The organism is Variovorax paradoxus (assembly GCF_030815855.1).
Lineage (GTDB): Bacteria > Pseudomonadota > Gammaproteobacteria > Burkholderiales > Burkholderiaceae_C > Variovorax > Variovorax paradoxus_M.
This window is the reverse complement of record NZ_JAUSXG010000001.1, coordinates 1,739,801-1,964,170: the sequence shown is the minus strand read 5'-3', so window position 1 is coordinate 1,964,170 and position 224,370 is coordinate 1,739,801. Positions and strand designations below refer to the sequence as shown.

Below are 224,370 nucleotides of genomic sequence, written 5' to 3'. Positions count from 1 at the left end.
GCAGGCATGGGCACCACGATCGGCGGGCAGCCGATGCGCCTGCCCTTCGGGCCGCAGACGCTGCAGGCGCTCGCCACTCTTCAGCCGTGGCGCTGCGCTGCGCAGATCTTCACGCAGTGGCTGGTGTGCGCGCTGGCCATCGCGCTGGCGGAGCAGTTGAAGCAGTGGCCGATGACCGTCGCCGCGATGCTGGTCATTGCCACGCGGCAGCACGCCATGCTGGTGCTGATGCACGACGCGGCGCACTGCCTGCTCGCGCGCAACCGCCGGCTCAACGACATCGTCGGCAACCTGCTGCTCGCCTTTCCGCTGACCGTCAGCGTGGCGCGCTACCGTGCGCATCATTTCAGGCACCACCGCTATCTGAACGGCGAAGGCGACCCCGACCTCGCGGACTCGGAGATCCCCGCCACGCGCGGCCGGTTCCTCGCGCTGCTGCTGCGCGATGCCTCGGGGCTCACCACCCTCGCGACCCTGCGCTCGGCCAACAGCTTCGGCATGCTGGGCCTGTTCTCGAAAGAATCTCCGGGCACCCGGCTCGACCGCGGCCTGGCGGTGTCTTTCGTCGCGGCGGTGACCGTGCTCGTGGCCGGGTTCGGCGCGTGGCGCGAGTTCATCCTGTACTGGCTGCTGCCCATCCTGCTGTTCATGCCGGCGATCCTGCGCGTGCGCGGCATCGCGGAGCACGGCGGGCGGCTCGGCAATCCGGCCCCTACCGCGGCGCGCAGCCTGCGGGTCGGATGGATCGAACGTTTTCTCTGGGCGCCCTGCCACATCAACCGCCACTGGGAACACCACAGCTGCCCCGCCGTTCCCAGCTACAAGCTGCCGCAGCTCTCTCGCCTTTTGGCGGCGGGCGATGCGGGGTGCGCGGCCGCCAACCCGACCTTGGGCTACTTCATCGGCCCGCGCTCGCTCATCCACGAGCTCTACCCGGCCGAGCGACCGGCACCGGGGCGCGCCACTGCGCCGGAGAAAGGCATGCATGGTCCTCACGGGAAGTGAAATCCGCCGTATGCGCGACGCCGGCTCGATCGTCATCGAGCCCTTCGACGAGCGCCAGATCGAGCAGAACTCGTACGGTTGCTGCCTGGGCGCGGAGATCCTCGAATACAGCTCGGACCAGATCGATCCGCACCTGGGGCTGCAGGTGATCCGCCACACCATCCCCGAAGAGGGGCTGGTGCTACACCCCCATCGCTTCTACCTCGGCCAGACGGCGGAGCGCATCGGTGGCGTGCACTTTGCCACCGAGCTCTACGCCAATCTCTCGACCGCCCTGTGCGGCATGTTCATTCAGACCAGCGCCCCGCTCGGCCACACGGGCGCGGTGATCTGCTGGACCCTGGAGATCGTCGTCACCCAGCCGCTGCGCGTCTATGCCGGCGCGCGCATTGGCAAGGTTTGCTTCTGGACCAACCTCGGCGGAGAACTGAAGTATCAGGGCCGCTACGTGGGTTCGGAAGGCGTTGTTCCCTCGCGAATCATCATGGACCAAAAATGATCCTTACCGGCACCGAAATCTCCCGACGCGTTCACAACGGCGACATCACCATCGCGCCGTTCCTCTCGAAGAACGTCAATCCCAACAGCTACAACTTCAGGCTGGCCGCCGATATGAAGGTGTACCAGGAGGGCGTGATCGACATCAAGGAGGAGAAACCTACCGACGACGTCCACATCGGCCCCGAGGGCTTGGTGCTGGAGCCGATGCGGCTCTACCTCGCGACCACCATGGAAACCATGGGCAGCACCAAATTCGTGCCGACCTACGCGGCGCGCTCCTCCATTGCACGGCTGGGCATGTTCATCAACCTCTCGGCTTCGCTCGGCGACATCGGCTTCGTCGGCAAGTGGACCATCCAGCTGCTGGCCATCAACCGCATCCGCGTCTATGCCGGCATGGACATTGGGCAGATGATGTTCTGGGACGTGCAAGGCGACATCGAACTTTACGACGGGAAGTACCAGGGCGCGACCGAGGCCTATGCCTCGCGCATCTTCATGGACTACCAGAAGAAGGCCCGGCCGGCTCCCATGCCCGCGCCGGCGCAGCCGCTGGAGATCATCGACGCGCGCGCCGCCGAGCTCGACGGCGTGTAGCAAGGAGCGGCACGCCATGTCCTCCAAATATCGAACCCTCGTCGCGCTCTCGCATGCGGTGCCCGTGCCCGCGCTCTTTGCGCTCGACGACGCACAACTGGCCGCGCTCTGGCCCAACCACGGCGCCATGCGCAGCGAGGCGCAAGAGGTGTTCGCTAACGTCCGCCTCACGGCGGGCGCCTTTCTGGACCGCGACCTCGACCGTCTCGATGCCGTGGCCGCGCCGCAATGGGCCGACGATGCGGACGCCCGCTTGGCGGCGCACCTCGCGGCGGCCGGCCTGTCGGCTGCGGATGCCCTGGCGGTGCGCTCTTCCGGCGGCATCGAGGATGGAACCGCCCACAGTTTTGCCGGCATCTTCGAATCCGTGCTGCACGTCCAAGGCATAGCGGCGCTGAAGGAGGCGCTCGCCGAGGTGTGGCGGTCTGCGTTCTCGCGCCGCGCGACGGTCGAGCGACTGCGCTGCGGCCTGCTCGACGCACCGCTGGAAATGACGGTGATCGTGCAGCGCATGGTCGCCGCGCGCTGGGCTGGCGTGGCCTTCAGCCACGATCCCATCGACGGCCGACCCGAGGTGCTGATCGAGGCCGTGCAGGGCGTTGGCGACGCGCTGGTGTCCGGCGCCGCGACCTCGCAGTCGGTGCGCTGGGGCGAGGCAGGCCTCGTCGGCGATGCGCCGTTGCGCGACGCGCAGGAGATGCTGGTCGAACTGGCCGCCATCGTGCGCACGGTCGAGGGGCATCTGGGAACCGCCGTCGACGTCGAATGGGCCTGCGATGGCGAACGCGTGTGGGTGCTGCAGGCGCGGCCGATCACCTCTCTGCACACAGAGACTGACGACGCGGCCCACGCCGAGTGGACCGATCTCTATCTTGCGGCCGACGAAGACATCGCCGCCTTCCGGCCGCTGCCGGGCTTCGCGAACTACTTCCGCTCTAAGCGCCGGCCGCTGGCGCTGCTGGCGCTTGCGCACGGCGTGGCCTCGGGCACGGCGCTGCTGGTGCGCGGTAATTCGGGCGGTTTCGAGGATGTCTCGTGCATGCAGGCGCTCTGCGCGCGCTTCGGCGAGGACAGCGTGGTACTCGACTTTTCCGACGGCCTGCGGCAGCAGGTGCTGCCCACTGGCGAGCTGGCATCGCGCCTGCGCCAGGTGCTGGGCGCAAAGGCATCGACCTTCGTGATCCGCGACTACGTGCGCGGCGACTGGGGGCTCATTACCCAACCGACCGAAGACGGCGGCGTGCTCTGCGAATGTTCCACCGACGGCCTGCTGGCCATCAACCGCGGGTCGGCGCAAACGCACGCGTTCTTCATCGGCAGCGACTGGCAGGCGAGCGGCGCGCAAGCCGCCGCGGCCGCGCCGTTCGGCGCTCGCGAGCGTGAGCAACTGCACCGCACCACCCATGCGGCGGTGGCGCGCTTCGGACCGGTCCAGCTCGAATGGGTGATCGGCTCGGGACAATTGAGGCTGATCGACTTTTCGCCGATCAAGAGCCTGCACATCGCGCAGTGCGACGATAGCCATGGAGAGGAAGGCCGGCGCACGATCTCTCCCGGCTTTGCGCACGGCGCGGCGCTGGTGGTGCCGGCCGACAGGCACTTGGAAGACATCAGCATCGCCGCCACCGTGTCGATCAGCCACATGCCGAGCGCGGAGAGCCTCGGCCCGGCCATCGTTCGCCTGGCCGAGCGCGCACGCGCGGGCGGCGGATCGATGATTGTCGTAGCGCCGCGCCCCTATGCCGCGCTCGCGGCACTCATTCCGTACGTCTCGGGCTTCGTGTTCGAGCAGGCGTCGATGCTGTGCCACCTCGCGATCCTGCTGCGGGAGAGCCAGGTGCCAGCCGTCGCCTCGCGCAAGCTCTACGCACGCGGCCTCGAAGGTGAGAGCCTGACGATCGAGGCTCGCGCGGCCCGCACCAGCCGGGAGACAGCGTGAGCGAATCCGTCTACTTCTTCTTGCACGCGAACGCCGCGCCACGGCAGCTCGTGGCCGTGCTCGCGTGCAGCGGCACCGGCTTGCGCAAGGGCGCGAACAGCTTCTACGTGCGCGGCGGCGATCTTGCGCTGCAGGCCGTCTGGCTCGCCGATGGGCGCTGCGACGCCGCACCGCCGGATTCGCCGGCCTTCGAGTACCGCAGCTTCAGCGCGACGCAGCGCGCGGCCAGCCGCGGCTTCTGCGCCTGGCTCTGCGCGCGGTATCCGGCGCTAGTGCCCGCGCTCGAAGCCGGTGCCGACTTGCCACCGCGCATTGCGCCGGCCATCGTCGCCACCCGCGAAGGCGGCTCGCTCGCCTTTCATCACTTCGTGCAGCAGGGCGAACTCGGCAGCCTGTTCGTGCGCTACTGCGACGAAGCGATGCCCGATGCGCCGCTGGCCTGGCCCCACTTCGACAGCCTGCTCGCAAGCCACGCGCCCGTGCTCGCCGCGCTGCGCCCCGCGCTCGGCGACGAGTGCTGGTACACCAAGTGGCGGCCCGACCTGGAGATGGAGCGCAAGTTCACGTTCAATGGCATTCCCGACACCTGGCGGCTGCTGATGGCGTTCCACGACGCCATCGCCGACGGCGCCCTGCCCGACTTCGTGCCCGAGATCGACCGCGAGATCCAGGTCTGGGATTACGAGCAGCACATCTTCGAGGTGCTGGGCGCCAACGCCGAAAGCGGCTACGTCGCCTACATCCCGCAGGCGGACGGCCGCATGACCGTCAAGCGCAAGTGGTTCATCGAGAACAGCGAGGTGCGCCGCGAATCGCTGTGGGGCAACCTGACGCTCGGCATGGCCGACATCGAGGCGCATGTTCGCACGCTGACGCCCGAGGCCACGCGGCGGCTTCCCTCGTACCGGCGCAAGCGCTTCGACGCGCAGTTCGAATCGCTGGCCACAGGCAATATCTTCGGCATCTACATGGACGTGTGCCGCACGCTCGACGATGCGCATTCGTTCTCGCAATGCGAGGTCGAGTACTGCCGCACGCGCAGCTTCGGCGAGCTGCGCGAGCTGCAGCAGGACTTCGACGCGATCTCGGGCTTCGTGGGTGCGTCTCTCGTGCGCTGGGGACAGGCGCATCAGCAGGATCTGTACTCCAAGCTCGACTTCGTGCGCGAGATCGCGGACGCCGGCCAGGCGCAGGCAGAGCCCGAGCGGAGGGCCGCATGAGAGATGCGACCTCGATGATCGTGTTCGGCAACTGGCGCCTGCGCCATGCCGAGCCCTCGCCCGAAGCGGCACGGCGGCTGCGCGTTCAGCGCGTGGCCGCCCGTTTGGGCGCGCGCGCAGCGCAGGCGGACTGCCGCGGCGTGCACGCACTCGTCGCGCATTGCGTGGACGCGACATGGCAGCCCGCCCCCGATGCCGCCCCTGCCGTGCCGAGCCACAACGTCGACCCCGACTGGGTGCCGCTGGCCCATGTGGACATCGACGGCGGGCTGGTGCACATCAGGCACCTGGTCGACCGCGCCGACCGCCACGTGGCGCATTTCATCGCGCCGCCGATGCCGGTGCCTCCTTTCGCGCCGCCACAGCTGTACGAACAGCTGTGGCAGGCCTTCCAGGCCAACCACCTGCAGACCAGCAACTACGAGTGCTACTACGCCGTGCATGCCGCGCCGGAGGAACTGCACGTGGCCATCGAAGCGACAGCGCCGCTCGACGTGCTGGCGCTCGGCGATGCCTGGCTCGACGCGCTCGACGCCGACACCCCCTCGCACTTCGTCGCGCAGATCGGCGACGAGCTGCAGCACGGCAGCCACGACAACGTCCTGTGCCGCGTGCTGCCCCATCTCGAGGGCCGGCGCGGCTGGGCCAATGCAGCGCTCTTCAGCCGCAAACGCCGCGCCACGGTGCTGGAGCCGCTGGCCGAATTCAGCGCGGTACTTCGAGGGGACGACAGCGCACCATGGACAGAACAGCGCCTGCCCGACCAACCCTACGGCGCGGCAGTCGAAGTCGATCTCGCCCAGCACTTCGACCTGCCGCTGCGGCCTGTCGTGCGGTGGCGCCACACGCGGGCGAGTTCGGGCTGCGAGTCCCTCGAAACGGGCAACCTCTTCAGCGTGGGCTTTTCCTGCGCGCAGGCCGAAACGCCCGTTTTCTATTGCTCGATCGGCTACCTGCGCACCCGCGGCGACGGCAACGCCGCGCTCGTCGCGCAGGAGCAGGCCGCGCTGCGCGACAAGGTCTTGCAGTTTCTCCGTCGGCAAGGGCTCGATGCCCGGCCCGACCCCGGAGGCATCGCCCATTTTTACGACCGCATTGCCCAAGGAAGCACCCGCCCATGATGGACAGCCTGTTGACGAATACCGTATTCAGCCTGCGCTTGCGGGCGGGCGAGGCATCGAGACCGCTGGCGACGCGCCTGCGGACCTTTCTCTCGCCCTACCTCTGGGCCGGTACCGAAGACGGCGCGCCGGACCTGGCGGTCGACCTGCACGCCGCTGGCGACTTCCTGCCCGCGTGGCGCGCGCGCTGCACGGCACCGATGACAATCCGCGAAACCTACGCCATCGGCTTCACGCTCAAGGTGGTGCGCGGCACGCTGGACGACGGCACGCAACTCGCATGGGACGCCGACACGCGCGTGGGCTACCGCTACAGCACCGCGCGGCGCGAAGTTTCGTTCTATGGCAGCGAAGCGACGGCGTTCGTCCACCTGATCGAACTCGTGCGCTACTTCGGCCTGCTGGTCGAGCAGGCCAAGGGCACGGCCATCCTGCACAGCTCGGCCGTGCTCGACGAGAAGACCGGCGGCGTGATCGCCATCGCAGGCGTCAAAGGCGCGGGCAAGACCACAACCATGCTCGACCTCGTGCTCAGCCAAGGACACCGCTATTTCTCGGGCGACAAGCTGCTGCTGGACGTGGTGGACGGCCGGCTGCGCGCGCGCGGTTGGCCCGATTACCCGCACATCGGCCTGGGCTCTCTACGGCAGCACCCGGCGCTGGTCGAGCGGCTCGGCAGCGAAGCCCGTGCGGCACTGGACCCGGCGCGCGCCAATTCCGACAAGATCCTGCTCACGCCCGAAGCCTTCGCAAATGTCGTCGGCCGCAGCCCCGTGGGCAGCGGCTGGCTCGAGCGTATCGTGCTGCCCGAGGTTGCGGTGGACGAGGCGCTGCGCGCCCGGCCGCTGCGCGGCGAGGAGATCGATGACGTGCTGCGCGATCCGCACATCTTCGAGTGGCCGCACACCTTCATCACCTCGACCTGGCACGGCATGCCGCCGGCCGACCGTCCGATGGAGCGGCGCGTGGCCGCACCCGTCGCCGCCGCGCTAGGCACCTTGCCCTGGGTCAGCACGCCCGGCCGCGCGACGCTGGCCGCCGCCTGAGCGGACAAGGGGAGCACCGCACATGCCGAACCAGATCATCTCCACGGAAACGGCCGCTACGCGCCCCGGCTTGTGCCTGTGCCTCGTGGCACCCAGCGGCTCGGGCAAGAGCACGACCGCGCAACTGATCCGCAACTGGCTGTTCGCGCGCGGGCGCTCGGTCGAAGTCGTGAAGCTGGCCGAGCCGCTGTACCGTATCCAGGCCATGTTCTATGCCGAGGCGGGCATCGCCCTCACGCCCGAGACGCAGGACCAGAAGCTGCTGGAAAGCGTGGCCACGCACCTGCGCGCCATTCATGCGCGCGCGCTGGCCGATGGCTTCCTGCGGCGCCTGACGGCTTCGCACGCCGACGTGGTGATCAACGACGACCTGCGCGACGACCGCGTCGACTGGCCCGCATTGCGCGAAGCGGGCTTCCGGGTGGTCAAGGTGGCAGCGCGCGCCGAGGTCCGTGCGCAGCGGCTGGCCGAACGGAACGATCTCAGCGTCGTGAAGGACAGCCCTCTCGACCTGCAGATGGCACGCATCGAAGCCGATTACGTGCTTACCAACAACGGCAGCCTTGCTGCATTGGAGGCGCAGGTGGACGGCCTATGCCGGCTGCTCGTGGGCAAGCGCGTCGAGGCCGCGGCATGACACCCGCGAAGGGCCTGTTCTGGCTGCTGGTCGACGGCCTTTCGCACGCGCTGTGGCAGCAGCTCGCGCCGCTACTGCCGCTGGGCGTGGATTGCGCGCTGCCGCTGGAGCCACTGTCGCCCAACTGCCAGACGCCGCCTTCGCTGTTCAGCATCTGGAGCGGGCTCGACACCAGCGCGCATGGCCTCACGGGCTACGAGATTCCCGACCCCGAGGCGGGCGACCCGTTGGCGGTCGCCGATGCGTTCGGCCGCTGGCCACGCGCCACACCGATGGTGTGGGACCGCTGGGCCGCCGCGGGCGGCCACATCCGCACCAGCGCAGTGCCCTTCGTGCAGCCGTCGCGGCTCGCGGGTGCGCTGCTGTCGCACACTGAGGTGTATGCACGCCCCGTGGGCCCGCCCGCGGTGCTGGCACCAGGCGATGCGCTGTCGGTGCCGGCGCTGCAGCTGCGTTGCGCCGTTTCGGTATCGCCCGACAAAAGCGCGATGGTGCTTCACGACGTGCCGACCGGCGGCGATCTGCGCGTGCCTTTTGGCGGCACTTGCCATGTCGCCCTGTCCCCGGCACTGCCGACCGCGCTGGCCGGCGACACCAACCGTGCGGTGGCAGTTCACGCCGCGCACGTGGGCGGCGAGCCGCGGCTGTGCTTCCTGGGCTTTCAGCCGGTGTTCGTGCATGGCCGTGACGCTGCCTTGCGCAGGCTGGCGTTGCGCCATCGCGCCTGCAGCGTGGGCAACCCCGCCAAACTGCACGCGAGCGGCGCGCTGGGTCGGCACGCCGACCAAGGCGGCGACGGTTCGGCCGAGCTGCTGCTGCTCGACCTGCTCGAGGTGATGCACCGCAGCTTTCTCGATGACATCCTGTGGAGCCTGCGCGCGGGCGGTGCAGAGCTCACGGTGGGCTACTACCCCGTGATCGACCTGGTGTCGCACCAGCTGCTGCGCCATCTCGAACCCGCCTCGATCGCGTCGCAGCATGCGGTAGCCAGTGCGATCCGCGCGCGCCTGGCGCGCTGGCTCTTCGAGCTGTTCGATGGCTGTCAGGCGCTGCTCGCACCGGGCTGCCGCTTCATCGCGCACTCTGACCACGGCATGCAGCCGCTGAGCCACGACCTCGCACCCAACCGCTGCTTTGCGGCACAGGGCTGGCTCATGACAATCGGCGCTGGGCAGATCGACACGGAGCGCTCGCTGGCGTTCTATCACCCGGCCGAGAACGGCTGGCTGGCCCTGCATCCCGCGCGCATGGCAGCGGCCGGGGTGACGACGCAGGCCATCGTCGATGCGCTGGACGGCGCCCTGCCGCCCGAGCTTCCCGGCGCCTTCCGGCTGATCGAGGGGCCGGTGGTCGATCTGGGCGGCGGATGGACGAGCCCCTGGTACCTGCAACCGCCCACATGCGCCCGCCTGCTCAAATCGCCACATCTGCCGTTTGCCGTGGAAAGCCGCAAGGGCGGCGACCACACCTGCTGGTCCGACGCGCCATGGCTCAAGGGCGTCTTCCTGGAGCCGACGCCGCAGCCCGGCACGCCGCCATGGCAGGCGCCGCTGACGCTGGTACAGCTGGCTCCGGCTCTTATGGCCGAACTGGGCCGGCCCGCGCACGCCGCGCCGTCGCGGGAGGCGCACGCATGGCACTGAAGGCGCTGCTGATCGACATCGACGGCACCCTGCTCTTTCGGGGCGAAGCCATCGCCGGTGCGAACCGGGCGCTGCAGGAGGCGGCGGAGGCGGGCCTCGCGGTGCGACTGCTGACCAATATCAGCGCCAAGCTGCCGCATCACATCGCCGCCGGGCTGCAGGCATGCGGCATCGATGTGGCCGAAGACAGCATCCAGACCGCGGGCATGGCCTGCAGCGCCTACATCCGCAGGCAGCCCGATACGTCGTGCCACCTGCTGGTGCCCGACGCCATGGCCGCCCTCTTCGAGGACATGCGGCGCGACGATCGCAGGCCCGACTTCGTCGTGATCGGCGACGTGGCGGAGCGCTTCGACTACGACCTGCTCAACGGGATCTTCCGCATGCTGCGCGACGGCGCGCAACTGGTGGTGCCGCACCGCAACCTCTACTGGTTCGACGGCGCCGGGCCGCCCCGGCTGGACGCCGGCGCGTTCATCCTCGGGCTGGAGGCCGCGGCCGGCCAGGCGGCCATCGTCACCGGCAAGCCCTCCGCGGTGTTCTTCCAGGCCGCGCTCGACGCCCTCGGCGTTTCCGCCGGCGAAGCGCTGGTGGTGGGCGATGACCTGCTCACCGACATCGCGGGCGCCAGGGCCTCGGGCCTTGCGAGCGTGCTGGTACGCACCGGCAAGGGCGAGACGCCGCGCGCACCGGACGCGGCAGCCCCCGACACGGAACTGCAGAGCATTGCCGGCCTGATGCCCTACCTGCACGGCGCTGGCCTTCTTGCACGCTGAACGACATCCACACCACAGACGAGAGACAAGCATCATGCAGTTCGCCACCGCCGTCCGCGCGACAGAGTTCGACGCGTTCTACACCTTCAACCCCGCCCGCCTCGCCCACGCGACGAGGGACTTCGTCGAGGGCTTTCCGGGCAGCGTGCTGTATGCGGTGAAGGCCAACCCCTTGCCGCAGGTGATCTCCACCGTCCGCGCCGCGGGCGTGGCAGGCTTCGACGTGGCCTCGATCGGCGAAGCCCTTCTCGTGCAGGCCGAGGCGCCGGGCGCACGCTGCTGGTTCATGAACCCCGCCAAGTCGCGCCGCGACATCGAGCGCGCCTGGCGCGAACTGGGGCTGCGGGATTTCGTGGTCGATTGCACCGCGGAGCTCGACAAGCTGCTCGAGGTGCTGCCCACACGGGAGCCTTCGCTGCGCATCTATGTGCGGTTTCACTCGGGCGCGTCGGACGCCCTCTACGACCTGAACAGCAAGTTCGGCGCTTCGCACGAAGAGACACTGCGCCTTCTCCAGCGCATTGCGTCGCAGACTGCGTGGTCGTCGGGCATCGCGTTCCACCCGGGCTCGCAGACGATCAGTGTCGAGCCCTACCTCAACGCAATGCAGACGGCCGCCAGGCTGATCGAACAGGCGGATGCCCCCGTGGCCGCGCTCGACATCGGTGGCGGCTTTCCGGCGCGCTACGACAACATGCCGATGCCGCCACCAGCCGCCATGCTTGCGCGGCTGGGCGAGTTCGTCACCTCGTCTGCAGCGCTGAAGCGTGTGGAGCTGTTGTGCGAACCGGGGCGCGTGCTGGCGTACGACTGCATGTCGCTCTTTGCGCGGATCATCCTTCGCAAAGACCAAGCGCTCTACTGCGGCGCCGGCATCTTCGGCGGGCTGCTGCCGGCGCAGCAGTTCTTCCAGCTGCCAGTGCGAGCATGGCGCGGCGGCGAGCCGATCGTTGTGGCGGCTGGCGACCGCCGCGAGTTCGTCGTCTTCGGCCCAACCTGCGACAGCAATGACCGACTTGCGTTTCCGTATGCTCTGCCCGCCCACCTGCAAGAAGGCGACTGGATCGAGTTCCAGCATGTGGGCGCCTATTCGGAAAGCGTGCGCTGCGCATTCAATGGCTTTACCGTCGATCACCTCGTGACGGTCGAAGCGCACGAGCTGGATTGACCTTCCGTGCGCCATATCCAACTCAACATCGAAGCCGCCATCCTTCAAAGCCTGGCAGAACTGATCGAACAGCAGAACGCTGTGAGTAAGGCAGAGCCGGGCGCACCTCGGGTGCACATCGCCGCAACATCGGACGACTTGGTGCATGCGGCCTCGGTGATGGCGCAGGCATTCGTAAGAAACGGCGACAAGGCGTGGATTGCATGGCTACGAACCGCCGATGTGCAGCGCATTCGTGCAGGCGACTTCGTCGATGCCGAGAAAAAAATCGGCCGCGTCATTCACTACCTTCTGCAGGCGGCGCTCCGAACGGGCGGTGTGGTGGTTCTGGAGACCGCGCACGATGAACTGCATGGCGACCGCACAGTCCGCGGTGCGGCGCTCAGAACATTGCCGAGCGCCGTCCCGTCGACACCGGGGCTTTTGCATGAACTGACGGTTGGCGGCTATGCCGCCCTACGTGCCTACGGCTTGCGCCGAACTCTCGCGGCCCAGAGCGCTTCGGTCGCGCTGCAGCGCGCGACCCATGCAATGCGCGTGCGCGAAGGTGTGCCCGAACGATGCATCTACGGCGGCATGGTCTGCGTCCACCCGACGCACGAGCAGAAGCGCGTGGCCTCTCGAATGTCGCGACCGTTTCAGCGGTTGGCCGACCTTCATCAACTCTCCTACTTGCTTCAAAGCAGCAATCCAGATCGCAACGACAGTCGTGTTTTCAAGGGCTTTGGGTTCAGGCACACGGGCGAGTTTCTGTACGGCGCCTCGAAGCTCAACAGCGTGGGGCCTTACACCGTGAAACTCATGATCAGAAGTCCGGTGCCGACACCCGTGGAGTGACTGACCTTCGCCTGTCAAATCTTTCACCGAGCGCTCACCCGCGCATACGCAGCTTCATCGGACAGACGACGGTGGCTATATGGTCCCACACTCTTCGCAAGTCAAATTGTGATGCTGAGACCGACGGTGACGTATCGCTCGATCACCTTCATGCGCGGCCGTTCGGGCTGGCGCCGATGCCCGCCGCAAGGTCGCGGCTGCTTCCGTCGGCGGATGTTCGACCGTGCTGTCTTTAGCCGATGCAGCGATCGTTCATTTTGACGAGCAGATATGGCCGCAGTGCGGCCATATAGAGACAGGGTGGCCCGTCGCCGTTTCAGTCGCAGTACCGCCGTCCCGACCGGTCGAAAGCCAAAAGCAAGCCCGCGAGCAGCGCACCGGCGGCGGCAGCGACAAGCACCGACTTCACGGGCTCGGCCGCTATCTGTTTCACGCAGGACTCCTGCCATGCCGCCGCTTGCTCTCTGAAGCTGGTGATCTTCTGCCCGGCTTCGTTGACTGCGTGTCGGGCATAGGCCTTGCCCGTGTCCACGGCATCTGCAGCGACGTCCTTCGTATCCGCGGCAACACCTCGTAGGGTATCCAGAGCCTCGCCGGCGGTCGCCTTTGCATCCTTGGCGCTTGAACGCAAGGCTTCGGCCGTATCGCGGGCGATCGCCTTGGCCTCATCAGCGAGTCCGCTGGCGGCCGTCGATGCGTCTCGTCCAGTCTGGCGTGCTTCATCGGCAAGTTCAGAAGGGGTTTTTGCGTCGTCTGCCATAGCGGCCTTTCCAGGGAAGCAACGGTTGCGAATCGGATATTTGGGAGACTCCGGTCCGATCGGAGTGTCGGGTTGGACAGGCATCTCTTGTAGGTGAAAGCAAGGTGAAGGGGACCGGGCGAACCGGGTCTGCGGGGGAAAAATCGCCCAGCACGAAGGCTGGGCAGAAGCCCCGGCGATGTCGCCACGTCAAGGGCCCCGAATGGAAAAAACCAAGGATCGGGGACAACGGCAAATAAGATTTCGAGCGTGAGCTCGAATGCCGGATGCGACCGACTTCCAAGCAGCAGCCGACCCGCTCGGAAGATTCGGGCCGCTTCGGGGATCGGCTTGAGCCACTCCACCGCCGCAGCCTCGGGCGGCATTGCTTGCAGGTGCGCATCGCGCCATAGGCCGCGTGCGACATCCTCCAGCTCGAGCGGGTCGACGGTATGCCACTGCTGCTCGAGCCGATGCGCGCAAGCGGCGATCCAAAGGGCGGCAGGCAGGTTTTCCCTGCCCCGACGATACTGTATGTTCATACAGTTATACCGCCTGCCAGACGCGCGTCCGAGTCCGGGAGCTTTCCAAAGCACAGATCAAAAAACGATACTTGCATGAAGATGAGAAAATTTCCGATCTCCACCCCCCCTCCCATGACATCAAAAAAGAATCCGATCCATGGTGTAAAGAAGCAAAGCCTGCTTGACCGGAAATGGTTCGTCGAATCGCTTTCATTCGTTCCCGCAGTCACTGCGGGCGCTGCCGCTTCCGCGAAGTTCTTTTTTGAATCCAGCTACGTACTTGGATGGGGATTGGCAATTGCCTGCGCGTGGACGGTGGCTTTTTCGATTATCAAGGTAATTCACGCAAAGCGGCAGGATGAAAGGGATGACGACCTTCGCAGCCACGATGGCCTCGTTGCCGCGCTGACCGTCGTGCATGAACTGGTCGCGAGAGCCGCCGGGCTCTCCCAAGAGGAAAAGATGAAGTGCCTGCGGGCCACCTTCCATCGGGTCGTGCCTCCTGTCGGCGAAAGCGACGAAATAGAACAGATCGTGAATTACGTCGGCGGCGCAGGAGACGGTGCAGGCCGCAAATTCCCGATACGGTCGGGAATTACAGGCCAAGCGATCAGGGAGAACGCGGTGTTCGTGATGGATCGGCAAAGCGATGCTTATGAGGACTACAAAAAGGAACTCATCAGGCACTGGCACTACACTGAAAAAGATATCAGATCGATCACCAGCGATCGGTTTTCGGCTATTGCGGTCCCTATCCAGTCCAGGAATGGACAGCAGGTCATCGGAGTGGTCTACTTGGACAGCAGCAAGAAGAACTTTTTCTCTTCCGATGCCGTCAAAGAGGCGGTTGCCAATGGATGCTGGGGAATTGCCCGTTACACAGGAGAACGTTATGTCTAGCCTCGATTTCGATCGCAAGCCGCAGACAACCTTCGTCGGGCAGAAAGTCGTCTCTCACGAGGGCGCCGTGGTGAAGGTCACCCGGCTGGAACTCTCGCAGGATGCACGCGCTTCGCTGCGCTCCAAAAGCGAGGGTATCCGCATGGCTTCCGACGAGAAGAAACAACCGAAAGCCGACACCGTCCGCTGATCGCGCCGACAGCTGGGATACGCGGGTCTCGCCAGTCTGTGCAGATGGTCTGCGTCGGGCCCGCGTGAAATGCCCTCCATGCATTGATCTGGAGGGCATTTCTGTTTGGAGGCTGACCTATGGAACATCGGTATGCGTTCAATGAACCCCGTCCTTGAGCCGCAGGCTGAGACCTGACAGCCTACGTTCCCACGTAGATGAACGCGGGAACGTAGATGACAGACGATTTGGAAGACCTCAAGCGCCGGCTGGTGGTGGGGCACAAGAGCGACGGACGCAGCGTGTACGACGAAGCAGCGAAGTCGCAATTGGTCGCACTGTGCCTGCAGCCAGGCGCCTCGGTGTCGCGCCTGGCGCGCGAGTGCGGCGTCAATGCCAACCAGGTGGGGCGCTGGCTTCGCGAGCATGGCCACGGTGGTCGTGCGCGCAAGGCCGCTGCCAGCGTAGTGCCGGCGCCTGCGGCGTTCGTGGCGGTTGCAGTGCCGCCGGCGTCGCCGATCGCGGCCCGAAGCGGCGGCGACATCGTCGCCGTGATGGACGTGCAGGCACACTTGCCCAACGGCGTGACGATCGACATTCGCGGCGTCGAGCTGCGCAACGTCGGCGAAGTGATCGAGGCGCTCGGGAGGCTGCGGTGTTCCGCTTCGACGAAGGGCTGAAGGTCTATCTGCACCGCGAGCCGGTGGACTTCCGGCTGAGCATCAACGGCTTGGCGGTGCTGGTGGAGCAGGCCCTGGGCCTGGACCCGTTCGCCTCGTGCGCCTACGTGTTCAGCAACCGCCGGCGCGACCGGGTCAAGATCCTGGGCTGGGAACGCAACGGCTTCTGGCTGTTGCTCAAGCGCCTGGAGAAGGACAGGTTCATCTGGCCCTCGGCCGAGGCGGTGCCCACGCTGACCCCCGAGCAACTGCACTGGTTGCTCGAGGGCATCGACATCGCGCTGGTGCAACGCCACTCCCGTCTGCGCTATGCCAGCGTGGCTTGAGGTTTGACGGAACAATGATGGGGCATGCCGATCCAAGCGGGCGTGCCGTCGCCTGCCACTGCCTCCATCACCGCTGAAGAACTCGCTGGTCTCATTGCCGAGCGCGACGCGCTGGCCGGTGCGCTTCGGGTGGCGACCACCGAGCGGGACCTGGCCCTGGAGCGTTTGAAGGCGCTGCAGCGCCAGCTCTTCGCCGCCAAGAGCGAAGCCCGCGGCACCGATCAGAAGGACCTGTTCCTGAACGAGGCCGAGGCACTCGCGCCCACCGATCAGACGCCGCAGGCCGAGGTCGAAGACATCGACGAAGAGGAGTCGACGCCGGTCGCCGGTCACCAGCGCAAGAAGCGTGGACGCAAGCCGCTGGATCCGGCGCTGCCGCGCGACATCGTGCGCCACGAGCTGCCCGAGTCCGAGCGTGTGTGCGCTCACGATGGCCACGCATTGGTCGAGATCGGCGCCGAGGTCAGCGAGCAGATGGACGTCATCCCCGAGCAGGTGCGTGTGCTGCAGCATCACCGCATCAAGTACGCCTGTCCCTGCTGCGATCAGAGCCTGAAGGTCGCGCCGGTGCCGGCGCGCATCATCCCGCGAGGCCTCCTCACCGAAGAGGCCCAGGCCTGGGTCATCACCGGCAAGTACCAGTTCGGCATGCCGCTGTACCGCACGGCCGTCTTGCTGCGCCGCTTCGGTGGCGACATCGCGAGCAACACGCTGGCGTCGGGCATCGTGCGCATCGGCCAGGCTGTGCAGCCGGTCATCAACTTGCTGCGCGACCACTTGCTGGACTCGGACCTGATCTACGGCGACGAGACCCACGTCCAGGTACTGAAGGAGCCTGGGCGCAAGGCACAGACGAAGAGCTTCATGTGGGCGCAGATGAATGGCACGGGTCCACCGGTGCGATTGTTCGCCTATGCGCCGGGACGCGGCGCTGTGCACGCCGAGAAGCTGTATGCCGGCATCCGCCCCGGCACCACGCTCATCACTGATGGCTACGAGGTCTACAACGGCATCGCGAAGGCCGGTGGTCTCACGCACCTTGGGTGCTGGGTCCACGCGCGCCGACCGTTCATCAAGGCCGAGGAAGCCACCCCGAAGGCGGCTCGCTCGCCGGATCAGCTCGCGACCCGGTTCGTGCGGCTGATTGGCAAGCTGTACCGTGCCGAGTCCTTGGCCAGGGACTGGACGCCCGCGCGCCGGCTGCGGATGCGTTCGCGCTACAGCGCCGCGGTTGTGCGCGAGATCGAGCGGCTGCTGCTCACGCACCTGCACGCCGTCGCGCCATCGAGCTTGCTGGGCGAGGCACTGCACTACCTGCACGGGCAGTGGCCCAAGCTCGTGCGCTTCCTGGACAACGGCACCTGGCCGCTGGACTCCAACCCGGTGGAGAACGCGATCCGGCCCTTCGTCGTCGGAAGGCGCAGTTGGTTGTTCGCCGACACCGTGGGCGGCGCGAATGCCAGCGCCAACCTGTACTCGCTGATCGAGACAGCCAAGGCCAACAACGTCGAGCCCTACCGATACCTGGTCGCGTTGTTCAAGAAGCTGCCGCTGGCGCAGACGGTCGACGACTACGAGGCGCTGCTGCCCTGGAACATCGAGCTCGGCGGCGCGTAGGCCGCCCTGCACGGATCGGTTCCGACACCGCGCGCAAGGGCGTGGTTTATTGAGCGCTTACGAACATCGATGGAGCAGGCGCCGCCTGATGGCCGCCGCCGGTGCTTCAATGATCCCGTTCGCCACCGCCGCGGCGCAGTCCGCCGGCGGCGGTCCTGTCACTGCCCAACACATGCTGACCGTATACACCTTCGGCGACTCGGTACTCGACTGTGGCCGCTACAACGATGAAGGCGTCCACCCCGGCCAATTGCTGGTGAAGAACGACGACCGGCTGTTTCCCGACTTTGCGGGACGAGACCTGCAGTCGCGCCGGCCGGCGCAACTCGATCACCGGGCCGTCGATGGAGCGACCGTGGATGAACTCGCCGAGCAATCACGCGGCGTGCGGCTGCCGCAGCATGCGGCGCTTGCGTTGCTGACGATCGGCGGCAACGACCTGATCCGAGGGCTCGCCGCCGACACCGGCCAAGGCATGCGCATCTTCGAGCGCAAGCTCGCGACTTTCCTGCAGCGGCTACCGGTGCGACCGGTGCTGATGGCGAGTGTGTACGACCCCACCTTCGGCGACGACGCGCGCAATTTCCTGGGCGTCGAGCCGCGCACCGCACGCGCCAACCATCGCCGCGTCAACGAAATCATTGCAGCGCTTGCTGGACGGCACGGCCGCTTCGTCGATCTCCATGCGCACTTTCTGGCCGGCGACCCTTCGTGGTTCACTCGGACCATCGAGCCGAGCCTCCGCGGTGCGTCCGAAGTACGCCGTGCCTTCTCGGGGGAAATTGGCTGATGCCGAGGCAGCAAGCAATGCCGCAAAAAAAACTATGGCGAGCACTCTGCCCGCACCTTCGTTCGAGTGGAGCCACTTGCTCCACGAGCTTTGGAATGGCACCAGTTGTCGGCGGCCTGCGAGAGTCCGACTTCGGGGATTTCGAGCGCCGGGTCATGTCCGCGGGCTGCGGGAACTCCGCCTACGACGAGACGCAGCGTCCTCGCGACACCGGTCGCGGGGAGGGGCGCCACGCTCCCTACTTCTTAAACCGCAGGAGTTACGCATGTTCAGACCCATCAAGATCGCGGCGATGGCATGGACCGGCGCTGGCGAACCAACCAGGCCTGCGATCACGTCGGCGAGTTGCCGGGCCGGGCTGACGTGATCGACCTCCACATGCTTGATCAGGCTCTCGGGGATCGAACCGTGAATGGCGTCGGACGCCCGGCGTGAAGCCGGCCGCGAGGATGGAGATCTGCATCACCTGCTCCTGGAACACCGGCACGCCCAAGGTTCGGCCAAGGGCTTCCTTCAAGGCCTCGCTCGGGTAGACCACCGGCTCCCTGCCCTGACGCCGGTTGAGGTACGGGTGCACCACGCCGCACCTGGATCGGCCCCGGTCGCACGATGGCGACCTCGATCACCAGGTCATAGAAGCAGCGCGGCTTCAGCCGCGGCAGCATGCTCATCTGCGCGCGCACCCCGGACTGGTACACCCATGGACGCTAGATAAGTACTTGTCGCGCCTGAACTTTATGAGCGGCATCCATGTCCACGGTCTTCCCGCGTACGGAAGGTCAAACTAGCTGAATCTATCCATGCGCGACGTTGCGCTTCGTTGGAGATGGAATTTTTTACTGAGTTGGAAATTGACTGCCAAAGATGCCGGCGACCAGACCGTCACCAACAGGCAGCGGGCTGGGCTCTGATGTACGCGAAGAGCCTCATGTTTCGATCGCGGGCCTTTCGATCATCATCAGATCCAAGCTCCCGTGCTTGAAGAGTTTCATGCCTTTAGGGAACGAGCATCGCGTCCGCCCCTCACTCCTAAGCTACTTAGTGAATGACTAGCGGCATACTCGAGACTTCGAAGTCACCCGCCCCAACATCGTGCTTTTGCAGGGACCGCAGGTCCCATGAAGCATCAGCAAGCCACGGCGTTCTGCTCCCTTGCAAGCGCTTGCAAGCATTCCGTGCAACGGCTTTCAGCGGGCACAGCGACCAAGCACGTCATACGCTCTTGTTCGTCAGGTCGAAAGTGGCAGAGCCATAGGCATCCATCACGCTCGCGCTGACCTTGTAGAGGCCGGGGTATGCGTTTGCGACAAATGGAGACGCCGTCGCTTGCCCGTCCTTATCTGTTGTCACTGTCGTTGAGAACGACGCACCATTGGCAAATCCGCCGGTTGCGGCAGTCGGGGTTTCCTGCGGCGGTGCGATGAACATCACGCGCACCCCGGGCTTCTTGGGACTGAGCGTCACCCGCATCGGCGACGTGAATGGTTTGCCGACCGGCGCGCTCTGATTGTTCCCGCCGTCGACAACCAACGAGTATTCATCCTTGCGCATGCCCTCGAGGCGGAAAAGGGCGCCCACAAAATCTGCGACGATATTCACCGGACCGGCCTTCGCCAGCCCGATAAACTTGCCCCAGCCTGGCTTGTCGATGGCCCAGCGGAGGATCTGAGTTGTTGGTGACATGGCAATCAGTCCACACCCAATCTTGTACTTCAGAGGCGTCGAAGGGACCGCGTGCCATTCCCATGCCATGGTCGCGTAGCTCGAAGCGCCGAGCAAGGTGCTAAACAGCAGCCCCGGTTTAAATGCGCCCCCATTGGAATAGTTTCGTAGCAGTGTATTGCTGGTCCATGCCAACGAGTTGTCAGAGATGGCAAGCGCCAATGGCGGTATCCAGCTCAGCATTTGCGCCGTCTGCGTAGGGTTGGTGGGATCGACATGGATGCTCAATGCTCCTGAGCTGTCGACATCGAAAAAAGGCAAGTTAACCAGCAGCATCACGGCTTCGTAGCCGGCTGCCAATCTCGCGAACCAAGCTTCGGACATTTTCCCGGTGTCCGATGCGATTTCGAACCCTGTATAGGTGATCTGCGCAAACGTTGGTACCAAAATCCAAATGTTCCATACTCCGGACTGAAACGCCTCGCCGACCACCCCTCTCGAGGAAACCAGGGGTGGCTTCGAAAGAAGCTTTCCCCCTGGGAAGGGTGCAGCGTTTACGCCCATGGCCAGCTTGTAGCCTACGGTGACGGGAAACGCCATCAGCAGACAGACAAGGCTGCCCATCGAGGGCCGCTCCACCGGCGCTTGCGGCCTGGCCGAACGCTGGATCCAGTCGTACACAGGTTGCAAAGGACCAAGATCGATCGGTGCGAACAGCACGCTCTCGATCTCGTCCAGCGTCGCAATGACCATCGCGAGCATCTGGTGGACCACAGCGTCGCAGGTCTGCAGCGTCGCTTTGATCAGGTGCTCAAGGAAGTCGACGAGCACTTCCAGCTTCTGCTCGGCCAGAGATTGAGGATTGTTAGGATCCAGGACAGTCGAAAAGAGCTGGAAGAAATCCTTGCCCGCGCTGGCGAAATTTCCTGCCGCGGGGGATTGCTTCCATGCTTCCTGCAGCGCCTCCCAAAGACTTTCGTGAGCCATGCGGGACTCCAGCGCGGGGAGAGCCGCAGCATGGGAGCCCACGCGTGACATTAGCCAGTTGCTTTGGGGATTGTTCTTCATGTCGGCGAGGCTCACTGCGGATCCACCGGCACTGCCGGCCGGAATGCCTTTTGCAGCGACTGCTTCGACACTGCTTATCGTCCGATGCGCAAAGGTAGATCGCAGGCCTGCGAAAGCTTCGGTAACCCTCTGCTCCAACGATTCGAAGGTGCCATGCGAGAGCCCCTGGAACATGACCACGACCTTCTTTGCCTCTCGCGGGAGCTGCCGCAGACCGCTTTCGAGTGCAGTCTTCGTGTCCCAGATGTCGCTGAGATTAAAGAGCGCCTTCAGCCAATCAACGAGACGCGATACGCCGGCATCGATCGCCTGGAACAGAGCCTCGACCACCCGTGCAGCATCCTCGACCGCCCCCAGGACGAATCGGCCAAGTTCCACCAGCTTGTCGCCAATGTAGATGACGATCTGCGCCATTCGGCTCACCCCGTCGACGACGATCTGAGCGACGCGCACGACACCGGCCTTAATACCTGCCCAGACCTCATCCGCCCAATCCGTGAAGTCCTCCCAGCGCCCTCCGTAGCGTGGATCGGCGCGCAGGAGATCCATCGCAGATCCCAAGGTCTGCGGCGTGACAAATGCACCATAGGCGGGACGGGTGGTGTCGAAGGTTTGGAAAGCGAAGCCGGCTATTCGCCTCGGTCCTTCATGGCCAGCAACAGCGCGCAGTGGCGGCGTTTTGCCGCCTGCGATCGCGAACGTATCGGTGCATGCAACGGCGATCTCGTCAGGAGTGAAATTGGTCCATTTGGGTACCAAGGGCTTGCCGCCAACATGGGCAACTGCCAGTGCGGAGCCGTCGAGACGACCGGCCTGACTCGGCAGGGTGTCCGTGCCAGCCAAGTAACGGTGAACCCCAGCACCTGGACGGATGGCTGCACCAGCAGCCATGCCGACAGCGTTGACGTAAACCGCCGGTGGCGTCAGCCCCGTGCCAGGAACAGACAAAGTGAGCGTCCCAACCCTGTCCGTCTTCAATGTGACCGACTTCTGGGGGCCTACCAAGTAGGAGACGCCGCCAACCTGTATCTCGATCGTGCTGGCTGCCGAGATCGTGATGTCCTGATCCGGAAGGGCACGACCGTAGCCATCTAGCAAGGTCATCTCACTGACGTAACGGGTCACCAAGTGCAGTACACCGGTGGATGGCAGCCGCACATGTTCCTCATGCATCTCGCCGGTGGACAGTTCCTGGGTGACGAGTAAGTTGGCTTCACCGACGGCCGCGCCCTCAATTCGAAGCAGTTGGGAAGGCCGTTCGTCAGGGAATGTGTCATACACAATCGCCGCGACCTTCGGACGCACCGGCACAATGATGGGGGTGATTTTCCCGTCCGGTGCGAGGGCCTGCGCCCAGATCGGCATCTGCCCGCCGAGCCCTGTCGCCGTCCATCCAGTCTGATTCAGGATTTGAAGAGTACCCTTCTGGTCGATACTGTATATGTGCAACCGGGCACGGCTGTCTTGCCATGCAGCGGCGCGGACGGACACTAGGCCAGGTACCTTGAAAACTGCGATGCCTTGTTCATACTGAGGGGCACAGGCGAACAGATTGGCTTCCTGAGCGGCGCTAGACATGACCAGGCAGCCGACACCTGTACTCGGAGTATCCCAAGCAGAGATGAGTGCTTCAACCTTCGACTGAATCGCGATAGTTGACACGTCAACCACGACCATCTCACCAAAGCTGCCGAAGTCAAGACCATATCGAGTGACTGTTCCGTCCAAGAGAGCGTAAACAGACAAGGCCCCCGCGCCCATCTGCTTATGCGAAAAGCCAGCGATAAAGTCTGTAAACCGCGGCAACGGTTTAGAGGCATGGCACGAGTTCCAGCGGTCCGATGTGTCAGTTATCGATCTGCCAAAAAAGCAGCGTAGCTCGTTGCCTACAGGGTCGATGCCGAACACATAAGCCTGTATCGGGCGATCGCTTACGTAGAAGGTGCATAGCCGCCCCCATTTTCCAGTCGCACTACCTGGGGGGTTGGGCGATGGCTGCCAAGCTCCTGCCTTGAACTGCAGCAAAAATAGGTTGTCATCATCCGTCACGCAAGCAGCGAAGATCTCGGTGGCGCGTCCCTGCACGATGATCACGACCTCTTTGACCTTTGGCACATCTGCCACAAGGGTCTGGCTCCAGCCTGTGGTTGTGGCGTCGGTGCGCTGAAGATATGTGAGTGACCGATCGGTATTAATGACCAGCGCTTCACGACGCCCGGCGTGGGTAGGATTGGAGAACAACGCGATCTGATTGAGCCCATCTCCGTGAACCAATGCCCCCGCAGGTATGGCGTCCTGCATCAGCAGACTGCGCTCGGAAACAGATGAAGGTGCGGCTAGCACGGGATTCTCGACCGTAGTCGAGGGAAGGTCGTCAACCAGATCGTGTGAGTCTTTAGACATTGAATCCCCGTAGGTGGCAAACACTTGGGCGAATCTAGGCGCACGCGATTACACGCTGAAATCGCCGACTCGGGGTCACTATTCGCGCCCGGCAGAATTACCTAAAGTGCACAGGAGGCCAAAGGTTCTCTCTTCGGAGCCAATCCCACGCCATCTGCTCCTGTTGGGCGAGACTCGGTCAATGGCATTGCACTCCATGGCACGCATCCGAGCAGAAGGCTCACGTCGTACCGCGACTTAGGTTTGGCGAGGCAGTCCAGCGCATCGCCTCCCACCTCGCGACGGTCATGTGGCGATCAGTCCTGGGACATCGATCGACTGTAAGCAATGGGATGGACGCCCCCACCCGTACCGGCATTCGCGTGCCACAGTGGAAGTGTCACCAACCACTTGAACCGAAAGGGGCGTCCACCATGAAGATTACGACTGTTGGCATCGACCTTGCCAAGAACGTGTTCCAGGTCCACGGCATCGACGAGCATGGCAAGGCAGTGTTGAAGAAGCAGTTGCGGCGCGACCAGATGGCTGCGTTCTTCGTCAACCTGTCGCCTTGCCTGATCGGCATGGAGGCTTGCGGCAGCGCGCACCACTGGGGTCGCAAGCTGCAGAGCATGGGCCACACGGTGCGGCTGATGGCTCCACAGTTCGTCAAACCCTACGTCAAGACCAACAAGAACGATGCGGCCGACGCAGAAGCCATCTGCGAAGCGGTCGGGCGGCCTAACATGCGCTTCGTCCCGGTGAAGAACGTCGAGCAACAAGCAGTCCTGGCGCTGCACCGGGCCCGGCAGGGATTCGTACGGGCGCGCACAGCGCAGGCGAACCAGATCCGTGGGCTACTGGGCGAGTTCGGCCTCATCGTGCCGCAGGGTATCGGCCACATCGCCAAGCGTGTCCCCGAGCTGATCGAAGACGGTGCCAACGAACTGCCGGGTGCGTTCCGACTGCTCATCCAGCGGTTGCTTGATCACCTCAAGGAGCTGGATCGCCAGGTCGAGGAACTCGAAGACAAGATTCATGCATGGCATCGCAGCAGCGACCTCAGCCGCAAGCTGGCCATGGTCCCTGGCATAGGGCCGATCACCGCCAGCGCGCTGGTCGCATCGATCGGTGATGCGAAGAACTTCGACGGCGGCCGGCAGGTTGCTGCCTGGCTCGGCTTGGTTCCCCGGCAGCATTCCTCGGGTGGAAAGTCAAACCTGCTCGGCATGAGCAAACGTGGCGACACCTACCTGCGGACATTGTTGATCCACGGCGCGCGCTCGGTGATCTACCGCGTGAGCCAGCGGGCCGACGCATGCAGTTGGATCAGCTCAGTCGTCAACCGACGAAACAAGAACGTGGCCGCAGTGGCACTCGCGAACAAGAACGCGCGAATCGTGTGGGCGCTGCTTGCGCATGACAGGCAGTTCGACGCCAGCTACGTTCGCAGCACAGCGGTGGCCTGAGTCAGAGTAACCAGCAACAACAACGTCAGGGAGAACAAACCACCGATTGCTCAGGCGATCATGAAGTGATGGCAAGACAGGTCAGACCGTGGTTGGCAAAGCCCGCGCCGGACGAGGCACCCAGAGTGCGTGTAAGCGATCGAGGCGTCAACCAGCAAATCCCATCAGGGGCAGCGGCTCAAAAGGCCACGTCAAAGTCCGGATGTACGGGTGCAATCTTTACCTTCGAGTCGTTGCAGATTGAGAGCTTGGCATAGGGGGCGTCCATGTACGTCCGGCGAAGTCACCTTGACGCCAGACGATCTCAACGCAACTTGCGGATAGCTTTGTTGGCCTCGTTCAGGCTGAAGCCCAGCGGGTCGAAGGGGCCGCCCCACCAGGTCCACATGTCTTCGTGCTGCGCGTGCGTCGGATTGCGCAGGGCCTCGAGGAAGTCCATGTAGCCCGGCGGGCCGCCCACGTCCTCGGGCGGGCATGCGTTCTCGCCATCGATGCACATCGGCCACGTGTTCTTTCCTTCGACGGTGACCAGACGCTGCTCGACCACGACCGTGTGATCCCAGCCGTCTCCGAAGTCGTAGCTGTACCTGAACTGCTGCACGGTCGGCCCGAGCACATCGCCCACGGTGTATCGGCGCTCGTTGAGCATGTCTGCCTCGGGCCACTGCGGGTCTGGCGTGCCGTAGCGTTTGCCCTCGATCGTGAAGTCGTGCAGATGGGTGTTGTTCCAGCCCATGGCTGCTTGGATGACCCGGTCGAGCTTGCCCAGTGTCAAGGTGTCCGGAACGAGGATACGTCGGCGGATGGTGGGCGCGATGTGCTGCAGCTCGACGCGCAGTCGGTAGATGCAGTTGGGCGTATTTCGACGCACAGGAGTCTTGGTGTTCGGCTTCGTGCTCATGCCGTGCAGCGTATCAGCCGCATGGACCCCAGCGATGGGGCAGCAACTCGGCAACGAGCCGCACCTTGTGCGTGGGAAGGCGCTGGAGAACGTCCTTGAGGTATGCGTACGGATCGAGCCCATTCAGCTTGGCCGACTGGATCAAGCTCATCCCCGCGGCCGCGCGCTGACCCGCCCGCAGCGAGCCCGCGAACAACCAGTTCGAGCGCCCGAGTGCGATCGTACGGATCTGGTTCTCCACCCAGTTGTTGTCGATCGGCAATTGCCCGTCGTCGATGTAGCGCGTGAGCGCGGTCCATCGCTTCAGGCTGTAGTCCAGGGCCCGGGCCAGCGCTGTGCCATCGGTTGCGCGAAGGCGGTGCGCGATCATCCATGCGTGCAGCGCATCGGCCACGGGCCGGGCCTTGTGCTGGCGGACCGCAAGGCGCTGCTGCGTGGTCAAGCCGTGCACCTCGCGCTCGATCTCGTAGAGCTCACCGAAGAACTTCATCGCCTGCTCGGCCACGGCACTCTGGGTGCTCGCCTGGAGCTCGAAGAACTTGCGCCTCGCGTGCGCAGCGCAGCCGATCTCGGTGACGCCCTGTGTGAAGCTGGCCTTATATCCAGCGTAGTCGTCGCACACCAGCTTGCCGGTCCACGGCTCGCTGCCCTGCTGCAGGAAGGCGCGGGCATGCTCCCCGGCGCGGCTGTCCCCGAAGTCATAGACAACAGCCCGGAGGTTCTCGAAGACTCCGGGGCAGTACGCCCACAGGTAGCTGCTGGCCGGCGCAAAGCCAACCTCCGAAAATGCGTTCAAACTTGTCCTGACTGAGCGTGCCATCGGCGCGGTTCTGGCGCAGACGAAGGGATGACACCTTGAAATTCGACACCCCTGCCGGCACCAACCCAATCGACCGCCTTCGTGTGGTTGGTCGCCCCGCCCACCGCATCGAAGGTCCACTGAAAACGACGGGTACTGCCAGATACGCTTACGAGTACCAAGCGCAAGACATCGGCGGCAAGCCGGCCTATGGCTTTGTGTTGGGAGCATCGATCGGGAAGGGGCGCATTGCTCAGATCAACGATGCGCGAGCCCGTTCTGTTCCCGGGGTGCTTGCGGTAATTACTGCAGCGAACGCCGGCAAGCTTGGCGTAGGAGCTTTCTATGTCGATCGAGCACTGGCAGGGCCCGACGTTGACCACTATGGACAGGCGGTCGCGATCGTCGTCGCCGAGACTTTCGAACAGGCGCGCGATGCCGCGTCGATGATCGATGTCCGGTACGTGCGAGCCGATGGGGCCTTCGATCTGGCAGCGGCCAAGGACAGCGCATTCACACCAAAGCCGGCGGCATTCGGTCCTCCGCCCCAAACATCGATCGGCGATTTTGAAGATGCGTTTGCCACTGCTGCAGTGAAGCTGGACGAGGAGTACACCACCCCCGACCAGTCTCACGCAATGATGGAGCCACACGCAACGATCGCCGCTTGGAACGGCGATCGTTTGACCTGCTGGTGTCCCATCCAACAGCTCAACTGGGGTGCACGCGACCTCGGTTTGATACTGGGCATTCCCAAAGAGAACATCCGGATGGTGGCGGCCTACATCGGCGGAGGGTTCGGCGGCAAAGGCACAGTCCTGGCCGACACCGTCTCGGCAGCGCTCGCGGCGCGGGCCGTGGGCAGGCCGGTGAAGGTGGCGTTGACCCGTCCTCTGGTTTTTAACAGCACAACGCACCGCCCTGCGACGATTCAGCGGCTGCGCATCGGCGCGACGCGTGATGGAAAAATCACGGCCATTGGCCATGAGAGCTGGTCCGGAAACCTGCGCGGCGGGCGTACGGAAGCGGCCACGGCGTCAACCCGCCTCTTGTATGCCGGCGCGAACCGCATGACCCATCTGCGCCTTGCCGTGCTGGACCTCGCGGAAGGCAGCGCCATGCGCGCACCCGGCGAAGCACCGGGCATGATGACTCTCGAGATCGCCATGGACGAGATGGCTGAAAAGCTCAAACTGGACCCGGTCGCTTTTCGCATTCTCAACGACACTCAGTTCGACCCCGAGCAACCTGATCGGCCGTTTTCCACACGGCAGCTGGTGCAATGCCTACAGACCGGCGCGGAGCGATTCGGCTGGAGCATGCGCCAGGCGATCCCTGCACAGGTCAGGGACGGCCGATGGCTGGTGGGGATGGGAGTGGCCTCAGCGATTCGGGGCGCACCTATCGCAAGATCGGCCGCACGCGTACGGCTGGACAGTCGCGGCATCGTCACCGTCGAAACCGACATGACGGACATCGGCACCGGCAGCTACACCATCATTGCGCAAACCGCCGCAGAGATGATGGGCGTGGCGATCGATCGGGTGGTGGTCAGGCTGGCTGACAGCCGCTTCCCGGAATCGCCAGGTTCTGGCGGGCAGTGGGGTGCAGCGTCTGCGACCTCCGGCGTTTACGCCGCGTGCGTCAAGTTGCGTGAGGCGGTGGCTGCACGGCTTGGTTTCAGCGGGCCGGAGGTCGTGTTCGCGGACTCTGTTGTCCAGTCGGGCAATCGCAGCCTCCCACTTGCCAAGGCCGCAGAGCTGGGCGAGCTCGTAGCCGAGGATGAGATCACCTACGGCGAATTGTCCAAGCAGTACGCCCAGCAAACTTTTGGCGCCCACTTTGTCGAAGTGGGTGTGGACGACTTCACCGGCGAGGTACGGTTGCGACGGATGCTCGCAGTGTGCGCAGCAGGCCGGATCCTGAATCCGATGACGGCCCGGAGTCAGGTGATCGGCTCGATGGTTATGGGCGTTGGCGCTGCATTGATGGAGCACCTCGTCGTCGACAAGCACGTCGGCTGCTTCATCAACCACGACTTGGCCGGGTATGAAGTGCCTGTGCACGCCGACATTCCGAAGCAGGACGTGATCTTTCTGGATGAGATTGATGCCACCATGTCGCCGATGAAGGCCAAGGGGGTGGGCGAACTCGGCCTCTGCGGCGTGGCAGCCGCCATCGCCAACGCGATCTACAACGCGACTGGTGCAAGGGTGCGAGACTATCCGATCACACTCGACAAAATCCTCGAGAAGCTTCCGGCGCAAGCCTGAAATTGCTGCGACTGCCTAACCCGGACTCATGAGCAACGCTTGCAGTTCGGTCCGCAAAAAGTCGACGACCACCCGCACCCGACTGGGAAGGTGCTCGCGCGACGCATACAACAGCCACACGGCGTTGTCGAAGTTGGTGGACGTGATTTCGTGCAGCGGGAATAAGTCAACGAGGCGGCCGGCATCAATGTCCGGCTGGACGAGCCAGTCTGCCAGCAGCACGGGACCCAATCCATCGAGGGCGGAGCCCAGCAACGAAAGGGACGAGGACGCTGTCAGCCAGCCGCCGATCGGCACCTCTTCAACCTCTGCTTGCACTGCATTGCGCTGGCGGAACGACCACGTGCTGCTGAATCCCGGTAGCGCGATGCGCAGGCAATCGCGATGCGAGAGATCCGCCGGCAGTTCCGGACGTCCGTTCTGCGCGATGTAGCCCGGGCTGGCGCACACGCGAAACCGCAGCGTGCCAAGTCGGACGCCAACCAGGGATTCGTCAACCGACGGGCTTTGACGCAAGGCCACGTCGACCTGCTGGCCAATGATATCGACGACCAGATCGCTGAATCGCAGTTCCAGTTGAAGTCCGGGATGTTGTCGATGAAGCTTTTCCAGGAGCGGGAGAACGAGCTTCTGACCCAGGGCTAGGGAAGCCGTCAGTCGCACGAGTCCGCGGATTTCGCCTGTGCTCGCACGCGCATCGTCCGCAGCTGCGTCGAGCTCGTCCATGAGCGTGCTGACGCGACGGAAGTACGCGGTGCCCGATTCGGTCAGGGTGACCTTGCGCGTGGTGCGGTGCAGGAGCCGGGTGCCGAGGTCGCTCTCCAGCGCAGCGACCGCACGGGTGACTTGGGAGGAAGCCAGGTCCAGCCGCCTTGCCGCACGCGCGAAGCTGCCCTGACGGACCACCTCAATGAAAGTTCGCAGATGCTGGGTGTCCATAGCGCTTGCGGAGAAGGGACATGGCCGTATTGTTACGCAGCCCAAGGTACCGGGTGTGCAAGCCAAGGCCAGCTAAAGAGCCGCGTCGCCCCGGGCCTTCTGCCGAAGATCCTGCACATCGCGCCGCGGTGGCGCGCCGAACAGGCGGCCGTATTCGCGGCTGAATTGCGACGGGCTCTCGTATCCCACCTGGAACGATGCGCTCGAAGCATCCAAGCCTTCTGCCAGCATCAGCTTGCGCGCTTCGTTGAGGCGCAGCCATTTCTGAAACTGCAGCGGACTCATTGCCGTCAAGGCACGGAAATACCGATGAAACCGCGATGGGCTCATCTGCACATGGGCAGCAAGCGCCTCGATCCGCAATTGCTCCGCGAAATTCTGCTTCAGCCATTCAATGGCGCGTGCGATGCGCTGGTTTTGGCTTCCCACCGACGCCATCTGCCACAACTGCGCGCCCTGCTCGCTCATCAGCAGGCGATAGAAGATCTCCTTGCGCATCAGCGGCGCAAGCACCGGAACGGCTCCCGGGTCGTCCAGCAGTTCCACGAGCCGCAGAAAGAGCTCGAGAAATTTCTCCGTCGTTTCGCCCAGGAGCAAGCCCGGCACCAGGCTCGCCTGCCCCGCCAACGCCGGAGGCTCCGCTTGAATGACAAGCTCAGCGATGCTGCGTGCATCCAATTCCAGCACCAGGCTCAGATACGGCCGGTCGGGATGCGCCTCCACCGCCTGCAACACAACCGGGAGGTTGAGCGCTGCAAGAAGAAAGCGGCCACTGTGGTAGCTGTAGGTATGGCCTCCGAGCAAAGCGCGCTTAGCGCCCTGTACCGTCAGCGCGATGCTCGGCCCCACCATGCAGTTCATGGGCTCTGTCGGCACATCGTGCCGGTAGAGCGTCAGTCCGGGGATGGCCGTGGCGACTTGCTCGGCACCGTCCGTCCAGCGCGCGATGCGGTGTGCCAGCGCGGCTCGCAAGACTTCGAACTTTTCGGGCTGGACACTGGGCCGCTTTTGATTCACTTCTTTCACTCCAAGGGCTGAGAGGTCTATGGTAGGACGTACCTTCCGGTTGGCCACCCGTTGCTTGCAACGGAGGTCGGATCAGGCAAGAACTCGCGCGGATCTATCTATCGAGACTGTGGTGCTTGCGCCAAGATGCCGCATGCCGTTCCCGAGCATTCATCCCGCCAGGCACTTCTGGAAGCTGACACTATTCGGCACATCGCTGCTGATGCTGTGCCAGACCACGCTCGCCCAACCTGTCCTGACACCGCTTGTGCGATTCGCCGAGCTTGAGATCGATCAAGCGCGGCTTGATGACTTTGGCAAGGCCGCCCGTCAAAACGCCGAGGCCAGCCTGCTGGAGCCCGGGATCCTCGCCTTCCATACCGCCGCTGAAAAGGACAACCCCGGTCGCGTGCGAGTGCTCGAGATTTATGTCGACGCACAGGCCTACAGGACCCATGTACAAACGCCTCATTTCCAGAAGTTTCGCGCGGAGACCGAGGCGATGATATTGCGCCGCGAACTGCATGAAGTCGTACCCGTGCGCTTTGGAGCGAAGGCAAGCCTGAGTGGCCAGCCGCTCGTGCGCGTGGCGGAACTCACGATCGATCCAGCCCAGCTCCAGGCCTACAAAGACGCCGTGATGGAAGAAATCGACACGTCGGTACGTACCGAGCCGGGCGTGCTGGGCATCTATGCCGTCGCGCTGAAGGAGCAACCGATCCAACTGCGCTTCTTCGAGATCTACGCCGATGACGCGGCGTATCGGCAGCACATCGAATCACCGCATTTCAAGAAGTACGTCGAGACCACCAAATCCATGATCGCTTCGCGCAAGCTCATGGAGGCGCAGCCCATTGCCCTCACCCTTCCCTCACGCTGAATTCACCACACTACGCTTCCATCCATGATCTCTTTCACCCATATCAGGAGCCTGCAGATTGCCGCCTTTGCCGCCGTCGTCCTGAGCGGCTGCGCAGTGGATGCCGTGCACACGCAGGGTTCTGCCGCCAAGGCACCGGCCTACTACGTCTCGGAATTCGAGGTTACGGATCCGGAGGGCATCAAGCCTTACAGCGCGCAAGTGGACTCGACCTTCAAGCCCTTCGGCGGCTACTACTTCGTGCGGGGTGGGCAGGTCAGATCACTGGAAGGCGAGCCTGGCAAACGCCTCGTCATGATCGCCTTTCCCAGCCTCGAGCAGGCACAGGCCTGGTACGACTCACCAGCGTACCGGGCGATTCGCCCCATCCGCTTCAAATCGGCGAAGTCGCGCGTGTACATCGTCGAGGGCGCTCCTCCGCCCGTAGCAGAACACGTCCTTCGGTAGCGGGCTAAGCAAGAGAAAAAGACGAAAGCATCGTCCATGAAACCATCGAATCAGCCTGTGCGGCCTCCGGAACGCCGCGTGTTCCTCAAGACGCTGAGTGGCGCCGCGTTTGCCGCAAGCGCGCTGTTCGGCTGCGCCAGCTTCGACACCCCGCCATCGAAGCCGCATGCAACGTGGACCGCATCGCCATCGGACTACAACGCCGTTCCCAGCACCACCGGCGTCGCTCTTATTCCCGCCACCTTCACCGACACGACATTGCGCCAGACGATGACGACGTCGCTCGGCGGCGACCGAGTGCGTGTGCGTTTCTCGCACCTGTTCGGCAAGAGCACGCTGCGCATCGACGGTGCGCACATCGCAGGCAGCGCCGGCGGCGCGGCCATCGAGCCCGCCTCGGACCGACCGATCACGGTCGCGGGACAGCCTTCATTCAGCGTGCCGGCAGGGTCAGAGAGGTGGAGCGATCCTGTGGCCCTCGGGCTGCCCGCGAACGCCAGCGTTGCTGTGAGCATCTATGTCTCGGGTGCCACACCGGTCACGACCTATCACGCCCTCGGCCGGCAGACGACCTACGTGGCCAACGGCAATCAGCTCAGGGCTGCAACGGTTGCAGCCGCCAGTACGCAGCAGAGCTACTACTGGATCAGCGGCATCGACGTCTACAGCCGGCAGAACGCCAACGTGCTTGTCGCATTCGGCGATTCGATCACGGACGGCTTCAATTCCACGGTCGACGCGAGCAAGCGCTACCCCAACGTGCTGGCGCGGCGCTTCGCCGCCGAAGCCACGGCCACACCCGTGAGCGTCGTCAACGCGGGCATCTCCGGCAATCGGGTCCTGGCCGATACCGCCGGTCCCAAGGGCATCGGCCGCTTCGATCGCGACGTGCTCGGGCAAAGCGGCGTCACGCACACGATCATCATGCTCGGCATCAACGACCTCGGCTACTGCGGGCGATTCGGCGTGGCTCAATGCGTCAGTGCTGAGCAGGTCACCGCTGGCCTGGCGTCGATGGTCGCGAAGGCGAAGGAGCGTGGCGTGAAGGTCCATCTTGCAACACTCACGCCATTCAAGGGCGCCGCTTTCCCGGGCTACTACAACGACGAGGCTGAGCGCAAGCGCCAGACGGTCAATGCGTGGATCCGCGGCAATGCGGGCGTCGATGGCATCGTCGACTTCGACCTTGCTTTGCAAGACCCTGCCGATCCACAGAGACTGCGGCCAGCCTGGGACAGCGGCGACCATCTGCATCCCAATGATGCCGGCTACGAAGCGATGGGCAATGCGGTCGACCTGTCAAGGTTCAGATAGCGCCCGGAGACTTCGCTTGCGCGTCCGAGGGGTAGGCTGAGGACCAGAGCCTTGACAAGACATGCGCAGCCGCAACGTGCTTCCCTCGCGTGGTGCGTGTGCGTGTGCGTGTGCGTGTGCGTGTGCGTGTGCGTGTGCGTGTGCGTGTGCTTATGGCATACCGGTTACCGACAAGAAAATCCTCTCAGACGCCAGCGAAGGACGACTTCACAACGCCCCCCCACCCGATGATCGCTCATCAAGGCAAGCGGCATCGCCACGGCCGCCGCTTTGGCTGGGCGATCAGCGGCTTCGCTTCCGCACCGGAATGCTCAGCTTGCGATCAATCCAAGACGTACCGGATGCAACTGCGTCCGCGCTTGTCCGATGTCGGCCGATGCTCAGCGCATCGCACACCGCGCCGCCCGGAGGGATAGCCTTGCATACCCACCCCTCAGCGGCTCCCCAAAACGAGTGGTACCAGCGGATGTACAACGTCCAGCCGCGATGCTCGTGTCTAACGATCGATGAGGAGCTGAGAGAAGGGGCCGTCATGGCAACAGCTTTACCGCCCTGAACCACGCTTGGCTGGTCGATGGCACCCGCCATCGCTTTGCCCATTGCCCGACCATAGTGAGGCAGTGGAAGTAACCCAGTGATTGCCCCTTTGCGGCTTAAACGGGCGTTCAGCAGGCGCCGATCGGGAGCTGTCCGATAGGGAGAACCAGCGAGCGGCATTTCTGCAACACAAGGGACGCTTTACATTTTGTCGGTACTTCTGTCGGTATCTTCGAAGGCCATACTCAGAAAAACGAGGATTGATGCGGTCTAAGGCTGCATCTTCGATCCCCTCCGGGGGCCAATCCCAGTATTACCAAGCATCACGCTGTCTCAGAACCCGCTCGCTTCATAGGCGCAGCGGGTTTTTCTTTGCCTCAGGCTGTATCAAGCCATAAAACGTCTCATATCGGTAATTTGTCGGTATTTCTTCGGGTACCCGTGCAAGGTGCGATTTGAAGTACCGACAGCAAAGGATTGGCAATGCCACTGACAGACACGATCGCGAGACAGGTGAAGCACAAAGGTGCGGAAATCGGCGAGCGCTATGCCGACGGCGGCGGGATGTACTTGCGGGTCAAGGCACCGGGTAAGTATTGGCGGATGGACTACCGCTTCATCGTTCATCTATCCGGGGTTGGATGGCGTTGCCAAGGATGTGAAGGCTTCTTGCGAAACGATTCGAACGGGCTTCATCAAGGAATGATTGCGCCCGGTTCTACGGCAGCATGGTCCAACGGCTCAGAAACAAGCCCATGCGGAGGCACCGGAACATCAGCATGTATCAGGATCCCCGAGGTCAGCCGAGCCCCTTGGTCCTGCTCGATACGGCTTCTGCGGAATCTCACTCGGATGAAAGCGGCGATTGTGACAGCAGACTTCAGGTAGCGCTCCAGGTCGGAAGCGCACCACCGAGGGCCGCTCCCATGCTGAAGAAGACCCTGAATGCTGCAGACTTAGCACAGCAAATCGAGATGCACTACATGTGCCATTCCGACGTCGTGGGCAGCGGCTTGCTGGAAACAACCAACGCTTCGGGAGCTTGGCTCTTGCGGAGCAGGCCAGGTAAACCAGGCTGGCGACGCTGGTTTTGAGAAATCCGGTTGCCCGCGTAAGACCGGGAAATACCGACTTTTCGAATGGCGGGCACGCGCGTTAACCGGAAACACCCAGCTTGCGCATGAAAGCCGAATGTCCTTTGGGCGTGATGCTCACGACGCGAGACCGGGCTGTGCGGAGTACCCAGCCCTTCTCGACATAGAGATCCAGCAAGGCAGCGCCCAAGAAGCCGCCCAAGTGGGCGCGGCGCTGAGTCAAGTCAACGCAGCACCGGGCAAATGGCCGACGTCCTTTGGGACCATGGCTCACATCCACACCCAGTGCGGTCAATTTTTCTTGCCCGAGCCGTGTGGCAATGAACTCCTGCCCTTGGGCGAGCAGCCATCCTGCGTCGAGCATTGCCTGCAGCACCTGGACCGCCATTTCACCAGCAAGGTGGTCATAGCAGGTTCTGGCATGGAGGAACTGCGTTGGCATGGCGCGCACGAGCGATGCCTGACGAGGAACTCTCGGCCGGATCGACGCGCCGAAGGATGCCAAGCTCTCGATCAGGTGCGCGGCCTCGGCACTTGCGATCCGAAAGTAGCGGTGGCGGCCCTGGGCCTCGGCGGTCAGCAACCCGCCTTCCACGAGTTTGGCGAGGTGCGCGCTGGCCGACTGGGCAGAAACATTGGCCGCAAAGGCCAACTCGCCCGCCGGACGCGTTGTGCCATCGATCAGCGTCCAAACGATGGCAGCGCGGGCCGGGTCAGCGAGCAGGCTCGCAACATGGGGAATCCGGCTTGCGTCATTCATATTTCATTACACCGTGAAACGTGTGGCGGCCATATTGCCAACAATGAGTGCCGCGGTCCACAACGAAAGATGCGAATGAACGTTCCCCACGACATCGGGATTGCCAGCCAGATCGGCAAGTACGGCGACGCGGTAGAGGTTCCCGCAGCAGCCAGATGGTTGCTGACATCGGGCACGCCAGGCTTGGCCCTCGACGGGACACCGCCCGAAGATATCTCCGGTCAAGCAGAGCTGGCGTGGCAACACATCGTCGCGATGCTCGAACGCGCCGAAATGACGGTCAACGATCTGGTCAAGATCACTCAGTATCTGACCAGGGAGTCGGACATCGCTGCGTATGCCCAGGTGCGCAGCCGTTTTCTCGGCCACGCACGCCCGGCTTCCATGCTGCTGATCGTCCCTGCACTGGTCAGGCCAAGCTTTCTGGTTGAAGTTGAAGTCGTCGCTGCCAGAGCTTGATCCGAAGCGGATCGCACCCTACCCGAGAAGCAAGGAGGCTGCGGCCCGCTGGCATTCTGACGGAGTCGCTCTGATCGGCCATCTCAGTGTGGCCGCATCAACACTCCCGATGAATGCTTGCGCAATTTTGCGGATGGATATTCTGCATGCGGGTTGGCCATCACTGGCTTCCTGCACAACCCCATCCTAAGGCGGCACCTTCGTGCCGCAATGCCGCGCCAGAGAAGAAGCTCAGACGCGGATGTGCATCAGCCAAAGAATCGGCGAAGCTCGCGCCGGAGGCCTGCGGCTTGAACCTCATCCACCGTCGCCTGCACCTGTACCACCTGCGCAAGAACCGCAGCGTAGGCAGTGGCAACGGACGCCTGGAGTTCGCAAAGCGAATCCTTGGCGGCAGCCCGTCGTCGGGGCGACCTGGCTCCTGTGGAGAGATGAACAGTTCCACGTTATTGGTCATGCCGGATTATTGTCGGCGCGGCGCTGCAGGCCGGAAAACGTGACGTGGGACCCGCAGATGCTGCGCTGGTGTGATGCCAGAAGTTCACAGCCGGTCGGCTGGCGGCGGTTGGGGCGAGGTACAGCACAATCGGGCCGACAAGGCGCTCGAAGCCTGCCACCGGCTTTTCCACCTCGATGAAAGAACTTCCTCCGGATTTCCTTGCGACGCTGCGGCGACCGGTTCTGCGTGCTGCCGACCTGGACACGAAAGCCACCTTCTTCAAACGCGAGGAGGTGCTGGCGTTTTATTCCGAAGTCGCGAACGGGCCGCAGATGGACGATGTGCTGCGTGCCAGCGCTGCGCTCCTCCCCGATCTGCATCCGCACCGGGCCGCGCTGCTGGCACTGCTCTGCGGGGCACTTGTGGAGGACGGAGCTGATCCGCGCCTGGTCTTTTCCGCGGCGCGGCAATCGATGGGGCGCTTGCTGGCGTCGCTGGAGCCTTTCTGCGCAACGAAGCCACAGGAAGACGACGATGACGAGGAAGAAGGCTCCGATCTCGCCATCTGGCGAGCCGCCAATGCCGCGTTCGCTGCAATGCGGCGGGCGGATCGCTTTCAGGTCAAGGCACGTCAGCGCGCAGTCGACATTCTCGTGTTGCCGTTGATGGCGATGATCATGCGCGACGTGCGCAATCATCGGGAACTGTTGGCCGATGGCCCGCTCGCAGCACGTATCGAAGAGATGGCCGCGAGCGACACGGTACGCTTCGACCAGCTCCATTTTCTGCGCGATGCCACCCGGTTGGGCTACGAGGATGAACTTGCGGTGGTGCTGCCCACCTCGAGCACGGGGATGATCGTGCGAGCCCACGGCATCAACGACACCTTTCATGCGTTCTCGCTGTTGCAAGATCTGATGGAAACGCATGCCGCGGCGCTGGGCATTCAGCAGCCGCCCCGGCAACGGCGCGACGACGGAGACACCGATTCGGCGGCATACCTGTGGCTGCAGGCCACGGCTTTCACGAATGGAGACCTGACCGATCCGATGGCCTGGGCCTGGGGCGAAGGCGCGTTGAGCGACAACGCCCGCAAGCATGGCAAGCTGGTCCTCGTCGCGCTCGAGACGAACGACAAACCCGAGCGCACCTGGACGGGCTTCAACCGTGTGATTCACTCCGAGCAGAACGCACACGTGACGCTGACGCGTTTCCTCGCGCCCGAAGAGGTGGCTGCCTTCCTGGCCTGACACGCTCGTCGAGCAAAAAAAGCCCTCTAGGTGCGCATGTCACTCCCGGAACGTCACCGCCGAGTCCTTCGCCATCGCGCCTTCCGGGATGACCTAGCTCCAATCGGCCTCAAACGCCGTTTGAAAGTTGACGGGCTTCAGGCCCCTGTACTTGTGGTGCAGATATTCCGGCCACATCCACTGCAGGCACTCCCCTTCGCGCTTGGTTGAGCGCCCCGCGTCGATCGGATCAAACCCGATTTGCTCAAGAAGGGCTGCAATGCGGCGCGTGTTCCTCCCGTCGTCGCCACAAAACACGATCCTAGGACGAGGTGATCTTTCACGAGCTTCGAACACGCTCAAAAGCACCTCGCTGGGGGTTGCTTGGAATGGTGCAACGAGGTGCGACGCAGGAAGTCGGCGCGCCACGAACTCGGCGCCGGAATCCGTATGAGCGACCACCAGTTCAGTGTCGTGTCCTCATCGTTCATGCGACCGGATTCAGTGCTCAAGAACGCTGGAATGCGCCTAAGGTCAGGCTTTGCTATTTTTTCACAACCCAGGTCGTCGGAAGTGCTCATGTGATGCCATCCCGTGCGAACTCCACCGGCAGTTCCTTGAACTGCTTTTTCACAGCCGCGGCAGGCGCGCCGCCCACCACGATGCGCGCAAAAGCCTGGAGCGGGCTGAAGAATGCGGGTCTGCGCTTGCCTAGCTTGCTCTCGTCAGCGATGAGAAAACTCTGCGATGCGCTGCGTATGGCCGCCTGCTTCACTGGCACTTCATGAAAGTTGGAGCAGCTCGCGCCGCGTTCCACGTCCAGTCCGCCAGCAGAGACGAATGCCTTGTTCACGCCCAACCGGTTGAGGTATTGCAATCCTTCGTCCGAAAAGAATGTGGCCGATGACGAGTGGTACAGCCCGCCCATCAGCATCAGCTGCGTGTTCGGTCGTCGGCTCAGTACCGCCGCGATGTTCGTGGAGTAGCACACCACGCTCAACGGCATGCCGGGCGGCAACGCCTCCGCGAAATGGACCATGGTGGTGCCGCAGTCGATGAACAGGCTGTCGTGCGGCTGCACCCATTGGGCCGCGTGTTCGCAGGCCAGGCGCTTGTTGGCGGCGTGTTGGTCGCCGGCCTCGTCGAGGGAATAACGCTCGACGCCCGGCAACGTCGTCGCCAGCACATAGCCGCCGAGCGCGGAGAGCGGCGAATCGGCCGACGACAGGTCGCGGCGGATGGTCATCTCGGTCACCTCGAGACGCTGGGCCGCCTGCTTGATCGGCAGCGGCCCGCCGGCCTCGACGAGTTCCTGCATCTTCGCCAGGCGCACGGCCCGGGCCTCGGCTCCGGCGGTCTTTCGCATGTTCGGGTTCCTCCTGGTCCAAGCGCCCGAGTATCGGTCATCGCGGGGTTTTGAATGTTATTTCAAAAACATCTTGCCTGATTAAATGTTGTTGCTCTAACATCAACATCTACACGCCGCCGGCGCTGCACGACGGTACGCACGACGGACGACATCACCGCTGCGCCGCCGCGCGGCGCAGCACCGGAGACACACAAGACATGCCCTTTGCCTGCCCGCCGCACATGCGGCCCTTGCGCGCCACGGCGCCCATCACGCCATGACATCCACCTCCCTCGTTCGCAGCAGCGGCGCCGTGCGCTCGCGGCCGGCGCCGCCCGCCAGTGCCGTCGCAGCGCTCACCCCAGCGGCCCCGGCGGCCCCTGCCGCATCCACCGAAGCGCCTGCGTCGCCGCTCGCCGCCGCGCGCAACACCGCGCAGCCCTTCGACACCGGCTGGTTCGAAGGCATCCGCATCAACCTCTCGGCTGCCGAACGCCGCGTGGCGACGCTGCCGGGGCGCCGCTCCGTCAAGAAGGACGCGCAGGCCGGCTGGCTGCTCAAGGCCATCACCTGCATCGACCTGACCACACTCAACGGCGACGACACGGCCGAGCGCGTGCGCCGGCTTTGCGCCAAGGCGGTGACGCCTGTGCGCGCCGACCTGCTGGCTGCGCTGGGCCTTGCCGACCGCACTCTGCACACGGGCGCGGTGTGCGTGTACCACCGCTTCGTGTCGACGGCCGTCGAGGCGCTCGCGGGCACCGGCATCCCGGTGGCCGCGGTGTCCACGGGCTTCCCGGCGGGGCTGATTCCGCACGAGCTCAAGCTCAAGGAAATCGAAGCCTCGGTGCGTGACGGTGCCTCGGAGATCGACATCGTCATCACCCGCGAGCACGTGCTCACCGGTCAGTGGCAGAAGCTCTATGACGAGATGCGCGACTTTCGCAGCGCGGCCGGCGATGCGCATGTGAAGGCCATTCTTGCCACGGGCGAACTGAAGACACTGCGCAACGTGGCCAAGGCCTCGATGGTCTGCATGATGGCCGGCGCGGATTTCATCAAGACCTCCACCGGCAAGGAAGGCGTGAACGCGACGCCGCTGGTCACGCTGGTGATGCTGCGCATGATCCGCCAGTACGAAGCCCGCACCGGATTTCGCGTGGGCTACAAGCCCGCCGGTGGGGTTTCCACCGCCAAGACTGCACTCGATTACCAGGTGCTCATGAAGGAAGAGCTGGGCCGCGCTTGGCTCGAGCCCGACCTGTTCCGCATCGGCGCCTCCACGCTGCTGGCCGACATCGAGCGCCAGCTGGAGCACCACGTCACCGGCCGCTACTCGGCCTTCAACCGCCACCCGATCGGATGACCCGATGAGCAGCAGCCAGAACAACAGCAACAGCAGCGTCGCACGCTATTTCGATACCATGGACTACGGCCCCGCGCCAGAGAGCGACACCGACGCGCGCCAATGGCTCGCGCGCCATGCCGAGGGCTTCGGCCACTTCATCGACGGGCGCTTCACCACGGCATCGGCCGGCGCGCAGTTCGACACCGCCGAGCCCGCCACCGCCCAGCGCCTGGCCGGCATCGCGCAGGGTTCCGCGCAGGACGTGGATGCAGCCGTTGCTGCAGCGCGCGCCGCGCAGCCCGGCTGGCTCGCGCTCGGCGGCCACGGCCGCGCACGCCATCTCTACGCCATGGCGCGCATGGTGCAACGCCATGCACGCCTGCTCGCGGTGGTCGAGGCACTGGACAACGGCAAGCCGATCCGCGAGACACGCGACCTGGACGTGCCGCTAGTGGCGCGCCACTTCTATCACCACGCCGGATGGGCGCAGTTGCAGGAACGCGAGTTCGCCGACCAGGTGCCGCTGGGCGTGGTTGGCCAGATCATTCCGTGGAACTTCCCGCTGCTGATGCTCGCGTGGAAGATCGCGCCCGCGCTCGCGCTGGGCAACACGGTGGTGCTCAAGCCCGCCGAACTCACGCCGCTGAGCGCCCTGCTCTTTGCCGAACTGGCCGCCCAAGCCGGCCTGCCGCCGGGCGTGCTGAACGTGGTGACCGGCGACGGCGGCACCGGCGCGGCGCTGGTCGCGCACGCAGGCGTCGACAAGATCGCCTTCACCGGCTCGACCGACGTGGGCCGCCTCATCCGCGAAGCCACCGCAGGCTCGGGTAAATCGCTCACGCTGGAACTGGGCGGCAAGTCGCCCTTCATCGTGTTCGACGATGCCGACATCGACGCGGCCGTCGAAGGCGTGGTCGATGCCATCTGGTTCAACCAGGGCCAGGTGTGCTGCGCCGGCTCGCGGCTGCTGCTGCAGGAAGGCATTGCGGCCGACTTCATCGAGCGCCTGAAGCGCCGCATGCAGAGCCTGCGCGTGGGTTCGCCGCTGGACAAGGCGATCGACATGGGCAGCCTGATCGATTCCACCCAGCTCGAGCGCGTGCGCACGCTGGTGGCCGCCGGTGTGCGCGAAGGCGCGAGCTGCTATCAGTCACAGGGCGCGCTGCCGCCGGGCGGCAGCTTCTTCCCGCCGACGCTCCTGACCAACGTGCACCCCGCATCAACCGTGGCGAACGAGGAGATCTTCGGCCCGGTGCTGGTGACGATGACCTTCCGCACGCCCGACGAGGCCGTGGCACTGGCCAACAACACGCGCTACGGTCTCGCGGCCAGCGTGTGGAGCGAAACCATCGGGCTGGCGCTGGGCATCGCGCCGCAACTGCTGGCCGGCGTGGTGTGGGTCAACGCGACCAACCTGTTCGACGCGGGCGTGGGCTTCGGCGGCTACCGCGAATCGGGCTACGGCCGCGAAGGTGGGCGCGAGGGCTGCTACGAATATTTAAAGCCGCGTGCGTGGGCGGAGCGCAAGCCGCGCACCGCTGCTGTCGCGCTGGAGGCCGCGAACGAAGCGCCCCGGACGCAGCCCAGGCCTTCGACCACGATGCCTGCCATCGACCGCACGGCCAAGCTATTCGTCGGCGGCAAGCAGGTGCGACCGGACGGCGAGCTCTCGCACCCGGTGTTCGCGCCGAACGGGCAACGCGTCGGCGAGGTCGGCACGGGCAACCGCAAGGACATCCGCAACGCCGTCGCCGCCGCGCGCTCTGCCGCGAGCTGGTCGAGCGCCACGCCGCACCGCCGCGCACAGGCGCTCTACTATCTCGCGGAAAACCTCGCGGCCCGCGCCGACGAATTCGCCGCGCGCATCGCCAGCCTGACCGGCGTGGGCGCGCCTGCTGCGCAGGCCGAGGTCGAGGCCTCGGTGAGCCGCCTGTTCGCCTACGGCGCCTGGGCCGACAAGTACGAAGGCACGGTGCACGTGCCGCCGCTGCGCGGCGTGGCGCTCGCCACCGTCGAGCCCATCGGCGTGGTCGGCGTGGTGTGCCCCGACGAAGCACCGCTGCTGTCCTTCGTGAGCCTGTTCGCCCCGCTCATGGCCATGGGCAACCGCACGGTGATCGTGCCGAGCGAAAAGCACCCGTTGGTGGCCACCGACTTCTACCAGGTGCTCGAAACCTCCGACCTGCCGGCCGGCGTGATCAACCTGGTGACCGGCCCCACGGCGAGCCTTGTGCAAACGCTCGCCGAGCACGACGACGTCGATGCACTCTGGACCTTCGGCACGAAGGAGCTCTCGCGCAACGCCGAACGCCTGTCGGTGGGCAACCTCAAGCGCACGCTGGTCGACCACGGCCTGGCCACCGACTGGCACGACGCCGCCTCGGCCGAAGGCGCGCTGTTTCTGCGGCATGCCACCCACGTCAAGAACATCTGGATTCCCTATGGCGAATGAGCGCCAAGCGCCCAACGGCGCGAAGGAAACCAAGGGAAACCCCGGAATAGCAAACGTTTGCGCAAACGTTTTCTTTCTCTAAGATAGCTCAAAAGAACGACAGGTCCTTTACGGAGACAAACATGCTGAAGTCCATCCATCCGCTGCTCAATGCGGACGTGCTTTACGCCCTGCGCGCCATGGGCCATGGCGACGAACTGGTGCTGTGCGACGCCAACTTTCCGGCCGATTCAGTCGCGCGCCAGACCAGCCTGGGCCGGCTGCTGCGCATCGACGGCGTGGGCACCAGCGAGGCGGCGCGCGCCATTCTTTCGGTGCTGCCGCTGGACAACGCGGTGGACGATCCCGCGCGGCGCATGGAGATCATGGGCGAGCCGAACGAGGTCCCGCCGGTGCAGCAGGAGATGCAACGCGAGATCGATGCGGCCGAGGGACGCACCCGACCGCTGGGCTCCATCGAGCGCTTCGCCTTCTACGAGGCCGCGCGCCGCGCCTACTGCGTGATCGCCACGGGCGAGCGCCGCTTCTACGGCTGCTTCATCTTCAAAAAGGGCGTCCTCGCACCCGAGGCCTGATCCCATGACCGCCATCCCCCTCTCTTCACAGCAGCGCGGCGTCGCCGTGCTCGGCATCTTCGTGGCCGACCTCGCCTTCCGCGCGGCCCAGCTTCCCGGCGTCGGCCAGACCATCGCGGGCTCGGACTTCGCCATGGGCCCCGGCGGCAAGGGCTCGAACCAGGCCGTGGCGGCAGCGCGCGCAGGCGCGGGGGTCACGTTCATCTCCAAGCTCGGGCAGGACGCCTTCGCCGCCACCGCGCTCGCGCTCTGGGCTGAGGAAGGCATCACGCCGCGCACCCCGCAAGTGGCGGACCAGCCGACCGGCGCGGCCTTCATCTACGTGCACGAGGTCACGGGCGCCAACGCGATCATCGTGGTGCCCGGCGCTGCGGGGCTGATCGACGCGGCCGACGTGGACGCGGCGGCCGACGCCATCCGCGGTGCGCGCGTGTTCGTCACGCAACTCGAACAGCCCGCCAGCGCTGCGCGGCGCGGCCTCGAACTGGCGCGCGCCGCCGGCACGGTGACGGTGTTCAACCCCGCGCCTGCCCTGCCCTTCGACGACGCGCTGTACGCGCTGTGCGACTACATCACGCCCAACGAGCACGAGGCCGCGGCGCTGAGCGGCATGGCCGTGGAAACCATCGAGGACGCGCGCCGCGCGGGCGACTTCTTCCTGGCCAAGGGCGTGGGCTGTGCGCTCATCACGCTCGGCGACAAGGGTGCGCTGCTGCACAGCGCGAGCGGCTCGGTGCACATCCCCGTGTTCAATGCCGGTGCCGTGAAGGAAACGACCGGCGCGGGCGACGCCTTCAACGGCGGTTTCGCTGCGGCGTTGGCCGAAGGCGCCTCGCCGCTGGAAGCCGCGCGCTTCGGCTCGGCGGTGGCCGCCATCTCGGTCACGCGCGCCGGCACCGCGCCTTCGATGCCCACGCGGGCCGAGGTCGATGCGCTGATGCACCGCGCCCACTGAAGGAAAGCGCCATGACCTCCAGGTTCTCAGACCGCGAACTCAACTTCCTGGTCGCCATCAACGTAGTGATCCTCGTGGTCGCGACGGTGCTGTCCAAGGGCGACTTCCTCGACGTCTACAACTTCCAGTCGATGGGCGGCCAGCTGCCCGAGCTCGGCCTGCTGGCCATGGGCGTGGCGCTGTCAATGATCTCGGGCAACGGCGGCATCGACCTGTCCGGCGTGGCGCTGGCCAACCTGGCGGGCGTGGTTGCCGCCACGGTGGCGCCCATGCTCGCGACGCCCGATGCCTCGCCCTGGATCTACACGGGATGGTTCGCCGTCATTGCGCTGGCGATGGGTCTGGTGGGCGGGCTGCTCAACGGGCTGCTGATCGCGCGCGCCGGCCTCACGCCCATTCTTTGCACGCTGGGCACGCAGCTGCTCTATACCGGCTTCGCCGTGGTGCTCACCGGCGGCTCGAGCCTGCGCGTGGGCGATGCCGAGCCGCTCTCGGCCATCGGCAACGAGATGGTGTTGGGCGTGCCGATTCCGTTCGTCATCTTCGTGACGATGCTGCTGGGCGTGGGCTGGCTGCTCAAGCAAAGCCCGTTCGGCATCCGCCTGTTCCTGCTGGGCACCAACGCGAAGGCGGCGCGCTACGCGGGCATTTCGCAGAACCGCATGCTGGTGGCCACCTATGCGCTGTGCGGCGTGCTCGCCGCGGTGGCCGGCGTGATCATCGCGGCCCGCACGGCCAGCGTGAAGTCCGACTACGGCAACTCCTACCTGCTCATCGCCATCCTCATCACCGTGATGGCGGGCGTGCGGCCGCAGGGCGGCTACGGGCGCATGACCTGCCTGTTCTTCTCGGCCGTGGCGCTGCAGCTGCTGTCCAGCACCTTCAACCTGCTGGGCATTTCGAATTTCTTCCGCGATTGCGCCTGGGGACTGCTGCTGCTGTTCTTCCTGGCATCGGCACGGCTGAGCCTGGCCGACCTGCGCAGCTTCGTTTCAGTTACGCGCTCCAGCGCACCGCCGCACCAGTCCCCTCCTGGCGCGACGCAAAGAACCACCGAGGGCTAGGAGACAAAAGACATGCTGAAGAAAACAAAGATCGCCTGCACCGTGCTGGCGCTGGGCACCGTTGCCTTCGCCTCCGCGCTGCATGCGCAGGGCAAGCCGCAGGACATCGTCACCGTGGTGAAGATCACCGGCATCAGCTGGTTCAACCGCATGGAAGTGGGCGTGAAGGAATTCGGCGCCAGCACCTCCGGCGTGGCCACTCGCCAGATCGGCCCGGCCCAGTCGGACGCCGCGCAGCAGCAGCGCCTGATCGAAGACCTGGTGGCCAAGAAGGTCGACGCCATCGCCGTGGTCTCGATGGACCCGCCCACGCTCGAACCGGTGCTCAAGCGCGCCATGGAGCGCGGCATCAAGGTCGTGACGCACGAGGCCGACAACCAGAAGAACACCATGGTCGACATCGAGGCCTTCGACAACACGGCCTACGGCGCGCGCATCAACGAACGCCTGGCCGCCTGCATGGGCCAGCAGGGCAAGTGGACCTCGCTGGTGGGCTCGCTGGGCAGCCAGTCGCAGGTGCAGTGGGCCGACGGCGGCGCCACCAACGCGAAGAAGTACCCCAAGATGCAGCTGGTCGACGCGAAGAACGAGTCGCTCAACGATGCGGAAAAGGCCTACGGCAAGGCCAAGGAAATGCTGCGCAAGCACCCGGACCTGAAGGGCTTCCAGGGCTCGTCGTCGCTCGACGTGCTGGGCATCGGCCGCGCGGTGGAGGAAGCCGGCCTGCAAGGCAAGGTGTGCGTGTACGGCACGGGCCTGCCGAGCGAGGCAGCCAAGTTCCTCGAGTCGGGCGCGGTCGGCGGCATCGCCTTCTGGGATCCGAAGGACGCCGGCATCGTCATGAACAAGGCGGCGAAGATGCTGCTGGACGGCAAGACCATCACCGACGGCACCGACATGGGCGTGCAGGGCTACAACAAGGTCTCGGTGAAGAAGGGGCCGGGCGTCGGCATCATCGTCACGGGGCAGGCCTGGGTCGAGGTCGACAAGCAGAACTACAAGAAGTACGCCTTCTGATCCTGCGGCAGCCATGACTCTTACCGCGCCTTCCACGCAAGCCCCGGCCGGTGCCGGGCGCCGTGTCTTCCTCGAAGTGCAGGACGTGCACAAGCGCTTTGCCGGCGTGCACGCACTGCGGGGCATCGACCTCACGATCGAAGCCGGCGAGATCTACCACCTGCTCGGCGAGAACGGCTGCGGCAAGAGCACCCTCATCAAGATCATCTCGGGCGCGCAGCCGCCGAGCCACGGGCGCATCGTGATCGATGGCCATCCGCACGAATCGCTGTCGCCGCTGGAGGCGCTCACGCTGGGCATCGAGACGGTCTATCAGGACCTGTCCTTGCTCCCGAACATGAGCGTGGCCGAAAACGTCGCGCTCAGCGAGCAGCTGGTCGCCACCGGCGGCAAGCTCGCGCGGCGCTTCGACCGCAAGGCGGTGGCGGCCACGGCCGTGCGCGCCCTCGAAACAGTGAAGCTGCCGACCGATGCGGCCTTTCTGGCGCGCCGCGTCGACGAACTGCCCCTCGCCACGCGGCAACTCGTGGCCATTGCACGCGCCGTGGCCACACGCGCGCGCATGGTCATCATGGACGAACCCACCACCTCGCTCACGCAAAAGGAAGTCGACAACCTCGTGCACGTGGTCGAGCACCTGCGCGCGCAGGGCGTGGCCGTGCTGTTCGTGAGCCACAAGCTCGACGAGTGCATGGCCATGGGCGGCCAGGCCATCGTCTTTCGCGACGGCACGAAGGTGGCACAGGGGCCGATCCGCGATTTCACCAAGGCCGAGCTCGCGCACTGGATGACCGGCAAGCAGCTCGACGGCGCGCGCTACCGCCACCGGACGCACGGCGGCGACACGCTGCTGAAGGTCGAAGCGCTCGGCCGCGGCGCGCAGTTCAGCGATGTGCACTTCACGCTGCACAAGGGCGAGATCCTCGGCATCACCGGGTTGCTCGACTCGGGCCGCAACGAGCTGGCGCTGGCCTTGGCTGGCGTGCAGGCGGCCGACCGCGGGCGCATCGCGCTCGGCGGCCGGCAGATCACGCTGAAGACGCCGAGCGACGGCATCCGCCAGGGCATCGGCTACGTGCCCGAAGACCGGCTGAGCGAGGGCCTCTTTCTCGACAAGCCGATTCGCGACAACATCGTCACGGCCGTGCTCGGTCGCCTGCGCGGGCGCTTCGGCGCGCTCGACGACAAGCAGTGCCAGGCGCTGGCCGAACGCACCGTGAGCGAGTTGCAGATCGCCACGCCCGATGTCGACCGCCCGGTGCAATCGCTCTCGGGCGGCAACCAGCAGCGCGTGCTCATCGGCCGCTGGCTGGCCATCGACCCGCGCGTGCTGATACTGCACGGCCCCACCGTGGGCGTGGACGTGGGCTCCAAGGACACCATCTACCGCATCGTGCAGCGGCTGGCCGAGCAGGGCCTGGGTGTGATCCTGGTGAGCGACGATCTGCAGGAGCTGCTGCAGAACTGCGACCGTATCCTTCTGATGCGCAAGGGCCGCATCGCCAACGATTTCGACGCACAGGGCCTGGCCGAGAGCGAGCTCTACCACGCGCTGGTTTCCGACACCCCTTCTCCCGCATTCTCATGACGGCTTCCACCATGCAAGCGCACTCCACGCCCGCGCCGGCTTCGGCTGCGCAAGCGGCTCCCAAGGCAACGGCCTCGTGGCGCGGCTGGCTCGCGCAGCGCCCCTCGGCCTTCACGCTCGCGCTGATCGTGCTGGTGTGCCTGGGAGTCGGCGCCATCAACCCGGGCTTCTTCCAATTGCCGGTGCTGTTCGACATCGTGCGGGCCTGCACGGTGCTCGGGCTCTTTGCGCTGGGCGTGCTGATCGTGCTGGCCGCCGGCGGCATCGACGTGTCGTTCGCCGCAGTTGCCGCGCTCACGATGTACAGCATCACCAAGCTGGTGCTGAACTACTTTCCCGAAGCGCCCATCGCGCTGTTGCTGGCGGCGGGCGCGGTGAGCGGTGCGGTGCTGGGCGTGTTCAACGGCCTGCTGGTGCACTGGCTCAAGGCGCCGTCGCTGATCGTGACCATCGGCACGCAGTACCTGTACCGCGGCATCTTGCTGACCTTCGTCGGGACAGTGTTCTTCATGAACGTGCCCGCGCCGATGGACGCGTTCGGCAAGCTGGCGCTCTGGCGCTTCGACACCGCGCAGGGCCTGCACGTGGTGCTGCCCGCCACGGTGCTGGTGCTGGCCGGCGCGGCGGTGCTGACGTGGTGGCTGCTGAACCGCACGCTCATCGGCCGTGCGGTGTACGCCATCGGCGGCAGCCTCGCGATTGCCGAGCGGCTGGGCTACAACCTGCGCACGGTGCACATCTTCGTGTTCATGTATGCGGGGTTCCTCTCGGGGCTAGCGGGCATCGTGCACGTGTCGAGCACGCGGCTGGCGAACCCTTTCGACCTCGTGGGCAACGAACTGGACGTGATCGCTGCGGTGATCCTCGGCGGCGCGCGCATCACCGGCGGCAGCGGCACGGTCGGGGGCACGCTGCTGGGCGTGGTGCTGGTCACGCTGATCAACAACGTGCTGATCTTGGCGGGCGTTCCCAGCACCTGGCAGAAAGTGATCATCGGCGCGTTCATCCTCGTGGCCGGCGCCTGCTTCGCGATTCGAAAGCAGGGCTGAGGTGCCCTGAGCCTCACGCTGGCATCGCACCGCGTGCGGTGCTCGGCCGCCCAGGGGGCAAGCTCGCGCACGTGGTCAGCAGCACGGCCGACGCCATCGAAAGCATGTGTCGGTGACCTGCCCCCTCCTGCCGTGCCATTCATAACGAGGAAGTCCGGGGTTGCAAGATTAATTGATCTCGGTGGTTGTTGAAGTGGATCGAGCTGCATCGCCAGCGCGCTGGCGATGCAGCTCGGCGAACTTCGACGGAGGCATTCGCTGGCAACTGCTGTGCGGCCTGACCTCGTTGTAGTCCTGGCGCCAGAGCGTGATGGCCGATCTGGCCTGCTGCAGCGTCTCGAACCACTGTTCGTTCAGGCACTCGTCCCTGAACTTGCCGTTGAAGCTCTCGATGTAGCCGTTCTGCATGGGCCGTCCCGGCTCGATCAGGATGTGACGGATGCCGTGGGCCTGCGCCCAGCCCATGAAGGCGCGACTGGTGAACTCCGGCCCGTTGTCGGTGCGCACAGCCAGCGGGTAGCCTCTGAACACGGCCGCTTGATCCAGCAGTCGCGTGACGTATTGCCCCGAGATTCCCCAGTCGACCGAGATGCTCACGCACTCGTGGCTGAAGTCATCGGCCACGGTCAAGCACTTGATGCGCCGTCCTGTGCTCAGGCTGTCGCTGACGAAGTCCATGCTCCACACCTCATTGACCGTCGTGGCCAGTTGCAGCGGAACGCGCTCGCTGATGGGCCGCTTGGCCTTCTTGCGCTTGCGCACCGCCAGGTTGGCCGCGCTGTACAGGCGGTAGACGCGCTTGTGGTTCACGCCCGGGAAGTTCGGGCGCAGCATGTCGTGGATGCGCCGGTAGCCGAAGCGCCGACGTGCATGCGCGATCTCGACGATCTTGCTGCTGAGCTCTTGCGTCATGGCATTGGCCTCGGGTGGATTGCGATAGCTGTCGCGGGAGAGCCCCACAAGCCTGCAGGCGCGCCGTTCGCTCAGATCGCATTCCCCGATCATGATGGCAACGGCCGCGCGCTTGGCTTGCGGGGCTATCGCTTTACCCCGAAGGCCGTGTTCAGCGCGTGGATGTCCAGGTGGGCCTCAGCCAACAGCTTCTTGAGCTTGTTGTTCTCGGCCTCGAGTTCACGCAGTCGCCTGGCGTCGGGCACGTCCATGCCGCCGTATTTGGCGCGCCATTTGTAGAAGGTCGCGTCGCTGAAGCCGCCTTTGCGGCACAGATCCTTGATCGGCAAGCCGGACTCGGCTTGCTTGATGAAACCGATGATCTGCTCCTCGGTGTATCTGCTCTTTCTCATGTCCGTCATTCTCCAAGTTGACGGACTTCACTGCCATTACGCTGGTACGGCTGGGAGGGGCAGGTCACCCCGCCCGCCTCGCGCTCGGTATCCGTGAACTATTCCGCAAAATGGTTCTACTTCATAATTAACCAGTTGCGAGCAAGCAGCACTTCTAGCTACATTCGGCCGACCAAAAACCGCCGGCATTTTTGGCAGCGCAACCGCCGGCAATCCGAGGTTCGAATGCCACTCTTGTTCTTGATGAGGCTTCTTCACACCCCACTGCCTGTGCGGGTAGTCCTGCCCGAAGAAGTCCGGGCTGTCTCAGTGCTGGTTGCCACAGGATTGATCGAGGCCGAGATCGCCGCCCTCAAGTCGACCAGCCCGTATGCGGCATCCAGCATGGCGACGGTGCAGCGCATCACCGACGAGGGGCTCTCCGAAATCGCCAGAATGGGCGATCTGCACCAGTTTGTGAAGACCTCCATGCGACTCGCCCGAGGATTGCGATTGATGTGACCCCTCTCTTCCGCCCTTATGAAGCGCTTGCCTGGGGGACATGGTGGCGCGAAGCGTTCACACAGGGCGAAGCTGCTCAGCCAAAGACCGAGTTTTCTCGACGACAACATCGCCTGTATGCAGCGTTGACTTGCGCTCGATGAGCATGACTTGACACTCTTGCTCCGCGACCGGGTTATGTCGGACGCCCTTCGGAACAATGAACATCTCGCCTTCGGAAAGTTCGACGGCACGGCCTTCCAGTTCGATACGCAGATGTCCCTTGAGAACGAGAAACAACTCGTCCTCTTCATCATGGCTGTGCCAAGTCAACGAGCCGTGAAGCTTGGCGACCTTGATGAAGGCATCGTCGACTTCGCCAATAACGCGCGGAGACCAAAACTCCGAAAGAGACGCGGCAATATTCGTGGGTGATATGACGTTCAACACTTGTGTTCCTGAGAGCTAAGTTTGGTATGAAAGGCACTTGAAAGCGATCCAAAGCAAGCGGCCAGTCTTGGGCCGTTTCTGAACCGCTGCGCTCGGACTGAGCTACACGTCGCGAGCAGACGGGTGGTCAGGGCTGACGCCGGCTTGAATGGCTGCTTTCGAGAAAGCTGAAGGACGACATCGGTTAGGGGTTGTCCGACACCTGCCCGGGCAGCACCCAAGCCCGCGCACGACAATGGCTGAGGGCGGGTGTCGGACCACCCTTGACCAACTCGGAAATCTAGCCTTGAGCAGTGACAGTCCGCTTCCGCTGCGAAGCCGACCTTCAAGCTCGAAGCTCGAATGGAATCACTACGCAGCTGTTTGCTCATTCCGTGGCCGGCAAACCTCCAGCACCATCCCGCGCAGCCACCGATGCGCAGGATCCCGATCGAGACGCGGATGCCACATTTGCGACACCGTGATCTGCTCGGTGGACATCGGCAGCGGGAACGAGCGCAGCGTGCCCCGCGCTCTCAGGTGTTCAAAGTACGAGGACGGTATCAAAGCGACCAGCTCGGTCGCGGCCGCTATCGACAAGGCGGTGCTGAAGCTGGGCACCACGACCGCGGTATTGCGCACCAGGCCCATCGCTGCGAGCGCGTCGTCCACCGGTCCCACGGTCCGGCCGTGGCGTGAAGTGACGACGTGGTCGCAGGCAGCGTAGCGCTCGGCAGTGATCTCGGGCTCGGCGAGAAGGGGATGGCCCTGGCGCACGACCGCGATGAATCGGTCGCGATAGAGCGCCTGAATGCGTACCTCCGGGCCTGACTCGCCGAGAACGCCGACATCCAGGTCGAGCAATCCCTCGCGCAGGGGACGAACGTCTTTGTCGGGCTTGGGCGCGAAGCGCAGGCGAACGCCGGGCGCTTCGTGCGCGGCGCGAACCACCAACTGATGCGCGAAGGCCTCGATGAAGCCGTCGTTGGCCCGTATGGTGAACAGGTGCTGGAGCGTGCGGGGGTCCATGCTCGCACCGGCGGGCTGAAGTACCGCGCGCGACTCCTGCACCAGGTCCCTCACGCGGTCGCGCAGTGCCAGCGCATGCGGCGTGAGCACCATGGCGCGACCCGCACGCACGAGGAGCTGGTCACCGGTCGATTCCCGCAACCGCGCAAGCGCCCGGCTCATCGCCGACTCGCTCAGGCCCAGGCGCTCGGCAGCTTTCGCGACGCTGCCCTCGGAAAGAAGTGCGTTCAACGCAAACAGCAGGTTCAGGTCAGCTTCTGTTGGCATGCCCGAACCTAGCACGGCCGCGAGGATTTCGACAGGCGCCACGTGCAGGGACAAGCTGCGCGCCGCGCGCTGTGCAGGCTGTGCGCGCAGTCCTAAGCTGGCCTTGCGCGATAGAGCGTGCCTCTTCCAGTCATCCAATCATGTCGTCATCCACGCTTCGCCCGAACTCTTCTTCCACCATGCCCCACACCGTCGAAACCCAAGGGGTGAACGACGCCAATGGCCTGCCCCTACCGCGGCGCTACGCAGCCGTCGCCGCGATCCTGGGCGCGGGCGTGCTGGTGGTGCTCGACGGCGCCATCGCCAACATCGCGCTGCCGGGCATTGCCCAGCAATTGCAGGCGCCACCCGCCGATGCCGTCTGGATCATCACCGCCTACCAGCTGGCCGTGGTCATGTTCCTGTTGCCGGCTTCTGCTATCGGTGAGCGGCTCGGGTATCGGCGCGTGTTTGCCGGCGGCGTCGCGCTGTTCACCGCGGCGTCGGTGTTGTGCGCGCTGGCCCCATCGCTGCCGTGGCTCGTGGCCGCAAGGTGCCTTCAGGGCCTGGGCAGCGCGGCCGTCATGCCGCTGGGCCTGGCGCTCTTGCGCTTCACCTATCCGCGTCGATTGCTCGCGCGCTCCATCGCCTGGAATGCGCTCGCGGTCGCCGCCGCATCCGCGTCGGGCCCCACCCTTGGCGCTTTCATACTCTCCGCGGCAAGCTGGCCGTGGCTCTTTGCGGTCAACCTGCCGATCGGCCTGCTCGTGCTTGTCGCCTGCGCAGGGCTGCCGAGTCCGCCGCGCTCGGCGCGCCGCATCGACGTGTGGAGCATCGCGCTCAACGCGGTCATGTTCGCCTCCTTCGTCATGGGGAGCGACAGGCTCGTGATGCATCCGTTGCATGGCGGCGCGTTGCTCGCGTTGTCGGCTGTTTGCATGGTCCTGCTGGTACGGCGCGAGATGCCCAAGGCGACGCCGCTGATCCCGCTCGACCTGCTGCGCGTGCATTCCTTTCGGGTCTCGGTCATTGCCTCCGTGTGCTGCTTCACCGGCCAGATGGCCGCCCTTGTGGCATTGCCGTTCTATATCCAGCACGAACTTGGCCAGAGCGCGGTGACCGCGGGCCTCCTGATGACCCCCTGGCCGCTGGCGGTGATGCTGGCCGCGCCGCTGTCGGCACGCCTGGCCCAGCGCATGCCGAGCGCTTGGCTGTGCGTGGCCGGAAGTGCGTGTTTCGCGAGCGGCCTGGCCCTGTGCGCCCTGCTGCCGCTGCACGGAAACCCGGCCTTGCCGATCGCGCTGTTCACGGGCCTCGCCGGCCTGGGCTTCGGCTTCTTCCAGACGCCCAATAACCAGAACATGCTGCTTTCGGCGCCCAGGGAGCGCAGCGGCGCGGCCGGTGGCGCGCAAGGCACCGCCCGGCTCACGGGGTTGACGCTCGGCAGCCTGTTGATGAGCCTGATGTTCGGGCTGCTGCCGGCGCACAGCGCCGCGCGCTGGGGGCTGGCGATGGCAGCCCTGGCTGCATTGGCCGGGAGTGCGGCGAGCTTGCTCAGGAGTCCCGCAAGGGCTGAGGCGGTGTGATCGGTACCTGCCTTGCCGTCGCGAAGGGCCAGAGGTGCCGGTCGCGCCACCCAAAAGCGGACGTTCAGGACACTAGGATTCTGGTTCCACTGACCTGTCGTAGGCGTCCAGCAACCGCTGAAGTGACGCTCGCCGGTCCACCTCTATGTCGCTTGTTTGATCGACCACCAAGCCAGTGATCAGGTGGTATTCGGTTTCATCTCGGATGGCGCCGCGTTTGACGATGCGCTCGAACACAGTCGAGTAGCGACGACGGACCTCCGAGACGGTCAAAATCCCGCGCTCGCTCAAGGCCGCGTCCAATGCGGCGATTCCTTCCGCTGGTCGACCACTCAAGTCTTCGACAATGTCATTGGCGGCCTGACGAAGTCTCGTCAGGGCCTTCGACTTACCGAACCGGCGAATGATGTCAGCGCACACTGAAGCCATGCTCAGATCTGGAGGCGCCTCGACTTTGGATACATGCATCATGTAGAACTCAACGAAGGCATAAAGCTCGCCGAATTCGCGCTCACGTTCGATTGAGAGTGGTCTTGGCATCGATGAAAGTGCGGTCGTACTGCCGGTTGGTTCCTGACCGACTGTAGCCGGTCGCGCTTCTATCGCGAATGGGCCCATACCCGGTAATCCGCCAAGCTCCCAATCGAAGCTCATTCGCAGAGCTTGATCCAGCGTTCGAGTCGACTCACCACGCGAGAAGTGTTGAGTCGACCGATCGAGCCTTCCATATCCTCATTGCCTTCGCTTTGGCATAGCAGCACAACCTCTTCACGCGCGTCGCCGGTGCCGAAGAAACCTTCACGATCAAGTTGTTCCATCACGGCAATGCAAGCCTCGAAGAGGCCTGCGTGCAGGAGGTCGAATTCAACGTCGCAAGGCAAGTCGCTGCGGTGGCATGGCAGGATCATGCGGTAAGCGATATCGAGGAACTCACCGCCCTCCTCGTAGGGCCACTCGGCCGAGCACCAGATCTCGCTTTCATCGTCCATGTCGCCCGGAGCGCTCAAAGCGAGATTGCTGGCAGCATGGACGATGGTCATCGCGCCGTCGTCGCTGCCAAGCGAGAAAAGGCGGATGGCCTCGTCGGGATGGGCCGCGCGGATGGCTTGGAAGGCACACCGAGCACCTTCGCGAATCTCTATGGTGAGCAAGGTGAAGTCGATGCGAGCGGGATCGTGTATGCCTTGGCGCACCCGTTTGTAGCCCTGCGCCTCGATCTCATTGGCGCGTTGCGCGAGGGCATCCTTTGCGGCTTGGGGACTTGTGAACTCGACGACCATGGAGTGCCCCATGGTCTTCACCTTCCCGTTTGCAGTCCACAGCGAATTGTCGAACTGGCGCAGTTCGTGAAAGTCTGTGGGCACATCGTTTTCGAAGCGGTAGAACAGTGACCAGGTCATGGGCGGGGAACTCCTTCTGCGGGCGCAATGTCGCTATGGGCTTTCTTGTCGACGGCTTTTCAAACGGCTTCTTTCAGCCGGATCTTGCCGGAGCAGCGAACGACTGGTCTTGGCAGCGAGGAGGCGTCTTGGCGATTGTCCCCATGCCGCGAGCTCAGCAGATCTGAACGAATGTTGTGAACGCGCCCTTCACCGGGTCATGGAAAACATACACCGCCGCCTCGTCATGAAAGTAGTCGGCGACAGGAAACTGCCCCAAGAAGACCAAAGGGCCAGCATCGCCGATGGGCCACGCTGGGGACTGCAACCAGCGCGGGGGCTGCTTGGCGTACTTGAACAGCTCCAGGATTCTCTGACGCAGCCATGCCTTTCTCTGTTTGGGAGGTAGGCATGGCGCGCCATCGAGTAACGAGGCAAGGAACTTGACGTCCGCGTCGAGCCAGTGCGGCTGGGCATCGAGCAGCAGCGCATATTCCGCGGTTGCGGACGCGGGAAGCGGCGCCTTCACTCCGTGCTTCTGAAGCAACGAGACCAATACGTCCTTTGCGCTGAGCACGTCGCCTGGGTCGCTGAGGTCGAGTCCAATCAGGTAGTGGAATAGCGTAATCCCCGTTTGGCAAAATCGAGGAGCGCGCTCCTCCGAGAGCAACGTTTCAATGTCCGGATCGTTGTAGAGCTGTTGCTCGAACTCAGGCACCGGGGTTTTGCCAGAGGCGAAGTCGCTCAATCGTTGCAGGGCTTCAGTTGATGGAGGCATTCTCGAAGGCTTCCGGATTGGCATGCGACGCGAACGACCGGTCTCGCGGACTAGTGGCAATTTGGCTGAATGACTGCATGTGGCGTCGCCTCGTTGCCCTGCCGCTCGGCCACGAACGTGTTCTTTCCGCGCTTCTTCACTGACAGGATCGGTGGACGCCAGTTCCCAGGTGAAGTTGCCGTGGGCTTCGGCCAGTTCGCTCTTCTTGAGAACGCGGCCTGCCTCGTCCCTGAAGACAACTTCGTCTGCCGCCACGGCGAGCCACGGCGCAAGAGTGAACATATCAGGGCACATTTCGCGAGCAACGAAGGCTTCATAAGTTCATAGGTCACGTTGGAAGGTGCGACGGAACTTCGGCTATGGCCGCATTTTGCCGCTCGATTGTGCTTCCGCATTTTGTTGACGCAAATGGTGACCAACCTTTTTCTGCAACAGCGTGACGAGCTCAGGCTGCATAAACTGGAACCGGTCGGGAACATCCAGGCACACGACCTTTTTCCCCTGCAAGGACGCTGCGAACCTCTGCTTGAGCTTCACCCGGTGCTGCTTCTCCATCACGAAAATCAGGTCAGCCCAATCAACCTGTTCAGCGCTCAGTACGCAGTCTGCGTCTGGCGCGAGGCCAGCAGAGTCCGTCTCGATGTCGGGCGCCGCGAACATGCTCTCGGCCGTCGGGCTGCGGAGCCTGTTTCTACTGCAGATAAAGAGCACACGGCGCATTGGTGAAGTCTGAACGGGGATGGGTACACCCGGAATTCTGGTGGCCCCCGACGGTTTGCTCCTGGGCCGAATGCCGGCACCACTGGCCAGAAACCGACGGTTTGAGGCGCATCTTTAGAAAGTCAAAACACTTGAGGATTTTCGCGCGAGAAGATTTCTTTCCCCTCGGGCATGTCCGCCCTCGCAAGATGCTCGGCCGCCTTGTCGAGATTGTTGCGATCGAGCTCCCACTGACCGAGCCGCAACTGTACAAACGGATTCATTGCTCCGCCAGGGCAGCGCAACGCAAACTGCAGCGCATCAACGCCAGAACGGTAGAACCCACCCCACAGCAACATCTCAGGGCAGGTAGATCTCCGAGGCATCCACTTCGCCATCTGCGTTCGAAAACCCGCTGACAGCCAGCACGCGGCCGTCATTCAGCAAGACCGCCGACGCAGCCCGACGTGCCGTCGCCATCGATCCCGCCGTCGTCCAGACATCGAAGTCTGGGTTGAACACCTCCGCAGTATTCAGGCTGCTGCCACCGGCCAGCAGCACGCGGCCGTCGGCCAGGGCGGTGAGGATGGGCAGGCTGCGCGTGGCGCTGAAGGTGCTGGTCGTCCACGTCGACGTTGCGGGGTGGAAGCGCAACGCGGTGGTGCTGCCGTCCGCCAGCGCCAGCACGCTGCCATCGGCGAGCAGTGCCGACCGGAAGAGATTGCCGGTGATGCTGATCGACATCGACGTTGTTGCGCTGCCATCGACCGCGAACACTTCGGCGGTGTTCACGAAGCCCTGCCGATTGACGCCGCCGATCACCAGCACGGCGTTGCCGCCGGGCAGCAGTTCCATCGCATGCTGGCCGCGCGCGGTCGCCAATGGGGTTGCCGCGGTCGCCCAGACGCCCGTGGCCGGGTCGTACAGTTCCGCGGTCTGCGAGAAGGTGAGCGAGGGCTGCGAGGAATAGCCACCGACGACCAGAACCTTGCCGTTGGGCAACAGGGCCGCGGAATGCCAGTCGCGCGCCTCGGCCATGGAGCCGGTTGCCGTCCAAGTATCGGTGGCGGGGTCGTAGATTTCTGCGCCCAGCACGCCCACACGCGCCGAGTCGCTCCCGCCGGCCACCAGCACCCTGCCGTCCGAAAGCACCGTGGCCGAGTGGCCATTTCGCGCATAGAGCATCGCGGCAGCCGCTGACCAAGTGCCGGTCGCGGGGTCGTAGAGGGCGGCTGAATTGGTGACGCCGGTATCCGTGAACCCACCGGAGACCAGCACCTTGCCATTGGGCAGGCGCGTGAGCTCGAAGTAGTGCCGTGCCCCGGGGACGGTTGCGGTGGACACCCAGCTGCCGCGGGCGGTGATCGCGATGCGCACCTGCGTCTGCGCCGAGCCCGCGGCGTTGCTGGCGGTGACGGTGTAGGTCGCCAGCGACTGCAGCGCGGCTGGCGTGCCGGTGATGGCGCCGGTTTGCGCGTTGAGGCTCAGGCCGGCCGGCAGTGAGGGCGCAACGGTGAAGCTAGCAACGGGTCCGCCGGTCGTCTGGGCGGTGTTGGGAACGATGGCTTCGGTCGCTACGTACAGCACTGTGGGCGTGCTGTAGATGACGCTGGCTGGCGCGACAAGCGCCGGTTGCACTTCAAGTTGCAGCGTCACGGTGACGGAGCCCGCGGCGTTCGTGCCGGTGACGGTGTAGGGTGCCTGCGCCGTAACGGCGGTCGGCGTGCCGCTGATGACGCCGGTCTTCGCATCGAATGCCAGCCCCACGGGCAGTGCCGGCGCAACGGTGTAGCTGGCAATCGGACCGCCGCTGCTGGAAGGCGCGTTCGGGGCGATGGCCTCGCCCACGGTGTAGACCACGGTGGTTTCGCGATAGCTCAGCCCGGCGGGCAGCGCGGGCGTCTGGCGCACTTCGATCTCCACGCGGGCTGTGGTGCTGCCGGCTGCGTTCTCGGCTGTGACGACGTAGATGGTCGAAGGGGTGACCGCGGTCGGCGTGCCGCTGATGACACCCGTGGCGACATCGAGCACGAGTCCGGCCGGCAACGGCGGCTCAACGCTGTAGCGCGTGACGGCGTCGCCGCTGGCGCTCGGCTGGTTGGGCACGATGGGCTGGCCGAATTCGTAGACGGCGGAGGTCATCGCGTAGGAGAGGCCTGCGGGTGGCTGGGTGGCTGGACCGGGTGGGTTGCCGATCTGCCCCGAACTGCCCAGGCCGACGAAACCGAAGGAGCCGCCGCCACCGCCACCGCCGCATGCGGACAGGACGGCCATGCAGCTCAGCATCAACGTCAGCAGCCAGAACCGAGGAGGTTGGAGTTGGGCACGCGCAGCGTGCAGCAAGCCGGACGCAGCCGAATGATTCATACCGTTGAGCCCCCGTTGTTGTTCTCGGAGCAGCGCCCGGCTGCAGCTGCAACGCAGACGCAGCGCGCGATGCCCCCGCGTTGGATGGCCTCACCCTGCACCCCTGTGTGCGACGACTGTCGTCTGAACGGGACTTGGCCTACTGAATTCGTCAGAAATTGTAATTTGCGACTTCAGTGTTGTCACTCCGTTCGGTGAACGGAGCAAGGCCGGACATCAAGCCTTGGCTTCAACAGACGCCCTTTCAGGCAGGCAGGAGACCTGCGGCAATGAATCCGCTATCCACGCTGATGATCTGACCGTTCACGTAAGACGAGGATTCTTCGTCGAGCAAGAAGCCCACGGTGTTGGCGATCTCCTTGAGACTACCGTATCGTTTCATGGGAACTTGCTGCTCCCAAAGCACCTTGCCTGCGTCGCCATGCGCTGCAGCGGCCAACGGCGTCTCGATGGGCCCAGCGCCGCTTTCACCACTTCGTCGGCGACGAACATGCCGCACAGGCCCTGGGCCGTGGCGGCGATCCGGGCGACGACGTTCTTCACGGCCGAGGTGCGCCCTCCCCGGCGCCAATGCATTCACACATCTTGTTGGCCTGCAGGAGTGTCTGGTCCAGATGCGCCAGGATGCGCTCCTTCAGCACGGGATAGCTTTTTCAGGCGATCGGCTCTGGGCGTTGAGCATTTTCTCTGCCTCTTCCTCCACGGCATGCGCATCACGCAGCCAGTCCATCAGGTTTTCTTCAGCAGTCTCATCGGCAACTCCAGCGGATAGTTGAGGGCAACGGGTCCGTCAATGCGGTCCGGCAATCGAGGTGCCTGCGAGAGCCGCGTCGCGAACCGTGCAACCGGAAGGGGTCGAGCAGCTCTCGCCGATCCAACGAGGCCGAAGGCTTCCATGCGTGCTGGCGCGTCTGAGAACTGGCCAGCGGCGGTTGCGAACGGTCCGGCGGCTATGATCCGCCCGCCGCCGAAGGGCGGCCTGCCAGACCACGGAGCAAGGAGAAAAGCCCATGATCGGTTTCAAGGCCAGCGCGCATCGTCGCGCCCTCGGGGTGTGCGCGCTGCTGGCGCTGGCCGGCCTGACGGGCTGCGTGGCGCCGCCGAGCTACAGGAATCGCCCCGTCGCGGCGGACGCACCGTCCACCTTCGTGCTCGCGCATGCGGCGATCGTGGAGGAGCCGCGGCACGCCACTCGCCACCTCAACGAAGCAAAGACCATCGTCTACACGCAGGCACAGGGCGGCAGCCTGACGGCCGGGCTGGTCTTCGGTGCCCTGGGTGCGCTCGCCAACATGGGCATGATCGACAGCCAGACTGGCCTCGATGCAGCGCGCATGCAGGGCAAGCTCGGGCTCGAGCCGCGACAGTTGTTCCTCGATGCAGCGATCCGGCAGGGACTCGAGTTCACCGACGCCGGCGGCGCAACCCGCACGGGCGCAACACCCTATCTCGCCATCAGCAAGTCGCCCAGCGGCAGGCTGCTGGCAGCTGCGGCAGTCCGGCTCGAACAGGGCAGCGGGGCCGATCGATGGTCCGGCCTGTACATGTACCAGCTGCCCTCGACGTACGGGCTCGACGAACTGGCTCGGCCCTCGGAGGACCTCCAGCGCAAGCTCGCTGCGGAGGCGGCGCAGGGCTTCGGCGAACTTGCAGGCTTCATCGCCAGGGAGGAAGCTGGCAGGAAGGACGCGTCCGCGAAGGCTCCCGAGCGCGAATTCGCCTTCTCGACAGAGCTGCTGACGCCGGGCGCCGGGCATCCGACGCCTGCGCGCCTGATCGCAAGCTCGCAGGAGCTCGTGTGGTTCCGCACCTTCGATGGCGTGTTTGCGCTGCGCCGGTCCAGCATGAAGATCCGTACGAGGGGGATCTGACGGGCGCTGGTTCGTGGGCATCCGTCAAAGCAGATGGATTCGTCGGTATTTTTGTCGGTATTTCCAGAAACCGAGCGCGGGAAACCAGGTGTTCATGCGCCCGCCGACAGAAGATTCGATCCCCTCCGGTCGTGGGACTTGAGGCAAGCTCTGGCCATCCGGAGTGCGTCAAGAAGATTTTTTCTTGACCAAGCTGACGCCGATTCCAAAGGCCAACCCGTGCCTGACCAGATTCTGTGCAGTCAGGTCACTTTTCTGAAGGCTGTTCAGCCACCTTCCGACTACGCTCCCAGCTCGCTTTGAAGACCTTGCTGCTTCGCGGCAGCCGGCTTCGGCAATCCGCCGGCAGGAACCCGTTGTGCCACCCGCTCCTCAAAGCGGCGTGCCCGCCGCAACTCCGCGCGCCTCTTCATTTCTCTAGCTGCCCACCGCGGGCTGGGTGAGTCGGATGCGGTCTCCAGCTGCGGCAAAGGTGCCTTGCTTGCACACCGCAATGAATGTGTGGAGTCCGCCGATCACCGGGTGAGCGCCTCAGGTATCGATAGCCAGGTCATCCACACGACGAAATACTGCCAATCGAGTGACACCTATTCATCGATTTTTTTGGCGTCAAGCACGAATTTATATTGTTTTTCTTTGACGTTCCAAGTTCATAGACTTTGCCATCGCCGTGCCGTTCGCACCGTTGAGCCGTGCACTGAGCGCCAGCCAAATTCAGGACGGACTCGCTGGTCTCCGACGTGGGGCAGATCCTGAACGGCGAAGCCGCGAGCGGAGGTGCCACGCGCGCAAGTTATTCAAACCAACCGAAAGTGAAACCATGAACAAGCCTACCTACGTCCCGGAGTACAACGCTATCGTCGAAGTGCTGAACAAGTACAACGATGGCTGCAAGCAGGCCAAGAGCAGCATCATGAAGCCCGCTTTCAGCGAGCAGGCAACCATTTTTGGCCTCGGCGCGGACGGCAAGCTGACAGGCGGCGCCATCCAGAATCTGTTCGACGGGATCGACAGCGCCTTTCGTCCTTCGCCCGAAGCGCAAGCTGCGATCGTCAGAATTGACATCGTCGGCACCGCCGCCAGCGCTCGCGTCGATACCAACGACGTTTCCGGTTTTTGTTTTACTGACTTTTTCCATCTGCTGAAGGTTGATGGAAAGTGGACCGTGATCAGCAAGATCTATCACACGAACGTCGCCCCCTGAGCGACACCAGCGACCGTCGCGGAGTGCCACCCACACTCCGCGCGCATGGCATCGAAAAAATGAAACTTCTGCTCGTCGGCGCTACCGGTCTGGTCGGGCGCCACTTGCTGACACTCGCGCTGGCCGATCCACGCGTGAAAGCTGTGGTCGCGCCCACCCGACGCGTATTGACGACGCACCCGAAGCTGCGCAGCCCGCAGGTGGATTTCGATCGTCTGCCGCAGGACGCCGACTGGTGGCAGGCGGATGCGGTGATCTGCGCGCTGGGCACCACCATGCGCACCGCAGGCTCCGAGGAGGCGTTCCGCCGCGTGGACTGCGACTACCCGTTGACCGTCGCCAGATTGGCGCATGCGCATGGAACTCCGACCTACGCGCTGAATTCGGCCATCGGTGCGGATGCCGGCTCGAGTTTCTTCTACAACAGGGTCAAGGGCGAGTTGGAACAAGCACTGATGGGGCAGGGTTTCGAATCACTGACCTGCGTGCGGCCCGGCGTCATCGGCGGGCACAGGGACGAGTTCCGCTTGGGCGAGCGGATGATGGTGATTGGACTGACATTGGCGGGGCCGCTGCTGCCCAAGCGCTGGCGCCTCAATCCGCCCCCGCAGATCGCCAGCGCGCTGCTCGAAGCGGCTATCCGCCCGAAGCCTGGTGTTCATGTCGTGACCTCGGACCGGATGATCTGATTGGCGCTGCACGACTCGGCTTCCATTGACAACGAAGGCACCAGATGTCTGAACGAAGGAGTCCTCAGGAAGGTCTGAACAAGTCCACCGATCATCCCCTGAGACGTTGATTCGTTCAAAGGAACAGCAGTGATGAGCCAGATCAGCTTCTCGGACGCGGAGTACGCGGGCAAGCGCAAGAAGACGCGGCGCGAGGTCTTCCTCGAAGAGATGGAGCAGGTGGTGCCTTGGAAGGCGCTGCTGAAGGTCATCGAGCCGCACTACCCAAGAGCCGGCCGAGGCCGCAGGCCGTACCCGCTGGAGGCGATGCTGCGCGTGCACCTGATGCAGAACTGGTTTGCGCTGTCCGACCCGGCGATGGAAGAAGCGCTGTATGAGATTGCCTCGCTTCGCAACTTCGCCGGATTGACTCTGAGCGAGCCGATTCCCGACGAGACGACGATCCTGAACTTCCGCCACATGCTCGAGGAGTCGGACCTGGCCGAGGACATCTTCAAGCAGGTCAATGCGCACCTGTCGCGCAAGGGCCTGCTGCTCAAGCGAGGCAGCATCGTCGACGCGACGATCATCGCGGCACCCAGTTCCACGAAGAACGCCGAGGGCGAGCGCGACCCGGAGATGCACCAGACCAAGAAGGGCAACCAGTGGCACTTCGGCATGAAGGCGCACATCGGCGTGGACGCCGACAGCGGGCTGGTTCACTCGGTGGCGACCACATCGGCCAATGAAGCAGATGTCGAACAGGTTGCCGATCTCCTTCACGGCAAGGAAGAACAGGTCTGGGCCGACTCCGGCTACCGGGGCGCGCAAACGCGTGTGCAGCGCGACAACTTGCAGTGGCACATCGCTGCCCGGCCGAGCGACATCGCCAAGTTGCCCGAGGGGCGTGCGAAGGCGCGATTGCAGAAGCACGAGCATCGCAAGGCCAGCGTGCGCGCGAAGGTGGAGCACCCGTTTCGCGTGATCAAGCGCCAGTTCGGCTTGATGAAGGTGCGTTTCCGTGGCCTGCAAAAGAACACCGCGCATCTGTTGACCCTGTTCGCGCTGTCGAACCTGTGGATGGCGCGACGACAACTCATGGGAGCAGTCCGTCCGAAGGTGGCCTGAGGGCCGCAAACACGGCCGAGACCTCACGCTGACGCGCCTTCGATCATGGATCCGGTGAACGATCTCAAATCGAACGACCTCAGACGGCTGCCGTTTCTGCGTTGTTCAGACCTTCCCTCATGGACAAACACGTCGCTCCGGTGCCGCTGGAGAAGGTCTATCGCTTGCTCAACCATGGTCCTACGGTACTGGTGTCGGCGCGCCATGGTGGTGTGGACAACGTCATGGCGGCGGCCTGGGCCTGCGCGCTGGACTACAACCCGCCCAAGCTGACCATCGTGCTGGACAAGATCGCCATGACCCGAGAGCTCGTCGAGAAGAGCGGTATCTTCGCGATCCAGGTACCCACCGTTGCTCAACTAGCCCTCACCTACCAGGTGGGGCATCGCAGTCTGTACGATGAGCCAGGGAAGCTGTCGAAGAGCGGAGTCGAACTGTTCTCAATCGATGGCCACGACTTGCCTTTTGTTGCCGGATGCTCGGCCTGGCTGGCCTGCAAGGTCGTGTCCGAGCCGCACAACCAACAGACCTACGACCTGTTCATCGGCGAGATCGTCGGAGCCTGGTCTGATACGCGCGTGTTCAAGGACGGACATTGGAACTTCGAGACTGCTGATCCGGCCTTGCGCAGCCTGCACTACATCGCCGGCGGACATTTCTATGCCATCGGCGATCCGCTCGTTGTCATTGATGCCTGACGAGCTTCGCAACACAGTCTGTTGAAGTTGGTTCCAGATCTCAACCAGGCTTCATGTCCCAACTCGACTACCGCCTCCTGTGCAACAGCTCCAAAAACTGCTTCGCCGGAAGGCTCAGCGGCCGGTCCATGCGCACGATGCTGCCGTAGGTGGAAAGCTTGTGCCGGATCACGTACTGCACGATGCTGAGCACGCCGTGCTCGGCGTCCCGCCGCGCGACGGTTGCGGGAATCACGCCGACCATCGATGACTTGCGGATCAGGTTGATGGTCGTGAGGATCGAACCGGTCTCGATCAGGCCGGGCGGCATCACGGCGTGGTGCACCTGGAACTCGCGCTCGATCACGTCGCGCATGGGGCTGTGCGCCGGCTGCAAGATCCACGTGTAGTCGAGCAGATCGCTAAAGGCCACGCGTGAGCGCCCGGCCAGCGGATGCTGGTTGCCGACGACCACCGCCAGGGCCTCGTCCTCGATGGCCTTGAAGGTGCAGGCCGCGGCCTCGGGGCCCACGGGGCGCCCCACCACCACCTCGAGCACGCCTTCGTGCAGTTGGGCGAGCAGCCTGTCGCTGGTGTCCACCGCGATCTCGACGGCCAGCAGAGGATGCACCGCCTTGAGTTCGGTGAGCGCATCGGTCAGCCGGCCGGGCGAGGCCGCCATGATGCTGCCGAGCGAGAACTTGCCGACGCTGCCGAGCTGGAGCTCGTGCAGCTCGCGATTGAGCGCCTCCATGCTGCCGCGGATGCCTCTGAAGTAACCCATCACGCGCTCGCCCGCCGCATTGAGGCGCAGCCCGCGCCCGACGCGCTCGAACATCGGCTGGCCCAGTGCGCTCTCGAGCTCATGGAGCATCTTGGTGGCGGCCGGCTGCGTCAGGCCGAGCTGATCGGCCGCGGCGCGCAGGGTGCGCCGCTCTTCGACCGCGAGCATCAGCGCAACCTGCCGCATGCGGACGCGGTTGAGCAGCTGGGGGGTCGAATCCTGCCTGTCGATGGAGCCCACGATTGATTACCTCAGGATATTGATCGATCAAGAGCTTTCAGTTTACGTGCATCAATCGCATGCCTACGATTGCCGCCAACGATTACTCGAACAATCTGGAGACAAGCAGATGAAAAAGCTCATGGCGGCCGCGGCTGCCGGGGTGCTGGCGTTCGCCGCCAGCGCCGCGCAGGCCCAGCAGGACTGGCCCACCCGCCCGATCAGGATCATGGTCGGCTCCGCGCCCGGCGGCGGCACCGACGCAATGGCCCGCGCGGTGGCCGACCGGCTCGGCCCCTTGCTCAAGCAGCCGGTGGTGGTCGAGAACCGGCCCGGGGTTTCCAACACGCTGGCGGCCGACGCCACGGCCAAGTCGACCGACGGCCACACCCTGGTGATGGGCGTGGTCACGGCGCACGCGATTGCACCGCACCTGCTCAAGCTCAACTACGACAGCAACCGCGACCTGGTGCCGGTGGCTTTCGTCGGTGCGGTGCCCAACGTGCTGGTGGTGAGCAACAGCGTGCCGGCCGACTCGGTGCAGGCGCTGGTCAAGCTGGCCAAACAGGAGCCGGGCAAGCTCAACTACGCCACCAGCGGCGCCGGCAGCACGCAGCACGTCGCTGCCGAAATGTTCAAGGACGCGGCGAGCGTCGACATCGCGCACGTGCCCTACAAGGGCAGCGGCCCGGCCCTGGTCGACCTGATCGGCGGCCAGGTGCAGCTGAGCTTCGACACCCTGCCCTCGGTCATCGGCCAGATCAAGAACGGCAAGGTCCGCCCACTCGCCGTGACGACCGCCAAGCGCAACGCGCAGCTGCCCAACGTGCCGACCCTCGCCGAAGCCGGCGTGCCCGGCGTCGAGATGAGCGCCTGGTACGGCATCTATATGCCCGCCGCAACGCCCAAGGCGGTGCAGGACAAGGTGCACGCCGCGGTCAACCAGGTGCTCGCCATGCCCGAGACCAAGACCCGCCTCGAAGCGGTCGGCGCCGAGATCACGCCCATGACCCAGGTGCAGTTCGCGCAGTTCCACGCCGCCGAATACAAGCGCTTCGGCGAGCTCATCAAGAAAAACCACATCCGCCTGGATTGACATGACGAACACACCTTCCCTTCCCGTCGTTGCGCTCACGCTCGGCGACCCCGCCGGCATCGGCGCCGAACTGATCGCCAAGCTGCTGGCCAAGCCCGAGGCCGCCGCACTGGCCAACATCGTGCTGATCGGCGACCGCTGGCTGTGGGACGAAGGCCAGCGCATCGCCGGCACCTCGGTCGCCACCGACGAAGTGCAATCGCTGGCCGATGTGCGCGGCCGTGCGAACGTTGCGCGACCCGCATTCCTTGCCATGGACAGCATCGACCCCGCGCTGGTGCAACGCGGCCAGGCCGCGGCGCCGGGCGGCCGCTCGGTGTTGCAGGTGCTCGACCGGTGCATGAACGCGACATTGGCCGGCGAGGTCGACGCGATCTGCTTCGCACCGCTGAACAAGCACGCCATGAAGATCGGCGGCATGCAGCACGAAGACGAGCTGCACCATTTCGCGCAGCACCTTGGCGTGGCCGGCTACTTCTGCGAGTTCAACACCCTTGGCGAGCTCTGGACTTCGCGCATCTCCTCGCACGTGCCGCTGAAAGACGTGGCGAGCTACGTCAGCGTGGAGCGCATCGAGCAGGCGGCCGAACTGATCTACCGCTCGCTGCTGGCCAACGGCGTGGCGCAGCCCAAGATCGCGGTTGCGGCCTTCAACCCGCACGGCGGCGACGGAGGGCTTTGCGGGCGCGAAGAGGTCGACGTCATCGTGCCCGCCGTGCAGCGCCTGCAGGCGCGCGACTGGCCCACCGAGTCGCCCTTTCATGGCCCCTTCCCGGCCGACACCATCTTCCTGAAGGCGCAGGCGGGCGAGTACCAGGCCGTCGTGACCATGTACCACGACCAGGGCCAGATCGCGATCAAGCTGATGGGCTTCAGCCGCGGCGTCACGGTGCAGGGCGGGCTGCCGATTCCCATCACCACGCCGGCGCACGGCACGGCCTACGACATCGCGGGCCAGGGCAAGGCCAGCGTCGAAGCCATGTGGCAGGCCTTCCGCATCGCGGGCCGCATGGGCGCCGCGCACCGCCTCGCCAACCATGCACCCGCCTGAACCCCCTCAACTCCAGAGAGACACCATGAAGATCAAATCCGTTCGCGCCCGCGTTTTCGAGTGGAAGGGCAAGACCGTTCCGCCGCAGGGCAACTTTTGCTCCAACGCGATGGACCTGCTGTACGCGCCGCAGGAAACCATGAGCACCTTCCGCTTCCATTCGTGGACCGTGGTCGAGATCGAGACCGACGACGGCATCGTGGGCCTGGGCAACGTGGCGCTCGCGCCGGCCATCGCCAAGGCGATCATCGACCAATACCTTGCGCCGCTGGTCGTCGGCCAGGACCCGTGGGACTACGAGTACCTGTGGCAGCGCATGTACCGCGCCACGCACGCCTGGGGGCGCAAGGGCGTGACCATGGCCGCCATCTCGGCAGTCGACCTCGCGATCTGGGACATCCTGGGCAAGTCGGTGAACAAGCCGGTGTTCAAGCTGCTCGGCGGCCGCACCAAGGAAAAGATTCCCTGCTACTACTCCAAGCTCTACCGCACCGACCTGAAGGAAATGCAGGCCGAGGCGCAGAAGTTTCTCGACCAGGGCTTTACCGCCTTCAAGATGCGCTTCGGCTACGGCCCGGCGCACCTGCAGAAAGGCGTGGCAGAAAACCTGAAGTCCGTCGAAGCCGTGCGCGAAGTCATCGGCTACGACAACGACCTGATGCTCGAGTGCTACATGGGATGGAATGTCGAGTACGCCAAGCGCATGCTGCCCAAGCTCGAGAAGTTCCAGCCGCGCTGGCTCGAGGAGCCGGTCATCGCCGACGACATCGACGGCTATGCCGAGCTCAACCAGCTCACCAACATTCCGATCTCGGGCGGCGAGCACGAGTTCTCGCTCTACGGCTTCAAGCAGTTGCTGGACCGCAAGGCAGTGTCGGTCGTGCAGTACGACACCAACCGCGTCGGCGGCATCACGGCCGCGCACAAGATCAATGCGCTGTGCGAGGCCTACAGCGTACCGGTCATTCCGCATGCCGGCCAGATGCACAACTACCACCTGACCATGAGCACGCTGGCCTCGCCGATGGCCGAGTACTTCCCGATGCACGACGTGGAAGTGGGCAATGAGCTGTTCTATTACATCTTCGACGGCGAGCCGGTGGCCGAGAACGGCTTCCTGCAGCTCGACGACCACACGCCGGGCCTCGGCCTCACGCTGAAGACCGAGCATCTGAAGGACTTCAACATCGTCGAGTGACGGTGCACCTGCCATGGCCTCCCCATTGTTCCGACCCCGCGCACGCGTGATCCGGCTTCATGCCGAGGACGATGTCGTGATCTCGCTCGACCAGCTGGTCGCGGGCACGCACATCGAAAGCGAAGGCGTGGCCGTGGCGGGCCTGATTCCGCCGGGCCACAAGATGGCTGCGCGCGCCATCGAGCCGGGCGCGGCCGTGCGCCGCTACGGGCAGATCATCGGCTTTGCGAGCCAGCCGATTCGGGCGGGCCAGCATGTGCACACGCACAACCTCGCGATGGGCGACTTCACGCGCGACCATGCGCATGCGGCCGATGCGCGCGCGACCGCATACGCCGCGGAGCCCGCAACCTTCGAAGGCATCGTGCGCGAAGACGGCCGCGTCGCCACGCGCAACTACATCGGCATATTGACCTCGGTGAACTGCTCGGCCACGGTGGCGCGCGCCATTGCCGACCGCTTCCGGCGCGACATCCATCCGGACATGCTCGCGCCGTATCCGAACATCGACGGCGTGGTGGCGCTCACGCACGGCACCGGTTGCGCGGTCGATCCAGCGGGCGAAGGCCTGGCCATCCTGCAGCGCACGCTGGGGGGCTACGCCTGCCACCCCAACTTCGCGGGCGTGCTGGTCATCGGCCTGGGCTGCGAGACCAACCAGGTGTCCACCCTGCTCGCCACGCAAGGCCTGACCGACAGTACCCGCCTGCGCAGCTTCACGATCCAGGACACGGGCGGCACCACGCGCACCATTGCACGGGGCATCGAGCTGATCCGCGAGATGCTGCCGCAAGCCGACGCCGTGAAGCGCCAGACCGTGCCCGTGAGCCACCTGGTGATCGGCCTTCAGTGCGGCGGATCCGATGGCTATTCGGGCATCTCGGCCAACCCGGTGCTCGGCGCGGCCGTCGACCTGCTGGTGCAGCACGGCGGCACGGCCATCCTTTCGGAAACGCCGGAGATCTACGGCGCAGAACATCTGCTCACGCGGCGTGCGCAAACGCTCGAGGTCGGGCGCAAGCTGGTCGAGCGCATCCGCTGGTGGGAGGCCTACTGCGCGCGCAACGGCGCGGCAATGGACAACAACCCCTCGGCCGGCAACAAGGCGGGCGGCCTCACCACCGTGCTCGAAAAATCGCTGGGCGGCATTGCCAAGGCCGGCTCGACCAACCTGGTGGACGTCTACGAGTATGCGCAGCCGGTGACGGCGCGCGGCCTGGTGTTCATGGACACGCCGGGCTACGACCCGATCTCCGCCACCGGGCAGGTCGCGGGCGGCGCGAACCTGATCTGCTTCACCACGGGCCGAGGCTCGGCCTACGGCTGCGCGCCCTCGCCCTCCTTCAAGCTCGCCACCAACACCGCGCTGTGGCAGCGCCAGTCCGACGACATGGACCTGAACTGCGGCGAAGTGCTCGACGGCACACGCAGCATCGAGGAACTGGGCGCCCGCCTGTTCGAAATGCTGCTGGACACAGCTTCCGGTCAGCCTTCGCGCAGTGAACTCCACGGCTATGGGCAGCAGGAGTTCGTGCCCTGGCAAATCAGCGTGGTCACCTGACACGCAACTTCTTTCATCACCGCACCATGACAACCGCTCACCCCGTCCGCTTTCGCGGCATCTTCCCCGTCGTACCGACGCCGTTCACCGAGAACGGCGAACTCGATCTCGAAAGCCAGAAGCGCTGCGTCGACTTCATGATCGATGCCGGCTCCGACGGCCTGTGCATCCTGGCCAACTTCTCCGAGCAGTTCCTGCTGTCGGACGACGAACGCGAAGTGCTCACGCGCACCGTGCTCGAGCACGTTGCCGGCCGCGTACCGGTGATCGTGACCACCACGCACTTCAGCACCGAGGTCTGTGCCGCGCGCAGCCGGCGCGCGCAGGACATGGGCGCCGCCATGCTCATGGTGATGCCGCCCTATCACGGCGCCACCTTCCGCGTGCCCGAGCCGCAGATCCACGCGTTCTATGCACGCTTGTCCGACGCGGTCGGCATTCCCGTCATGGTCCAGGACGCACCGGCCGCGGGCACACCGCTGTCGGCCGCGTTCCTCGCACAGATGGCGCGCGAGATCGAGCATGTCTCCTACTTCAAGATCGAAACGGCCGGTGCCGCATCGAAGCTGCGCGAGCTGATCCGGCTTGGCGGCGACGCGGTCGAAGGCCCCTGGGATGGCGAAGAAGCCATCACGCTGCTGCCCGACCTCGATGCCGGCGCCACCGGTTCGATGACCGGCGGCGGCTACCCCGACGGCATTCGCCCGATCATCGAAGCCCATCGCACGGGCGACCGCGACAAGGCCTTTGCGCTCTACCAGCGCTGGCTGCCGCTGATCAACCACGAGAACCGGCAATCGGGCTTTCTCGCGGCCAAGGCGCTGATGAAGGAAGGCGGCGTGATCGCCTGCGAAGCGCCGCGCCACCCGTGGCCCGCCATGCACCCCGAAACCCGCAAGGGCCTGATCGAAACCGCGCGCCGGCTCGATCCGCTGGTGCTGCGCTGGGCACGCTGAACAAGGACCCCACATGCAAAACTTCGACAACCTGGCTTGATCCGCGCACCCTGAATGAGGAACGACGGCATGAACCCTTCGATCGAAGTCTTCGACGAGCGCCTGCGGCCCATCGTCGAAGGCGCCCGGCTGGAGCAACTGTGCACTGGCGCCGAATGGAGCGAGGGTCCGGTCTGGATGCACGAGGACCAAGCCGTGCTCTGGAGCGACATTCCGAACAACCGCATGCTGCGCTGGAGCGAACGCGACGGCATGAGCGTGTGGCGCACGGGTGTCGAATTCACCAACGGCCACACGCGCGATCTCAACGGCGATTTGCTCCACTGCTCGCACGGGCTGCGCGCCATCGTGCGCACCCGCGTTTCGGCCGGTGGCGTTCAGGCCGATGCACCCGACGAGATCGTGGTCGACCGCTACCTCGGCAAGCGCCTCAATTCGCCCAACGACATCGTCGTGAAGCGCGACGGCACCCTCTGGTTCACCGACCCGCCCTACGGCATTGCGAGCGACCGTGAGGGCCATCGCGCCGAGCGCGAGCAGGCGGCCAATCATGTGTTCCGCTTCGATCCGGCAAGCGGCCGCCTCGATGCGATGACCGACGCGGTGCAGGAACCCAATGGCCTTGCGTTCTCGCCCGACGAATCCCGGCTCTACGTCAGCGACACCTCGGCCGCGATGCGAAGCGACGGCAGCGGCCGCCACCACCTGATGGTGTTCGACGTGCGCGCCGATGGGCTTGCCGACCCTCGCGTGTTCGCCGAGGTGAACCCCGGCCTGCCCGACGGCTTCCGCCTCGATACCCAGGGCTGGCTGTACACCAGCAGCCTCGACGGCGTTCAGGTCTATCACCCCGACGGCAGCCTGCTGGGCAAGATCCACGTGCCCGAGAAAGTGGGCAATCTCTGCTTCGGCGGCGCGCGCCGCAACCAGCTCTACATCGCGGCGAGCAGCTCGCTCTATCGAATCGTGCTTCGCACGGAAGGAATCCAGCGTCCATGACCCAAGAAATCCTGCTTCTGGTGGAAAAGTGCAGCCACTGTTTCAGCTACTACGACATTGCGAGCGGCGAGCGGCTGCACAGCATCGCGCTCGAAGCGTTTCCGCATGAGTTCGTGGTGGACGCGGCGAAGCGCTTTGCCTACATCGGCCACTACGGCGTCGAGACCTCGGGCCATCTGGGCCACGGCGGCACGCGCATCTTCCAGATCGACATCGCGGCGCGCAAGCTCGCGCGCACCATCGACATCGCCCCCTTCAATCGGCTGCACGGCATGCAGATGGACGAACAGGGCCGCCTCTATGCGCTGAGCGAAGACCGAGCCCAGTTGGTGGTGCTCGACCATCCGGAGACCGACACCGCCCCGCGGCGCGCAGTGCCCGCCGGCGGCATCAAGAGCCACCTGTTCGCCCTCACCCGCGACGGGCAGACCGCCTACGTGATGAACCTGCTCTCGCACACCGTGACCAAGGTCCGGCCGCACGACGCCACGGTGGCACCGGTGCCCTGCTCTCCCGGCGAGAAGCCCGAAGGCTATGCGCTCTCGGCCGACGAGAAAACGCTCTACGTGACCAACCGCTGGAGCAACACGCTCGCCGCCATCGACACCGCCAGCATGACGGTGCTGCGCGAAGCCCCGTCCCGCGACGACGCCACGCGCCTGTATCTCTACCGCGACGGGCGGCTCGTGGTCACCAACTATGGGGAGCGCAGCCTGTCGGTGGTCGATCCGCAGACCCTGAAGGAACTGGCCCGGATTCCGATGGAGGCGCGCGCCATCGCGCTGAGCTTCCACCCCACCCGGCCGCTCGCCTTCGTGAGCCAGGACAACGACAAGCTGGGCTACTTCAACATGGAAACGCTGGCCTTCGAGCGCTTCATCGGCACGCAGCGCGAGCCGGACGTCTCATGCGTGGTGCTCCTGTGAACCACGCCGCAACCGCAACGCGCGTGCTGCGCGTCGAGGCGCTCAGCAAGCGCTTCGGCGGCACCCAGGCCGTCGACAACGTCTCGCTCGACCTGCACGCCGGCGAGATCCTCGCGCTCCTGGGCGAGAACGGCGCCGGCAAGTCCACCCTGATCAAGATCCTGGCCGGCGTCTACGGCCAGGACAGCGGCAGCGTCGCGCTGCAGGGCCGCCCCGAGGCCGAGTGGCGCGCCGCGCCGCGCGAAGAGCAAGGCATGGCCTTCATCCACCAGGACCTCGGCCTCGTCGAATGGATGACGGTGGCCGAGAACGTGGCGCTCGGCATGGGCTTTCCGCGCCGGCTCGGCCTGATCGACTGGAAGCAGGTCGAGCGCAACGCATGCCGCGTGCTCGGGCATGTCGGTTGCGACATCGATCCGCGGCGGCGCGTCTTCACGCTGACGCGCGCCGAGAAGTCGCTGCTCGCGATCGGCCGCGCGCTCGACGCCGACGCCCGAGTGCTGGTGCTCGACGAGCCCACGGCCAGCCTGCCCATGGCCGACGTGCAGCGCATGTTCGCCCTGCTGCGGCAGCTGCGCGAGCGCGGCGTGGCAATGATCTACGTGTCGCACCGGCTCGACGAGATCATGGACATCTCCGACCGTGCCGCGGTCATGCGCGACGGCAAGCTGGTCGGCACCCGGGTCACGGCCGAGGCGAGCGCGGCGGAACTGGTCGAGCTGATCGTCGGCAGCAAGTTCGACGTGTCGCTGCCCAAGGCCCGCGGCGACGGCACCGAGACCCTGCTGGCACTCGACGAGGTGTATTCGGCCAACGCCGGCCCCGTGACGCTGCAGGCCCGCCGCGGCGAGGTGCTCGGCCTGATCGGGCTGCGCGGCGCCGGGCACGAGGCCATCGGGCGCCTGCTTTTCGGCCTGTCCGGACTGGAGCGCGGCCGCATCCTGCTCGGCGGACAACCGGTTGCGCCGCGCAATCCCGCGCAAGCGATCCGGCTCGGCATCGGGCTGGTGGCGGCCGACCGGCTCGAGGAGAACCTCGGCGGCAGCCTCAGCGTGCAGGAGAACCTGTTTCCCAATCCGGCACTGACGCTCGGCACCCTGCTGACCCGGCTGGCGCCGCAAGACGAATCGGCCGAGGCGCGCCGCCTGATCCGCCAGTTCGACGTCAATCCGCCGGCGCCGCAGGCCGAGGTGCAGAACCTCAGCGGCGGCAACCAGCAGAAGGTGGTGCTGGCGCGATGGATGAACCTGAAGCTGCCGCTCCTCATCCTCGAAGAGCCCACCGCGGGCGTCGACGTCGGCGCCAAGCGGCAGATCTACGAAATCCTGCGCCAGCAGGCGGACGCCGGCGTCTGCGTGCTGGTGATCTCCACGGACTTCGAGGAGGTCGCCAACGTGTGCACGCGCGCCATGGTGTTTCGCAACGGCACGGTGGCATGCGAACTCGACGGCACCGCGCTCACCGTCGCCGGACTGCTGGTCGCCGCGGCGGGCGCCGACGGCCCGGCATCACGAACCCACACAACAACACAAGAGGCAATCGCATCATGACCACTTCCATCAAAGCCACCGCGCTCGAACCCGATCCGTCTTTCGATGCCAGGGTTTCCGGCCTGATCGGCCGCATCGGGCGGCAGGCACCGGTCTACGGCTTGCCGGTGCTGACGCTCGGGCTGATCGTGCTGTTCTCGATCCTGCTGCCGCAGAGCTTTCCGACGCTGTTCAACCTGCGCTCGATCCTGAGCGACAAGTCGGTGATCGCGCTGCTCGCGCTCGCCGCCACCATTCCGATGATGACCGGCAAGATCGACCTCACGGTGGGCTACGGCATCGTGCTGTGGCACATCCTGGCGATCAGCCTGCAGACCCAGTTCGGGCTGCCTTGGCCCGCGGCGGTGGCGGTGGTGCTGCTGTGCGGCGCGCTGTTCGGCGTTCTCAACGGCCTGCTGGTGGAGCAGGCGCAGATCGACTCCTTCATTGCCACGCTCGGCACCGGCACCGTGCTGTACGCCGTCGCGCTGTGGCACAGCGGTGGGCGGCAGGTGATCGGCAGCCTGCCGGACGGCTTCCTGAACATTTCCGGTGCGGAATTGTTCGGCCTGCCGGTGACTGCTTTCTACGTGTTGGCGCTGGCCGTGGTGCTCTGGCTGGTGAGCGAGCACACGCCGATCGGCCGCGCGCTCTACGTGATCGGCTCTAACCCGAAGGCGGCGGTGCTCAACGGCATTCCGCTGCAGAAATGCGTGATGGGCGCCTTCGTCGCCTCGGGCACGCTGTCGGCCTTTGCCGGCGTGGTGCTGGCCTCGCGCCTGCAGATCGGCCAGGCCGGTGTCGGGCTCGAGTTCCTGCTGCCGGCGCTGGTCGGGGCCTTTCTCGGTTCCACCACCATCCGGCCGGGCCGCGTGAACGTCTGGGGCACCCTGGTCGGCGTGGCGATCCTCGCGGTGGGCATCTCCGGCATCCAGCAGTTCGGCGGCGCCTTCTTCGTCGAGCCGCTGTTCAACGGCGTCACGCTGCTGGTGTCGATCGGCATCGCGGGCTATGCCCAACGCAAACGCGGGCAGTCGATCAAGCGCCGGATCGCCGAGCAGCAGATCGCATCCCATCCGGCAAGCGCGCCGACGCTTCCCTTGAAGACTTGAGTTTCTTTCCGCGCAGATTCACCAACCACAACAGGAGACAACCATGACGACATCCTTCCATGTATCGATGCACCGGGCCCGCCGCGCGGTGTTCGCCAGCACCCTGGCCGCCGTTCTCGCGGGCCTCGGCGGCCACGCAATGGCCGACGACTTTCTGGACTTGGCCAGGCAGAAGGTCGCAGCCGCCACGGCACCGAAGAACAAATGGGACGGCCCCACCACCGGCCCCAAGGCGGCGGCCGACAAGACCATCGTGTTTGTCGCGTCCGACATGCGCAACGGCGGCGTGCTCGGCGTCTCCAAGGGCGTGGAAGAAGCCGCCGGCGCCATCGGCTGGAAGGTGCGTGTGCTCGACGGGCAAGGCACCGTGCAAGGCCGCACCGCCGCTTTCAACCAGGCGATGGCGCTCAAGCCGGCCGGCATTCTGCTCGGCGGCTTCGACGCCAAGGAGCAAGCCGCCAACGTGAAGAAAGCCACCGAGAGCAAGGTGCCCGTGGTCGGCTGGCATGCCGCGAAGGAAGCCGGCGCCGTCGACGGCATGTTCTTCAACGTGACGACCAGCGCGCAGGACGTGGCGGAGATCGCGGCGCTCTATGCGGTCGCGAAGTCGGACGGCAAGGCGGGCGTGGTGGTGTTCACCGACTCGGCCTACGCGGTCGCGATCGCCAAGTCGAACGCGATGGCCGACGTCATCCGGAAGTGCGGCGGCTGCACGTTGCTCGGCGTCGAGGACACGCCGCTCGCCGACACCTCGACCCGCATGCCGCAGCTGACGACCTCGCTGATCCAGCGCCACGGCGCCAAGTGGACCTACTCCCTTGGCATCAACGATCTCTATTTCGACTTCATGGGTCCCACCCTGCAGTCGGCCGGCGCCAGCGCGAAGGGTCTGCAGAACCTCTCGGGCGGCGACGGCTCGGAGTCGGCGTACCAGCGCATCCGCAACCAGCGTTTCCAGGCCGGCACGGTGCCGGAGCCGCTCAATCTGCACGGCTGGCAGATGGTCGATGAAATCAACCGCGCACTCGGCGGCCAGGCGGCCAGCGGCTACTCGACGCCGGTGCACCTCGTGACGGCCGACAACATCAAGAACGATGGCGGCCCCAAGAACAGCTTCGACCCCGACAACGGCTACCGCGCCGCCTATCGGACGATCTGGGGCAAGTGATCGGAAGCCCGGTGGCGGCTATTCGACCGCCACCTTGCCATCCTTCACAAGCCTGGCGAACTTGATCGTCTCTTCGCGGATCCGGGCGGCCATCTCGGCGGCGCTGTCGCCGATGGGGTCGGCGCCGATCGCGCGCATCCGTTCGGCGAAGTCCGGCGACTTGATGATCCTGACCATCTCGGCATTCAGCTTCGCAGCGATGTCCTTGGGCGTTCCGGCCGGCGCGAGCACGCCGAACCAGGTGCCGATGTCGAAGCCCTTCAGCCCGGCTTCGTCGAGTGTCGGAACATCGGGGAGCACGGCAGAACGCTTGGCCGTGGTGACGGCCAGCGCGCGCAGCTTGCCGCCCTTGATGTGCTGCAGCACCGGTGTGATGGTGTCGAAGGACATGTCTACCTGTCCGCCCAGCAGGTCGGTCGTGAGCGGCCCACTCCCCTTGTACGGCACGTGCAGCAGCTTCACGCCGGTGCTGGCCTGAAACTGGGTGCCGATCAGATGCTGCGCGGTGCCGTTGCCATTGGAGCCGTAGGCCATCTCCTTGGACGACGCCTTGGCGAGGGCAACCAGTTCGGCGACTGACTTGGCCGGCGTGAGCGAAGCGTTGACCACCAGCACGTTCGGCACCATCGCCACCGTGGTGATGGGGACGAGATCTTTCTGAAAATCGTACGGAAGCTTCTTGTAGACGCTGGTGGCGATGGTGTGATGCACCGCGCCCATCAGCAGCGTGTAGCCGTCAGGCTTGGCCTTGGCGACGTAGTCGGCGCCAAGCGTGGCGCCAGCGCCCGGCTTGCTCTCTACGACTACGGGCTGGCCCAGGCTCTTGGACAGCGCATCGGCGAGCGCGCGCGCCAGCACGTCGGTGGTGCCGCCGGACGGGAACGGCACGACCAGGCTGATCGGCTTGGCCGGCCACGGCTCCTGCGCGGCAGCCCAGGGCACGATGGACAGGCCGAGCGCCGCGAAGGCGGTTCCCGTGAGGGTGCGGCGCCCGACGGCGAATCGTTGCTTCATGTCTTTGTCTCCAGGCTGACGGCCTGTGCCGTTCTCGGTCTTGATAGGCATTGAGTTCAGCGCGCCCTAGGCGGCCTGGCGCTGCCGCTCGGTCGACCCGAGCCGCGCGCATACCGCCTGCGTAACCTGCGCCGTGGTGGCGATGCCTCCGAGATCGCGCGTATGCAGCGCCGGGTCGGCTGTCACGGCTTCGATCGCTTCCATGACGCGCTTTGCGGCCTCGGCTTCGCCCAGATGCTCGAGCATCATCACGACCGACCAGAAGGTACCTACCGGATTGGCCAAGCCCTTCCCCATGATGTCGAAGGCCGACCCGTGGATGGGCTCGAACATCGATGGGTAGCGGCGTTCGGGGTCGATGTTGCCGGTGGGCGCAATGCCCAGGCTGCCCGCGAGCGCGGCGGCCAGGTCGCTGAGGATGTCGGCATGCAGGTTGGTGGCCACGATGGTGTCGAGCGAGGCCGGCCGGTTGATCATGCGTGCGGTCGATGCATCGACCAGTTCCTTGTCCCAGGTGACGTCCGGAAACTCCTTGGAGATCTGCAACGCAATCTCGTCCCACATCACCATCGCATGGCGCTGGGCGTTGCTCTTGGTAATGACGGTCAGGAGCTTGCGGGGGCGTGACTGCGCGAGTTTGAACGCGAAGCGCATGATGCGTTCGACGCCGGCGCGGGTCATCATCGACACGTCGGTGGCGGCTTCGATGGGGTGGCCCTGGTGCACGCGGCCGCCGACACCCGCGTATTCGCCTTCGGAGTTCTCGCGCACGATCACCCAGTTGAGGTCGTCGGGCCCGCAGCGCTTCAGAGGGCCGTCGATGCCCGGCAGGATGCGCGTCGGGCGCACGTTGGCGTACTGGTCGAAGCCCTGGCAAATCTTCAGGCGCAGGCCCCAGAGCGTGATGTGGTCGGGAATGTGCGGGTCGCCCGCCGAGCCGAACAGAATGGCGTCCTTGCCGCGCAGCGCGTCGAGGCCGTCGGCCGGCATCATCGTGCCGTGCGTGCGAAACCAGTCGCCGCCCCAGCCGAAATTCTCGAACTCGAACTTGAAGCCGCTGCCCGCCGAAGCGAGGGCTTCCAGCACTTGCTGGCCCGCGGGCACGACTTCCTTGCCGATGCCGTCCCCGGGGATGGTTGCGATCTTGTACGTCTTCATGTGCGCCGTGTCCTTTGAATGGTTCGACCGATTCTGTGGTTTGCGTCCGATGGCGTTGCACGGGTAAAGTGAATCCATCCTTAACCGCAAGTCAACAATCGGCCGACCATGAGCCATGGCATCCAGCCCTCCGAACTGGGCTTCTTCGTTCAAATTGCCACCGGCGGCAGCCTGAGCGCCGCGGCGCGCAATCTGGGCGTCTCCACGCCGGCGGTGAGCAAGCGGCTGTCCCAGATGGAGCAGCGGCTTCGCACGCCGCTGGTGAACCGCACCACGCGGCGCATGAGCCTCACGCCCGAGGGCGAGGTGTTCCTCGAACACGCACGCCGCATCCTCGGGGAGCTCGATGACCTGGACCAGCTCCTGGCCAAAGGCAGCGGATCGCCGAAAGGCCTGCTGCGCGTGAATGCCACTTTGGGCTTCGGCCGCATGCACGTGGCGCCGGTGATTTCACGCTACAGCCGCTTGTGCCCCGACGTCGAGGTGCAGTTGCAGCTGTCTGCCGACCCGCCGCCGCTGACCGACGACGCCTTCGATGTCTGCGTCCGCTTCGGCGAGCCCCCTGACGCCAGAGTGATCGCGAAGCGGCTCGCGCCGAACCGCCGGCTGCTGTGCGCCTCGCCCAAGTACCTCGCGCAGCGCGGCATGCCGGCGGTGCCGAGTGACTTGGCGCGCCATGACTGCATTGGGATTCGCCAGGGCAACGACGCCTACGGGGTCTGGCGCCTGTCGAGCGGAAAGGGCCACCGGGAGCACACCGAGACCGTCAAGGTCCGCGGCGCGCTGACCACCAACGACGGGGAGATTGCGGTGCGCTGGGCGCTGGACGGGCATGGCATCGTGATGCGCGCCGAGTGGGACATCGAGCGCTATCTGACAAGCGGCCGCCTGGTGCAGGTGCTGCCGCAGTACCGGACGCCCAATGCGGACATCCATGCCGTCTACGCGCAGCGGCATCAGCTCTCATCGCGCATACGGGTGTTCGTGGAGTGTTTGTCCGAGGCCTTCTCGCGCCTGGGTTCCGGCACTGCCAGAAGCTGAGCCGCCAAGACCGATGTGCGCCCGAACGATCAGGGGTATTCGCGCTGCACCGCGTGCGAGAAAACCGGCGGATCGGCTGCCAGAGAGGCCGGAAGAAAGGTCGGCCGCAGATTGATGGACGCAAGCTCCGCGACCGGGAACCAGCGAAACTCCAGTTCCAGGTGGCTCTCTATGCCCGGGTAGATCCGCGCCTTGTCGAGGCAGCCCGAAGTCTCGGCCAGCGAGACGCGAAAGTAAAAGCCGATCTCGTGATTGCGCTGGCCGCCGAGGTCGAAGAAGTTCTCCGCAATGTGGAGAAGCTCGCCGCATTCGACGTCTTCGCCGAGTTCTTCCTTCATCTCGCGGACGATCGTGGCCGACGCCTGCTCGCCCACTTCGACCCGGCCTCCCGGCAAGGCCCAGTACGCGTCGCCCGGAGCCCGGTGCACGAGCAGGTGGCCGGCATGAAGGATGACTGCAGCGGCACGAACCTGAAAGCGCTGGCCGTGAAGATGGACTGAAATCATGGCTTGGGGCTCCGGCCCGCGAACGCCTTGCAGGCCATGGCGCCGAGCGTGCGCAGGCCCTTCTCGATGCGCGCGTCCCAGCCGTGGCCACCACTCAGGCGAAGGCAGTTCGCGTACTTGCCGCTGGCCGAGAACACGACCCCGGGTGCGAAGCAGATGCCCTTCTCCAGCGCCTCTGCGAACAGCAGTTGCGTGTCGGCCGGCTCGGGCAGCTCGACCCACAGCACGAAGTTTCCTTTGGGCCGCGACACCTTCGTGCCCGGTGGAAACTCTTGCTCGATCACCCGCGTCATGCGGCCCAGCGTGTCGGCAAACTCGCGGCGAATGCGGCGCAGGTGGCGGTCGTAGTCGCCGTTCGAGAGGAAGGTGGCAAGCGCCAGTTGGGTCAACACCGGTGTGGCAAGACTCGTGGCGAACTTGGTTTCGAGCACCCTCGCCATGTGGCGCCTCGTCACGATCCAGCCGATGCGGTAGCCGGGCGCGAGCGTCTTGGAGAACGAGCCACAGTAGATGACGTTGTCGTGCGTGTCGAGCGCGCTGAAAGGCAACGGCCGCTCCTCGCGGAAATGGATGTCGCCGTAGACGTCGTCCTCGATCAGCGGCACGCCGTGCTTCGCAAGCAGCCGCAAGACGGCGCGCTTGTTTTCCTCAGGCATGGTGCAGCCGAGCGGATTGCTGAAGCTCGACGCCAGCACGCAGGCGCGCACCCTGCCCGAGGCCACGGCATGGCCGAGCGCGTCGACGTCCACGCCGGTGACAGCATCGGTCGGCAGCTCGACCACCTTGAGCTTCTTCGCGCGCAGCACCTGCAGCAGCCCGAAGTAGGTCGGCGACTCGATCGCCACCGTGTCGCCGGGCTCCGTGACAGCATCGAGCGCCAGCGCCAGCGCTTCGGTGCAGCCGCAGGTAATGGCAATGTCGTCCGGCGACAGCGCCTGCCCGAACCGCAGCGCGCGCCGCGCGATCTCCAGCCGCAGCGACATCTCGCCGCGTGGCGGCGAGTAGGTGTTGCATTGCCTGCCCTTCACGCGCGCCGTGCGCGAAAGAACGAGATCGAGCTTGGACGACGACAGCAGGCGCTGATTGGGAATGGCGCAGCCGAGCGGCACGAAAGCTTCGTCCGAGGCGTGCTCCAGCAGGTTCAGCATGAGTCCCGACAGCTCCACCTTGGCGGGCCGGATCGAATGCCGCGCGGTAGTAGGCACGGGCAGTGCGGGCGGCGCCTTGGCCACGTAATAGCCCGACTGCGGCCGCACCTCGAGAACGCCGCGGTCTTCGAGCAGGCGGTAGGCCTGCACGGCGGTGCTGAGGCTGGTGCGCTGCTGCGTGCTGATCTCGCGCAGCGACGGCGCCCGGGTTCCGGGCTGCAGCGCGCCGCGGCCGGCCAGGCCGGCGACGAAATCGGCAACTTCTTCATAGCGGAATCGGGAGGGCTGCGACACGGATCACTCCTGCTTGCGTGGACTGCACGGCATGCAACTGTACTGCACCTAATTTCAGGAAATTGTGGCTGTTATCGCCAGCCGTCGATCGGCAACATCGATGTCAGCTCAACAACCACCGATGAAGCAGCAGCACATGGCACGGTTTCCGAACAACGAAATCATCTCCCTGGTCGGCAAAGCGCCCCGCTTCGACCTTGCCGAAAGCGTGGGGCCGAGCGTGCGGCTGGCTGAGTTGATCGACACGGCTTTCGGCGACGGCGCCGACTTTGCGCTGGACTACGGCACGGCCGCGGGCAACCCGGAGCTCCGCCGGGAAATCGCGGCTGACAACGGCGTCGATGCCGACGACGTGGTGGTCACTGTCGGCGGCATGCACGCTCTTTTTCTCATCGCTTTCATGCTGTGCCAGGCAGGCGACGAAGCCATCGTGGCCGAACCGGTGTTTCCGCTCGCGCGCAACGCGCTGACCGCCGTCGGCGCCACCACGCGCGCGCTGCCCTTGCGCTTCGACACGGGCTACCGCGTCGACCTGGGCGCGCTGCGAAAACTGCTGTCGCCGAAAACGAAGGTGGTGAGCCTGGCCTCGCCGCAGAACCCTTCGGGCGTTGCGATTCCCGCGCAAACCTTGCGCGAGATCGTGGCGATGCTGGCCGAACACGCACCCGAAGCCTGGCTGGTGATCGACGAAACCTACCGCGAGGCCGCGTTCGGCGACGACACCTCGGCGCCGAGCTCCGCGAGCCTCGGCCCCAGGGTCATCTCGGTGGCGTCGCTCTCCAAGAGCCATGGCTCGGCGGGCCTGCGCATCGGCTGGGCCATCACGCGCGACACCGCGCTGCGCCAGGCGCTGGTCACGGCCAAGTTCAGCACCGTGATCTCGTGCTCGCCGGTGGACGAAGCGCTGGCGCTGGCCGTGCTGAGGCAGCGCGACCGGATCATCGGCGAGAGGCGCGAGCTCCTCGCGCAAAACCTGCAGGTCGTCGAAAACTGGGTGTTGCGCCATCCCGCCCACATCGAGTGGGTGCGCCCGGACGCCGGGGCGTTGTGCTGCGTGCGGCTGAAGCACGAGGTCTTCGACGCAGCGGCCGTCGAACGCTTCTACGCGACGCTGGCACGGTACAGCACGCGCGTGGCGCCCGGACCGTGGTTCGGCGACGAGCCGCTGGTGTTTCGGCTGGGCTTTGGCTTGCCCACGCTCACGCAACTGGCCATTGCGCTGGAGTGCGTGTCGGTCGCACTGACGGAAGCGGCGCCAGGCGTCGCCTGAAGACTTACACCGCTTCGCGCGGGCGGCTGTCGCAGCGCGCCCCGGCCTCCTGCAATCGTCGGGGCATGGACACCGCAGACCCCCGGCCGCTCTTTCCTTCCTGGTGGCGCATCGGCGCGCTCGCCTATTCGGCCGCGGGCGTGGTTTGCGTCGCTTCATCCGCCGCATTTCCGGGCAGCGAACTGGGCATGCTGGCGGCCATTGCCGGGGCGCTGCCCTGGTCGCTGGCTTTGCTGACGCTCGATCTGGAACCGGGCGTTGCGCGAACCGCGCTCCTGCTGTTGGCGGGTGGCTGGGCCATCAATGCAGCGCTGCTCTGGTGGCTGGCGCTCAGGCGTTCCGCGCTGCGGGCGCCATCCCGAGTCGACTGAGCAACCGTCTCCCGGAGGGCTCGGCGAAGTACCGCCGGCAGCCTTTCGGTGCGATCATTTCGCCATTCATCGCGCCTGGCGCGCGGATTCCGAACTCTCTGCATACGAAGGTTTCCCATGCTCCTCGATACGCAAGTCAATACGCCGCTGATCGGCATTGCAGGCGGGCGTCAATCGCTCGATACGCCCGCGCTCCTGATCGACCTGGGCGCCCTGATGCGCAACATCGAGCGCATGGCCGCCTTTGCCAAGGCGCGCGGCGTCGGCCTCAGGCCTCATGTGAAGACCCACAAGTCGGTGGAGATCGCGCGGCGCCAGGTGGCCGCGGGGGCCATCGGCGTGAGCTGCGTCACGCTGGGCGAGGCGGAGGTGATGGTCAAGGCCGGCATTCCGGATGTGCTGATCACCTCGCCCGCCGTGACGCCGAGCAAGATCGCACGGGTGGTCAAACTCGCCAGGCTCGCGGGGCCCGGCGGCATGATGGTGGTGGTGGACGACCCACGCAACGCAGCGGATCTTGCCGCCGCCACGCTCGGCCTGCCGCATCCGCTCGAGGTGCTGGTCGACTACGGCGCGGGCTACAACCGCACCGGCGCTGCCAACGAAGCACAGGTGCTCGAGCTGGCGCGCCTCATCGCCGCCGAACCCCGCTTGAAACTGCGCGGCCTGCAGGCGTATGCCGGCAACCTGCAGCACATTGCCGACCGGGAGCAGCGCAGTGCCGCGGCCGCAGCCTTGCGCGAAACCGTCGCCCGCATCGTCGCCGAAGCCAAGCGCAGCGGCATTCATTTCGATATCGTCACGGGGGCGGGCACCGGCACCCACGATCTCGATGCGCAGCGCGATGCGTTCACCGAACTGCAGGCGGGCTCCTACGTCTTCATGGACGCGGAATACGCGCAAGTGCTCGGACAACCGGGGCAGCCTTCGCCTTTCGAAGTGTCATTGTTCGTGCAGACGGCGGTGGTGAGCACCCGAGCGGCGGAGTGGGTCACGGTCGACGGCGGCACCAAGTGCTTCGCCACGGACAGCGGCGTGCCGCTGGTGGCGCGCGGCGCCGATCCGTCGAGCCGCTACGCGTTCTTTGGCGACGAGCACGGCAAGCTGCTGTTCGCCGGCTCACGGCCCGCGCTGGGCGAACGTGTGGAGTTCGTCACGCCGCATTGCGACCCGACCGTCAACCTGCACGACGCGTACCACGTGGTCGACGGCGACACGCTGGTGGCCATCTGGCCGGTGGACGCGCGCGGCAGGCACTGAAAGCAGCTTGGGCCCGCCTGGGCCGCGATTAAGCAGAAGCGATGACGTGGCGCGCAGCTCAGACGCGAGGCAATGCCGCGAGGTAGGTGGACACGACGATGGCGGCCGCGCGGTCCAGCTGCAGGACGTCCGCGACGTCAAGGGCCTGCACAGCAGCGCCCCCACCGGCTTCGGGGGGCCTGCGGATCTCGACAAGAACCTCCGCCGCCAGTTCGCGGTCGCTGCGCGGCTTGCCGTCGGGGTGCATCACCCACTCGTCGATCTGCTCGACCGGCATGGTTCGGAAAACGCCGACGACCGGTATGTACTTGTAGCGATCCTCGCCCACCAGGATGGGCAGGCTCAGGTTGCAGAAAAACGTCGTCGACATGCAGGATCGCGATCGCAGTCAAAAGGATTAATTGTTAAGGAATGTGACTGAAACAGCCACCCTTCCGTCACCCTATTCCCGACCGAGACGTGACCTACGTCACACAAAGGGCGCCTTTGTGGTTGAGACGACCCGCCCGACCCAGAGAAACCAAAGTCTTACATGCAGGTGAGACCACGCTGCGAATGGCGGCATTTGGCGGAAGAAACCGCCAGGATGTCGCACTTCGGCCTTGAAGGCCTGCGGGCCTGCCGGCCTGCTTCAAGCTGGGGTGCTGAAACGCGGTGGGCGCCGCCCGATGTTGGCCTGCACGGCTTCGAGCTGGTGCGCTCCCCCGATCAACGCCTGCTGCTCGACCGATTCGGCAACCAGCAAATCGGCCGCGCTGCTCGAGAGCGAGGCATTGAGCAGCCGCTTTCCCGCGCGGATGGCGTCGGGACTCTTGCCCGCGATGTCGCGCGCCATCTGCAGGGCCTCGGCCAGCGGGTCGGCCGCCAGCCTTGTGGCAAAGCCGAGTTGCAGCGCTTCCTCGCCAGTGAAGATGCGCCCCGTGAAGGTGAGCTCGCGCACCACGTCGCTGCGGGCGAGCTCGCGCATCAGCACCATGCCGCCCATGTCGGGCACCAGGCCCCACTTGATCTCCATGACCGACATCCGGGTGTCGGGCGCCACGATGCGGATATCGGCACCCAGCGCCACCTGCAGGCCGCCGCCGAAAGCCACGCCGTGCACGGCCGCGATGACCGGCACCGGCACCTCGCGCCAGACCATCGCGACGTACTGGGCGGCGTTCGAAATGCCGTGGGTCCGGACGGAGAGATCGGTACCGCCGGCCGCCGCGCCCAGCACGGCGCTCGCGGCGCCCTGCCCCATGCGTTCGAAGGAGGCCATGTCGAGGCCGGCGCAAAACGCCTTGCCCTGGCCCGAGATCACCACGGCGCGTACGGCGGCGTCGCCGCGCAAGGCCTCGCCCGCTTCGATCAGCGCGTCGAACATCGCGGGATCGAGCGCGTTCATCTTGTCGGCGCGTGCAAGCTGCAGTTCGACCACGCCGTCGGGGTGGCGGGTCCATTCGATCCGATCGGCCATTCGTGTCTCCTTGGGTTTTGTTCGCGCCAGTATCACCCGGTGCGGCGCTCGGCGATGATGGCGCCTGTCGCCTACCCAACAGCTCTTTCGACTCATGCCCCTGGATCGCCGGATCTTTCTGCAATCGGGCGCCGCCGCCGTGGTGGCGCTGCTGCACCGAAGTGGCGCCAGCGCGCCCTCCAGCCAGGACGGCCCGGCCGTACTCGGCTTCACCGCCGTGCCGGCTTCGCTGCGAGACGCCGTGGTGGTGCCGCCGGAATACGAGTGGCAGCTGCTCTATCCGTGGGGGACGCCCACCGGCATCGAGGGCCGCCCGATGTCGGCTTACGCGCCCGATGGCTCCCACAGCGCAGCCGACCAGGCATTGCAGGCCGGCATGCACCACGACGGCATGCACTTCTTTCCGCTGCCGGCGGAAGATCGCGCCCTGCTCGTGGTGAACCACGAGTACACCGACGAGCAGTTGCTCCATGCCGACGGCATCGCGGAATGGACCGCCGAGAAGGTGCGCAAGTCGCTGCATGCGATGGGCGTTTCGGTCATCGAGATCGAGCGCAGCCGCGACGGCTGGCGCCAAGTGCGCCCCTCGCCCTATGCCCGGCGCGTGCACGGCAACACGCCCATGCGCATTGCGGGCCCTGCCGCGGGTACGCCGCTGATGCGCACCGCGGGCAACCCGTCCGGCGACGAGGTGTTCGGCACCTTTGCCAACTGCGCGATGGGCGTGACGCCATGGGGCACCTACCTGACCTGCGAAGAAAACTTTCATGGCTACTTCGGCGGCCCGAAGGAGGCCGCCAAAGACATGACGCCCGCGCAGCGGCGATACGGTGCGGTGCCGGGATCGCAATGGGTGGAGTACTGGCGCTTCGAAGAACGCTTCGACCTGAGCCGGCATCCGAACGAAGCCCATCGCTTCGGCTGGGTGGTGGAAATCGATCCCTTCGACCCCACGGCCAAGCCCGTCAAGCGCACGGCGCTCGGCCGCAAGCGCCAGGAGAGTGCGACCTGCACGCTCGCCAAGGACGGACGCGTCGTGGTCTACATGGGCGACGACGCACGGTTCGAATACATCTACAAGTTCGTCAGCCACGGAAAGGTTTCGGCGGCCGGCGGCGGTGCGGCCAACAGCCGGCTGCTCGACGAAGGCAGGCTCTACGTCGCCCGCTTCGATGCCGACGGACGTGGCCGATGGCTTGAACTCGTCCACGGGCGCAGCGGCCTCGATGCGGCCAGCGGCTTCGCCGACCAGGCGGAGGTGCTGATCCACGCACGGCTCGCGGGCGACGTGGTGGGCGGCACCCGAATGGACCGCCCCGAGTGGATTGCCGTGCACCCGCAAACCGGCGAGGTGTATGTCACGCTCACCAACAACAGCCAGCGCGGCGATCCGGGCAAGCCCGCACCGGACGCCGCCAACCCGCGGGCCGACAACCTGTTCGGCGGCATCCTGCGGTGGCGCGAGGACGGCGGCGACGCGGGCAGCACGGGCTTTGCCTGGGACCATTTCGCGCTCGCCGGCGATGCCTCTCAAGCGAACAGCGGCGCACGCTATCCGTCTGGCGATGCCGACATCTTCGGCAGGCCCGACGGGCTGCACTTCGACGGCGGCGGCCTGCTCTGGATCCAGACCGACATGAGCGGTCAGCTGATCGGCACGCCGCCCTATGCCTCGCTGGGCAACAACCAGATGCTGTGCGCCGACCCGGCGATGGGCCGCATCAAGCGCTTCCTGACGGCGCCGAGCGGCAGCGAAGTCACGGGCTGCGTCGTGACGCCCGACCGGCGCACGCTGTTCGTCAACATCCAACATCCGGGCGAGTCGCGCGACGACGGCAACGGCGCACCGACGAGCGCCTGGCCCGACGGCACGGTGCCGGGCAGCGCCCGCCCGCGCTCGGCCACGCTGGCGATACGGCGGCGCGACGGCGGTATCGTCGGCACCTGAAGCCCGTCAAAGACAATCGAAGGAGCCCCTGCATGAGCATTCGCATCGTTCGCCTCGGCACACCGCGCGCCAGCGGCGAGGGCCTGCGCATCGGCACCGTGCGCCGCCCGCCGCGCGGCGTGCCGAAGACCGAGTTCGCCGCGCAGGACTGGTACGACGTGTGGTACCCGAATCTCGCCCCTTCGGCCGAGACCATGAAGCTGGGCCAGGAAGCCGAAACGCCCGCGCAGTGGAACGCCTTCGTGCGCAAGTACAAGGCCGAGATGGCCGAGGCCGATGCGAGCCGCAGCCTCGACTTGCTCGCAGCCCTGTCGCACACCGCGGCGTTTTCCGTGGGCTGCTATTGCGAGGAAGAATCGCGCTGCCATCGCTCGCTGCTGCGCAGCCTGCTGGCCGAGCGTGGCGCCGATATCGAGGCCTGACTCTCAGACCTGCGGAAGCGCCTTGAACGCCGGCAGCCTTTCCGCCTCGGCGGCGAAGGCTGCAAGGCACGGGTAGTCGGCCGGCGCGACGAGGTCGGGAAGCATCAGCTGCGTGAAGCTCCACGCCACGGCGCTCGTCAGCCCGGACTGCCCCAGCGTGGCTTCGCCCGCCACCGCGGGCACTTTCCGTGTCTCGGCCTCGAGCCCGGCATAGGCGGCGGCCAGCTGGCCCCGCACCCTGTCGATCCACGGCGCGTGCTGCTTTTCAGGCGGACGCAAGTTGCGCTCATAGACGATCTGCACCGTCTTCTCGCAGGCGGCGAGCGCAAGCCCCAGCACCCGCAGCGCCTGCTGCCGCTCGGGGCGGCCGGACGGCATGAGGCTGCGGCCCGCCAGGGTTTCCGCGTGGTCGATGATCAGGGTGGAGTCCATCAGCAGCGTGCCGTCGTCGCACACCAGAGTGGGCGCCTTGACCACGGGATTGATCTCCCGGAACTGTTCGAAAGTGCTGAAAACCGAGATCGACCGGTGTTCGAACGGCAGCCCCAGCAGGCGCAGCGAAATGGCCGCGCGGCGTACATAGGGCGAATCGAGCATGCCTACGAGTTGCATCTTCTTTTTCTCTGGTTGATGACACGCAACGATAGCGCGGCGGCTGAAGGCACCGGTCAGCGCTGCGCCTTGTCCTTCTGGTTCTGCGCCTCGATGCGTTCGCGCGCGGCCTGCCAGTCGTCGTCGCTCCACTGGCGCAGTTCGTAGAAGTTGCCGCCCGTGGCGAGCGCGTTGCCGCCGTCCATCATGATGCTCTGCCCGGTGAGCCAGTCGCATTGGCCCGGCGCCATGAGAAAGGCCGCCAGGTTCTGCAGCTCGCTCATGCGGCCGGTGCGCGCCATCGGGTTGGTCTTCTTGCTGCGCGCGCCGGGCTCTTCGCCGGGGTTCAGGCGCTTGCTCATTCCTTCGGTCGGAATCTCGCCCGGGCCGACGGCGTTCAGGCGAATGCCGTGGCGCGCCCACTCCACGGCCAGCGACTTGGTCATGACCTCGATGCCGGCCTTGCTCATGGCCGAAGGCACGACGTAGGGGCTGCCGTTGTCGACCCAGGTCACGATGATGCTCATCACGCTGCGGAACGCATCGCCCTGCTTCCATTCACCAGCCTTGGCCTGCGCCACCCAGCGCTTGCCGATGGCCTGGGTCACGTAGAAGCTGCCGTGAAAGACGATGTTCGCAATGGCATCGAAGGCGCGGGGCGACAGGCTCTCGGTCGGCGCCACGAAGTTGCCCGCGGCGTTGTTCACGAGCCCCGTGAGGCCGCCGCTCTGGAACAGGCTCTCGACCATGTCGTCGACGTTCTGCGCATTGCGGATGTCGACGCCGAAGGCATCGATGCGGCGCCCGGGGAACTGCTGCCGCCACTCGGCCGCCGTGTCTTCGCAGACCGATTGGCGCCGGCCGCAGATGGCGATATCGGCGCCCAACCCTAGAAAACGCTCGGCCATGGCGCGGCCCAGGCCGGTGCCGCCGCCGGTCACCAGAATGCGCTGGCCGCTCATGAGAGAAGGTTCGAACATGCGTCGTCTCCTTGATGGTGGCGCCGGCCGCAGAATTGCAGCCACTGCGTCTTCGCATGCTACGCGGCGAGCCCTTGCGGCGTAAGCTGAGTCGGTAAGAATGGCATCACGAGACAACGCCCCTTCACCGGGACTCACGCGCATGCCCACTGCCACCGCTTCCTCTTTTCAGCCGCTTGCCGGCGTCCGAGTGCTGAGCCTTGCGCTCAACCTGCCGGGGCCCGCGGCCCTGTTGCGCTGCCGCGAAATGGGCGCCACCTGCGTGAAGCTCGAACCGCCGGGCGGCGACCCGATGGCGCTCTACAACGAGGAAGCCTATGCCGCGCTGCACGAAGGCGTCTCCATCCGGTGCGCCGACCTCAAGACCGAGGCCGGCCAGCAACAGCTGCATGCCGAGCTGGCGCAGGCGGACGTGCTGTTGACCTCTTTCCGGCCGTCTGCGCTCGTCAAGCTCAAGCTCGAATGGGCGATGCTCCAGGCGCGCCATCCGTCGCTGTCGCAGGTCGCGATCGTCGGCGCACCCGGTGCCGGTGCCGAGGAGCCGGGCCACGACCTGACCTATGTTGCGGCAAGCGGCCTCGTCACCGGTACCGAACTGCCGCCCACCCTCTACGCCGACATGGGCGGCGCCCTGCTCGCGAGCGAAGCGGTGCTGCAGGCCACCTTGCACGCGCGGTCCGCGGCCAAGGCGAACGGCATCTATCTCGAAGTGGCGCTCAATGCCTCGGCCGACTGGCTCGCGCTGCCGCGCACCTGGGGCCTCACGAAGCCCACGGGCGCGGTCGGCGGCGCCCATGCGGGCTACCGCGTCTACCGCTGCGCCGACGGCCGCGTGGCGATCGCGGCGCTGGAGCCGCATTTCGCCACGCGCCTGTGCGAAGCGGCCGGCCTCGCAGCGCGCGACATGATGTCGCCCGCCACCCGCGATGCGCTGGCGGCCTGGCTGCGCGCGCGCACGCGCGCCGAACTGGAGGCGATCGCCAGCGAGCGCGACCTGCCGCTGCTCACGCTCGCCGATTGAGCCTGCGGGCCGGCTGAACCCGCGGGCTCAAAGCTTGATGCCCGCGCCTTTCACGGTCGGCCTGAGCACCCCCACCTGCTCCTTCACGAAGCCCTCGAAGCGGGCCGTGCTTTCCGGCTTGCCGACGATGCCGAGTTCGATCAGCTTCTTCTGCACCTCGGGCATCACCAGCACCTCGTTGCAGGCGGCGTTGAGCCTGGCGACCATGTCGGCAGGCAGCCTGGCCGGCCCGCTGAGCCCGAAGAAGTTCTCGAGCACGAGCTTGGGCTGGCCGAGTTCCACGACGGTCGGCACCTCGGGCATCAGCGGCGAGCGCGTGGTGCCGGTCACTGCCAGCGGCACCAGCTGACCGCTCTTGAAGAAGGGCACGTAGGCGGTGATGACGTCGATGCCGACGGGGATCACGTTGGCGATCAGATCGGTGGTCATCGGCGCGCCGCCGCGGTACGGCACGTGCACCAGGTTGGCGCCGGTGATGCTGCGGATCAGCTCGCCGTGGATATGGCCGATCGAGCCCGGACCGCCCGAGCCGAAGTCCAGCCGCCCTTCCTTGCGCGCCCGCGTGTCGAGCTCGGCATAGCTCGAGATGCCCGAGGGCTTGCTCGCCATGATCGCCAGGGGCGCCGAGCCCAGGTAGGCCACGTGCGTGAAGGCCTGCACCGGGTCGTAGGGCTGCTTCTCCAGCGTGAAGGGCCCGAGCGCGATCGGCGTCGTGTTCGAGAGCATCAAGGTGTAGCCGTCGGCCGGCGCCGCGGCCACCAGCGCGCCGCCGATGGTGCCGCCCGCGCCGGGCTTGTTGTCCACCACCACCGGCTGGCCCAGCTTCTTGCCAAGCTGCTCGGCCATCACGCGCGCCAGGATGTCGCTCGAGCCGCCCGGCGGAAAGGTCACGATGATCCTGATCGGCTTGTCGGGCCACTGGGCGAAGGCCGGCAGCGCGAGGAGCGAGGCGGCGCCGGCGGCCAGGAAATGGAGAGCGCCGCGGCGCGTGGAGCGAAGGGTGGTCATGGGCCCTTCAAGCAAGAGCGGTGCCCGCTCCGCTCGAAGCGCTGCCGAGCACGGCACGTGACAAGCCCGCGAACCGGAGGGATGAGGCCGCTCAGCGGCCGATGCCGTCGCGTTGCCGGTCCTCGCGCTTGATCGCGAGGTAGGTTTCCAGTTCGACCTCGTGCAGCTGCCGCGGATATTGCTCGGCCGCGGCAAACCAGGCGCGCTCGCGCCGCTCGGCCGGCGCGCCGGCGTCCGAAGAGAGATAGGTGTCGAGCGTGAGAAAGTAGCGCATCGCATTGCGCTCCACCAGTCCGCGCGTGCCGCGAATGTAGTCGGGCTGGCCGTCGGCCTCCTTGCCCACCACGGTGAAACCCACCTTGTTGCGGCCGAAGGTGGCCAGGTAGGCCTGGGTCGCCATGCGAACCATCATGTTGTGGTCGTAGCTGTAGCCGAAATGCAGGAAGCTCCTTCGCTCGTCGAGCGCCACCGCTTCGAGCGTGACGCGGTAGTTGCTCGTGCCCAGCGGACCGCTGGCCGCGTTCATTTCGACCGACAGGTACTCCGGCGTCGCGTTGGCCACGCGATAGACGAAGGGCAGCTCGAACGCCTGCTCCACCGGCTTGTCGTAGCGCCGCACGACGAACAGCGTCAGCATGTCTTGTCCTTGCGGCGTCGTGCCCGCGCGGCAGCGGCGATTGTTGACGTGCAGCTTCAGCAGTTCGCACCAGTGGGACGACTCCTTGAGCGCGGCGCTGATCTCCGGCAGCGAATGGTCCACCACGGCATAGATGTCGCCCTGCAGTCCGCTCGGCGTTTCGAGCGAATCGAGCTGGACGGGCCGCCCGAAGCCGCTGCGCTCGAGCTTGCCTTTCATGCGTTGATGCGCGGCGCGCAGCGCTTCGGCCGATGCGGAAGAAGGTTCGGACGGCGCTGCCAACGCATGCGCCGAAGCCGCGAACAGAACGGCCCCCGCCCAGGCGCGCACCCATGAAACCGGCGGAGAGAACAGACTGCTCATGGGACCACACGATACAACGGCCGGCGAGAATCCCGCCATGCACCCTTCTCTTTGCAAATCATGAAGCGCCAGGGCCGGCTCGTACGCTGGGAGGCCGAGCGGGGTTTCGGCTTCATCCGAAGCCCTGAGGTTTCGGCGGATGTGTTCGTGCATCTGCGCGATTTCCTTGATCGGCAATTGAAGCCGCAGGTGGGCATGGAACTGAGCTTCGAAGAGATTCACGTGGGCGGCAAAGGGCCGCGCGCCGTGGCGGTTCACCCCGTGGGCACCGCGGCGCCTCGAGCCCCTCAGGCACGGACGCGCAAAGCTCCCGCAGCGCCGAATGCAGGCCGCACCGCAGCCGATTCGCGGCGACGCAGCGGGGCAGCGCCCCCTCCTCTTCATCGTCGATGCTGCCCATGAGCGTGCTGCTTCTGGGTTATGCGGGCCTGCTCGGCTATGGCGTATGGACCGCACGCCTGCCGGCCATGGCCTTGGGCGTGCTGCTGCTGATCAGCCTGCTGACCTTTGCCGTCTACGGTTTCGACAAGAGCGCCGCCCAGGCCGGACGCTGGCGCACCGCGGAGAGCACGCTGCATCTGCTGTCGCTGGCGGGAGGCTGGCCCGGCGCGTGGTGTGCACAGCGGCTCTTCCGCCACAAGTCGCGCAAGGCGAGCTTCATGGCGGTGTACTGGGCCACTGTGCTGCTGAATATCGCCGCCGTGGCGGCCTGGGTCGGCAAGCTGTTGCCGGCAGGCCTGCTCGGGAGCTGAACTCAGCGCGGCTTGCGGATGCCGCCGCGCACCGGGCCGGCTGCAGCCTTGCGAGGGGCCGCCGAACCGTTGTCCCGCGGCGGCAGGCCGGTGTGCTGCGTAAGGATGCGGCCCTTCGACGGCTTCACTGGCGCCAGCTTGACTGGTGCCGATGCTTTGGCGGCGACCGGTGCCGAGGTCGAGTTCTTGCGCCGCGCGCTCGTGTAGCCGCCGTCGGTCAGCGGCTGCCACGTCGGAATGAGGTGATGCTTGCCGTTTCCGATGAGGTCGGCCCGGCCCATGCTCTTGAGCGCTTCGCGCAAGAGCGGCCAGTTGTTGGCATCGTGGTAGCGCAGGAAGGCCTTGTGCAGGCGGCGGCGCTTGTCGCCGCGCACGATGTCCACCGTCTCGCTCTCGCGCGTGATCTTGCGCAGCGGGTTCTTGTTGGTGTGGTACATCGTCGTCGCGGTGGCCATCGGACTCGGATAGAACGTCTGCACCTGGTCGGCGCGGAAGCCGTTCTTCTTGAGCCAGATCGCGAGGTTCATCATGTCCTCGTCGCTGGTGCCCGGATGCGCGGCAATGAAGTACGGAATGAGGTACTGCTTCTTGCCCGCTTCGGCCGAGAACTTCTCGAACATCTGCTTGAACTTGTCGTAGCTGCCGATGCCGGGCTTCATCATCTTGGTGAGCGGACCCTGCTCGGTGTGCTCGGGCGCGATCTTGAGATAGCCGCCGACGTGGTGCTGCACCAGCTCCTTCACGTACTCGGGCGACTGCACGGCCAGGTCGTAGCGCAAGCCCGAGCCGATCAGGATCTTCTTGATGCCCTTGAGCGCACGCGCCCGGCGGTAGATCTTGATGAGCGGATCGTGGTTGGTGCCCAGGTTCGGGCAGATGCCGGGGTACACGCAACTGGGCTTGCGGCATGCCGACTCGATCTCGGGGCTCTTGCAGCCCAGGCGGTACATGTTGGCCGTGGGGCCGCCGAGGTCGGAGATGGTGCCGGTAAAGCCGCTCACCGAATCGCGGATGGCCTCGACCTCCTTGATGATCGATTCTTCCGAGCGGCTCTGGATGATGCGGCCCTCGTGCTCGGTGATGGAGCAGAAGGTGCAGCCGCCGAAGCAGCCGCGCATGATGTTCACGCTGAAGCGGATCATTTCCCAGGCAGGGATCTTGGTCGCGCCGTCGTGGCTGCCGTTCTCGTCGGCGTAGCGCGGATGCGGGCTGCGCGCATAGGCCAGGTCGAACACGTGGTCCATCTCGGCCGTGGTGAGCGGAATGGGCGGCGGGTTGATCCACACGTCGCGCGCCGTGGCGCCGTCGCCGTGCGCCTGCACCAGCGCGCGGGCGTTGCCGGGGTTGGTCTCCAGGTGCAGCACGCGGTTGGCGTGGGCATAGAGCACCGGGTCGCTGCGCACCTGCTCGTAAGATGGAAGGCGGATCACGCTGCGGTCGCGCGGCGGCACCTTGATTCTGGTGCGCTGCTGGAGCGCGGGGTTCGGTACGAAAGTCAGCGGCTTGATCGCCGGGTTCACGGGGTTCACCGCGGCGCCGGCTTCGGCGGCTCGCGCCACGGCCTCGGCCTCGTCTTCCTTCGCGCAGGTCGCGCCATTGGCCTTGGCCTGCTCGGACACCATCAGGTACGGGTTGACGTGCGCCTCGACGCGGCCGGGCTCGTCCACGCTGGTGGAGTTGATCTCGAACCAGTCTTCGGGTGTGTCGCGGCGCACGAACGCGGTGCCGCGCACGTCGGTGATCTGCTGCACCGGCTCCTTGGCGGCCAGGCGGTGCGCAATTTCGACGATGGCGCGCTCGGCGTTGCCGTACAGCAGCAGGTCGCACTTCGAGTCGACGACGATGGAGCGGCGCACCTTGTCCGACCAGTAGTCGTAGTGCGCGATGCGGCGCAGACTGCCTTCGATGCCACCGAGGATGATCGGCACATCGTTCCAGGCTTCCTTGCAGCGCTGCGAATAGACGATGGCCGCGCGGTCGGGCCGTGCGCCCCCGACATCGCCGGGCGTGTAGGCGTCGTCGCTGCGGATCTTCCGGTCCGCCGTGTAGCGGTTGATCATCGAATCCATGTTGCCGGCGGTCACGCCGAAGAACAGGTTCGGCTTGCCCAACGCCTTGAAGGGCTCGGCGCTCTGCCAGTCGGGCTGCGCGATGATGCCCACGCGGAAGCCCTGCGCCTCGAGCATGCGGCCGATCACGGCCATGCCGAAGCTCGGGTGGTCGACGTAGGCGTCGCCGGTCACCACGATGATGTCGCAGCTGTCCCAGCCGAGCGCGTCCATTTCCTTGCGCGTGGTCGGCAGGAATTTGGCCGTGCCGAAACGGGCGGCCCAGTACTTGCGGTAGCTGGTCAGCGGCTTGGCGGCACGCGCAAAAAAGGAGACGTCGACGGGGGCGTTCATCAGTGGGGAAGTGGGCAGCGGGCGCTTGGCGGGCACCGCGCAGCAGTGGGCAACCCGCGATTTTAGGGTTTTCCACCACGCCTGTCGCGCCCGGGCCTGTTGACGCACCTGCGACAAGGCCTTTAAATGGTTGCCAAAGTCAACCATCCATATGACAACAGCAACCTCTTCGGCCCTTCCGCCCGCCGCCGATCCCGCCGCCGTCAAGGCGATTCGGCGTTTCAACCGGTTCTACACGGGCCGCATCGGGGTACTCGATCCGTATCTCGGCAGCGACATGTCGCTGACCGATGTCCGGGTGCTGTACGAGCTGGCCCATCGGGAAACGCCCGTGGCGAGCGAAATCGGCCGCGACCTGCGCCTCGACGCCGGCTACATGAGCCGCATCCTGCGCCGCTTCGAGGCCGCCGGCTGGCTCACGCGCGAGCCGCATGCCCGCGATGCGCGACAGAGCGTGCTGCGCCTTACCGAAGCGGGCCACGCCGCGTTTGCGCCGTTGCAACAAAAATCGCGTGACGAGGCCGCCGCTCTCCTCTCGCCATTGCCGCCCCCCGACCGCCAGCAGGTGGTCGATGCGATGGCCCGGATCGAGCGCCTGCTCGATCCGGCCACGGCCCCGGCGGCGCGAACGCGCACGGTGGTGCTGCGCGACCCCTTGCCCGGCGACATGGGCTGGGTGGTGCAGCAGCACGGTGAGCTGTATGCGCGCGAGTACGGCTGGAACAGCGAGTTCGAAGCGCTGGTGGCCGATATCGTGGCCGGGTTCGTCCGCAAGTTTCAGCCTGCGTGGGAAAAGTGCTGGATTGCCGAGCTCGACGGCGAACGGGTAGGCGCGATCTTCGTGGTGCGCAAATCGGCCACCACGGCCCAGCTGCGCCTGCTGCTGCTCGCACCTTCCGCACGCGGGCTGGGGCTGGGCGGGCGCCTCACCGACGAATGCATTGCCTTCGCACGCGCCAAGGGCTACCGCAAGATGGTGCTCTGGACCAACAGCTGCCTCGAAGCCGCTCGCGCTATCTACGCGAAGCGGGGTTTCAAGCTCGACAAGGCCGAGCCCTACGAAGGTTTCGGCCAGCAGCTCGTCGGCGAGACCTGGTCGCTCAAGCTGCAGTAGATGAAGCGGTGCGCCGGCCTTTGCTCCACAGCTTCTTGAGCAAGGGCGCTATCCACACCAGCACCACCACGGCCGCCAGCGAAGCGGCAATGGGCCGCGACACGAAGCCCGCCAGGTTGCCGTCGGACTTGATCATCGAGGTGATGAAGTTCTCCTCGAGCATGCCGCCCAGCACCACGCCCAGGATGGCGGGCGCAATCGGGAAACCGTTCTCCTCGAGCAGGTAGGCCACGATGCCGGCCGCGAGCATCACGCCCACGTCGAACAGCGAATTGTTGATGGCGAATGCACCGACGATGCAGAACAGCAGGATCAGCGGCATCAGCACGTTGCGCGGCACCCGCAGGATGCGCTTGGCCACCTTGATGCACAGGATGCCGAGCGGAATCATGATGATGTTGGCAATGATGAACAGCATGAACACCGCATAGATGTTCTGCGGGTTGGTGGTGAACAGCGTCGGCCCCGGGTTGAGGTTCTTCATGTAGAGCACGCCGATGACGATGGCGGTGATCGAGTCTCCGGGAATGCCGAACACCAGCGCCGGAATCCATGCGCCGGCCAGCGCGCTGTTGTTGGCCGAACCCGATTCGACAATGCCTTCGACGTGTCCCGTGCCGAACTTCTCGGGCTCCTTCGAGAACTTCTTGCTCATGGCGTACGACATCCACGCCGCAATGTCGGCACCCGCGCCCGGCAAGGCGCCCACCGCCGTGCCCAGCACGCTGCCGCGCAGTATCTGCACCGGGTACTTCTTGGCCAGCGCCCATTGGCCCGAAAGCACGCGGCCCACTTTCTCGACCACGATCTCGCCGGGCGGCAGCGTGTCGACCGCGAAGCGGATCACCTCCGAGATGGCGAACATGCCGATCATCATCGGGATCATGCCGATGCCGCCGGTCATCTCCGCGTTGCCCAAAGTGAAGCGCGGAAAACCCGCCGGGTTGCCGAGCCCCACGCAGGCCACCAGCAAGCCGAGCAGCAGCGTGACCATGCCTTTCAGTGGCCGGTCGGAGGTGATGAACACGGCACAGGTCAGGCCCAGCAGCACGAGCCAGAAATATTCGAACGAACTGAAGTTGAGCGCAAAGTCGGCCAGCGCAGGTGCCGCCACGATCAGCACCACGGTACCGAAAAGACCGCCGACGGCCGAGAACACGAGCCCCGCGCCCAAGGCGGTCTCGGCCATGCCCTTGCGCGTCATCGCGAAGGCTTCGTCCGTATAGGCGGCCGATGCGGGCGTGCCCGGAATGCGCAGCAGGCAGCCGGGAATGTCGCCCGAGAAAATGGCCATGGCGGTGGCCGTCACCATGGCCGCAATCGCCGGAATCGGCGGCATGAAAAAGGTGACCGGCACCAGCAGCGCGACCGCCATGGTGGCCGACAGCCCCGGCACCGCGCCGACGAACAGGCCGTAGAACGAGGCCAGCACCATCACGAGGAGGGTGTAGGGCTCGAAGACCATCGAGAAAGCCTGCAAGAGTGCTGCCGACATGGATGGAGTTCTCGGTTACCAGGCGATGGGTGTCAGGACGCCCCAGGGCAGCGGAACGCGCAACAGCTTGTAGAACGCTGCATGGATGAGCAGCGAGGCAATCAATGCAATCAACACCGCGCGGCCCGGCGGCACGCGCATGGCGAGCATCAGCGCCGCCAGCGAAATAGACGCGGTCGGCAGGAAGCCAAGCCGCTCCGAGGCGACGATGTAGAACACCACCGAGCCGATGACCAGCGCGGCCGACAGCAGGTGGCGCGGCGAAGCGGCCCAGTCGCCAAGCCGCATCCAGGCCATGGCCTGCCGCTCGCGCCAGCCCTTGACCAGCAGCAGGGCGCCGCAGACGCACAGGCCGACGGCGATCAGACCCGGGAACAGCGCGGGCCCCACCTGCTGGCCCGGTATGCCGGGATAGCCGCGCACCACGGCGAGCACCAGCGCGCCGAGTGCCAGCAGGATCAGCCCGAAGACCGCATCGTTGAACTTCATCGCGCCGCCCCTCCGATGGGCCCTCGCGCACGCCGCGCGGCGCTCACTTGACGATACCCACGGCCTTCATGGTTGCGCCGAGTTCGGCGTCGGACTTCGCCATGTAGGCGGCGAATTCGTCGGGCCCCGCGTAGATCACGCCGAAGCCGCGAGACGCCATGAAGTCGGTGTACTCCTTGCTCGCCACCACTTTCTTGAGGGCGCCCGCAAGCTTGTCGCGCACGTCGGCCGGAAGGCCCTTGGGGGCGACGATGCCGCGCCAGGCCGCCATCGACCAGTCGCTGCCGATCGCCGCCTTGAGCGTGGGCACATTCGGATAAAGCGCCGAAGGCTTGTCGCTCATGATTGCAAGGCTCTTGACCTTGCCCGCGTCGATCAGCGAACGCGCCTCGGGCAGCGAGACCGGTGCGATGTCTACGCCGCCCGCGACCACGTCTTGCAGGCCGGGTGCCGCGCCGTTGCTCGGCACCCACGGCACGGCCGCGGGATCGATCTTCTGGTCGCGCAAGAGGCCGGCAATGGCCAGGTGCCAGATGCCGCCCTGCCCTGTGCCGGAAGCCTTGAGCTTGCCGGGGCTGGCCTTGATGGCCGCGAGCAGTTCGGGCACGGTCTTGTAGGGTGCGTCGGCCCGCACCTGAATGCCGGCCGGGTCGAGGTTGGCAAGGCCGATGGGCGTGTACGACGTGCTTGTGAGCTGCGTCAGCCCTTGCCAGTGCATCATGCCGATCTCGACCGTGGCCATGCCGAGGGTGTAGCCGTCGGGCGGTGCGGCGGCAATGGCCGAGTGGCCCACCACGCCGTTGCCGCCGGTGCGGTTCACCACCGTGATCGGTTGGCCCAATTCCTTTTCGAGCAGGCTGGCGATGATGCGGGCCGTGGCATCGGTGCCGCCGCCCGCACCCCAGGGAACGATCAGCGTGACAGGCCGGCTCGGATACGCCTGCGCGGCCGCGGGGGCCGCCGCTGCAAACAGGGCGAGCCCGGCCGCGACGCCTGCGGCATGGGTAACGAAGGAGCGTCGCGAAACGAAACGGGACGAACGAACACGCATGGTGGTTGTCTCCTGGCGAAAGTCATTGGTATGACGTTTGAACGGCTCATGCGGGTTTTCGCACAGTTCGCTCGCCAGAGACATTAGGGTGAACCATCGTGTGCCGCGCGCAGCGGCGCGGCTTCGCTACTGCATGAACCAGCCGTGGCTCACCACCAGCGACTGGCCGGTGAGCGCATTGGTCGGGAAAGCCGCGAACAGCAGCGCCACGCGCGCCACGTCTTCGGTGGTGGTGAATTCACCGTCGACCGTTTCCTTGAGCATCACGTTCTTGATGACCTGTTCTTCGGTGATGCCGAGCGTCTTCGCCTGCTCGGGAATCTGCTTTTCGACCAGCGGCGTGCGCACGAAGCCCGGGCAGATCACGTTGGCGCGCACGCCGTGCTTGGCGCCTTCCTTCGCAACCGTCTTGGCCAGGCCGATGAGGCCGTGCTTGGCGGTCACGTAAGGGGCTTTCAGCAGCGAAGCTTCCTTCGAGTGCACCGAGCCCATGTAGATCACGCTGCCGCCGCGGCCTTGCGCGTACATGTGTTTGAGGCAGGCCTTGGTGGTGAGGAAGGCGCCGTCGAGGTGAATGGCTAGCATCTTCTTCCAGTCGGCAAAGCTGAACTCCTCGACCGGATGCACGATCTGGATGCCGGCATTGCTGATCAGGATGTCGATGCCGCCGAAGGCCTTGGCGCCCTCTTCGACCGAGGCGTTGACCTGGTCTTCGTTGGTGACGTCCACGGCCACGCCGATGGCCTGTGCGCCCGTGGCCTTGAGCTCGGCCGCGGTGGCGTCGGCCGCTTCCTTGTTGAGGTCGGCAATGATGATCTTGGCGCCTTCCTGCGCGAAGAGGATGGCAATTTCCTTGCCGATGCCGCTGGCCGAGCCGGTGATGTAGGCGACCTTGTCCTTGAGTTGCATGGTGAATGTTCCTTCAGAGTTGGAATGAAAAAAGATGGCAGTGGTCAGGCGAGATAGTCGTGCTCGACCGTACCCAGCGCGAGCGTCATGTCGGCGATGTAATGCACGGCCGATTCGACCTTGCGCACCGGCAGATCGGCCACCGGCGCCAGCGCATGCGGATGCAGTTCGAGCGAGGCCGGCGCGGTCCACGCGCCGTGCAGCGTGATGTCGACCATGTGATAGCGCACCAGCTCGCAGATGCGGGCCGTGCCGTCGACGTGCGGAATGATCTTGAGCAGGAAATTCGGCTGCGCAATGCCCGCGAGAACCGGCGGGTGATCGAGCGCGCGATGCTTGAAACCCATGGTGGCCTTGGCCACGCGCACCTTGCCGTAGTCGAGCGTGCCGACGATCACATCGGTCTCGTAGGACAGCACCGGCGAGGCGAGCTTCTTCGGAAAACCCCAGAGCTCGCGGCCGCCGGCAATCGGTGGATGGTCATCGAGGTACATCGCATGCACGTAGGCGCCCTGCTCCACGCCCCTGGCGGTACGCAGCTGCACCGGAATCACCTGGCCCGATTCGGTGTAGTCGCCGAAGCCGGTGGAATCGGGCATGCGGATGAATTCATACTTGACGAGCGGCTCGACGACCTCGAGCGGCTCGGGCACCACGGCGCGCAGCGCGTCCATGTCGGTGCGGTAGGTAATTACGAGAAATTCGCGGCGCACGAACCGGTACGGTCCGCGCGGAAAGGCGGGGCTGGTGAGCGGCATGGCGAAGGCCTGCCGCCGTACGTCTTCGATGTTCACTGACATTTCCTCCTGTTTGCGTGACCGAGCCAGTCTGGCGCTGGTTTCTTAGTCGAAGCTGAAATCGGCTGCTTCAGCGGGACAGTCCCGGACGCTTGACCCGGCCCGAGCCATGCTCGCCGAGATCGAAGGTGGTCACGCCGTTCACGGTGGCGTCGCTGCGCAGCGTCTCGGGATGCGCCAGCGTCGTGCGCATGTCGCGCGCGCCGGCCTCCCAGTGTTCTTCGACGGCGGCGCGCGAGAACTCGTAGTCCTTCGATTCGGCCTCGTAGGGCTTGTCGCGGTAGATCAAATGAAAGATGTCGATGGGCTCGTGCGTCAGCTGCGACTGCACCGCAAGCACGCTCGGATCGTTGCGAAGGCTGGCCGGCAGCTTGGTGATCAGGTCCGCAATGGCCTGCTGCAGGTTCAGGTTGGCGGCCAGCGCATCGGTGTTCATGCGGGTGCGGCTCGAGTAGGTGATGTCCTTCTGCCGCTCCAGCACGCCCGACAGCGTGCGCGGCATCTCGCCGCGCGCGTTGAAGAGATCGACCTGCAGCACCACCAGCGGCTCGGAGCGCGGATGGATGTCGAGCACGTATTGGAGCGGCGTGTTCGAGACGATGCCGCCGTCCCAGTAGTCGTCGCCGTCGATGGTGACCGGCGCAAAGCCCGGCGGCAGCGCGCCGCTGGCCATGATGTGTTCCGGGCCGATGCGCTGGCGCGTGTTGTCGAAGTACACCGAGTTTCCGGTGCGCACGTCGACCGCTCCCACACTGAACCGCGCCTCGCAGGCGTTGATGCGGTCGAAGTCGATCAGGCGCTCGAGCGTGAGCTTGAGCGGCGCGGTGTCGTAGTAGCTCAGAAGCGGTGCCGCGGCGCCCATCAGCAGCGCGGGCGAATAGCGCGGCTCGAAAAAACCGGGAATGCCGACCAGCGTCGCCATGGCGGCGCTCCACTGGTTCTGCGTGGCGCGGTCGCCCAACCACGAGGGCAGGCGCTGCGCCGGTCCGGAAGACACCAGGTGCCAGAACTCCCGCAGCCGCTCGACCCGTTTCCCGGGGGCGTTGCCCGCGATCAGCGCCGCGTTGATGGCGCCGATCGAGACGCCGGCGATCCAGTGCGGCTGCAGATCGGTTTCACTGAGCGCGGCATACACGCCGGCCTGGTAGGCGCCGAGGGCGCCTCCGCCCTGCAGCACCAGGGCTTTGCGCGCGGCGCGCATGTCTTCGCGGCGCGCCGCGAAGGGATTGAGGGTGGTCTTGCGTGCGGCACGGGGCTCCCGGGGCGTCTTCTTCTTCGTCGTTGTCATATGGCGTCATTTGACACCAGCCCCGCGACCGCAAGCTGACCACCGCCCCTCACATCTTGGGCAGCATCTGGCCCCGGATTTCGCCGGCCGGATTGGCGGCGGTGTGGATGTTGGCGTACCACTTGCCGGCGATCAGGTCGGCTGCCTGTGCGGGCGTGAGCGTGGCCTGGCCTTCGATCGGGCTCTCCGCCCTGGCAAAGGGCAGCACCACGCCGGCGTTGGCGCCCGCGGGAGCGGGCCCGTGGAAGTGGGCGGCCGTGGCCGGGCCGCTGAGGCCGTTGTAGGTGATCTTGTACTTCAGGACATTGGTGTCCCGGTTGAGCCAGGCTTCGGCCAGGCCGCTGCCGCGTGTCATGTTGGGCGGCACTTCGCTGGCGGCGTTCATCGCTCCGCTGAAGCTCGCGGTGTTCGACCTGGACATCATCCCGCAGCCGGCCAGCGCGGCACTGGCCACGGCGGCAACGAGGGTTGCGCGCAAAAGGGTGCCATATCGGTTCATGAGCGTTATCTCCTGAGTTATGAAACCGCTCCAGCATAGGCAGCGCGGGCGCATGCGCGTGTCGGCCACCACCGCGACTTTTTCAGGCCCGGCGCAATGACGCAGCGACGCAAGCTGAAAGAGAATGCGGCGATGAACCCTGCCGACCTTCCCACCGCCCACGACGTCGTCGACTTCTGGCGCAACGCCGGACCCGATCGATGGTTTGCCAAGAGCGACGCCTTCGACGCCGAATTCGGCGGGCGCTTTCTTGCCGCGCACGAAGCAGCCGCCCGCGGCGAGCTCGACCACTGGGCGCGCGACGCCGGCGGCGCCCTCGCGCTGCTGGTGCTGCTCGACCAGTTCCCGCGCAACACCTGGCGCGGCAACGCACGCATGCTCGCGACGGACGCCAAGGCCTTGGCCATTGCCCGCGCAGCGATCGAGGCCGGCCTCGACCTGAAGGTCGACGGCGAGTTGCGGCGCTTTTTCTACCTGCCGTTCATGCACTCCGAATCGCTGGCGGACCAGGAGCGCTCGGTCGAGCTCAACGCGGCGCTCGATGCCAACACCCAGCGCTTCGCGGTTTTGCACCGCGACATCATTGCGCGCTTCGGCCGCTTTCCACACCGCAACAAGCTGCTCGGGCGCACCAGCAGCGCCGAGGAGCAACGCTTTCTGGACGAAGGCGGTTTTGCCGGCTAGCGCTGGAGCAGCGGCTCCGACCGGGTCGGCGAAGGATTCGCGCTGGCGCTGTCCCTGGCGTTCTTGAGCGAGCCGTAGGTCTTGGCATACACCCAGGTGAACTCGGCGCCCAGAAGAAAAATCTGCGCCGAGTAATACACCCACACCAGCACCACCACCAGCGAGCCCGCGGCGCCGTAGCCCGAAGCCACGCTGCTCTTGCCGATATAGAGGCCGATGAGGTGCTTGCCGATGGTGAAGAGCAATGCGGTGACGGCCGACCCCACCCACACGTCGCGCCACTGCACCCTGGCGCGCGGCATGATCTTGTAGATCATCGCGAAGATCACCGTCACCATGGCAAAGCTGAAGACGAAGTTCACCGCCTGCGCCAGGGTGGCCCAGGCACCGAACACCGGCGACCACCATTTGCCCAGCGCGGCGAGCGCCGCACTGGCCACCAGAGACACCATGAGCAGGAAGCCGATGCCCATGATCATGCTGAACGACAGCAAGCGCACGCGCAGCAGGTTGAACAGCCCCTTGTTCTTTGCGCGGGCCGGCGCGCGCCAGATGCGGTCGAGCGCATCCTGCAGTTCGCCGAAGACGGTGGTCGCGCCGATCACCAGCAGGCCGATGCCGGCCACCGTGGCCACGACGCCCTCGGTGGGCTTGTTGACCGCCTGCAACATGCCCTGCACGGCAGCCGCGCCCTGCTCTCCCATGAGGCCCGAAAGCTGCAGGAAGATTTCGCCTCGCGCGGCCTCCTCGCCGAACACCAGCCCGGCCACGGCAATGACGATCAGCAGCAGCGGCGCAATCGAGAACACCGTGTAGTAGGCCAGTGCGGCGCCCATGCTGGGAGCGTAGTCGTTCGACCAGGAGGCCACGGCCTCCTTGCAGAGATCGAAGAGTGCGCGAATTTGCATGACCATGAAGTCTCCCGTTGAATGACGCAGGGACATGTCAGCGCAGTCCCCGGCAAGTTGCAAGTGGCTACGATAATCGCACCCACATGCATCCGTCCCCCTCAGGCGCGGCAGCGCCGTCCGACCCTCCGCAACCGAAGTCGCCACGCGACCTTTTTGTTTCATTCACCTGGCTCGCGCTGCAGGGATTCGGTGGCGTCCTGGCCATCGTCCAACGCGAAATGGTCGAGAAAAAGCGCTGGCTCACGCCCGAGCAGTTTCTCGAGGACTGGGCCGTGGCCCAGGTGATGCCGGGCCCCAACGTGGTCAACCTCGCGCTGATGATCGGCGACCGCTACTTCGGACTGCGCGGCGGGATCGCCGCCGTGGCCGGCATGCTCGCAATACCGCTCGTCGTCATCCTGATGCTGGCCGTGCTCTATGCCCATTACGCGGGCAACCCGCAGGTGGCGGGCGCGCTGCGCGGCATGGGCGCGGTGTCGGGCGGGCTGATCGCCGCCACCGGCATCAAGCTGATTCCGCAGCTGCGCAAGCATCCGCTGGGCTTTGCCGCCTGCCTGGTGTTCGTGGCGCTGGTGTTCGGTGCCATCGCCCTATTGAAGATTCCGCTCGGCTGGGTGCTGCTGGCGGTGGGCGGCGTGGCGTGCGCATGGACGTGGCGGAGGATTGCGCCATGAGCACCGCCGGGCCGCCCCAAGGTGCGAGCGCCCCCTCGGGGGGCAGCGAGGACACGCCAGTGCCGAGCGTGGGGGCCGCATGAGCCATATGACGATCGTGATGCAATGGCACGACTGGCTGGCGCTTTTCGGCCAGTACCTGCTGCTTTCGCTGTTGTCGATCAGCGGCGCGATCACCACCGTGCCCGACATGCACCGCTACCTCGTTGCGCAGCACGGCTGGCTCACCGACGCGCAATTCAGCTCGTCGGTGGCCATCGCGCAAGCCGCGCCGGGCCCGAACGTGCTCTTCGTCGCGCTCATGGGCTGGAACGTCGGGCTCAACGCGGGCGGAGGCATCGGCGCCGGGCCGGGCGCCTGGCTGCTCGGTTTTTTCGGGCTGCTGGTCACCATGGTCGGCATCATGCTGCCGAGCACCACCCTCACCTACCTTGCCACGCGCTGGGGCCACCGTAACCGCGACAGGCGCGGCGTGCGTGCCTTCAAGCAAGGCATGGCGCCGGTGGTGGTGGGCCTGTTGATTGCCACCGGCTGGGTGCTCGCGGCGGGCAACCATTCGGGCGACGCGCCCGCCTGGCACCTGTGGCTGCTGAGCGCGGTGGCGACCCTTGTCGTGTGGCGCACGCGCGTTCACCTGCTGTGGCTGCTCGGCGCGGGCGCGCTGCTCGGTGCCATCGGTTTTGTCTGATCCTCGCTCTTTTTTAGGGAAGAAACTTCATGTCGCAACTTCGCTCTCTGGGCCGCTCGGGCCTCCTGGTCTCCCCGCTCGCCTTCGGTGGCAACGTCTTCGGCTGGACGGTGGACGAAGCCACCTCGTTCCGCCTGCTCGACGCCTGGCTCGATGCGGGGTTCAACTTCATCGACACGGCCGATGTCTATTCGAGTTGGGTGCCGGGGCACACCGGCGGAGAGTCCGAGACCATCATCGGCAAGTGGCTCAAGCAGAGCGGCAAGCGCAACCGCGTGGTGCTGGCCACCAAGGTGGGCAAGCCGATGGGCGAAGGCAAGGTGGGCCTCTCGCCCGGCTACATCCGTGAAGCGGTGGAAGCCTCGCTCCAGCGGCTTCAGACGGACTTCATCGACCTGTACCAGTCGCACGACGACGATGCCGCCACGCCGCTCGAAGATTCGCTGGGCGCCTTCGACGACCTGATCAAGGCCGGCAAGGTGCGCGCCATTGGGGCCTCGAACTTCAGCGCGCCGCGGCTGGCCGAAGCGCTGGACGTGTCGGAGCGGCTGGGCATTGCGCGTTACGAGAGCCTGCAGCCGCTGTACAACCTGTACGACCGCGCCGTGTTCGAAGACGCGCTCGAGCCGCTGTGCGTGAAGCGGGAGGTGGGCGTGATCAATTTCTACGCGTTGGCAGCCGGCTTTCTGACCGGCAAGTACCGCACCGAAGCCGACGCGGCCAAGAGCGCACGCGGCGCCAACACCACCAAGAAATACCTCAACCCGCGCGGGCTGCGCATTCTCGAAGCGCTCGACAAGGTGGCCCAGCAGTACAACGCCAAGCCGGGTCAGGTCGCGATTGCGTGGCAGATTGCGCGGCCTTCGGTCACGGCACCGATTGCCAGCGCAACCTCGATCGCGCAGTTGGAGGAACTGGTCGTCGCCACCCAGCTGAAGCTCGATGCCGGCACCATCCAGATGCTGGACCGGGCGAGCGACGAAACGCCCGCCTGAGAACCGGACGCGCCGCCTAGCCGTCGACCGGATTCAGCGGCGTCGAAAGAATCCGCTGGTAGAAGGCCACGTCGAGCCAGCGGCCGAACTTGAATCCGGCCTGCCGCACGGTGCCGGCATGTTCGAAGCCCAGCCGTTCGTGAAGCCCGATGCTGCCGGCATTCGCGGCATCGATGGCGCCGACCATGACATGCACGTCGCGCGCGACAGCCTCGGCAATGATCGCTTCCATGAGCGTGCGGCCGAGGCCGGCGCCGCGGTGACCGGCCTCGACGTAGACCGAGTGCTCCACCGTGTACTTGTAGGCGGGAAAGGCGCGAAACGCCCCGTAGCTCGCAAAACCCAGCAGCTTGCCGCCCTCGTCTTCGGCGCCGATCACGGGAAAGCCGCCGGCGCGCTTGGTGGCGAACCACGCCACCATGTTCTCGGGCGCGCGGGGCTTGTAGTCGTACAGCGCGGTCGAATTGGCGATGGCTTCGTTGAGGATGGCAAGGATGGCGCCCGAGTGGGCTTCCTCGGTGCAGGGGATAAGGCGCATGTTCGTTCCTTCGGAGTCGGCGAGGCAATCCATCCAATATAGGGGATCGGGCTGACGCGCCCGTGCCAAACGCAGTAGGCAAGTTCCCACAGCGACTGGCGACGACGGCCTGTGCTCGCTCCGCTGCCCGCCGGGATACTGCGAGTCATCAACAGCTTCCGGGGACAAGCATGTCTTTTGCGCTCTACATGATCGGTTTTCTGATCTTCCTGGCCGGCCTCGCCTGGGGCGCCTCGGTGGCCGGCGTGCCCGACCTCTACATCGGCATCGGTGCGTTGATCATCCTGGGCATCGGCATCTTCAGCGCGGTGGCGCGCACACGCAGCAAAGATCCTTCCTGAATTCGCTGCCTGCCTTCCACTTCACGCAGGCTTCACGCCGCGCGTACATGGCGTAGCTAACTTCGCGTGCGCACCGCAAGTCGCGGTGCGCAACGCCACAGGTCAGCTCGCCCATGCTCGTTTCCAGTTCCTTTTCCCGCCTCGAAGAATCCGCATTTCCCGCTGTCACGCATCTGGCGCCACCGATAGCCGGCCCACGGCCTTCGGTTGCGCAGGTCGACCTGCTCGTGGTCGGGGCAAGCTTTGCCGGGCTGGCCTGCGCCCGCGCCGCGGCACTGGCGGGCCTCAGCGTCATGGTGCTGGAGAAGAAGTCGAGCGCCGGCGCCAAGCTGCACACCACCGGCATCATCGTGAAGGACGCGGTCGATACGGTGCCATGGCTCGCGGAAGTACCGCCCGCCCTGGTGCGCCGCATCGACGGCGTGCGGCTTTATTCGCCCGACATGCGCCATGTGGACCTGCATGCACCGGGCTACTGGTTCTGGGCCACCGATGCGCCCGCCCTGCTCGACTGGATGGTCGATTCCGCCCGCGCCAGCGGGGTCGACGTGCAGCTTGGCACCCTGTTCGAACAGGCGCTGTGGATGAACGGCCGCTGGGAAGTCCCGGTGGCCCAGGGGCCTTGCATTTCAGCCCGCTACATCGTGGGCGCGGACGGCCCGCATTCGCGCGTTGCCAAGGCCCTCGGGCTCTCGCGCAACACGCGCTTTCTCTACGGCGTCGAGCACGAATACCAGGGCGCGCGCATGGCGCCCGGTTTCCTGCATTGCTTCGTCGATCGCCAACTGGCGCCGGGCTACATCGGATGGGCGCTCGACGGCGTCGGCGTGAGCCAGGTCGGGCTCGCGCGCCGCATGGGCACGCAGGACGCGCCGGCGCTCCGGCTCGATCCGCTGTTGCGCAAGATCGCCTCGGTGGTCTCGGCGGGCGACGCCCCACCCGTGGCGGTTCGCGCGGGAATGATCCCGTGCGGCGGCGTGCTGCCCGTGGTGGCGCGCGAGCGCGCGCTGCTGGTGGGCGATGCGGCGGGCATGGTGTCGCCGGTGACGGCCGGCGGCATTCATACGGCCCTGCTGCACGGCGAACGCGCCGGCGACGCCATCGCGCGCTTTGTGCGGGGCGAAGTGGAAGACCCGGCCGGCTGGTTCGTGCGCACGTATCCGCGGTTTCGGCTCAAGCGCGCACTGCGCTGGGCTTTCGACCACTTCCAGAACGACTGGATGTTCAACCGGCTGCTGGGTACGCCGCCCATGCGGCGCATGGCGGAGCTCGTGTACTTCCACCGCAAGGCCAGTCCCTTGTCCAGGGGCTAGCGGCGCAGCCTCAGGCGCCGCGCTGCCGCATGGCTTCGTAGAGGCACACGCCGCTGGCCACCGAGACGTTCAGGCTCTCGACCGCGCCGGCCATCGGAATGCTCACGAGCTCGTCGCAGGTCTTGCGGGTGAGCTGGCGCATGCCCTCGCCCTCGGCGCCGAGCACCAGCGCCAGGGGCCGCTTGAAGTCGCTCTGGTAGATGGTTCCGGGGGCGTCATCGCTGGTGCCGACGCACCAGATGCTGCGCTCCTTGAGCTCGTTCAGCGTGCGCGCCAGGTTCGTCACCATGAAGTACGGCACGGTTTCGGCGGCGCCGCTCGCCACCTTGGCCACGGTGGCGTTGATGCCGGCCGCATGGTCCTTGGGCGCGATGACCGCATGCGCTCCCGCGCCGTCGGCCACGCGCAGGCAGGCGCCGAGGTTGTGCGGATCGGTCACGCCGTCGAGCACCAGCAGCAGCGGCACGGTGCCGGCCTCTTCGAGGCCTTCGAGCAGCTCGTCGAGCGAGTGAATCTGCGCGGCGGGCTCGACCCGCGCGACCACGCCCTGATGTCCGTGGCTGCCGGCGAGCTTGGCGAGCCGCAGGCCGTCGGCCTCGACCAGCCGCACACCGGCCTCCTGGGCACGTGCGACGAACTGTTTCATGCGCGCGTCGCGCCGGCTGGTGTCGAACATCACTTCGAGCACCGATTTGGGCGCGGTCTTGATGCGCACGCCCACGGCATGGAAGCCGAAGATCACTTTGGGGGAAGACATCCCCCGATTATCCCTACCCGCGCGGGCCCACCCGATCCTCAGGCGATCGGCAATCCGCTGTGTGCGCGGGTCCGTTCATCGTGCAGTTCCTGCACGGCCAGCGCGTTCGGATGCACCCGGGCGCTGTTGCCGGCGCTTTCCAGGTATTGGCAGGCGGCATGGCCCTCGGCGGCCTTCTCGTAGCGCGCGACCCAGGCATCGCGCACCGGCAGCTTCTCGGGCGACACGGGCCAGACGCCCGGCCGCGGCCGCATGTGCTCGCCGATGCCGATGCGCCAGGGCTTGGCGCTCAGGCGGGCGCGAAAGCAGTTCTGGTTGCGGCACATGCGCGCATAGACCTCGTCGACGCCCAGCGCTTGAAAGCAGTCGGCCACCGCCGCGTCCGCCGGGCTGAAGACGTCGTGCATCGCCAGCACCCGGAAGCCGGCCGGCGTGCGGTACAGGCGCAGGTGCCAGTCGGGGTGGCTTTGGACGAAGCGCCCGATGCGCTCGGCCGCACGCTTCTCGGGTGCGGGGTTGTCGCTGGCCTCGCCGCGCTTCTTGGCCAGTCCGATGCGGTAGGCGACGATGAAGACCACGAGGGCGGCGATCAGCCCGCCTATCCAGGTCTTGGCGGTCCAGCCGCCGACGATGCCTGCGATCAGCGCGGGTGCCAGCGCAAAGCCGACCACGCTGCCGCGCAGGGGTTCGTCGAAATCGATGTCGACGAACAGCACGTCGGGCGTGTTGAGGCAGCGCGCGCCGTAGCTGTTGCGCGTGACGACGGTGTCGCCCTGCCGCTCGACGATTTCCTCGCGGATGGGCACGCCTTCGGCCCCGTTGTAGGCCAGCTTGCGCTCGCGGCGGTTGAGCTCTTCGCCGCCGGCGATGCGGTCGAACGCCTCTCGCGTGCGCTGGTCGGCATGCGCCTGCGCGGCGATCGGGCTGTCGTCCGACCAGCCGTAGCGAACCACGGTGATCTGCTTGCCCGCGACGTGCTCCTGGATGCGGCCTTCGGCCCAGAACCGGGGAACGATCATGCTTCGAGCGAGGCCACGAGCACGGGCTTCGACTCGTTGAGTGCCATGCGCCCGGCCTCGATGGTGATGCGGCGCTCGCATTGGGCGGCAATGCCGCGGTCATGCGTGACGAGCACGAGCGTGGTGCCCAGTTCCCGGTTCAGATCGAACATCAGCCGCATGACCTGCTCGCCCGTCGCGAAATCGAGGCTGCCGGTGGGCTCGTCGGCCAGCAGCAGGGCCGGCTGCACCACGAAGGCCCTGGCCAAGGCCACACGCTGCTGTTCGCCGCCCGAGAGCACCTTGGGGTAATGGCCGAGGCGCTGCCCGAGCCCGACCCGCCCGAGCATCTCGGTGGCGGCCTTGCGCGCGTCCTTGCGGTCGGCCAGTTCGAGCGGCAGCATCACGTTCTCGAGCGCGCTCAGGTTGCCGAGCAGCTGGAAGCTCTGGAACACGAAACCCACGCGCTGGGCGCGCAGCGCGGCGCGCTCGTCCTCGTCGATGGCAAAGATGTCGTCACCCGCGAGCTTGACGGTGCCGCGCGTGGGCGTGTCGAGCCCCGCGATGATCGACAGCAAGGTGCTCTTGCCGGAGCCGGAAGCACCCACGATGGCGGCGGTTTCCCGCGAGCCCAGGGTGAAATCGATGTCCTGCAGAATGTCCAGCGTACCGGTCGAGTCGGTAACGGACTTGAACACGTGCTCGACGGCGACAATGGCTTCAGACGGGGGTTGGGACATGGAAAGGCTTTTCGTTTTGAATCGACGTGACTTTATCTTGACCACTGCCGCATTCGGCATCGCAGGGACATCGGCGACGGCCCAGGCCCAAAGTGCGCAGGCGGCCTCGCCTCGCAAGCCGGTCATTCTGGTGCTTGGCGACTCGCTGAGCGCCGAATACGGCCTGAAGCGCGGCGAAGGCTGGGTTCCCCTGCTCGAAAAGCGGCTCGCCCAACAAAAAATCGCGGCCACGGTGATCAACGCCAGCATCAGCGGCGACACCAGTTCGGGCGGACGTGCCCGCTTTGCGTCGCTGCTGGCGCAGCACAAGCCCAGCCACGTGGTGGTCGAGCTTGGCGCCAATGACGCGCTGCGCGGCCTGCCGCTCCAGAACACCGAGGAAAACCTGCTGCAGATCACCCAGTCGGCGCAAGCGGCCGGTGCCAAGGTGCTGATCGTCGGCATCCAGGTGCCGCCCAACTACGGCGGCGAATACACGCGGCGCTTCGAGGCCATGTTCGGCAAGGTGGCCAGCACGACCAAGGCGGCGCTCGTGCCCTTCCTGCTCAAGGGGGTGGCCGACGCACCCGATGCGCTCTCGCTGTTCCAGGCCGACCGCATTCATCCCACGGCCGCGGCGCAGCCGCAGCTGCTCGACAACGTCTGGCCGGAACTGCGCAAGCTGCTCGCCGCCAAATAAGGCGGCCCCGAACAAATAAAAAGCCGCTGCGAGCCCGGAGGCCTGCAGCGGCTTTTCATCGAAAGCGTCGATGGCGAATCAACCGTTCTTGGTCGGCAGATCGGGCACCGTGGGTGGATCGCGCTCGAGCGAGGCCACGTCGGTTTCCGGGTCACCCGGAGCGAGCCCTTCGCTGCTGGGAGAGAGCTTGCGATTGGCCTTTTCGCGGAGCTTCTCTTCCTTTTTCTTCTTCTTGGCCAGCTCCTTCTGGCGCTTCTCGTAGCCGTAATTTGGTGTTGCCACTGCTTCTCCTTGAGGCGAGACAGTCACGGTGACTGTGCGTAGCCTACTGTAAGCGATAACGGTGCAGTCTCAAGGCGAGGAACCGGACGGTGTTTCGAACTCGAACACACCTTGCAAACCGGGATAGCGCTGGTGCATGAACCAGCCCATGGCGCCAGCCCCCATCACCATGGCCAGGATCAGAGCGGCGACCATCCAGCCGACGTGCTCGCCCACGGGCCAGAGGATGATCACGGCCAACGCCGGCAGCAGCGCGGCCAGGGAAGAAAACCACATCCAGCGTCTCGGGGCCAGCATGGGCTCCCAGGTCTCCGGATCGATGCCGGCGTCGATGAACAGCTCGGCCGCAAAGCGCAGCCGCGGCCGCGGCTGGGTGGCGAGCCGCAGCAGCAGCGCGCGCAGGAGCACGGCGCGGTTGCGGAAGCGAACGACGCGCCCGGTGTCGATCGTCAGAGCCAGCGGCAGCCTGATTTCCGCATCCTCGGAAGCGCCCACGGTACGGTGGAAGACCAGCCGCTTGACGATCGCGTCGCTCGAGACGAATTCGGTTCGCACGTCGTGCAGGCCGCTGCGCGTGCGGCACACCTCGTTCCAGGCCACCGCCTGCGGCAGCGCGGGATCGCCCCAGCGCATGCCCTCGGCGTCGATCCGGATCGAGCCCTGGCCCGCGTTCGCCAACTGGCGCAGCAGATACCAGAGCCCGCCGCCCAGCCCCGCGAAGAGCGCGAGGATGGCCAGCGCGACGATCGCTTCATTGCCATGCAGGTTCGACCCGTCGTCCTGCAGCAGGACTGCCGCACCCAACGAGAGTGCAATCAGCGCGAAAAGCGCCACCAATCCGCCGAGCAGGAGCCGCGTGGCCGTGATGTCCGGCACGCCCTCGAGCGGACCGCCCTGCGCCACCGCCTCCAGCACCTGCGCAGGGATCTTCAGTACGCGCGATACCGCGGCATCGGACGGCCGCGCCGGCGCCCTCCCGCGCACGGCGTGTACCGCGACGGACTGGCTCTTGCTCTTGCGCTGCTTTCTTGCCATGGCCTGCCTAGAGCGGCCTTACATCCGTGACAGTGCCTGCAGCAGATCGGCGCGCAGGTCTTCCACGTCCTCCAGGCCGATCGAGAAGCGCACGAGCGTGCCCTTGTGGGGCCAACGCGCCACGTTCGCGTCGCGCATCAGGCCGATGTCGTAGGGCACCACGAGGCTGACCGGCCCGCCCCACGAATAGCCGAGCCGGAACAGGTTGAGGCTGTCGCAGAAGCGGTCGACCTGCTCGGTGCTGTAGCGCTCGTCGAAAACGATGGAGAACAGGCCGGCGGCCAGGTCGGTTTCGCCGCACAGCGCACGCCAGTTCGCATGGCCGGGGGATTCTTCAAGCGCCGGGTGGAGCACCTGGGCTACCTCCTCCCGGCCGGCGAGCCATCGCGCCAGCTCGCGCGCCGTGCGGTCGTGGGCGGCATAGCGCAAGCCGATGCTGGGCAGCGAGCGCAGCAGGGTTTCCACGTCGCCCACGCCCACACCGAAGCCCATGCGCATGTGGGTGAGCTTCAGCGCGCGGTGCAGCCGCTCGTCGCGCGTGGTGACGCTGCCCATCAGCACGTCGCCGCCACCGCTCGGATACTTGGTGAGCGCATGCACCGAGATGTCCACGCCCTGCCCGCTGCCGTTGAAATCGAAGGGCGCGAACGCCAGGCCCGCGCCCCAGGTGTTGTCGAGCGCCGTGACCACGCCGCGGGTGCGGCAGAGGTCCACCAGCGCCGGCAGATCGGGGAACTCCATCGTCACCGAGCCCGCCGCCTCGACCCACACGAGCCGCGTGCGATCCGAGAGCTTGGCGGCCAGGTCGGCCGGATTCATCGCGTCGTACATGCGGTGCGTGATGCCGAAGTTGGCCAGTTCGCCGGTGGCGAGCGCCTTGTTGGGGCCATAGGCGTTGTCCGGAATCAGCACCTCGTCGCCGCTCTTCAGGAAAGCGAAAGCGACCAGGGAAATCGCGGCGAGCCCGCTCGGCACCAGCAGGCACTCGGTGCCGCCCTCGAGCGTGGCCAGGCGTTCTTCGAGCGTGAACGTGGTCGGCGTGCCGTGCAGGCCGTAGGTATAGCCCGCCTTGGTCTTCCAGTCGCGTGCGCGCATGGCGGCCACGTCGGTGAAAAACACGGTCGAGGCCTTGTAGATGCCCGGCTGCGGTGCGGCGAAGTTGGCAGGCGGGGTGTACGGGTGGTGAATCAGGGTCGTGGAGGGCTTGCTCATGGCCCCGATGCTAGCGCGGCCGTGCGTTCGGTCGACCCCTCGACCGGTCACGCCCCTGCCGCCTGGTTGTGAGAAAGTCTTCCAGGCTACCGCTGCTGGCGCTCAAAACCTTCAATACAGGATTACAACGTGGACACCTCCAAACGAAACCGTCTGATCGAACGGCTCGCACCGAAGCCGGAGCCGCAGATCGTTTCCATCGAAGAGTTCTTCGACGGGAATGACGACCTGGGCTCCATCGGCTGCAATCTCATCGAACATCCGGGCATGGGTGCGTTTCGCGATATCTTCGCGCGCATCGCCCGGCGGCCAGACGTCACGACCGTTTACGCGCAGATTGCGGAGCTCGATCCGGGCGAGGATTGCTGGCCTTTCGCCGACACTGTTTTCGTGGTCGGCTCCCTGTCGGAGGACGAGCTGGCCGAAGCACTCGCGCCGCTCGAACCCGACGAGATCTGGAAGACCGCAGACAGCGACATTCCATCGGACATCCGGAAAGGCCGTGACACACACGTGCTCGCCGTCTGGTGGGACTGAGCCTTTGCCGCGGCTTCCGCCTCACAATGCGCTGATGCAGCTGACGCGGCCCTCTTCTCCCCATCTGCAGCCCTTCGTGAAGCTGCTGTGGGCCTCGGCGCCCGAAGGCGTACCGACCGAACGGCCGGGCGCGCGCGAACACGTGCTGCCTACGGGCGGCATGCACGTGGTGTTCCGCCTGTCGGGTCCGCCGCTGAAGCTATTCGGTAGCGCCGACGACACGCGCGGCCAGACCTGCGGTTACGCGATCGTCGGCGGCACGCGCGCCGCCTCGTACATGCGCGACGCGTCGGTGGCCACGCGCTCCGTCGGCGCGCTGCTTCAGCCCGGCGCAGCCCGAGCCTTGCTCGGTGCGCCGGAAGACGCATTGGCCAGCCAGCACACGCCGCTCGATGCGTTGTGGGGCGCGCGGCAGACCGATGCCGCGCTCGAGCAGGTTCATGCCGCGGGCGACCTCGACAGGCAGCTGGCAGTCTTCGAAGCCTTGTTCGCGCAGCGTGTCATCGACTCGTTCGGCGCCGGCCTGCGCGGCCTGCATCCGGCCATCGCCGCAACTCTCGGACCGCTGACCCATGAAAATCCTTCGATTGAGGGACTGGTAACTCGCAGCGGCTACAGCCACCGCCGCTTCATCGCGCTCTTTCGCGGCGCCATCGGCCTCAGCCCCAAGGAGTACGCACGCGTGATGCGTTTCAATCGTGCGCTGACGCTGGCCGGCGACCCCGCGCAAAGCTGGTCGGAGATTTCACTCACCGCCGGCTACAGCGACCAGGCACACCTGAGCCGCGAGTTCTCCGCGCTCGCGGGCATGTCGCCGCAGGCGTGGCGGCGGACGGGGGCCGCGTCGCCGCGGCATGTTCCGGCGGGCACAACAAAAGGTCAAATTCGTTCAAGACGCTAGCGGCGTGGTGGCCCAGAATCGGCGCCACGACAACCGCGTTCCCGTCGCGAAAGGCAACCACCATGGCCATCCATGAACTGTTCCCGTACCTCTGCGTCGACAACGCCGGCGCGGCCATCGACTTCTATTGCAAGGTCTTCGAGGTCAAGGAAATCTTCCGGCTCACCGAACCGAGCGGCCGCATCGGGCATGCAGAACTCGACTTTCACAACGGCGCAATCCTGATGATTTCGGACGAGTTCGCCGAATACAACATCCGCAGCGCCAAGACGCTGGGCGGCACCGCGGTGACGCTGCATCTGCATGTGGACGATGCGGATGCGGTGGTGGCCCGCGCCGTGGCGGCCGGCGCAATACTCGACATGGCGCCGCAAGACCAGTTCTATGGGGAGCGCTCCGGCGTGTTCCGCGACCCCTTTGGGCACCGCTGGAACGTGGGCCACAGCATCGAGAAGCTGACGCCGGAAGAGATGCAGCGGCGCTACACCGCGATGTTCGATTCAGCCGGAGCGTAGGCACGGGTCGCGGGGTCTCGCGAGGCTTACCCGCGCACCGTTGAACGCCGATGCTCGCGCTTTTTCGCTGCACCGACCTCGTTCGAGATCGACGAGACCACGGTCGCCCACTCTTCGGCCGTGAGCAGCAGCGCGGTTTGCGAGTGCAGGAGCGTGTCTTCCTTGTCCAGATGCGTCGACATGAACTGCCGGTGCTGCCGCAACAGGGCGCCGGCCTGCCCGGCCGCATCCGTGTCGCCGGATCGGGCGCGCTCGAGCAGCAGCCGCGCCTGCGAGATGAGGCCATTGCAGCACTCGCTCTCCGCATCGAGCTGTTCGAGGAGCTCGTCGGCGTCGCGCGACCTGCCGCGCAGCATGTTCAGCATGACAACGCCTTTGGGGCGATGCGTGTTTTCTTCGAAGGCCCGAAGCCGCTCGATGATTTCGATGGCGGACGTTGCGCGTTGCCGAACGCTCGCCTCACCTTCTGCCTTCATCGCCTCGCGGAGGCAATCCAGCAATTCCCGGGTGCGAACGTGCTCGGCGCGCAAGATGGCCCACGCGCATTCGGCTGCCAACATGCCTGACTCCTTTGGAGCCGCGAATTGCCCCAAAACTGCCTGTGAACTTCAAGCCTTAACGCTATCGTTCTACATCGTTGCGGCGGGGACTGCAAGCCATGGCGGCGCATACGCGCCATGCGCCTACATGCGCGTGCGCCCCGGGGAACTGATGAGTCGCTGCCCCAGGCGAGATCAGCTCAGACCGACCACTTCTCGAGCAGCTTTTCAGGCCCGAGCGAGTCGTAGCCCTCGAACGGCTGGTGAATCCACGGATTGGTTGCGAGGTACTCGACCGAGTAGTCGGGCGTGAAGGTCGACAGCGCCTTGGTCCAGAGCACCGCGCTGCGCAGCTCGGTGATCGGCTTGTAGTTGTTGCGCAGCATGTCCATGACCGCGTGCAGCGTGTGGCCCGAGTCGGCCAGGTCGTCCACCAGCAGCACCCGCCCGGCGATCTCGCCCTTGGGCGTGGTGATGAAGCGGGCGATGTCCAGATGCCCCTGGATCGTGCCGGCGTCGGCGCGGTACGAACTGGTCGACATGATCGCCAGCGGCTTGTCGAAGATGCGCGAGAGTACGTCGCCGGGGCGCATGCCGCCGCGCGCCAGGCAAAGAATGGTGTCGAACTGCCAGCCCGACTGGTGCACCTTGATCGCGAGCTTCTCGATCAGGTTGTGGTACTCGTCGTAGCTGACGTAGAGATGCTTGCCGTCTTCGGTCAACATGGTCTGGTTCGTTCCTGTTCAGTCGGCAAGGTAAGGGTGGCGCATCATGATCGTGTGGTCGCGATCGGGGCTGGTCGACACCATGTGGATCGGCACGCCCGTGATCTGCTCGATGCGCTGCAGGTAGAGCCGCGCATTGACCGGCAGCTTGTCGTACTGCGTGACGCCGACCGTGCTTTCGCTCCAGCCTTCGAGGGTTTCGTAGATGGGCGTGCAGCGTTCGATTTCGTCCGCGCCCATCGGCAGGATGTCGGTGGTCTCGCCGTCGAGTTCGTAGCCGGTGCAGAGCTCGAGCTTTTCGAGGCCGTCGAGCACGTCGAGCTTGGTGATGCACAGGCCCGACAGGCCGTTGACCTGCGCCGAGCGCTTGAGCAGCGCAGCGTCGAACCAGCCGCAGCGGCGGCTGCGGCCGGTGGTCACGCCCTTTTCGGCGCCCACGGTGCTCATGTGGTAGCCGGGCGTGCCGGGCGTGGCCCAGTCGAGTTCCGTCGGGAATGGACCGCCGCCCACGCGCGTGCAGTAGGCCTTGGTGATGCCCAGGATGTAGTGCAGCATGCCCGGGCCCACGCCCGAACCGGCGGCGGCGTTGCCGGCCACGCAATTGCTCGAGGTGACATACGGGTAGGTGCCGTGGTCGACGTCGAGCAGCGTGCCCTGCGCGCCCTCGAACAGCAGGTTGGCGCCGGCCTTGTGCGCGTCGTTCAGTTCGCGCGACACGTCGGCCATCATCGGCTTGAGCAGCACTGCGTGGCGCATGGCCTCGTCGAACACCAGGTCGAAGTCGATGGCGGGGGCGCCGAGCACCTGGGTCAGCACATGGTTGTGCAGGTCGAGCAGCACGCGCAGCTTGGCCGCGAAGCGCTCGGGGTGCTTCAGGTCCTGCACGCGTAGTGCGCGGCGCGCAATCTTGTCTTCGTAGGCCGGGCCGATGCCGCGGCCGGTGGTGCCGATCTTCTCGCTGCCGCCCTTCTCACGGTAGGTTTCGCGCGCGATGTCGAGCGCGGCGTGGAACGGCAAAATCAGCGGGCAGGCCTCGCTGATGCGCAGGCGCGAACGCACCTCGACGCCGGCCTTTTCGAGCCCTTCGATTTCCTCGAACAGCTTGGCGGCCGACAGCACCACACCGTTGCCGATGTAGCACTTGACGCCGGGTCGCATGATGCCGCTGGGGATCAGGTGCAACGCGGTCTTCACGCCGTTGATGACCAGCGTGTGGCCCGCGTTGTGGCCGCCCTGGAAACGGACCACGCCCTGGGCGCTTTCCGTCAGCCAATCGACCAGCTTGCCCTTGCCTTCGTCGCCCCACTGGGTACCGACGACGACCACGTTTCTTCCGGTGGTTACGCTCATGCTCGTTCCATTACTTCAAAAATTCAGATGGCTCGGACTTGCCACTGCCCTGCTTGCTCGACGAGCTCGCGGTCGCAATGGAATTCATCGATTTCGCTGCCGTGGCCCGGCAACACGCAGACCACGGTCTCGCCGGCCTTGCGCAGCCCGGCAATGGCCTGGCGCAGGCCGGCCGCATCGCTCCAGGGCGCGCGGATGGCGGCGCGCAGCGGCCGGGCCGGCAGCACGCCGACCAACTCGCGCACGTCGAGACTGAAGCCGACCGCCGGCCGGTTGCGGCCGAACACGGCGCCGACTTCGTCGTAGCGGCCGCCGCGCACCAGGGCATCGGCCGCGCCCGGCACGTAGATGCCGAAGCGCATGCCGCTGTAGTAGGCATAACCGCGCAGATCGGCCAGGTCGAAGCTGATCTGCCGCGCCGAATCGCCCTGAAGGCTGGCAGCCAGCTGCTTCAACCCGGCCAGCGCCGCGCTCACAGCGGGCGTGCCCTTGAGCGCCTTGGCGGCCTCGTCGAGCACCGACGCATCGCCATACAGCTGCACCAGCGCGCGCAGGCCGTCGCGCGACGCCGCCGGGAAATTGCGCGTGAGCGCATGCAGTTCGCTCGCGTCCTTGGCCACCAGCGCCGCATGCACGCGCGCCAGCACAGCCGCATCGACCGGCACGCCGGCAAACAGCGCCCGCACGATGCGTGCGTCCGCCAGGTCGACGATCAGGCCTTCGCCGATTCCCGCCGCGTGAAGGCAGTCGAGTGCCAGCAGCAGGATTTCGGTGTCGGCTTCGAGCCCGGCATGGCCGTAGATTTCGGCGCCGAACTGCAGCGGCTCGCGCGTGGCGTGCGGCCGGTCGGGGCGGGTATGCAGCACCGGTCCGCAGTAGCACAGGCGCGCCACGCCTTCGCGGTTCAGCAGGTGGGCGTCGATGCGCGCCACCTGGGGAGTGGTGTCGGCTCGCAGGCCCATGCTGCGGCCGGAGAGCTGGTCGACGAGCTTGAAGGTTTGGAGGTCGAGCGCCTCGCCGGTGCCAGACAGCAACGACTCGAGGTGCTCGAGCAGCGGCGGCATCACCAGCTCGTAGCCATAGCCACGGGCGGTATCGAGCAGCTGGCGTCGAAGTTCTTCGATGTGGCGCGCCTCGGAAGGCAGCACATCGGCAATGTGATCCGGGAGGACCCAGGCGGACATGGGGATCGGGGGCGTGGTTAAACCGGGATTCTACCGGGACCGCGCTATCCGAAAACCCAAAGGAGGAGCAAACCCAGCAAGATGCTGCAAAGTCCGAAGAAACGCAGCTGGCCGTCACGCAACTGCATGAGCTGGCCGAAGCCGCGCCGCCACCCGCCCGGCGATACGAAAGGCAGGATGCCTTCGATCACCAGGACCAGCGCCAGCGCGCTCCAGAAGATTTCAGCGCTCACGACGGAACCCGGCCGTCGGATCAGCGGCGTGGCGCGTTGCCTGCGGGCGTGCCCGCGCTCTGCATGGCGCGGAAGAAGTCCGACGACGGGTCGAGCACCATCACGTCGCTCTTCTTGTTGAAGCTCTGCTTGTAGGCTTCGAGGCTGCGGTAGAACTGCGCGAACTGCGGGTCGCGGCCGAAGGCCTCGCTGTAGGCCGAGGCGGCCTGGGCATCGCCCTCGCCCTTGATCTTCTGCGCGTCGCGGTAGGCGTTGGCCACGATCACTTCGCGCTGGCGGTCGGCATCGGCGCGGATTTTTTCGCCTTCGGCATAGCCGGTCGAACGCAGTTCGTTGGCAACGCGCTTGCGCTCGGCCTCCATGCGGCGGTAGACCGATTCGGTGATGGCCTCGACATAGTCGACACGCGTGATGCGCACGTCGACCACGTCCACGCCCCAGGGCTTGGCGCCCTTCACCACCGACAGCACTTCGCGCTGCACGTCGGCCATGAGGGCTTCGCGGCGCACCGAGATCAGGTCGCGCACGGTGCGCTTGTTGATGTTTTCCTGGAAGGCATTGCGAACCACGCGGTTGAGCTGCGTGGCGCCCGCGCTCTCGTCGAGACCGACGTTGCGGATGTATGCCTGCGGATCGGTGATGCGCCAGCGCACATACCAGTCGATCACCACGCGCTGCTTCTCGGCCGTGAGCATGGGTTCGGTGTCGAGACTGGAGAGCGTGAGCAGCCGCTTGTCGATGTACGACACGTTCTGCAGCGGGGGCGGCAGCTTGAAGTGCAAGCCCGGCTCGGTAATGACCTGCTTGATCTGGCCCAGGGCGTACACCACGCCGAACTGGCGCTGGTCGACGACGAAAAGGGTCGAGCTCAGCAGCACCAGCAGCACGAGGATCGACGAGGCGATGAATCCGATTCTGTTCATGTTCTTCTTGGCCTTTTCAACGCACGTCGCGGTCGCGCGAACGGCCGTCGCGGGCGCGGTTGTCGCCTGCGGGCGGAGCCACCGGGATCACCGAGGATTGGGCTGGCGCGGTGCCGGCCACGCTGGGGCTGGCGGCATCGACCGGCGTTGCCGCGTTGTTGCCGCTCATCTGCATGAGCTTGTCGAGCGGCAGGTACAGCAGGTTGGAGCCTTGCTTGGTATCGACCAGCACCTTGGTGGTGCTGGCATAGATCTGCTGCATGGCGTCGGTGTACATGCGGTCGCGCGTGACCTGCGGCGCCTTCTGGTATTCGGCCAGCACGGCGCCGAAGCGGCCGGCATCGCCTTGTGCCTGCGCAACGATGCGCGCCTTGTAGGCTTCGGATTCTTCCTTGAGGCGCGAGGCGGTACCCGTTGCACGCGGCACCACGTCGTTGGCGTAGGCCTGGGCTTCGTTCTTGGCGCGCTCGCGCTCCTGGCCGGCCTTGAGCACATCGTCGAACGCCGACTGCACCTGCTCGGGCGGGCGCACACCGCCCTGCTGCAAGTTGATGTTGACGACTTCGACGCCGACCTTGTAGCGGTCGAGAATGGTCTGCATCAGCTGCCGCACGCGGGGAGCGATCTGGTCCCGCTCTTCGGCCAACGCGGCATCCATCTTCATCTTGCCGACCACTTCGCGCACCGAGCTTTCGGCCACCTGGATGATGGTTTCGCTCGGCGACTTGCTTTCGTACAGGTAGGCGCGCGCATCGCTCAGGCGGTATTGCACGGCAAACTTGATCTCGACGATGTTCTCGTCTTCGGTCAGCATGGCCGATTCGCGCAGCCCGGTGGACCGCACGATGGCATCGCGCCCCACGTCCGTGGAGCGGATCTGCGAAGTCACCACCACTTCGTGGCGCTGGATGGGATACGGCAACCGCCAGTTGAAACCGGCGTTCACGGTTGCCTTGTAGCGGCCGAACTGGGTCACCACGGCCTGCTGGCCTTCGTTCACGATGAAGAAGCCGGTGCCCAGCCAGATGAGAACAGCCACGATGGCCACCAGTCCGAGACCAAAGCCTGCATTCTTCATATCGGGCCTGTAGCCGTTGCCGCCACCGCCGCCATCGTTGCCGCTCGGGCGATTGCCGCCGCCCTTGCCGCCGAAAAAGCCGCCAAGCTTGCGATTGAGGTCGCGCCAGAGTTCGTCGAGATCCGGTGGCCCCTGGTTCGGGCCCTGCCCGCGAGGACGGTTGCCGTTGTTGTTGCCGTTTCCGCCATTGCCCGAAGGCGGTGGCGTCGGCGCACCCGGTGGGTCTGCGTCGGGAGGTCGGTTGCCGGTCGGGCGGTCGCCGTTGGATGCGGGCTCATCGCCACGACCCCACCGGCCATCGTTCAGGTTGAACATGCCCAGAAACCCTCTCCACGCTGGCTTTGCATTCATTCGCTTCGTTCTCTTGTCAGTGGCGGGATTGTGCCCAATCAATTGGCGGTATCGTGCAATTCAGTGTCGGCCTCTGGGGTCATCGTATCGCCCACCGAGCCCGACCTGCGGGCCAGTTCGGCTCGCAACAGGGGCACGCCCTCGCCGCTGCGCGCGCTGAGGAAGATGCGCGGAACCTGCACGCCATCGATTTCCATTTCGTCCTGCAGATGCAGCGGATGCTGCGCGGTTTCAAGGGCGTCGAGCTTGTTGAACACCAGAAGCTGCGGCACGGCCTCGGCACCGATGTCGCGAAGCACCGATTGCACCTCGGCCATCTGCTCGGGGAAATGCGGGTTCGACGCATCCACCACATGCAACAGCAAGTCGGCATCGACGGCCTCCTGCAACGTGGCCTTGAAGGCGTCGACCAGGCCGTGCGGCAGGTCGCGAATGAAGCCGACGGTGTCCGAAATCGAGACCTGCCGGCGGGCGTTGCCCAGATAGAGATTGCGCGTGGTGGTGTCGAGCGTCGCAAAAAGCTGGTCGGCCGCGTAGGCGCGGGCTTTCACCAGCGCATTGAACAGCGACGACTTGCCGGCGTTGGTATAGCCGACGAGCGAGATGTTGAAGGTCTCCCGGCGCTCGCGCTGGCGGCGCTGCGTGCCGCGCTGCTTCTGCACCTTGGCCAGGCGCTCGCGCGTGCGCTTGATCGATTCGCTGATCATGCGGCGGTCGAGTTCGATCTGCTTTTCGCCGGGGCCGCCGCGCACGCCCGCGCCGCCTGTCTGGCGCTCGAGGTGGGACCAGCGGCGAACCAGGCGCGTGCTCAGGTACTGCAGGCGGGCGAGCTCGACCTGCAGCTTGCCTTCGTGCGACCGGGCACGCTGCGCAAAAATTTCGAGAATGAGAAACGTGCGGTCGTAGACCGCCACGTCGAGCTGGCGCTCGAGGTTGCGCTGCTGCGCAGGGCTCAGCGACTGGTCGAAGATGACCTCGCTGGCCTGGTGCATCGCAGCCAGCTCTTTGATTTCGTCGGCTTTGCCGCTTCCAACGAAAAGCGCCGCGTCGGGCGCCTTGCGCTTGCATACGAGGCGTGCGACAGGCGAGAGGCCCGCGGTCTGCGCGAGCAGGCCGAGTTCCTCGAGTTCGCTGTCGAAATGGGGCAGCCCGAAATCGACGCCGACGAGAACGGCGGCGCCTTCCTGGCGGGAGTTCAGTTCAGACAAGCGGAATCAATATGGAAAAAGCGCGGCGGGGTTACCGCCGCGCTCCGCGCGATCAGGCTGCGGCGTCGTCGTTCTCGGCAGCCGAGAAGTTGACGGCACGACCCGGCACGATAGTGGAAATGGCGTGCTTGTAGACCATTTGCGTCACCGTGTTGCGAAGCAACACGACGTACTGGTCGAAAGACTCGATCTGACCCTGCAACTTGATACCGTTCACCAGATAAATGGAGACCGGAACATGCTCGCGACGCAGGGTGTTCAGAAACGGGTCTTGTAGAAGTTGCCCTTTATTGCTCACGATATTCTCCGTGTTCAAGAGTAGTTGTTGGAGAGATGACCTTAACACAGGGTTTCTGCGCTGCAGCAATCGGGGTCAAAAGCCTTTGAAAAATAACGTCTCTCAAAAGACGGAACTTCCAACTCAGCTGTAACTCATCGGCTGCCATCGGCGGCCAAGCGCGGTTCAATCGTCCTTGTCCGCAAAAGGATTTTGCGAGCTTTTGAACTGGATGCGCAAGGGCGTGCCCACCAGATCGAACTCCTTGCGGAAGCGCCCTTCGAGAAAGCGCTTGTACGCCTCGGTGACATGCTCCAGCGAATTGCCGTGGATGATGATCACCGGCGGATTCATGCCGCCCTGGTGCGCATAGCGCAGCTTGGGGCGGAACATGCCCGCGCGCTTGGGCGACTGGAACTGCACCGCTTCCAGCAGCAGCCGGGTCAGCACCGGTGTCGACATCTTGCGCGTGGCCGACTTGTGGGCCTGCGCAATCGCCTGCCACACCGGGCCCAGGCCCTGGCGCTTGATGGCCGAGATGAAATGCAGCGAGGCAAACTTGAGAAACGGCAGCCGGGTTTCGATCTGGCGCTGGATCTGCTCGCGCTGGTAGCTGTCGACCGCATCCCACTTGTTGATCGCAATCACCACGGCCCGTCCGCTTTCGAGGATGTAGCCGGCAATGTGCGCGTCCTGGTCGGTCACGCCCTGGGTGGCGTCGAGCAGCAGCAGCACCACGTTGGCCGACTCGATGGCCTGCAGCGTCTTGACCACCGAGAACTTCTCGATCGCCTCGAAGACCTTGCCCTTGCGGCGCAGGCCGGCCGTGTCGATCAACTCGAAACGCTGGCCGTTGCGCTCGAACGGCACCGAAATGGCGTCGCGCGTGGTGCCCGGCATGTCGAAGGCCACCAGGCGTTCTTCACCGAGCCAGGTGTTGATCAGGGTGGACTTGCCGACGTTGGGCCGGCCGGCCACAGCCAGCTTGATCGGCTTGTTGACGTCGTCTTCGTCCGTCTCATCGTCGGGGTCGGGCAGATTGAGCGGCGCGAGCGCCAGCTCGACCAGGTCGCGCATGCCCTGCCCGTGCGCCGCGGAGACCCCGTGAACGTCGCCAAAGCCGAGTTCATAGAAGTCGACCAGCTTGGTGCCGTCGTGCATGCCTTCGGCCTTGTTGGCCGCCAGCACGCAGGGCTTCCCGAGCCGGCGCAATTCGTTGGCAATGTCGTGGTCTTGCGCCGAAAGGCCTTCGCGGGCATCGACCACGAAGATCACCACGTCGGCCTCGGCCACGGCCTGCCGCGTCTGCTTGGCCATTTCCTTGTAGATGCCGCTGCCCGCGTCGGGCTCGAAGCCGCCGGTATCGATGACGATGAACTCGTGCTTGCCCAGGCGGCCGTTGCCGTAGTGGCGGTCGCGCGTGAGCCCGGCAAAGTCGGCGACGATGGCATCGCGCGTTTGCGTCAGGCGGTTGAAAAGGGTCGACTTGCCGACGTTCGGACGCCCGACCAGGGCCACGACCGGCTTCATGGCCGGCCTTTCATGGGCGCGGTTTTCATGGGCGGGCCTTCGAAAAAGTTATTCAGGGCGATAGCCAAACACACCGCCGTTGGCAGTCACGACGACCACCGTGTTGCCGGCCATGACCGGAGTGACGCCAATGGCGGAGCCGTCGGGCGTGACGCGATTGAGCAGCGAGCCGTCTTCGCGCGAGACGAAGTGCAGCGTTCCCGTGCTTTCGCCGATGACCAGCGAACGCCCCACTGCCAGCGGCCCGGTCAGGACGCGGTTCTTGAAGCGGGTCGATTGCCAGGCGCGCTCGCCGTCGGCGCGGCGCCAGGCCGTGACGCTGCCGTCCGATTCGGTGCCGTACACGAAGCTTTCGTCACCGCTGACGCCTTCGGCACCCGATGCGGGCTTGGTCCACAGCAGCTGGCCGCGCAGCGTGTCGACGCAGCCGACATTCGCGTAATAGGCCCGTGCGCAGACGGTGTCGCCGACACGGCTCACGCTGCCGGTCAGATCGACCAGGCGCTCCACGTCGTTGGTGCCGCGCGGTGCGGCGATCGGCGCTTCCCAGCGCGAGGTGCCGTTGGCCGGGTTGAGGCCGACCAGGCGGCCGCCGATGCCCGACACCAGCGTGTCGCCCACGGCGATCAGGACGCCCGACTTCTTCAGCACGAGGTTTTCCGCGGTGCGCTGCTGCAGCCAGAGGCGGCGGCCGCTTTGGCCGTCCCAGGCGCTGATGCTGCGGTCGGCGGTTTGCACGAAGATGCGCCGGCCGGCCACCAGCGGCGCGGTGAAGGCCTGCGCCGAGAGCCGCTGCTTCCACAGGACCTTGCCGCCTTCGATCGCCACCAGTTCGTTGTTGGTGGTGACGACCGCGGCCAGCGAGCCGTCGCTGCCGACACCTGCGGCCAGCGCGGCGCCGGCATTGGCGCGCCAGGTTTCGCGGCCGGCACGGGCGTCGATGGCGACCACGGTGCCGTCGGCACCGGCCACGGTCACGATGTCGCCGCTGACGTCGGTCGCCAACGGGAAGCTCACGGCCGGGATGCGCACGCTCCAGGCCTGGCGCACGCCGAACAAGGAGGGGTTGGGGGGCAGTTCGGCCGGCTTGGGCTTGCTCGTGCCCGAGCAGGCAGCCAGCATTGCTACCAAAACAAGAGCTGAACCCGCGCGCAGGACAGACGACTCAGGCATGAAACGCTTGAAATTCATAGTGCGATCAGGAATTTTTGGGGGCTGCTGGCGTGACCGTGATCACAGGTGCCAGGCTCTTCGGGTCGACGCCGGCGGCATTGAGCTTGAATTCGACAAGACGCCGGTAGTCGGACGCCGCGCCAAGGCCGGTCCAGGCCTTGCGGTATTCGGCCTGCGCCTCGTCGCGCTTGCCCTGGGCCATGTAGATGTCGCCCTTGCGGTCGGCCACGAGCGGTTCGAATTCCTTGGGCACGTCGCCTGAAAGCTGCTTGAGCGCTTCGTCATACGACTTGCTGTCGAGCAACTCGGCCGCAAGCCGAAGCTTGGCAACCGCCTTGTAGCCCGGATCGACAGCACGTTCCGCAACCCAGCCGAGGGCGGCGCGCGAAGCTTCGAGATTGCCCTTTTCGTACAGCGACTTGGCGGCCAGCAGGCCGGCCTGCTGTGCATAGGCCGTGTTGGCGAACCGTTCCTTCATGTCGCCCAGAACGCGCTGGATGCGCTCCACGTCGCCCGACTGCGTGCTGCGCTCGACCTCGTCGTAAAGCGCCGCGGCCTGCGCCGCCTTGCTGCGTTGGTAATACTGCCAACCGTTCCAGGCCACGAAGGCCCCGGCCACGAGCAGCACCACCCAGGTGATCAGGGTGCCGTAGGTGTTCCAGAAATGCTTGAGCTGGTCGAGCTGTTCCTGTTCGTCGAGATCGAGATGGGTTGCCATGCGTGTCAGAGGTTGGGAGCCGGCGATTGTAGGGTGGCGGCCCAGGTGGCCACGTCGGCAAGAGTGCGGGCGCTCTGCGCGCCGCTTCCGTCGCGCAACGACTTGAGAGTCACTTCGCCGCGCGCAAGTTCATCGGCGCCGAAAATCAGCGCGTAGGTGGCGCCGCTGGCGTCGGCTTTCTTCATCTGCGCCTTGAAGCTGCTCAGGCCGTCGGCCGTGGCTGCATGCATTTGTACGCTGACGCCCGACTCACGCAATTGCTGCAGGGTACACAGCACCACAGGCATCGACGTGGCGTCGGGCACCACGGCATAGGCATCGGGCGCGGGGGCGGAAACCTCGGCGCCCTGCTCTTTCAGCAGATCGAGCACGCGTTCGACACCCATCGCCCAGCCCACCGCAGGCGCCGGCTTGCCGCCGATCTGTGCGATCAGGTCGTCGTAGCGGCCCCCGGCGCACACCGTGCCTTGCGAGCCGAGCCGGTCGGTCACGAACTCGAACACGCTGAGGTTGTAGTAATCGAGCCCGCGCACCAACCGCGGGTTGATCGTGAACGCAATGTCGTTGGCCTTGAGGATGGCCTGCAGCCCCTCGAAGTGCGCCAGCGACTCGGCGCCGAGGAAGTCGATCAGCTTCGGCGCTGACTCGACCACATCCTTCATCGCCGGATTCTTCGTGTCGAAAATGCGCAGCGGATTGCTGTGCAGCCGGCGTTTTCCATCCTCGTCGAGCTTGTCGAGCTGCCCCTCGAAGTGAGCAATGAGCTGGGCGCGGTGCAGCGCGCGCTCGGCGGGCTGTCCCAGGCTGTTGAGCTCCAGGCGCACATCGGTCAGGCCGATGGCCTTCCACAACGCGTTGGCCAGCAAGATCAACTCGGCATCGACGTCCGGGCCTGCAAAGCCGAGGGCTTCCGCACCGATCTGGTGGAACTGGCGGAAACGTCCGCGCTGCACGTTCTCGCGGCGGAACATCGGTCCGGTGTACCAGAGCCGCTTGGGGCCTTCGTACAGCATGTTGTGCTCGATCACTGCGCGCACCAGGCCGGCCGTGTTCTCGGGACGCATGGTCAGATGTTCGAATTTGCCGTGCTTGTCCGCACGGTCCTCGAAGGAGTACATCTCCTTCTCGACGATGTCGGTGACTTCGCCGATGCCGCGCACGAACAGCGCCGTGCGCTCCAGGATCGGCGTGCGCACGTTGCGGTACGCAAAGCGCCCCATCAGGTCGCGCACGGTGGCCTCGAGCCATTCCCAGCGCGCCGATTCGGGCGGCAATATGTCGTTCATGCCTTTGACGGCATTCAATTTTTCAGCCATGAGTCTGCGGAGGTGTCAGGCAGCGACGGCGTGTTCGCCGCCGAAGCGCTTTTCGATGTAGTTTTCGACGAGTTGATGAAACTCGTTGGCGATATTGTCGCCGCGCAGCGTGAGGGCCTTTTCGCCGTCGATGAAGACCGGGGCGGCGGGCGCCTCGCCCGTGCCGGGCAAGCTGATGCCGATGTCGGCATGCTTGCTCTCGCCCGGGCCGTTCACGATGCAGCCCATGACGGCCACCTTCATCGTTTCGACGCCTGGATATTTCGTGCGCCAGACCGGCATCTGCATGCGCAGGTAGTCGTCGATCTGCTTGGCGAGTTCTTGAAAAGTGGTGCTCGTGGTGCGGCCGCAGCCCGGGCAGGCCGTGACGCTCGGCACGAACACGCGCAGGCCCAGGGCCTGCAGAATTTCGTTGGCGATCAGCACCTCTTGCGTGCGCGATTCGCCCGGCTGCGGCGTGAGCGACACGCGAATCGTGTCGCCGATGCCTTCTTGCAGCAGGATGGACAGCGCCGTGGCCGAAGCCACCGTGCCCTTGGTGCCCATGCCGGCTTCGGTGAGGCCGAGGTGCAGCGGATAGTCGCAGCGCCTGGCGAGTTCGCGGTAGACCGAAATCAGGTCTTGCACGCCGCTCACCTTGCACGACAGGATGACCTGGTTGCCGGCCATGCCCATCGATTCGGCGAGCTTGGCGGATTCGATGGCCGAGGTGATCAGCGCCTCGTACATCACCTGCTTCGCGTCCCAAGGCTCGGCGCGCTGGCTGTTGATGTCCATCAGGCTGGCGAGCAGTTCCTGGTCGAGGCTGCCCCAGTTGACGCCGATGCGCACCGGCTTGTTCCACCGCATGGCCGCATCGATCATCTGGCCGAACTGGCGGTCGCGCTTGTCGCCCTTGCCCACGTTGCCGGGATTGATGCGGTACTTGCTCAGCGCCTCGGCACAGGCCGGATAGTCGGTGAGCAGGCGGTGGCCGTTGTAGTGGAAGTCGCCGATCAGCGGCACGTCGATGCCCATGCGGTCGAGCTGCTCGCGAATGTAGGGCACCTGGGCCGCGGCTTCCGGCGTGTTGACCGTGATGCGCACCATTTCCGAGCCCGCCACGGCGAGCTCTTTCACCTGGATGGCCGTGCCGATGGCATCGACCGTGTCGGTGTTGGTCATGGACTGCACCCGCACGGGCGCGTCGCCGCCCACCGTGACGATGCGCGCGCCCCAAGCCACCTGCGCCTGGCGCGAGCGGCGCGCCTTGGGCGCCGCCGATTCGATGGGTTGCGGAGTGCAGTCGGTCACGAGGTCACCTCAAAACGCGCCACGCCGCCGCCGCGCGTGACAGGCTTCAGATCGTAGGGCTTTCCGCGCACTTGCACATCGACCGCCGATGCGCGTCCCACCACCACCGACAGCGGCAGCGCGCCCGACAAGCCAACGGTTTCGCCCGCCTGCACGATACGGCGCAGCAACTGCTTGCCGCCGGCTTCGGTGACCGTGACCCAGCAGTCTTCGCGCGCGACGAAGACAAGCGGCTGGCCGCTGCCGGCAGCGGCAGGCGCCGAAACGGTTGCGGAAGCGTTGGCGGCGGGCAAGGCTGTAGCGGGCGGCACACCCGGCGTTGGAATTGTTGCGGTTGCTGCAGGCATCCCGGGCGTTCCCGGTGTGGCTGGGTTTGCGGCCGGTGGGACCGGTGAGACCGGTGCGTTCTCGACCACGGATGCTCCGCCTGGCGCCGATCCCGCCACGGGCGCCTCGGCCACCGAACCTGTGTCGGCCTCGCCGCGTGCCGTCCATCGCGACACCGCCGCACCGATCTGGTCGAAAGCCGACTGCGGCAGCCAGAACAGCACCCCTGCGCCGACCAGCAGCAAAGCGACGACGATCAGCAAGGCGCGCGATGGCAGACCGTTGGAGCGGCTGCCGTTCCAGCGCGGCGTGCCGGAAACGATGTTGCTCTGGAGCGTGCGGTCGGCCGTTGCCAGCGGCGCGCGCTGCGCCCCCGGCAGCTTTGCCAACACGGGAACGGGGTCGATGCGCAAGGCGCGGCAGACGCTGCTTGCCAGGGCCCGGGCAAAGACCGGGTCGGGCAGCGAATCGATATCGTCCGCCTCCAGCGCCATGAGCTTCTGCGGCGGCACCTTGAGGGCCGCGGCCACCATTTCGATATGCAGGCCGTGGGCCTCGCGTGCCTCGCGAAGCATGTCGCCGGCCGTCTTGTGCGTGATGTCGCCTTCCGCAAGCGGCAGTGCCGCGGAAGTGCCGAACTCCGAAACCCGTTCAGTCATTGAAATTCCCGCGCTCGTACGCTATTGCCTCCCGGGACTGCGGAAAGCGCCGTTGCAGTTGCCCCCCCAACTGCGCAACTGCCTCGCGGTTGTTGAGCCGTCGTTCGATCTTGATGCCGAGCCACAGCGTCTCGGCACTGGCCGACGGACTGTTGTTGACACGGCGAATGTAGAACTGCGCACGCGACCATTCTTCGCGTTGCGCCAGCAGCGAGGCCAGATTGAATCCGACCACCGGATTGCCGGCATCGATCTCGTAGGCCTGCATGAGGCTGCGTTCCGCCTCAGGGCGCTGGCCGGCCCTGAGCTGGCAAACGCCCTGCGTCATGAGCGTCTTGGAACGATCGGTGTAGCTCGGCACCGCGAGCGCTTCGGTGAACTGCTGGGCGGCATCGCCAAAGCGGTTCTGCTGGCACAGCAGCCAACCGTAGTTGTGCCGCACATTGGGATCGCGCGGGTTGATCGCAATGGCGCGGCGGAAGCTGTCCTCGGCCATGCCGGCGTCCTCGAGCCGCATGTAGATGAGGCCCCGCAGGCTGTACGCGTCCGCATAGTTGGGATCGGCCACCAGGGCCTGCTTGATCTCGTCGAGCGCTACGGTGGTCTGGCCGTGTTCGAAGTAGCCCGAGGCGAGCTCCATGCGCAGGCGCGCGCGGCGCTGGCGGCTGGTTTCGTCGGACTCGGTCACGATCTCGGCACCCTTGGCCGAGCTGGTGTCGGCCAGGCTGGTGGTGGTGGTTCGCGTATTGACGCAGCCCGCGAGCAGAACAGCCAGAGATGCCACGGCGACACCGGTAAAGCTCGCGGCCAGCAGCCGCCGTGCGCTCGCGGTCGTCATCGAAAAGGCCATGCTCATTAGGTCAGTGCTCCTGGGAGACGGTGGGGGTCTTGCGAACCGGGTGCAAAACGATGGTGCGCTCCGACACGCGGCGCTGGGCCATGCGTTCGGCCGCGCGGGTTCGGTCCTTGACGTCGCCGGCCAGCTGTCCGCAGGCCGCATCGATGTCGTCGCCGCGCGTCTTGCGCACGGTGGTCACGAGGCCGGCCTCGCTCAGCGTCTTGGCAAATGCCAGCACGCGCGGCTGCGGCGAACGCAGCAGACCCGAGGCCGGAAACGGATTGAACGGAATCAGGTTGAACTTGCACGACACGCCATGGGTGCGGACGAGTTCCACCAGCTGCCGCGCATGCTCGGGCTGGTCGTTGACGCCGTCGAGCATGCAGTACTCGAAGGTGATGAAGTCGCGCGGCGCATGCGCCAGGTAGCGCTTGCAGGCCTCGAGCAGTTCGGCGATGGGGTACTTGCGATTGAGCGGCACGAGGTCGTCGCGCAGCGCATCGTTGGGCGCGTGCAGCGACACCGCCATGGCCACCGGGCAATCGGCGCCCAGGCGGTCGATCATCGGCACCACGCCGGAGGTCGACACGGTTACGCGGCGGCGCGACAGCCCATAGGCGTTGTCATCGAGCATGGTGCGCAGCGCGGGCACCAGCGCCGTGTAGTTCTGCAGCGGCTCGCCCATGCCCATCATCACCACGTTGGAAATGACGCGCTCGTCGCGTTTCAGATGCTTGCGCAGGAAGTGTTCGGCAAACCACAGCTGGGCGACGATTTCGCCCGTGCTCAGGTTGCGGCTGAAGCCCTGATGCCCGGTGGAGCAGAAGCGGCACCCCACCGCGCAGCCGGCTTGAGACGACACGCACAACGTGCCGCGGTCGTCTTCGGGAATGAATACGGCTTCGACGGCATTGCCATCGCCGACGTCGAACAGCCACTTGATCGTGCCGTCCTTGGATTCGTGCTGCGTGAGGACCGAAAGGGCCTCGACGCGAGCGGTGGTGGCGAGCTTTTCGCGCAGCGACTTGGCCAGATCGGTCATCTGGGCGAAGTCGCTGGCGCCACGCTGGTGGATCCAGCGGAACAGCTGCGTGGCGCGGAATCGCTTCTCGCCGAGCTTTTCGCAGAACGCAGCCAGCCCCTCGAGATCGAATTCGAGCAGGTTGGCCGTGGTCATGAAATCAGCGGGATATGGCTTCAGCGTGCGTAGACGTTGAGGCCGGCGAAGAAGAAAGCGACTTCGTTCGCTGCGGTTTCGGCGGCGTCCGAACCGTGCACGGCGTTGGCGTCGATGCTGTCGGCGAAGTCGGCGCGGATGGTGCCGGCGGCTGCCTTCTTCGGGTCCGTGGCGCCCATCAGGTCGCGGTTCTTGGCGATGGCGTTCTCGCCTTCGAGCACTTGCACGAACACGGGGCCGGAGATCATGAACTCGACCAGGTCCTTGAAGAACGGACGTTCCTTGTGGACCGAGTAGAACTGCTCGGCTTCGTTGCGCGACAGATGCACCAGCTTGGCGGCGACGACCTTGAGGCCGGCAGCTTCGAAGCGGGAAACGATCTTGCCGATGACGTTCTTGGCAACGGCGTCGGGCTTGATGATGGAGAGGGTACGTTCGATGGCCATTGAAATGCTTCCTGAGCTTTGATTTTGAAGTGGTTTGTCACACCTGCAACAAATATGTTGCACCGTAAGTCGACAAAGCCTCTGATTTTAACCGGCGCGGCCCCCGGGGTTGGTGAAAACCCCGCGAAAGGCTGCGCCGGGCGGCTGGCTTTCAGCGCCCGCGGCGCCGATTTCCGCCTGGGCCGCCCTGGCCGCCGCCGAAGCCGCCCCCGGCCGGACCACCGCCGCGGCGCCCCGGCCCCTGGCGCTGCTCTTTCCGCTGGCGCGAAAAGCTGTCGGCGCCGATGTAGCCGAGCGAGGTCTTCATCGGATCGGGCTGGTTCGCGCCGCTTGGCGGACGTTCCTCACCTTGGCGATTGCCGCCACGGTTGTTGTTGTTGCCGCGGCGCCCCTGCGGCGGCGCGCCTGCATTGCCGCCACCCGCGTTGCCTCCGCCGCCTCGGTTGCCCCGCCCCCCGCGCTCGCCGCGCGGCGGCCGGCCGTCGCCCAGCGGATTCGGAATGGGTGCCTCACGGCCTTCGTCGCGTGGATCGCGCGTGTCGCGCGGCGCTTGCCCGCCGCCACCGCCGCCGGCGTTGCGGTTGCCGCGGCGCTTCTTGTTGCGTCCGTTCCGGCCGCCGCCGGCGCCCTCCTGCCCCCCGGGACCGCGTTGTTGCTGCTGCGGACGCGGTGCGCCGCCGCCCGAGGCCTGGAACAGCGCGCTGATGTCACGCTCGTCGAGTTCCATCCAGGCGCCGCGCTTCAGTCCGCGCGGCAACACCATGGCGCCGTAGCGGATGCGGATCAGGCGGCTGACCGCGTGGCCCACCGATTCGAACAGCCGCCGCACTTCACGGTTGCGGCCTTCGGAAATGGTGACGCGGTACCAGCAGTTCGAGCCTTCGCCGCCGCCCTCTTCGATGGTGCCGAACTGGGCCATGCCGTCTTCGAGGCGCACGCCTTCGAGCAGCTTCTTCTTTTCTTCGGCGCTGAGCGCACCCAGCACGCGCACGGCGTATTCGCGCTCCAGCCCGAAGCGGGGGTGCATCAGCTGGTTGGCCAGGTCGCCGGAGCTGCTGAACAGCAGCAGGCCTTCGGTGTTCAGGTCGAGCCGGCCGACCGATTGCCACTTGCCCTGCTGCAGGCGCGGCAACTTGCGGAACACCGTGGGGCGGTTCTGCGGATCGTCGTGCGTGACGACTTCGCCCACGGGCTTGTGATACGCAATGACGCGCGGCGGGGGCGGTGCGATGCGGTAGCGAATCGGCTTGCCGTTGATCTTGACCTGATCGCCGTACTGGATGCGCTGGCCGATGTGGGCCGGTTCGTTGTTGACCGAGATGCGGCCCTGGAGAATCAGTGCCTCCATTTCGAGCCGCGAACCCAGGCCCGCCTGCGCCAGCACCTTGTGCAGCTTGGGCGAATCGGCTTCCGGCAGCAGCACCCGCTTGAGCGGCGGGACTTCGGGGCTTTCTTCGTCGGCGTCGAACTGGCCCGAAATGACGTCCGCGAAACGGATCGGCTCGGGCGGCAACGCATTGCGCTGCTCGCGTTCGGCGGCGCGGCGCGCGCGGTCGAGGTCGTCCTCTTCCTCGTCGGGCTCTTCTTCTTCGTCGTCTTCTTCGTCGTATTCGGACCGGGCACCCTCTTCTTCCACTCGGCGCTCCTCGCGTTCAGGCGCTGCGGCGGGCGCGGCAGCCTGGACGGGAGCGGCGGGAACGGGAGCAGCAACAGCGGCCGCCTCGGCCGTGGCCTCCTCGACCACCGGCTCGGAGCTTTCGGTTGCTGCTGCCGCGGGTTCGCCGTCTACTGCCTGCTCTGCGGTTTTCTTGCGCCGGGGAGCACGCCGCTTCTTGGGCGCTTCGCCCTCGCCGGCTGCTGCGGCCGGCGCGCCCGCATCGGTGTCCGAAGCCTGGCCGGGCGCTTCCGCCGCTGCGTCTTTTTTCTCGGATTCGGGCTGGACGGGCACGGCGGCCGCGTCGTCGGTGTCGGAGGAGCTCATGAGGTTTTTCCGGGAGAAACAGCGTGGGGATCGGCCTCGTCGGGCGACGGGACTTCGGACTCGAGCGCTGCGGGAGGCTCGACGTCTTGGAGGGCCGGGATTTCTGCGGGCTCTTCGATCGCGTCGGGAGCCGCCGCGTTCTCGGCGAACTGCGCGGCGGCGGCATCGACCGCTTCGATGGCATTGGCCGCTTTGGGATCGATCACTTCGGCATCAGCCTCCGCGGCATCCGGCTCGTCTTGCGCCTGATCTTCCGCCGCCTCGGCGCTCTCGGCATCGGGCAAGCTCAACTCGGCTTCCAGGCTTGTTTCTGTCGCGGCGGAGGCATCGGAATCGGTGTCACCGGCGATTTCCATCGGCAGCCCCGGCTGGTTGCCCGAGGCCTGGTCGAGCGCATCGACCAGCGCCGCCTGCTGGGCCGGCGTTTCGATGAGCGGCAACTGGTCGAGGGACGCCAGGCCGAGATCGTCGAGAAACTGCCGCGTGGTCGCATAGAGCGCCGGCCGGCCGACGGTTTCGCGGTGGCCGATCACCTCGACCCAGCCGCGGTCCTCGAGCTGCTTCAAGATGAGGGAGTTGATGGTGACGCCGCGGATGTCTTCCATGTCGCCGCGCGTGACCGGCTGGCGATAGGCAATGATGGCCAGCGTTTCGAGGGCGGCGCGTGTGTAGCGCGGCGGCTTCTCTGGATGCAGGCGATCGAGGTGGTCGCGCATTTCCGGCCGGCTCTGAAAGCGCCAGCCGCTGGCGACGTTCACCAGCTCCAGGCCGCGTTGCGCCCAGTCTTCCTGCAGTTCAAGCAACAGCACCTTGATGGTGTCCACGCCCAGCTCGTCGTCGAACAGCACGCGCATGTCGCGCACTGGCAGCGGCTGGCTCGAACAGATCAAGGCGGTTTCTAGAATGCGCTTGGCATCCGCCGTATTCATGGTTCGCGTTATCCGGGAAAAGGCGCCTGAGGGACGCGGCTCACAAGGATGGAAGGAGTAGGCGTTGCCGGCACGCGGCGAGTGCAACGCAAGGCCGGCATCGAGTGGCCGGCGCGGCCCTCGGGCCGTCAGGCGCGATTGTAATCCAGCCCCCAGGTCTGCAGCGCATGCACAAGATCGGCCGGCGGAAGGGAGCGGAACTCCAGCGGCGCCTGCGTGACGGGGTGCACGAATGCCAGCCTGAAGGCATGCAGCGCCTGCCGCTCCAGCCCCGCGGCGGGCGCGCCGCCGTAGAGCGCGTCGCCGACCAGCGGATGCCCGATGGAGGCCATGTGCACCCGGATCTGGTGGGTACGGCCGGTTTCGAGCGTGCACCGCACGGCGCACCCCTGTGCGTTGCTGTCCAGCCGTTCGATGAGCGTGCGCGCCGTCTTGCCCGCGTGGCGCTCCAGATCGACCACGGCCATGCGCAAGCGGTTGCGCGGATCGCGGCCGATGGGCGCGTCGACTTGGCGCGCAGCCGCGCCCGCCCAAGGCTTGTGCCCGACGGCAAGGTATTGCCGCTTCACCTCGCGCGCCGCGATCAGCGCCACCATGGCGTCCATCGCGGCCCGGGTGCGCGCCACGACCATCAGTCCGCTGGTGTCGCGGTCGAGCCGGTGGACGATGCCCGCGCGCGGCAGCAGCGACGCCTTGGGGTCGAGCGCCAGCAGCCCGTTCAGGAGCGTGCCGCTCCAATGGCCCGGCGCCGGATGCACCACCAGGCCGGCCGGTTTGTCGATGATGCGCAGGTGTTCGTCCTCGTGCACCGTGACGATGTCCATGGCCTCGGGCCGGAAGGCCTGGCTCTGCGGCGTGGGCCGCAGTTCGATGTGGCCGGCCTGGCCGGCGCGCACGGTGGCGGAAGCCTTCAGGACCGTGCGGCCTTGCAGCTCCACGGCGCCGGCTTCGATCAGCTGTTGCAGATAGTTGCGAGAAAATTCGGGTACCAGGGCGGCCAGCGCGCGGTCCAGCCGCTTGCCGTGCTCGGCCGGTCCCATGGCAAAGGGCCGCAGCTCGCTGGACTCGGCCGGGTCCGCGCCCTCGTCGGGCTCGGTACTGTCGGGAACCAGGTCCGAGGGGGCGGTCGATATAATTGAGGGCAACTGTTTCACGAAAGCCGTATGTGATGTTTCGCGCCAAATTATCGGTCCCCTCCTGGATCGCCCTCAGCGCGGCAGCGCTGCTTGCAGCCGGCTGCTCCTCCACCCCCACCGCCGACAAGACGGCGAGCTGGAGCCCCAACCGCATTTACGCGGAAGCCAAGGACGAAGCCGGTTCCGGCGCCTACGACAAGGCCGTGCCGCTGTACGAGAAGCTCGAAGGCCGTGCCGCCGGTACGCCGCTCGCGCAGCAGGCCCAGCTCGAAAAGGCCTATGCGCAGTACAAGTCCGGCGAAAAGGCCAACGCCGTTTCCACGCTGGACCGCTTCATGAAGCTGCACCCGGCGAGCCCGGCGCTCGACTACGCGCTGTACCTCAAGGGCGTGATCAACTTCAACGACGATCTCGGCATGTTCGCGTTCCTGACGCGGCAAGACCTGTCCGAGCGCGACCAGAAGGCTGCCAAGGAGTCGTTCGAGTCGTTCAAGGAGCTCGTGACGCGCTTCCCCGCGTCGCGCTACGCGCCCGACGCGCGCCAGCGCATGAACTACATCGTGAACTCGCTCGCCCAGTACGAAGTGCATGTGGCGCGCTACTATTACTCGCGCGGCGCCTACCTCGCGGCCATCAACCGGGCGCAGCTTGCGCTGTCCGACTACCGCGAAGTGCCCGCTCTCGAAGAAGCGCTGTACATCATCGTTCGCTCCTACGACGCGCTCGGCATGAAGGACCTGCGCGACGACGCGCAGCGCGTGCTGACCGCCAACTACCCGCAAAGCGAGTACCTGGCGCGCGGCTTCAAGGGCAAGGACGATCCTTGGTGGAAGGTCTGGTAATCCAGTCAGAGAACAAAGCCCTTCGGGGCTTTTTCTTCGCCTGCCTTTTCAGGCCGACAGCGAATTCTTCAGATCGCCGATGGCGGCTTCGAAATCCGCTTCGCTCTCCAGCCGCCGCATCGGCGGCAGCGCGGCCAGCAGCCGCCGGCCGTAGCCCATGGCCACCAGGCGGGTGTCGCAGATCGCAAGCACCCCGCAATCCGTTTCGCGGCGAATCAGCCGCCCTGCCCCCTGCTTCAAGGCCACGGCCGCCTCGGGCAGCGAATAGTCGCTGAACGAACTGCGCCCCTGGGCTTCCAGCCGCTGCGAGCGCGCTTCGACCAGCGGATCGTTCGGCGGCGGGAACGGCAGCTTGTCGATCACCACCAGCTGCAATGCGTCGCCCGGGGCGTCGAAGCCTTCCCAGAACGATGCGGATGCCACCAGCACGCAACCGGCGCGCCCGGCACCCGCGCCTTCGCGGAAGCGGTCCATGAGCACGCGCTTGGGCAGTTCGCCCTGCACCAGCACCTCGGGCCGAACGTCGGCCTCGAGTCGCTCGAACTGCTGCTTCATCTCGTCGCCGATGGCGCGCAAGGCACGCAGCGTGGTCGTCAGCACCAGCGTGCGGCCACCAAGCTCGCTGGCGCCCCGCGCGGCCAGTTGCGCAACCCGCTGGCTGTGAGACGCATCGTTGGGCTTCGGAAAGGCACGCGGCACGTAGAGCCCGGCCTGTGCGGCATAGTCGAAAGGGCTCTGCACCCGCAGCACCTCGGCATCGCCGAGGCCGCACGGCTCGGTGAACCAGCGCAGCGTGGGCTCGTCGCCCAGCGTGGCGGAAGTGAAGACCCAGGCGCGGCCGCTGTCTTCCGGCGCCGGGCGGCTGTCTTCTCTTTCTTCGCCATAGGCATCGAGATCGCGATCACCGCGGTCGATCTTGAGCACGCGCTTGCGCATGGCCTCGGCGATGTCGAGCGGCGACTCGATCAGGCGCAGTTGGGTGCCCACGTCGACCCAGCGCACGGATTCGACCTCGCAAGGCAAGGCAAAACGCGCCGCGCGCTTCGCGAGTTGCTGCGCGCGCTCGTACAGGCGCACGAAATCGGGCGATATCTCGCTGACGGTATCGAGCCCCTCGGCCGCCAGCTCGAATGCATGCTGCAAGTCGTCAAGTGCGCCCTGCCAGAGACCAGGATCGATTCCTTCCGGCGAAGGCCCGACCCAGCGCAGCTTGGTACCGGGCCACTGCTTGCCGACCGCCAGGCGCAACTCGCGCGCCGCGCGCTCGACGGCCGCCACCAGTTGCTGCCAGTCGACCAGCCCGCGCGCATGCTGCAGGCCCGCGCCGAGCAGATCGCGTGCGAAATCGAGCGCCTGGCCGCTGCCGAGTTGCGCACCCAGAAACTGCACGCCGGTTTCATTGAGCTGATGCGCCTCGTCGAACACCACCACGCTCACGGTCGGCAGCAGTTCCGCCATGCCGGTCTCGCGGACCGCGAGATCCGCGAAGAACAGATGATGGTTGATCACCACCACGTCGGCCGCCAGCGCCTCGCGCCGCGCCAGGTTGACGTGGCAGGGCTTGAACTGCGGGCACTGCGCACCCAGGCAGTTCTCGCGCGTGGAAGTGATCAGCGGAATGAGCGGCGAGCGCTCGTCCAGCCCCGGCAGCTCGGCCAGGTCGCCGGTTCGCGTGGCCTTGGACCATTGCTCGATCTTGGCGAGCCTCCGCAGGCTGCCGCGTTCGGGCAGCGATGCATCGTGGCGCGCCAGGTCGAGCCGGTGCAGGCACAGATAGCTTGCGCGGCCCTTGAGCAGCGCCGTCCGCACCGGCAGCTCGAGCGCTTCGACCAGGCGCGGCAGGTCGCGGCCGAACAGCTGGTCCTGCAGGGTCTTGGTGGCGGTCGACAGCAGCACGCGTTCGCCGCTCAGCAACGCGGGCACGAGATACGAGAAGGTCTTGCCGACGCCGGTGCCGGCCTCGACCACCAGCACGCCGCCGTCTTCGATGGTGCGCGCCACGGCCAGCGCCATTTCGGTTTGCCCCGAGCGTTCGCGAAACTGCTCGGCGGCGCGGGAAAGCACGCCTCCGTGCGCGAAGGCGTCGCGCACCTTGTCCTCGAGTGTGTCGGTCACGCGGGTTCTCTCGGATCGAGCATGTTTTCGAGCCGCACGATCTGGTCGCGCAGCCCGAGGCGGCGCTTCTTCAGGCGCCGCAGCAGGAGTTCGTCTTGCGGCAAAGCCTCGGCCAAGCGGTCGATGGTGGCATCAAGGTCGGCATGTTCGATGCGCAACTCGATCAATTGGCGGGAAAGGGAGTGGAGATTGGAGTCCAACGTTGGCGATGCGTGCATATTCCGCGCGCTCTCGTGTTCACTCGATAATACGTCCTGACACGAATTCACGAGAAGACAGAAAGCGCGCCGTTGGCGCATTGCGCTCATGACCCTAGGCTTTCGACTTGCCGCCGCCACCGGCCTCCACAAGGGAGACCGCCCCTACCAGCAGGACCAGGTGCTGATGATGAGCCATCCGCGCGTGCCGGGCTGCATGCTGGGCGTCATTGCCGACGGCATGGGCGGGCGCAGCGGCGGGCGCAAGGCGTCCGACCAGGTGCTGATGACGGCGCGCCAGCTCTTCACCCGCTACCACCCCGATCGCGACAGTTCCACGGCAGTGCTGCGGCAGCTGCTGGAAGATGCGCACACGGTCATCAAGCTCACGGCCCTGTCGAGCGAGCAGGAGCCGCACAGCACGCTGGCCGCCTTTCTGATGAACCCCAAGGGCGACTGCGCGTGGATTCACGCGGGCGACTCCCGCATCTATCACTTCCAGGACGGCGAACTCGTCACGCGCACGCGCGACCACTCCTATGTGCAGGTGCTCGTCGACCGCGGCGAAATCAGCGAGGCCCAGGCCAATGTCCACCCCAAGGGGAACATCCTCCTGGGCTGCCTCGGCATGACAACGACCCCACCGCCGATCGAGCCCCACTACATTCCGGCAATGCAGCCCGGCGACCTGCTGATGGCCTGCAGCGACGGGCTCTGGCACTACTTCAGCCCGGAGGAACTGGCGAGCGTGCTGTATGGGGAGCAGCCGCGCGATGCCGTGGAACTCCTCGTGAGCGAGGCGCGCCGCCGCGCCCGCGGCACGGGCGACAACATCTCCATCGCGGTACTGAAGCTCGAGGCGCTTCCCGCGGAAGCCTGAGCGCCGCCGGCCCTCGGCCTCATCCGCTCAACGAGTGGGCGACGAAGCCGGGGATGCCGGCGGCGGAGGCGGCAAAGGCGCCCCGCGCGGCTTGGTACGGTCGGCGTTCTGCCGTTCGCGGCTGGCCCTGTGCTCCGCCGCCTTTTGCTGCTTGCTCTCGAAGCGTTCGACGGCCGCGGGTGCCTCGGCGCGCCGCTGGGCGGCCTTGGCCTGGTCTTCGGCGTGTGCTCTCTGCTTGGCTTCGAGCTCGCGCCGGCGCGCGTCCGCCTCGGCCGCGGTGGCGGCACGGCTCGCCGCATGGTCGGCCGCGCGCTGCTCGCGGTCCTTCTGGGCCTGGCGGGACTCGTCCTGCTTCTCGGGCGCATCTTGCGGACGCTGCGTGGCGGCCTTCTGATCGAGCTTCTCGAGTTCGGCCGCGCCGCGCCGCTGGCGCTCGATGTCGTTGATGGCCGTTTCCTGGCGCTTGATGTGGTCGGTTTCGGTGCGGCGACGCCTGCGGCTGTCGCGCAGGCAATCTTCGACCGCGAACTTCTGGTAGCAGGCCGCGCGCTCCTTCTCGAAGCGCGCGTCGATGGCGGCGCGCTCGGCCGCCAGCCGGCTGCGTTCGGCTTCGAAGTCGGCCGTGCCCGCGGCCGCATTGGACTGCGCCCACAGCGGCAGGCTGCCCAAGGTCATCAGCACGGCGAAAACGATATTTTTCATGTCAGGCGAGTGTCGACGATCCGGCGCTCCAGGGAGAGGAATTCGCTCGATTGCATTTCGGTCAACCTGGAAACCGTTCGCGGAAACTCATGGGCGAGCGGTCCCTCGGTGTACAACGCCTCCGGCGGCACCTCAGCCGACATGATGAGCTTGACGCGGCGGTCGTACAAGACATCGACCAGCCACGTGAAACGGCGTGCTTCGGAAGCCATGCGAACCGGCATGTGCGGCACGTCGGACAGCAGCACGGTGTGAAACTGGCTGGCGATTTCAAGATAGTCGTTTTGCGAGCGGGGCCCGCCGCACAGCGTCTTGAAGTCGAACCAGACCACGCCGCCCGCCTTGCGCCTGGCGCGGATCTCGCGCTGCTCGATGTGCAGGATCGGGTTTTCGTCGGCCGTCTCGGCCAGCTTGTCGAACGCCTTGCGCAATTCTTTCTCTGCGCCCGCATCGTTCGGCGTGAGATACATCCGCAATTGCTCGAGCGTGCGGCGCCGGTAGTCGGTGCCGTTGTCCACGCTCAGCACTTCGAGCTTCTCGTTCAGCAGCGCGATCGCGGGCAGGATGCGGTCGCGATGCAGCCCGCCGGGATACAGGTCGTCGGGCTTGAAATTGGAGGTGGTGACAAAGCCCACGCCGTTCTCGAACAGCGACACCAGCAGGCGATGAAGAATCATCGCGTCGGTGATGTCCGCCACGTGAAACTCGTCGAAGCAGATCAGCTTGTACCGCTTCGATATCCGCAACCCCAGCTCATCGAGCGGGTTGACCGTGCCCTGCAGCTCGCGCAGTTCGCGGTGCACCTCGCGCATGAACTCGTGAAAGTGCAGACGCGTCTTGCGCCGCAGCGGCACGGCGTTGAAGAACAGGTCCATCAGGAAGCTCTTGCCCCGCCCGACGCCGCCATACATGTAGACGCCGCGCGGGAGCTCCGGCCGGTTGATGAACTTCTTCAGCGCGTTGGAGCGCTGGGCCTTGTAGTCGGCCCACTCGCGCGCGCAACGGTCCAGCGCCTCGACGGCGCGCAGTTGCGCGGGATCGCTCTGGAACCCGCGCACCGCGAGTTCCGCCTCGTAGGCCTCTTTGACGCTGGTCAATGGGTCAGAAGTTCAGCGTGCGCTTGTCCACGGCAAGTGCCGCTTCCTTGGTGGCTTCCGACAGCGACGGGTGCGCATGGCAGATGCGCGCGATGTCTTCGGCGCTGGCCTTGAACTCCATGGCCACCACGGCTTCGGAGATCAGTTCGCTGGCCTGCGGGCCGACGATATGCACGCCGAGAATTTCGTCCGTCGTTGCATCGGCCAGGAACTTGACCATGCCGGTCGTGTCGCCCAGCGCGCGTGCGCGGCCGTTCGCGAGGAACGGGAAGGTGCCGGCCTTGTAGGCACGGCCCGCGGCCTTGAGCTGCTGCTCGGTCTGGCCAACCCACGCGATCTCGGGGCTGGTGTAGATCACCCACGGCACGGTGTTGAAGTTGACGTGGCCGTGCTGGCCCGCAATGCGCTCCGCCACGGCAACGCCCTCTTCCTCGGCCTTGTGCGCGAGCATCGGGCCGCGCACCACGTCGCCGATGGCCCACACGTTGGGCAGGCTGGTCTTGCAGTCGTCGTCCACGGCAATGGCGCCGCGCTCGTCGAGCTTGAGACCCACGGCTTCGGCGTTCAGGCCGATGGTGTTGGGCACGCGGCCGATCGAGACGATCAGCTTGTCGACTTCGAGCGTCTGGGCTTCGCCCTTGGCATTGGTCCAGGCAACGCTCACGCCCTTCTTCGACGACTTGATCTCGCCGACCTTGACGCCGAGTTCGATCTTGAGCTTCTGCTTGTCGAAGGCCTTCTTGGCCTCCTTGGCGATCTGCTCGTCGACCGCGCCGAGGAAGGTCGGCAGCGCTTCGAGCACCGTGACTTCAGCGCCCAGGCGGCGCCACACCGAGCCCATCTCGAGGCCGATGACGCCCGAGCCGATCAGGCCCAGCTTCTTGGGCACTGCGCCGATACGCAGTGCGCCGTCGTTCGAGAGGATGTTTTCTTCGTCGAACGGCGTGCCGGGCAATGCGCGGGCATTGGAGCCCGTGGCCAGGATGATGTGCTTGCCGCTGATCGATTCTTCGGCAGCACCCGCCACCTTGATCTCATAGCCGGTTTCGTCAGTCTTCACGAACGAACCGCGGCCATGGAAGAAGCTGATCTTGTTCTTCTTGAACAGGTACAGGATGCCGTCGTTGTTCTGCTTCACGACCTGGTCCTTGCGGGCCAGCATCTTGTCGATGTCCAGGCCAAGGCCCTCCACCTTGATGCCGTGGTCGGCAAAGTGGTGGCCGGCCTGCTCGAAGTGCTCCGACGATTGCAGCAGCGCCTTCGACGGAATGCAGCCCACGTTGGTGCAGGTGCCGCCCGGTGCGGGGCCGCCCTTGCCGTTCTTCCACTCGTCGATACAGGCGACGTTGAAGCCGAGTTGCGCGGCGCGAATGGCGGCGATGTAGCCGCCGGGGCCGCCGCCGATGACGATGACGTCGAATTGTTTGTTTGCCATCTGATCAGTCTCCTCAGATGTCGAACAGGAGGCGCGACGGATCTTCCAGCGCTTCCTTCATGGCGACCAGGCCCAGCACGGCTTCGCGGCCGTCGATGATGCGGTGGTCGTAGCTCATGGCGAGATAGTTCATCGGGCGGACGACGATCTGGCCGTTCTCGACCACGGCGCGGTCCTTGGTGGCGTGCACGCCGAGAATCGCGGACTGGGGCGGGTTGATGATCGGGGTCGAGAGCATCGAGCCGAAGGTGCCGCCGTTCGAGATGGAGAACGTGCCGCCGGTCATCTCTTCGATGCCCAGCTTGCCGTCTTGCGCCTTCTTGCCGTATTCGGCGATCTTCTTCTCGATGTCGGCAAAGCTCATCTGGTCGGCGTTGCGCAGGATGGGCACCACCAGGCCGCGCGGCGAACCGACGGCAATGCCGATGTCGAAATAGCCGTGGTACAGGATGTCGTTGCCGTCGACCGAGGCGTTGATCACCGGGTACTTCTTCAGCGCATGCACCGCGGCCTTCACGAAGAAGCTCATGAAGCCGAGCTTCACGCCGTGTTCCTTGGTGAAGCTGTCCTGGAAGCGCTTGCGCAGTTCCATGACGGGCGCCATGTTCACTTCGTTGAACGTCGTCAGGATGGCGTTGGTCGATTGCGATTGCAACAGGCGCTCGGCAATGCGGGCGCGCAGGCGGCTCATCGGCACGCGCTGCTCGGGGCGTTCACCCAGGTCGGCCGCGCGGGCGGGCGCGGCGACTTGCGGCAGTGCAGGCTTGGCAGCCGGGGCGGCCACGGTGGGCGCGGGCTTGGCACCCGAGGCCACGGCGCCGAGCACGTCGCCCTTGGTGACGCGGCCGTCCTTGCCGGTGCCGGCCACGTCGCCGGTCTTGAGGTTGTTGTCGGCCAGCAGCTTGGCGGCGGCGGGCATGGCGACGTCCGACTTCGAACCGCCGGTGGCGGCAGCAGCAGCGGCCGGTGCAGGTGCTGCGGCGGCCGCCGGGGCGGCAGCGGATGCTGCTGCAGGTGCGGCGGCCGCGCCCTTGCCTTCGGTGTCGATCCTGGCGATCAGCTGCTCGGCCACCACGGTGGCGCCATCGGGCTGCACGATTTCGGCCAGCACGCCGGCCGAGGGCGCCGGCACTTCCAGCACGACCTTGTCGGTTTCGATCTCGATCAGGATTTCATCGACGGCGACGGCTTCGCCGGCTTTCTTCTTCCAGGTGAGCATGGTGGCTTCGGCCACGGATTCGGAAAGCTGGGGGACTTTGACTTCTACGATAGACATTTGGAGTGTGCTCCGTTTTGTTCTTGAGGGTGTTCGTGTGAAAAGAGGCTTTTGATTACTTGGTCAGCACGAAGCCCTTGAGCTTGCCAAACGCGCCATCGACGAGCGCCTTCTGCTGTTCCTGGTGCAGGTGCGAGTAGCCCACCGCCGGCGACGCCGAAGCGGCGCGGCCGGAGTAGCCGAGCTTCTGGCCTTCCTGCATGTTTTCGTGGATGTAGTGCTGCACGAAGAACCAGGCGCCCTGGTTCTGCGGTTCGTCCTGACACCAGACCACGTCGACGAGGTTGGGGTACTTCTTGACCTCGGCGGCAAACGCCTTGTGCGGGAACGGATAGAGCTGCTCGACGCGGATGATGGCCACGTCTTCGTCGCCACGCTCCTCGCGCTTCTTGAACAGGTCGTAGTAGACCTTGCCCGAGCAGGCGACCAGTCGCTTGACCTTCTCGGCCTTCAGACCCTTGCTGTCCGGAATGACCGTCTGGAAGCTGCCCTTGGTGAACTCGGACAGCGGCGAGGTCGCATCCTTGTTGCGCAGCAGCGACTTCGGCGTGAGGATGATCAGCGGCTTGCGCAGGTTGCGCACCATCTGGCGACGCAGCACGTGGAAGATCTGGCTGGCGGTGGTCGGCTGCACCACTTGCATGTTGGCGTCGGCGCTCAGCTGCATGAAGCGCTCCAGGCGTGCCGAGCTGTGCTCGGGGCCTTGGCCCTCGTAGCCGTGCGGCAGCATCATGGTCAGGCCGTTGACGCGGCCCCACTTCACTTCGCCCGAAGCGATGAACTGGTCGATCACCACTTGCGCACCGTTCACGAAGTCGCCGAACTGGGCTTCCCAGATGACGAGCGTGTTCGGGTCGTTCGAGGCGTAGCCGTATTCGAACGCGAGCACGGCTTCTTCCGACAGGATGGAGTCGATGACGACGAACGGCGCCTGGTTTTCAGCCACGTTCTGCAGCGGCGTGAAGGTGCCGGTGTCGAACTTCTCGCGGTTCTGGTCGTGCAGCACGGCGTGGCGGTGCGTGAACGTGCCACGGCCCGAGTCTTCGCCCGACAGGCGGACCGGATAGCCGCTGGCCACCAGCGAGGCAAAGGCCATGTGCTCGCCCATGCCCCAGTCGACGTTCACGTCGCCGCGGCCCATGGCGGCGCGGTCGTCCAGCACCTTCTTCACGAGCGGGTGCACCGTGAAGCCGGCCGGCACCGTGGTGATCTTCTCGGCCAGGCGCTTCCACTCGCTGGACGGAATGGCGGTGTCGCCGGCGTCGGTCCACTTCTTGTTGAGGTAGGGGCTCCAGTCGACCGCGTACTTGCTCTTGAAGTTGGTGAGCACCGGGTCGATGGTGTTCTTGCCTTCGTCGAAGGCGGCGCGCTGCGCCTTGACCATGTCGTCGCCGAGCGTGTCGCCGAGACCCTGCGTCGCCAGCTTGTCCGCGTACAGCTTGCGCGTGCCGGGGTGCTGGGCGATCTTCTTGTACATCAGCGGCTGGGTGAGCGAAGGGGTGTCCTGCTCGTTATGGCCCAGCTTGCGGAAGCAGACGATGTCGACCACCACGTCTTTCTGGAACTCCATGCGGAATTCAAGGGCGAGCTGGGTGGCGAGCACCACGGCTTCGGGGTCGTCGCCGTTCACGTGCAGCACCGGTGCTTCGATCATCTTGACGATGTCCGAGCAGTACAGCGTCGAGCGGCTGTCGCGCGGGTCGCTGGTGGTGAAACCGATCTGGTTGTTGATGACGATGTGAACCGTGCCGCCCGTGAAGTAGCCGCGCGTTTCGGCCAGCGCCAGCGTTTCCATGACGACGCCCTGGCCTGCGAAGGCCGCGTCGCCGTGCACGAGCACGGGCAGCACCTGCTTGCCCTGCGGGTCGGCGCGGCGGTCCATGCGCGAGCGCACGGAGCCTTCGACCACGGGGTTCACAATTTCGAGGTGCGAGGGGTTGAACGCCAGGCTCAGGTGCACCGGGCCGCCGGGGGTGGTCACGTCCGAGCTGAAGCCCTGGTGGTACTTGACGTCGCCGCTCGGCAGGTCTTCGGGGGCGGTGTGGTCGAACTCGGCGAACAGGTCGGCCGGCAACTTGCCCAGCGAGTTGACCAGCACGTTCAGGCGGCCGCGGTGGGCCATGCCGATCACGATTTCCTGCACGCCCTTGATGCCGGCCTGGTTGATGAGTTCGTCCATCGAGACGATGAAGCTCTCGCCGCCTTCGAGCGAGAAGCGCTTCTGGCCGACGTACTTGGTGTGCAGGAAGCGCTCGAGGCCTTCGGCCGCGGTGAGGCGGTTCAGCACGTGCTTTTTCTGTTCGGCCGTCAGCTGCGGGTTGGTGCGCGCGCTTTCGATCTTCTGCTGCCACCAGCGCTTGTGGTTCTGGTCGGTGGTGTACATGTACTCGACGCCGATGGTGCCGCAGTACGTTTCACGCAAGGCATTGAGCAGGTCGCGCAGCGACATGGTCTCCTTGCCGAAGAAGGTGTTGCTGGTGTTGAACACCGTCTCGAGATCGGCATCGGTGAAGCCGTAGAACGAGGGCTCGAGTTCCGGAATGGCCGGGCGCTCGGCGCGCTTCAGGGGGTCGAGGTCGGCCCAGCGGGCGCCGACGTTGCGGTAGGCGGCAATCAGCTGCTGGACGGCGGTGCGCTTGCGGCCGAGCTCGGAATCGGCGCCGCTGGCCTGAACCACCTTGGTCGTGCCCTGTTTGGCGCGTTCGGCAAAGGCGTTGATGACGGGCTGGTGCGGCACGTCACGGGTGTTGGAGCCGTCGACCGCGGGGACGTTCTGCAGCGCATCGAAATACGAGCGCCAGTTGTCAGGCACGCTGCCCGGGTTGGCAAGGTAGTTTTCGTACATCTCCTCGACATAGGGCGCATTGCCGCCGAAGAGGTAGGTGTTGCCCTGATAGGCGGTGTACGCCGAGGGCGTAGAAGAATCGCTCATGTTCCGCTGACCTTCGCTTCCCTGAAGGAAGCACTAGCTGGTTAAGAAAACCTTCCGCGACACGGCTGAACCGGTTGGCGGATGCGACTGTGGCTGGGGAAGGGCCTGAGTACCTTGGCATTGTGCCACGTCGAACATATGACGGCTCGGCGCCACATCGCAAGATTGCCCCTTGCTCATTCAGGCGGAAGAAAGTAACTGTTTGATCTGCTGCAGCGTGGCGGGGTCGTCGAGGGTGGTCAGGTCGCCCGGATCCCGCTGCTCGCACACGGCCTGGATGGCGCGTCGCAGCAACTTGCCGCTGCGGGTCTTGGGCAGCCCGTTCACGAAGCGAACGCGCACCGGCCGCGCCAGTGCGCCGAGCTGGTCGGCCACGACTTTCATGATCTCGCCCTCCAGCTTCAGCGCCATATCGGCGTCGATGACTGCCCCGCCGTCCCTGGGCACGACGAAGGCCATTGCGACCTGGCCCTTGAGCGCATCCGCCACGCCGACGACCGCCACCTCGGCCACGCCGGCGTGGCCTGAGATGCATTCTTCGATCTCGCGCGTACCGAGGCGGTGGCCCGCCACGTTGATGACATCGTCGGTACGGCCGAGGATGTAGAAGTAGCCGTCCTCGTCGCGAATACCCCAGTCGAAGGTCGAATAGACCATCTTGCCGGGCACGGTCTTCCAGTAGGTATCGACGAAGCGCGCATCGTCCTTCCACACCGTTTGCATGAAGCCCGGCGGCGTCGGGCCCTCGATCACGACCACGCCCTTCTCGTTGGCGCCTGTCAGCTCCTCGCCCGTGGCTTCGTGCAGGATCTTCACGCGAAAGCCGTACATCGGCACGCCGGGGCTGCCGAATTTGCTGGGCTTGCTCTCGACGCCATTGGCAATGGTGATGATCGGCCAGCCCGATTCGGTCTGCCAGTAGTTGTCGATGATCGGCACGCCCAGCCCCTCGCCGATCCAGCGCGCGGTGGGCTCGTCGAGCGGCTCGCCCGCCAGGAACAGCGCGCGCAGGCTCGACAGGTCGTATTTCCTGAGCAGCGCCGGATCCTGCTTCTTGAGCACGCGCACGGCCGTGGGTGCGCTGAACATCACCGTCACCTTGTACTTCTCGACCAGGCGCCACCAGATACCGCCGTCGGGCTGCTTGTCGAGGCCTTGCGTGGGCAGGCCCTCATACATCAGGGTGGCCATGCCGGCAATCAGCGGCCCGTAGACGATGTAGCTGTGGCCCACCACCCAGCCGATGTCGCTGGTCGAGAAATAGGTTTCGCCGGGCCGTCCGCCGAAGATGTGCTGCATGCTGGCGGCCAGCGCCACCGCATAGCCGCCTACATCGCGCTGCACGCCCTTGGGCTTGCCGGTGGTGCCGCTCGTGTAGATGGTGTAGCTGATGTCGGTCGCGGCCAGCCAGGCGCAAGGCACTTCGGTGTCGAGGTGCTTCCGGCTCAACTCGGCAGCCAGGTGGTCGCGGCCCGCGGTCAGCGCCATCGGCGCCAGGCCGCGGTCGGTCAGGAGCACCGCCGGCGGCTTGTGCTTCGAAAGCCGGATGGCCTCGTCGAGCAAGGGCTTGTACGCAATGACCTTGCCGCCGCGCGAGCCGGCATCGGCGCTCACCACCACCTTGGGCTCGGCATCCTCGATGCGCGTGGCCAGCGAGCCGCTCGCAAAACCGCCGAAGACCACGCAATGGATCGCGCCGATCCGCGCGCAGGCCAGCATCGCGAATGCGGCCTCCGGAATCATCGGCATATAGATGAGCACGCGGTCGCCCTTCCCGACGCCCAGCTCGATCAGACTGGCCGCGGTGCGCTGTACCTCGGCATGGAGTTCGCGGAAGCTGTAGGTTTTTTCAGTGCCGGTTTCGGTCGAGACAAAGATCAGCGCCGCTTGATCGCCGCGCGCGGCCAGATGCCGGTCCACGGCGTTGTGGCACAGATTGGTGGTGCCATCCACGAACCAGCGGGCAAATGGCGGCCGGCTGGCATCCAGCACTTGAGCCGGCGGCGTCTGCCAATCGATCAGCCGGGCCTGCTCGGCCCAGAATGCCTCGGGCGCATCGACCGATTGGCGATAGAACTCTTCATAGCGGCTCATCTGCGATGTCTCCTTGTTATGGAAATCAGCCCCGGCGATCAGCGCCGCCCAAAACTGAATTCATAATTATGGAGATCGATTTTGCAGCAAGCTGACGGGCCGGACAATCAGGTTTCGCCCGCGTCAGTCCGGCTCCGGCCTCGCCCAGGGGCCTGGTTGCAATACCCTATCGAACGATCTTCAGCAACTCGTCGAACGCGGGGTGCTCGGCCGTGCGCAGCCATTCGAAGCCGACCATCTCGGTGGTCACCAGCTCGGCGCCGGCGCCGGCCAGCCGGTCGAAGGCAGCGTCGCGGTTGCGCTCGGCGCGGGAGCTGCAGGCGTCGGTCACCACCCACACCTCGAATTCGTCTTCCAGGAGATCGAGTGCGGTCTGCAGCAGGCACACGTGCGCCTCGCAGCCGGCAATCACGATGGTGTTGCGCTCTTCGGCCGCGGCGGCGGGCTTCTGCAGGTGCTTCGGCAGGCTGCGGGCGTTGCCCTGCGGTGCCTTGGGCGGCACGCGCAGCCACTCGCCAAGGCCTTCCTCCATGCCGCTGAAATGCATCTTGGGCAAGGTTCGCTTGTACAGCGCACGAATGTCGGGCACGGTCTCGCCGAGCTTCGACGGGTTGTGCTCGGTGCCCCAGACCGGCACTTCGAACAGGCGCGCCATCTTGCCCAGGCGCACGGCGTTCTGCGCCACGGCATCGGCCTCGAAGATCGCAGGCATCAGCCGCGCCTGGTAGTCGACCAGCACGAGTTGGGATTGCGAGGCGTCGAGCAGCATGAACTGATTCTTTCAGATGAAAATTGATTGAGCTAGACCGTACCACCGAAAAGCCGTGCATCTAGACTCCGGCGGATGCGGATCTTTTCGACGCGGCACCCGCCGGCCGGGCGCCATTTCCCGGCCCTGAGCCTGTGCGCGGCGCTTCTGGTCGCCGGCTGCGGCGGCCTGCGCACGGCCAAGGCACCGCTGGAAAGCACGCTCGAAAAGAGCACCTGCACATCGAACGCCGACACGCTGCTGGTGCTGCTGCCCGGCGCGCATTCGCACCCGGACGAATTCACGCGCGAGGGTTTCATCACGGCACTGAACGACAACAGGCTCGCGGTGGACGTGATGCGGGTCGATGCGCACCTGGGTTACTACAACGACAAGACCATCCTCGACCGCCTGAGCGCGGACGTGATGGCGCCGGCACGCAGCAGGGGCTACAAGTCGATCTGGATCGCCGGCATCTCGGTCGGGGGTTTCGGCGGGCTGCTCTATGCGCAAACCCGCCCCGGCGAGTTGGCCGGCCTCGTCGCCATCGCGCCCTATCTCGGAGAACGCGCGCTCAGCCTGGACATCGCCAATGCGGGAGGCCTGGCCCGCTGGACCGGGCCGCTGGGCGACCCGCCTGGCAGCGACTTGCGAACGCCGAACGAGACCCAGCTGTGGCAATGGCTGCGCGGTTATGTCGGCACCACCGCCACCTTCGGTGCGCGCCCGCCGCTCTACCTGGGCTACGGCCTCGACGACCGCTTTGCCTTCAGCCATCGGCTGCTGGCGGCGGCGCTGCCCGCAGACCGTGTGTTCACGACCGAAGGCGGCCATGACTGGCCCGAGTGGATGCGGCTCTGGCGCCGCATGCTGCCCACGCTACCTCTGCCGGGCTGCCCCGGCTGAAGAGCGAACTCAGTTCGGCCGCAGGCGCAGCAGCTTGCCCTCGGATTCGTCGGTCAGCACGTACAGCCAACCGTCGGGGCCCTGCTTCACATCGCGAATGCGTGCCCTGCCGTCGGCCAGCAGCTTGTGCTCGGCGACAACCTTGCCGTCCTTCAACTCGATACGGTCGAGATAGCCGAACTTGAGCGATCCAACGAACAGATTGCCCTTCCACCCCGCGCCATAGCGGTCGCTGCTCAGAAAGGCCATGCCCGACGGGGCAATCGACGGCACCCAATAGTGCAGCGGCTGCTCCATGCCCTCCTTGGCCGTGATGCCGTCGCCGATCTTGCCGCCGCCATAGTTCTCACCATAGGTAATCACCGGCCAGCCGTAGTTGCGGCCGGCCTGCGGGACATTGATTTCGTCGCCGCCTTGCGGACCATGCTCCGTCATCCAGAAACGGCCGTCGGGCGCAAGCGCCGCGCCCTGGCCATTGCGATGGCCGTAACTCCAGATTTCGGGCAGCGCACCCGCCTTGCCGACGAACGGGTTGTCCTTGGGCACGGTGCCATCCTTGGCGATGCGCACGACCTTCCCCAGATGGCTATCGAGCTTCTGCGCATCTTCCTTGCGGCTGAACCGGTCACCCAGCGTGAGAAACAGATTGCCATCGCGCGCCTCGACGATGCGGCAGCCGAAGTGATTGCGGCTGGCCACCTTGGGCTGCTGGCTGAAGATGATCCGCAGGTTCTCCAGCCTCGCACCGTCTTCGGAGAGCTGCGCGCGAGCCAGCGCAGTGCCGTTGGCGGAGCCCCCGGCCTCGGGTTCGGAAAAGCAGAAATACAGCGTGCGGTTCTTTTCGAAGGCCGAATCGGCCAGCACGTCGAGCAAGCCGCCCTGGCCGCCTGCCGCGATGGCGGGCAGTCCGGAGACCGGCGCGCCGATCTTTCCATCCGCAGCGATCACCCGCAAACGACCCGGTCGCTCGGTCACCACGAAACGGCCGCCCGGCAGAAAGGTCAGCCCCCAAGGGTTCTCGAGGCCGGACGAAATGGTTTCGGAACGCGTTTGCGCCATTGCAACGCTGCCGAACACCAGGCCGGCAACACCACATGCAAGACGGAAGTTCGCTCGGATTCGCAGGTTCATGTCTTTTCCGGAGAGTTGGAGGCATCTTGGCTGGAAATAGCGCCGAGATCCAGCCCGTTTGCCGATTCACCCTGCGGATGGATGTCCATTCGCAGGCAATCGCTTATGGTTCATAAAGGTCCACCGTTACATTTTTTCTTGGGCTAAATCGAAAAATATCAACTAAATCAACCATTTGCAGATACATTCGGCAATTCGGATGAGGTTGACATAACCGTGCGTCATCAATATCCTACGCGCCATGCGTTTTTTCGTCCTACCCGCTTCCCTCCTGTTTGCCGTCGCCGTCCAGGCCGCTCCTCAACAGGACCGAACCGATGACGAACTGGCTCGCTTGCTTGCCGACAAGGGTCTGATCGGGCAACTCCAGCAGGTCCGTCAAACCGTCACCGAACGAACTTCCGACCTGGTGGTCACTGCCATCGGCTTCCTCGGCGTGCCCTACCGCCGCGGCGGCAACTCGGCGGAGTCCGGCTTCGATTGCAGCGGCTTCGTTCGCGCCATGTACAACCAGACGGTCGGCCACCTGCTTCCGCGCCGCGCCGAAGAGCAGGCAGCCGCCACCGAGAAGATCGACCGCAGCCAGCTCAAGCCTGGTGATCTCGTTTTCTTCAACACCATGCGCCGTGCCTTCAGCCATGTCGGCATCTACGTCGGCGAAGGCAAGTTCATCCATTCGCCGCGCACAGGCGCCCAGGTGCGGGTGGAAGACATGAACGGCAGCTACTGGAGCCGCAGGTTCGATGGGGCGCGCCGCGTGCTTGGTGGCGCACCCAATGACGAGGTCAAGGCCGCAGCCGTCGCCGCGACCCGCACCGGCGACTGAGCCGCCTTCCTTCAGGCCCAAAAAAAACCCGCCACGGCGGGTTTTTTATGGCCGCTCCGATGGCTCGGGCGCGGCGCAACAGGCGGTCAAGCCTTCTTTGTCGGCGGCAGGTCGGTACAGGTACCGTGCGCCACCTCGGCCGCCATGCCGATGCTTTCGCCCAGCGTCGGGTGCGGGTGGATGGTCTTGCCGATGTCGATCTCGTCGGCGCCCATTTCGATGGCCAGTGCAATCTCGCCGAGCATGTCGCCGGCGTGCGTGCCGACAATGCCGCCACCCCAGGATGCGATGCGTCTCGGCGTCGAACAGCAGCTTGGTGAAGCCCTCGTCGCGGCCGTTGGCAATGGCGCGGCCTGAAGCATTCCAGGGGAAGTGGCCCTTCTTGATCTTGATGCCTTCGGCCTTGGCCTGGTCTTCCGTGAGGCCGACCCACGCCACCTCGGGGTCGGTATAGGCCACGCTCGGGATCACGCGGGCGTTGAAGGCGGCGCTCGAAAGCTCCTTGTCGCCCTTCTGCTCGCCGGCAATGACTTCGGCGGCCACGTGCGCCTCATGCACTGCCTTGTGCGCCAGCATGGGTTGGCCGACGATGTCACCGATGGCGAAGATGTGCGGCACATTGGTGCGCATCTGGATGTCGACCGGAATGAAGCCGCGGTCGCTCACCGCCACGCCGGCCTTCTCGGCGCCGATCTTCTTGCCGTTCGGGCTGCGGCCCACGGCCTGCAGCACCAGGTCGTACACCTGCGGCTCCTTCGGTGCCTGCTCGCCTTCGAAGGTGACCTTGATGCCCTGCTTCGTGGCCTCGGCGCCGACCGTCTTGGTCTTGAGCATGATGTTGTCGAAGCGCGGCGCGTTCATCTTCTGCCACACCTTCACCAGGTCGCGGTCGGCGCCCTGCATCAAGCCGTCGAGCATTTCGACCACGTCGAGCCGCGCGCCGAGCGTGGAATACACCGTGCCCATTTCGAGGCCGATGATGCCGCCGCCCAGGATCAGCATGCGCTTGGGGTCGGTGCCCATCTCGAGCGCGCCGGTGGAATCGACGATCCGCGGATCGTCCTTGGGCATGAACGGCAGGCTGACCGACTGTGACCCGGCCGCGATGATGGCGTTGCGGAACTTGACGGTCTGCTTCTTGCCCGTGGTGTCCCAACTGGTGCCGGAGGTCTCATCCACTTCCAAATGGTACGGGTCGATGAAATTGCCGACGCCGCGCAGCACCGTCACCTTGCGCATCTTGGCCATGGCCGTGAGGCCGCCGGTGAGCTTGCCCACCACCTTGTTCTTGTGGCCGAGCAGCTTGGCGCGGTCGACCGTGGGCGCGGCGAAGCTCACGCCCAAGTCGGCGAAATGCTTGACCTCGTCCATCACCGACGCGACGTGCAGCAGCGCCTTCGACGGAATGCAGCCCACGTTGAGGCACACGCCGCCGAGCGTGGCGTAGCGCTCGATGAGCACCACCTTCAGGCCGAGGTCGGCCGCGCGGAAAGCGGCCGAGTAGCCGCCCGGGCCGGCGCCGAGCACGATCACGTCGCACTCGACATCGACCTTGCCGCCGTAGCTCGACACAGGCATGGGCTTGCTCCCTGCCCCGCTGGGGGAGGCCTGTGGTGGGGGCACGGCGGCACTCGCCTGAGCGGCAGCCGCCGGTGCGGGTGCAGCGGCAGGCGCCGCAGCAGCCGCGGCGCCGTCCACCTCCAGCGTCAGCACCACGGAGCCTTCTTTCACCTTGTCGCCCACCTTCACAGCCAGCGACTTCACCACGCCGGCGGCAGACGACGGAATTTCCATCGAGGCCTTGTCCGATTCGACCGTGATCAGCGACTGCTCGGCCTTGACCGTGTCGCCGACGTTGACCAGCACCTCGATCACCGCGACTTCGTCGAAGTCGCCGATGTCCGGCACCTTGATTTGCTGTTCGCTCATTTGGACACTTTCAGTTTGAGTGTGAGAACGTCGACCGGGGGGGCCGAATTGCGATCGAATTCGCAGGCGGCGGCAATTCCTGCCTCCGCCACGTCGCGCGACGTGCGCGACTTGATGTCATAGGCCGCGTGCATGGCGCCGAGCGCAAAGCTGCGTCCCGAGCCGATGGCCCAGAACTGCTTGAACTCGAACACCTCGCGGTAGCTGTAGATGCCGTAGATGCCGCTCGCATTGGCCATCAGCATCGTGAACTGGCTCGACTCGTAGGGCTCATGCTCGTCTTCCTTGGTCTGCATGAAGAACGCGTCTTTCAGCACCGGATGCAACAGCGTGAAGGTGCGGAAGATCTCGTGCTTGCTGCCGAACAGCAGCGCCTCGCGCGGCTGCGCAGCCAGCGCATGCTGCAGCACCAGGAAGTGCGCAGCGGCCCCGGCCACGGCAAACAGGCTCTGCCCCGCCGCATCCTCGACCGTGAAGATCTTCTGATTCGCTTCGGCGCGGTGCGAAAGCCGCGTATCGCCGAAGGTCACCAGCGAATCGGCCGCCATCGTGACCTGGCCGCCTTTGCGGACGGCCACTACGGTGGTCATAACAGGATTCGACGGTAGTCCGCGAGCACTTGCCCCAAATAGGCGTTGAAGCGCGCAGCCAGGGCACCATCGATCACGCGGTGGTCGTACGACAGCGACAGCGGCAGCGTCAGGCGCGGCACGAACTGCTTGCCGTCCCACACCGGCTTCATCTGGCCCTTCGAGAGGCCGAGGATGGCCACTTCGGGGGCGTTGATGATGGGCGTGAAGTGCGTGCCGCCGATACCGCCCAGCGAGCTGATCGACATGCAGCCGCCCTGCATGTCGGCCGAACCGAGCTTGCCGTCGCGCGCCTTCTTGGCGAGTTCGCCCATCTCGGCGCTGATCTGCAGGATGCCCTTCTTGTCGGCATCCTTCAGCACCGGCACCACGAGCCCGTTGGGCGTGTCGGCCGCAAAGCCGACGTTGAAGTACTGCTTGTAGACGAGCTGGTCGCCGTCGAGGCTGGCGTTGAAGTCAGGGAACTTCTTGAGCGCCGCAACCACGGCCTTGATCACGAAGGCCAGCATCGTGACCTTGACGCCCGACTTCTCGTTTTCCTTGTTGGTAGAGACGCGGAAGGCTTCGAGCTCGGTGATGTCGGCTTCGTCGTTGTTGGTGACGTGCGGAATCATCACCCAGTTGCGGTGCAGGTTGGCACCGCTGAGCTTCTTGATGCGCGAGAGGTCCTTGCGCTCGACCGGGCCGAACTTCGTGAAGTCGACCTTGGGCCAGGGGATGAGGCCCAATGCCGCACCGTCCGCGCTGCCGCCGCCGGCCGGCGCCTTGGCTGCCGAGGCCTTGGTGCTGGCCTGGCCGCTCATCACGGCCTTGGTGAAGCCCTGGACGTCTTCCTGGGTGATGCGGCCCTTGGGACCGGAGCCCTTGACCTCCTCGAGCGGCACGCCGAGTTCGCGCGCGAACTTGCGCACCGAGGGGGAGGCATGCGGCAGCGTGCCGGTCGGTGCCGTGGTGGGATCGTGCGGCGCAGCAGCGGCTGCCGGGCTTGCGGCAGGTGCCGGCGAAGCAGCGGCCGGCGCGGGGGCGCTGGCGGTTGCCGCGGCCGGGGCGGCTGCAGCAGCTTGCGCAGGCGCAGGTGCCGCGCCTGCCGAACCTTCCAGGATCGCGATCAAATCACCGATGTTGACCGTGTCGCCGACCTTGACCTTCAGTTCCTTCAGCACGCCGGCAGCCGACGACGGAATTTCCATCGAGGCCTTGTCCGACTCCACCGTGATCAGCGACTGATCGGCCGCAATCGTGTCGCCGGGTTTCACCAGCAGCTCGATGACCGCGACGTCCTTGAAGTCACCGATGTCCGGCACCTTGATCTCGACCGGACCGGAGGCCGCGGGGGCGGCAGCCGGCGCAGGCGCCGCTGCTGGCGCCGGGGCGGCAGCAGCAGCCGCTGCAGGCGCCGAAGCCGGTGCCGCGGCAGCACCCTCGGCTTCGAGCACGAGGACCACGGAGCCCTCTTTCACCTTGCCGCCGACCTCGACCTTGATTTCTTTCACCACACCGGCGGTTGACGACGGAATCTCCATCGACGCCTTGTCCGATTCCACCGTGATGAGCGACTGCTCGGCCTTGACCGTGTCGCCCACCTTCACCAGCACCTCGATCACCGCGACTTCATCGAAATCGCCGATGTCCGGCACCTTGACTTCCACTGCTGCCATATCGTTTGTCTCCCGCCGTGAGGCGCCGTTCGTTCGTTGATTGTTGATGTTCAGGCGTAGAGCGGGTTGACCTTGTCGACATTGATGCCGTACTTCTTGATCGCCTCGACCACCTTGGCCACCGGTACCGTACCGTCTTCGGAGAGCGCCTTGAGCGCGGCGACGACGATGTAGTGGCGGTTGATTTCGAAGTGCTCGCGCAGCTTGTTGCGGAAGTCGCTGCGGCCGAAGCCGTCGGTGCCCAGCACCTTGTAGGTACGGCCCTTCGGAATGAAGGGGCGAATCTGTTCCGCGTAGGCCTTCATGTAGTCGGTCGACGCGATCACCGGACCGGTGGTCGGCGACAGTTGCTGCGACACGAAGGATTCGCGCGGCGTCTGGTCCGGGTGCAGCAGGTTCCAGCGGTCGGCATCCTGGCCGTCGCGCGTGAGCTCGTTGAAGCTCGGGCAGCTCCACACCGAGGCGGACACGCCCCAGTCCTTCTCGAGCAGCTCTTGCGCGGCAAAGCTTTCGCGCAGGATGGTGCCGCTGCCCAGCAGTTGAACCGCCGGTGCCTTGGCCTTCAGTGCCGGGCCCTGCTTCGACAGGTACATGCCCTTGATGATCTGCTCTTCGGTGCCGGGCTGCAGGCCGGGCATCGCGTAGTTCTCGTTGAGCAGCGTCAGGTAGTAATAGACGTTGTCCTGCTTCTCGACCATGCGCTTCAAGCCATGGTGCAGGATCACGCCGACTTCGTGCGCGAAGGTCGGGTCGTAGCTCACGCAGTTCGGGATGGTGTTGGCCAGGATGTGGCTGTGGCCGTCTTCGTGCTGCAGGCCTTCGCCGTTCAGCGTGGTGCGCCCCGAGGTGCCGCCGAGCAGGAAGCCGCGGGCCTGCATGTCGCCGGCCGCCCAGGCCAGGTCGCCGATGCGCTGGAAGCCGAACATCGAGTAGTACACGTAGAACGGCACCATGATGCGGTTGTTGGTGCTGTACGAGGTGGCCGCGGCAATCCAGCTGGACATGCCGCCGGCTTCGTTGATGCCTTCCTGCAGGATCTGGCCGGCCTTGTCTTCCTTGTAGTACATGACCTGGTCCTTGTCGACCGGGGTGTACTGCTGGCCTGCGGGGTTGTAGATGCCGATCTGGCGGAACAACCCTTCCATGCCGAAAGTGCGCGCCTCGTCCACCAGGATGGGCACGACGCGCGGGCCCAGCGCCTTGTCGCGCAGCAACTGCGTAAGGAAGCGAACGTAGGCTTGCGTGGTCGAGATCTCGCGGCCTTCGGCCGTGGGCTCCATCACCGACTTGAAGACGTCGAGCGACGGCACCGTGAACGCCTCGTCGGCCTTGGTGCGGCGGTGCGGCAGGTAGCCGCCGAGAGCCTTGCGGCGCTCGTGCAGGTACTTCATTTCCGGCGTGTCGTCGGCCGGCTTGTAGAACGGCAGGTCGGCGATCTTGCTGTCCGGAATCGGAATGTTGAAGCGGTCGCGGAAGGCCATGATGTCTTCGTCGCTGAGCTTCTTGGTCTGGTGGACGTTGTTCTTGCCCTCCCCGATCTTGCCCATGCCGAAGCCCTTGACCGTCTTGATCAGGAGCACCGTGGGCTGGCCTTCATGCTTCACGGCCGCGTCGAAGGCCGCATAGACCTTCTGCGAGTCGTGGCCGCCGCGGCGCAGTTGCCAGATGTCGTCGTCGCTCATCTTGGAAACCATTTCGAGCGTACGCGGGTCGCGGCCGAAGAAATGCTTGCGAACGTAGGCGCCGTCGTTGGCCTTGAAGGCCTGGTAGTCGCCGTCGTTGGTCTCCATCATGATCTTGCGCAGCGCGCCGTCCTTGTCGCGCGCGAGCAGCTGGTCCCAGCCGTTGCCCCAGATCAGCTTGATGACGTTCCAGCCCGAGCCGCGGAATTCGCCCTCGAGTTCCTGGATGATCTTGCCGTTGCCGCGCACCGGGCCGTCCAGGCGCTGCAGGTTGCAGTTGATCACGAAGATCAGGTTGTCGAGCTTCTCGCGCGCTGCGAGGCCGATGGCGCCCATCGATTCGACTTCGTCCATTTCGCCGTCGCCGCAGAACACCCAGACCTTGCGGTTCTCCGTATTCGCGATGCCGCGGGCGTGCAGGTATTTGAGGAAGCGCGCCTGGTAGATGGCCATCAGCGGGCCAAGGCCCATCGATACGGTGGGAAACTGCCAGAACTCGGGCATCAGCTTCGGATGCGGATAGCTCGACAGGCCCTTGCCGTCGACTTCCTGGCGGAAGTTGAGCAGCTGCTCTTCGGTCAGGCGGCCTTCCAGGTAGGCGCGGGCGTAGATGCCGGGCGATACGTGGCCCTGGATGTAGAGACAGTCGCCGCCGTGGTTTTCGCTCTCGGCGTGCCAGAAGTGGTTGAAGCCCGCGCCGAACATGTTGGCCAGCGAGGCGAAGGAGCCGATGTGGCCGCCGAGGTCGCCGCCTTCGGCGGGATGGTGGCGGTTGGCCTTGACCACCATCGCCATGGCATTCCAGCGCATGTAGGCGCGCAGGCGCTCCTCGATCTCGAGATTGCCGGGGCAACGCTCTTCCTGGTCGGGCTCGATGGTGTTGACGTAGGCTGTATTCGCCGAGAACGGCTTGTCGATGCTGTGCTGCCGGGCATGTTCGAGCAGCTGCTCCAGAAGGAAGTGGGCCCGCTCAGGCCCCTCGCTTTGAATCACGGAGGACAGGGCATCCATCCATTCACGGGTTTCCTGGGCGTCCGCGTCATTCGCGGCCGAGCCGAACAGGTTCTCTGGATTTGCCGACATGCTTGTCTCTCCTTTTAGGGCTGTGGCTGTAATTTAGTGCGCTCTTCAATCAACGCGCGGAAGTTTCTCATAGAAATGCTTCTATTTCAAATGGCGCATAGTCGTTTCTTAATGTGATATTCATGCTTGAGTTGACTCTGGCTGCAACCGTGCCCGAACCAGTGTCACTGCTGACTTGAGCGCCCCGCGCAAGGAGCATCCCCTAAACTCGGAAGATGCCTCTTTCCTCTCCGCTGGCGGTGGCCCGCAGCGCCGTGAATGCGTCCCCTCTTTCCTGGTGGCGCCGCTGGTGGCGCCGGCAGACGCCGGTGCTGCAGGATGCGGTCGCCATGCTCGCGCCGATTGCGGCGGTGCTGCTGTTCCTGGCCGCCATCGTTTCGGCGTTCTGGTACCTGCGCACCGAGGAAGTCGAGCGCGAGCAGGAGTCGGTGCGGCGGGATGTCGAGTACGCGCAGCAGCGCATGCGCCTGCGCCTGCTCGAACGCCAGGAACAGCTGATGCGCATCGCGCGCGATGCATCGAACCGCGAGATCGATCCGGTCGAGTTCGCGAGCCGCGCAGAATCGCTGGTGAGCCAGTTTCCCGAATTGCAGACGGTCACGTGGATCGACGACCGCCGCCGCTTCAAGGCCGGCTATTCCGCGCCGAGCGTGCATCCCGCGCAGCAGCACCTCATCGGCGACGTGCTGCGCCCGGGCGATATCGAGAGCAACTACGCACTGGCGCGCGAACTGCGCCAGCCGGTTTTTTCTCAGCCGGCGGCCGGCGGGGACCCCACGGCCATGCTGCAGCTGCATATTCCGCTGTTCGACCAGGGCCTGTTCGCGGGCGTGGTACTGGGCGAGTTTTCGATCGACGGCCTGCTGCGTTACGGCATGCCCTCGGAGGTGCAGGCGCGCTATGCGGTGTCGCTGCTCGACGCCAAGGGCAACCCGATCGCCGGCAACACCACCAGCCCGAGGGAAGGCGGCACGCGCCTCCTGCCCTGGTCCGAAAGAACCAATGAGTACGAAGTGCCAGTGTCGCCCGTGGGCAACGCGCTTGTGCTGCGGGCGCAGGCCTACCGCACCTCGCAAGGCGTGGTCGGCAATGGCTTGTTCTGGCTGGTCTGCGCGCTCAGCGTGCTCACCAGCTGGATGCTGATCGGCACCTGGCGGCACACCCGGCGGCGCCAGCAGGCGCAGCAGCGCCTGGTCGCCGAAACCAATTTCCGGCGCGCCATGGAAAACTCCATGCTGACCGGCATGCGCGTGCTCGACCTGCAAGGGCGCATCACCTACGTGAACGCCGCTTTCTGCGCCATGACGGGATGGAGCGAAGCCGAACTGGTGGGCCAGGCGCCGCCCTTCCCCTACTGGCTGGAGTCGGACCGCGAAGTCATGAACGAGCGGCTCGAGGAAGAACTGCATGGACGCGCCCTGCCCGGCGGCTTCCAGGTGCGCGTGAAGCGCAAGAACGGCAGCGTGTTCAATGCCCGCCTCTATGTGTCGCCGCTGATCGACGCGCGCGGCCACCAGACCGGCTGGATGACGTCGATGACCGACATCACCGAGCCTACGCGCATCCGCGAGCAGTTGTCGGCGTCGTACGAGCGCTTCACCACGGTGCTGGAGGCCCTCGATGCCGCGGTGTCGGTGGCCCCCATCGGCAGCGAGGAACTGCTGTTCGCGAACAAGCTGTACCGGCTCTGGTTCGGCTCCGACACCGTCGGCCACCTGGGCATGGTGGCGCAAGCTGGCGTGCCCGCCTCGAACGCGCACGACGAAGGCCTGGACGACGTCGACCCCTATGCCGGCCTGCCGATCGATACGTTGACCGCCGCCCAGACCGCCAACAACGAAATCTTCGTGCCGCATCTGGGCAAATGGCTCGAAGTGCGTTCGCGCTATCTCACCTGGGTCGACGGGCGGCTGGCCCAGCTCGTGATTGCCACTGACATCACGCCGCGCCGCGATGCCGAGGAGCAAGCCGCCGCCCAGGCCGATCGCGCCCAGGCCGCGAGCCGCCTGATCACCATGGGCGAAATGGCATCCAGCGTGGCGCATGAGCTCAACCAGCCGCTGACGGCCATCACCAACTACTGCAACGGGATGATGTCGCGCATCAAGGGGCAGACGATCGAGACTGACGCGCTGCTCGCGGCGCTCGAAAAAACCTCCAAGCAGGCGCAGCGCGCAGGCCAGATCATTCAGCGCATCCGCTCCTTCGTGAAGCGCAGCGAGCCCAACCGCACGGCCGCCGACGTGGCCACCATGGTGAGCGAGGCCGTGGAACTGGCGGGCATCGAACTGCGGCGACGCAATGTGCGGCTCAATCACTACGTGGCCGCGCGACTGCCGGTGGTGCGGGTCGACCCGATCCTGATCGAGCAGGTGATGGTCAATCTGCTGAAGAACGCCGCCGAGGCGATCGACATTGCCGAGCGCCCGCTGGCACGCCGGAGCGTCGAGCTGCGCGTGCTGCCCAAGACGATCGAGGGTCACAACGCCATCGAATTCTCGGTGCAGGACACCGGCAAGGGCTTGGCCCCGGAAGTGATGGACCGGCTCTACGAGGCCTTCTTCTCCACCAAGCCCGAAGGCATGGGCATCGGGCTGAATCTCTGCCGAACCATCGTCGAATCGCACCGCGGACGGATGCAGGCGGAGAACATCTACAATGGTCCGGATGTGATCGGATGCCGTTTTTCCTTCTGGATTCCGGTGTTGGATGCTCCCAGTTCCGTAGCAAGCGACGAGGCAAAGGTACCTGCATGAGTTTGATTCCGAAGAAGGGCACTGTCTATGTCGTCGACGACGACGAGGCCGTACGAGATTCGCTTCAATGGCTGCTCGAGGGCAAGGACTACAGGGTTCGCTGCTTCGATTCGGCCGAGTCCTTCCTTTCCCGATACGACCCGCGCGAAGTCGCCTGTCTGATCGTCGACATCCGCATGGCCGGAATGACCGGCCTTGAGCTGCAAGACCGGCTGATCGAGCGGCGCTCTCCGCTGCCCATCGTGGTGATCACGGGCCACGGCGACGTGCCGATGGCGGTCGACAGCATGAAGAAGGGCGCCATGGATTTCATCCAGAAGCCCTTCAACGACGAAGAGCTCGTCACGCTGGTCGAGCGCATGCTCGAGCACGCGCGCGGCGCCTTCACGCAGCACCAGCAGTCGGCCAGCCGCGATGCACTGCTGTCCAAGCTCACCGGCCGCGAAGCCCAGGTGCTCGAGCGCATCGTGGCCGGCCGCCTGAACAAGCAGATTGCCGACGACCTGGGCATCAGCATCAAGACGGTCGAGGCGCATCGCGCCAACATCATGGAAAAGCTCAACGCCAACACCGTGGCCGATCTGCTCAAGATCGCGCTCGGACAGGCGGCACCCGCGGCAAAGCCCTAGAGACCGGCTATCCCTTCGATAGCGATGAATGTCCCCCACGCCTGCGCAAGCGGGCGTTTTTACTTGGAAAATCGAAACCGATGACCGCTCAACTGATCGACGGCAACGCCCTCGCCAAAACCATTCGCGCCAAGGTCGCCGGCCGCACCGCCGCACTCAAGGCCAGCGGCATGAACCCGGCCCTCTCCATCATCCTCGTGGGCAGCGACCCGGCGAGTCAGGTCTACACGAAGCACAAGGTCAACGACAGCACCGAAACCGGCCTTTCGGCCACGCTCGAGACCTACCCCGCCGACATGAGCGAGGCCGACTTGCTGAACCGCATCCGAGCTCTCAACGACGATCCCAAGGTGCACGGCATCCTGGTCCAGCTGCCGCTCCCCCGGCACATGGACAGCCAGAAGGTCATCGAGACGATCTCGCCTACCAAGGACGTGGACGGCTTCCACGTTGCGAGCGCCGGCGCGCTCATGACCGGTGCGCCGGGCTTCTGGCCCTGTACGCCGCACGGCTGCATGAAGATGCTCGAATCCATCGGCTACGACCTGCGCGGCAAGCACGCGGTGGTCATCGGCCGCAGCAACATTGTCGGCAAGCCCATGGCCATGATGCTGCTGGCCCAGAGCGCCACCGTCACCATCTGCCACAGCGCCACGCAAGACCTCGCCGCCCTCACGCGCCAGGCCGACGTGATCGTCGCGGCCGTGGGCAAGCGCAACCTCGTGACAGCCGACATGGTGAAGCCCGGCGCGGTCGTCATCGACGTGGGCATGAACCGCAAGGAAGACGGCAAGCTCACCGGCGACGTGGACTTCGACGGCGTCAAGGAAGTGGCCGGCTGGATCACCCCGGTACCTGGCGGCGTCGGCCCCATGACGCGCGCGATGCTGCTCCTCAACACCCTTGAAGCCGCGGAACGCGCCGCCAAGTGATTTCCATGGCCATGACCAATCCCCTCCTCGACTTCACCGACCTTCCGCTGTTCGACCGCATCGAGCCCGCTCACGTTGCGCCCGCCGTCGACATCTTGCTGGCCGACGCCGAGGCAGCGCTGCAAACCGTGACGGCCGCCGACTTCCCCGCGGACTGGAACGCGATTTCCAAGGTGCTCGACGTCGCGTCGGACCGCTTCAGCCGCGCCTGGGGTGCCGTCGGCCATCTCAATGCCGTGGCCGACACGCCGGAGCTGCGCGCCGCCTACAACGACGCCATGCCGCGCGTCACCGCGTTCTGGACCCGGCTGGGTTCCGACGAGCGCCTCTACGCCAAGTACAAGGCCATCGACGTGGCCACGCTCAACCCGGAACAGCGCCAGGCGCATCGCAACGCGGTGCGCAACTTCGTGCTCGGCGGCGCGGAGCTGCAGGGCGAGGCGAAGAAGCGCTTTGCCGAGATCCAGGAACGCCAGGCCGAACTGAGCCAGAAGTTCAGCGAGAACGCGCTCGACGCCACCGACGCCTTCTCTTACTACGCGGCGCTGGGCGAGCTCGAGGGCGTGCCCGAAGACGTGGTGAGCGCGGCGCGCGCCGCCGCCGAAGCCGAGGGCAAGCAAGGCTACAAGCTCACGCTCAAGATGCCCTGCTATCTGCCCGTGATGCAGTTCGCCAGGAGCAGCGCGCTGCGCGAAACGCTCTACCGTGCGTATGTCACGCGCGCCAGCGAGCTCGGCGATTCGGCCTTCGACAACACGGCGCTGATCAACGAGATCCTCGCGCTGCGCGAAGAAGAAGCAAAGCTGCTCGGCTACAAGAATTTCGGCGAACTCTCGGTCGTGCCCAAGATGGCCGAATCGCCCGAGCAGGTGATCAAGTTCCTGCGCGATCTGGCCGTCAAGGCCAAGCCGTATGGCGAGCGCGATCTGGCCGACTTGCGCGTGTTCGCATCGGAGCAGTTGGGCATCGCCGATCCGCAGGCCTGGGACTGGAGCTACATCGGCGAAAAGCTGAAGGAAGCGCGCTATGCCTTCAGCGAGCAGGAGGTCAAGCAGTACTTCCCGGCGCCCAAGGTGATGGCCGGCTTGTTCAAGATCGTCGAGACGCTGTTCGAGGTTTCCATTCGGCGCGACAGCGCACCTACATGGCACCCGAGCGTCGAGTTCTACCGCATCGAGCGCCAGACCCCTGAAGGCAGCCAGAAGGTCGGCCAGTTCTATCTCGACCCCTCGGCCCGCGCCGCCAAGCGCGGCGGCGCCTGGATGGACGACGTGCGCGCGCGATGGCTGCGGCCCGACGACGGCGTGCTGCAAACGCCGGTGGCACAGCTGGTCTGCAACTTCGCGAGCGGCGTCGACGGCAAGCCGCCGCTGCTCACGCACGACGACGTGACCACCCTCTTCCACGAGTTCGGCCACGGCCTGCACCACATGCTCACGCAGGTGAACGAGCGCGACGTGTCGGGCATCAGCGGCGTCGAATGGGACGCCGTCGAACTGCCGAGCCAGTTCATGGAAAACTTCTGCTGGGAGTGGGACGTACTCAGGCACATGACGGCCCATGTCGACACCGGCGAGCCGCTGCCGCGCGCGCTGTTCGACAAGATGACCGCCGCCAAGAACTTCCAGAGCGGCCTGCAGACGCTGCGCCAGATCGAGTTCTCGCTGTTCGACATGCTGCTGCACACCGAATACCAGGCTGCCACCGCACAGCCCGGCGGCGTGCTCGCGCTGCTGGGCAAGGTGCGCGCCGAAGTGGCCGTGATGCCCGCGCCGCCGTTCAGCCGCACGCCGAACACCTTCAGCCACATCTTCTCGGGCGGCTACGCGGCCGGCTACTACAGCTACAAGTGGGCCGAGGTGCTGAGCGCCGATGCCTACGCGGCTTTCGAGGAAACCGTGGGCGCCGACGGCCAGCCGAACATCGAAACCGGCCGCCGGTACCGCCAGGCCATTCTCGAGGCCGGTGGCAGCCGCAGCGCCATGGATTCGTTCAAGGCTTTCCGTGGCCGCGAGCCCCAGCTTGATGCGCTGCTGCGACACCAGGGCATGGCGCAGGCCCAGCCCGTTTGAAGCGGGCCTGAAGCTTGCGATACTCAGGCAATGCATTCGACCCAAAAGAAAACCTCCTTGCATTGCCTGTCCGGCTTCGCCCTGCTGCTCGTCGCCGCAGGCGCCGTGGCCCAGCCGGTCTATCGCAATGTCGACAAGAACGGCAAGGTCACCTTCTCGGACCGGGCCCCCACCGCCAGCACCGAGCCGGCCGCGGGGCCGCAGGCCGGCATCGTGGCTCCGGCCAATGCGGGCTTGCCGTATGAACTGCGTCAGGTGGCACAGCGCTATCCCGTCACGCTGTACACCGGCGAGGAATGCGCGCCGTGCGGCACCGCCCGCTCGCTGCTGACCACGCGCGGCATTCCTTTCGAGGAACGCACCGTCAAGAGCAACCAGGACGTCGAGGCGCTGCAACGGATGAGCAGTCAGGCCTCGCTGCCGCTGCTCACCATCGGTTCACAGCAGCTCAAGGGCTTTTCCGACACCGAATGGTCGCAGTACCTCGATGCTGCGGGCTATCCGAAGAGCAACAGCCTGCCGTCGGGCTATCGCAATCCGCCGGCCCGACCGATGGTTGCCGTGCAGGCAGCACCCGTGGCGCGCGAACCCGCGCCGGCGGCGCCTGCTCCGCAGCAGGCGGCCCCCGCTCCCAGCGGCCCGAGCCCGAGCAATCCGGCGGGCATCAAATTCTGACCGGCTTCTGAGCGACTGCCGGTCGAGGCCGGCAGCCGCTTTTCTTCACTCGAACGTCATCGTCTGCACGCCCGATGGCGTGCCCAGCAGGCACACATCGGCCTTCTGATGGGCGAACACGCCGACCGTGACCACACCGGGCCACTGGCTCACTTCCGATTCGAAGGCAAGCGGATCGCTGATCCGCAGTCCCGTCACGTCGACGATGTGCTGGCCGTTGTCCGTCACCAGCGCCACGCCGTCTTTTTCGCGCACCTGCGCGATGCCACCCATGGCTTCGAACTGCCGCATCACGCGGCGCGCCGCCATCGGAATGACCTCCACCGGCAGCGGAAATGCTCCGAGCGTGTCGACCAGCTTGGAGGCATCGGCAATGCAGACAAAGCGCCGCGACTGCGCCGCGACGATTTTTTCGCGCGTGAGCGCCGCGCCGCCGCCCTTCACCATGAAGCCGTGATGATCGATTTCGTCGGCGCCGTCGATATAGACGCCGAGCTCCTCGACCTCGTTGCTGTCGAACACCGCAATGCCGAGTGCGCGCAGGCGTTCGGTGGAGGCCACCGAACTCGACACCGCGCCCTTGATGTCGTCCTTGATCGTGGCCAGCGCGTCGATGAACTTGTTCACCGTCGAGCCGGTGCCCACGCCGACGATTTCACCCTTCACCACGTAGGCCAGCGCGGCGCGGCCGACCTGGGCCTTGAGCTCGTCCTGGGAAATGGCGCCGGTGCCATTCGCGGCGCCGGAGGCAGAAGAAGGAGAAACGGGTGCAGTCATCGCGGAGAATCCTTGGCTCATTGAAGCCGAGAATTATCCGATGCCCCTGCTCCCCTCTTCGCTCTACGGCCTGGCCCGGCCTTTTCTGTTCGGCTTCGACCCGGAACACGCCCACGAACTCACGCTCGACGGGCTGGCCCGCACGCAGAACACGCCGCTGGCCTGCGCCTACGCCGCGCCGCGCGTCGATGACCCGGTCAGGCTCGCTGGGCTGGAATTTCCGAACCGGGTCGGGCTGGCGGCCGGGCTCGACAAGAACGCGCGCTGCATCGACGCCTTCGCCGCCATGGGCTTCGGTTTCGTCGAGGTCGGCACGGTCACGCCCAAGGCACAGCCGGGCAACCCCAAGCCGCGCATGTTCCGCCTGCCGAAGCGCGAGGCGCTGATCAACCGGCTCGGCTTCAACAACGAAGGGCTCGACGCCTTTCTCGCCAACGTTCAGAAGGCGCGCTTTCGCAAGAACGGCGGCGGCGCCGGCAAGAAGCCGATGCTGCTCGGCCTGAACATCGGAAAGAACGCCGCCACGCCCATCGAGCGCGCCGTGGACGACTATCTGGCCTGCCTGGACGGCGTGTATGCGCATGCCGACTACGTGACCATCAACATCTCGAGCCCCAACACGGCCAATCTGCGGACGCTGCAGAGCGACGAGGCGCTCGATGCCCTGCTGGGCGCCATCGCCGAACGGCGCCAGGCGCTGGCCGAACGCGGCGGCAAACGCGTGCCGCTGTTCGTGAAGATCGCCCCCGACCTCGACGAGAGCCAGGTCGCGGTCATCGCGGCCACGCTGCAGCGCCACGACATGGACGGTGTGATCGCCACCAACACCACCCTGGCGCGCGACGCGGTCGCGGGCCTGCCGCATGCCGAGGAAGTGGGCGGGCTTTCGGGCGCTCCCGTGCGCGAGGCAAGCAACCGCGTGATTGCGCAGCTGCGCGCGGCGCTGGGAGCGGGTTTTCCGATCGTCGGTGTCGGCGGCATCCTGAGCGCGGCTGACGCCAAGGCCAAGGTTGCTGCGGGCGCCGACGTGGTGCAGATCTACACCGGCCTCATCTATCGCGGCCCGGCCCTCGTGCGCGAAGCGGCTCAGGCGCTGCTGCAGCAAAGCCGCAGCGGCGCCTGAAGCTCCGCTCTTTCAGCGCATGCGCCAGAGCACCGGCGCGATCACCGCCGCCCAACGCAACAGCCGCTTGGGACGGATCACCACCAGCGCAACCGCGGCCACGACGCCGGTGGCCACCGGGTGTTCCCGCGCGATGCGCAGCGCCGCGGCGGACGCCGTTTCATCGGCGGGCGGCGCTTCTGGAGCCGCCGCTGCACCGGATGGCTGCGTCGGGCGAGTGCCCTGCATCGTGGCAATGCGCTCACGCTGGCGGTCCATGCGCGCGAGCAGTTCTTCGCGCGTAGCGGGCCGCGGGGGACGCGGTGCCTCGTGGTCCTGGTCGGGATCCTTGCCGAGCCCGAAACTGTCCTGAACCCAGGTCCAGTCGCGTTCGAATTCATGGCGCGCCGGAACGAAGCTGTTCGAGGCATTGCGAAGCGTCAGGAACAGGCCCACCGCGGCGCCCAACCAGAGCGCGACCCAGACACCGGCCACCGACCACGCCGCCGCGATGCGGTGCGGCGTGTCCCAGAAATGCACCACCACCGCCATCGACAGCAATGCCACCGCCACGGTGGTGAGGCCGAGCACGGCCACCACCAGGACGAGCATCAGCTTGAGGCGCTGCTTCTCGTCCTCCCAAGCCATGCGCAGGAGCTGCACACGGTCTTCAGCGGCCAGGGCGCCTTCGGCCGCGGCGATGCGCAGCCGCCGCAGACGGGCATTGAGCCCGAACAAGGACAGCAAGCTCATGCGCCGGCTCCCGCTCGGCGATCGACAACGCGGCGGTGTGCGCTCAGGTCAGCGGCGGCCAAGCAGCAAACCTACCAGCACACCGACGGCCAGCGCTGCGCCGGCAATCTGCCACGGTTCATCGTGGGCGTAGGCGTTGGCGGTGTTGGCCGCTTCGCGGGCCTTCTGGGCCGCAAGCTTGCTCTTCTCCGCCGCAAGCTCGCGCGCAATGGCGAGCTTGGTGTCGATGCGTTGGCGCAGGGCCTTGATGTGGGGAACCGAATCCAGGTCCTTGCTGGCCAGCACGCCGCGCACGTCGCTCGCGATGTCTTCGGCTGCTGCCTCGATGTTGTTGGATGCACTCATTGGAATCTTTCCTCCGTGATGACACCGGCACCGCGCCGGCGGCTTCACGCCAGCAAATGGCGTGGTGTCATGTTACAGGCACAAAAGCCCCTCATGCACGGCAGTTCTGCAGACTTCTGCATGGCAAGGGGTGCATTGCATCCGTCAGGCGCTCGCGAGCAAGTGCGCCACATACCGCCCGATGGCGAGGCTGCTCGTGAGCCCCGGCGACTCGATGCCGAAGAGATTGACCAGGCCGGGAACGCCATGCGATTCAGGGCCGTCGATCATGAAGTCGCGCGCGGGCTCGTCGGGCCCCGAAATCTTGGGCCGCATGCCCGCATAGCCCGGAATCAATCCGCCGTCGGGCAGAGCGGGCCAATATTTGCGCACCTCGGCGTAGAAGCCGTCGCCGCGCGCCGGATCCACCACCAGGTCGTCCGCCGACTCGACCCATTGCACATCGGGCCCGAACTTGGCCTGCCCGCCCAGATCGAGGGTCAGGTGCACCCCCAGCCCGCCGGGCTCTGGCACCGGGTAGATGAGCCGGGTGAACGGCGCACGCCCCGACAGGGTGAAATAGTTGCCCTTGGCAAAGTAAGCCGTCGGTATGGCCGCCGCGGGCACGCCGGCGAACCGCCTGGCCAAGTCGGGCGCACCAAGTCCGGCCGCGTTGACGACCGTGTTGCAGCGCAATGCCGTCCCGTCTTCCGCTACCAGGACGATAGCGTCCGCGCCGCATTCCGCGCGCGCGATGGGCGATTTGAGTGCCAGCATTCCGCCCGCGTTCTCCAAGTCGCCAAGCAGGCTCAGCATCAGCGCGTGGCTGTCGACGATGCCCGTGCTCGGCGAGTGCAGTGCGGCCACGCAATGCAGTTGCGGCTCCATGGCGATGGCCTGCTCGGCCGTCAGCAGCACAAGGTCGTCGACGCCGTTGGCGGCAGCCTTCGCGCGGATGACTTCGAGCTGTCCGACCTGTTCGAGCGAGGTGGCCAGGATGAGCTTGCCGCAGCGCTGATGCGGCACGCCGCGCTCCGCCGCGTAGTCATAGAGCGCCTGCTTGCCGTCCACGCAAAGGCGGGCCTTCAGCGAGCCCTGCGGGTAGTAGATGCCCGCATGAATCACCTCGCTGTTGCGCGAACTCGTTCCGGTGCCGATGGCACCTTCTGCTTCCAGCACGACCACTTCCCGGCCCGCGAGCGCCAAGGCGCGCGCCACTGCCAAGCCCACCACTCCGCCGCCGATCACGGCGCAATCAAGTTCATCCATAGCGCGAGCTTATCGCGGCTCGCGCGCCGACTCAGGACAGGCTCGGAGGCGGCTGCGGATCGGTCGGTTCTTCGTTGGGCGGTGTGTTCGGCCCTTCGTCGGGCTCCACGGGCAGGTCCGGCGGAAGATCGGGATGGGTGGCCATGATCGCTCTCCTTTGCCCCGCTTGTACGCGCTCCAGTGGGGAACGCAACCGGTACTTGGCGGCAACTGGCGTCAGCACGAGCCGACAGTCGAATGCAGGCCGGACAGCAGCGCGCAAAACAAAAAGCGACTTGGGACAATCCAAGTCGCTGATTCGTTTCGGGGAATTTGGTGGGCGGTGGAGGTTTCGAACCTCCGACCCCAGCAGTGTGAATGCTGTGCTCTACCCCTGAGCTAACCGCCCTTTCAACTCTTTGGCACCACGCTGCAGTGCCTCCGAATTAATCGCGTTGCGCGAAGCCTTCGATTATGCCACAGCATTTCAGCCGTTTTGGCGAAACAGCGTGCGTCCGTTGCTGGATTTGTCGAGCTGCGACAACAGCGCCTCGTGCGCCGCAAGCTCCTGCTCGCCCGCCATGATCACCGGCAGTTCGAACTGGCTCAAGTCGATGGCGACCACGGTGGTGCCCTGCGCCGGCTCGTTCGACGACACGTCGATCAAGAGCGCGTCCTGGCCGCGCGTGAGGTTGATGTAGACGTCGGCCAGCAGCTGCGCGTCGAGCTTGGCGCCGTGAAAGGTGCGGTTCGAGCGGTCGACGCCGAAACGGTCGCACAGTGCGTCGAGCGAGTTGCGCTTGCCCGGATACACCTGCTTCGCCATGGCCAGCGTGTCGGTCACTTCGCCGACGAAGCTTCGCAGCGGCGGCAGGCCGGCCAGTTCGAGTTCCTTGTTGAGAAAGCCGACATCGAAGGCCGCGTTATGAATGATCAGCTCGGCACCGCGCAGGTACTCGACGATGTCGTTGGCCAGCGTGGCGAACTTCGGCTTGTCGCGCAAAAAGTCGGTCGTCAGGCCGTGCACCTTGAGCGCGTCTTCATGGCTCTCGCGCTCGGGGTTGAAGTAGATGTGCAGGTCGTTGCCCGTGAGCTTGCGCGCGAACAGCTCCACGCAGCCAAGCTCGATGACGCGGTCGCCGTTCTCCGCGGAGAGGCCGGTGGTTTCAGTGTCGAGGACGATCTGGCGCGACATGCGATGGCTCTTTCAATGGTTCTCTTTGGCGTGGTTGATCGAGTACTTGGGAATCTCGACCGTCACATCTTCCTGCGCCAGGATCGCCTGGCAGCTGAGGCGCGATTGTGGCTCCAGGCCCCAGGCGCGGTCGAGCAGGTCTTCCTCGCCCTCTTCGGCCTCGTTCAGCGAATTGAACCCCTGGCGCACGATGACGTGGCAGGTGGTGCAGGCGCAGCTCATCTCGCACGCGTGCTCGATGTTGATGTGATTGTCGAGCAGCGCCTCGCAGATCGAGGTACCGGCCGGCGCCGTGATTTCTGCACCCTGCGGGCAGTATTCGGGATGCGGAAATATCTTGATGGTGGGCATGTTGTTCTTAGAGGGATTCGAGCTTGCGGCCCGACAAGGCGCGCGCAATGCCGGCGTTCATGCGCTGGGCGGCAAACGCTTCGGTGTCGTTCGCCAGTGCCTTGGTGGCGCCTTCGATGGCCGCGGCATCATTGCCCTTGGCGGCTTCGCGCAGCCTGGCCATCGATGCATCGATGACGGTGCGTTCTTCTCCACCGAGCAGATCGCCGTCGGCATCGAGCGCGCTCTGCGTGGCGAGAAGCATGCGCTCGGCATCGACGCGTGCCTCGACCAGCGCGCGCGCCTGGATGTCCTGCTGCGCGGTGGAGAAGCTCTCCTGCAGCATGGTCGCGATCTGGTCGTCCGAGAGCCCGTACGACGGCTTGACCGTGACGCTGGCCTCGACGCCGCTGCCCTGCTCTTTTGCGCTGACGCTCAGCAATCCGTCTGCGTCAACGGTGAAGGTCACGCGGATGCGCGCCGCGCCCGCAGCCATCGGCGGAATGCCGCGGAGCGTGAAGCGCGCGAGGCTGCGGCAATCGACCACCAGGTCGCGCTCGCCCTGCACCACGTGCAAGGCAAGAGCCGTCTGGCCGTCCTGATAGGTGGTGAAGTCCTGCGCCATCGCCGTCGGGATGGTCTGGTTGCGCGGAACGATGCGCTCGACCAGGCCGCCCATGGTTTCGATGCCCAGCGACAGCGGAATCACGTCGAGCAACAGCAGATCGCCCGCGCCGTTGTTGCCGGCCAATTGGTTGGCCTGGATGGCAGCGCCGAGTGCCACGACTTCGTCGGGGTTCAGGTTGACGAGCGGCTCGTGGCCGAAGAAATCGGCGACCGCACGGCGGATCTGCGGCATGCGGGTGGAGCCCCCCACCAGGACGATGCCTTTCAGATCGTCGGGCTTGAGCCTTGCGTCGCGCAGCGCCTTGCGCACAGCGGCAATCGTGCGGTCGGTGAGCGGCTTCGTGGCGGTGTCGAACTGCGCGCGGGTCACTTCGACTTGAACCGCATGGCCCGCGACCTCCGCGCGGAAGGTGGCCGATTCGGAATCGGTCAACGCTTCTTTTGCGGCACGGGCGGCGACCAGCAACGCAGCCTTGTCGCCATCGCTCTCGGCGTGTGCACCGGTCTGCGCGAGCACGAAGCCGGCAAGCGCATGGTCGTAGTCATCGCCGCCGAGGGCCGAATCACCGCCGGTGGCGATCACTTCGAACACGCCCTGGGTCAGCCGAAGAATCGAAATGTCGAAGGTACCGCCGCCGAGGTCGTAGACCGCGTAGACGCCTTCGCTCGCATTGTCGAGGCCGTACGCAATGGCGGCAGCCGTCGGCTCGCTGATCAGGCGCAGCACATTGAGGCCGGCCAGTTGCGCGGCGTCCTTGGTGGCCTGGCGCTGGCCTTCGTCGAAATACGCCGGCACGGTAATGACCGCGCCGTAGAGTTCGTCGTCGAAGGTGTCTTCCGCGCGGTAGCGCAGGGTCGCCAGAATTTCAGCGCTGATTTCGACCGGCGATTTTTCGCCGGCCAGGGTCTGCACCTTCACCATGCCGCCGTCGCCGCCCTCGATGCGATACGACATCGATTCGCGGTTCGAGATGTCGGCCAGCCCCCGGCCCATGAGCCGCTTGACCGAGGTGATGGTGTTGGCGGGGTCCTGCCCGCGCGCCGCTGCGGCATCGAAGCCGATCTGCCGGCGGTCGCCCTCGAGGTAGCGCACGACCGAAGGCAGCAGCACGCGGCCTTGGTCATCCGGCAGGCATTCGGCCACGCCGTTGCGCACCGCGGCCACCAGCGAATGCGTGGTGCCGAGGTCGATGCCCACGGCAATGCGGCGCTGATGCGGGTCGGGCGCCTGGCCGGGTTCTGAAATCTGTAGAAGTGCCATAACTAGGGGCTATTGTCCCAACTGATCGAATTTGGCCTCGACATCCTGTCCGAAACGCTCAATGAACATGAGGGCTCTCACCTGCTGCGCGGCGGCCGGATAGTCGCCCTTCTCGTCGATGAGCCAGTCGAGCGATGACAGCGCACGGGCGCGGCCGGCTTCGACCTCGGCCTGCAGCTGCTCGACCGCTTCGACGTCGTCCGCGTCGTCGAGCGCCTCGCGCCACTCCATCTGCTGCATCAGGAAATCGGGCGGCATGGCCGTGTTGTTCTCGGCGTTCAGCGGCGCTCCGTTCAGTTCGCAGATGTAGCTGGCACGACGGATCGGATCCTTGAGCCGCTGGTACGCCTCGTTGATGCGGACCGACCACTGCATGGCCACGCGCTGCGCCGCGGCGCCCTGCGCGGCAAAGCGGTCCGGGTGCGCCTCGCGTTGCAGCTCTTTCCAGCGCGCGTCGAGCACGGCGCGGTCCTGCGCGAAAGTCGCGGGGACGGCGAACAGTTGAAAGTCGGTGTCGTTGAGGTTCATCAGGCTGCCTGCCGGGCCGCCCCAAAGGCGGCCTGCGCCCCCTCGGAGGGCAGTGAGGACACAAAGTGCCGAACGTGGGGGCTCATAGGGATCAAGAAAAAACCGCCAGCACATGACATGGTGGCGGCTGTTGTCGCGGTCAGCGACGGCGCATCAGATGCGAAAGCTTTCCCCGCAGCCGCAACGGTCGCGTTCGTTCGGATTGATGAACTTGAAGCCTTCGTTCAAGCCCTCGCGCACGAAGTCGAGCTGCGTGCCGTCGATGTAGGCCAGGCTCTTGGGGTCGACCAGCACCTTCACGCCATGGTCTTCGAACACCACGTCTTCGGGCGCGAACTCGTCCACGTACTCGAGCTTGTAGGCCAGGCCCGAGCAACCGGTGGTCTTCACGCCCAGCCGCACGCCCACGCCCTTGCCCCGCTTGCCGAGGTAACGGGTCACGTGGCGCGCAGCGGCTTCGGTCAACGTGACGGCCATGTCAGTGGACAGCCGCCGGCTCGGCTTCCGCCGTCTTGGCGCCGTGCTTGGCCTTGTAGTCGCTCACGGCGGCCTTGATGGCGTCTTCGGCCAGGATGGAGCAGTGAATCTTGACCGGCGGGAGAGCCAGTTCTTCGGCGATTTGCGCGTTCTTGAGCGCAGCGGCTTCGTCGAGCGTCTTTCCCTTGACCCATTCGGTCACGAGCGACGAGGAAGCGATGGCGGAGCCGCAGCCATAGGTCTTGAAGCGCGCGTCTTCGATCACGCCGGTTTCGGGGTTGACCTTGATCTGCAGCTTCATGACGTCGCCGCAGGCCGGCGCGCCGACCATGCCGGTGCCGACCGAGTCGTCGCCCTTTTCGAAGGAGCCGACGTTGCGTGGATTTTCGTAGTGGTCGATGACCTTGGAAGAATATGCCATGGTGTACCTCTCAAACTTTGTTCAATCGTGGAGCGCCGGGTGGGCCGTTCTTGTCAGTGGGCCGACCACTGGATCGTGCTGATGTCGACGCCATCCTGGAACATCTCCCACAGGGGGCTCAACTCGCGCAGCTTGGCGACGTTGTGCTTGATGGTCGAGATGGCGTAGTCGATTTCTTCTTCGGTCGTGAAACGGCCGATGGTCATGCGCAGGCTGCTGTGGGCCAGTTCGTCGCTTCGGCCCAGCGCGCGCAGCACATAGCTGGGCTCGAGGCTGGCCGAGGTGCAGGCCGAACCCGACGACACCGCCAGGCCCTTGATGCCCATGATCAGCGACTCGCCTTCGACGTAGTTGAAGCTCATGTTCAGGTTGTGCGGCACGCGCTGCTCGAGGTCGCCGTTGATGAACACCTGCTCCACGTCCTTCAGGCCGTCAAGCAGACGCTTCTGCAGGCGGCGCGCATGGGCGATGTCGTCCTTCATCTCGAGCTTGGCGATGCGGTAGGCCTCGCCCATGCCGACGATCTGGTGCGTGGGCAAGGTCCCCGAGCGCATGCCGCGCTCGTGGCCGCCGCCGTGCATCTGCGCCTCGAGGCGAATGCGCGGCTTGCGGCGCACGTACAGCGCGCCGATGCCCTTGGGGCCGTAGGTCTTGTGCGAAGCAAGGCTCATCAGGTCGATGGGCAGCTTCGTGATGTCGATGTCGACCTTGCCGGTGGCCTGGGCCGAGTCGACATGGAAGATCACGCCCTTTTCGCGGCAGACATTGCCGAGCGCGACCACGTCCTGGATCACGCCGATTTCGTTGTTCACGAACAGCACGCTGGCCAGGATGGTGTCGGGGCGGATCGCTGCCTTGAACTTGTCGAGATCGACCAAGCCGTTTTCCTCGACATCGAGGTAGGTCACTTCGAAGCCCTGGCGCTCGAGTTCGCGCATGGTGTCGAGCACGGCCTTGTGCTCGGTCTTCAGGGTGATCAGGTGCTTGCCCTTGCCCTTGTAGAACTGGGCCGCGCCCTTGAGCGCGAGGTTGATCGACTCGGTGGCGCCAGAGGTCCAGACGATTTCACGCGGGTCGGCATTGATCAGGTCTGCCACCTGGCCGCGCGCCTTCTCGACCGCCTCTTCCGCTTCCCAGCCCCAGGCGTGGCTGCGCGATGCCGGGTTGCCGAAATGTTCGCGCAACCAGGGAATCATGGCGTCGACCACACGCGGGTCGACGGGCGTCGTGGCGCCGTAATCGAGATAGATCGGGAAATGAGGAGTGACGTCCATGGCTGGCTCGGGCTGGCGTGGGGGGTTGTTTCTTTGATCTGCGCTTCTGGTGGCAGCGCCCGCAGGCGCGCCACAACTCAGGGCATCAGGACTTCGCGAACACGTTGCCGAGGGCAAAGACCGAGTTCGGCGCGTTCACGCGAATCGGCTTGACCACCGGCTGCGCGGAAATGGCGCGCTTGACGACCGGCTTGTTCTCGATCTGCACACCCTTGGCGATCTGGTCGTCGACCAGCTTTTGCAGCGTGACCGAATCGAGAAACTCGACCATGCGCTGGTTCAGCGACGCCCAGAGCTCGTGCGTCATGCAGCGGCCGGCTTCGCCGAGGCAGTTTTCCTTGCCGCCGCACTGCGTGGCATCGATGGGCTCATCGACGGAAACAATGATGTCTGCGACGGTGATATCCGCAGCCTTGCGGCCGAGGCTGTAGCCGCCGCCGGGGCCGCGGGTCGACTCGACCAGCTCGTGGCGGCGCAGTTTGCCGAACAGCTGTTCGAGGTACGACAACGAAATCTGCTGCCGCTGGCTGATCGCAGCCAGCGTGACCGGACCGGTGTTCTGGCGCAGCGCCAGGTCGATCATTGCTGTGACCGCAAAACGGCCTTTGGTAGTGAGACGCATCGCAAGCTCCTTCAAGTGCTTACCGTTGAAATGACACCTTGGCCTGGGGCTGTGGTGACTTCGTCTCCGCCCTGCCCGACCCCTGACGCTGGTGAACCAGCCGGTGGGATCGGTCCTTCATCGCGAAGTTCTTTTTTGTTGTTGAGTATTTCGGTCAAGTATAGCAGAAGGCCCTGGAGTTTGCTCGGGTAAACCCCAGCGCAAACCGCTTGAAGAAACCGGAACCCCGTCTCAGGACGGCAGAACGGCGATGTTGTCTCCGCCGGAGGCGCCAAAAGCCTGTTCCCGCAGCAGCGCCAATTGGTCGCGCACCCGCGCCGCCTTCTCGAATTCGAGGTTGCGGGCGTGCTCGAGCATGAGCTTCTCCAGGCGCTTGATCTCCCGGGCGATGTCTTTCTCGCTCATGTCCTCGACCTTGGCGCGCTCCAGGTCGAGCTTGGCCATTTCCTTGCCCGTCTTTTCGCTGTAGACGCCGTCGATCAGGTCGCGCACCTGCTTGACGATGCTGCGCGGCGTGATGCCGTTGGCCTCGTTATGGGCAATTTGCCGCGTGCGGCGGCGCTCGGTTTCGCCGATGGCCTTTTTCATCGACTCGGTCATCCGATCGGCATAGAGGATGGCCTTGCCGTTCAGGTTGCGGGCCGCCCGGCCGATGGTCTGGATCAGCGAGCGCTCGGCGCGCAGGAAGCCCTCCTTGTCGGCATCCAGGATGGCGACCAGCGAAACCTCCGGAATATCCAGGCCTTCGCGCAGCAGGTTGATGCCCACCAGCACGTCGAAAGTGCCCAGGCGCAGGTCGCGCAGGATTTCCACCCGCTCCACCGTGTCGACGTCGCTGTGCAGGTAGCGCACCTTCACTCCGTTGTCGCCCAGGTAGTCGGTCAGCTGCTCGGCCATGCGCTTGGTCAGCGTGGTGATCAGCACGCGTTCGTTCTTCTCGACGCGGATGCGGATTTCGCCTAGCACGTCGTCGACCTGGTGCGTTGCGGGGCGCACCTCGACCTCGGGGTCGATCAGGCCGGTCGGCCGGACCAGTTGCTCGACCACGTTGCCGGCATGGTCCTTCTCGTACTGGGCGGGCGTGGCCGAAACGAAGATGCACTGGCGCATGCGGGTCTCAAACTCCTCCAGCTTGAGCGGCCGGTTGTCCAGCGCGCTCGGCAGCCGGAAGCCGTATTCGACCAGCGTGGTCTTGCGTGCCCGGTCGCCGTTGTACATGGCGCTGAGTTGGCCGACCATCTGATGGCTCTCGTCGAGGAACATCAGCGCGTCCTTCGGCAGGTAGTCGGTCAGCGTGGCGGGCGGCTGGCCCGGCGCGGCGCCCGAGAGGTGGCGCGTGTAGTTCTCGATGCCCTTGCAGTGGCCGATTTCGGCCAGCATTTCCAGGTCGAAACGGGTGCGCTGCTCCAGCCGCTGCGCCTCGACGAGCTTGCCCTGGCTGACGAATTCCTTGAGCCGCTCGGCCAGCTCGATCTTGATGGTTTCCACCGCGCCCAGCACCTTGTCGCGCGGCGTCACATAGTGGCTCGACGGGTACACGGTGAAGCGCGGAATCTTCTGGCGAATGCGGCCCGTGAGCGGGTCGAACAGCTGCAGCGTCTCGATTTCGTCGTCGAACAGCTCGATGCGGATCGCCAGTTCGCTGTGCTCGGCCGGAAACACGTCGATGGTGTCGCCGCGCACGCGGAAAGTGCCGCGCGAAAAATCCTGCTCGTTGCGGGTGTACTGCATGCGAATCAGCCGCCCGATCACGTCGCGCTGGCCGATCTTGTCGCCCACCCGCATGATGAAACGCATCTGCGTGTAGTCCTCGGGCGTGCCGATGCCGTAAATGGCGCTTACCGTGGCCACGATGACCGTGTCGCGCCGCTCCAGCACGCTCTTGGTGGCCGATAGCCGCATCTGCTCGATGTGCTCGTTGATCGACGAGTCCTTCTCGATGAACAGGTCGCGCTGGGGCACATAGGCCTCCGGCTGGTAATAGTCGTAATAGCTTACGAAATATTCGACCGCGTTCTTCGGGAAGAACTCGCGAAATTCGCTGTAGAGCTGCGCCGCCAGCGTCTTGTTGGGGGCAAACACGATGGCCGGGCGGCCGAGCCGCGCAATCACGTTGGCCATGGTGAAGGTCTTGCCCGAGCCGGTCACGCCCAGCAGCGTCTGGAACACCTCGCCGTCGAGAACGCCGTCCACCAGCCCGTCGATGGCCTTCGGCTGGTCGCCGGCCGGCGGGTAAGGCTGGAAGAGCTCAAAAGGCGAATCGGGATATTTGATGAATTCGCCCTGCTTCGCGGGACCGATCGGGTCCAGTTTCTTCAGGTCTGCTATGGCTTCGTTGTTCTCTGGCATGGCTGTTCCCGACAGGTGGCGATGGCGCCGGTAAAATTCAAGGCAACCGGAAAGCGTAGCGCAAGTCCGGTTGCCAGCGAAGCTTTCATCCCAAAGGACCTTTCCATGTCTATGTTCACCGCGGTCGAGATGGCACCGCGCGACCCGATCCTCGGCCTCAACGAGCAATTTGCCGCCGACACCAACCCCAACAAGGTCAACCTCGGCGTCGGCGTCTATTACGACGACAACGGCAAGCTGCCCCTGCTCCAGTGCGTGCAGGCCGCCGAACAGAACATGATGAAAGCGCCCACCGCCCGCGGCTACCTGCCGATCGACGGCATCGTGGCGTACGACAACGCGGTCAAGGGCCTGGTCTTCGGCGCGGACAGCGAGCCCGTGCAGTCGGGCCGCGTGGCCACGGTGCAGGGCATCGGCGGCACCGGCGGCCTCAAGGTCGGGGCCGACTTCCTGAAGAAGCTCAACCCCAACGCCAAGGTGCTCATCAGCGACCCGAGCTGGGAAAACCACCGCGCGCTGTTCACCAACGCGGGCTTCGAGGTCGAAAGCTATCCCTACTACGACGCGGCCAAGCGCGGCGTCAATTTCGACGGCATGCTGGCCGCCCTGAACGCGGCGCCCGCCGGCACCATCGTGGTGCTGCACGCCTGCTGCCACAACCCGACCGGCTACGACATCACCCCGGCGCAGTGGGACCAGGTGGTGGCTGCGGTCAAGGCCCGGAACCTCGTGCCCTTCCTCGACATGGCCTACCAGGGCTTCGGCTACGGCCTGAAGGAAGACGGCGCCGCCGTTGCCAAGTTCGTCGATGCCGGCCTGACCTTCTTCGTCTCGACCTCTTTCTCCAAGAGCTTCAGCCTGTACGGCGAACGCGTGGGCGCCCTTTCAGTGCTGTGCGAGAACAAGGAAGAAGCCGGGCGCGTGCTGTCGCAGCTCAAGATCGCCATCCGCACCAACTACAGCAATCCGCCGATCCACGGCGGCGCCGTAGTGGCCGCGGTGCTCGGCAACCCCGAGCTGCGCGCCCTGTGGGAAAAGGAACTCGGCGAAATGCGCGTGCGCATCAAGGCCATGCGCCAGACGCTGGTCGACGGCCTCAAGGCCGCCGGCGTGAAGCAGGACATGAGCTTCATCACCACGCAGATCGGCATGTTCAGCTACTCGGGCCTCAGCAAGGACCAGATGGTGCGCCTGCGCAACGAATTCGGCGTGTACGGCACCGACACCGGCCGCATGTGCGTGGCCGCGCTCAACAGCAAGAACATCGACTACGTTTGCGCGTCGATCGCCAAAGTCATCTAGGTGACAGCAGAGCGTGAGGGAATCCGTTTTGCGACGATTCCTTCACGCTCCTTGACGGGAAGACCCTCACGGCGCGGCCGATCTAGGGTTTGGCCCCCTGCATCGCCGCAAATGCGCTGATATATTGCACTGCAACATTTCACTCCAACACCAGCGATGCTTTATCAACTCTACGAAGCCCAGCGTTCCTTGATGGAACCGTTTTCGGATTTCGCCCAAGCGGCTTCCAAGCTCTACGGCCAAGGCGCGGTGTGGGGCCAGTTGCCCATGGCGCAGCGCATGGCGGCCGGCTACGACCTGCTCTATCGGTTGGGCAAGGACTACGAGAAGCCGGAGTTCAACATCAAGTCGGTGAAGGTCGACGGCAACGACGTGGTGATCCAGGAAGTCGTCGAGCTCGACAAGCCCTTCTGCGAGTTGCGCCGCTTCAAGCGCTTCACCGACGAGCCGCACACCCTCAAGACGCTCAAGAGCCAGCCCGTGGTGCTGATCGTGGCGCCGCTCTCGGGCCACTACGCCACACTGCTGCGCGACACCGTGCGCACCATGCTGCAGGACCACAAGGTCTACATCACCGATTGGAAAAACGCACGCCTCGTGCCCCTGTCGGAAGGCGAGTTCCACCTCGACGACTACGTCAACTACGTGCAGGAGTTCATCCGCCGGCTGCAGGCCGAGTACGGCAACTGCCACGTGGTGAGCGTGTGCCAGCCCACGGTGCCGGTGCTGGCCGCCGTGTCGCTCATGGCAAGCCGCGGCGAGCCGCTGCCACTCACCATGACGATGATGGGCGGCCCCATCGACGCGCGCAAGTCGCCCACCGCGGTGAACAACCTGGCGATGAACAAGAGCTACGAGTGGTTCGAGAACAACGTCATCTACCGCGTGCCGCAGGGCTTTGCCGGAGAAGGCCGCCGCGTGTACCCGGGCTTCCTGCAGCACACCGGCTTCGTGGCAATGAACCCCGACCGCCATGCCAGCAGCCACTACGACTATTTCAAGGACCTGATCAAGGGCGACGACGCGAGCGCCGAAGCCCACCGCAAGTTCTACGACGAGTACAACGCCGTGCTCGACATGGACGCCGACTATTACCTGGACACCATTCGCACGGTGTTCCAGCAGTTCGAACTCGTGAACGGCACCTGGGACGTGAAGAACCCCAAGGGCCAGATCGAACGCGTGCGCCCGCAGGACATTCACTCCACGGCCCTGCTCACCGTCGAAGGCGAGCTCGACGACATCTCGGGCTCGGGCCAGACCGAGGCCGCGCACAGCCTGTGCACCGGCATCGACGACGCGCAGCGCGAGCATTACGAAGTCAAGGGTGCGGGCCACTATGGCATCTTCAGCGGCCGCCGCTGGCGCGAACTGGTCTATCCCAAAATGCTGAAGTTCATCGCGGCGCACGACAAGCCCCAGAGGCGCGCCGGGGCACGCGAGGCCCTGCCGGCCGAAGACCGCATCAAGCCCGGGCGGAAAATGGCTGCCGTTGCAGCCACCAAGAATGTCGCAGCCAGGAAAGCGGTGGCGGTTGCCCCCGTGAAGAAGCCCGCGGCACGCAGGAAGTGAACGGGCTGGCCGCACGCATTCACGATGCACTGCCGCAAACGCAGTGCACGCGTTGCGGCTACCCCGATTGCGCGGGCTATGCGCAAGCCGTGGCCGACGGCGAAGCGGGCATCAACCAGTGCCCGCCGGGCGGCACAGAAGGCATTGCCAGGCTGGCACAGCTCACGGGTCGCGAACCGCTGCCGCTCGATCCCAAGTTCGGCACCGAAGGCCCGCGCGCCATGGCAGTCATCGACGAAGCCTGGTGCATCGGTTGCACGCTTTGTCTCGATGCCTGTCCCACCGATGCCATCCTGGGCATCAACAAGCGCATGCACACGGTGATCGACGCGCACTGCACCGGCTGCGAACTCTGCATTCCGGTCTGCCCGGTCGATTGCATTTCTCTCGAAGTCGAAACGCCCGGCCGCACCGGTTGGCACGCGTGGTCGCAGGCGCAGGCAGAAGCCGCCCTGCAACGCTACAAGCTCCACGGCGAGCACCGCCGCACCGACAAGCGCCAGGGCGAAGAAGCGCCCTCGGCCGCCGAGCCGCACGCGGCCGATACGCGCAAGCGGTCCATCGTCGAAGCCGCACTGGCGCGTGCCCGCGCCGCATCGCAGCAACGTCCACCCGCCGCCAAACCATGACACTCGACACCTTGCTCATCTACGCGTTCGCCTCGCTCGCGTTGGCCGTCATTCCCGGCCCCACGATGCTGCTGGCGCTGTCCAACGGCATCGAGGGCGGCATGCGCCGCGCGAGCTGGGGCATTGCCGGCGCGTCGCTCGGCAGCGTGACGTTGATCGCGGTGGTCGCGCTCGGGCTCGGCTCGCTGCTCGCGGCGTCGGAGTTGCTCTTCAACGCGATCCGCGTGGCCGGTGTCGCCTACCTCGTCTGGCTCGGTGTCAAGCTCTGGCGCAGCGAAGCCTCCGACCTCGGCGCCGCTCTGGCCAAGTCGGCCATCGAGGTTCGGCCGCATGGCCGGGTCGCGCTCATGCGCAGCCTGCTCGTGGCGCTGTCGAACCCCAAGACCGTGCTGTTCTTCGCGGCCTTTCTGCCGCAATTCATCGATATCGCCAAGCCGCAAGGCGCGCAGTACCTTCTGCTGGGTTCGATCTTCGTGGCACTCGACACCTGCGTGATGCTGGCCTATGCGGCCGCTGGAACGCAGGCCGTGCGCTGGCTTTCGCGGCGCGGTCTCAAGGTGCTGAACCGCAGCTGCGCGGCCGGCATGTGGCTGCTTGCCGCCACCCTCGCGTTTTGGCGCCGTCCCGGAACCTGAGCGGCAGGCACGCGGCTGCGCTCTCTCAATTCGTCTTCGCGCGCTTGAAGAGCAGCAACAGCACCCCCGCCAGCACGACCGCTACCGCGTACCACTCGAAGCGCGTCACGGTCTCGTTGGCGATCCACACGCCCAGCAGCATCGCGATCACCGGGTTCACGAAGGTGTAGCTTGCGGCCAGCGCGGCCGGCGCCTTCGCGAGCAGCACCATGTAGGCGTTGAACGCGATCAGCGAACCGAACACCACGAGGTAGAGCCATGCCCACACGGCCTCGGGTTCCGGCGGCCATGCCAGGCTCTCGCGCGAGACCGCGGCGAGCACCAGCAAGACCGCCCCGCCGCAAATCATCTCGCTCGCGAAACCCATCGCACCGGGCGCGAGCGGCAGGCTGCGCTGGCTCAGCACGCTGCCCATGGACCAGCAGATGCAGGCAATCGAAATTGCCGCCAGGCCCGCAGGGGACGACTGGAATCCGCTGCCCTGCGTCAGCATCAGCACGCCGATGAGCCCGAGCGCAATGCCGGCCGCCTCCATGCGCGTCGGCTTGATGCCCCAGATCAGGTTCAGCAAGGCGATCAAGAGCGGCACCACCGCGATGAAGGCCACCACGAGGCCCGAGCCGATGGTCACCTCGGCATGCGCCGTGCCGCCCATGCCGCCGCCCAGCATCAACGCGCCCACGACGAGCGCGTTGCGCCACTGCAGCCGCGAAGGCCATGCAGCGCCGCGCCAACGCATCCATGCCGCCAGCAGCAGCCCTGCAAACAGAAAGCGCGATCCCATCTGCAGGAACGGCGGGAAGCTGATCAGCGCGTACTTGATCGCAAGGTAGGTCGAACCCCAGACCACCCAGGTGGCGGCGAGGCAAAGCCACAGCAAAGGCGGCAGCGCGCCGCGGGCGGCACACGGCGCGGCCTGGGCGGGAGAAGAAGCAAGAGTCGGCATATCGAGAAGCCTCTGTTTTGTTGGTACTGAAGTGCCGCCCATGGTATGAAAGCCATCTCACAAGAACCATGGACATTTCACGGTTCTGCCGATTCCCTACCGTTGAATTGAAGGAGTTCCATGGACTTCACCTTGAACCCCGCGCTGGATGCCCACGACACCCGCATCCTGGCCGAACTGCAGAGTGACGCGCGGCTCACGATGGCCGAACTCGGCCGCCGCGTACACCTGAGCCAGCCGGCCGTGACCGAGCGGGTCAAAAAGCTGGAGTCCGCGGGCGTGATCAGCGGCTACCGCGCCACCGTCAACCTGGGCAAACTGGGCTACGGCATCCGCGCGATCATCCGGGTGGGCCGGGCCGACTACGCGCGCGTGGTGGAACTGGTGCAGCAGACGCCAGAGTGCGTCAATGCCTACAACGTGACCGGCGACGACAGCTGGATTCTGGAGATTGCGGTCATCGACGTGAGCCACCTCGACGCGGTGGTCACCAAGTTCTGCATCCTCACCGAGACGGCGACCTCGATCATCCTGAACCCGGCGCGCGAGCACCAGCCGATGCTGCCGCCGCACCGCTCGGATGTGCGGCCGCCGATCAAGAAGGTGCTCAACGCGTAGTTGAAACAGCGAGCGCGCTGAAGGCTGCCACCACCTCGGGCGGCGCCTGGACCATCTCGATCAGCACGCCCTCCCCGGCGATCGGGAATTCGTCGCTCGCCTTCGGATGCAGAAAGCAGATGTCGAAACCCGCCGCGCCCTTGCGGATGCCGCCGGGCGCAAAGCGCACGCCTTGCGCGGTGAGCCATTCGACGGCCTTGGGCAGGTCGTCGATCCACAGCCCTACGTGATTGAGCGGCGTTGCGTGCACCGCAGGTTTCTTTTCCGGGTCCAGCGGCTGCATCAGGTCGACCTCGACCTTGAACGGCCCGCTGCCCATCGAGCAGATGTCCTCGTCGACGTTTTCGCGTTCGCTCTTGAACGTGCCCGTGACTTCGAGTCCCAGCATGTCGACCCAGAGCTTCTGCAGCCGCTGCTTGTCAGGCCCGCCGATGGCGATCTGCTGAATGCCCAGCACCTTGAAGGGACGCGGCGCGGCCGTCATGCGCAGGCCCCGGCTTCTTCGGTGGCGGTGGTGCGGCGCGCCTGTAGCCCCAGCTTGCGCAGCAGCTCCACGTCGGCCTCCACATCGGGGTTGCCGGTCACCAGCAGCTTGTCGCCGTAGAAGATCGAGTTCGCGCCGGCCATGAAGCACAGTGCCTGCACCGCATCGCCCATCTGCTGGCGCCCGGCCGAGAGCCGCACGCGCGCGGTGGGCATCGTGATGCGAGCGACCGCGATCATGCGCACGAAGTCGAAGGGATCGACCGGCTCCGAATCGGCCAGAGGCGTGCCGGGCACGCGCACCAGGCTGTTGATCGGCACCGACTCGGGGTACGGATTCAGGTTGGCCAATTGCGCGATCAGCCCCGCGCGGTGCACCGGCTGCTCGCCCATGCCAACGATGCCGCCGCAGCACACGCTGATGCCGGCGCTGCGCACATGGGCCAGCGTGTCGAGCCGGTCCTGGTAGGTGCGCGTGTCGACGATGTCGGTGTAGTAATCGGGAGCGGTGTCGAGATTGTGGTTGTAGTAGTCGAGGCCGGCGGCCTTGAGCTGGTGCGCATGGTGCGGCTCCAGCATGCCGAGCGTGGCGCAGGTCTGCAGGCCGAGCCCCTTCACTGCTTCGACCAGCACGGCCACCTTCTCCACGTCGCGGTCCTTCGGCGCGCGCCATGCGGCCCCCATGCAGAAGCGCGTGGCGCCGGCGTCCTTGGCGGCTTGCGCGGCGCGCAGCACCTCGTCGACCTCCATGAGCTTCTGCGCCTTCACGCCGGTATCGAACTCGGCCGACTGCGGGCAATAGCCGCAGTTCTCGGGGCAGCCACCGGTCTTGACCGAGAGCAGCGTCGCCAGTTCGATGTCGCCTTCGGGGAAATGCCGGCGGTGCACGGTCTGCGCTTCGAACAACAGGTCCATCAGCGGCTTGTCGAACAGCGCCTGGATCGCCTCGACCGACCATGGGCCTTGCGGCGTCACCGGCTTTGCGGGCCGGCGCAGCGTGACAGGCGCCGAGATGGGCGTTTCAAAAAAAAGATCGGGGGTCGTCATATCAATGAAAGTCTTTCATAACTGCGCGAGGCGTTGCCTGTTCGGGAAACACCGCGGAACCGGCTTCGCCGGGCCGCAGGTGTTGCCCCCGGAAGGGGGTTGGAGAAGCGACACGGAGTGCGCGAAGCCTGGGGGTGAGCTTTATTCAAACTCCAGAATGATTTGATCGACGGCGAGCGACTCGCCCTTGCCCGCCGACACCTTGCCCACCACGCCGTCTTGCGTGGCGAACAGTACGTTTTCCATTTTCATGGCTTCGATGACGGCGAGCTTCTCGCCGGCACGCACCTGCTGGCCCGGCTGCACCGACACCTCGACCAGTAACCCCGGCATCGGCGACATCAGATACTTGCTGAGGTCCGGCGGCGCCTTGTAGGGCATCAGTTCGAGCAGCCGCGCACCCAACGGCGACAGCACCATGGCCTCGATCTGCGTGCCGTCGTGCGACACGCGCAGCGCCAGCGGATTCTTGCCCGCACCGCGCTCGACCTGCGCGGTGAAGGGCTTGTCGTTGAACATGCCCTGCACGCGAATCGCACCGAGCGCGAAGCTGCTGTCGATCTTGTAGTTCCTGTCGCCCACCGCCACGGCGCTCGCGCCGGTCTTGCCGTGGAAGTCCGTGACCGAAACGGGGTGGTGTACATGCTTGCCTTCCGGCCCCAGTTCCACCACCACGAATTGCTCGCCCACCTTCACGCCATGCCCTTCGAGCTGTCCGCTGATGCCCGAGGCACGCGCGCGATAGCGGCGGTGCACATAGGCCGCGAGTGCAACGAGGAATGAAGGATCGGCATGCGGCACATCTTCGGCGTGGAAGCCCTTGCCGTAGTTCTCGGCAATGAAGCCGGTGTTGAAATCGCCGGCCACGAATTTCGGATGCGCGAGCAGCGCGGCCTGGAACGGGATGTTGCTGCTGATGCCGCGAATCACGAAGCCGTTGAGCGCCTCGCGCATGCGGGCGATCGCATGTTGGCGGTCCTTGCCGTGCACGATCAGCTTGGCAATCATCGAGTCGTAGTACATCGGGATCTCGCCGCCGTCGTACACGCCGGTGTCCACGCGCACGCCGTTCAGGTGCTCGATGTCACTCGCGAACATGGTCTCGGCCGGCGGCTGGAACTTCACGAGACGGCCGGTCGAAGGCAGGAAGTTGCGGAACGGATCTTCGGCATTGATGCGGCACTCGATGGCCCACCCGTTCCGTTTCACTTCGGCCTGCGTGAGCGGCAGCTTCTCGCCGGCCGCGACACGGATCATCAGCTCGACCAGATCGAGCCCCGTGATGCATTCGGTGACCGGATGCTCCACCTGCAGCCGCGTGTTCATCTCGAGAAAGTAGAAGCTCTGGTCCTTGCCGACCACGAACTCCACCGTGCCCGCGCTCTGGTAGTTCACGGCCTTGGCCAGTTGCACCGCCTGCTCGCCCATCGCCTTGCGCGTCTCGTCGCTGATGAAGGGAGAAGGAGCCTCTTCAATCACCTTCTGGTGCCGGCGCTGGATCGAGCATTCACGCTCGTTCAGGTAAATGACATTGCCGTGCGAATCGCCGAGCACCTGGATCTCGATGTGGCGCGGCTCCTCGACGAACTTCTCGATGAACACGCGGTCGTCGCCGAAGCTGCCCAGCGCCTCGTTGCGGCACGAGGTGAAGCCCTCGAAGGCCTCCTTGTCGTTGTAGGCCACGCGCAGGCCCTTGCCGCCGCCGCCCGCCGAGGCCTTGATCATCACCGGGTAGCCGATGTCCTTGGCGATTTCGACGGCGCGCTCGGCCGTCTCGATGGCGTCGTTCCAGCCCGGAATGGTGTTGACCTTGGCTTCGTTCGCGAGCTTCTTCGAGGCGATCTTGTCGCCCATGGCCGCGATGGAATAGTGCTTCGGCCCGATGAAGGCAATGCCCTCTTCCTCGACCTTGCGCGCGAAGGCTTCGTTCTCCGACAGGAAGCCGTAGCCCGGGTGCACGGCTTCGGCACCGGTCTGCTTGCAGGCCGCGATGATGCGGTCGGCCTGAAGATAGCTCTCGCGGCTCGGCGCGGCGCCGATGTGCACGGCCTCGTCGGCCAGTTCGACGTGGCGGGCTTCCTTGTCGGCGTCGGAATAGACGGCGACCGTGAGGATGCCCATCTTCTTGGCGGTCTGGATGACGCGGCAGGCAATCTCGCCGCGATTGGCGATCAGGATTTTCTTGAACATACTGAATCCGTTTTTTTACTGACCGCCTCAGCGGTTGATGAACATCGAATAGACCGGCTGCGCTTGCGAGCGATCGACGAACACATAAGCCGTGCCATCGGAGCAGAAATTTGCGACCTCGGCGATGTCGCCACCCGCCAGATCGACCCAGTTGTCGATCTGCAGGAACAGGCGCCCCGCGGGCACCTGCTGCGCACCGTTGGCCGTCCAGTACGGCACGCCGCCGCTCTTCGTGCGCCAGGCGCTTGCCCAGTCGTGGGGATAAGCGACTTCTTCGGGGAGCTCGGAGTGGCTCTGGTAGTCGTAGAAGGCCTTCTCCAGTTCCGGCGGCGCGCCATCGTCGTCGGCGCGCCAGCCTGTGATCGCAATCTCGCGCAGCAATACAGGCATTCCATCGACGGCATCCGAGGGCGGCGCGGTCGGTGCGTCGGCTAATTCGCCGCGTTGCACGACGAATGCAGCATTGGCACCCGCGTCGTGTTCCCAGAAGCTGCAGATGCTGTCCCACTCGCACTTGAACAGGAACAGCACCTCCCCGCTTGCAAGCGGCAGCGCGTCGCCATCCGCAGGCAGTTGCGCCAGATGGCTCATGGGCCGCTGGCATTCACGGCAAACGGGCCAAAGGCGCGGCGGCAAGCCCCAAGGCAGGCCGCCCAGCTTGGGAACCAGTCCAGGTTCCGCGCCGTCGCGAAACTGGGGGTAATGGCTGCGCATGCGAATCAGAGGGGAATGTTCCCGTGCTTGCGCCACGGGTTCTCGAGCTTCTTGTCGCGCAGCATCACCAGCGAGCGGCAGATGCGCTTGCGCGTCTCGTGCGGCAGGATCACGTCGTCGATGTAGCCGCGGGCACTCGCCACATAAGGGTTTGCGAAGCGCGCCTTGTATTCGGCTTCGCGCGCAGCCAGCTTCTCGGGGTCGTTCTTGTCTTCGCGGAAGATGATTTCCACCGCGCCCTTGGCGCCCATCACCGCGATCTCGGCGCGCGGCCAGGCCAGGTTGACGTCGCCGCGCAAATGCTTGGAAGCCATCACGTCGTAGGCACCGCCATAAGCCTTGCGCGTGATGACGGTGATCTTGGGCACGGTGCATTCGGCGTATGCATAGAGCAGCTTGGCGCCGTGCTTGATGATGCCGCCGTACTCCTGGCCCGTGCCGGGCATGAAGCCGGGCACATCGACGAAGGTGATGACGGGGATGTTGAACGCATCGCAGAAGCGCACGAAGCGCGCCGCCTTGATGCTGCTCTTGATGTCCAGGCAACCCGCGAGCACCAGCGGCTGGTTGGCCACGATGCCGACCGTCTGGCCTTCCATGCGCGCAAAGCCGATCACGATGTTCTTCGCATAGTCGGGCTGCAGCTCGAAGAAGTCGCCGTCGTCCACCACCTTGAGGATCAGCTCCTTGATGTCGTAGGGCTTGTTCGGGTTGTCGGGCACCAGCGTGTCGAGCGAGTAGTCGGGCCGGTCGGCCGGGTCGCCCTGGCCGTTGTTGCCCAGGCGCACCGGTGGCTTCTCGCGGTTGTTGAGCGGCAGGTAGTTGTACAGGCGGCGCAGCATCATGAGCGCCTCGACATCGTTCTCGAACGCCATGTCGGCCACGCCGCTGCGCGTGGTGTGGGTGACTGCGCCGCCGAGCTCCTCGGCCGTGACGGTCTCGTGCGTCACGGTCTTCACGACATCGGGACCGGTGACGAACATGTAGCTCGAATCCTTCACCATGAAGATGAAGTCGGTCATGGCGGGCGAATACACCGCGCCACCCGCGCAGGGGCCCATGATCATGCTGATCTGCGGCACCACACCCGAGGCCATCACATTGCGCTGGAACACGTCGGCGTAGCCACCGAGCGAAGCGACGCCTTCCTGGATGCGCGCACCGCCCGAATCGTTGAGGCCGATGACGGGTGCACCGACCTTCATGGCCTGGTCCATCACCTTGCAGATTTTCTCGGCATGCGCTTCGCTGAGCGCGCCGCCGAAGACGGTGAAGTCCTGGCTGTACACGAAGACCAGGCGGCCGTTGATCATTCCGTAGCCGGTGACCACGCCGTCGCCCGGAATCTTCTGCTCGGCCATGCCGAAATCGACCGAGCGGTGCTCGACGAACATGTCCCACTCTTCAAAGGTGTTGTCGTCCAGCAGCAGCTCTATGCGCTCGCGCGCCGTGAGCTTGCCCTTGGCGTGCTGCGCGTCGATGCGCTTCTGTCCGCCGCCGAGGCGCGCCTGAGCGCGGCGCTTTTCGAGTTGTTCGATCAGTTCTTGCATGGTGTGCTTCCGAAGCTGTGGTCCTGAATTTCGTGTGTTGTCATGGCTTGGCGGGGATGGCGGCCGCCGCGAGCAACTGGCGTGCCGCCGTCGATGCGGGGAGTGAACCCTCTGCGACCTGCTGAGTGAGTTGCGGCAGCAGCCCGCGCACTTGCGGGTGGTGCCTGAAGGCCTGCTTGAGGCCGGCGTCGATGCGCTCCCACATCCACGCGGTCGCCTGTTTTTCGCGCCGCTTCGCGAGCTTGCCGTTGGCGGCCTGCAGCGTCTTGAACTGCGTGACGGCGTCCCAGAAAGCATCGACACCGGTGCCCGCCAGCGCGCTGAGCTGCAGCACCTTGGGCAGCCAGAAGCGGACCTCCGCGCCGCTGTGCGCGTCATGCACCGCGTGCGCGTGATCCGGATTGCCCTGGTGCCCGAAAAGGCGCAGGGCAGAGGTGATCTGCGCCTGGGCGCGCGTGGCGGCGTCCTTGTCGAGGTCGGCCTTGTTGATGACGACGAGGTCGGCCAGCTCCATCACGCCCTTCTTGATGGCCTGCAGGTCGTCGCCCGCGTTGGGCAACTGCATCAGCACGAACATGTCGGTCATGCCGGCCACGGCGGTTTCGCTCTGGCCCACGCCCACGGTCTCGACAATGACGATGTCGTAGCCCGCGGCCTCGCACACCAGCATGGCCTCGCGCGTCTTCTCGGCCACGCCGCCGAGCGTGCCGCTCGACGGGCTGGGCCGGATGTACGCGCGCTCATGCACCGAGAGCTGCTCCATGCGCGTCTTGTCGCCGAGGATGGAGCCGCCGGAAACGGTGGACGACGGATCGATGGTGAGCACCGCCACGCGGTGGCCCTTGCCGATCAGCAGCAGGCCCAGCGTTTCGATGAAGGTCGATTTGCCGACACCGGGAACGCCCGAGATGCCGAGGCGGAATGACTGACCGGTGCGCGGCAGCAGCGCCGTGAGCAATTCGTCGGCCTGCGCGCGGTGATCGTCACGGGTCGATTCGAGCAGCGTGATCGCCTTGGCAATGGCGCGGCGCTGCTTCATGCCGTCCGGCTCGGCAATGGCGCGTTCAAGGGCCTCCGCCGACTTCAGCACGCATCCTCCGAGGCTACGCGCCAGCGGTAGTGCAGATCGACGCCCTCTTCGCCTTCGAGCACGAAGCCGTGCCGCAAATAGAAGCGGTTGGCATCGCTCTGCACGAGCGCGGTGAGCTTGATGTCCAGCCGCTGTACACGCGCCTGCGACTTGGCCCATTGCAGCACCCATTCGCCGATGCCCAGGCCCTGGAATCCGGTGCGCAGGTACAGATGGTCGAGCCGCAGCGCATCCGGGTCTTCGGGCTTGAGCGTGACGAAGCCGATGCGCAGGTCGCCATCGAGCACGATATGGTGCATGTAGGGCACGACGAAACCGGCAGTCAGCCGTTCGCGTGAACGCGCGGGGTCGAAGCGCCCGACGCGCTCCAGGCTGGGGCGCATCGCATCGATGCGCAAGGCCAGCATGGCTTCGAAATCGCTGGAATCCACAGGCTGCAGCGACAGCCGCGACAGGAGATCGCCCACGTTGCTGCTCAGGACGAAACCGCCGCGCGGATTTGTTCCAGCACGTCCTTCGCGCTGGCGGGAATCGGCGTGCCGGGGCCATAGATGCCCTTGACACCGGCCTCGTAGAGAAAGTCGTAGTCCTGCCGCGGAATCACCCCGCCGACGAACACGATGATGTCGTCCGCGCCTTGCTTCTTCAGCTCGTTGATGATGGCGGGCACCAGCGTCTTGTGGCCCGCGGCGAGTGTGCTCACGCCCACGGCGTGCACGTCGTTCTCGATCGCCTGCCGCGCGCATTCCTCGGGTGTCTGGAACAGCGGGCCCATGTCCACGTCGAAGCCCAGGTCGGCGAATGCGGTGGCCACCACCTTGGCGCCGCGGTCATGCCCGTCCTGCCCGAGCTTGGAGATCATCACGCGCGGACGGCGCCCCTGCGCTTCGGCGAAAGCGTTGATTTCGGTCTTGAGGGCTTCCCAGCCCTCGGCGGAGTCATAGGCAGCAGCGTACACACCGGTCACCTTTTGCGTGTCGGCCCGATGGCGGCCGAATGATTTTTCGAGCGCGTCGGAAATCTCGCCGACCGTGGCGCGCAGGCGCACCGCGTCGATGCTCAGCGCGAGCAGGTTGCCGGTGCCGTTCTCGGCCGCTTCGGTCAGCGCGTCGAGCGCGGCCTGTACCTTGGCCGTGTCGCGCGAGGCGCGGATCTTCTGCAGGCGCGCCACCTGCTGGTCGCGCACCATCACGTTGTCGATGGAAAGGCTGTCGATCGCGTCTTCGTTCTTCAGCTTGTACTTGTTGACCCCGACGATCACGTCCTTGCCCGAGTCGATGCGCGCCTGCTTCTCGGCGGCGGCCGCCTCGATCTTGAGCTTGGCCCAGCCGCTGTCGACCGCCTTGGTCATGCCGCCCATGGCCTCGACCTCCTCGATGATGGCCCAGGCCGCATCGGCCATGTCCTGCGTGAGCTTCTCCATCATGTAGCTGCCGGCCCAGGGGTCGACCACATTGGTGATGTGCGTCTCTTCCTGGATGATGAGCTGCGTGTTGCGCGCAATGCGCGAGCTGAACTCGGTGGGCAGTGCAATGGCTTCGTCGAGCGCGTTGGTGTGCAGGCTCTGCGTGCCGCCGAACACCGCGGCCATGGCCTCGATGGTGGTGCGCACGATGTTGTTGTATGGGTCCTGCTCGGTGAGCGACCAGCCCGAAGTCTGGCAGTGCGTGCGCAGCATCAGGCTCTTGGGGTTCTTGGGCTCGAACTCTTTCATGATGCGGCACCACAAGAGGCGCGCCGCGCGCATCTTGGCCACTTCGAGATAGAAGTTCATGCCGATGGCCCAGAAGAAGCTCAGGCGTCCGGCAAAGCCGTCGACATCGAGCCCCTTGGCCAGCGCGGTCTTCACGTATTCCTTGCCGTCGGCCAGCGTGAACGCGAGTTCCAGCGCCTGGTTGGCGCCGGCTTCCTGCATGTGATAGCCGCTGATCGAGATCGAGTTGAACTTGGGCATGTGCTGTGCCGTGTACTCGATGATGTCGCCGATGATCCGCATGCTCGGCGCTGGCGGAAAGATGTAGGTGTTGCGGACCATGAACTCCTTGAGGATGTCGTTCTGGATGGTTCCGCTCAGCTGATCCTGCGCCACGCCCTGCTCTTCGGCCGCGACCACGTAGCCCGCCAGCACCGGCAGCACGGCGCCGTTCATCGTCATGGACACACTCACCTTGTCCAGCGGGATCTGGTCGAACAGGATCTTCATGTCCTCGACCGAATCGATGGCCACGCCGGCCTTGCCGACGTCGCCGGTCACGCGCGGGTGGTCGCTGTCGTAGCCGCGATGGGTGGCCAGGTCGAAGGCCACGCTCACGCCCTGCCCGCCGGCCGCCAATGCCTTGCGGTAGAAGGCGTTCGACTCTTCGGCCGTCGAGAAACCCGCGTACTGGCGAATGGTCCACGGACGTACCGCGTACATGGTGGCTTGCGGGCCGCGCAGGTAGGGTTCGAAACCGGGCAGCGTGTCGGTGTACTTCAGGCCCTGCAGGTCGGCCGCGGTGTAGAGCGGCTTGACGGTGATGCCGTCGGGCGTGATCCAGTTCAGCGCATTCAGGTCGCCGCCTGGCGCGGACTTGGCAGCGGACTTGGCCCAGGCGTCGAGGTCGGCGGGCTTGAAGGTAGGTTCGGGTGTGCTGCTCATGGAAGGCGCCGTTTTGCAGTTGTCTTGCAGGGTAATCGCAAATTCGCCCGCAAGGAGTTCGCAGGCCGCCGGGAGTCTAACCGATCCATAATTATTAATTCAAACCCATTTTTGCGGTACAGTCCACCCCATGTCCGCCGTCACCCTTACCCCGCGCGCCCTCTATGAAGAGGTGGCCGAGCTGCTGCGCCAGCGGATTTTCCGCCGCGAGCTCGAGCCGGGCAGCTGGATCGACGAGCTCAAGCTGGCCGAGGAATACGGCATCAGCCGCACGCCGCTGCGCGAAGCCCTGAAGGTGCTGGCAGCCGAGGGCCTCGTGACGATGAAGGTGCGTCGCGGCGCTTATGTCACCGAAGTCTCGGAACAGGATTTGGCGGACGTCTATCACCTGCTCTCGCTGCTCGAGAGCGATGCGGCCGGCGTGGTGGCCGAGCGTGCGACCGATGCCGAGCGCGCAGAACTGAAGGCGCTTCACTCCGAACTGGAGGCCGCCGGCGCACCGGGCAAGGAGAACCGGGAGCACTTCTTTGCGTTGAACGAGCGCTTCCATATGCGCCTCTTGGCCATCGCCAACAACAAGTGGCGCGACCAGATGGTGGCCGACCTGCGCAAGGTGATGAAGCTCAACCGCCACAACTCGCTGCTCAAGGAGGGGCGCATTGCTGAATCGCTGGCGGAGCACCGCTCGATGATGGCGGCCATCGAGGCGCGCGATGCCACGGCAGCCATGGCGCGCATGCGGGAGCATTTCAAGAACGGCCTGGAAGCCGCGGTCTAGGCTCGCCCCAGGCTGCGCGCTTTCGCGTTGCTCAATCCGGGTGGATGGTTCCGGTTTCGGCCGAGATGCGCTGGGCCACTTCGAGCAGGCGGGGGGCGACGCGCGAAAGCATCATTTCCTTCGGCAGCAGGTAGGCCGGGCCGCCGCAGCTCACGCCGTAGCGCTGCCCATGGGGGCCTCGCAGCGCAAAGCCGAGAGCGTGGATGTGCGGATGCCATTCGCCGAACGAACTGCAATAGCCCAGGCGAGCATATTCGTCGAGTCCGGCCATCAGGCGGGGCTCGATGGAGGCCCAGGCCTCGCCGCTTTCCTGCCGGATCTGCTCCAGCACCACCGCCCGCTCGTCGGCGGGCAACGCCGCGAGGGAAGCACGGCCCGCGGCCGAAGTGACGACGCTCATGCGCGTGCCGACGTCGAGGCGCGAGCTGATCAGCGCCGAACGCGGGCGCAGCGAATCGATGACGAGCATGTCGAGCTCGTCGCGCACCGCTACGTGAACGCTGGCGCCCGCGAATTCGGACAGCTCCGCCAGATAAGGCCGGGCGACGGTGCGCAGGTCGAAGTGGCGAAGGTAGCGGCTGCTCATGTCGAGCAGCGCCGGGCCAAGGCTGAAGCGCTCGCTGTCCTGCGACTGCCGCAGATACCCCGCGCTCACCAGCGTCGCGGTGAGGCGCGATACCGTGGCCTTGGGCAGGCCCGTGGTGTCCGCCAGCTCGCGATTGCTCATCGGGGCCGCCGCCATCCCGATGACCTTGAGCAAGGCCAGCCCCCGGCCCAGCGCGCTGACTTCTTCTTTGCTCCCCGCCGCATCGTTCATGAACCCGAACCCTTATTTATTAGCGTTTCTTGATTCTTCAGCAGAAAAGTTGAAAAGTTGCAGACCCCGGTCAATCATTGTCATTTTGAAACACTCGACGTTGCTGAGCGGCGAAACCCCGCCAGGCGCCGCTCCGAACCGAGATGGTCAAGACAGATGACCTTGGAATGCCGGGATGTCGTGCGAGGCGCAGCCGCGCACGGCGTTCATGCGCCAACGGCCAGGAGACGGCTCGTCCGGCCGAAAGCCGTCCCCGCCTACGCAGGAACGGGCTCATCGCAAGTTGGTGCCCGAGGCCGGAATCGAACCGGCATGACCGTGAGGTCGAGGGATTTTCTTACCACTTCGGCTTTCGCCGCCGGCATGCTTGCCGTTCGTGGTCTGGAGCACGCCTTCACCATAGCCTTGCAGCCGTAGGTGCCCGCCGTCTGCTCTCTACACCTTCCCACGAACCTTTCGATTCAGGGCTTGGCTCGGCGTTGGCTCGGGCGCTTGCGCGCTCAGGGCGTTCACCGAATTTGACGGGCTTCACCTTCGAAGTTTCCTTCGAAGGGCTCAAATTGCTTCAAGTCCCTTGTGTCTACCAGTTTCACCACTCGGGCTGGCATGACTCGTTACCGAGTCCATTTCGCCCGGCTGCTTCCGGGCTTGCTTTCACTCTCGCTTGGCTACGTGCCTACCAATTTCGCCATCCGGACACTCGAATTGAACGTCGACGATAACCCAAACAAGACGAGCCCCGGCAACGTAGATCGACGGGGCTGTTTTTTTTGATGGAGGGTGGATCGAACTGATCAGAGAGGGGTGGAGGCGCGACCCGGAGTCGAACCGGGCTAGACGGATTTGCAATCCGTTGCATAACCGCTTTGCTATCGCGCCACGCTGCTGAAATCGAACTCGCGAAAAAAAGGGAAGCATTGCTTCCCTTTTTCAAAAACTGGAGCGGGAAAAGAGTCTCGAACTCTCGACCTCAACCTTGGCAAGGTTGCGCTCTACCAACTGAGCTATTCCCGCGTTTCGAGCCTCGAATTATAGAACACTTTTTCGGGGCCCGGCAAGTTTTGCCGATCAATGTTTGACAGAGCCCTCGGAGGGCCGTGCTTCGCGCTGCTTGGCGAGCTCGGCCACGGCCGCGGCAGAAGCCGCGACCTCTTCGTCGGACAGCGGTTCCGGCATCTTCTCGAGCGCGATTTCCAGCACCTTGTCGATCCACTTCACCGGCACGATCTCGAGGCCGTTCTTCACGTTCTCGGGAATGTCCTGCAGGTCTTTCGCGTTCTCTTCGGGAATCAGCACGGTCTTGATACCGCCGCGCAAAGCGGCCAGCAACTTTTCCTTCAGTCCGCCGATGGCCGTGACCTCGCCGCGCAGCGTGATCTCGCCGGTCATCGCGACGTCTGCGCGCACCGGAATGCCGGTGAGCGCCGACACGAAGGCCGTCGTCATCGCGGCACCCGCACTCGGGCCGTCCTTGGGCGTTGCGCCGTCGGGCACGTGGATGTGGATGTCCCGCTTCTCGAAGATCTCGTCCTTGATGCCCAGGCGACGCGAGCGGCTGCGCACCACCGTGCGTGCGGCCTCGACCGATTCCTTCATCACGTCGCCCAGCGACCCCGTGCGGCTGATCACACCCTTGCCGGGCATGGTGACCGCCTCGATGGTGAGCAGGTCGCCGCCGACTTCGGTCCACGCCAAGCCGACCACCTGGCCGACCTGGTTCTGCTTCTCGGCCAAGCCGAAGCTGTACTTGCGCACCCCGAGGAAGTCGTTGAGATTGCTGCCGTCGACCGTGACCTTCGGCGTCATTTTCTTGAGCAGCAGGCCCTTCACCACCTTGCGGCAGATCTTGGAGAGTTCGCGCTCCAGCGAACGCACGCCGGCTTCACGCGTGTAGTAGCGCACGATGTCGCGCACAGCCTCTTCGGTGACGAGGAGTTCTTCTTCCTTGACGCCGTTGTTCTTCAGCTGCTTCGGCAGCAGGTACTTGAGCGCGATGTGCGTCTTTTCGTCCTCGGTGTAGCCCGAGAGGCGAATGACTTCCATCCGGTCGAGCAGCGCCGGCGGAATGTTCATCGAGTTCGAGGTGGCGACGAACATCACGTCGGAGAGGTCGAAGTCGACCTCGACGTAGTGGTCGCCGAAGGTGTGGTTCTGCTCCGGATCGAGCACTTCGAGCAGCGCGCTCGAGGGATCGCCGCGGAAGTCGGTGCCCAGCTTGTCGATTTCGTCGAGCAGGAACAGCGGATTGCGCGTGCCGATCTTGTTCAGACCTTGCAGCACCTTGCCCGGCAGCGCGCCGATGTAGGTGCGGCGATGGCCGCGGATCTCGGCTTCGTCGCGCATGCCGCCGAGCGCCATGCGGGTGTACTTGCGGCCGGTCGCCTTGGCGATCGACTGCCCGAGCGAGGTCTTGCCCACGCCCGGCGGGCCCACGAGGCACAGGATGGGTGCCTTGACCTTGTCGACGCGTTGCTGCACCGCGAGATACTCGAGGATGCGGTCCTTGACCTTCTCGAGGCCGTAATGGTCGGCATTGAGCACCGCCTCGGCGTTGGCCAGGTCGTGCTTGATCTTGGTCTTCTTGCTCCAGGGCAGGCCCACCAGCACGTCGATGTAGTTGCGCACCACGGTGGCTTCGGCCGACATCGGCGACATGAGCTTGAGCTTCTTGAGCTCGCCCTCGGCCTTCTTCAGCGCGTCCTTGGGCATCTTGGCGAGCTTGATCTTTTTCTCGATCTCCTCGATGTCCGCGCCCTCTTCGCCCTCGCCAAGCTCCTTCTGGATCGCCTTGACCTGCTCGTTGAGGTAGAAGTCGCGCTGGTTCTTTTCCATCTGGCGCTTCACGCGCCCGCGGATCTTCTTGTCGACGTTGAGGATGTCGACCTCGCGTTCGAGCTGCCCGAACAGGTTCTCGAGCCGCGCCTTGACGTCGTCCAGGTCGAGCACGGCCTGCTTGTTGTCGAGCTTGAGCGGCAGGTGCGCGGCAATGGTGTCTGCCAGACGGCCCGGATCGTCGATGCTCGAGATCGAGGTGAGGATCTCGGGCGGGATCTTCTTGTTCAGTTTGACGTACTGATCGAACTGCTGCATCACGGCACGGCGCAGCGCCTCGACCTCGGTGCCCTTCTCGCCGCCTTCGGGCGCCTCGACGGGCGTTACGTTGGCCGAGAAGTGGGTTTCACCGTCGTCGATGCGGTTCACGCGCGCGCGCTGCTGGCCCTCGACCAGCACCTTCACGGTGCCGTCGGGCAGCTTGAGCATCTGCAGGATGGTGGAGACGCAGCCGACCTCGAACATGTCCTCGACCGAGGGCTCGTCCTTGGCGGCGGCTTTCTGTGCCACCAGCATGATGCGGCGCTCGGCCTCCATGGCCAGCTCGAGCGCCTTGATGCTCTTGGGGCGTCCCACGAACAGCGGGATCACCATGTGAGGGAACACGACGACGTCGCGCAGCGGCAGCAGCGGCAGGTCGATCGCGTCGGCAGGCAGGGGGGTATGACCGGACATGAATATCCTTTGATTGATCAGGCAAAGATGGATGGGTGTTGGGGCATTTCAAGCCCGCGCACCCGGTCTTTGTCGAAGGCGCCGGAAGCTTCGGTGAAAAGAGCCGGCGCCGCGTTCATTCAAGCCTCGCTCAAGCCTTCTTGGCCGCTTCTCGGTACACGAGCAGCGGCGGCTTGTTTTCATCGATTGTGGATTCTTCGACCACAACCTTGTCGACGTTGGTGGCATTCGGGAGCTCGAACATGGTGTCGATGAGCGACTGTTCGAGGATCGAACGCAAGCCCCGTGCCCCGGTCTTGCGGGCCAGCGCCTTGCGGGCAATGGCCTTGAGCGCCGCGGGGCGGATTTCGAGGTCGACGCCTTCCATTTGCAGCAGCTTGGTGAACTGCTTGACCACCGCGTTCTTGGGCTCGGTCAGGATCTGCACCAGCGCGTCTTCGCTGAGCTCGGCCAGCGACGCCACCACGGGCATGCGGCCCACGAGCTCGGGAATCAGGCCGAACTTGATCAGGTCTTCGGGCTCGACTTCGCGGAACACCTCGGTGATGCTGCGCTGCGCCTTGCTCTTGACCGAAGCCCCGAAGCCGATGCCCGAAGCCTCGGTGCGGTTTTCGATGACCTTCTCGAGGCCGGCAAACGCGCCGCCGCAAATGAACAGGATGTTGGTCGTGTCGATCTGCAGGAAGTCCTGGTTCGGGTGCTTGCGCCCGCCCTGCGGCGGCACGCTGGCCATGGTGCCTTCGATGAGCTTCAGCAGCGCCTGCTGCACGCCCTCGCCCGACACGTCGCGCGTGATGGAAGGGTTGTCCGACTTGCGCGAGATCTTGTCGATTTCGTCGATGTAGACGATGCCGCGCTGGGCCCGCTCGACTTCGTAGTTGCAGCTCTGCAGCAGCTTCTGGATGATGTTCTCGACGTCTTCGCCCACGTAGCCGGCTTCGGTCAGCGTGGTGGCGTCGGCCATCACGAACGGCACGTCGAGCATGCGCGCCAGGGTTTGCGCCAGCAGCGTCTTGCCCGAGCCCGTGGGGCCGATCAGCAGGATGTTGCTCTTGCTGAGCTCGACGTCGTCGCCCTTGGCCTTTTCCTTGTGGCGCAGGCGCTTGTAGTGGTTGTAGACCGCCACCGACAGCATGCGTTTGGCCGGCTCCTGGCCGATCACGTAGTTGTCGAGGTTGGTCTTGATTTCCAGCGGCGTGGGCAGGTCGCTGCGCGCCTCGCGCGCCTCTTCACCGGCCGGGAGCTCGTCGCGGATGATTTCGTTGCAAAGGTCGATGCACTCGTCGCAAATGAAGACCGAAGGGCCCGCGATCAGCTTCTTGACCTCATGCTGGCTCTTGCCGCAGAACGAGCAATAAAGCGTTTTTTCGCTGGAAGAGCCTTTTTTTTCGGCCATGGACAGGTGCCTCGTTACGGGGTAGGACAATGATAACTAAACAAAAACGGCGTTTCCCCTATGGAAAACGCCGCTTTTTTGCCTTTTGGCGACGCCGGCGCCGCGGCGAAGGCTTAACTGCGTTTTGCAATGACCTGGTCGACCAGGCCGTAGTCCTTGGCTTCGTCGGCGGTCAGGAAATAGTCCCGTTCGGTGTCCGACTTGACCTTTTCGAGGGGCTGGCCCGTGCGCTCGGCCAGGATGCGGTTCATCTGGTCTTTGGTGCGCAGGATGTCGCGGGCGTGGATTTCGATGTCCGTGGCCTGGCCGCGGGCGCCGCCGAGCACCTGGTGAATCATGATCTTCGAATTGGGCAGCGAAAAGCGCTTGCCCTTTTCGCCGGCCGCCAGCAGGAAGGCACCCATGCTGGCCGCGAAGCCGATGCACATCGTCGAAACGTCGGGCTTGATGAACTGCATGGTGTCGTAGATGGCCATGCCGGCGCTCACGCTGCCGCCCGGGGAGTTGATGTAGAACGAGATGTCCTTGTCCGGGTTTTCGCTTTCGAGGAACAGCAACTGCGCCACCACGAGGTTGGCGGTCTGGTCGTTCACCTCGCCCACCAGGAAAATGATGCGTTCCTTGAGGAGACGCGAATAGATGTCGTAGGACCGCTCGCCGCGGCCCGACTGCTCGATGACCATCGGGATCATGCCGAGGCCTTGAATATCCTGTGCGCTCATTGATTTGCTCTCCGGAAAAGGGTTCGTTCGCTGTTCGTATTTAACTGTACGCCTGAGTGAAATGGGGCTCGTGCCGCAAAGCACAAGCCCCATTGGCGTTGCGGGCGGCGGTGCAGCCCGGCGCTCAGCCTTGCTGCTGAGCCATCAGTTCGTCGAACGACACCGACTTTTCGTTGACCTTGGCCTTGCCGAGCACGAATTCGGTCACGTTGTTCTCGATGACGACCGCCTCGACCTCGGCCAGGCGGTTGTTGTCGCTGAAATACCAGCGCACCACGTCGGCCGGCTTTTCGTAGCTGGCGGCCAGCTCATCGATGTGGGCCTTGAGCTGCTCGGGCTTGGCTTGCAGGTTGTTGGCGCGCACCAGTTCGGCCACCACCAGGCCCAGGCGCACGCGGCGCTCGGCTTGCGGGCGGAACACTTCTTCGGGAATCGGCGCCTTGTCGGCGTCCTTGATGCCGCGCTGCTTGAGCTCGGCGCGGGCGCCTTCGATCATGCGGTTCACTTCGGATTGCACGCTGGCGTTCGGCAGGTCGAGCTCGGCGTTCGCCACGAGGGCGTCCATCACGGCGTTCTTGTTGCGGGCCAGCAGGCGGAACTTCACTTCGCGCTCGAGGTTCTTCTTGATGTCGGCGCGCAGGCCTTCGACCGTGGCTTCGGCGATGCCGAGCGACTTGGCGAGCTGTTCGTTGACTTCCGGCAGGTGCGAAGCTTCGATCTTCTTCACCGTGACCATGAAGTCGGCCTGCTTGCCGGCCACGTCTTTGCCGTGGTAATCGGCCGGGAACGACAGCGGGAACGTGCGGCTGTCGCCGGCCTTCATGCCGCGCACGGCGTCTTCGAATTCCTTCAGCATCTGGCCTTCGCCCACGATGAACTGGAAGTCCTCGGCCTTGCCGCCCTGGAAGGTCTCGCCCTCGATCTTGCCCTCGAAGTCGACCGTGACGCGGTCGTTGTCCTGCGCGACGGCGTCTTGCGCGCGCTGTGCGAAGGTCCGGCGCTGCTTGCGCAGGATGTCGAGCGTCTTGTCGATGGCGTCGTCGCCCACTTCAGCCGAGAGCTTCTCGACTTCGGCGCCGGACAGGTCGTTGATCTTGACTTCGGGGAACACCTCGAACACCGCGTCGAAGGCCAGTTCGCCTTCGGGCGACTCTTCCTTCTCGGTGATGCGGGGCTGGCCGGCCACGCGCAGCTTGGCTTCGTTGGCGGCTTGCGAGAAGGCTTCGCCGACCTTGTCGTTCATGACTTCATAGTGCACCGAGTAGCCGTAGCGCTGGGCCACGACGTTCATCGGCACCTTGCCTGGACGGAAGCCGTCCATCTTGACGGTGCGCGCGAGCTTCTTGAGGCGCGAATCGACTTCTGACTGGATGGTGCCGACCGGCAGGGTCAGCGTGATCTTGCGTTCGAGCTTCTCGAGAGTTTCAACGGTCACGGTCATGGTGTCTTCCTTGTGAGGGGTGTGGCTGGTGCGCGGGGCCGGACTCGAACCGGCACGTTCTTGCGAACGTCAGGACCTAAACCTGGTGCGTCTACCAATTTCGCCACCCGCGCTTGCCAAATTTTTCAGGTGAATGCAAAGGCGGACGGCCCTGGTGCCGCGGGTTCGCCGCTGCCCAAAGACCGTCCGCCTGAAATCGGTCAACCGCGTATTTTAAACGCTAATCAGACCCTCTTTCGGCTCCCGCTTGACGCGGAATGCGGCGGCGTACATCGCCGGCAGCGCCAGCAGGGTCAATACGGTGGCCACGATCAGCCCGCCCATGATGGCCACGGCCATCGGCCCCCAGAACACGCTGCGGGAGAGCGGAATCATCGCCAGCACCGCCGCCGCGGCGGTCAGCACGATGGGCCGCAGGCGCCGCACGGCCGATTCGACGATGGCGTCCCAGGCCGGCACGCCCGCCGCGCGGTCGCTCTCGATCTGGTCGATCAGGATCACCGCGTTGCGCTGGATCATGCCCATCAGCGCGATCACGCCCAGCAGCGCGACGAAGCCGAAGGGCCGGTTCAGCAGCAGCAGCGCCCCGGCGACGCCGGCAATGCCCATGGGGCCGGTAATGAACACCAGCAGCGAGCGGCTGAAGCTGTGCAGCTGGAGCATCAGCAGCGTGAACACCAGGAACAGCATGATCGGTACGCCCGCGACGATGGAGGCCGAGCCCTTGCTGCTTTCCTCGACCGCGCCCGCCACCTCGATGCGGTAGCCGCCCTCGCCGGCCGCATGCCAGCCCGCTTCGAGCTGGCGCAGCTTCGGCAGCAACTCCGCGGTCACGGTGGCGCCTTGCAGGCCTTCGACCACGTCGCCCTGCACCGTGATGGCGTAGTCGCGGTTCTCGCGCCACATCACGCCCGGTTCCCAGGTGAATACCGGCCGGGCGATCTGGGTCAGCGGAATGGAACGTCCCGAGGCGGTGGGCAGATAGGCATTGCCGATGTCCGAAATGGCCTCGCGCTCGTCGGCGGACTGGCGCAGCACGATGTCGATCAGCAGATCGTTTTCGCGGTACTGGCCCACCGTGGTGCCGGAGAACATCGTCTTGGAGGCCTGGGCGATCGCCTGGCTGGTCACGCCGAGTGCGCGGGCCTTGGCCTGGTCGACCTCGAGCCGGATCACCTTGACCGATTCGTTCCAGTTGTCGTTCACGCCGCGCATGTTGGCGTTCTCGCGCAGCACGGCCTTGACTTCGTCGGCGTGGCCGCGCAACTGCGCCGGGTCGGTGCCGATCACGCGGAACTGCACCGGGTACGGCACCGGCGGTCCGTTGGGCAGCAGTTTCACGCGTCCGCGCACCTCCGGAAACTCCTGCGCCAGCAGCGCGGGCAGCTTGATGCGCAGGCGTTCCCGCACTTTCAGGTCCTTGGCCAGCACGATGAGCTGCGACACGTTGGTCTGCGGAAACACCTGGTCCAGTGGCAGGTAGAAGCGCGGCACGCCGGAACCGATCCAGGTGCTGACCGTCTTCACGCCCTCTTCTTTCATGATGCGCTGCTCGACGCGCCTGGCGACCTCTTCGTTCGCCGGGAACGAGGTGCCCTCCGGGAACCAGATGTCCACCATGATTTCGGGGCGGCTCGAATCAGGGAAGAACTGCTGCTGCACCTTGCCCATGCCGAAGATGCCGAGCGCGAAAATCAGCACCGTGGCACCGATGGTCAGCCAGCGATGCTCCACGCACCAGTTCACCGAACGGCGGAAGGCGTTGTAGAACTTCGTGTCGAACAGCTCGTGCGGCGGCGCGTCGGGATCGTGCGGCTTGACCTTGAGCAGCAGCGTGCCGAGGTAAGGCACGAAGTACACCGACACGATCCACGACAACACCAGCGCAATCACCGTCACCGCAAAAATCGCGAAGGTGTACTCGCCCGTGACCGACTTCGCGATGCCGATGGGCAGGAAACCCGCCGCGGTGATGAGCGTGCCGGTCAGCATCGGCTTGGCCGTGACGTCGTAGGCGAAGGTGGCGGCGCGCACCTTGTCGTAGCCTTCTTCCATCTTCCTCACCATCATCTCGACCGCGATGATCGCGTCGTCGACCAGGAGGCCGAGCGCGATGATCAGCGAGCCCAGCGATATCTTGTGCAGCCCGATGCCGAAGTAGTTCATGGCAAGGAAGGTCACGGCCAGCACCAGCGGAATGGTGATGGCCACCACCAGCCCGGGACGCATGTCGATGTACCAGCCGAAGCGCCCGCCCTTGTGCAGGCCCAGCGCAATGATGCTCACGGCCAGCACGATGGCCACGGCCTCGATCAGCACGCCGACGAATTCATTGACCGAACTGGCCACCGACACCGGCTGGTCTTGTACCTGCGCCAGCTTCACGCCGGCCGGCAGGCGCTGGTCGATCGTCGCCGTGGTAGCGCGCAGCGCCTTGCCCAGCGCGATGATGTCGCCGCCCTTGGTCATCGAGACCCCGAGCGCAATGACCTCCTTGCCCTGGTGGTGCACCTTCACGGCCGGCGGGTCGACGTAGCCGCGGCGAATCTCGGCAATGTCGCCAAGCTTCAGCTGGTTGCCCGAGCTCCCGCGGATCGGCATTTCGCGCAGCTGCTCGACGTTGGTGAACTGCCCGGCCACGCGCACCTGCACCACGTCGAGCGGCGACTGGATCGTGCCCGCGCTTTCCACCGCGTTCTGCGAACCCAGCTGCGCGAGCACGGCGTTGAAGTCGAGCCCCAGCTGCGCCACGCGCTTCTGCGAAATCTCGATATAGACCTTCTGGTCTTGCACGCCGAACTGGTCGACCTTGGCCACATCCTTCACGCGCAGCAGTTGCTGGCGCACGTCGTCGGCCAGCGTCTTGAGCTCGGCCTGGCTGAAGCCTTCGCTCTCCAGCGCGTAGATCACGCCATAGACATCGCCGAAATCGTCATTGAAGAACGGGCCCTGCACGCCCGGCGGCAGCGTGTTGCGCATGTCGCCGATCTTTTTGCGCACCGTGTACCAGACGTTGGCGACGTCGCCGGCCTTGGACGAATCCTTGATCTGGAAAATGATCTGCGACTCGCCCGGCTTCGAATAGCTGCGGATCTTGTCGGCGTACGGCGCCTCCTGCAGCGTGCGCTCGAGCTTGTCGGTAACCTGCTCTGCCACCTGCTGCGCAGTGGCGCCGGGCCAGTAGGTGCGAACCACCATGGCGCGGAAAGTGAACGGCGGATCTTCGTCCTGGCCGAGCTGGAAGTAGGCAAAGGCTCCCAGCACCATCAGCACCACCATGAGGTAGCGCGTGAGCGGCGCGTGGTCCAGCGCCCATTTGGAGAGATTGAAGCCTGCGGGCTTGTCGGTCGTCGCAGCGCCCTGCGTCATTTGGCCGCACCCGTTGCAATCTCCTTCTTGGTGGCAGCAACGGCTTCCACAGGCTGCGGCGATTCCTTCGCACTGGCGGCTGCCGCGGCAGCCTCCTTCGACTGGTAGATGGTGACCTTCTGCCCCGGCGAGAGCACATGCACGCCCGCGGCGACGACCATCATGCCGGGCGTGAGCCCGGCACCGATCACGGCCTCGTTGCCGTCCGCCGTGGCCACCTGCACCGGCTGCGAACGCACCGTCATGGTCGATTTGTCGAGCACCCAGACCGAGGTGCCCTTGCCTTCCTGGCGCAATGCGCTGGTCGGCAGCTTCATGACCGCGCCGCCGGCGCGCGCCAATGCCTGCGGACGCGCGTAAACGGTGGCGCCGAGCGCCGGCGAGGTGGCTGCGTCGATCGCCACCTTGACCGAATAGGTGCGCGTGACCGCGTCGGCGCTGGCCGCCACTTCGCGCACCTGGCCTTGCAGTTCAGTACCACCCGACCAGCCGCGGACCGTGACAGGCGAACCGGGCTTGATCAGCGCGGCCCGGTCTTCAGGCACGGCAAACACCACGTCGCGCGCGCCGTCCTGCGCAATGCGCACGACGGGCGTGCCCGCCTGCACCACCTGGCCCGGCTCGGCCTCGATGGCGGTGATGACGCCAGCCACATCGGCGACCAGCGTGGTGTAGCTGGCCTGGTTGCCTTGCGACGAAAGCTGGGCCTGCGCCTGTTCGAGCTGCGCCTGCGCCGCCTTCCACGTGGATTGGCGGCGCTCGAGTTCGGCGCCACTGATGAAATTCTGCTCGCGCAGTTCGCTATAGCGCTTGAGATCGGCCGCCGCGAGATCGCGGTTGGTCTGCGCCGCAGCCAGCTGGGCGCGGGCCGCTTCGGCTGCCAAACGGTAGTCCTGCGGATCGAGCTGGGCCAGCACCTGGCCGGCCTGAACGTGCTGGCCGAGCTCGGCCTGACGTTTGGTGATTTTGCCCGCCACGCGGAATCCCAGCCGCGATTCGACACGTGCCCGGACCTCGGCCGAGAACTCGGGCTGGGCGTCGAAATCGCTCGTGCCCACAGTCACGAGCTTGACTGCGCGCACAGGTTCCTCGGCTGGCTTCGACTGCGAACAGCCGGCCAGGAACAAGGCGGGAAGCAGTAGCCAGGCGGCACCGCGGGCAAGAGGAGAGAAGCCGGAGGAGGCGGTCATGAGACACCCTAGAAAGGTCGAACCGGGCCAATTACTGACCCACCGGTTAGTAATCTAGGGTAAACCTCAAGCACTGTCAATCGCGGCGTGACGGTCGGGCGGCTTGCGCCCTAGGTTCGCTGCCCCATTTCCACCAGCCGGTTGCCCGGAATCTCGAAATAGTCCGACGCACGGCCCGCGTTGCGCTGCAGCCAGCCGAAGAGCGCACGCCGCACCGGGTTCAAACCCGGGAGGTTCTCTTCGCCGACCGAGGCGCGCGAGACGAAATAAGAGGTCTTCATGGAATCGACGGCCAGGGCCTTCTGGTAGGCCAGGATCCGGATGAACTCAGGCACGTCGGGCCGCTCCATGAAGCCGTGGCGCGCCGTGACCATCCAGATGCCGTCCATCAGGTGCTCGGCTTCGATGCGCATGCGGGCGTCGACGCGCGGCGTGTCACAGGCCAGCACGCGCAGCACGATGACCTGCTCGTGCAGCACCTGGTTGTGCTTGAGGTTGTGAAGCAAGGCGTGCGGCACCGAGCTTGCATCGGCGTTCAGGAACACCGCGGTGCCGCTCACGCGGTGCGGCATGTGGAGCGCCAGCGATTCGAAAAAGGGCTTGAGCGGCAGGCTTTCGACCGCCGCGGCCTCCAGCCCCAGCCGGCGCCCCTTCGCCCAGGTCGTGAATAGCACCATCACCCCGGCCGCGACGGCCAGCGTGAGCCAGCCGCCTTCGGCGACCTTGAGGCTGTTGGCCACCACGAAGGTCAGGTCGACGACCGCGAAAGCCACCACCCCGAGCGCCACCGCCACCCGGTTCCAGCGCCAGAGGCCCCACGCCACGACGCCCGCCAGCAGGGTGGTGGTCACCATCGTGATCGACACCGCAATGCCGTAGGCCGCCGACAGCGCCCCCGAACTGCGAAAGCCCAGCACCAGCAAGAGCACCCCCACCATCAGCAGCCAGTTGACCGTAGGCACATAGATCTGACCGATGGCCGAGCCCGAGGTCTGCACCACGCGCATGCGCGGCAGGTAGCCCATGCGCATGGCGTGGGCCGTGAGGGAAAACGCGCCGGAAATCACGGCCTGGGAGGCAATCACGGTGGCCATGGCGGCAAGCACCACCATCGGCACCACGCCCCAGGAAGGAAAGAGCCGGAAGAACGGGTTGTCGATGGCCGCCGGGTTTGCCAGCACCAGCGCGCCCTGCCCGAAATAGTTCAACACCAAGCCAGGCAGCGCAATGAAGAGCCAGGCCTGCCGGATCGGCCGGGCCCCGAAATGCCCCATGTCGGCATACAGTGCCTCGCCGCCCGTGAAGGCCAGGAACACCGCGCCCAGCACCGCCAGCGACTGCGCCCGATGCTCGACCAAGAAGCCCACGGCCCGGCGCGGATCGAGCGCCGCCAGCACCTGCGGCTGGTGCAGCACCTGCCAGGCCCCCGCGAGGGCCAGCACCAGGAACCACAGCAGCATGACCGGGCCGAACACCTTGCCGACCACGCCGGTTCCCTTGCGCTGCACCGCGAAAAGCCCGAGCAGGATGAGCATGGTGATCGGAATCACCACCTTCTGCAGCACGGGCGCCTGCACCTCGAGACCTTCGACCGCCGACAGCACCGAGATCGCCGGCGTGATCAGGCTGTCGCCATAGAACATGGCCGCGCCCACCAGGCCGAGCACCCCGATCGCGTTCCACACCCACGGCCGGGGCCGAGGCCCCGAGGCCGCGTTGCGCGCGAGCGCCTGCAAAGCGAGGATGCCGCCTTCGCCGTCGTGATCGGCGCGTAGCACGAACACCACGTATTTGAGCGTCACCACGAACATCAGGCCCCAGAAGATGAGCGAGAGCAGGCCCAGCACCGTGTCGGGCGTGAACGGCACGCCGTGCTCGGGGTTCAGCGTTTCCTTGAAGGCATAGAGCGGCGACGTGCCGATGTCGCCGAACACGACGCCCAGCGCCGCGATCATCAGGCCCGGCCCTGCCGGATGAGGCGCCTCGCCGGGCGCGGGTGTCGGGGCAGAGGAAACCGGTGCCGATGGATTCATGAAAGCAGGAACTTGGTAGTGGCGACACCGCGAGCATAGTCCGCGGCATCGGTCGTCGCGGACAATCGCCGCGTGTCCGCACCATCCCACATTGCCGCCCCGCCGGCGCACTACGAAAACTTTCCCGTGGCCTCCTGGCTGTGCCCGCCGCACCTGCGTGCGCCGATTGCCGCCATTTACCATTTCGCCCGGACCGCGGACGACATCGCCGACGAAGGCGACGCCCCGCCTGACGAGCGGCTGGCCGACCTGCGCGCCTACCGCGAAGAGCTCGGCGCCGCCGCGCGCGGCACCGTGCCGCCCTCCTCGCGCTGGCCCGAGGTGTTCAGCCCTCTCGCCCACAGCATCGCGCAATTCGCGCTGCCCGAAGCGCTGCTGGCCGACCTGCTGAGCGCCTTCGTGCAAGACATCGAGAAGACCCGCGACGGCGGAACCTACGCCGACCGGGTCGAACTGCTCGACTATTGCCGCCGCTCCGCCAACCCGGTCGGCCGATTGCTGCTGCATCTCTATGGGGTGAACGATGCACAGGCGCTGGCGCAGAGCGACGCCATCTGCAGCGCACTGCAACTCATCAATTTCTGGCAGGACCCGAGCGTGGACCTGCCGCGCGGGCGCTTCTATCCGCCGCTTTCCGATTGCGCCCGGCGCGGCCTCACGCGCGAGAGCTTCAAGGTCTTCGCCCCCCTGGCCGACGCGCCGCCTCCGCAGGAAGCCATCAACCTCGTCGCCGTCGAATGCGCATGGGCGCGCGAACTGATGACCCAAGGCGCTCCGCTGGTCCACCGGCTGCCGGGCCGCGCCGGCTGGGAGCTGCGCTTCGTCGTGCAGGGCGGCCTGCGCATTCTCGACAAGATCGAAGACCTGGGTTTCGACACCTTTTCGCAGCGCCCCAAGATCGGCAAGACGGATGCCCCGCTGCTGGTCTGGCGGGCCCTGCGGATGCGGAGACAATGGCCGCCCATGAAAGCGCCCCTCCGATGACTCCCGAGCAATACGTACAAGACAAGGCCGCCGCCTCGGGCAGCAGTTTCTATTACGCGTTTCTGTTCCTGCCCAAGCCGCGCCGCGCGGCCATCACGGCGTTCTACGCCTTCTGCCGCGAAATCGACGACGTGGTCGACGAGGTCAGCGACCCGGGCGTGGCCGCCACCAAACTCGCCTGGTGGCGCACCGAGGTGGCCCAGTCTTTCGCGGGCCCGCCCCGCCATCCCGTGATGCAAGCGCTGCTGCCGCATGCCGCCGCCTACGGCATCGAGCCCAGGCTGCTCAACGAGGTGATCGACGGCTGCCAGATGGACCTTGACCAGACCCGGTATCTCGACTTTCCGGGCCTTGCGCGCTACTGCCATCTGGTGGCCGGCGTGGTCGGCGAAGTCGCGGCCCGCATCTTCGGACAGACCGATCCGCAGACCACCGCCTATGCCCACAAGCTCGGCCTGGCGCTGCAGCTCACCAACATCATTCGCGACGTGGGCGAAGACGCGCTGCGCGGCCGCATCTACCTGCCCGTGAACGAGCTGCAGAAGTTCGACGTGAAGGCGCACGAGATTCTGAACCGCGTGCATTCGGAGCGCTTTGTCGCGCTCATGAAGTTCCAGGCCGAGCGCGCCCATGCGGCCTACGACGAAGCCTTGGCGCTCCTGCCCGCCGCGGACCGCCGCGCCCAGAAGCCCGGCCTCATGATGGCCAGCATCTACCGCACGCTGCTGCGCGAGATCGAGCGCGACGGCTTCCAGGTGCTGAACCAGCGCGTGAGCCTGACGCCGGTGCGCAAGTTCTGGCTGGCGTGGAAAGTCCAAGCGTTGGGACGCATTTGAGAACAGCCGTCATCGGTGCCGGCTGGGCCGGACTCGCCTGCGCGGTCGAAGCCACGCGGCTCGGCCATGCCGTCACGCTCTACGAGGCCGCGCACATGGCGGGCGGCCGCGCGCGGCGGGTCGACCACATGCACGGGATGGCGCTCGACAACGGGCAGCACATCCTCATCGGCGCCTACACCGCCACCTTGAAGCTGATGCGCGATGTCGGCGTCGACGTCGACAGCGCGCTGCTGCGCATGCCGCTTTCGCTGCGCTTCGCCGACGGCGGCGGCTTGAAGCTGCCGCGGCTGCCGGCGCCGCTCGATCTGCTGGCCGGCATCTTCACCGCGCGCGGCTGGACATGGCGGGACAAATCCACCTTACTACGCACCGCCGTGCAGTGGCGCCTCGCCGGATTCCGCTGCGCCGCCGGCACCACCGTCGCCGCGCTCTGCACCGGCCTCACGCCGCGCGTGATGCAGGAGCTGATCGAGCCGCTGTGCGTTTCAGCGCTCAACACGCCGGTCGATCAATCGAGCGGCGAAGTGTTCCTGCGCGTGCTGCGCGACGCGCTTTTCAGCGGCAGCGGCGGCGCCGACCTGCTGATTCCGCGCGTCGATCTGGGCGCGCTTTTTCCCGACGCGGCCTTGGCATGGCTCACGCAGCACGGCGCAACGCTGCACATCGGCACGCGCGTGCGCGCCATCTCTGCCGAAGGCGGGCAGTGGCGCGTCGACGGCGAGTGCTTCGACCGGGTCGTGCTCGCCTGCGCGCCATGGGACGCGGCCCGGCTCGTGCGCGCATCCGGCCTGGCGGAGCGCTGGTGCGAGAGCACTGAAGCCCTGCGCTTCGAAGCCATTGCCACCGTCTATCTGCGCGGCGCCACACGCCTTGCCGAACCCATGCTCGCGCTGCGCAGCCACCCCGCCACCGCACCGGCGCAGTTCGTGTTCGATCGCAGCCAACTGGGCGGGCCGGAAGGCGTGCTTGCCATGGTCGTGAGCGCGAACGAAACTCCGCGCGACGCGCTGGAGCATCAGGTGATGGCACAGGCGGCCGCGCAGTTGGGACAGACGTCGCTGCAACTCGTGCAGACCGTGGTCGAGAAACGCGCCACCTTTGCATGCACGCCGGCGCTCGTGCGGCCGCCTGCGAAAATCGCCCACGGCCTGCTGGCCTGCGGCGACTACACCGAAGGGCCCTACCCCGCCACGCTCGAAGGCGCGGTACTCAGCGGGCTCGCGGCCGGCAACGCTCTGAAGACACCATGACCCCCCTGCGTTATCTTGATTTCGACTACAGCGAAGACACCGAAGGCCACGGCACTTTCGATGCGATGGCCACGACCGCGCCCGGCAAAACGCACGAGGTGCTTGCCGAGGTTGCGCAGGTGCTCGCTTGGGCCAACGCTGCCTTTCCGAATGCGCAAGGCGCTCTGGAAGACGGCGCCGCCTGGGATTTCGACCTGCAGCAGACCCGCGAAGCGCCGGAGCTCGACACCGTGACCTTCTCGCTCAGCGGCACGGCCGATTTCTGCGCGGCGCTGCGCGAGCAGTTCACGCTGGACTGAAAACCCGATCTCCGATTGCCGATTCGCCACTCGTTCACGGAAAGAACCATGGTCACCTGCTATCTCCGCTACATCGTCGACCCCTACAAGCTCAAGGAATTCGAGCACTACGGCAAGCTGTGGATCCCGCTGGTCGCGAAGTTCGGCGGGCAGCACCACGGCTACTTCCTGCCGTCCGAAGGCACGAACAACGTGGCGTTGGCGATGTTCAGCTTTCCAAGCCTGGCGGCCTACGAGCAGTACCGCGCCGATTCGATGCAGGACGCCGAATGCCAGGCCGCGTTCAAGTACGCCGAAGACACCCGGTGCATCGTGAGCTACGAGCGCAGCTTCTTCCGGCCCTTGTTCTCGTAAAGCCGGAGTTCAGGCGCCGAGCGCCACGCAGAGCGCGTGCAGGTTCGGCACGATCAGCTGCGGCCGCGCGCCGTGCACCCAGGGGCGCTCGTCGCGCACCAACCAGGCCGCCTGCATGCCGGCGTTGAGCGCGCCGACCACGTCCAGTTCGGCGTCGTCGCCCACATGCAGCACGTCCTTCGGAAGCAGGCCGACCGAAGCGGCCGCGGCGCGGAAGATGGGCGCATGCGGCTTGCCGCTGCCGAAGGCGCGCGCGTTGAACGCGGTACGGAACCATCGGCCGACGCCTGTCAGATGGATATCCGCATTGCCATTCGACACCGCCACCAGCGGATAGCGTTCGCTGAGCCACCTGAGCGCGGGCAGCGCATCGTCGTACAGCGTCACGCGCTGGCGTTCGGCAAAGAAGGCATCGAAGGCCGGATCGGCCAGCGCCGGGTCTTCGCCCGAACGCTTCAGCGCCGTGCGAATCGATTCGCGGCGCAGCGCGCTCAGGTCGTGCGCAAGGTCGGACCGCTCCTTGGCGGTGGCTTCGCGCAGCTCGCGCAGGATGCCCGGCGTCAGCAGCAGCGATGCGGTCTTGGGTGCTTCGCGCAGCAGCCATTCCTGCAGCACCGTCTCGGCGCGTTCGATGGTCGGCCAGATCGGCCACAGGGTGTCGTCCAGGTCGAGCGAGATCGCCGAGATGCGCTGGATGTCGAGTGGCGCGGCGCCCGCCAGCGCCGTGGAAGCGGAAGTCATGCCCGAGAATATCGCATGCCCCAAGACAACAACACGAACGACAGTTCCATCGCCGGGCGCACCGCCGTGCTCTGGTGCAACCTGGGCTCCCCCGACGCGCCCACCGCAGCCGCCGTTCGGCCCTACCTTGCGGAGTTTCTCGGCGACCCGCGCGTGGTCGAGATTCCGAAGCTGCTCTGGGCCTTGATCCTGCACGGCATCATCCTGCGCGTGCGGCCGACCAAGTCGGCGGCCAAGTACGCGAGCATCTGGATGCCCGAGGGCTCGCCGCTCAAGGTGTGGACGCAGAAGCAGGCCACGCTGCTGGCCGGCTGGCTCGGCGAACGCGGCCACCGCGTTGCGGTGCGCGATGCGATGCGCTATGCCAGCCCGTCGATTGCCTCGCGCCTCGATGCGCTGCAGGCCGAAGGCGCCACGCGTGTCTTGGTGCTTCAGGCCTACCCGCAATATTCGGCCACCACCACGGCCAGCGTGATCGATGCGGTGAACGACTGGAGCCGCCGCCAACGCCGCATTCCGGAGTTCCGCTTCGTCAACCAGTACCACGACGATCCCGGCTACATCGAGGCGCTTGCGCAGCGCATCGAGCGCCATTGGAAAACCGACGGCCGCGGCGAGGTGCTGCTGATGAGCTTTCACGGCATTCCGGCGCGCAACATCGCGCTCGGCGATCCGTACCAGGCGCAGTGCCTCGAAACCGCACGCCTGCTCGCGGCCCGGCTCGGCCTTTCGGCCGCGCAGCATCGCGTCACTTTCCAGTCGCGCTTCGGCCGCGCCAAATGGCTCGAGCCCTACACGGAACCGACCCTGCGCGAACTCGGCGCGAGCGGCGTGAAGCGGGTCGACGTGGTGTGCCCGGGCTTTCCGGCCGACTGCCTCGAAACACTGGAAGAAATTGCGATGGAGGGCCGCGAGGCCTTCATGCATGCCGGCGGCCAGGCCTTCAGCTACATCCCGTGCCTCAACGACAGCCCGGCATGGATCAGCGCGCTCGCGGGGATGGCCGAACGCAACCTCGCGGGCTGGTCGACCCAGCGGCCGGCCCGCGTTCAGAAGGTCGGCGCTTAGAACTTGCCCAGATAGTCCATCTTGCCGATCGGCATGCCCTTGTGCCGCAGCACGCCGTAGGCCGTGGTCACGTGGAAGAAGAAGTTGGGCAGCGCAAACTGCAGCAGGTAGCCCTGCGCCGTGAGGTGCGCCTCGCCTTCGCGCCCCTTGATGGTCACGGGGCGCTCTTCCTGCCCGTCGATCTGTGCGCGGTCCACGGTCGCAAGAAACTCCTGCGTCTTGGCGATGCGGGCCAGCAGCTCGTCATACGTCTTTTCCTCATCGGGAAAGCTCGGGGCCGTCATGCCGGCAATGCGGGCCACACCGAGCTTCGACGCATCGCTCGCGCGCTGGACCTGGCCGGCCAGCGTGAGCATGTCCGGCGCGAGCCTCGCATCCACCAGCGTCGCCGGATCGATGTCGTTGGCCTTGGCATGCGCCAGGCTCTTCTCGAGCAAGTGGGTCAGCTGTCCGAGTCCGCGGGAGAAGACCGGCACGGACAGGTCGTACATCGAAAGCGCCATGGCATAAATCCTTGTGGTTGGAATCGGCGGCGATTGTCTCGCCGACTCGCCACTAGCGACCGGCGGCGCGAATAAACCCTTCGATGAGCTCCAGTTGTTCGGGCACGTTGAGCGCGGGCGCGTGGCCGCACCCCTGGATTTCGACGACCTTCAGCTGCCCGGAGGCGCCCGGCCCTCTCAGCTGCATCTGCTGCGTGACCTCGGGCAGCACCAGGTCCGACTCGGCGCCGCGCAGGCACAGCACCGGCACCTCGATCGCGTCGTAGTGCGGCCAGATCAGGTAGTCGTTGTCGTGCGCGCTGAACTGCCGGACCATCGCCGGGTCGTAGTGCGGCGTCACGCGGCCGTCGGACAGGCGCCGCGTGGAGCTCTCGGTCAGCCGGCGCCACTGCGCATCGCTGAGCCAGCCGTAGGGCTTGTACACGGTGCGGAAGAAAAGCTCGAGCTCGGCCACCGTGTCGAATGCGGGCGGCTCGCCCGCATAGGCGCGGATGCGTTCGATGGCAGCCTGCGCGAGTTGCGGCGCGTTGTCGTTGAGCGTGAGGCTCGCGATGCGCGCCTTCATGCGCGGCTCGAACAGGCCCGAAGCGCAGACCGTTCCGATGGCGCCGCCCATCGAGGTGCCGACCCAATGCACGCGCCCCAGGCGCAGCTCATCGCACAGCGCGGCGGCAATGCGCGCGTAGAACGAGAGCTGGTATTCCTCGTCGGGCAGCGGGCTCCACTGGCTCAGGCCGCGGCCGATGGTGTCGGGGCAGATCACGCGGAAGCCGCGCGCGGCAAAGTGCTGCGCCAGCTCGTCCATGTCGCGGCAGGTGCGCGCGAGCCCGTGCCAGGCAATGACCACCGGTGCATCGGGCGCGCCCCAATCGAGCCAATGGATCTCACGGCCCGCGAGCTGCGCGTAGCGGGAGACAGGAACAGGAACCGGAACGGCAAGATCGTTGTTGCTCATCGCGCAGCCCTCGCCCGCAGCTTGCCGACGATGCCGGTCGGAAAGTAATACACCGAGACGACGAACAGCACCCCCAGCCACAGCAGCCAGCGGTCGGGCGACAGCAGTGCCGCAAGCCAAGGCAGCCCGCTCGCGGCCTCGCTGCCGACGCGCAGCAGGTCCTGCAGGTAGCTTTGCGCCAGCACGAACAGCACCGCGCCAATGGCCGCGCCGTACATGGTGCCCATGCCGCCGATCACCACGATCAGCAGCACGTCGATCATGATCTCGAAGCTCAAGGAGGTGTCGGGCCCGTTGTAGCGCAGCCAGATCGCGAGCATGGCGCCGGCCAGCGTGGCGAACAACGCCGACAGCACGGCCGCCGTCGTGCGGTACACCACCACGCGGTAGCCGATGGCCTCGGCGCGGAACTCGTTCTCGCGGATGGCCTGCAGCACGCGGCCGAACGGCGAATTCACGATGCGCAGCAATGCCAACAGCAGCACCACGGCGGCGGCGAACAGCATGTAGTAGCACAGCAGCCGGCCGTCGAGCGAGACGCCGAGGAAAGGCTCCTCGGCAAACTCGAAGCTCGGCGAGATCAGCTCGGGCAGCTTGAAGGTCAGGCCGTCTTCGCCGCCCGTGAAGTCCGACAGCTGCGAGGCCAGCGTCTGGAAGGCCGAAGCCACCGCCAGCGTGATCATCGCGAAGAAGATCGCGCGCACCCTGAGCGAGAAGAGGCCGATGGCGAACGAGAGCACCAGCGAGACCGCGAGCGACGCAACCAACCCGAGCAGCACCGCGCCCCAGCTGGGCCCGAGCCGCGACGCCGAGATGGCAATGCCGTAGGCACCGATGCCAAAGAACATGGTGTGCGCAAAGCTCACGATGCCCGTGTAGCCCAGCAGCAGGTCGAAGCTCGCGACCAGCACCACGAACACCAGGATCTTGGCCGCGACGCTGAGCGCCTTCACGCCTGGGAAGATGAAGGGTGCAAAGGCCAGCGCAATAAACAGCGCGAGCAGCAGCACCGCGAGCAGGCGGCTGCGCGGCATGTCGTTGGAGAGAAGTCGTTTCAGGAACATGGCGGCTTCTTTCTCAACGGTTCGCCACGGGGTACACGCCCTGCGGGCGCCACAGCAGCACGGCCACCATCAGCAAGATGCTCGCGAACTGCGTGAGCGTGGGCAGCAGGAAGCCGATGTAGTTGGTCATGAGCCCCACCAGCAGCGCGCCGATGAGCGCCCCGCCGGTCGAGCCCAGCCCGCCGATGATGATCACGATGAAGATCAGCACGTTGACCTGCGCGCCCATCTGCGGCACCAGGTTCTGCTGGAACAGGCCCCACATCACGCCGCCGAGGCCGGCCAGCGCGCTGCCCACCACGAACACGCCGACGAACAGCCGGCCGATGCGGTAGCCGAGCGACTCGACCATTTCGCGGTCTTGCACGCCGGCACGGATCAGAAGGCCGATCTTGGTGCGGCCGAGCGTCCAGGCGAGCAGGCCGAACACCACCACGCCCACCGCGACGGCGAGCAGGCGGTACTTGCTGATGGCCGCATCGCCGATCAGCAGCGAGCCGCGCAAGGCTTCGGGCAGCGGCAGCGGCACCTGCGCCGGGCCCCAGATCACCTTGATGAGCTCCTCGCCGATGATCATGCCGCCCATCGTGATAAGGATCTGCTTCAGGTGCTGGCCGTACACGGGCCGCACGATGAAGCGCTCAAAGGCCAGGCCCACCGCGCCGGCCACCGCCATCGCGACCAGCATGGCCGGGAACACGGCAACGAGGTTGCGCCACAGCTCGCCCGAGCCCGTCCAGTCGCCCATCAGGCCGAGCACGCTGCTGGCCACGAAGGCGCCGAGCGCGATGAACACGCCGTGGCCGAAGTTGAGCACGTCCATGAGGCCGAACACCAGCGTGAGGCCCGAAGCGATGATGAAGATGATCATGCCCATCGCGAGGCCTGCGACCGTAAGTGTGAGCCAGGTCGAGAACGAGCCCGTGAGCGGCAGCGCGACGAGTGCGAGGATGGGGGCGAG

General features: G+C 65.7%; 210 protein-coding genes, 4 tRNA genes and 4 pseudogenes (2 of these 218 only partly in view). 94 read left to right on the top strand and 124 right to left on the bottom strand.

The genetic code is table 11. The features are described from left to right. The 12 genes in view from QFZ42_RS09125 to QFZ42_RS09070 are tightly spaced (at most 34 nt apart) and all read left to right on the top strand, a layout consistent with a single transcriptional unit that may run on beyond the window. Positions 1–1,005, top strand: partial view of a fatty acid desaturase family protein gene (locus QFZ42_RS09125; RefSeq protein ID WP_307700657.1) — the 3' portion only. 9 nt of this gene lie to the left of the window's left edge; only the last 1,005 of its 1,014 coding nucleotides appear in the window; the start codon falls outside the window, past its left edge; the stop codon is at positions 1,003–1,005. A gap of 10 nt (positions 1,006–1,015) precedes the next feature. After that, positions 1,016–1,504 carry a dCTP deaminase gene (locus tag QFZ42_RS09120; RefSeq protein WP_307700656.1) on the top strand — a complete coding sequence of 163 codons (489 nt, stop codon included), beginning with the start codon at positions 1,016–1,018 and terminating at the stop codon, positions 1,502–1,504. Next, on the top strand, positions 1,501–2,103 hold the full coding sequence (locus tag QFZ42_RS09115; protein ID WP_307700655.1) for a dCTP deaminase: 603 nt from the start codon (positions 1,501–1,503) through the stop codon (positions 2,101–2,103). The genes QFZ42_RS09120 and QFZ42_RS09115 overlap by 4 nt, the downstream gene beginning before the upstream one ends. Positions 2,104–2,119: 16 nt before the next feature. Then, on the top strand, positions 2,120–4,042 hold the full coding sequence (locus tag QFZ42_RS09110) for a PEP/pyruvate-binding domain-containing protein (protein ID WP_307700654.1): 1,923 nt from the start codon (positions 2,120–2,122) through the stop codon (positions 4,040–4,042). After that, positions 4,039–5,262: a hypothetical protein gene (locus QFZ42_RS09105; RefSeq protein WP_307700653.1), complete on the top strand. Its 1,224-nt coding sequence runs from the start codon at positions 4,039–4,041 to the stop codon at positions 5,260–5,262. The genes QFZ42_RS09110 and QFZ42_RS09105 overlap by 4 nt, the downstream gene beginning before the upstream one ends. After that, positions 5,259–6,383 carry a hypothetical protein gene (locus QFZ42_RS09100; protein WP_307700652.1) on the top strand — a complete coding sequence of 375 codons (1,125 nt, stop codon included), beginning with the start codon at positions 5,259–5,261 and terminating at the stop codon, positions 6,381–6,383. The genes QFZ42_RS09105 and QFZ42_RS09100 overlap by 4 nt, the downstream gene beginning before the upstream one ends. Beyond that, the gene (locus QFZ42_RS09095) at positions 6,380–7,429 is read left to right on the top strand and encodes a hypothetical protein (RefSeq protein WP_307700651.1); all 1,050 of its coding nucleotides are present in this window, start codon (positions 6,380–6,382) and stop codon (positions 7,427–7,429) included. The genes QFZ42_RS09100 and QFZ42_RS09095 overlap by 4 nt, the downstream gene beginning before the upstream one ends. A 22-nt stretch (positions 7,430–7,451) precedes the next feature. Continuing rightward, complete coding sequence (locus QFZ42_RS09090; RefSeq protein ID WP_307700650.1) at positions 7,452–8,066, top strand: hypothetical protein; 615 nt, start codon at positions 7,452–7,454, stop codon at positions 8,064–8,066. Next, positions 8,063–9,709 carry a hypothetical protein gene (locus QFZ42_RS09085; RefSeq protein WP_307700649.1) on the top strand — a complete coding sequence of 549 codons (1,647 nt, stop codon included), beginning with the start codon at positions 8,063–8,065 and terminating at the stop codon, positions 9,707–9,709. The genes QFZ42_RS09090 and QFZ42_RS09085 overlap by 4 nt, the downstream gene beginning before the upstream one ends. After that, positions 9,700–10,485 (top strand): HAD-IIA family hydrolase, encoded by a 786-nt coding sequence (locus QFZ42_RS09080; protein ID WP_307700648.1) that lies wholly within the window; start codon positions 9,700–9,702, stop codon positions 10,483–10,485. Before QFZ42_RS09085 ends, QFZ42_RS09080 begins: the two co-directional genes overlap by 10 nt. Before the next feature lie 34 nt (positions 10,486–10,519). Further along, positions 10,520–11,653: an alanine racemase gene (locus tag QFZ42_RS09075; protein WP_307700647.1), complete on the top strand. Its 1,134-nt coding sequence runs from the start codon at positions 10,520–10,522 to the stop codon at positions 11,651–11,653. 6 nt (positions 11,654–11,659) lie between these two features. Beyond that, a complete protein-coding gene (locus tag QFZ42_RS09070; protein WP_307700646.1) occupies positions 11,660–12,490 on the top strand; it encodes a hypothetical protein in 831 nt (276 codons plus the stop codon). Positions 12,491–12,806: 316 nt separating this feature from the next. On the opposite strand, the gene QFZ42_RS09065 is transcribed toward QFZ42_RS09070, so the two are convergent. After that, positions 12,807–13,250: a hypothetical protein gene (locus tag QFZ42_RS09065; RefSeq protein ID WP_307700645.1), complete on the bottom strand. Its 444-nt coding sequence runs from the start codon at positions 13,248–13,250 to the stop codon at positions 12,807–12,809. A 596-nt stretch (positions 13,251–13,846) separates the two neighbouring features. Here QFZ42_RS09065 and QFZ42_RS09060 point away from each other — a divergent pair. The 6 genes from QFZ42_RS09060 (at position 13,847) to QFZ42_RS09035 (ending at position 18,235) form a co-directional block, all read left to right on the top strand. After that, positions 13,847–14,653 carry a GAF domain-containing protein gene (locus tag QFZ42_RS09060; RefSeq protein WP_307700644.1) on the top strand — a complete coding sequence of 269 codons (807 nt, stop codon included), beginning with the start codon at positions 13,847–13,849 and terminating at the stop codon, positions 14,651–14,653. Further along, positions 14,646–14,843, top strand: a complete 198-nt coding sequence (locus QFZ42_RS09055; protein ID WP_307700643.1) for a hypothetical protein — start codon at positions 14,646–14,648, stop codon at positions 14,841–14,843. Before QFZ42_RS09060 ends, QFZ42_RS09055 begins: the two co-directional genes overlap by 8 nt. Before the next feature lie 215 nt (positions 14,844–15,058). Beyond that, positions 15,059–15,502 (top strand): IS66-like element accessory protein TnpA, encoded by a 444-nt coding sequence (tnpA, locus tag QFZ42_RS09050; RefSeq protein WP_307700642.1) that lies wholly within the window; start codon positions 15,059–15,061, stop codon positions 15,500–15,502. Next, positions 15,478–15,828: an IS66 family insertion sequence element accessory protein TnpB gene (gene tnpB, locus QFZ42_RS09045; protein ID WP_307700641.1), complete on the top strand. Its 351-nt coding sequence runs from the start codon at positions 15,478–15,480 to the stop codon at positions 15,826–15,828. Before tnpA ends, tnpB begins: the two co-directional genes overlap by 25 nt. Positions 15,829–15,852: 24 nt before the next feature. After that, positions 15,853–17,445, top strand: coding sequence for an IS66 family transposase (tnpC, locus tag QFZ42_RS09040; protein ID WP_307700640.1), 1,593 nt, complete (start codon positions 15,853–15,855; stop codon positions 17,443–17,445). An 88-nt stretch (positions 17,446–17,533) separates the two neighbouring features. Further along, on the top strand, positions 17,534–18,235 hold the full coding sequence (locus tag QFZ42_RS09035) for an SGNH/GDSL hydrolase family protein (protein WP_307700639.1): 702 nt from the start codon (positions 17,534–17,536) through the stop codon (positions 18,233–18,235). Between the two features lie 424 nt (positions 18,236–18,659). On the opposite strand, the pseudogene QFZ42_RS09030 reads toward QFZ42_RS09035, so the two are convergent. Continuing rightward, positions 18,660–18,933 (bottom strand): annotated as a pseudogene (locus tag QFZ42_RS09030) (hypothetical protein); the annotation flags it as partial. A 514-nt stretch (positions 18,934–19,447) separates the two neighbouring features. Continuing rightward, a complete protein-coding gene (locus tag QFZ42_RS09025; RefSeq protein WP_307700638.1) occupies positions 19,448–23,368 on the bottom strand; it encodes a hypothetical protein in 3,921 nt (1,306 codons plus the stop codon). A 413-nt stretch (positions 23,369–23,781) separates the two neighbouring features. Between QFZ42_RS09025 and QFZ42_RS09020 the strand changes: the two genes are divergently transcribed. Further along, on the top strand, positions 23,782–24,816 hold the full coding sequence (locus QFZ42_RS09020) for an IS110 family transposase (protein WP_307700637.1): 1,035 nt from the start codon (positions 23,782–23,784) through the stop codon (positions 24,814–24,816). Between the two features lie 304 nt (positions 24,817–25,120). Here QFZ42_RS09020 and QFZ42_RS09015 read toward each other — a convergent pair whose 3' ends face one another. Together QFZ42_RS09015 and tnpC (QFZ42_RS09010) are read right to left on the bottom strand one after the other, a co-directional pair. Next, a complete protein-coding gene (locus QFZ42_RS09015) occupies positions 25,121–25,717 on the bottom strand; it encodes a plasmid pRiA4b ORF-3 family protein (protein ID WP_307700636.1) in 597 nt (198 codons plus the stop codon). Positions 25,718–25,730: 13 nt separating this feature from the next. Next, positions 25,731–26,474 (bottom strand): annotated as a pseudogene (tnpC, locus tag QFZ42_RS09010) (IS66 family transposase); the annotation flags it as partial. Positions 26,475–26,572: 98 nt separating this feature from the next. Here tnpC (QFZ42_RS09010) and paoC point away from each other — a divergent pair. Continuing rightward, complete coding sequence (gene paoC, locus QFZ42_RS09005; protein WP_307700635.1) at positions 26,573–28,789, top strand: aldehyde oxidoreductase molybdenum-binding subunit PaoC; 2,217 nt, start codon at positions 26,573–26,575, stop codon at positions 28,787–28,789. Between the two features lie 15 nt (positions 28,790–28,804). On the opposite strand, the gene QFZ42_RS09000 is transcribed toward paoC, so the two are convergent. Beyond that, on the bottom strand, positions 28,805–29,728 hold the full coding sequence (locus QFZ42_RS09000; RefSeq protein WP_307700634.1) for a LysR family transcriptional regulator: 924 nt from the start codon (positions 29,726–29,728) through the stop codon (positions 28,805–28,807). 72 nt (positions 29,729–29,800) lie between these two features. Then, positions 29,801–30,745, bottom strand: a complete 945-nt coding sequence (locus tag QFZ42_RS08995) for an AraC family transcriptional regulator (protein WP_307700633.1) — start codon at positions 30,743–30,745, stop codon at positions 29,801–29,803. Positions 30,746–30,887: 142 nt separating this feature from the next. Between QFZ42_RS08995 and QFZ42_RS08990 the strand changes: the two genes are divergently transcribed. From QFZ42_RS08990 to QFZ42_RS08975, 5 genes are all read left to right on the top strand, one after another. Further along, positions 30,888–31,613 (top strand): putative quinol monooxygenase, encoded by a 726-nt coding sequence (locus QFZ42_RS08990; protein WP_307700632.1) that lies wholly within the window; start codon positions 30,888–30,890, stop codon positions 31,611–31,613. A 24-nt stretch (positions 31,614–31,637) separates the two neighbouring features. After that, positions 31,638–32,060 (top strand): DUF1330 domain-containing protein, encoded by a 423-nt coding sequence (locus QFZ42_RS08985; protein ID WP_307700631.1) that lies wholly within the window; start codon positions 31,638–31,640, stop codon positions 32,058–32,060. A gap of 36 nt (positions 32,061–32,096) precedes the next feature. Next, positions 32,097–33,374: an SGNH/GDSL hydrolase family protein gene (locus QFZ42_RS08980; RefSeq protein ID WP_307700630.1), complete on the top strand. Its 1,278-nt coding sequence runs from the start codon at positions 32,097–32,099 to the stop codon at positions 33,372–33,374. Positions 33,375–34,394: 1,020 nt separating this feature from the next. Next, a complete protein-coding gene (locus tag QFZ42_RS28305) occupies positions 34,395–34,799 on the top strand; it encodes an Arm DNA-binding domain-containing protein (protein WP_373423323.1) in 405 nt (134 codons plus the stop codon). A 38-nt stretch (positions 34,800–34,837) separates the two neighbouring features. Continuing rightward, entirely contained in the window at positions 34,838–35,005 is a 168-nt protein-coding gene (locus QFZ42_RS08975; protein WP_307700629.1) for a hypothetical protein, read from the top strand. A 61-nt stretch (positions 35,006–35,066) separates the two neighbouring features. On the opposite strand, the gene QFZ42_RS08970 is transcribed toward QFZ42_RS08975, so the two are convergent. Next, positions 35,067–35,765 (bottom strand): ArsR/SmtB family transcription factor, encoded by a 699-nt coding sequence (locus QFZ42_RS08970; RefSeq protein WP_307700628.1) that lies wholly within the window; start codon positions 35,763–35,765, stop codon positions 35,067–35,069. A 75-nt stretch (positions 35,766–35,840) separates the two neighbouring features. Here QFZ42_RS08970 and QFZ42_RS08965 point away from each other — a divergent pair, with 75 nt between their 5' ends. After that, positions 35,841–36,224 (top strand): RidA family protein, encoded by a 384-nt coding sequence (locus QFZ42_RS08965; protein WP_307700627.1) that lies wholly within the window; start codon positions 35,841–35,843, stop codon positions 36,222–36,224. A 633-nt stretch (positions 36,225–36,857) separates the two neighbouring features. Then, positions 36,858–37,913 carry a hypothetical protein gene (locus tag QFZ42_RS08960; RefSeq protein WP_307700626.1) on the top strand — a complete coding sequence of 352 codons (1,056 nt, stop codon included), beginning with the start codon at positions 36,858–36,860 and terminating at the stop codon, positions 37,911–37,913. Between the two features lie 556 nt (positions 37,914–38,469). Here QFZ42_RS08960 and QFZ42_RS08955 read toward each other — a convergent pair. Beyond that, the gene (locus QFZ42_RS08955; RefSeq protein ID WP_307700625.1) at positions 38,470–39,258 is read right to left on the bottom strand and encodes a DeoR/GlpR family DNA-binding transcription regulator; all 789 of its coding nucleotides are present in this window, start codon (positions 39,256–39,258) and stop codon (positions 38,470–38,472) included. A gap of 259 nt (positions 39,259–39,517) precedes the next feature. Between QFZ42_RS08955 and deoC the strand changes: the two genes are divergently transcribed. From deoC to QFZ42_RS08915, 8 genes are all read left to right on the top strand, one after another. Beyond that, positions 39,518–40,606, top strand: coding sequence for a deoxyribose-phosphate aldolase (gene deoC, locus QFZ42_RS08950; RefSeq protein WP_307700624.1), 1,089 nt, complete (start codon positions 39,518–39,520; stop codon positions 40,604–40,606). A 4-nt stretch (positions 40,607–40,610) separates the two neighbouring features. Then, positions 40,611–43,040 (top strand): aldehyde dehydrogenase family protein, encoded by a 2,430-nt coding sequence (locus QFZ42_RS08945; protein WP_307700623.1) that lies wholly within the window; start codon positions 40,611–40,613, stop codon positions 43,038–43,040. A gap of 122 nt (positions 43,041–43,162) precedes the next feature. Continuing rightward, complete coding sequence (locus tag QFZ42_RS08940; RefSeq protein ID WP_307700622.1) at positions 43,163–43,615, top strand: RbsD/FucU family protein; 453 nt, start codon at positions 43,163–43,165, stop codon at positions 43,613–43,615. A gap of 4 nt (positions 43,616–43,619) precedes the next feature. Next, positions 43,620–44,570 carry a ribokinase gene (locus QFZ42_RS08935; protein WP_307700621.1) on the top strand — a complete coding sequence of 317 codons (951 nt, stop codon included), beginning with the start codon at positions 43,620–43,622 and terminating at the stop codon, positions 44,568–44,570. 11 nt (positions 44,571–44,581) lie between these two features. Further along, positions 44,582–45,634: an ABC transporter permease gene (locus QFZ42_RS08930; RefSeq protein ID WP_307700620.1), complete on the top strand. Its 1,053-nt coding sequence runs from the start codon at positions 44,582–44,584 to the stop codon at positions 45,632–45,634. A gap of 15 nt (positions 45,635–45,649) precedes the next feature. Next, positions 45,650–46,651 carry a substrate-binding domain-containing protein gene (locus QFZ42_RS08925; protein WP_373423381.1) on the top strand — a complete coding sequence of 334 codons (1,002 nt, stop codon included), beginning with the start codon at positions 45,650–45,652 and terminating at the stop codon, positions 46,649–46,651. A 13-nt stretch (positions 46,652–46,664) separates the two neighbouring features. After that, on the top strand, positions 46,665–48,239 hold the full coding sequence (locus QFZ42_RS08920) for a sugar ABC transporter ATP-binding protein (protein WP_307700618.1): 1,575 nt from the start codon (positions 46,665–46,667) through the stop codon (positions 48,237–48,239). Further along, complete coding sequence (locus tag QFZ42_RS08915; protein ID WP_307700617.1) at positions 48,236–49,288, top strand: ABC transporter permease; 1,053 nt, start codon at positions 48,236–48,238, stop codon at positions 49,286–49,288. Before QFZ42_RS08920 ends, QFZ42_RS08915 begins: the two co-directional genes overlap by 4 nt. 168 nt (positions 49,289–49,456) lie before the next feature. Here the strand turns inward: QFZ42_RS08915 and QFZ42_RS08910 are convergent. Further along, positions 49,457–50,592 (bottom strand): IS3 family transposase gene (locus QFZ42_RS08910; RefSeq protein ID WP_373423322.1). Its coding sequence is split into 2 segments (ribosomal slippage): positions 49,457–50,337 and positions 50,337–50,592, totalling 1,137 coding nucleotides; the frame shifts between segments, so codons are not numbered across the junction. 93 nt (positions 50,593–50,685) lie between these two features. Here QFZ42_RS08910 and QFZ42_RS08905 point away from each other — a divergent pair. Then, on the top strand, positions 50,686–51,093 hold the full coding sequence (locus QFZ42_RS08905) for a hypothetical protein (RefSeq protein ID WP_307700615.1): 408 nt from the start codon (positions 50,686–50,688) through the stop codon (positions 51,091–51,093). Between the two features lie 57 nt (positions 51,094–51,150). Here QFZ42_RS08905 and QFZ42_RS08900 read toward each other — a convergent pair whose 3' ends face one another. Both QFZ42_RS08900 and QFZ42_RS08895 read right to left on the bottom strand, forming a co-directional pair. After that, positions 51,151–51,519 carry a cupin domain-containing protein gene (locus QFZ42_RS08900; RefSeq protein ID WP_373423321.1) on the bottom strand — a complete coding sequence of 123 codons (369 nt, stop codon included), beginning with the start codon at positions 51,517–51,519 and terminating at the stop codon, positions 51,151–51,153. 354 nt (positions 51,520–51,873) lie between these two features. Further along, positions 51,874–52,797: a LysR family transcriptional regulator gene (locus QFZ42_RS08895; protein ID WP_307704201.1), complete on the bottom strand. Its 924-nt coding sequence runs from the start codon at positions 52,795–52,797 to the stop codon at positions 51,874–51,876. A 179-nt stretch (positions 52,798–52,976) separates the two neighbouring features. Here QFZ42_RS08895 and QFZ42_RS08890 point away from each other — a divergent pair, with 179 nt between their 5' ends. Continuing rightward, positions 52,977–54,362 (top strand): MFS transporter, encoded by a 1,386-nt coding sequence (locus QFZ42_RS08890; protein ID WP_307700613.1) that lies wholly within the window; start codon positions 52,977–52,979, stop codon positions 54,360–54,362. Between the two features lie 72 nt (positions 54,363–54,434). Here QFZ42_RS08890 and QFZ42_RS08885 read toward each other — a convergent pair whose 3' ends face one another. From QFZ42_RS08885 to QFZ42_RS08845, 9 genes and pseudogenes are all read right to left on the bottom strand, one after another. Further along, on the bottom strand, positions 54,435–55,016 hold the full coding sequence (locus QFZ42_RS08885) for a hypothetical protein (RefSeq protein WP_307700612.1): 582 nt from the start codon (positions 55,014–55,016) through the stop codon (positions 54,435–54,437). Next, entirely contained in the window at positions 55,013–55,762 is a 750-nt protein-coding gene (locus QFZ42_RS08880; RefSeq protein WP_307700611.1) for a DUF4303 domain-containing protein, read from the bottom strand. Before QFZ42_RS08880 ends, QFZ42_RS08885 begins: the two co-directional genes overlap by 4 nt. Positions 55,763–55,916: 154 nt before the next feature. Then, positions 55,917–56,801 (bottom strand): hypothetical protein, encoded by an 885-nt coding sequence (locus QFZ42_RS08875; RefSeq protein WP_307700610.1) that lies wholly within the window; start codon positions 56,799–56,801, stop codon positions 55,917–55,919. Between the two features lie 75 nt (positions 56,802–56,876). Beyond that, entirely contained in the window at positions 56,877–57,239 is a 363-nt protein-coding gene (locus QFZ42_RS08870; RefSeq protein WP_307700609.1) for a low molecular weight protein tyrosine phosphatase family protein, read from the bottom strand. 122 nt (positions 57,240–57,361) lie between these two features. After that, positions 57,362–57,577 (bottom strand): hypothetical protein, encoded by a 216-nt coding sequence (locus tag QFZ42_RS08865; protein WP_307700608.1) that lies wholly within the window; start codon positions 57,575–57,577, stop codon positions 57,362–57,364. Between the two features lies 1 nt (position 57,578). Next, on the bottom strand, positions 57,579–59,585 hold the full coding sequence (locus QFZ42_RS08860; protein ID WP_307700607.1) for a putative Ig domain-containing protein: 2,007 nt from the start codon (positions 59,583–59,585) through the stop codon (positions 57,579–57,581). A gap of 244 nt (positions 59,586–59,829) precedes the next feature. Then, a complete protein-coding gene (locus tag QFZ42_RS08855; RefSeq protein WP_307704200.1) occupies positions 59,830–59,991 on the bottom strand; it encodes an SDR family oxidoreductase in 162 nt (53 codons plus the stop codon). Next, entirely contained in the window at positions 59,964–60,128 is a 165-nt protein-coding gene (locus QFZ42_RS08850; protein ID WP_307704331.1) for a hypothetical protein, read from the bottom strand. Before QFZ42_RS08850 ends, QFZ42_RS08855 begins: the two co-directional genes overlap by 28 nt. 91 nt (positions 60,129–60,219) lie before the next feature. Beyond that, a pseudogene (locus QFZ42_RS08845) lies at positions 60,220–60,321 on the bottom strand (hypothetical protein); the annotation flags it as partial. A gap of 274 nt (positions 60,322–60,595) precedes the next feature. Between QFZ42_RS08845 and QFZ42_RS08840 the strand changes: the two are divergent. Continuing rightward, entirely contained in the window at positions 60,596–61,456 is an 861-nt protein-coding gene (locus QFZ42_RS08840) for a hypothetical protein (protein WP_307700606.1), read from the top strand. 417 nt (positions 61,457–61,873) lie between these two features. On the opposite strand, the gene QFZ42_RS28300 is transcribed toward QFZ42_RS08840, so the two are convergent. Continuing rightward, positions 61,874–61,975: a LysR family transcriptional regulator gene (locus QFZ42_RS28300; RefSeq protein ID WP_373423320.1), complete on the bottom strand. Its 102-nt coding sequence runs from the start codon at positions 61,973–61,975 to the stop codon at positions 61,874–61,876. A gap of 301 nt (positions 61,976–62,276) precedes the next feature. Here QFZ42_RS28300 and QFZ42_RS08835 point away from each other — a divergent pair, with 301 nt between their 5' ends. The 4 genes from QFZ42_RS08835 (at position 62,277) to QFZ42_RS08820 (ending at position 65,154) form a co-directional block, all read left to right on the top strand. Then, positions 62,277–62,660: a nuclear transport factor 2 family protein gene (locus tag QFZ42_RS08835; RefSeq protein ID WP_307700605.1), complete on the top strand. Its 384-nt coding sequence runs from the start codon at positions 62,277–62,279 to the stop codon at positions 62,658–62,660. Between the two features lie 59 nt (positions 62,661–62,719). Next, a complete protein-coding gene (locus QFZ42_RS08830; RefSeq protein WP_307700604.1) occupies positions 62,720–63,349 on the top strand; it encodes an NAD(P)H-binding protein in 630 nt (209 codons plus the stop codon). Between the two features lie 132 nt (positions 63,350–63,481). Next, on the top strand, positions 63,482–64,456 hold the full coding sequence (locus QFZ42_RS08825) for an IS5 family transposase (protein WP_307700603.1): 975 nt from the start codon (positions 63,482–63,484) through the stop codon (positions 64,454–64,456). Between the two features lie 119 nt (positions 64,457–64,575). Further along, positions 64,576–65,154 (top strand): flavin reductase family protein, encoded by a 579-nt coding sequence (locus tag QFZ42_RS08820; protein ID WP_307700602.1) that lies wholly within the window; start codon positions 64,576–64,578, stop codon positions 65,152–65,154. A gap of 67 nt (positions 65,155–65,221) precedes the next feature. Here the strand turns inward: QFZ42_RS08820 and QFZ42_RS08815 are convergent, their stop codons facing one another. Further along, positions 65,222–66,157, bottom strand: a complete 936-nt coding sequence (locus QFZ42_RS08815; protein WP_307700601.1) for a LysR family transcriptional regulator — start codon at positions 66,155–66,157, stop codon at positions 65,222–65,224. A gap of 109 nt (positions 66,158–66,266) precedes the next feature. Here QFZ42_RS08815 and QFZ42_RS08810 point away from each other — a divergent pair, with 109 nt between their 5' ends. The 10 genes from QFZ42_RS08810 to QFZ42_RS08765 all read left to right on the top strand — a co-directional run bounded on the left by QFZ42_RS08810 (position 66,267) and on the right by QFZ42_RS08765 (position 77,732). Further along, positions 66,267–67,232, top strand: a complete 966-nt coding sequence (locus tag QFZ42_RS08810; protein ID WP_307700600.1) for a Bug family tripartite tricarboxylate transporter substrate binding protein — start codon at positions 66,267–66,269, stop codon at positions 67,230–67,232. Position 67,233: 1 nt separating this feature from the next. Then, a complete protein-coding gene (locus QFZ42_RS08805) occupies positions 67,234–68,283 on the top strand; it encodes a 4-hydroxythreonine-4-phosphate dehydrogenase PdxA (RefSeq protein WP_307700599.1) in 1,050 nt (349 codons plus the stop codon). A gap of 25 nt (positions 68,284–68,308) precedes the next feature. Beyond that, positions 68,309–69,481: an L-rhamnonate dehydratase gene (locus QFZ42_RS08800; RefSeq protein WP_307700598.1), complete on the top strand. Its 1,173-nt coding sequence runs from the start codon at positions 68,309–68,311 to the stop codon at positions 69,479–69,481. Between the two features lie 13 nt (positions 69,482–69,494). Further along, positions 69,495–71,042, top strand: coding sequence for a UxaA family hydrolase (locus QFZ42_RS08795; protein WP_307700597.1), 1,548 nt, complete (start codon positions 69,495–69,497; stop codon positions 71,040–71,042). Positions 71,043–71,068: 26 nt separating this feature from the next. After that, entirely contained in the window at positions 71,069–71,998 is a 930-nt protein-coding gene (locus tag QFZ42_RS08790) for a dihydrodipicolinate synthase family protein (RefSeq protein WP_307700596.1), read from the top strand. A gap of 69 nt (positions 71,999–72,067) precedes the next feature. Continuing rightward, complete coding sequence (locus QFZ42_RS08785) at positions 72,068–72,997, top strand: SMP-30/gluconolactonase/LRE family protein (RefSeq protein ID WP_307700595.1); 930 nt, start codon at positions 72,068–72,070, stop codon at positions 72,995–72,997. Further along, on the top strand, positions 72,994–73,923 hold the full coding sequence (locus QFZ42_RS08780) for a YncE family protein (RefSeq protein WP_307700594.1): 930 nt from the start codon (positions 72,994–72,996) through the stop codon (positions 73,921–73,923). The genes QFZ42_RS08785 and QFZ42_RS08780 overlap by 4 nt, the downstream gene beginning before the upstream one ends. Beyond that, on the top strand, positions 73,905–75,473 hold the full coding sequence (locus QFZ42_RS08775) for a sugar ABC transporter ATP-binding protein (protein ID WP_307700593.1): 1,569 nt from the start codon (positions 73,905–73,907) through the stop codon (positions 75,471–75,473). The genes QFZ42_RS08780 and QFZ42_RS08775 overlap by 19 nt, the downstream gene beginning before the upstream one ends. Further along, positions 75,470–76,564, top strand: a complete 1,095-nt coding sequence (locus QFZ42_RS08770) for an ABC transporter permease (RefSeq protein WP_307700592.1) — start codon at positions 75,470–75,472, stop codon at positions 76,562–76,564. Before QFZ42_RS08775 ends, QFZ42_RS08770 begins: the two co-directional genes overlap by 4 nt. A gap of 43 nt (positions 76,565–76,607) precedes the next feature. Beyond that, a complete protein-coding gene (locus QFZ42_RS08765; protein WP_307700591.1) occupies positions 76,608–77,732 on the top strand; it encodes a substrate-binding domain-containing protein in 1,125 nt (374 codons plus the stop codon). Positions 77,733–77,750: 18 nt separating this feature from the next. On the opposite strand, the gene QFZ42_RS08760 is transcribed toward QFZ42_RS08765, so the two are convergent. Next, positions 77,751–78,746 (bottom strand): Bug family tripartite tricarboxylate transporter substrate binding protein, encoded by a 996-nt coding sequence (locus QFZ42_RS08760; protein ID WP_307700590.1) that lies wholly within the window; start codon positions 78,744–78,746, stop codon positions 77,751–77,753. A 66-nt stretch (positions 78,747–78,812) separates the two neighbouring features. Then, positions 78,813–79,904 (bottom strand): tartrate dehydrogenase, encoded by a 1,092-nt coding sequence (locus QFZ42_RS08755; protein WP_307700589.1) that lies wholly within the window; start codon positions 79,902–79,904, stop codon positions 78,813–78,815. A 108-nt stretch (positions 79,905–80,012) separates the two neighbouring features. Between QFZ42_RS08755 and QFZ42_RS08750 the strand changes: the two genes are divergently transcribed. Next, the gene (locus QFZ42_RS08750; RefSeq protein WP_307700588.1) at positions 80,013–80,945 is read left to right on the top strand and encodes a LysR family transcriptional regulator; all 933 of its coding nucleotides are present in this window, start codon (positions 80,013–80,015) and stop codon (positions 80,943–80,945) included. A gap of 29 nt (positions 80,946–80,974) precedes the next feature. Here QFZ42_RS08750 and QFZ42_RS08745 read toward each other — a convergent pair whose 3' ends face one another. Both QFZ42_RS08745 and QFZ42_RS08740 read right to left on the bottom strand, forming a co-directional pair. Beyond that, positions 80,975–81,451 (bottom strand): NUDIX hydrolase, encoded by a 477-nt coding sequence (locus QFZ42_RS08745; RefSeq protein ID WP_307700587.1) that lies wholly within the window; start codon positions 81,449–81,451, stop codon positions 80,975–80,977. Continuing rightward, on the bottom strand, positions 81,448–82,893 hold the full coding sequence (locus tag QFZ42_RS08740; RefSeq protein WP_307700586.1) for an aminotransferase-like domain-containing protein: 1,446 nt from the start codon (positions 82,891–82,893) through the stop codon (positions 81,448–81,450). The genes QFZ42_RS08745 and QFZ42_RS08740 overlap by 4 nt, the downstream gene beginning before the upstream one ends. A 100-nt stretch (positions 82,894–82,993) precedes the next feature. On the opposite strand from QFZ42_RS08740, the gene QFZ42_RS08735 reads away from it, so the two are divergent. From QFZ42_RS08735 to QFZ42_RS08725, 3 genes are all read left to right on the top strand, one after another. Next, positions 82,994–84,163, top strand: coding sequence for a pyridoxal phosphate-dependent aminotransferase (locus QFZ42_RS08735; RefSeq protein ID WP_307700585.1), 1,170 nt, complete (start codon positions 82,994–82,996; stop codon positions 84,161–84,163). A 65-nt stretch (positions 84,164–84,228) separates the two neighbouring features. Then, complete coding sequence (locus QFZ42_RS08730) at positions 84,229–84,534, top strand: hypothetical protein (RefSeq protein ID WP_307700584.1); 306 nt, start codon at positions 84,229–84,231, stop codon at positions 84,532–84,534. A gap of 117 nt (positions 84,535–84,651) precedes the next feature. Continuing rightward, positions 84,652–85,794 (top strand): DSD1 family PLP-dependent enzyme, encoded by a 1,143-nt coding sequence (locus tag QFZ42_RS08725; protein WP_307700583.1) that lies wholly within the window; start codon positions 84,652–84,654, stop codon positions 85,792–85,794. Between the two features lie 58 nt (positions 85,795–85,852). On the opposite strand, the gene QFZ42_RS08720 is transcribed toward QFZ42_RS08725, so the two are convergent. Both QFZ42_RS08720 and QFZ42_RS08715 read right to left on the bottom strand, forming a co-directional pair. Beyond that, positions 85,853–86,164 (bottom strand): hypothetical protein, encoded by a 312-nt coding sequence (locus tag QFZ42_RS08720; protein ID WP_307700582.1) that lies wholly within the window; start codon positions 86,162–86,164, stop codon positions 85,853–85,855. Between the two features lie 261 nt (positions 86,165–86,425). Beyond that, positions 86,426–87,253, bottom strand: coding sequence for a crotonase/enoyl-CoA hydratase family protein (locus QFZ42_RS08715; RefSeq protein ID WP_307700581.1), 828 nt, complete (start codon positions 87,251–87,253; stop codon positions 86,426–86,428). Positions 87,254–87,347: 94 nt separating this feature from the next. On the opposite strand from QFZ42_RS08715, the gene QFZ42_RS08710 reads away from it, so the two are divergent. After that, a complete protein-coding gene (locus QFZ42_RS08710; RefSeq protein WP_307700580.1) occupies positions 87,348–89,201 on the top strand; it encodes a PhoX family protein in 1,854 nt (617 codons plus the stop codon). Positions 89,202–89,233: 32 nt separating this feature from the next. Continuing rightward, positions 89,234–89,623 carry a DUF488 domain-containing protein gene (locus QFZ42_RS08705; RefSeq protein WP_307700579.1) on the top strand — a complete coding sequence of 130 codons (390 nt, stop codon included), beginning with the start codon at positions 89,234–89,236 and terminating at the stop codon, positions 89,621–89,623. A gap of 3 nt (positions 89,624–89,626) precedes the next feature. Here the strand turns inward: QFZ42_RS08705 and QFZ42_RS08700 are convergent, their stop codons facing one another. Together QFZ42_RS08700 and QFZ42_RS08695 are read right to left on the bottom strand one after the other, a co-directional pair. Then, positions 89,627–90,235: a glutathione S-transferase gene (locus QFZ42_RS08700; RefSeq protein ID WP_307700578.1), complete on the bottom strand. Its 609-nt coding sequence runs from the start codon at positions 90,233–90,235 to the stop codon at positions 89,627–89,629. A gap of 56 nt (positions 90,236–90,291) precedes the next feature. Beyond that, complete coding sequence (locus tag QFZ42_RS08695; RefSeq protein ID WP_307700577.1) at positions 90,292–91,194, bottom strand: SDR family oxidoreductase; 903 nt, start codon at positions 91,192–91,194, stop codon at positions 90,292–90,294. A gap of 142 nt (positions 91,195–91,336) precedes the next feature. Between QFZ42_RS08695 and QFZ42_RS08690 the strand changes: the two genes are divergently transcribed. After that, a complete protein-coding gene (locus QFZ42_RS08690; protein WP_307700576.1) occupies positions 91,337–92,215 on the top strand; it encodes a CoA transferase in 879 nt (292 codons plus the stop codon). 27 nt (positions 92,216–92,242) lie between these two features. Here the strand turns inward: QFZ42_RS08690 and QFZ42_RS08685 are convergent, their stop codons facing one another. Together QFZ42_RS08685 and QFZ42_RS08680 are read right to left on the bottom strand one after the other, a co-directional pair. Further along, the gene (locus QFZ42_RS08685; protein WP_307700575.1) at positions 92,243–93,223 is read right to left on the bottom strand and encodes a Bug family tripartite tricarboxylate transporter substrate binding protein; all 981 of its coding nucleotides are present in this window, start codon (positions 93,221–93,223) and stop codon (positions 92,243–92,245) included. Between the two features lie 91 nt (positions 93,224–93,314). Beyond that, complete coding sequence (locus QFZ42_RS08680; protein WP_307700574.1) at positions 93,315–94,223, bottom strand: hypothetical protein; 909 nt, start codon at positions 94,221–94,223, stop codon at positions 93,315–93,317. Positions 94,224–94,283: 60 nt separating this feature from the next. On the opposite strand from QFZ42_RS08680, the gene QFZ42_RS08675 reads away from it, so the two are divergent. Together QFZ42_RS08675 and QFZ42_RS08670 are read left to right on the top strand one after the other, a co-directional pair. Then, the gene (locus QFZ42_RS08675; protein ID WP_307700573.1) at positions 94,284–94,625 is read left to right on the top strand and encodes a cold shock domain-containing protein; all 342 of its coding nucleotides are present in this window, start codon (positions 94,284–94,286) and stop codon (positions 94,623–94,625) included. After that, complete coding sequence (locus tag QFZ42_RS08670; protein ID WP_307700572.1) at positions 94,622–94,975, top strand: DUF1294 domain-containing protein; 354 nt, start codon at positions 94,622–94,624, stop codon at positions 94,973–94,975. Before QFZ42_RS08675 ends, QFZ42_RS08670 begins: the two co-directional genes overlap by 4 nt. A 2-nt stretch (positions 94,976–94,977) precedes the next feature. On the opposite strand, the gene QFZ42_RS08665 is transcribed toward QFZ42_RS08670, so the two are convergent. Next, positions 94,978–97,377 carry a YgiQ family radical SAM protein gene (locus tag QFZ42_RS08665; protein ID WP_307700571.1) on the bottom strand — a complete coding sequence of 800 codons (2,400 nt, stop codon included), beginning with the start codon at positions 97,375–97,377 and terminating at the stop codon, positions 94,978–94,980. A 151-nt stretch (positions 97,378–97,528) separates the two neighbouring features. Between QFZ42_RS08665 and QFZ42_RS08660 the strand changes: the two genes are divergently transcribed. Further along, a complete protein-coding gene (locus tag QFZ42_RS08660) occupies positions 97,529–98,491 on the top strand; it encodes a bifunctional helix-turn-helix transcriptional regulator/GNAT family N-acetyltransferase (protein ID WP_307700570.1) in 963 nt (320 codons plus the stop codon). Here QFZ42_RS08660 and QFZ42_RS08655 read toward each other — a convergent pair. The 7 genes from QFZ42_RS08655 to QFZ42_RS08625 all read right to left on the bottom strand — a co-directional run bounded on the left by QFZ42_RS08655 (position 98,478) and on the right by QFZ42_RS08625 (position 105,019). Continuing rightward, positions 98,478–99,986 carry a tripartite tricarboxylate transporter permease gene (locus QFZ42_RS08655; RefSeq protein ID WP_307700569.1) on the bottom strand — a complete coding sequence of 503 codons (1,509 nt, stop codon included), beginning with the start codon at positions 99,984–99,986 and terminating at the stop codon, positions 98,478–98,480. The two genes, QFZ42_RS08660 and QFZ42_RS08655, sit on opposite strands and share 14 nt — an antisense overlap. 15 nt (positions 99,987–100,001) lie before the next feature. Then, complete coding sequence (locus QFZ42_RS08650) at positions 100,002–100,475, bottom strand: tripartite tricarboxylate transporter TctB family protein (protein ID WP_307700568.1); 474 nt, start codon at positions 100,473–100,475, stop codon at positions 100,002–100,004. 43 nt (positions 100,476–100,518) lie between these two features. Then, a complete protein-coding gene (locus tag QFZ42_RS08645; RefSeq protein ID WP_307700567.1) occupies positions 100,519–101,526 on the bottom strand; it encodes a tripartite tricarboxylate transporter substrate binding protein in 1,008 nt (335 codons plus the stop codon). Positions 101,527–101,652: 126 nt separating this feature from the next. Beyond that, the gene (locus tag QFZ42_RS08640) at positions 101,653–102,435 is read right to left on the bottom strand and encodes a 3-hydroxybutyrate dehydrogenase (protein ID WP_307700566.1); all 783 of its coding nucleotides are present in this window, start codon (positions 102,433–102,435) and stop codon (positions 101,653–101,655) included. Positions 102,436–102,479: 44 nt separating this feature from the next. After that, positions 102,480–103,229, bottom strand: coding sequence for an acetoacetate decarboxylase (locus QFZ42_RS08635; RefSeq protein WP_307700565.1), 750 nt, complete (start codon positions 103,227–103,229; stop codon positions 102,480–102,482). Positions 103,230–103,302: 73 nt separating this feature from the next. Next, entirely contained in the window at positions 103,303–104,520 is a 1,218-nt protein-coding gene (locus QFZ42_RS08630; protein ID WP_307700564.1) for a patatin-like phospholipase family protein, read from the bottom strand. A gap of 49 nt (positions 104,521–104,569) precedes the next feature. Further along, positions 104,570–105,019 (bottom strand): CHRD domain-containing protein, encoded by a 450-nt coding sequence (locus tag QFZ42_RS08625; protein ID WP_307700563.1) that lies wholly within the window; start codon positions 105,017–105,019, stop codon positions 104,570–104,572. Between the two features lie 132 nt (positions 105,020–105,151). Between QFZ42_RS08625 and QFZ42_RS08620 the strand changes: the two genes are divergently transcribed. Further along, the gene (locus QFZ42_RS08620; RefSeq protein ID WP_307704199.1) at positions 105,152–105,703 is read left to right on the top strand and encodes a DUF924 family protein; all 552 of its coding nucleotides are present in this window, start codon (positions 105,152–105,154) and stop codon (positions 105,701–105,703) included. On the opposite strand, the gene QFZ42_RS08615 is transcribed toward QFZ42_RS08620, so the two are convergent. After that, on the bottom strand, positions 105,700–106,617 hold the full coding sequence (locus QFZ42_RS08615) for a YihY/virulence factor BrkB family protein (protein ID WP_307700562.1): 918 nt from the start codon (positions 106,615–106,617) through the stop codon (positions 105,700–105,702). The two genes, QFZ42_RS08620 and QFZ42_RS08615, sit on opposite strands and share 4 nt — an antisense overlap. Before the next feature lie 80 nt (positions 106,618–106,697). Here QFZ42_RS08615 and QFZ42_RS08610 point away from each other — a divergent pair, with 80 nt between their 5' ends. From QFZ42_RS08610 to QFZ42_RS08600, 3 genes are all read left to right on the top strand, one after another. After that, a complete protein-coding gene (locus tag QFZ42_RS08610) occupies positions 106,698–107,288 on the top strand; it encodes a chromate transporter (protein WP_307700561.1) in 591 nt (196 codons plus the stop codon). A 79-nt stretch (positions 107,289–107,367) separates the two neighbouring features. Continuing rightward, on the top strand, positions 107,368–107,976 hold the full coding sequence (locus QFZ42_RS08605) for a chromate transporter (RefSeq protein ID WP_307700560.1): 609 nt from the start codon (positions 107,368–107,370) through the stop codon (positions 107,974–107,976). 29 nt (positions 107,977–108,005) lie between these two features. Further along, the gene (locus QFZ42_RS08600) at positions 108,006–108,971 is read left to right on the top strand and encodes an aldo/keto reductase (RefSeq protein WP_307700559.1); all 966 of its coding nucleotides are present in this window, start codon (positions 108,006–108,008) and stop codon (positions 108,969–108,971) included. A 16-nt stretch (positions 108,972–108,987) separates the two neighbouring features. Here the strand turns inward: QFZ42_RS08600 and QFZ42_RS08595 are convergent, their stop codons facing one another. Further along, a complete protein-coding gene (locus QFZ42_RS08595) occupies positions 108,988–109,509 on the bottom strand; it encodes a GNAT family N-acetyltransferase (protein ID WP_307700558.1) in 522 nt (173 codons plus the stop codon). A 170-nt stretch (positions 109,510–109,679) separates the two neighbouring features. On the opposite strand from QFZ42_RS08595, the gene QFZ42_RS08590 reads away from it, so the two are divergent. Together QFZ42_RS08590 and QFZ42_RS08585 are read left to right on the top strand one after the other, a co-directional pair. Then, on the top strand, positions 109,680–109,850 hold the full coding sequence (locus tag QFZ42_RS08590; protein ID WP_307700557.1) for a hypothetical protein: 171 nt from the start codon (positions 109,680–109,682) through the stop codon (positions 109,848–109,850). 113 nt (positions 109,851–109,963) lie between these two features. After that, positions 109,964–111,163 (top strand): NAD(P)/FAD-dependent oxidoreductase, encoded by a 1,200-nt coding sequence (locus tag QFZ42_RS08585; RefSeq protein ID WP_307700556.1) that lies wholly within the window; start codon positions 109,964–109,966, stop codon positions 111,161–111,163. 10 nt (positions 111,164–111,173) lie between these two features. Here QFZ42_RS08585 and rlmB read toward each other — a convergent pair whose 3' ends face one another. The 3 genes from rlmB to QFZ42_RS08570 are packed head-to-tail and all read right to left on the bottom strand — an operon-like array spanning position 111,174 to position 113,658. Then, a complete protein-coding gene (rlmB, locus tag QFZ42_RS08580; protein WP_307700555.1) occupies positions 111,174–111,920 on the bottom strand; it encodes a 23S rRNA (guanosine(2251)-2'-O)-methyltransferase RlmB in 747 nt (248 codons plus the stop codon). 38 nt (positions 111,921–111,958) lie between these two features. Beyond that, the gene (locus QFZ42_RS08575; protein ID WP_307700554.1) at positions 111,959–112,939 is read right to left on the bottom strand and encodes a hypothetical protein; all 981 of its coding nucleotides are present in this window, start codon (positions 112,937–112,939) and stop codon (positions 111,959–111,961) included. After that, positions 112,936–113,658: an ABC transporter ATP-binding protein gene (locus QFZ42_RS08570; RefSeq protein WP_307700553.1), complete on the bottom strand. Its 723-nt coding sequence runs from the start codon at positions 113,656–113,658 to the stop codon at positions 112,936–112,938. The genes QFZ42_RS08575 and QFZ42_RS08570 overlap by 4 nt, the downstream gene beginning before the upstream one ends. Between QFZ42_RS08570 and QFZ42_RS08565 the strand changes: the two genes are divergently transcribed. After that, positions 113,657–114,337, top strand: a complete 681-nt coding sequence (locus QFZ42_RS08565) for an arylesterase (RefSeq protein ID WP_307700552.1) — start codon at positions 113,657–113,659, stop codon at positions 114,335–114,337. The two genes, QFZ42_RS08570 and QFZ42_RS08565, sit on opposite strands and share 2 nt — an antisense overlap. A gap of 78 nt (positions 114,338–114,415) precedes the next feature. Here the strand turns inward: QFZ42_RS08565 and QFZ42_RS08560 are convergent, their stop codons facing one another. The 3 genes from QFZ42_RS08560 to QFZ42_RS08550 all read right to left on the bottom strand — a co-directional run bounded on the left by QFZ42_RS08560 (position 114,416) and on the right by QFZ42_RS08550 (position 116,866). Then, entirely contained in the window at positions 114,416–114,619 is a 204-nt protein-coding gene (locus QFZ42_RS08560; protein ID WP_047785064.1) for a hypothetical protein, read from the bottom strand. A gap of 69 nt (positions 114,620–114,688) precedes the next feature. Beyond that, positions 114,689–115,654 (bottom strand): hypothetical protein, encoded by a 966-nt coding sequence (locus tag QFZ42_RS08555; RefSeq protein ID WP_307700551.1) that lies wholly within the window; start codon positions 115,652–115,654, stop codon positions 114,689–114,691. Positions 115,655–115,672: 18 nt separating this feature from the next. Further along, entirely contained in the window at positions 115,673–116,866 is a 1,194-nt protein-coding gene (locus tag QFZ42_RS08550; RefSeq protein WP_307700550.1) for a PLP-dependent transferase, read from the bottom strand. A 129-nt stretch (positions 116,867–116,995) separates the two neighbouring features. Between QFZ42_RS08550 and QFZ42_RS08545 the strand changes: the two genes are divergently transcribed. The 3 genes from QFZ42_RS08545 (at position 116,996) to QFZ42_RS08535 (ending at position 118,819) form a co-directional block, all read left to right on the top strand. Next, complete coding sequence (locus tag QFZ42_RS08545) at positions 116,996–117,403, top strand: hypothetical protein (RefSeq protein ID WP_307700549.1); 408 nt, start codon at positions 116,996–116,998, stop codon at positions 117,401–117,403. 34 nt (positions 117,404–117,437) lie between these two features. Beyond that, entirely contained in the window at positions 117,438–118,304 is an 867-nt protein-coding gene (locus QFZ42_RS08540) for a helix-turn-helix domain-containing protein (RefSeq protein WP_307700548.1), read from the top strand. Between the two features lie 62 nt (positions 118,305–118,366). After that, positions 118,367–118,819 carry a VOC family protein gene (locus QFZ42_RS08535; RefSeq protein ID WP_307700547.1) on the top strand — a complete coding sequence of 151 codons (453 nt, stop codon included), beginning with the start codon at positions 118,367–118,369 and terminating at the stop codon, positions 118,817–118,819. A gap of 26 nt (positions 118,820–118,845) precedes the next feature. On the opposite strand, the gene QFZ42_RS08530 is transcribed toward QFZ42_RS08535, so the two are convergent. The 21 genes from QFZ42_RS08530 to QFZ42_RS08430 all read right to left on the bottom strand — a co-directional run bounded on the left by QFZ42_RS08530 (position 118,846) and on the right by QFZ42_RS08430 (position 140,186). Next, positions 118,846–119,379: a hemerythrin domain-containing protein gene (locus tag QFZ42_RS08530; RefSeq protein WP_307700546.1), complete on the bottom strand. Its 534-nt coding sequence runs from the start codon at positions 119,377–119,379 to the stop codon at positions 118,846–118,848. A 179-nt stretch (positions 119,380–119,558) separates the two neighbouring features. Beyond that, positions 119,559–120,083 carry a phosphoribosyltransferase gene (locus tag QFZ42_RS08525; protein ID WP_307700545.1) on the bottom strand — a complete coding sequence of 175 codons (525 nt, stop codon included), beginning with the start codon at positions 120,081–120,083 and terminating at the stop codon, positions 119,559–119,561. A gap of 18 nt (positions 120,084–120,101) precedes the next feature. Beyond that, positions 120,102–121,433 (bottom strand): adenylosuccinate synthase, encoded by a 1,332-nt coding sequence (locus QFZ42_RS08520; RefSeq protein ID WP_307700544.1) that lies wholly within the window; start codon positions 121,431–121,433, stop codon positions 120,102–120,104. 23 nt (positions 121,434–121,456) lie between these two features. Beyond that, positions 121,457–122,617, bottom strand: coding sequence for an ATP phosphoribosyltransferase regulatory subunit (locus tag QFZ42_RS08515; protein ID WP_307700543.1), 1,161 nt, complete (start codon positions 122,615–122,617; stop codon positions 121,457–121,459). Between the two features lie 44 nt (positions 122,618–122,661). After that, positions 122,662–122,850, bottom strand: coding sequence for a DUF2065 domain-containing protein (locus QFZ42_RS08510; RefSeq protein WP_307700542.1), 189 nt, complete (start codon positions 122,848–122,850; stop codon positions 122,662–122,664). 20 nt (positions 122,851–122,870) lie between these two features. Continuing rightward, positions 122,871–123,773 carry a protease modulator HflC gene (gene hflC, locus QFZ42_RS08505; protein ID WP_307700541.1) on the bottom strand — a complete coding sequence of 301 codons (903 nt, stop codon included), beginning with the start codon at positions 123,771–123,773 and terminating at the stop codon, positions 122,871–122,873. 16 nt (positions 123,774–123,789) lie between these two features. Continuing rightward, positions 123,790–125,166 (bottom strand): FtsH protease activity modulator HflK, encoded by a 1,377-nt coding sequence (gene hflK, locus QFZ42_RS08500; RefSeq protein ID WP_307704198.1) that lies wholly within the window; start codon positions 125,164–125,166, stop codon positions 123,790–123,792. A 74-nt stretch (positions 125,167–125,240) separates the two neighbouring features. Next, on the bottom strand, positions 125,241–126,410 hold the full coding sequence (gene hflX, locus QFZ42_RS08495) for a GTPase HflX (RefSeq protein WP_307700540.1): 1,170 nt from the start codon (positions 126,408–126,410) through the stop codon (positions 125,241–125,243). A 52-nt stretch (positions 126,411–126,462) separates the two neighbouring features. Beyond that, positions 126,463–126,708, bottom strand: coding sequence for an RNA chaperone Hfq (hfq, locus tag QFZ42_RS08490; protein ID WP_012747311.1), 246 nt, complete (start codon positions 126,706–126,708; stop codon positions 126,463–126,465). Between the two features lie 165 nt (positions 126,709–126,873). After that, positions 126,874–128,217, bottom strand: a complete 1,344-nt coding sequence (der, locus tag QFZ42_RS08485) for a ribosome biogenesis GTPase Der (RefSeq protein WP_307700539.1) — start codon at positions 128,215–128,217, stop codon at positions 126,874–126,876. 48 nt (positions 128,218–128,265) lie between these two features. Further along, positions 128,266–129,408 carry an outer membrane protein assembly factor BamB gene (bamB, locus tag QFZ42_RS08480; RefSeq protein WP_307700538.1) on the bottom strand — a complete coding sequence of 381 codons (1,143 nt, stop codon included), beginning with the start codon at positions 129,406–129,408 and terminating at the stop codon, positions 128,266–128,268. A 7-nt stretch (positions 129,409–129,415) separates the two neighbouring features. Then, a complete protein-coding gene (locus QFZ42_RS08475) occupies positions 129,416–130,108 on the bottom strand; it encodes a YfgM family protein (RefSeq protein WP_307700537.1) in 693 nt (230 codons plus the stop codon). A 5-nt stretch (positions 130,109–130,113) separates the two neighbouring features. Then, on the bottom strand, positions 130,114–131,424 hold the full coding sequence (gene hisS, locus QFZ42_RS08470; protein ID WP_307700536.1) for a histidine--tRNA ligase: 1,311 nt from the start codon (positions 131,422–131,424) through the stop codon (positions 130,114–130,116). Between the two features lie 15 nt (positions 131,425–131,439). Further along, positions 131,440–132,717 carry a flavodoxin-dependent (E)-4-hydroxy-3-methylbut-2-enyl-diphosphate synthase gene (gene ispG, locus QFZ42_RS08465; RefSeq protein WP_307700535.1) on the bottom strand — a complete coding sequence of 426 codons (1,278 nt, stop codon included), beginning with the start codon at positions 132,715–132,717 and terminating at the stop codon, positions 131,440–131,442. Further along, positions 132,714–133,703 carry a helix-turn-helix domain-containing protein gene (locus QFZ42_RS08460; protein ID WP_307700534.1) on the bottom strand — a complete coding sequence of 330 codons (990 nt, stop codon included), beginning with the start codon at positions 133,701–133,703 and terminating at the stop codon, positions 132,714–132,716. The genes ispG and QFZ42_RS08460 overlap by 4 nt, the downstream gene beginning before the upstream one ends. Next, the gene (gene pilW, locus QFZ42_RS08455) at positions 133,696–134,559 is read right to left on the bottom strand and encodes a type IV pilus biogenesis/stability protein PilW (RefSeq protein WP_307700533.1); all 864 of its coding nucleotides are present in this window, start codon (positions 134,557–134,559) and stop codon (positions 133,696–133,698) included. Before pilW ends, QFZ42_RS08460 begins: the two co-directional genes overlap by 8 nt. 4 nt (positions 134,560–134,563) lie before the next feature. Beyond that, entirely contained in the window at positions 134,564–135,718 is a 1,155-nt protein-coding gene (rlmN, locus tag QFZ42_RS08450; protein WP_307700532.1) for a 23S rRNA (adenine(2503)-C(2))-methyltransferase RlmN, read from the bottom strand. A 20-nt stretch (positions 135,719–135,738) separates the two neighbouring features. Beyond that, the gene (gene ndk / locus QFZ42_RS08445) at positions 135,739–136,164 is read right to left on the bottom strand and encodes a nucleoside-diphosphate kinase (RefSeq protein WP_307700531.1); all 426 of its coding nucleotides are present in this window, start codon (positions 136,162–136,164) and stop codon (positions 135,739–135,741) included. Between the two features lie 151 nt (positions 136,165–136,315). Next, on the bottom strand, positions 136,316–138,145 hold the full coding sequence (locus QFZ42_RS08440) for a pseudouridine synthase (protein ID WP_307700530.1): 1,830 nt from the start codon (positions 138,143–138,145) through the stop codon (positions 136,316–136,318). Further along, entirely contained in the window at positions 138,142–139,074 is a 933-nt protein-coding gene (gene scpB / locus QFZ42_RS08435; RefSeq protein ID WP_307704197.1) for an SMC-Scp complex subunit ScpB, read from the bottom strand. Before scpB ends, QFZ42_RS08440 begins: the two co-directional genes overlap by 4 nt. Before the next feature lie 128 nt (positions 139,075–139,202). Next, entirely contained in the window at positions 139,203–140,186 is a 984-nt protein-coding gene (locus QFZ42_RS08430; RefSeq protein ID WP_307704196.1) for an RluA family pseudouridine synthase, read from the bottom strand. A 56-nt stretch (positions 140,187–140,242) separates the two neighbouring features. Between QFZ42_RS08430 and QFZ42_RS08425 the strand changes: the two genes are divergently transcribed. Next, positions 140,243–141,052 carry an outer membrane protein assembly factor BamD gene (locus QFZ42_RS08425; RefSeq protein WP_307700529.1) on the top strand — a complete coding sequence of 270 codons (810 nt, stop codon included), beginning with the start codon at positions 140,243–140,245 and terminating at the stop codon, positions 141,050–141,052. Positions 141,053–141,100: 48 nt separating this feature from the next. Here QFZ42_RS08425 and QFZ42_RS08420 read toward each other — a convergent pair whose 3' ends face one another. Continuing rightward, positions 141,101–143,167 (bottom strand): ATP-dependent DNA helicase, encoded by a 2,067-nt coding sequence (locus tag QFZ42_RS08420; protein ID WP_307700528.1) that lies wholly within the window; start codon positions 143,165–143,167, stop codon positions 141,101–141,103. Continuing rightward, entirely contained in the window at positions 143,164–143,367 is a 204-nt protein-coding gene (locus QFZ42_RS08415) for a DUF465 domain-containing protein (RefSeq protein ID WP_307700527.1), read from the bottom strand. The genes QFZ42_RS08420 and QFZ42_RS08415 overlap by 4 nt, the downstream gene beginning before the upstream one ends. 106 nt (positions 143,368–143,473) lie before the next feature. Between QFZ42_RS08415 and QFZ42_RS08410 the strand changes: the two genes are divergently transcribed. Next, positions 143,474–144,244: a PP2C family protein-serine/threonine phosphatase gene (locus tag QFZ42_RS08410; RefSeq protein WP_307700526.1), complete on the top strand. Its 771-nt coding sequence runs from the start codon at positions 143,474–143,476 to the stop codon at positions 144,242–144,244. Positions 144,245–144,271: 27 nt separating this feature from the next. Here QFZ42_RS08410 and QFZ42_RS08405 read toward each other — a convergent pair whose 3' ends face one another. The 7 genes from QFZ42_RS08405 to QFZ42_RS08375 all read right to left on the bottom strand — a co-directional run bounded on the left by QFZ42_RS08405 (position 144,272) and on the right by QFZ42_RS08375 (position 154,549). Beyond that, on the bottom strand, positions 144,272–144,946 hold the full coding sequence (locus tag QFZ42_RS08405) for a hypothetical protein (RefSeq protein ID WP_307700525.1): 675 nt from the start codon (positions 144,944–144,946) through the stop codon (positions 144,272–144,274). After that, positions 144,943–146,043, bottom strand: coding sequence for a cell division protein ZapE (gene zapE, locus QFZ42_RS08400; RefSeq protein WP_307700524.1), 1,101 nt, complete (start codon positions 146,041–146,043; stop codon positions 144,943–144,945). Before zapE ends, QFZ42_RS08405 begins: the two co-directional genes overlap by 4 nt. Before the next feature lie 4 nt (positions 146,044–146,047). Beyond that, positions 146,048–147,478, bottom strand: a complete 1,431-nt coding sequence (lpdA, locus tag QFZ42_RS08395) for a dihydrolipoyl dehydrogenase (protein WP_307700523.1) — start codon at positions 147,476–147,478, stop codon at positions 146,048–146,050. A 13-nt stretch (positions 147,479–147,491) separates the two neighbouring features. After that, the gene (odhB, locus tag QFZ42_RS08390) at positions 147,492–148,754 is read right to left on the bottom strand and encodes a 2-oxoglutarate dehydrogenase complex dihydrolipoyllysine-residue succinyltransferase (RefSeq protein ID WP_307700522.1); all 1,263 of its coding nucleotides are present in this window, start codon (positions 148,752–148,754) and stop codon (positions 147,492–147,494) included. Between the two features lie 55 nt (positions 148,755–148,809). After that, a complete protein-coding gene (locus tag QFZ42_RS08385) occupies positions 148,810–151,686 on the bottom strand; it encodes a 2-oxoglutarate dehydrogenase E1 component (protein ID WP_307700521.1) in 2,877 nt (958 codons plus the stop codon). Between the two features lie 180 nt (positions 151,687–151,866). Next, positions 151,867–153,819 (bottom strand): propionate--CoA ligase, encoded by a 1,953-nt coding sequence (locus QFZ42_RS08380; protein ID WP_307704195.1) that lies wholly within the window; start codon positions 153,817–153,819, stop codon positions 151,867–151,869. A gap of 127 nt (positions 153,820–153,946) precedes the next feature. Further along, positions 153,947–154,549: an isochorismatase family protein gene (locus tag QFZ42_RS08375; protein WP_307700520.1), complete on the bottom strand. Its 603-nt coding sequence runs from the start codon at positions 154,547–154,549 to the stop codon at positions 153,947–153,949. A 75-nt stretch (positions 154,550–154,624) separates the two neighbouring features. On the opposite strand from QFZ42_RS08375, the gene QFZ42_RS08370 reads away from it, so the two are divergent. After that, on the top strand, positions 154,625–155,434 hold the full coding sequence (locus QFZ42_RS08370; RefSeq protein ID WP_307700519.1) for an alpha/beta fold hydrolase: 810 nt from the start codon (positions 154,625–154,627) through the stop codon (positions 155,432–155,434). Positions 155,435–155,443: 9 nt separating this feature from the next. Here the strand turns inward: QFZ42_RS08370 and QFZ42_RS08365 are convergent, their stop codons facing one another. Beyond that, entirely contained in the window at positions 155,444–156,493 is a 1,050-nt protein-coding gene (locus QFZ42_RS08365) for a PQQ-dependent sugar dehydrogenase (RefSeq protein WP_307704194.1), read from the bottom strand. A gap of 313 nt (positions 156,494–156,806) precedes the next feature. Between QFZ42_RS08365 and QFZ42_RS08360 the strand changes: the two genes are divergently transcribed. Then, on the top strand, positions 156,807–157,391 hold the full coding sequence (locus QFZ42_RS08360; protein ID WP_307700518.1) for a C40 family peptidase: 585 nt from the start codon (positions 156,807–156,809) through the stop codon (positions 157,389–157,391). A gap of 86 nt (positions 157,392–157,477) precedes the next feature. Here the strand turns inward: QFZ42_RS08360 and lpdA (QFZ42_RS08355) are convergent. The 4 genes and pseudogenes from lpdA (QFZ42_RS08355) to aceE all read right to left on the bottom strand — a co-directional run bounded on the left by lpdA (QFZ42_RS08355) (position 157,478) and on the right by aceE (position 164,333). Continuing rightward, positions 157,478–159,320: pseudogene (lpdA, locus tag QFZ42_RS08355) on the bottom strand (dihydrolipoyl dehydrogenase). Then, entirely contained in the window at positions 159,317–159,910 is a 594-nt protein-coding gene (locus QFZ42_RS08350) for an MFS transporter (protein WP_307700517.1), read from the bottom strand. Before QFZ42_RS08350 ends, lpdA (QFZ42_RS08355) begins: the two are co-directional and overlap by 4 nt. Further along, entirely contained in the window at positions 159,907–161,568 is a 1,662-nt protein-coding gene (gene aceF, locus QFZ42_RS08345) for a dihydrolipoyllysine-residue acetyltransferase (RefSeq protein WP_307700516.1), read from the bottom strand. The genes QFZ42_RS08350 and aceF overlap by 4 nt, the downstream gene beginning before the upstream one ends. Before the next feature lie 50 nt (positions 161,569–161,618). Continuing rightward, positions 161,619–164,333: a pyruvate dehydrogenase (acetyl-transferring), homodimeric type gene (gene aceE / locus QFZ42_RS08340; RefSeq protein ID WP_307700515.1), complete on the bottom strand. Its 2,715-nt coding sequence runs from the start codon at positions 164,331–164,333 to the stop codon at positions 161,619–161,621. 215 nt (positions 164,334–164,548) lie between these two features. On the opposite strand from aceE, the gene QFZ42_RS08335 reads away from it, so the two are divergent. The 5 genes from QFZ42_RS08335 to QFZ42_RS08315 all read left to right on the top strand — a co-directional run bounded on the left by QFZ42_RS08335 (position 164,549) and on the right by QFZ42_RS08315 (position 171,397). Beyond that, a complete protein-coding gene (locus QFZ42_RS08335) occupies positions 164,549–167,089 on the top strand; it encodes a PAS domain-containing sensor histidine kinase (protein WP_307700514.1) in 2,541 nt (846 codons plus the stop codon). Then, positions 167,086–167,718, top strand: a complete 633-nt coding sequence (locus tag QFZ42_RS08330) for a response regulator transcription factor (protein WP_307700513.1) — start codon at positions 167,086–167,088, stop codon at positions 167,716–167,718. Before QFZ42_RS08335 ends, QFZ42_RS08330 begins: the two co-directional genes overlap by 4 nt. 80 nt (positions 167,719–167,798) lie before the next feature. Continuing rightward, on the top strand, positions 167,799–168,650 hold the full coding sequence (gene folD / locus QFZ42_RS08325) for a bifunctional methylenetetrahydrofolate dehydrogenase/methenyltetrahydrofolate cyclohydrolase FolD (protein WP_307700512.1): 852 nt from the start codon (positions 167,799–167,801) through the stop codon (positions 168,648–168,650). An 11-nt stretch (positions 168,651–168,661) separates the two neighbouring features. Beyond that, the gene (locus QFZ42_RS08320) at positions 168,662–170,722 is read left to right on the top strand and encodes a M3 family metallopeptidase (RefSeq protein WP_307700511.1); all 2,061 of its coding nucleotides are present in this window, start codon (positions 168,662–168,664) and stop codon (positions 170,720–170,722) included. Between the two features lie 30 nt (positions 170,723–170,752). Further along, the gene (locus QFZ42_RS08315) at positions 170,753–171,397 is read left to right on the top strand and encodes a glutaredoxin family protein (RefSeq protein WP_307700510.1); all 645 of its coding nucleotides are present in this window, start codon (positions 170,753–170,755) and stop codon (positions 171,395–171,397) included. A gap of 45 nt (positions 171,398–171,442) precedes the next feature. Here QFZ42_RS08315 and rpiA read toward each other — a convergent pair whose 3' ends face one another. Next, the gene (gene rpiA / locus QFZ42_RS08310; RefSeq protein ID WP_307700509.1) at positions 171,443–172,174 is read right to left on the bottom strand and encodes a ribose-5-phosphate isomerase RpiA; all 732 of its coding nucleotides are present in this window, start codon (positions 172,172–172,174) and stop codon (positions 171,443–171,445) included. 40 nt (positions 172,175–172,214) lie between these two features. Here rpiA and QFZ42_RS08305 point away from each other — a divergent pair, with 40 nt between their 5' ends. After that, a complete protein-coding gene (locus QFZ42_RS08305; RefSeq protein WP_307700508.1) occupies positions 172,215–173,297 on the top strand; it encodes a quinone-dependent dihydroorotate dehydrogenase in 1,083 nt (360 codons plus the stop codon). Between the two features lie 12 nt (positions 173,298–173,309). Here the strand turns inward: QFZ42_RS08305 and QFZ42_RS08300 are convergent, their stop codons facing one another. From QFZ42_RS08300 to uvrB, 14 genes are all read right to left on the bottom strand, one after another. Then, complete coding sequence (locus QFZ42_RS08300; RefSeq protein WP_307700507.1) at positions 173,310–174,029, bottom strand: phage holin family protein; 720 nt, start codon at positions 174,027–174,029, stop codon at positions 173,310–173,312. 48 nt (positions 174,030–174,077) lie between these two features. Then, the gene (locus QFZ42_RS08295; protein ID WP_307700506.1) at positions 174,078–174,374 is read right to left on the bottom strand and encodes a glycine zipper domain-containing protein; all 297 of its coding nucleotides are present in this window, start codon (positions 174,372–174,374) and stop codon (positions 174,078–174,080) included. A gap of 144 nt (positions 174,375–174,518) precedes the next feature. After that, positions 174,519–175,622, bottom strand: coding sequence for an NAD(P)/FAD-dependent oxidoreductase (locus tag QFZ42_RS08290; RefSeq protein ID WP_307700505.1), 1,104 nt, complete (start codon positions 175,620–175,622; stop codon positions 174,519–174,521). 31 nt (positions 175,623–175,653) lie between these two features. Then, the gene (locus tag QFZ42_RS08285; RefSeq protein ID WP_307700504.1) at positions 175,654–175,767 is read right to left on the bottom strand and encodes a stereocilin; all 114 of its coding nucleotides are present in this window, start codon (positions 175,765–175,767) and stop codon (positions 175,654–175,656) included. Positions 175,768–175,935: 168 nt separating this feature from the next. Further along, positions 175,936–176,010, bottom strand: a tRNA-Val gene (locus QFZ42_RS08280). Positions 176,011–176,088: 78 nt separating this feature from the next. Then, positions 176,089–176,796 (bottom strand): DNA polymerase III subunit epsilon, encoded by a 708-nt coding sequence (gene dnaQ, locus QFZ42_RS08275; protein WP_307700503.1) that lies wholly within the window; start codon positions 176,794–176,796, stop codon positions 176,089–176,091. Between the two features lie 12 nt (positions 176,797–176,808). Further along, positions 176,809–177,147 (bottom strand): ISC system 2Fe-2S type ferredoxin, encoded by a 339-nt coding sequence (fdx, locus tag QFZ42_RS08270; protein ID WP_126747248.1) that lies wholly within the window; start codon positions 177,145–177,147, stop codon positions 176,809–176,811. A gap of 7 nt (positions 177,148–177,154) precedes the next feature. Beyond that, positions 177,155–179,014, bottom strand: a complete 1,860-nt coding sequence (gene hscA, locus QFZ42_RS08265) for a Fe-S protein assembly chaperone HscA (RefSeq protein WP_307700502.1) — start codon at positions 179,012–179,014, stop codon at positions 177,155–177,157. 9 nt (positions 179,015–179,023) lie between these two features. After that, positions 179,024–179,542, bottom strand: a complete 519-nt coding sequence (gene hscB, locus QFZ42_RS08260) for a Fe-S protein assembly co-chaperone HscB (protein ID WP_307700501.1) — start codon at positions 179,540–179,542, stop codon at positions 179,024–179,026. Between the two features lie 153 nt (positions 179,543–179,695). After that, the gene (gene iscA / locus QFZ42_RS08255) at positions 179,696–180,019 is read right to left on the bottom strand and encodes an iron-sulfur cluster assembly protein IscA (RefSeq protein ID WP_012747263.1); all 324 of its coding nucleotides are present in this window, start codon (positions 180,017–180,019) and stop codon (positions 179,696–179,698) included. A gap of 1 nt (position 180,020) precedes the next feature. Continuing rightward, positions 180,021–180,440, bottom strand: coding sequence for a Fe-S cluster assembly scaffold IscU (iscU, locus tag QFZ42_RS08250; RefSeq protein ID WP_307700500.1), 420 nt, complete (start codon positions 180,438–180,440; stop codon positions 180,021–180,023). 53 nt (positions 180,441–180,493) lie between these two features. After that, a complete protein-coding gene (locus QFZ42_RS08245) occupies positions 180,494–181,714 on the bottom strand; it encodes an IscS subfamily cysteine desulfurase (RefSeq protein WP_307700499.1) in 1,221 nt (406 codons plus the stop codon). An 85-nt stretch (positions 181,715–181,799) separates the two neighbouring features. Continuing rightward, positions 181,800–182,336 (bottom strand): Fe-S cluster assembly transcriptional regulator IscR, encoded by a 537-nt coding sequence (gene iscR / locus QFZ42_RS08240; protein WP_093237517.1) that lies wholly within the window; start codon positions 182,334–182,336, stop codon positions 181,800–181,802. 231 nt (positions 182,337–182,567) lie between these two features. Then, positions 182,568–184,685: an excinuclease ABC subunit UvrB gene (uvrB, locus tag QFZ42_RS08235; protein WP_307700498.1), complete on the bottom strand. Its 2,118-nt coding sequence runs from the start codon at positions 184,683–184,685 to the stop codon at positions 182,568–182,570. 105 nt (positions 184,686–184,790) lie between these two features. Between uvrB and QFZ42_RS08230 the strand changes: the two genes are divergently transcribed. The 4 genes from QFZ42_RS08230 (at position 184,791) to QFZ42_RS08215 (ending at position 188,823) form a co-directional block, all read left to right on the top strand. Then, positions 184,791–185,987, top strand: a complete 1,197-nt coding sequence (locus QFZ42_RS08230; RefSeq protein WP_307700497.1) for an amino acid aminotransferase — start codon at positions 184,791–184,793, stop codon at positions 185,985–185,987. A gap of 156 nt (positions 185,988–186,143) precedes the next feature. Further along, positions 186,144–187,559 (top strand): polyhydroxyalkanoate depolymerase, encoded by a 1,416-nt coding sequence (locus tag QFZ42_RS08225; protein ID WP_307700496.1) that lies wholly within the window; start codon positions 186,144–186,146, stop codon positions 187,557–187,559. Beyond that, complete coding sequence (locus tag QFZ42_RS08220) at positions 187,556–188,188, top strand: RnfABCDGE type electron transport complex subunit B (protein WP_307700495.1); 633 nt, start codon at positions 187,556–187,558, stop codon at positions 188,186–188,188. The genes QFZ42_RS08225 and QFZ42_RS08220 overlap by 4 nt, the downstream gene beginning before the upstream one ends. Then, complete coding sequence (locus QFZ42_RS08215) at positions 188,185–188,823, top strand: LysE family translocator (RefSeq protein ID WP_307700494.1); 639 nt, start codon at positions 188,185–188,187, stop codon at positions 188,821–188,823. Before QFZ42_RS08220 ends, QFZ42_RS08215 begins: the two co-directional genes overlap by 4 nt. A 25-nt stretch (positions 188,824–188,848) precedes the next feature. On the opposite strand, the gene yedA is transcribed toward QFZ42_RS08215, so the two are convergent. After that, a complete protein-coding gene (gene yedA, locus QFZ42_RS08210; protein WP_307700493.1) occupies positions 188,849–189,769 on the bottom strand; it encodes a drug/metabolite exporter YedA in 921 nt (306 codons plus the stop codon). Between the two features lie 120 nt (positions 189,770–189,889). Between yedA and QFZ42_RS08205 the strand changes: the two genes are divergently transcribed. Beyond that, positions 189,890–190,387, top strand: coding sequence for an Lrp/AsnC family transcriptional regulator (locus QFZ42_RS08205; RefSeq protein ID WP_307700492.1), 498 nt, complete (start codon positions 189,890–189,892; stop codon positions 190,385–190,387). Here QFZ42_RS08205 and QFZ42_RS08200 read toward each other — a convergent pair. The 8 genes from QFZ42_RS08200 to scpA form a co-directional block, all read right to left on the bottom strand. Next, positions 190,377–190,871: a VOC family protein gene (locus QFZ42_RS08200; protein WP_307700491.1), complete on the bottom strand. Its 495-nt coding sequence runs from the start codon at positions 190,869–190,871 to the stop codon at positions 190,377–190,379. The genes QFZ42_RS08205 and QFZ42_RS08200 overlap by 11 nt on opposite strands. Beyond that, on the bottom strand, positions 190,868–191,917 hold the full coding sequence (gene bioB / locus QFZ42_RS08195) for a biotin synthase BioB (RefSeq protein ID WP_307700490.1): 1,050 nt from the start codon (positions 191,915–191,917) through the stop codon (positions 190,868–190,870). Before bioB ends, QFZ42_RS08200 begins: the two co-directional genes overlap by 4 nt. A gap of 141 nt (positions 191,918–192,058) precedes the next feature. Next, positions 192,059–194,107 carry an acetyl-CoA carboxylase biotin carboxylase subunit gene (gene accC, locus QFZ42_RS08190; RefSeq protein ID WP_307700489.1) on the bottom strand — a complete coding sequence of 683 codons (2,049 nt, stop codon included), beginning with the start codon at positions 194,105–194,107 and terminating at the stop codon, positions 192,059–192,061. 27 nt (positions 194,108–194,134) lie between these two features. Then, positions 194,135–194,698: a hypothetical protein gene (locus tag QFZ42_RS08185; protein ID WP_307700488.1), complete on the bottom strand. Its 564-nt coding sequence runs from the start codon at positions 194,696–194,698 to the stop codon at positions 194,135–194,137. Between the two features lie 128 nt (positions 194,699–194,826). Further along, positions 194,827–196,371, bottom strand: coding sequence for an acyl-CoA carboxylase subunit beta (locus QFZ42_RS08180; RefSeq protein ID WP_307700487.1), 1,545 nt, complete (start codon positions 196,369–196,371; stop codon positions 194,827–194,829). Between the two features lie 40 nt (positions 196,372–196,411). Beyond that, entirely contained in the window at positions 196,412–197,461 is a 1,050-nt protein-coding gene (meaB, locus tag QFZ42_RS08175) for a methylmalonyl Co-A mutase-associated GTPase MeaB (RefSeq protein WP_307700486.1), read from the bottom strand. Further along, positions 197,455–197,928, bottom strand: a complete 474-nt coding sequence (locus tag QFZ42_RS08170; protein WP_307700485.1) for a GNAT family N-acetyltransferase — start codon at positions 197,926–197,928, stop codon at positions 197,455–197,457. Before QFZ42_RS08170 ends, meaB begins: the two co-directional genes overlap by 7 nt. Before the next feature lie 8 nt (positions 197,929–197,936). After that, positions 197,937–200,099 (bottom strand): methylmalonyl-CoA mutase, encoded by a 2,163-nt coding sequence (gene scpA / locus QFZ42_RS08165; RefSeq protein WP_307700484.1) that lies wholly within the window; start codon positions 200,097–200,099, stop codon positions 197,937–197,939. A 130-nt stretch (positions 200,100–200,229) separates the two neighbouring features. Here scpA and QFZ42_RS08160 point away from each other — a divergent pair, with 130 nt between their 5' ends. Further along, positions 200,230–200,877, top strand: coding sequence for a GntR family transcriptional regulator (locus QFZ42_RS08160; RefSeq protein ID WP_307700483.1), 648 nt, complete (start codon positions 200,230–200,232; stop codon positions 200,875–200,877). Positions 200,878–200,908: 31 nt separating this feature from the next. Here the strand turns inward: QFZ42_RS08160 and QFZ42_RS08155 are convergent, their stop codons facing one another. The 11 genes from QFZ42_RS08155 to QFZ42_RS08105 all read right to left on the bottom strand — a co-directional run bounded on the left by QFZ42_RS08155 (position 200,909) and on the right by QFZ42_RS08105 (position 215,352). Continuing rightward, positions 200,909–201,694, bottom strand: a complete 786-nt coding sequence (locus QFZ42_RS08155; RefSeq protein WP_307700482.1) for an IclR family transcriptional regulator — start codon at positions 201,692–201,694, stop codon at positions 200,909–200,911. An 805-nt stretch (positions 201,695–202,499) separates the two neighbouring features. Next, positions 202,500–202,573, bottom strand: a tRNA-Cys gene (locus QFZ42_RS08150). A gap of 59 nt (positions 202,574–202,632) precedes the next feature. Next, positions 202,633–202,708 (bottom strand) — tRNA-Gly (locus QFZ42_RS08145). Positions 202,709–202,762: 54 nt separating this feature from the next. Next, entirely contained in the window at positions 202,763–205,201 is a 2,439-nt protein-coding gene (lon, locus tag QFZ42_RS08140; RefSeq protein ID WP_307700481.1) for an endopeptidase La, read from the bottom strand. A gap of 130 nt (positions 205,202–205,331) precedes the next feature. After that, entirely contained in the window at positions 205,332–206,597 is a 1,266-nt protein-coding gene (clpX, locus tag QFZ42_RS08135) for an ATP-dependent Clp protease ATP-binding subunit ClpX (protein WP_012747621.1), read from the bottom strand. 113 nt (positions 206,598–206,710) lie between these two features. Next, a complete protein-coding gene (gene clpP / locus QFZ42_RS08130) occupies positions 206,711–207,319 on the bottom strand; it encodes an ATP-dependent Clp endopeptidase proteolytic subunit ClpP (RefSeq protein ID WP_307700480.1) in 609 nt (202 codons plus the stop codon). A 124-nt stretch (positions 207,320–207,443) separates the two neighbouring features. Continuing rightward, the gene (gene tig / locus QFZ42_RS08125; RefSeq protein ID WP_307700479.1) at positions 207,444–208,760 is read right to left on the bottom strand and encodes a trigger factor; all 1,317 of its coding nucleotides are present in this window, start codon (positions 208,758–208,760) and stop codon (positions 207,444–207,446) included. A gap of 26 nt (positions 208,761–208,786) precedes the next feature. After that, positions 208,787–208,873, bottom strand: a tRNA-Leu gene (locus QFZ42_RS08120). A gap of 100 nt (positions 208,874–208,973) precedes the next feature. Beyond that, complete coding sequence (locus tag QFZ42_RS08115; RefSeq protein WP_307700478.1) at positions 208,974–212,129, bottom strand: efflux RND transporter permease subunit; 3,156 nt, start codon at positions 212,127–212,129, stop codon at positions 208,974–208,976. After that, positions 212,126–213,319, bottom strand: a complete 1,194-nt coding sequence (locus QFZ42_RS08110) for an efflux RND transporter periplasmic adaptor subunit (protein WP_307700477.1) — start codon at positions 213,317–213,319, stop codon at positions 212,126–212,128. The genes QFZ42_RS08115 and QFZ42_RS08110 overlap by 4 nt, the downstream gene beginning before the upstream one ends. A gap of 110 nt (positions 213,320–213,429) precedes the next feature. Continuing rightward, a complete protein-coding gene (locus QFZ42_RS08105) occupies positions 213,430–215,352 on the bottom strand; it encodes a potassium transporter Kup (RefSeq protein WP_444875725.1) in 1,923 nt (640 codons plus the stop codon). A 72-nt stretch (positions 215,353–215,424) separates the two neighbouring features. Between QFZ42_RS08105 and hpnC the strand changes: the two genes are divergently transcribed. Genes hpnC through QFZ42_RS08080 form a run of 5 tightly spaced genes read left to right on the top strand, consistent with a single transcriptional unit; the run spans position 215,425 to position 219,078 of the window. After that, entirely contained in the window at positions 215,425–216,336 is a 912-nt protein-coding gene (gene hpnC / locus QFZ42_RS08100) for a squalene synthase HpnC (protein WP_373423319.1), read from the top strand. Further along, positions 216,333–217,172 (top strand): presqualene diphosphate synthase HpnD, encoded by an 840-nt coding sequence (gene hpnD / locus QFZ42_RS08095; RefSeq protein ID WP_307700476.1) that lies wholly within the window; start codon positions 216,333–216,335, stop codon positions 217,170–217,172. Before hpnC ends, hpnD begins: the two co-directional genes overlap by 4 nt. Continuing rightward, positions 217,169–218,425 (top strand): hydroxysqualene dehydroxylase HpnE, encoded by a 1,257-nt coding sequence (gene hpnE, locus QFZ42_RS08090; protein WP_307700475.1) that lies wholly within the window; start codon positions 217,169–217,171, stop codon positions 218,423–218,425. The genes hpnD and hpnE overlap by 4 nt, the downstream gene beginning before the upstream one ends. After that, positions 218,422–218,724 (top strand): hypothetical protein, encoded by a 303-nt coding sequence (locus QFZ42_RS08085; protein ID WP_307700474.1) that lies wholly within the window; start codon positions 218,422–218,424, stop codon positions 218,722–218,724. Before hpnE ends, QFZ42_RS08085 begins: the two co-directional genes overlap by 4 nt. Positions 218,725–218,772: 48 nt before the next feature. Then, entirely contained in the window at positions 218,773–219,078 is a 306-nt protein-coding gene (locus QFZ42_RS08080; RefSeq protein WP_307700473.1) for an NIPSNAP family protein, read from the top strand. Between the two features lie 9 nt (positions 219,079–219,087). On the opposite strand, the gene QFZ42_RS08075 is transcribed toward QFZ42_RS08080, so the two are convergent. Next, positions 219,088–219,819 (bottom strand): HAD family hydrolase, encoded by a 732-nt coding sequence (locus QFZ42_RS08075; protein WP_307700472.1) that lies wholly within the window; start codon positions 219,817–219,819, stop codon positions 219,088–219,090. A gap of 15 nt (positions 219,820–219,834) precedes the next feature. Here QFZ42_RS08075 and hemH point away from each other — a divergent pair, with 15 nt between their 5' ends. Beyond that, positions 219,835–220,887: a ferrochelatase gene (gene hemH / locus QFZ42_RS08070; protein ID WP_307700471.1), complete on the top strand. Its 1,053-nt coding sequence runs from the start codon at positions 219,835–219,837 to the stop codon at positions 220,885–220,887. Here the strand turns inward: hemH and QFZ42_RS08065 are convergent. The 4 genes in view from QFZ42_RS08065 to QFZ42_RS08050 are tightly spaced (at most 52 nt apart) and all read right to left on the bottom strand, a layout consistent with a single transcriptional unit that may run on beyond the window. Further along, positions 220,884–221,390: a DUF1993 domain-containing protein gene (locus QFZ42_RS08065; RefSeq protein ID WP_307700470.1), complete on the bottom strand. Its 507-nt coding sequence runs from the start codon at positions 221,388–221,390 to the stop codon at positions 220,884–220,886. The two genes, hemH and QFZ42_RS08065, sit on opposite strands and share 4 nt — an antisense overlap. Before the next feature lie 52 nt (positions 221,391–221,442). Next, on the bottom strand, positions 221,443–222,345 hold the full coding sequence (locus tag QFZ42_RS08060; protein ID WP_307700469.1) for an alpha/beta fold hydrolase: 903 nt from the start codon (positions 222,343–222,345) through the stop codon (positions 221,443–221,445). Beyond that, entirely contained in the window at positions 222,342–223,409 is a 1,068-nt protein-coding gene (locus tag QFZ42_RS08055) for a branched-chain amino acid ABC transporter permease (RefSeq protein ID WP_307700468.1), read from the bottom strand. The genes QFZ42_RS08060 and QFZ42_RS08055 overlap by 4 nt, the downstream gene beginning before the upstream one ends. A gap of 13 nt (positions 223,410–223,422) precedes the next feature. Continuing rightward, positions 223,423–224,370: the 3' portion of a branched-chain amino acid ABC transporter permease gene (locus tag QFZ42_RS08050; protein ID WP_307700467.1), read on the bottom strand. The gene runs 36 nt beyond the window's last position; the window shows 948 of its 984 coding nt (coding positions 37–984); the start codon falls outside the window, past its right edge — the gene reads right to left on this strand; the stop codon is at positions 223,423–223,425.

What these genes read in the sequence shown, in the direction of transcription:
- QFZ42_RS09120 (WP_307700656.1), top strand. Translation starts at nt 1,016, where the DNA reads ATGCGCGACGCCGGCTCGATCGTCATCGAGCCCTTCGACGAGCGCCAG.
- QFZ42_RS09115 (WP_307700655.1), top strand. Translation starts at nt 1,501, where the DNA reads ATGATCCTTACCGGCACCGAAATCTCCCGACGCGTTCACAACGGCGAC.
- QFZ42_RS09110 (WP_307700654.1), top strand. Translation starts at nt 2,120, where the DNA reads ATGTCCTCCAAATATCGAACCCTCGTCGCGCTCTCGCATGCGGTGCCC.
- QFZ42_RS09100 (WP_307700652.1), top strand. Translation starts at nt 5,259, where the DNA reads ATGAGAGATGCGACCTCGATGATCGTGTTCGGCAACTGGCGCCTGCGC.
- QFZ42_RS09095 (WP_307700651.1), top strand. Translation starts at nt 6,380, where the DNA reads ATGATGGACAGCCTGTTGACGAATACCGTATTCAGCCTGCGCTTGCGG.
- QFZ42_RS09090 (WP_307700650.1), top strand. Translation starts at nt 7,452, where the DNA reads ATGCCGAACCAGATCATCTCCACGGAAACGGCCGCTACGCGCCCCGGC.
- QFZ42_RS09085 (WP_307700649.1), top strand. Translation starts at nt 8,063, where the DNA reads ATGACACCCGCGAAGGGCCTGTTCTGGCTGCTGGTCGACGGCCTTTCG.
- QFZ42_RS09080 (WP_307700648.1), top strand. Translation starts at nt 9,700, where the DNA reads ATGGCACTGAAGGCGCTGCTGATCGACATCGACGGCACCCTGCTCTTT.
- QFZ42_RS09075 (WP_307700647.1), top strand. Translation starts at nt 10,520, where the DNA reads ATGCAGTTCGCCACCGCCGTCCGCGCGACAGAGTTCGACGCGTTCTAC.
- QFZ42_RS09065 (WP_307700645.1), bottom strand. Translation starts at nt 13,250, where the DNA reads ATGGCAGACGACGCAAAAACCCCTTCTGAACTTGCCGATGAAGCACGC.
- QFZ42_RS09060 (WP_307700644.1), top strand. Translation starts at nt 13,847, where the DNA reads ATGAAGATGAGAAAATTTCCGATCTCCACCCCCCCTCCCATGACATCA.
- QFZ42_RS09055 (WP_307700643.1), top strand. Translation starts at nt 14,646, where the DNA reads ATGTCTAGCCTCGATTTCGATCGCAAGCCGCAGACAACCTTCGTCGGG.
- tnpA (WP_307700642.1), top strand. Translation starts at nt 15,059, where the DNA reads ATGACAGACGATTTGGAAGACCTCAAGCGCCGGCTGGTGGTGGGGCAC.
- tnpC (WP_307700640.1), top strand. Translation starts at nt 15,853, where the DNA reads ATGCCGATCCAAGCGGGCGTGCCGTCGCCTGCCACTGCCTCCATCACC.
- QFZ42_RS09035 (WP_307700639.1), top strand. Translation starts at nt 17,534, where the DNA reads ATGGCCGCCGCCGGTGCTTCAATGATCCCGTTCGCCACCGCCGCGGCG.
- QFZ42_RS09025 (WP_307700638.1), bottom strand. Translation starts at nt 23,368, where the DNA reads ATGTCTAAAGACTCACACGATCTGGTTGACGACCTTCCCTCGACTACG.
- QFZ42_RS09020 (WP_307700637.1), top strand. Translation starts at nt 23,782, where the DNA reads ATGAAGATTACGACTGTTGGCATCGACCTTGCCAAGAACGTGTTCCAG.
- QFZ42_RS09015 (WP_307700636.1), bottom strand. Translation starts at nt 25,717, where the DNA reads ATGAGCACGAAGCCGAACACCAAGACTCCTGTGCGTCGAAATACGCCC.
- QFZ42_RS09000 (WP_307700634.1), bottom strand. Translation starts at nt 29,728, where the DNA reads ATGGACACCCAGCATCTGCGAACTTTCATTGAGGTGGTCCGTCAGGGC.
- QFZ42_RS08990 (WP_307700632.1), top strand. Translation starts at nt 30,888, where the DNA reads ATGCCGTTCCCGAGCATTCATCCCGCCAGGCACTTCTGGAAGCTGACA.
- QFZ42_RS08985 (WP_307700631.1), top strand. Translation starts at nt 31,638, where the DNA reads ATGATCTCTTTCACCCATATCAGGAGCCTGCAGATTGCCGCCTTTGCC.
- QFZ42_RS08980 (WP_307700630.1), top strand. Translation starts at nt 32,097, where the DNA reads ATGAAACCATCGAATCAGCCTGTGCGGCCTCCGGAACGCCGCGTGTTC.
- QFZ42_RS28305 (WP_373423323.1), top strand. Translation starts at nt 34,395, where the DNA reads ATGCCACTGACAGACACGATCGCGAGACAGGTGAAGCACAAAGGTGCG.
- QFZ42_RS08975 (WP_307700629.1), top strand. Translation starts at nt 34,838, where the DNA reads ATGCTGAAGAAGACCCTGAATGCTGCAGACTTAGCACAGCAAATCGAG.
- QFZ42_RS08970 (WP_307700628.1), bottom strand. Translation starts at nt 35,765, where the DNA reads ATGAATGACGCAAGCCGGATTCCCCATGTTGCGAGCCTGCTCGCTGAC.
- QFZ42_RS08965 (WP_307700627.1), top strand. Translation starts at nt 35,841, where the DNA reads ATGAACGTTCCCCACGACATCGGGATTGCCAGCCAGATCGGCAAGTAC.
- QFZ42_RS08960 (WP_307700626.1), top strand. Translation starts at nt 36,858, where the DNA reads ATGAAAGAACTTCCTCCGGATTTCCTTGCGACGCTGCGGCGACCGGTT.
- QFZ42_RS08955 (WP_307700625.1), bottom strand. Translation starts at nt 39,258, where the DNA reads ATGCGAAAGACCGCCGGAGCCGAGGCCCGGGCCGTGCGCCTGGCGAAG.
- deoC (WP_307700624.1), top strand. Translation starts at nt 39,518, where the DNA reads ATGACATCCACCTCCCTCGTTCGCAGCAGCGGCGCCGTGCGCTCGCGG.
- QFZ42_RS08945 (WP_307700623.1), top strand. Translation starts at nt 40,611, where the DNA reads ATGAGCAGCAGCCAGAACAACAGCAACAGCAGCGTCGCACGCTATTTC.
- QFZ42_RS08940 (WP_307700622.1), top strand. Translation starts at nt 43,163, where the DNA reads ATGCTGAAGTCCATCCATCCGCTGCTCAATGCGGACGTGCTTTACGCC.
- QFZ42_RS08935 (WP_307700621.1), top strand. Translation starts at nt 43,620, where the DNA reads ATGACCGCCATCCCCCTCTCTTCACAGCAGCGCGGCGTCGCCGTGCTC.
- QFZ42_RS08930 (WP_307700620.1), top strand. Translation starts at nt 44,582, where the DNA reads ATGACCTCCAGGTTCTCAGACCGCGAACTCAACTTCCTGGTCGCCATC.
- QFZ42_RS08920 (WP_307700618.1), top strand. Translation starts at nt 46,665, where the DNA reads ATGACTCTTACCGCGCCTTCCACGCAAGCCCCGGCCGGTGCCGGGCGC.
- QFZ42_RS08915 (WP_307700617.1), top strand. Translation starts at nt 48,236, where the DNA reads ATGACGGCTTCCACCATGCAAGCGCACTCCACGCCCGCGCCGGCTTCG.
- QFZ42_RS08895 (WP_307704201.1), bottom strand. Translation starts at nt 52,797, where the DNA reads ATGCCAACAGAAGCTGACCTGAACCTGCTGTTTGCGTTGAACGCACTT.
- QFZ42_RS08890 (WP_307700613.1), top strand. Translation starts at nt 52,977, where the DNA reads ATGCCCCACACCGTCGAAACCCAAGGGGTGAACGACGCCAATGGCCTG.
- QFZ42_RS08885 (WP_307700612.1), bottom strand. Translation starts at nt 55,016, where the DNA reads ATGAGCTTCGATTGGGAGCTTGGCGGATTACCGGGTATGGGCCCATTC.
- QFZ42_RS08880 (WP_307700611.1), bottom strand. Translation starts at nt 55,762, where the DNA reads ATGACCTGGTCACTGTTCTACCGCTTCGAAAACGATGTGCCCACAGAC.
- QFZ42_RS08875 (WP_307700610.1), bottom strand. Translation starts at nt 56,801, where the DNA reads ATGTTCACTCTTGCGCCGTGGCTCGCCGTGGCGGCAGACGAAGTTGTC.
- QFZ42_RS08870 (WP_307700609.1), bottom strand. Translation starts at nt 57,239, where the DNA reads ATGCGCCGTGTGCTCTTTATCTGCAGTAGAAACAGGCTCCGCAGCCCG.
- QFZ42_RS08865 (WP_307700608.1), bottom strand. Translation starts at nt 57,577, where the DNA reads ATGTTGCTGTGGGGTGGGTTCTACCGTTCTGGCGTTGATGCGCTGCAG.
- QFZ42_RS08860 (WP_307700607.1), bottom strand. Translation starts at nt 59,585, where the DNA reads ATGAATCATTCGGCTGCGTCCGGCTTGCTGCACGCTGCGCGTGCCCAA.
- QFZ42_RS08840 (WP_307700606.1), top strand. Translation starts at nt 60,596, where the DNA reads ATGATCGGTTTCAAGGCCAGCGCGCATCGTCGCGCCCTCGGGGTGTGC.
- QFZ42_RS08835 (WP_307700605.1), top strand. Translation starts at nt 62,277, where the DNA reads ATGAACAAGCCTACCTACGTCCCGGAGTACAACGCTATCGTCGAAGTG.
- QFZ42_RS08830 (WP_307700604.1), top strand. Translation starts at nt 62,720, where the DNA reads ATGAAACTTCTGCTCGTCGGCGCTACCGGTCTGGTCGGGCGCCACTTG.
- QFZ42_RS08825 (WP_307700603.1), top strand. Translation starts at nt 63,482, where the DNA reads ATGAGCCAGATCAGCTTCTCGGACGCGGAGTACGCGGGCAAGCGCAAG.
- QFZ42_RS08820 (WP_307700602.1), top strand. Translation starts at nt 64,576, where the DNA reads ATGGACAAACACGTCGCTCCGGTGCCGCTGGAGAAGGTCTATCGCTTG.
- QFZ42_RS08810 (WP_307700600.1), top strand. Translation starts at nt 66,267, where the DNA reads ATGAAAAAGCTCATGGCGGCCGCGGCTGCCGGGGTGCTGGCGTTCGCC.
- QFZ42_RS08805 (WP_307700599.1), top strand. Translation starts at nt 67,234, where the DNA reads ATGACGAACACACCTTCCCTTCCCGTCGTTGCGCTCACGCTCGGCGAC.
- QFZ42_RS08800 (WP_307700598.1), top strand. Translation starts at nt 68,309, where the DNA reads ATGAAGATCAAATCCGTTCGCGCCCGCGTTTTCGAGTGGAAGGGCAAG.
- QFZ42_RS08795 (WP_307700597.1), top strand. Translation starts at nt 69,495, where the DNA reads ATGGCCTCCCCATTGTTCCGACCCCGCGCACGCGTGATCCGGCTTCAT.
- QFZ42_RS08790 (WP_307700596.1), top strand. Translation starts at nt 71,069, where the DNA reads ATGACAACCGCTCACCCCGTCCGCTTTCGCGGCATCTTCCCCGTCGTA.
- QFZ42_RS08785 (WP_307700595.1), top strand. Translation starts at nt 72,068, where the DNA reads ATGAACCCTTCGATCGAAGTCTTCGACGAGCGCCTGCGGCCCATCGTC.
- QFZ42_RS08780 (WP_307700594.1), top strand. Translation starts at nt 72,994, where the DNA reads ATGACCCAAGAAATCCTGCTTCTGGTGGAAAAGTGCAGCCACTGTTTC.
- QFZ42_RS08775 (WP_307700593.1), top strand. Translation starts at nt 73,905, where the DNA reads ATGCGTGGTGCTCCTGTGAACCACGCCGCAACCGCAACGCGCGTGCTG.
- QFZ42_RS08770 (WP_307700592.1), top strand. Translation starts at nt 75,470, where the DNA reads ATGACCACTTCCATCAAAGCCACCGCGCTCGAACCCGATCCGTCTTTC.
- QFZ42_RS08765 (WP_307700591.1), top strand. Translation starts at nt 76,608, where the DNA reads ATGACGACATCCTTCCATGTATCGATGCACCGGGCCCGCCGCGCGGTG.
- QFZ42_RS08760 (WP_307700590.1), bottom strand. Translation starts at nt 78,746, where the DNA reads ATGAAGCAACGATTCGCCGTCGGGCGCCGCACCCTCACGGGAACCGCC.
- QFZ42_RS08755 (WP_307700589.1), bottom strand. Translation starts at nt 79,904, where the DNA reads ATGAAGACGTACAAGATCGCAACCATCCCCGGGGACGGCATCGGCAAG.
- QFZ42_RS08750 (WP_307700588.1), top strand. Translation starts at nt 80,013, where the DNA reads ATGAGCCATGGCATCCAGCCCTCCGAACTGGGCTTCTTCGTTCAAATT.
- QFZ42_RS08745 (WP_307700587.1), bottom strand. Translation starts at nt 81,451, where the DNA reads ATGATTTCAGTCCATCTTCACGGCCAGCGCTTTCAGGTTCGTGCCGCT.
- QFZ42_RS08735 (WP_307700585.1), top strand. Translation starts at nt 82,994, where the DNA reads ATGTCAGCTCAACAACCACCGATGAAGCAGCAGCACATGGCACGGTTT.
- QFZ42_RS08730 (WP_307700584.1), top strand. Translation starts at nt 84,229, where the DNA reads ATGGACACCGCAGACCCCCGGCCGCTCTTTCCTTCCTGGTGGCGCATC.
- QFZ42_RS08725 (WP_307700583.1), top strand. Translation starts at nt 84,652, where the DNA reads ATGCTCCTCGATACGCAAGTCAATACGCCGCTGATCGGCATTGCAGGC.
- QFZ42_RS08720 (WP_307700582.1), bottom strand. Translation starts at nt 86,164, where the DNA reads ATGTCGACGACGTTTTTCTGCAACCTGAGCCTGCCCATCCTGGTGGGC.
- QFZ42_RS08715 (WP_307700581.1), bottom strand. Translation starts at nt 87,253, where the DNA reads ATGGCCGATCGGATCGAATGGACCCGCCACCCCGACGGCGTGGTCGAA.
- QFZ42_RS08710 (WP_307700580.1), top strand. Translation starts at nt 87,348, where the DNA reads ATGCCCCTGGATCGCCGGATCTTTCTGCAATCGGGCGCCGCCGCCGTG.
- QFZ42_RS08705 (WP_307700579.1), top strand. Translation starts at nt 89,234, where the DNA reads ATGAGCATTCGCATCGTTCGCCTCGGCACACCGCGCGCCAGCGGCGAG.
- QFZ42_RS08700 (WP_307700578.1), bottom strand. Translation starts at nt 90,235, where the DNA reads ATGCAACTCGTAGGCATGCTCGATTCGCCCTATGTACGCCGCGCGGCC.
- QFZ42_RS08695 (WP_307700577.1), bottom strand. Translation starts at nt 91,194, where the DNA reads ATGTTCGAACCTTCTCTCATGAGCGGCCAGCGCATTCTGGTGACCGGC.
- QFZ42_RS08690 (WP_307700576.1), top strand. Translation starts at nt 91,337, where the DNA reads ATGCCCACTGCCACCGCTTCCTCTTTTCAGCCGCTTGCCGGCGTCCGA.
- QFZ42_RS08685 (WP_307700575.1), bottom strand. Translation starts at nt 93,223, where the DNA reads ATGACCACCCTTCGCTCCACGCGCCGCGGCGCTCTCCATTTCCTGGCC.
- QFZ42_RS08680 (WP_307700574.1), bottom strand. Translation starts at nt 94,223, where the DNA reads ATGAGCAGTCTGTTCTCTCCGCCGGTTTCATGGGTGCGCGCCTGGGCG.
- QFZ42_RS08675 (WP_307700573.1), top strand. Translation starts at nt 94,284, where the DNA reads ATGAAGCGCCAGGGCCGGCTCGTACGCTGGGAGGCCGAGCGGGGTTTC.
- QFZ42_RS08670 (WP_307700572.1), top strand. Translation starts at nt 94,622, where the DNA reads ATGAGCGTGCTGCTTCTGGGTTATGCGGGCCTGCTCGGCTATGGCGTA.
- QFZ42_RS08665 (WP_307700571.1), bottom strand. Translation starts at nt 97,377, where the DNA reads ATGAACGCCCCCGTCGACGTCTCCTTTTTTGCGCGTGCCGCCAAGCCG.
- QFZ42_RS08660 (WP_307700570.1), top strand. Translation starts at nt 97,529, where the DNA reads ATGACAACAGCAACCTCTTCGGCCCTTCCGCCCGCCGCCGATCCCGCC.
- QFZ42_RS08655 (WP_307700569.1), bottom strand. Translation starts at nt 99,986, where the DNA reads ATGTCGGCAGCACTCTTGCAGGCTTTCTCGATGGTCTTCGAGCCCTAC.
- QFZ42_RS08650 (WP_307700568.1), bottom strand. Translation starts at nt 100,475, where the DNA reads ATGAAGTTCAACGATGCGGTCTTCGGGCTGATCCTGCTGGCACTCGGC.
- QFZ42_RS08645 (WP_307700567.1), bottom strand. Translation starts at nt 101,526, where the DNA reads ATGCGTGTTCGTTCGTCCCGTTTCGTTTCGCGACGCTCCTTCGTTACC.
- QFZ42_RS08640 (WP_307700566.1), bottom strand. Translation starts at nt 102,435, where the DNA reads ATGCAACTCAAGGACAAGGTCGCCTACATCACCGGCTCGGCCAGCGGC.
- QFZ42_RS08630 (WP_307700564.1), bottom strand. Translation starts at nt 104,520, where the DNA reads ATGACAACGACGAAGAAGAAGACGCCCCGGGAGCCCCGTGCCGCACGC.
- QFZ42_RS08625 (WP_307700563.1), bottom strand. Translation starts at nt 105,019, where the DNA reads ATGAACCGATATGGCACCCTTTTGCGCGCAACCCTCGTTGCCGCCGTG.
- QFZ42_RS08620 (WP_307704199.1), top strand. Translation starts at nt 105,152, where the DNA reads ATGAACCCTGCCGACCTTCCCACCGCCCACGACGTCGTCGACTTCTGG.
- QFZ42_RS08615 (WP_307700562.1), bottom strand. Translation starts at nt 106,617, where the DNA reads ATGGTCATGCAAATTCGCGCACTCTTCGATCTCTGCAAGGAGGCCGTG.
- QFZ42_RS08610 (WP_307700561.1), top strand. Translation starts at nt 106,698, where the DNA reads ATGCATCCGTCCCCCTCAGGCGCGGCAGCGCCGTCCGACCCTCCGCAA.
- QFZ42_RS08605 (WP_307700560.1), top strand. Translation starts at nt 107,368, where the DNA reads ATGAGCCATATGACGATCGTGATGCAATGGCACGACTGGCTGGCGCTT.
- QFZ42_RS08600 (WP_307700559.1), top strand. Translation starts at nt 108,006, where the DNA reads ATGTCGCAACTTCGCTCTCTGGGCCGCTCGGGCCTCCTGGTCTCCCCG.
- QFZ42_RS08595 (WP_307700558.1), bottom strand. Translation starts at nt 109,509, where the DNA reads ATGCGCCTTATCCCCTGCACCGAGGAAGCCCACTCGGGCGCCATCCTT.
- QFZ42_RS08590 (WP_307700557.1), top strand. Translation starts at nt 109,680, where the DNA reads ATGTCTTTTGCGCTCTACATGATCGGTTTTCTGATCTTCCTGGCCGGC.
- QFZ42_RS08585 (WP_307700556.1), top strand. Translation starts at nt 109,964, where the DNA reads ATGCTCGTTTCCAGTTCCTTTTCCCGCCTCGAAGAATCCGCATTTCCC.
- rlmB (WP_307700555.1), bottom strand. Translation starts at nt 111,920, where the DNA reads ATGTCTTCCCCCAAAGTGATCTTCGGCTTCCATGCCGTGGGCGTGCGC.
- QFZ42_RS08575 (WP_307700554.1), bottom strand. Translation starts at nt 112,939, where the DNA reads ATGATCGTTCCCCGGTTCTGGGCCGAAGGCCGCATCCAGGAGCACGTC.
- QFZ42_RS08565 (WP_307700552.1), top strand. Translation starts at nt 113,657, where the DNA reads ATGGAAAGGCTTTTCGTTTTGAATCGACGTGACTTTATCTTGACCACT.
- QFZ42_RS08570 (WP_307700553.1), bottom strand. Translation starts at nt 113,658, where the DNA reads ATGTCCCAACCCCCGTCTGAAGCCATTGTCGCCGTCGAGCACGTGTTC.
- QFZ42_RS08555 (WP_307700551.1), bottom strand. Translation starts at nt 115,654, where the DNA reads ATGGCAAGAAAGCAGCGCAAGAGCAAGAGCCAGTCCGTCGCGGTACAC.
- QFZ42_RS08550 (WP_307700550.1), bottom strand. Translation starts at nt 116,866, where the DNA reads ATGAGCAAGCCCTCCACGACCCTGATTCACCACCCGTACACCCCGCCT.
- QFZ42_RS08540 (WP_307700548.1), top strand. Translation starts at nt 117,438, where the DNA reads ATGCAGCTGACGCGGCCCTCTTCTCCCCATCTGCAGCCCTTCGTGAAG.
- QFZ42_RS08535 (WP_307700547.1), top strand. Translation starts at nt 118,367, where the DNA reads ATGGCCATCCATGAACTGTTCCCGTACCTCTGCGTCGACAACGCCGGC.
- QFZ42_RS08530 (WP_307700546.1), bottom strand. Translation starts at nt 119,379, where the DNA reads ATGTTGGCAGCCGAATGCGCGTGGGCCATCTTGCGCGCCGAGCACGTT.
- QFZ42_RS08525 (WP_307700545.1), bottom strand. Translation starts at nt 120,083, where the DNA reads ATGTTGACCGAAGACGGCAAGCATCTCTACGTCAGCTACGACGAGTAC.
- QFZ42_RS08520 (WP_307700544.1), bottom strand. Translation starts at nt 121,433, where the DNA reads ATGAGCGTAACCACCGGAAGAAACGTGGTCGTCGTCGGTACCCAGTGG.
- QFZ42_RS08515 (WP_307700543.1), bottom strand. Translation starts at nt 122,617, where the DNA reads ATGTCCGCCTGGGTCCTCCCGGATCACATTGCCGATGTGCTGCCTTCC.
- hflC (WP_307700541.1), bottom strand. Translation starts at nt 123,773, where the DNA reads ATGAACAGAATCGGATTCATCGCCTCGTCGATCCTCGTGCTGCTGGTG.
- hflK (WP_307704198.1), bottom strand. Translation starts at nt 125,166, where the DNA reads ATGTTCAACCTGAACGATGGCCGGTGGGGTCGTGGCGATGAGCCCGCA.
- der (WP_307700539.1), bottom strand. Translation starts at nt 128,217, where the DNA reads ATGAAGCCGGTCGTGGCCCTGGTCGGGCGTCCGAACGTCGGCAAGTCG.
- bamB (WP_307700538.1), bottom strand. Translation starts at nt 129,408, where the DNA reads ATGAATTTCAAGCGTTTCATGCCTGAGTCGTCTGTCCTGCGCGCGGGT.
- QFZ42_RS08475 (WP_307700537.1), bottom strand. Translation starts at nt 130,108, where the DNA reads ATGGCAACCCATCTCGATCTCGACGAACAGGAACAGCTCGACCAGCTC.
- hisS (WP_307700536.1), bottom strand. Translation starts at nt 131,424, where the DNA reads ATGGCTGAAAAATTGAATGCCGTCAAAGGCATGAACGACATATTGCCG.
- QFZ42_RS08460 (WP_307700534.1), bottom strand. Translation starts at nt 133,703, where the DNA reads ATGACTGAACGGGTTTCGGAGTTCGGCACTTCCGCGGCACTGCCGCTT.
- pilW (WP_307700533.1), bottom strand. Translation starts at nt 134,559, where the DNA reads ATGAGCATGGCCTTTTCGATGACGACCGCGAGCGCACGGCGGCTGCTG.
- rlmN (WP_307700532.1), bottom strand. Translation starts at nt 135,718, where the DNA reads ATGACCACGGCCAACCTGCTCGAATTCGATCTCGAGGGGCTGGCTGCG.
- ndk (WP_307700531.1), bottom strand. Translation starts at nt 136,164, where the DNA reads ATGGCCATCGAACGTACCCTCTCCATCATCAAGCCCGACGCCGTTGCC.
- QFZ42_RS08440 (WP_307700530.1), bottom strand. Translation starts at nt 138,145, where the DNA reads ATGAGCTCCTCCGACACCGACGACGCGGCCGCCGTGCCCGTCCAGCCC.
- scpB (WP_307704197.1), bottom strand. Translation starts at nt 139,074, where the DNA reads ATGAATACGGCGGATGCCAAGCGCATTCTAGAAACCGCCTTGATCTGT.
- QFZ42_RS08425 (WP_307700529.1), top strand. Translation starts at nt 140,243, where the DNA reads ATGTTTCGCGCCAAATTATCGGTCCCCTCCTGGATCGCCCTCAGCGCG.
- QFZ42_RS08410 (WP_307700526.1), top strand. Translation starts at nt 143,474, where the DNA reads ATGACCCTAGGCTTTCGACTTGCCGCCGCCACCGGCCTCCACAAGGGA.
- QFZ42_RS08405 (WP_307700525.1), bottom strand. Translation starts at nt 144,946, where the DNA reads ATGAAAAATATCGTTTTCGCCGTGCTGATGACCTTGGGCAGCCTGCCG.
- lpdA (WP_307700523.1), bottom strand. Translation starts at nt 147,478, where the DNA reads ATGGCAAACAAACAATTCGACGTCATCGTCATCGGCGGCGGCCCCGGC.
- odhB (WP_307700522.1), bottom strand. Translation starts at nt 148,754, where the DNA reads ATGTCTATCGTAGAAGTCAAAGTCCCCCAGCTTTCCGAATCCGTGGCC.
- QFZ42_RS08385 (WP_307700521.1), bottom strand. Translation starts at nt 151,686, where the DNA reads ATGAGCGATTCTTCTACGCCCTCGGCGTACACCGCCTATCAGGGCAAC.
- QFZ42_RS08375 (WP_307700520.1), bottom strand. Translation starts at nt 154,549, where the DNA reads ATGCTGCTCGACGCCTCGCAATCCCAACTCGTGCTGGTCGACTACCAG.
- QFZ42_RS08370 (WP_307700519.1), top strand. Translation starts at nt 154,625, where the DNA reads ATGCGGATCTTTTCGACGCGGCACCCGCCGGCCGGGCGCCATTTCCCG.
- QFZ42_RS08365 (WP_307704194.1), bottom strand. Translation starts at nt 156,493, where the DNA reads ATGGCGCAAACGCGTTCCGAAACCATTTCGTCCGGCCTCGAGAACCCT.
- QFZ42_RS08360 (WP_307700518.1), top strand. Translation starts at nt 156,807, where the DNA reads ATGCGTTTTTTCGTCCTACCCGCTTCCCTCCTGTTTGCCGTCGCCGTC.
- QFZ42_RS08350 (WP_307700517.1), bottom strand. Translation starts at nt 159,910, where the DNA reads ATGACCACCGTAGTGGCCGTCCGCAAAGGCGGCCAGGTCACGATGGCG.
- aceF (WP_307700516.1), bottom strand. Translation starts at nt 161,568, where the DNA reads ATGGCAGCAGTGGAAGTCAAGGTGCCGGACATCGGCGATTTCGATGAA.
- aceE (WP_307700515.1), bottom strand. Translation starts at nt 164,333, where the DNA reads ATGTCGGCAAATCCAGAGAACCTGTTCGGCTCGGCCGCGAATGACGCG.
- QFZ42_RS08335 (WP_307700514.1), top strand. Translation starts at nt 164,549, where the DNA reads ATGCCTCTTTCCTCTCCGCTGGCGGTGGCCCGCAGCGCCGTGAATGCG.
- QFZ42_RS08330 (WP_307700513.1), top strand. Translation starts at nt 167,086, where the DNA reads ATGAGTTTGATTCCGAAGAAGGGCACTGTCTATGTCGTCGACGACGAC.
- folD (WP_307700512.1), top strand. Translation starts at nt 167,799, where the DNA reads ATGACCGCTCAACTGATCGACGGCAACGCCCTCGCCAAAACCATTCGC.
- QFZ42_RS08320 (WP_307700511.1), top strand. Translation starts at nt 168,662, where the DNA reads ATGACCAATCCCCTCCTCGACTTCACCGACCTTCCGCTGTTCGACCGC.
- QFZ42_RS08315 (WP_307700510.1), top strand. Translation starts at nt 170,753, where the DNA reads ATGCATTCGACCCAAAAGAAAACCTCCTTGCATTGCCTGTCCGGCTTC.
- rpiA (WP_307700509.1), bottom strand. Translation starts at nt 172,174, where the DNA reads ATGACTGCACCCGTTTCTCCTTCTTCTGCCTCCGGCGCCGCGAATGGC.
- QFZ42_RS08305 (WP_307700508.1), top strand. Translation starts at nt 172,215, where the DNA reads ATGCCCCTGCTCCCCTCTTCGCTCTACGGCCTGGCCCGGCCTTTTCTG.
- QFZ42_RS08300 (WP_307700507.1), bottom strand. Translation starts at nt 174,029, where the DNA reads ATGAGCTTGCTGTCCTTGTTCGGGCTCAATGCCCGTCTGCGGCGGCTG.
- QFZ42_RS08295 (WP_307700506.1), bottom strand. Translation starts at nt 174,374, where the DNA reads ATGAGTGCATCCAACAACATCGAGGCAGCAGCCGAAGACATCGCGAGC.
- QFZ42_RS08290 (WP_307700505.1), bottom strand. Translation starts at nt 175,622, where the DNA reads ATGGATGAACTTGATTGCGCCGTGATCGGCGGCGGAGTGGTGGGCTTG.
- QFZ42_RS08285 (WP_307700504.1), bottom strand. Translation starts at nt 175,767, where the DNA reads ATGGCCACCCATCCCGATCTTCCGCCGGACCTGCCCGTGGAGCCCGAC.
- dnaQ (WP_307700503.1), bottom strand. Translation starts at nt 176,796, where the DNA reads ATGTCGCGCCAGATCGTCCTCGACACTGAAACCACCGGCCTCTCCGCG.
- fdx (WP_126747248.1), bottom strand. Translation starts at nt 177,147, where the DNA reads ATGCCCACCATCAAGATATTTCCGCATCCCGAATACTGCCCGCAGGGT.
- hscA (WP_307700502.1), bottom strand. Translation starts at nt 179,014, where the DNA reads ATGGCACTTCTACAGATTTCAGAACCCGGCCAGGCGCCCGACCCGCAT.
- hscB (WP_307700501.1), bottom strand. Translation starts at nt 179,542, where the DNA reads ATGAACCTCAACGACACCGACTTTCAACTGTTCGCCGTCCCCGCGACT.
- iscA (WP_012747263.1), bottom strand. Translation starts at nt 180,019, where the DNA reads ATGGCCGTCACGTTGACCGAAGCCGCTGCGCGCCACGTGACCCGTTAC.
- iscU (WP_307700500.1), bottom strand. Translation starts at nt 180,440, where the DNA reads ATGGCATATTCTTCCAAGGTCATCGACCACTACGAAAATCCACGCAAC.
- QFZ42_RS08245 (WP_307700499.1), bottom strand. Translation starts at nt 181,714, where the DNA reads ATGGACGTCACTCCTCATTTCCCGATCTATCTCGATTACGGCGCCACG.
- iscR (WP_093237517.1), bottom strand. Translation starts at nt 182,336, where the DNA reads ATGCGTCTCACTACCAAAGGCCGTTTTGCGGTCACAGCAATGATCGAC.
- uvrB (WP_307700498.1), bottom strand. Translation starts at nt 184,685, where the DNA reads ATGCCAGAGAACAACGAAGCCATAGCAGACCTGAAGAAACTGGACCCG.
- QFZ42_RS08230 (WP_307700497.1), top strand. Translation starts at nt 184,791, where the DNA reads ATGTCTATGTTCACCGCGGTCGAGATGGCACCGCGCGACCCGATCCTC.
- QFZ42_RS08225 (WP_307700496.1), top strand. Translation starts at nt 186,144, where the DNA reads ATGCTTTATCAACTCTACGAAGCCCAGCGTTCCTTGATGGAACCGTTT.
- QFZ42_RS08215 (WP_307700494.1), top strand. Translation starts at nt 188,185, where the DNA reads ATGACACTCGACACCTTGCTCATCTACGCGTTCGCCTCGCTCGCGTTG.
- yedA (WP_307700493.1), bottom strand. Translation starts at nt 189,769, where the DNA reads ATGCCGACTCTTGCTTCTTCTCCCGCCCAGGCCGCGCCGTGTGCCGCC.
- QFZ42_RS08205 (WP_307700492.1), top strand. Translation starts at nt 189,890, where the DNA reads ATGGACTTCACCTTGAACCCCGCGCTGGATGCCCACGACACCCGCATC.
- QFZ42_RS08200 (WP_307700491.1), bottom strand. Translation starts at nt 190,871, where the DNA reads ATGACGGCCGCGCCGCGTCCCTTCAAGGTGCTGGGCATTCAGCAGATC.
- bioB (WP_307700490.1), bottom strand. Translation starts at nt 191,917, where the DNA reads ATGACGACCCCCGATCTTTTTTTTGAAACGCCCATCTCGGCGCCTGTC.
- accC (WP_307700489.1), bottom strand. Translation starts at nt 194,107, where the DNA reads ATGTTCAAGAAAATCCTGATCGCCAATCGCGGCGAGATTGCCTGCCGC.
- QFZ42_RS08185 (WP_307700488.1), bottom strand. Translation starts at nt 194,698, where the DNA reads ATGAGCCATCTGGCGCAACTGCCTGCGGATGGCGACGCGCTGCCGCTT.
- QFZ42_RS08180 (WP_307700487.1), bottom strand. Translation starts at nt 196,371, where the DNA reads ATGCAAGAACTGATCGAACAACTCGAAAAGCGCCGCGCTCAGGCGCGC.
- scpA (WP_307700484.1), bottom strand. Translation starts at nt 200,099, where the DNA reads ATGAGCAGCACACCCGAACCTACCTTCAAGCCCGCCGACCTCGACGCC.
- QFZ42_RS08160 (WP_307700483.1), top strand. Translation starts at nt 200,230, where the DNA reads ATGTCCGCCGTCACCCTTACCCCGCGCGCCCTCTATGAAGAGGTGGCC.
- QFZ42_RS08155 (WP_307700482.1), bottom strand. Translation starts at nt 201,694, where the DNA reads ATGAACGATGCGGCGGGGAGCAAAGAAGAAGTCAGCGCGCTGGGCCGG.
- lon (WP_307700481.1), bottom strand. Translation starts at nt 205,201, where the DNA reads ATGTCCGGTCATACCCCCCTGCCTGCCGACGCGATCGACCTGCCGCTG.
- clpX (WP_012747621.1), bottom strand. Translation starts at nt 206,597, where the DNA reads ATGGCCGAAAAAAAAGGCTCTTCCAGCGAAAAAACGCTTTATTGCTCG.
- clpP (WP_307700480.1), bottom strand. Translation starts at nt 207,319, where the DNA reads ATGAGCGCACAGGATATTCAAGGCCTCGGCATGATCCCGATGGTCATC.
- tig (WP_307700479.1), bottom strand. Translation starts at nt 208,760, where the DNA reads ATGACCGTGACCGTTGAAACTCTCGAGAAGCTCGAACGCAAGATCACG.
- QFZ42_RS08115 (WP_307700478.1), bottom strand. Translation starts at nt 212,129, where the DNA reads ATGACGCAGGGCGCTGCGACGACCGACAAGCCCGCAGGCTTCAATCTC.
- QFZ42_RS08110 (WP_307700477.1), bottom strand. Translation starts at nt 213,319, where the DNA reads ATGACCGCCTCCTCCGGCTTCTCTCCTCTTGCCCGCGGTGCCGCCTGG.
- QFZ42_RS08105 (WP_444875725.1), bottom strand. Translation starts at nt 215,352, where the DNA reads ATGAATCCATCGGCACCGGTTTCCTCTGCCCCGACACCCGCGCCCGGC.
- hpnD (WP_307700476.1), top strand. Translation starts at nt 216,333, where the DNA reads ATGACTCCCGAGCAATACGTACAAGACAAGGCCGCCGCCTCGGGCAGC.
- QFZ42_RS08085 (WP_307700474.1), top strand. Translation starts at nt 218,422, where the DNA reads ATGACCCCCCTGCGTTATCTTGATTTCGACTACAGCGAAGACACCGAA.
- QFZ42_RS08080 (WP_307700473.1), top strand. Translation starts at nt 218,773, where the DNA reads ATGGTCACCTGCTATCTCCGCTACATCGTCGACCCCTACAAGCTCAAG.
- QFZ42_RS08075 (WP_307700472.1), bottom strand. Translation starts at nt 219,819, where the DNA reads ATGACTTCCGCTTCCACGGCGCTGGCGGGCGCCGCGCCACTCGACATC.
- hemH (WP_307700471.1), top strand. Translation starts at nt 219,835, where the DNA reads ATGCCCCAAGACAACAACACGAACGACAGTTCCATCGCCGGGCGCACC.
- QFZ42_RS08065 (WP_307700470.1), bottom strand. Translation starts at nt 221,390, where the DNA reads ATGGCGCTTTCGATGTACGACCTGTCCGTGCCGGTCTTCTCCCGCGGA.
- QFZ42_RS08060 (WP_307700469.1), bottom strand. Translation starts at nt 222,345, where the DNA reads ATGAGCAACAACGATCTTGCCGTTCCGGTTCCTGTTCCTGTCTCCCGC.
- QFZ42_RS08055 (WP_307700468.1), bottom strand. Translation starts at nt 223,409, where the DNA reads ATGTTCCTGAAACGACTTCTCTCCAACGACATGCCGCGCAGCCGCCTG.